The sequence below is a fragment of the Streptomyces sp. YJ-C3 genome (assembly GCF_053891275.1).
In genome coordinates, this window is sequence record NZ_CM132685.1 from 4,777,670 (window position 1) to 5,004,469 (window position 226,800).

Below are 226,800 nucleotides of genomic sequence, written 5' to 3' on the forward strand. Positions count from 1 at the left end.
CAGTGCAGCGCGAGCGTCGTCTTGCCGATCCCGGCCATGCCGCCGATCGCGGAGATGACGACATGTCCGCCCCGCGGCGTGACCTGGTCGGTGATGCCGTGCACCGTCGACAGCGCGTCTTCGCGGCCCCGGAACACCATGAGATCGGGCGGCAGTTGACGCGGTACCGCGGCCTGCGTCGTACGCCGCGTGGCCGCCTGTACCAGTCGACGCCGCTCGCCCTCGTCCACGTCGAGCGCGTCCATCACCTCGCTCAGCGTCGACTGGCGCGGCAGGCTGTGGCCGCGCTCCATGTCGCTGAGGGCCCGGACGCTGACCCCGGAGGCCTCGGCGAGGCCTTCCAGCGTCAGCAGCGCGCGCTGGCGTGCCTCACGCAACAGACGCCCGAACGTACTCTTGTCCATCCCCACCCCGCCGAGCCACGTGTCGGCGTGTGTGCCGAGGGCCGTTCCCATGCTTCGGAAGGGGGTAAACCTAGCAGTTCTGGATTGAACATTCGTCTGAGCGTCTCACATGTCGAGCGCCGCTCCACGCCTTCTTGAGCGCCGTCGCCCCTGTCACCAGGGAGCAGGCACAGAGCACACATGTGGGGCGTCGCAGGCACTCAGGCGTGCGCGGGGCCACACGATCCGGGCTGCGGCGCCCCCATGCCCCGACTCTTCGATTCGGCTACAGCCCCAGGTCGAGGGCCAGGCACGAGTAGTACTTCCACTGCCCCTCCGGGTTGTACGAAGCGTTCGCCTTGGCCTCCGCCTCGGTGTCCACGCCCTGGGTCATGTCCTCGACGCGGATACGCTCGGGGAGCTTGCCGAACCGCGCGTGCCGCGCCGCCGCGGCGGCATCCATGGTGGCTTCCTTGTTCATGACCATCCTCCACATCGTGGATCGCGTCCTGCTTGTCGCCTGGACTGGCATCAGTCTCCCTCCCCGCACGTAACCAGTCAAGACGGTGACGAAAGAGGGTGGCTTTCCTAGCCGTCGATCCATGGAGCCTGCACATGGAACACAAGCGGAAGGGCGAGGGAGCCACGTCGTCTCACATGCCCGAGGCGCTCGCACCCGGCCTGAGGAGCGACAGCGTCGTGTCGAGCGCGGCTTCCAAGTGCGTGAGGGCCCCGGTGGCCAGGAGGATGGTGACGCCTCCCTGCACGGCGGCGACCAGCGCGGCGGCCACAGTGTCCGCGTCGAGTTCCGCGTCGATCCGGCCGCCGTCCTGCATGCGCCGCACGCCCGCCCGGAGCGCGGCCTGCCACTGGGCGAGCAGCTGCCCGGTCACGGCCTGCGAGGCGGGCGTCGTACGGCCGAGTTCGAACATCAGCGCCCCGAGAGGGCAATTGACGCCCTGCCGTTCGTAGCGCCGGACGACCGCGTCCCGCCAGTCCTGCCACGCCTCCCAGGTGTCCAGCAGGGCGAGGTTGCCGAGGTGCGGCTGCTGGTCGTCCAGCACCCGTTCCGCTTCGAGTTCGGCGACGGCCAGGAGCAGTTCCTCCTTTCCGCCGGGGAAGTAGTGGAAGATCTGCCCCTTGCTGGTCGCGGTGCGGGCGCGGATGTCGTCGAGGGTGGTCGCCGATGCCCCTCGCTCCCGGATCTCGACAGCGGCCCCCTCGACGATGCGCCGCCGCGTGGCGGCTCCTTTGACGGTGAGGCGTGGTGCACCAGTACCGCCCATCACACCGGCCCTTTCCATTCGCTGTCGTCACTCATGGCAGTACCGCCTCGCCGCCTGGACTGCGTGGTCCATTCATCATGCGACCCTCATAAATGGACCTGCAAGTCCAAACGTTCACGCGTCAGAATGGCGCGATGGATCATCACTTCGTCGGCATCCCGGAGTTGACCGGCGTACCCCGTGTCGCAGTCGTCGTCGACGTCATGCGCGCCTTCACTGTGGCCGCCTGGGCCTTCTCGCGTGGCGTCGAGAGGATCGTTCTCGCCTCCACGGAGAGCGAAGCACTTGCCTTGAAGGAGAGCCACTCGGGTTGGCTGGCGCTGAAGGACGGGGCTCCGGCGCCGGGCTTCGACGCGGTGAACTCGCCCGGCCTGCTCAGGTCACGCGATGTCGCCGGCCGCACGCTGGTGCAGAAGACGACAGCAGGAACGGTGGGCGCGCTGGCCGTCGCGAACGCGCCGCTGGTCCTGTGCGCGAGCTTCGTGGTGGCCGGCCCGACCGCACGCTTCCTGCAGCGCAGGAACCCCGGTCCGGTGACGTTCGTCGTCACCGGCGAGGAAGGCCGGGCCGACGAGGACCTGGCGTGCGCCGAATACATCGGCCGTTGCATGGCCGAAGGCGATGTCGAGGCCGGCCCGTACCTTCACCGTGCGAGGACTTCTCGCGCCGCGGCGGACCTCGCCCGGGGACTGCGGAGCGGGTTCCACCCGGACGATGTCGATCTCTGCTTGGAAATCGACAGGTTCCCCTTCGCGATGACGGCTCGCCAGGAAGAGTCGCTGACAGTTCTGCGTCCCGTGGCGGTGCCTGCCCTACCGAGCTCCTGAGCCCGTCGAGGACCTCGCCGCGGTGGACCACGGGCGACCGGGCGCGCCATCGTGCTGAGGCGACACCGCTCCCCCGGTTCCAGGTGCGCGTCACGCGCGGCGCCGCCCGCACCTGGAGATCACGCAGTGCGGTCCTACTGCCGTCCGGTGGCCATTTGCCCGGCCTCCCAGGAGGCGAGGATGCGCAACGCGTCGTGCGACGGGCCCCCCGGTTCGGCGGTGAGGACCATCAGGCGCTGTCCCGATCCGTCGGGGCAGGCCCAGGTGTCGCAGTCGAGGGTGAGGTCCCCGACCAGCCGGTGCCGGTAGTGCTTGGTTCCGTAGCTGGAGGTGACCACGCGGTGCTCGGCCCACCAGGTGCGGAAGTCGGCGTCCTGGACGGACAACTCACCGACGAGCCGAGCCAGTTCAGGATCGTCGGGCTCGGCCGCCGCCTCCATGCGCAGCGCGGCGACCGCGTCACGGGCGTCGCTCGCCCACTCCCGGTACATGGCGCGGATGACGGGGTCGGTGAAGAGCAGGTGCACGTAGTTGCGCCGGCCTGCCGGGATCGTCGAGAAGTCCGTGTACAGCGCCGCGGCCGCCGGGTTCCAGGCCAGGACGTCCAGGCGCCTGCCGAGGACGAGCGCGGGGGTCTCCGTGAGCTGGTCGAGCAGACGGAGCATGGCGGGCCGTGGACGCTGCGCGGGCCTGCGGCGACGGGGCCGGGCGTCGGCGCGGCCAGCGATGTCGTACAGGTATTTCTGCTGGTCCTCGTCGAGACGCAGGGCGCGGGCCAGAGTGGCGAGTACCGACGCGGAGGCCCGGACCCGTCCCTGTTCCAGCCGCGTGTAGTAGTCGACGCTGATCGCCGCGAGCAGGGCGACCTCCTCGCGGCGCAGTCCCGCCACCTTGCGCGGGGTGTCCGAGTCGGGCAGGCCGCACTCGCTCGGCGTCAGCTGCGCTCGGCGCGCTTTGAGGAAGGCCCCGAGTTCACGGGGCTCGGGTACCGGGTTCATGTCCGCCATTGTCGCGCACACCCGGGCCGATGTGAGGGGGCAGAATTCTTCCCGGTCGGCGCTCGGCCGCCGCCGGGACCGCTCCGTTCCGGCCACTCGGCCACTCGGCCTGGAGACACGTATCCGCGGGCCGTTCGTATAGTGCGCCCCACGACTTGTCCGCACCGCGGCCCATCGTGTCCGCGCGCACACCGAGGAAGTGTCATGCGACTTGGTCTTGCCCTTCCGACTTTCGGCACCGACGCCCATCCCGACGGCGTCATCGAGGTCAGCCGTACCGCCGAGGAACTCGGGTACGACTCGCTGTGGACCGGCGACCGCGTGCTCGCGCCCCGCTCGCCGAGCGCGCCGTACCCGAGCGGCGACGGCGTCATGCCGCGCGCCTACGAGAACCACCTGGACCCTCTGACGAGTCTCGCCTTCGCCGCGGCTCACACCAGCCGTGTCCGGCTGGGCACGAGCACGCTCAACGGCTTGTGGCTTCCGCCGCTGATGCTGGCCCGGGCGCTGACGTCCCTGGACCTGCTCGCCCGCGGACGGCTCGATGCCGGGCTCGGTCTCGGCTGGATGCCCGACGAGTACGAGGCAGTGGGCGTGCCCTGGCAGGGCCGGGGCGCACGGCTCGACGAGACCCTCGACCTTCTGGACGCGTACTGGGCCGGTGGCGAATTCGCCCATGCGGGGCCGCTGTTCACCGTGCCGCGGACCGTCGTCGGGCTGAAGCCCGCGCAGCGGCCCCGGCCTCCCGTCCTGCTCGCCGCGTTCACCCCGGCCGGCCTGCGCCGTATCGCCCGCCGCGCCGACGGCTGGCTGCCGGTGGCCATGCCGCTGGAGAACCTCATGCCGCTGTGGTCGTCCCTCCTCGAGGAGGCCGGGAAGGCCGGCCGTGACCCCGCCGAGCTGCGGATGGCGCTGCGGGTGAACCCTCATCTGACCGAGGCGCCGACCGATCCGCAGCAGCTGCCCCGGTCGGGCACGCTCACGCAGTACGTCGACTATGCGCGGCGGGCCGCGGAGGCGGGTGTGCACGAACTCTTCGTCGACCTCGGGCAGTCACCTGCCACGCTCCAGGAACGCCTCGACATGGCCGGGCGGTTCATCGAGGGGGTACGGGCCGGCTGACCTCGGATGCCCTGGACGGACCGGTCAGTTGTCCGCCGTCAGGGAGACGCCGAGCACGGTCTCCAGTTCGGCGACGGTCCGGCGGGGTTCCTTCGCGTGCACGGTGATCAGGCCGAGCTGCGCGGCGGGCGCCAGGTGCTGCTCGGTGTCGTCGACGAACACGCACTGGTCCGCGGGGAGTTCGAGCATGCCGAGGACGAGCTCGAAGATCTGCGGCTGCGGCTTGCGCAGACCGTGGTCCTCGGAGATCACGACGGCGTCGAACCGGCGCTCCAGCTCGTATCCGGCGTAGAGGTCCCAGGGCCGGGTGCCGACCGAGTTCGAGAGGACGGCGACCTTCACACCGGCCCGACGGGCGGCGGCGGCCGCGGAGAGCACCGAGGGCTCCGGGCGCAGGTCGGCGAAGATTCGTCCCATCAGGTTGACGGCGGAGACACCGAGTCGCTCGGCGGCATCGGTGTTCCACTGCGTCTGCGTGATCGCGCCCCGCTCCAGATCCGCGGTCCGCCGGATCATCTCCTCGTCCAGGTAGAGCGCGTTGAGCAGGGTGCCCTCGGGCAGGCCCTCGCGCTTCTCGAAGGCGAGCGCGGCGGGGACGAGCGGCGTGGTCAGCACTCCGCCGAAGTCGAGAATGAGGCCTTTAGGGGTGGTCATGGCGCCACTCTAGAGCGCGTTCCCCGGGGGTGACGGACCGAGGTCATGTGCGCAAAGCCAAAGACATGTGCGCGTCGGGGTGTCGCGAGGTGTGCGCGGCCGGAGGCGACGGCGTGTCCGTGATCTGCTCACGGATGCCCGAAGGCCCCTCGGGCCGACCCGAGGGGCCTTCGGGCATCAGGGCTCAGCGGGTGCTGCGGGCGGCCTTCTCGATGGTGTCGGTGACGAGGCGGGGGTGGGAGACGGCGACGGAGTGCGAGGCGGCGACCTCGGTGACGTGAGCGTGTGCGCGCTCGGCCATGAACCGCTGGACGGAGGCCGGGATGTTGAGATCCTGGGTGGTCACGATGTCCCAGCTCGGGAGGGTCTGCCAGGCGGCGTCCGTGGCCTTCTCCTCCAGCGCGGCCTGGGCGATGGGACGTTGGGTGACGGCGGCCAGGTCGGCGGTGTTGCGCGGCACGTCGGCGGCGAACTGGTGGCGGAACTTGTCCTGCTGGATATAGAGGTCGGTTCCCTGGGTGCCGTCGGGGTTGGTGACGGGGGCGGGGTCGAGGGCGTCCGGGAGCGTGGAACCGGGGTACTTGTTGGTCAATTCCAGGGCGGTCTCCCCAGGGGCGGGCAGGAACGCGGCCACATAGACCAGTGCCTTGACGTCGGTTCGCCTGGCGGCGGCCTCACTGATCACTGAACCTCCGTAGGAGTGACCGACGAGGATCTTGGGACCCTTGATGTGATCCAGGACGCCGCTCAGGGCGACTGCGTCGCTGTGGGGGCCGCGCAGGGGGTTCGCCGCGGCGACGACGGGATAGCCGTCGGCGCGCAGCCGCTCGATCACGCCGTTCCAGCTGGAGGAGTCGGCGAACGCGCCGTGCTCCAGCACGACGGTCGGCTTGGCCTTGCGCTGCCCCGTGGTCGCGGCCGCATCGTCGGCGTTGGCGGTGCTCGTCAGCGCGATGGCCCCGAAGGCGGCTCCCGCCGCGACAGCGGCCCCGATTCCGGTGACGACCCGACGCTTGCCCGCACGCTTGATGTTGAACACGAGATCCCTCTCCATATGTACGCAATCAACGCCCTGAGCCGCCCGCCGACGGGGCTCCTCGCTGGGCAACTTCTCCAGGTGGTCACTAACATGCCGACTCTCGTCGTCACCTGTCAAGTAGGTGACGACACGGTGCCGACCACTCCTCCGCCCGACAGATCGAACACCTCACACCTTGGCCCACACCTCCACTCCCCGACATCAGTCACATGACGGTGAGACAGGAGCCCATACACACATGCGGCGCCTGATGTTCCAACAGCCTCAACGCCGAGGCACTAGTGCGCTCAAAAGTCACGGACGCACTACAGTGGGCGCGTGAGAGCCGACGCAGCACGCAATCTGGAAGCCGTCCTGAAGACAGGGGCGCGCATGCTCGCCGACGACCCGTCGGCGAGCATCGGCGCCATCGCCACGGAGGCCGGCGTCGACCGCCGGACCGTCTACCGGCGCTTCGCCTCGCGCGAGGCACTGCTGGCCGCCATCTACGCGTCCCGGCTGGACGCCGTCGAGGCCGCCATCGAAGCCGCCCGGCTGCGCGAGGCACCGATCGCGGTGGCCCTGCACCGGTACGTGGAAGGGATCATCGAGGTCAATCGCACCTGGCCCGTGGAGCTGACGCGCATGCGGGCCGAGGAGACCATCCATGAGCGTCGCAACCAGCTGATCCAAGAGGTCGACGTCTTCCTGGAGCGCGCCACGGACGAGGGGCTGCTCCGGGCCGACCTGCCCAAGGGTTGGGCAGGCATCCTGCTGCCGCAGCTGCTGCACCTCGCCTCGCAGCAGTTGCCGGACAGCAGCGCCGCGCAAGCCGCCGACCTGGTGGTGGACACCCTGTTGCACGGCGTCGGACGGCCCGCGTGAGCCGATCACGCAGGCCGCCTTCGCGGTGAATCGTCGCAGGGATCAGTCGGCTGAGTGGACCCGGTAACTGACGGCGACGTAAGGGAAGTTGCCCTGCCCGAGCGTTCCCGTGCGGTAGAAGAGATCGCCCTCCTGGCCGGGGGCGCCGGGTCGGCAGTCCGCGTTGAAGAAGACATCGACGTCTTTGTCCGAGACGGCGAAGAAGGACCGGGCCGGGGCGGACAGCTCCCGGCACACTCCGTCCTGACCGAGGTCGGCCGCGACGGCGGTGCCGGTCCGGTTGCTCCCCGTGTAGAAGGTGACACCGCCGGGGGCGGCCGCATGAGCCTGGGCGGTGCCCACGGCACCCAGGGCCGCCACCGCCGCCGCGATGGCGGCGATTCTCACGTGCCGGTACGTCATGTGTCTCACCTCTGGGCTCGGGTACGACATGTGTGTCGCTCTGGGAAGAGAGCGAAGCAGTGGTACTGCCCGAGCCACTGTGCTTCACGTTTCAACGGGAAGGAAGCAACAAATCGGCCATGGCCGGCGCCGAGGATCCGTCACACGTGGCGCCCCACGGCAACCCATGACATACCTCACGCGGCGACACCCTCATCCCCGGAGCGGGGGCGTGGGGTGTGACACAGGGTCAGACGTTTCACCCGGCCCTGATCGAGCGTCATGATCCAGGCGACACCGGGCGGGCAGTGGTCGGGGGCGTCGGGCGGGTTGATGAGGTCCATCTCCCACACGACGAGGGAGCGCCCCGCGATCACATGGACGGGGCGCTGGCGGACCCCGGCGGACAGATCACTGTCCATACCGGCGAGCAGGAGGGCCGTTCCGCCGAGCACCTCGTTCCCGGCGCGAAGTGACACGTCCCGTGCGTAGCGGTCCGCGACCACTTTCGCGAACTCCCCCCGCTCCGCGGCGGCCAGGGTCTCCCGCGCCTCCGCCCAGGACGCCCGGGTGGGTCCGCGGGCCTCCTCGTGTGCGGCCTCGGCGGTGGCCTCCAGCGTCCGGGCGAGCTGCGCCCGCGCCTGGCTGAGCCGACTGCGGACCGTGCCCACCGGAATCCCGCAGGCCCGGGCGATCCGCTGGTACGACGTCAGGCGCAGGGAGAAGTAGCGCAGGACGACGGGCAGTTGCAGCGCCGGGGACAAGGCCTCCACGGCGTTCCAGATCCAGTCCCGCATGGCGTGCCGGTCGAGCACCTGCTCGGGTGTGGCCGACCGGGGCGGCGCCGGCACCTCCGCGACCGGCTCGATCCGCCTCGCGTCGCGCAGCACCGCCCGGCCGGCGTTGCGTACCACCATGCGCAGCCACGGACCCACGGACGCCGGATTCCGCACGTCTCCGATGCGGCGCAGCGCCACCAGCGCCGCCTCCTGCAGCACGTCGTCCACGTCGGGGCCGGGCCCCAGCACGCTCAGTGCGACCGCCCGCATTCCCGGCCGGTGGCGCTCCAGCAACTGCGCGAGGGCGGCGACCTCGCCTCGCTGAGCCGCGAGGGTCAGCGCTTCGTCCTCGGCGCCTTCGGCATCCGTTGCCACGGTGCTCATGGCCTGCCCTTCCGCTTGGCCGCTCCGGCACAGCGTCCGGGGCATGTCCGGTACGTGTCGCCGGGCGCGTCGTGTCATGCGTGTCCGCCCGAGGCGCGGGCGATCGGCGCCCACGCGGACTGCCCGCGCCCGGGGAAGGGGCGGGCAGCTGGTTGTCAGTCGTCGCCCCGCAGAATCGACAGGAGCCGGAGCGCTTCGAGGTAGATCCACACGAGGGTGGTGGTGAGGCCGAAGGCCGCGAACCAGGAGTCTTCCCGCGGGGCGCCGAAGGCGATGCCGTCCTCGACCTGCTTGAAGTCCAGAGCCAGGAAGCACGCGCCGAGCACGATGCCGACGACGCCGAACAGTACGCCGGTGACACCGGTGTCGAAGCCGAGGCCGTTGCCGGCGCCGAAGGCGGAGAACAGGAGGTCGGCCACCATCAGCAGCAGGAAGCCGACGGCTGCTCCGAGCACGAATCCGTAGAAGCGTCGGGTGACGCGTATCCAGCGCCGCTTGTAGGCGATCAGCACACCGGCGAACACGGCCATCGTGCCGAGGACCGCCTGAATGACGACACCCGGTGCGATGTAGGTCGAGGTGGCGCTGGAGATGACTCCGAGGAAGACACCTTCGAAGGCCGCGTAGCCCAGGATGAGGGCCGGGGAGGGCGAGCGCCGGAAGGCCTGGGCCATGGACAGGGCGAACGCGACGAGGGCGGCGACGGTGCCGATCGCGAAGGCGCGTCCGACGCGCCCGTCGTCGACGGGCAGCAGGACCCACGAGAGCGCGGCCGTCAGCACGACCGTGCCGAGGGTGGCCGCGGTACGGACCACGACGTCGTCGATCGTCATCGTCGCGCCCCCGCCCTGCGCGTCGGCCGCGAACGGTTCGGCGGACGGCCGGGCGTACGGGTTGGTCAGTGGTCCGCCGGACGGATCGGCGCCGACGGCGGCGCCCGCCGGCTGGGGCTGCCGGGCCGCGGACGCGGCCGAGCCGTTGCCGCGTCGGAAACCTCGCCGGGTGAAGATCGGATTGCTGCTGCGCATGGCGCTGCCTCTCTGGCCGTGATCCCGCACGGCCCGCGTGGCTCGTGTCATGGATCGTCGAGTGAGCGGAACAGGTCCGGTCTCCCACCCTGTCCGCGTAACCACTTTGACAGGTGACGCATGCGCGGGCAAGCCCCACCCTCACCCGACCGGTAACAAATACGTCTCGCACACTCACGCGGTGCTCGGCAGGAACGTGGAAGGGGTGCAACGCACCGAGGCCGCCACGGCATGATGCCGTGGCGGCCCGAATTCGACACCGACGCAAGGCCGGTCGGGGATCAGCTCAGATGGCCGACCTCCAGGATCGCGGAGATGAACGCCTCGGGGCGCTCCTGCGGAAGGTTGTGGCCCGCGCCCGGGACCACGTGGTGCGCCCAGGGCCCGGAGTAATGCGGCGCGTAGCCGCTGCCGTCCGTCCACGGCGTGACGCCGTCGGCCTTGCCGTCCAGCGTGACCGTGGGAGCGGCGATCTTCGGCTGGTCGAGCAGCCGTCGCTCCAGTTCCGCGTAACGCGGCGCGCCGGACGCGGCGCCCAGCCGGTGGCGATAGCTGTGGATCACGACATCGACGTGGTCGGGGTTGGCCCACAGCTGCGCGGCCTGCGCGAACTCCGCTTCGGTGAAATGCCATGCGGGCGAGTTGCGCTGCCACACGACGCGGGCCAGGGCTTCCTTGTTCCGTGCCAGCCCCTTCCGCCCCCGCTCGGTGAGGAAGTAGAAGAAGTACCAGTAGCCCGACTCGACGGAGGGTGCCAACGGTTCGTCGGCGACCGCGAGGTCCTGGATGAGGTAGCCGTTCACGGACACCAGACCCGAGCAGCGATCCGGCCACAGCGCCGCGGCCACGTTGGCGGCGCGCCCGCCCCAGTCGTACCCCGCATACAGCGCCCGCCCGATGTGCAGCGCGTCCATGAAGGCGATCAAGTCCGCGCCGAGGGCGGCCTGTTCACCGGACCGAAAGGTGTCGTCAGGGAGGAAGGAGGTCTCCCCGTGTCCTCGTAGGTAGGGGATGTAGCACCGGTAGCCGCGCACGGCGAGCGCCGGTGCCACCTCCGCGTACGAACCGACCGGACTGAAGGGCCAGCCATGCAGGAGGATCACCGGCACCCCGTTCGCCGGCCCGACGTCGTGGTAGGCGATGTCCAGGACGTCGGTACGCACATGGCGCACGGACCCCAGCCCCCACCCCGACCGCGACACGCCCCCGCTCGGCGCGGTCGTCGGGGTCGCCCCCTGGGCCTGGGCCTGCTCCACGACGGAGAGACCGACCGCACCCGCCGCCATCGCCATGGCCTGCGTCACCCTACGTCTGCTGATCACAGCGTTCCTCTCGCCTCACGCGAAGACGTACGCGAGCACACCTCACACGTACGCCACTTTCTTGACAGGTGATGAAGATCGAGCACTTGCACGCACGCTTCAGGGGGCTGCGCCGGGTAACGGTCGACCGGCGCAAGACCACCGCGACGCCGGGCTATATGGCCTTGAGTGGGCCGGAGAAGGACTTACGGAGGGAGGAGGGACCGACGAGCGGAAGAAGCGAAGCGAGCACCTTGCCCTTGAAATCGGTGGGCGTCCGCGTGAGTTCGACGTCGATGCGCGAGCCCTCGCCTTCGGGACTCATCCGGAAGACCCAGCCGCCGCCCGCCCCGAAGAGCTTGGAGTCGTGGGTGGTGACGGTGACCTCGTCGGCCACGGCATCCCACTCGTAACGCGCCCGCTCCCAGGCGGCACTGGTCCCTTCGGTGACCTCGGCCCAGGTGTCCCCGAGCTCGTGCACGGTGAAGTGATCGGCATCGATGCTCGGCCAGCTCTCGGCGCGATCGGGACCGAAGTCGGTGAGCACCTCCATCGCCTCCGCGGGGCTGAGCGACGAGATGAGGTGAAAGCGAACGACTGCCATGGGATTCCTCGCAGAGACGTGACCGTCTTGGATGGTGACGACTTTGACACGAGCTGGATAACCAGTCAAGACGGTTACTCAGCGAGCCGGCCACATCACTGCACACGTAACCTGTTTGACAGGTGATGCGCAGAGGTGTCATCGTGATGCCACCTTCTGAACGGGTGACAGCAATGGGCTCCCCGGCGGCAGGTGGCGTTACCTACGAGATGGAGCCAACCCAATGACAGTCAGCTACACGGGCGTTGTGCAGGTGAACGGCGAAGGCCGCAACGGTGGTCGCGTCGAGTCCTCGGACGGCCTGCTCGAGACCTCGCTGTCCATACCGAAGGAGCTGGGAGGCAGCGGAACGGCCACCAACCCGGAGCAGCTGTTCGCGGCCGGCTGGGGCGCCTGCTTCCTGGGCGCGGTGCGCCGGGCCGCGGCACAGCGCAAGGTGAAGCTGACCAGCACCGCCATCACGGTCGAGATGACCCTCAACCACGGTGAAGACGGCGAGTTCGGCCTCGCCGCCGTGCTCAACCTGGAACTGGGCGGCGTCGACCGGACGACTGCCGAGACGCTGGGCGCCGCCGCACACCGGCTCTGCCCGTACTCCAAGGCCACTCGCGGCAACATCCCGGTGACCATCAACGCCCGGGCCGTCTGACGGACGACGGAGGCTCACACCAGACCGCCACGTCCCCCACACCAGCGGGTCCCGCGTCCTCCCCCTGACGCGGGACCCGCTTCCGTCGTCCTCGTCGTCCTCGACCCTGTTCGGTCAGGAGGCCGCGGCGTCCCGTGCCGGCTGACGGCCGTGCTCGGCTCGCGCCGTCTCCAGAAGCCGACGCCACGAGGTGACCGTCGGGCGCCGACGCAGCAGCGCGCGGCGCTCGCGTTCGGTCATGCCACCCCAGACCCCGTACTCGACCCGCTGGTCCAGCGCATGGGCCAGGCACTCGGTCCGCACCAGACAGCCGGCACAGATTCGCGTGGCACGGGTCTGCGCGGCACCCTCGACGAACAGCTGCTCCGGGTCTGCCGTCCTGCACGCCGCTTCTTCCCACCAGGTGTCCCGGCTGTCAGCCACAGTCCCGCCCCTTGATCATCTCTGGTCTCTCCTTGCAGTTGCCGGGTGACAGTACGCCACCGACCCCAGGTCAAGCAGCCCATCACCATTGGTTCAACAGGGAGTTACATGATCAGCCGGGTACTGTCGCCCGGCCGTCGGGCGGCGAACTCCCTTCGGAGGCGCCATCAGAGCGGTGGCAGCCCACCGAACCCGGACTCGGGCTGCGGAGGCTGCGGTGGGCCCTGTGGGGGCTTGATCGCGGGCAAGGTCGGACGAGGAGGCTGGCCCGGCCTGTAGACCTGGCCCCACAACTTGCAGAGATGGTCCGTGCGGACCACCCGGACGGCCTCGGCGGCCTCTGCGATGAAGGGTTCGAGCAAGAGCGCCGGGACCGGGCAGAGCTCGCCGAGGACGTAACTCATCATCTTGTCGGTGAAGGACCCGGGGTCCACGCCCGCGGCGCGCAGGTCGCACCGGACGATCCCCACTTCGCCGTCAGGAGGAACCGGAAGCCCGGGCGCATCAGAGCATGCGACCGAACACTGGATCCGTGCGGCGCTCTGGGCCTCCCACGAGTCCTTGGGAAGACGAGGCGCTCTGATCCTCATCATCTCCCACGAGCCGGAACGGATGTGAGCAGCCAACCTGAAAGCAGACAAGGCAAGTTGCTGCGGGTCCTGATTCCGGGGCGGTTCGCCCCAGCCGGTCACTTGCCGAAAGGCCGTGTACAGCTCCTCCACTCGCCGTGGATCAGCACGCACTGTGCGACTCGCCCTGATGACGCCCCGAAGGCTCTGGTCCAATTCGCTCGCAGTGAACTCGTCCATCGTCATCCCCCTGACGCCGCAGTCGATGGTGCAACCCGCCGTAGCGTGATCGCCAGAGTGCCGCCCACATGCTCCGGACCCAGGAGTTGTGGGCACCACCTTCCGATGCTCCCGCAACGCGGAAGCACCGCGGCCCGCCAAAGCCGGACGGGGCAGGGCCGCGGCGCTTCGGAACGGTCGCGGTTACGGGGAGGGAACCGCGCCCGTGGCGTAGTACGGCTTGCAGACCGTGCCGTCGTAGTCCGTGGCGATCTCCAGCAGGCTCCGGCCGTCCGTCGAAGGCAGCAGCGCCGAGCTGTAGTTGGGGCAGTAGTCGACGGTGGTCGAGGACACCGCGACGGGTGCGGCGATCTCCCGCCAGGCGCCCGCTCCGCCCGCGTCGTTGACCCAGACGGTACGGCCGCTGCCCGTCGCGACGGAGTCGTCCGCGTTGTGCATGACCTGGCCCACCAGGTAGAGGCGGCCCGTGGCGGAGCCGTTCAGTGGCGCCCAGGCCACGGTGGGGGCGTGCTTGAAGTACTTGCCGTCAGCGGTCTCCGGCCGGTATCCCAAGTGGGCGGGGTCGCCCCAGTCCCAGCCGTCCGGCGAGGTGCGGTAGTGCACGACGCACACGTACTGCCCGGCCGCCGCGCAGATCTCGTACGTCATGAAGTACGTCCCGTTGGCCAGACGCCGTACGACGGCCATGCCCGGACGGTCCGACGCCAGGTTGCTCGCGATGGTGGCGTGGTGGCCGGACCAGCCGACACCGTCCGTGGACCGGGCGGCCATCAGCTTCTGGCTGTGCGCGGGATCGGTCTCGTCGGAGTAGTGCGCGACGAGTTCACCCGCGGAGTCGACGGAGAACTCCGGTTCCCACAGACCCTTGTCGTTGTTCGCGGTCGCCACGGTGGACAGGTAGCTCCAGCTGCGGCCGATGTCCGTGCTCTTGAAGACACGCAGGGCCATGCGGCGGTTCGGCTCGTCCTGGCCGACCGAGGCCGCCCACAGCAGGGTGCCCGCCGGCAGGGCACCGATCTGGCGCGGGAGCTCGAACAGGGTTGAGCAGCACAGCCCTTGGCCGCCGGCGGCCTCCGGGTCCGTGACCGTGCCGACCTGACGGAAGGTGCTGCCACCGTCCGTGCTCTCGTGGATCGCGCCCAGGCCGTTGTTCCCGGAGAAGGAGACGACCGAGGCCAGGACCCGGCCGTTGGCCGACCCGTTGTGTTCGAGGCGTACGACACGTGGATACAGGCCGGTGTCGTCACGCAGCGGAGTACCGGTCGCCGCGTGCGCGGTGCCGGACTGCACGCCGCCCAGCAGGGAGACAAGGAGCCCGAGGACCACCACGGTGAACAGGGCCGCCCTGCCCAGGGGAACCGGTCGCGATCGGTGCATGGGGAACTGCGGGTGCATCAAGCCTCCTCAGGAGCCCACGCGCCACCTGAGGGCACGCCGTCCCGGGCGGATGGTGCGAGGAGGACCGTATGAGGCTGTGGTGGGGGACGACGGCCATCGGTGGGTGGGGGCGCGGGGGATCAGTGGTGCGGATGGGGAAGACGAACCGATTTACATCGTTGTACTCAAGGGGTGAAAGGGCGTCAAGAGTCGGTGCGCTCTTGCGTTTCAGGGGGTTCGTCGCCCTCGGGGCCTTCAGCGGCGCGGGGCAGCTCGGCCCTCTCGCACAGCTTGTCCGACGCGCCCCGCTCCGGCCCGTTGGAGATTTTCGGCCTGTCTCATGCCGTGCGGGGTGCGCCGGGCATCACAGGTCGAGGGCGTCCCCTGCACGCATCAGACGGTCGAGTTCCTGCTGCGTCCAACCGGTCAGGCTGGACATCTGCGCCCAGTCCTCGGGGCTCCCGTCACCGGAGCGCAGTGTCGCGACCGCTTCGGCCTCCAGGTCGGTGCGGGCGGCGTCGAGTGCGGCGACGGCGTCCTGGTAGCGTTGCAGGGCAAGTTCGATCTTCGCGGTGTCCACCCTCGTATCTTCGCGTACGAGCGAGCACGAACGGCCGATCCGTCCCCCCGGTACCCACGAAGGTGGGACAGCGGCAGGCTTTCCTGGATGCGGCCCGGGACGGCCTCGGGCGGTCGGTGCCGGGACCCCGCCGGTCGGCCGGTCGCCTCCCCCCGGTCGGCGGATAGGCCGCAACGCCTCGGGCCCGCACCATGAGGGGACACGAGCCGAGATGCCTCTCCGGTGAGATTGCTTGAGGCGGCGACGGTCCCCCTCTCTTCCGCCGCCGCCTCTTCCTCACCGATCGAAGGTCGGATCAGCGTCGATCTGACGCGCAGGCCGGGTCAGAGGATCAGGAACCAGATCACCACGGTGATTCCACGTGCCGGGCGGGCCTCAGTTCTTGACGGCCTCCGCGATCTGCAGGGCTGCCTGAGCAGGCGTGATGTGTGTGGTGTCGACGACCTCGGCCTCCCTGTGGAGCCATGTGCGGGCCGCCTCGGCATAGGGTTCGAGGTACTTGAGGCGGAACGGTGAGGGGCCCATGACGGTGTCCCCTTCAATACGTCCGCGGAGGGTTTCCTGGTCCGCGTGGAGGACGAAGTGCCGTACCGGAATGTGGTGGTGGGCGAGGCCCGTGCTGATCTCGCGCCAGTACTCCTCGACCAGGACGGTCATGGGCACCACGAGGGTGCCGCCGGTGTAGTCGAGTACGTGGCGGGCGGTCTCGACGACGAGCACCCGCCACGGCGGCCAGTGCTGGAAGTTGTCCGTCTCGGGCAGTCCTGGCGTGATGTCCATGAGCGTTTCGCCGACCTTCTCGGCGTCGAACACCCGTGAATCCGGGATCAGTTGCCGCAGGAGCGGACTGGTCGTCGTCTTGCCTGCGCCATGGGTGCCGTTGAGCCATACGATCATGGGCCCACGCTAGTGATGTGCGTCCCGCGGGTTCATGCAGATCTCGTCACAGAACGGGCACGGCAGGTGGCGGGCCGGCGCGGCTTCGGCAGCTCATCGGCGCCGGAAAAGGGGCGGCCCGGTCCACCCGGGTTCATGGCGCATGCGCGCGCGAAGCTCACCTGTCGGGGTGTCGTCGAGGCTCCGCGTCAGGACAGGGCGAGGACGCAGAACTCGTGGCCGTCCGGGTCGGTCAGGCACGTCCACGGCACGTCGCCCTGGCCGAGGTCGAGGTCGGTGGCGCCGAGGGCCCGCAGCCGGGTCACCTCGGCCGCTTTGTCGTCACCGGGGTAGGGCAGCAGGTCGAGATGCACGCGGTCAGGCACCTTCTTCCCGTCGGGCGTGCGGAGGAACTCGAGATACGGGCCGACGTCCTTGGCGGAGCGCAGCACCGCAAGGTCGTCGGTCACCTCGCGCAGGGTCCAGTCCGTCGCCTCGCCCCAGAACCGGGCCATGGCCCGCGGATCCGTGCAGTCGACCACCACCGCGGCGATCGGTCCGGTGTCCCGGTAGACATCGCGGGGCTCCAGCACACAGAACTCGTTGCCCTCGGGGTCGGCGAGGACCGTCCACGGCACCTTGCCCTGACCGACGTCGACGGGCGTCGCGCCGAGAGCCTTCAGCCGCGCGACCAGCTCCGCCTGATGGGCAGTGGAGGTGGTGGCGAGATCGAGGTGCACGCGGTTCTTCGTCGCCGTCTTGGGTTCCGGGACGGGAACGACGTCGATGCCGAGGGCAATCGGATGCGGCCAGACCATGCCGCCGGGAGGGCCTACGTAGGTGGTCACGCCGGGGCTGTAGGCGCACCAGCCGAGTGCCTCCGCCCAGAAACGGCCGACCGCCGAGCCGTCGAGCGCCTTGATGTTCACCATGACCGGTCGCAGTGCCATGCCGACGACTTTATGCGCCCGCTCCGCAACGACGTCTGCAGGAACCGTCGCCGGGCTCCGCTGAAGGGATCGACGGATCGAGTGATAACCCTCCCCCGGGCCCCGCCGAGTTGATAGCACTGACGTGGAAAGAGGCCTAGGCGCGGGAGTGGAGCGATGGCGGCGGACGAGCAACGAGAGCGACGGGTGGGCGAGTTGCCCCGGGCGACCGGAGAACTGGTCGGCCGTCGGACAGAGCTGACACAGGTCGCGCAGGCGCTTGAGTCGCACCGGGTGGTGACGCTCGCGGGGGTCGGCGGGGTCGGCAAGACCCGGCTGGCCCAGAGCGTCGCCGCTCAGCTGCAGCCGGAGTTCCGGGACGGGGCGTGGTGGGTCGCGCTGTCGGGCCTGCGCGACGGGGAACTGCTGCCCCACGCCATCGCCGAGGCGCTGCCGATGGCGCACCAGACCGCCATACCCGTGATCGAGGCCTTGGCGCGCTATCTCGCCGAGCGGAAGACGCTGCTGGTCCTGGACACGTGCGAGCACCTCACGCAGGAACTGCGGCCGGTGGTGGAGCGGTTGGTCGGGGCCGCACCGGAACTGCGGGTCCTGGCCACGAGTCGACGTCGGCTGGGAATGGCGGCGGAAGAGGTGCTGACCGTGGAGCCGCTGCCGGTTCCCGGGCCGGCCGCGGGGCCGGGCAGCGGCCCGGAAGCGGACGCCCTGGTGCTGCTGGCCGAGCGGGCGGCGGACGCGGTGCCCGGGTTCGTGATCACCGAGGCCGACCGGCCCGATCTGGAGCGTCTGTGCCGGCAGTTGGAGGGACTGCCGCTGGCGATCGAGCTGGCCGCGGCCCGGCTGCCGGAGCTGTCCCCGGCCGAGCTGGCGGACCGGCTCGCCGACAGGGTGTCGGACCGGTTCATGGTCCTCGGCGAGGCCGAGGCCGAGGCCGCGATCGAGCAGGCGGATCCCCAATGGCATCAGGCGCTGCGCACCGCGATCGGTTGGAGCCACCAGTTGTGCACGCCGGCCGAGCGGCTGCTGTGGGCACGCCTTTCGGTGTTCGTGGGGAGCTTCGACGCCGAGGGCGCCCTCCAGGTCTGCGCCGATGACCGCCTGGCGGACAAGGAGATTCCTCAGCTGCTGGCCGGGCTCGCCGAGAAGTCGATCATCACGTGGGAGCCGACCGCCGTCGGCGAGCGCTACCGGATGCTCGACACGATCCGCGAGTACGGAGAGGGCTGGCTGCGGAGTCTGGGCGAAGGGCGCGAGTTCCGCCGCCGCCACCGCACCTGGTACGTGCGACTCGCCCGCGACGGCGACGCCGCCTGGATGGGGCCCGACCAGTACATCTGGTACGACCGGATGCACGCCGAGCTCGACAACCTCCGGCTCGCCCTGGATTCCTGCCTCGGCTCCGCCGACAGCCGTATCGGCCTGGGGATGGCCGGAGATCTCTGGTTCCTCTGGTACGCGTGCGGACTTGCCCGGGAGGGCAGGCACTACCTCGATCGCGCCCTGGCAGCGTTCACGGGACCCAGCCCGCTGAGACTGAAGGCTCTCTACGCCCAGGGCCTGGTCCTCACCGAGCTGGGCGACCTGCCGGCGCTGGAGGAATGTTCCGCCGAGTGCACCGCCCTGGCCGCGCGGTTCGGCGAGGCCGAGGACAGCCTCGCGAAATCCGTCGCGGCCGTGACGGCGGCGCTTCGCGGCGACGCGGCCACGCTGCTGAAACTGACCGATGAGCTGCACGCCCGGCACAGCCCCTCCCCCGAGGCCATGCTCAGCGTTCCCGGTCTGGGTTCACTCTCCGTCGGCAGCCACGCGCGCATCGCCATGGGGATGCCCGAGGACGCTCTCACCGGCCTGGACGAGATGCGGCAGGTGTGCGACGCGTCGGGCGAGAAGTGGATGCGGGCCTGGGGCGACTCCATCCGGGCGCAGGCGGAACTCGCCCTGGGGCGCATCCAGGCCGCCGAGCTCTCCGCCCGGGCATCGCTGACGGTCAAGCACCGCATGAACGACAGCTTCGGCTCCGGTATGTGCCTGGAGGCGATCGCCCAGTGCGCCATCGCCGACGGCCAGGCCGAGCAGGCGGCTCGGCTGCTCGGCCTGGCCCACCAGCTCTGGGACACCCTCGGCAGGCCTCAGGTCGGCATCCCCACGTGGGTGGCGGCCCACGAGGACTGCGTCACCCGCACCCGCACGGCACTCGGTGAATCCGCGTACCACCACGCCTTCCACGCCGGATACCACACCGATCTCAACACGGGCATCGCCCGAGCCCTGGACGGCATCGTGACCGCATGAGCGGCGAAAGGTCCCTGATCCGGCCCCGGACACCGATCGTCGTGACCTTCCTCACCGGGGCTGTCACGTCTGGCCTGCGTGAAAGTGGCGATCAGCGGGCACGCGAGGCTGCCTGAAGGTATTCACCTTCTGTTCGGACGATGATGCGCCTCCTACCGAGGAGGCGCCATGTCGATCGTGGAGATCGACGGTGCGCGCCGGGAAAGCCGCGCGCCCCGTCCGGAGGCAAGCCAGAGGAAGGAAGCCCGTCCGTGAGCGCGGAGACGACGCAGGCGGCTAGTGACAGTGAGCCGGAATGGAATCCGGAGGCGGTGCGCCGCCACCGCGGCCTGTTCCGGGCGATCGAGCGGCGGCGCAACCCCAAGCTGCGGCGCAGTGACATCACGGTGACCGAGGAACCGGCGGTGCGGCGCGCGGTGAAGGCCGCGATGCTCGGCAACGCCATGGAGTGGTTCGACTTCGGTATCTACTCCTACATGGCCGTCACCCTGGGCCAGGTGTTCTTCCCCTCGGGGAATCCGACGGCCCAGACCCTCGCCTCCTTCGGCGCCTTCGCCGCGGCCTTCCTGCTGCGCCCGATCGGCGGGTTCGTCTTCGGGCCGCTCGGCGACCGCATCGGCCGCAAGAAGGTCCTGTCCCTCACCATGATCATGATGGCGCTCGGCACCTTCGGCATCGGCCTGGTGCCCTCGTACGCCGCCATCGGCATCTGGGCGCCGGTCCTGCTGCTCCTCTTCCGCGTCATTCAGGGCTTCTCGACCGGCGGTGAGTACGGCGGCGCCGCCACGTTCATCGCCGAGTACGCGCCCGACAAGAAGCGCGGCTTCTTCGGCAGCTACCTGGAGTTCGGCACGCTCGCCGGATACGTGGGCGCGGCCGGCCTCGTCACCGTGCTGACGACCGTCCTGGACGACGGCGCCATGACCTCCTGGGGCTGGCGCGTGCCGTTCCTCGTCGCCGGTCCGCTCGGTCTGATCGGTATGTACATGCGGCTCAAGCTGGAGGACACCCCGGCCTTCCAGGAGCTGCAGCGCGAGCAGGAGCGCGGTGCCGCGCGCCCGAAGTTCCGCTTCGGCCCGTTCTTCCGCGACCACTGGCGCGCGCTGCTGCTGTGCATGATCCTCGTCGCCGCCTACGACATCGCCGACTACGGCCTGCTGTCGTACATGCCGACGTACCTGACCGACGAGCTGAAGTACGGCTCCACCGCCGGGCTCGTCGCGATCGTCGTCGTCATGGTCGTGCTGATGTGCCTGGTGCACCCGCTCGGCACCCTTTCCGACCGCATCGGCCGCAAGCCCGTACTGCTCACCGGCATGGCCGGTTTCGTCGTACTGACCGTGCCGGCGTTCCTGCTGCTGCGCTCCGGCGGTCACGTGGCGATCTACGCCGGTCTGCTGCTGCTCGGGCTGTGCCTGCTGACGTTCCTCGCGACGATGTCCGCCGTGCTGCCGGCGCTCTTCCCGACGGAGGTGCGCTACTCGGCGCTCGCGATCTCCTTCAACGTCGCCGGCTCCCTCTTCGGCGGCACCACGCCGCTGGTGATGGAGGGGCTGACGAGCGCCACCGGCAACAACCTCATGCCGGCGTTCTACATCATACTGGCGGCCGTGGTCGGCGCGGTCGCGGTGGTGTTCATCAAGGAGACGGCGCAGCAGCCTCTGGAGGGCTCCCCGCCCTCCGTCTCCACCCCGGAGGAGGCCGCGGCCCTGGTCGCCGCGCAGTACAACCGTGGCCCGCTCTCGCAGCTCTCGGCCGGTGTCCCGGACACCCCGGTCTCTTCGGACCGCGGCGCCCCGGAACCGGTCGCCTGAGCCCGCTCGCCACGGCTTCCGTACAGTGCGCAGCTTGTCCTGACGGAAAGCCGAGAGGCGCCCGGTCTCGGTCGGACCTGTTCGAGACGGAGGGCCGGGACGCGCTCGACGACCGCGTCCCGGCCCTCCGTCTCATCGACCGCGGCACCGCCCACGGCCCGGCCGGCCTCGCGATCGTCGAGGACCTTGCGCCCGACCATCTCCCGATTCTAATACCGGTACAGTATGGACGGTATAGTTATTGGTCCCCGGAGAAGAGCGGCACATGATCGAGATCCTGAACCCCACCCTGCTGACCCGAGCGAAGGAAACAGGCGCCCTGGTCGCCGACATCCTCCAGGCGATGAAGAGCCGCAGCACGATCGGCACGAGCCTTCTGGACATCGACCGGTGGACCAAGACCATGATCGCCGAGGCGGGAGCACAGTCCTGCTACGTCGACTACGCGCCGTCCTTCGGACGTGGCCCGTTCGGCCACTACATCTGCACGGCCGTGAACGACGCCGTGCTCCACGGAAGGCCGTACGACTACACGCTCGCCGACGGCGATCTGCTGACACTCGACCTCGCCGTCTCCAAGAACGGGGTCGCCGCAGACGCCGCGATCAGCTTCATCGTGGGCGACGCGAAGCCCGCGGAGAGCATCGCGATGATCCGTACGACCGAACGCGCGCTGGCCGCGGGGATCGCCGCCGCCGGGCCCGGGGCGCGCATCGGCGACATCTCCCACGCCATCGGCACGGTTCTCAGCGAGGCGGGGTACCCGATCAACACCGAGTTCGGCGGCCACGGCATCGGGTCGACGATGCACCAGGACCCGCACGTTCCGAACACCGGGCGGCCCGGCCGCGGATACACGCTCCGCCCCGGGCTGCTGCTGGCACTGGAGCCGTGGGTCATGGCGGACACCGCCAAGCTCGTCACCGATGCCGACGGATGGACACTGCGCAGCGCCACGGGCTGCCGGACAGCGCACAGTGAGCACACCATCGCCATCACCGAGGACGGAGCCGAGATCCTCACCCTGCCCCAGCGATAGCGCTCCGGCGACGGCCGTGGCGCCCACCACCACGGCCGCCCCACGGCAGGACGTCGTCCAGAGCGCCGCCGGACCGGCGAACGTCAGTGCCTCAGCCTCTCGTTCATCAGGAGCAGGGCGCCCAGGCCATGGAGGTCGTTGGTGCTGCGCGCACGCTCGTAGTAGAACTCCAGGTCCCCGACGTTCGTGCCCACCGAGATGTCATGCACGTCGACCATCCCGTCACCGCTCGCCGTCACCTTCGCGAGCACGCCTTCGAGTCCTCGCCGGGCGGCCCGCTCGTACTCGGCCCCCTGCACGTAGCCCTGCCGCACGGCCTCGCTCAGCATCAGCGTGTACATCGCGGAAGCGGACGTCTCGGTCCAGTTCCTGTCGTCCTCGCCACGGTCGACGACCTGGAACCAGCGGCCGCTGGTGGGGTCCTGGTACCGGACGAAGCCGTGCGCCAGGTGGCGCACGTTCTCGATGAGGCGGGGGCGGCTCGGGTGATCGGCCGGCAGGAGTTCCAGTACCTCTATGTGGGTCATGGCCGTCCAGCCGATGGCCCGCCCCCAGAAGTAGCCGGACGTGCCGGTGGCCGGGTCCGGGTGCCACGGGGCGTCCCCGTCGGCATCGAAGGCATGGTAGAGCAGGCCGTTGTCCGCCTTCTGGTGGGCGAAGTAGGTCGTGAGGTTCCGGGTGACCTCCTCGTAGGCGTACTGCTCGTCGCCGTAGGCGAGTCCGTAGCGCAGCAGGAAGGGCTGGGCCATGAAGACGCCGTCCGCCCAGAGTTCGTTGGTCTTGCTCGTGCCGTGCCACATCGCGCCGTCCGCGGTGCGCGGATAGGTGGTGAAGCGCTGCCTGATGCTGTCGGCCGCGATGCGGTAGCGCGGGTCGCCCGTCTCCTCGTGGAGGACGAGCAGCAGGTTGCCGGGCTGCATCGAGTCCAGGGTGTCGAAGCTGTTGTCGATGTGGCCGTTCGCGTCGACGAAGCGGTCCACCCACCGCCGGATGTAGTCGAGGTAGGACGGCTCCCCCAGCCGCTGGTGGACGCGGTGGGCGCCGAGGAGGAAGAGGCCCTGCGGATAGCCCCAGGCCCCGAAGTCGGCGGGATCGGGGATACGGGCCAACGTGCTGTCCACGACCGCCCGCGACAGGCCCTCGGGAAGGGCGGCAGAGGTGGAGGGCCGTGCAGGTGCCGCGGATGCTCGCGTACCGGGCAGGAGCAGAGAGGCGGCCAGGCCCAGGCCGCTCGCGACGGCCGTTCTGCGTGTGATCACAAAGGCTCCTCGTCGTCATCGCCGGTCACCTCGCCAGGGCGGGTGAGGTGGGGACTCAGGACGTCACTCGAAGAACTTGAGGCTCCATCCGGTGTTGGTCTCGGCGCCGGGGACGTTGGCCCGCCGGTAGGTGGTGTCGCCCCACCAGACGAACGAGCCGCTGTACCAGGCGCGGTTCTCCCAGGAGTACGGCGTCCCCTTGGCCACCGCGTGGAACATGGAGGGGAACTTGCTGCCGGCCGGCGGACTCGTGTTGATGTCGCCGTCGAGCAGGACGAAGCTGTGATGGCCCGGGCCGTCGACGTACAGCGTCGGATCCCAGCCGGTCATCATCGTCTCGCGGTGGGAACCGAACAGGCAGCCGTTCGACTTGTACCAGTCCCACACGTACGTGGGGTCCCCGCCCGCTCGCAGTCGCAGATCGGCCAGGCAGTACTGGCTGCTCCAACTGCCGTTGGCGGAGTAGACGATGTGCAGTTGGCCGTTCGGGTCCTTGATGGCTTCGGGAGCCTCGTTGATGTACGGATCGCCGACCACGCGCTCCCAGCTCTCGCGGGGCTGCGAGATGATCGACCGGTTGCCGGTCGGGGTGGTCGGGTCGCTCATGCGGGCGATGTAGAGGTTCTGCTCGACGTTCGTGTCCCCGGCCCAGCCCGACCAGACGAACCAGCGCTGCCCCTGGAACGTGAACAGGGTGCCGTCGATGGCCCACTTGTCGTCCGGCAGCGCCAGTTTCTTCTCCGCCGTGTAGCCGCTGTCGGGGGCGGCGGAGCTGATGACGTACATCCGGTGGGCGGCACTGCGGCCCGCCGAGAAGTAGATGTAGTAACGCCCGCCGTCCCGGACGATCTCCGGGGCCCAGACCTCACCCAGGTCACGGGTGTCCGACCAGACCTTCTTCGCGGGCGCGGAGGCGAGGCCGTCCAGCGACGACGCCTGCCGTACGACGATGCCTCCGTCGGCCGACTTGACGGCGATATAGGTGCTGCCGACCCGCAGCACGCTGGGATCCGCGCCCTTGAGGCCGATCGCGCCCTGCACTGATTCCGCTCGCGCGGGAGACGCTCCCCGGGCGGTGTCGGGCATCGACAGGGACAGCGGAACGGCGAGTGCGCCCGCCAGTGCGAGGGCGCCGAGACCTACCGAGCGTCTGAAGAGTTTCATGGGCTCTTTCCCTTGTCGGCCGCTGCTCGGACGACACCCGGCGGACAGGGAGGATCCGCGGCTCGGCGATGTCCGGCAGGGTGGCGGTGGCGTTGGAGACCCTGACCGTCACGCTCGACCGAACGCGTTGTTACATCGTTGGAAGAACGCCCTCACAGGCTCCCGAAGGGCGCTGGACATGTCAACGCCTGCGTCAGGGAACGTCGTTGGAATGGGTTCTGGTTCAACGTTTACCGTGCAGGGCATCGGCCGGGAGCTCCGGATCACCGCCCGCAAGTGGCGTACGCGGCATCGCGCAGGCACCGTGGAGGAATGAGGCTGACGTTGCGGGCACAGGGCGCCGCGGACGTGGACACGGTGTGGCAGCGCTACGCGCAGCCCGCTCTCTGGCCGACGTGGGCCCCGCAGATCCGGTCCGTGGAGACGGAGCACGAGCTGCGGGCCGGGATGCGGGGGCGATTGCGTCCCGTGGCCGGGCCGGCCGTGCGGTTCGTCGTCACAGCAGTTGACCACCGCGCCCGCACATGGAGCTGGCGCGTGCAGGCGGGACCGGCCCGTATGCGCTTGTGGCACGCGGTCCGGCCGAGCGGGGGTACAGGCGCCGTGACGCGCCTGCGGATCGAAGGGCCTGTGCTCGTCGTCCTGGCGTACGCCCCGTTGGCCCGTCGCGCCTTACGTCACCTCGTACGCCCCTGAAGCACAATCGGGCACCCGTCCGACCGCTCGCGCGAAGATCAGATGGGCTGAGGCGTTCGATGATGCGTGCTCGGCACCGCTGAGGGGCACTCATGCGGAATGACTGTGCGCGTGACACGAACTCTGACCGTCCCCCATCCCCTGGACCAAGTGGTGCGCTACCTGGCCGACTTCGCGCATACGGAGCAGTGGGATCCCGGAACGACCGCGTGCAGCCGCACCGGCGGCACCGACAACGACCCGGTGCGCGAAGGCGCCACCTGGCACAACGTCTCGGTGTTCCGCGGTCGCGAGACGGAGCTCGTCTACCGTCTGGAACGCATGCGTGCCGACCGGCTCGTCTTCGTCGGCGAGAACAAGACCGCCACGTCGACCGATGACCTGACCTTCCAGAGCCATGGCGCGGTCACGGAGATCATCTACCGGGCCACCATCGCCTTCCATCCCTGGTGGGCCAAGCTCGCCGAGCCCGTGCTGCGGCGCGAGTTCGAGAAACTGGGCGACGAGGTGACCCGCACTCTCCCCGAGGCTCTCGATACCGCTCTCGGCAAGAACAGCGCCCAGTAGGTGTGGGACCTGTGCCGCCACGCTGTCTCGACAGCACGTGCTACCTCGGAGCCTGGAAGCCGCCGATCCTCTCCTCGAGCAGCTCGGCCAGCCGCAGCGGAGTGCGGTCCTCGAACATCGGGCCGATGAGCTGCACGCCCACCGGCAGGCCCTCGGAGGACCGGCCCGCTGGTACGGCGGTGGCGGGGAGACCGGGCATGGTGGCCAGGCCTGCCCAGACGAGCTGGTCGAAGTAGGGGTACGCGTCCCCGTCGATGTCGATGCGGCGCGCCATCGGATCGGGGTCGTGGTCGTGCGGGAACGCGGGAGTGGGCGTGATGGGACACACCACGGCGTCGAACGCCGCGAAGAACTGACGCCAGCCGTGGCGGTGGAGCTCGCGGCGCGTGTTCGCCTCGATCCAGTCGCGGTGGCTGAACACCATGCCGCGCAGCCGTGCCGCGTCGAGGCTCTGGTCGTCGGCGCTCAGCCCGGCGGCGCGGGTCCGCAGCTGCTCGTACGATTCGACGGGAAAACGTGCGACGGTGCTCGAGAACAGCAACTGCGTGTAGAGCAGGGCGGCTTCGGTCGGATCGGGCAGCAGCGGGCTGTGCCGTTCGACGCGGGCGCCGCCGTCGACCAGCGCGTCGGCGACCCGGTCCACGCCCGCCCGCACCGCGGACCCGGTCGGAATGAGCGGATGGGTGTCGAGGACCAGGACCCGGAAGTCGCGGAGTCTCTCGTGGCGCGCGGGCGGCAGCGTCACGTTGTGCGCCACACCGAGCGTCAGCGGGTCCGGTCCGGCCATGACGTCGAGCAGAAGGGTGAGGTCGCGGGCCGTGCGCGCCATCGGACCGACGACGGCGAGGTCTGATTCGGTCGGCAGGGCCGGTGCGGGCGGCGGGACCATGCCGCGGATCGCCGCCAGGCCGATCGTCGGCTTGTGGGCGTAGACACCGCAGAAATGTGCGGGGGTGCGCAGCGAACCGGCGATGTCGGAGCCGATGGACAGCGCCCCGAATCCGGACGCCAGGGCCGCCGCTGATCCGCCGGACGATCCGCCCGGGGTGCGAGCGTGGTCCCACGGGTTGTTCGTGGTGCCGTGGATCTCGTTGAAGCTCTGCAGATCTTGCAACCCCAAGGGGACATTCGTCTTGCCGAGCACCACCGCGCCCGCGGCCTTGAGCCGCGACACCTGCACCGCGTCCTCGGCCGGCAGGTAATTCCGGTGTGCCGGTATGCCCCAGGTCGTGGGCAGCCCGGCGATGTCGTAGGACTCTTTGACCGTCACCGGAACACCGAGCAGCGGCCGGTCCTCACCGCGGGCGCGCGCTTGGTCGGCGCCGCGTGCGGCGGCCCGCGCCCGGTCGAAGTCCGGCACACAGATCGAATTGATCGCCTTGTCGTCGCGCTCGATCCGGGCGATCGCCTCGTCGGTCAGTTCCGCCGAGGTCACTTCACCGGCACGCAGGGCAGCCGTGAGTTCTTCGGCCGTAGGGAATTTCGACTCCATGAATCCGAACGTAGCGACCCCTTGAGGAGGTCACGAAATACCTTTTCGCGCAACGAGTCGGCGGGAGCTTCTCTCTCATCCTGCCGCGGCGATCTCGGCCAGATGGTGCAGCGAGTTGGCGAGATGCTCCGGGCCGAAGGGCGGGAGGTGGAGGTGTTCCCGGATGGACTGCGGCGCCCCCATCGGCCAGCGGCGCCCGGGCGACGGACTCCTGGACCCAGCAGCCGGTGCCGTCGATCCCGGAGTGGATCGTCGGGTCCGGAGTGGATCGTCGGGTCCGGAGTGGGTCGTCGGGTCCGCCAGCACCGCGAACACCCGCACCTATGGCGCCGGTCTCTCACGCAGGGGGCTGCGGGTGTTCAGGAGCGCTCTGTCGAGAAGGTCGTGCAGTTCGCTCCGTAGATCAGACCGTCCAGGTGGTCGGGGGTCGACGTGTCGTAACTGGCCTGGAGGTTGACGGCCTGGAAGTTGGGCGGCTGGTTGATCCAGTGAGTGGCACGCAGAGTCAGGACGCCGTCCACGAACGTCCCCTCCATCGCGAAGGAGCCACGCGGGACCTGCGGGTTGGACGGGGCGGGGTAGAACGAGAACACCGCCTCGGCGGTGCCGTCGTCGTCCTGTTCGATGGTGAGCGCGAGACCCGTGATGCCCTGGTTGCAGACGTAGCTGCCGTCCCACTGGCCCGACAGATCAGTCACCTCGTCGGTGGGCGACGAGTCGTCGGAGGGGGTGTCGCTCGGGGTGTCGGACGGCGTCGCGGACGGACTGTAGGTGTCGGAGGGGCTCTCGTACGGGCTGTCGGAGGCGGGTCCGACGACGTCGGTGTCCGAGGGCGTCGGTGTGCTGGAGTACGAGGACGTCGAGTCCGAGGCGCTCGGCGACGAGCCGCCGGAGCCGAGATCGGAACCGGATCCCTGGCCGAAGAGCGCGTCCGCCTGCCAGGCGAACAGCCCGATGGCGAGCACGGCCGCGAGAGCCGAGGCGACCACGGCCACGCGCCGCCTGCCCGGGCGGCTCCGTGGCGGGCCGATGGGCGTGCCCGGAACCGGGGTCGGCAGCATTCCCGGCGGTGGGGTGCCGAAGGGGCTGGCAGGGGCGGTACCCGGCGGCGTACCCACCGGGCCGAAGCCGGCCCCCGCGCCGCCTCCGCCCGGATCGGCGGCGAACGCGGTGGGGGTGTACGCGGGCGGCGGAGTCGTAGGCACCGAGGGGACGGGCGGCCGCGGGCCTGTCATCGTGGGCGCTCCGTGCGGTGGCGTCCGCGGCGCGGCCGGTGTGCCTGCGCCCGGGGACCCGGGTGCACCGTCCCGCGCTTCCCGGACCGTCGCCGCCACCGCGTCCGGGAGCCAGGCCGCGCTCGTGAAGAGCAGGGTCGTCCGGGGCGTGCCCGCCGCGTCCGTCAGTTCCGCCAGCAGTTCGTCGACGCGCGGCCGGACATCTGGACTCTTGGCCAGACAGCGGGCGACCAGTGGGCGCAGCGTGTCCGGGACCGCGTCGAGATCGGGTTCGCCGTGCACGATCCGGTACATGAGTCCCTGCGCCGAGCCCGTGCCGAAGGGGCCGGAGCCGGATGCCGTGAACGCCAGGACGGCGCCCAGCGCGAACACGTCGGCGGCCGGTCCGACCCGCTCGCCCGTCAGCTGCTCCGGCGACATGAATCCGGGCGTCCCGATGACCACGCCGGTACGGGTGATCGCGCTCGCTTCCGTGGCCGTCGAGATGCCGAAGTCGATGACTCTGGGTCCGTCGGCCGCGAGCAGCACGTTCGACGGCTTGAGGTCGCGGTGCACGAGCCCTGCCGTGTGGATGGCCTCCAGCGCCTCGGCCAGGCCGGCCGCGAGGGTCGTCACCGGGGCCGCCTCCCAGGCGCCGTGGCGCGCCACGGCGGTGTCCAGGGAGATGCCCGGCACGTAGGCGGTGGCAAGCCAGGGCGGGTCCGCCGCCGCGTCGGCGTCCACCACTCCCGCCGTGAACACCCCGTTCACCCGGCGCGCGGCGGCGACCTCCCGCGCGAACCGGTGCCGGAACTCCCGGTCCTCCGCCAGTTCGGGCCGCACCACCTTGACGGCGACCGCCCGGCCACCCTTGGAGCGTGCCAGGTACACCCGGCCCATGCCGCCGGCGCCCAGCCGGCCCACCACCCGATAGGGCCCGACCTGATCCGGATCCCCCGCCCCGACCGCCTGCACGAATTCCACCGGACCCCCCAATGTCTTCCCGCGCTCCGCTCACGCGGGCTTGCATCATGCCGACAGCAAGCGGTTGTGGTTGTCCGTTTCCCGCAGACTCGTGGCACTCGCACAGAGTTGCGGCTACTGGGGCGGTCTCGAACATGCCGTCCGGCTCCTCCAGGGCTCCTTCAGGGCTCCTCCAGGGGATGCGACCGGCCGGGTGCCCCCGAGCTCTCCCCTATTGACCGGTCGGTCAACCGGCACAGCCCCCTGCGCACGCGCGCCAGGAGCCCGCGCATCGACCCGGCCGAGTACGCCGACAGGCTCGTAGACATCCTGCTCGCCTGCGTCCGGCGCAGCTGACCCCGGCAGCGCGACGCGAGCCGTCGTCGTGTGCCCCGGGCGGCTGGTTCCGCCCGGGGCACACGGGTCAGTTCACCACGCGCCGGGGGCGGGTGGCGGGACCACCGGCGGACGGTCGTCGCAGGTGATCGTGTTCGGCAGTTCCCAGGCGGCGAGCCAGGGGCCGGTGGTGCCGCCGCCGTCGTTTCCGCCGCGGTCCTCGACCGTGAACTCCGAACCGGTGGCGGGGAAGTTGAACGCTCCGCAGTTGTTGACGCCCACCGCGCCGACATTGCGCGCGTCGACGTTCTCGAAGGACGCCGAGCCCGCCGCGCGGGCGCTGAGCACCGAGGTGCCGGTGCCGTCGACCTTGATGTCCTTGAAGTGGACGTTCCTGATGGAGTACTTGTCCTTCACCGAGTAGTCGGAGACGAGCATGATCGCGTTGTAGGTGTTGTCCAGGAAGCGGTCCCCGGTGACCTGGATGTCGGCGTCGATGTCCTTCTCCAGGGCGTAGAACCAGATGGCGCCGAGTCCGATCTTCCAGTTGAGTTCGTACGTCCCGGCGCGCACGGTCGTGTTGTCGGTGATCCGGAGGCGGCCGGTGAACGACTCGGCGCCGAAGCGGGAGCCGACCTGGATGGCGCTGCCCTCGCGGACCGGGTCCGCGATCAGGTTGCCGGTGACCTCGTTGTCCGTGCCGCCGTACAGGGCGATGCCGTTGGCGAGGACCGGGGTCTGGATCGTGTTGCGGGAGAAGCTGTTGCGCGCGTTCTGCTGCTTCTCCGACCACATGGCGAGCGCGTCGTCACCGGTGTTCCGTACGAAGTTCTGCGCGGCCACCGAATCGGTCACGCCCGTATGGAAGTTGAGGCCGTCGGCGATCTGGTCGACGATGACGTTCCGCGTCACCCGCACGTTCTTCATGGGGCCGTCGAACCAGAGGCCGACCTTGGTGTGCTGCAGGTACAGGCCGTCGATCGTGGAGTCGCTCATCGCGCCGCCGACGGCGTTCACCTGGTCGGTGTCGATGCGTTCACGGACGTCGCCCTGGATCGCGAAGCCGGACAGGTGGACGTTGCGGCTGCCGCCGTCCGACGCGTCCTTGCCGTAGAAGCCCACGCCGGTGTGCACCGAGCCGTCGGGAGCGGGGCTGTCGAGGGTGACCTGGCGGCCCTTGACGGTCGTGTACCAGTTGCCCGCGCCGACGATCGTCACGTCGTCGACCACGATGTGCCGGTTGACCTGGTAGGTGCCCGGTGGCAGGTAGACCTTCAGGTGACGGCGCTTCGCCGCGGCGATGGCCTTGTCGATCGCGTCCGCGGAGTCGCGGCGGCCGGTCGGATCGGCGCCGTAGGCCAGGACGTTGGCGGCGCGGAGCTCGATGTGCGGTGCCCCGATGAGCTCCGAGTCGAGCAGATCGATGACCGTCCAGGCGGCCTTCGTGCCGGCGGGGGCGGTCAGGCGGACCGTGTCCCCGGCCCGGTACGTCCTGCCCAGCTTCACCCGCTGCTCGTCGTAGAAGTGGCTGGGCCTGAACGGCTTGTCGATGACGGGAGTCGGCGTCGTCGCCGACGGGACGCAGCCGCACTCGGTGATCCACCAGTCGGGGTGCAGCAGGTCGGCCTGCGGGTCGTTGCTGAACGGGTACTGGTTGTAGAGCCAGGAGTACTGCGAGGTCAGCGTCATGGGCGCCTGGCGCCTGCCGTCGACCGTGAGGTCCAGCGGGGCCGTGATGCCGCCCCCGCCGGGGGCGTCCGGGACGCTGTAGCGCACGGTGAGCGCGTTGGCCGCGCGCGGCAGCGTGAACTCGACGTACTCCCCCGGCTTCAGCTTCACCGCGGAGCGGCCCGACGCCTCCGAGGGCAGGGTGTACGCGGTGCGGTCCGGGCCGATGACGGTGCCGTTCGTCCGTGCGCTCTCCGCCTCCTGCTCCGCGAACGGCACGTCGGCGCCGCGGCCTTCGACCAGTGACGGGGCGAGGGCCGCGCGGGTCACAGGGGTGGGCGCGGGCGTCGCCCTGCCGGTGGCGAAGGCCGGCTGGACGACGGCGAGGGAGAGCCCGGCCGCGGTCGCCGTCAGGGTGGCGACGAGCCGGACTGGTCTTCGGCGCGGGACGCGGCGGCTTCCCGCGGCCGTGCGGGTGGAGTACATCCGGTTCTCGATTCTCTCGGGAGAACGCGCGGGCGATGCGCAAGTGCGGTGACAGTAGGGCGACTTGGCACATCACCACAAGGGATTCGTGCGAGATTTCCGTCTGCGAGGAATGGAATTGCGTTGAGCTGTTGGATTCTTGCGTCGCCTGACGTGTCGTGCAGTCCGGCGCCCCCTGCTCGTCGGTCCGTGGGTGCCATCTGCGAGTCTGTGGCTCCGGTGACGCCGGAACCCTCGGGCACGACCGGAGACCGGGGACGGTCACTGCCACCGAATCGCCGCACGGGAGACGCCGACGCATGAGTACGCCACCATCGCCACCTGCGGAGCGGACCGACGGGCCACCCGTACGGATCGGCGCTCTCGTTCCGCTCACTCGACCCGGCTGGACCGAAGCGGGCCGGCACCTGCTCGCAGGTCTCGAACTGGCCGTGCGCGACGTCAACGCCGCCGGCGGGATCGCCGGACGACCGCTCGAACCGGTGGTCCGGGACACCGCGGCCGATCCGCACAAGGCCGCGGCGGCCGTCGACGAGTTGGCGCACCTGGGCGTGGCCGCCGTGGCCGGGGAGTACCACAGCGTCGTCGCGCGCGCCGCTGCCGCCAGGGCCGACAGCCTCGGCCTGCCGTTCCTCTGCTCGTCAGCGGTCCTCGACGCGCTCACCGAACAGCCGACGCAGTGGGTCGCGCGCCTGCCCCCGCCGCAGTCCCGGGGCTGGGAGGTCTACGCGGACTTCCTGCTCGACGCCGGTCACAGCCGTATCGCCGTGGCAACCCAGCCGAGCGTCTACTGGGCCTCAGGGACCCGCATTCTGCGGGACCGGCTGACTCCACGAGGCGGCTGCGTCATCGAACTCGACATGGGCGCACTCACCCCCGCGGCCGTGTGCGACGCACTCGTCGACCAGCGCGTGACAGCCCTCCTTCTCCTGGTCGGACACCCGGAGCCGGCCGTGCCGATCGTCAAGGCGGTCCGCCACGACCAGCGCCTCGCCGAGCTCCTGATCGGAGCTCCGGCGGGGCAGCCGGAGTTCGCCGCATGGGCCGAACTGCTGGGCGCGGACGGTGCCGCGATCCCGTTCCTGCGCTACCTTCCCGAGCACCTCGGCCCGCTCGGCACACGTGTGGGTGCGGTCCTGCGCGAGCAGTTGGCCGCGGCTCCCTCCTTCGTCGCCTACGAGGGTTACGACGCGATCACCGTCCTCGCCGAGGTGCTCCGCTCCCACGGCACGGACCGGGCACGTATCGCCGCGTCCTGGCCGGGCGTCACGGTCGAAGGCACCCGCGGACAGATCCGGTTCACCCGCCCGTCAGGCAGCAGCGTGTGGCAGTGGGCCGGGGCACCGGTCCACGTCGTCGATCGGGACCCGGCGGCACCCGAGCGCTTCCGGGTCCTTCACACCGGCTGACCGGCGGGCTCTCGGCTCCTCTGCCCTCTCCTCAGGGAACCAGTACGACCCTGCCGAACACCTTGCCCGCGTCCATCGCGTGATGGGCCGCCGCCGCTTGGTCGAGCGGCAGTACCTCGTGCACGACCGTGCGCAGGTCCCCGCGGCTCGCGGCGGCGAACTGGGAGGCCCGCACGGCCTGCCGGTCGGGGCCGGGAACGGAGTCGGAGCTGAAGGTGGCGAACGACAGGGACCTGCGGAAGGCGTCCATCAGCCGGAGACCGAAGTCGGCCGGGGGCTGCCCGCCGACCACGCCGACGGCGATGAACCGTCCGTTGGGGTTCAGCCGGTCGAGGAAGAGCGGGAGCTGCTCACCGCCCACGACGTCGATCACCACGTCGAACCCGGCGGGCGCGTCCGGGCCGCCCTCGCCGGAGCGGTCCAGGACATGGGTCGCCCCCAGGTCCCGCAGCCGGGCGCCGCGCTCGGCGGACGAGGTGGTGACCGCCACCGCGCCCGCACCGCCCCTGGCCGCGAGCTGGACCGCGGTGATCCCGATGCTGCCCGCCGCACCCCGCACGAGGACCGTCTCGCCGGGCGCGAGGCGGGCGCGGTCCAGGGCGAAGTGGGCGACCGGGCCGGAGCCGCCGAGCGTCACCGCATCGCTGCCGGTCAGGCCGTCGGGCAGCACCAGCACGTCCTCGACGGCGGCGACGGCCTGTTCGGCGTACCCGCCTGAAAGGCCGGTGAACGCCCACACCCGCCGGCCGGTCCACGCGGCGTCCACGCCCTCCCCCACCGCGGTGACGATGCCCGCGACCTCGCTGCCGAGGAGATGGCCTTCCCGGAAACCGTAGGCGGCGAGCGCTCCCCGGCGGATCACGGCGTCCACACCGCCGACACCGATCGCCTCCGTGCCGATCAGCACCTGCCCCGGGGCGGGGACCGGCACGGGCCTGTCGACGACCTCCAGCCCGTCCGGGCTTCCGAACGTCCTGATCACAACGGCTTTCATTCCGGCTCCTCGGTCGGTGGACGGTCGGGGCGCCGCTGTGACGGCCCGACCGGATCGGACCGTAACGGACGCCCCCGTCCGTTTGGCTAAAGTGAGAGGCGATGACCGGACACTTGCCTCACACCGTGCGCTCCGACGCCCGCGACAACCGGGCCCGCATCCTGGAAGCCGCCCGCGCCGTGTTCGGCGCGGAGGGCCTCGGTGCTCCCATGCGCGAGATCGCCCGGCTCGCGGAGGTCGGCCCCGCCACGCTGTACCGGCACTTCCCGACCAAGCGGGCCCTGATCACCGAGACGTTCGCCGAGCAGCGGCGCGCCTGTCGTGCCGTCGTCCGTGACGCCCTCGCGGACGCGGACCCGTGGCACGGTTTCCGGAGTCTGGTCGAGCAGATCTGTGAACTCCACGCCCACAGCCGGGGATTCGCCGACACGTTCATGACGACCTTCCCCGAAGCCATGGACTTCACGGCCGACCGGGAACAGACCCTGCGCGCAGTCGCCGAACTGGCCCGCCGCGCCCAGGCGACCGGCCCGCTGCGTCCCGGCTTCGTCGTCGACGACCTGATCCTCATGCTCATGGCCCACCGGGGCATCCAGGACGCCCCACGCGCCACCCGGCTCACGGCGTCCCGCCGCTTCGCCGCCTACGTGATCGAGGCGTTCAGCGCCGTGCCGGAGGAGGAAGCCGGCACGCCCCTTCCGCCCGCTCCGCGCCTGCGACTCGATCCCCCGTCCTCCACGCCGTAACGCATCACCGGATCCCGGCAGCCCGATGGCGGATCCCTGTCTCTGCCCCTGCTCCGTGCCTTCGCCAGGACGCGGTGAACATGCCAGCGTTTAATGAACGTAGAGGGGATCTTCTCCCTCCCAGGAGCAGCACATGTCCGCGACCCAGAACACGTCAGAGGGTGCCCCGAGCCGGATCGGGAGACTACGGGCGCTGGGGCAGTGGTGTGCTCGGCATTCCGTGATCGTCATCGTCGCCTGGCTGGTCGTCCTGGCGGCGCTCCAAGTGCTCAACCGGTCGTTCGGCGGCGAGTACTCGGACGATTTCAGTCTGCCCGGCGTCCAGTCGTCGAAGGGCGTGGACGTGCTCCAGAAGCACGACCCCGCGGCAGGCGGGTACAGCAGCCAGATCGTCCTGCGCGATGACCAGAAGGCCTTGTCGTCGGTGAGTTCCCAGATGGGGCAGACGGTCGGTGATCTGCAGAAGCTGCCGCATGTGCTGTCGGCGCAGAATCCGCTTCCGTCGAGTTCACAGCCCGCCTCGGGTCAGTCCCAGCAACCGAACGTCGGGCCCTTGTCCGACGACGGAAAGACCGCCTACATCACCGTGCGCTTCGATGTGCAGCCCTCCACCCTCGGCGACGACTACCTGCCGGGCGTGGACAGCGCTGTGCAGCCCCTCCGCGCGGCCGGGGTCGACGTCGAGTACGGCGGCCCGCTGGGTGAACTGGCCCGGCCCGCGGCCGACGACCGGGTCAGCGAGGCGATCGGCTTCGCGGTGGCGATCGTCGTCCTCCTCATCGGATTCGGCAGCGTGCTCGCTGCCGGGCTGCCGCTGGTCACCGCACTGCTCGGCGTGATCGGTGGTCTGGCCTGCCTGGGTCTCCTGGCCGCCGCGTTCACCTTCGCGACCGTGTCACCGACCCTGGCCACCATGATCGGCCTGGGCGTCGGCATCGACTACGCGCTGTTCATCATCACCCGCCACCGCCAGAACCTCATCGACGGCGCCGATCCGGTGCAGGCCGCGGGCCACGCCACGGCGACCAGCGGACGGGCCGTCCTCGTCTCCGGCTGCACCGTCATCATCGCCTTGGCCGGCCTCTCCGTCTCCGGCGTCTCCTTCATCAGCAAACTCGGTCTCGCGGCCGCCGTGACCGTCATCTCCGCGGTCGCCGGCGCGCTGACCCTCGTCCCCGCGCTGCTCGGACTCATCGGCAGGCGCATCGACCGCTACCGCGTGGGCAGACCCGTGGCGGAGGCCGACGCAGGACCCGAGGTGTCCGCACACGGCACCTGGCACCGGTACGCGCAGCGCGTGGAGCGACGGCCGCTGTGGTACTTGGCGGGTGGGCTGGTGACCGTGGTGGTTCTGGCCATCCCCGTGCTGTCCATCCAGCTCGGGCACATCGGCGACGGTGCCGACCCGACATCGTTCACGGACCGGCGGGCGTACGACATCATGGCGGACTCCTTCGGCCCCGGTTCCAACGGGCCGCTGACCGTAGTGATCGACCAGTCGGCCGTGCCCTCCGACCAGCGGTCCGCGCTGGCTTCGCAGGCGCAGAAATCTCTGAGCGACGTCGCGGGCGCGGCGACGGTCACACCGCTGACCGCCACCAAGGACGGGGACGTGCTGGTGGGCACCGTCTTCTCCAAGGAGTCTCCGCAGAGCCAGGTCACCACCGATCTCACGAACCGTCTGGTCGACGACACGCTCCCGCAGGCGGTCTCCGGCACTGCCGCCCAGGGCTACGTCACCGGGACCACGGCCGCCCAGGTCGACTTCCGTGACATCGTCGCGGACCGGCTGCCCTTCATCATCGCCGTGGTGGTCGCCCTCGCGTTCGTCATCATCCTGATCGTGTTCCGCGGACTGCTGGTCGCCCTGAAGGCGGCGGTGCTCAACGTCCTGTCCATCGCGGCCTCGTACGGCGTCGTCGTGGCCGTGTTCCAGTGGGGCTGGGGCGGCCCGGCTCTCGGGGTGTCAGGGAAGGTCCCCATCGAGAGTTACGTACCGATGATGATGTTCGCGATCATCTTCGGGCTCAGCATGGACTACGAGATCTTCCTGCTGTCCCGGGTCCACGAGATCTGGATGCGCACCGGGGACGCGAAGGCGAGCGTCGCCCGCGCTCTGGAGATCACCGCGCGGGTGATCACTTGTGCCGCTCTGATCATGGTGAGTGTCTTCGCCGCGTTCGTCGTCAGCGACAACATCGTGGTCAAGATGCTCGGACTCGGTCTCGCCGTCAGCGTGTTGATCGACGCGACCGTCGTACGACTGCTGCTCGTCCCGGCCGTGATGACCCTGCTCGGCTCCCGCGCCTGGTGGACACCGCGCTGGCTCGACCGGATTCTGCCGCACATCGACACGGAGGGCGATCCGAAATCCTCCTAGGTCCTGCCTCTTCCAAGTGATGCCTGGTCAACCCGCAAGCGGATAAAGTGACTTGGGCTGGGGTTGGGGTGAGAGAGACCTGGGGGACGGCCATGGAGTGGGCGATGTCTGCCGCTGCGGCGGCAGAGACGGGCCTGAGTGAGTTCCAGCAGAACCTGGTTGTCGCCGTCGTGGGCGGCATCATCGGCATTCTCGGCACCGTTGCCGTCGAACGCGTCAAGCTCCGGCGCGAACCGACCAAGCGGCTCCACTGGGACGCCAAGATCCACAATGCCATGGTGTCCACCGACGACTCGATCCGTCAGCGGCTCCAACTCACCTACAACGGCTACTCCATCGAGGGTCTGAACTCGGTGACGTTCCGGGTCGAGAACACCGGCAACCGCGTCGTCCGCGGACAGCTACTGCGGTTCGGCTTCCCCCGAGGCCAGGTCATCGAGGCAGTACCCGCGCCTGCTCCGGAACGCGAGATGGGCGTGGCCCGGCGCCCGGAGCATGAACAGTCCCCGGGAGAGGCCGTCTTCACCATCGGCCACCTGGAACGGTCCCAGGCCGTGACGCTGCGGATCTCCGTCTCCGCTCGTGACATCAACGACTGGAAGGTCTTCGCCCACAACGACGAAGGCGATGTCGAGTTCCATGAACGCACGGCCGCGCGGATAAAGGCGGACCGAGAACACGTCCCGACCTTCTTCTCCCTGGCGTTCCTGCTGCTCACCGCTCCGCAGCTGGCGGCCCTGCTCGGCGACGTCGGGCGCGTGGTCGGTGTCGCGCTGGGCGCCGCTCTCCTGATCAGCTCCCTCCCCCACGTCCTCCCGACGGGCCGCGCCCTGCGGGATTTCCTCACCCGGCCCGAGCCCTCACGAGGCGCCATCCACATCGGGACGGTGGACTCGTCGACGTTCGCGATCGGCGACCGCGCCTCGGCCGAGGCCCATTACCCGCCGCCGAACGCCTAGATCCAAGTGCGGCGTTGGCGGCTCCCCCAGCGGGCCTCGACCACTGGACAGGCCACCTGGGCCCGGGCGCACCGCTTGTCACTCGCCGCGTCCCTCCGCCTGTTCGGCCAGCTTGGCAGCCACCTCCCGCATGACCGCGTCGAGGTCGTCGTCGGGTGTGACGGGCAGGATGGCCTCCTGAATGTCCGGGCTCTCCAGCAACTTCTGCGGGAGCTCGGTGTTGCTGAAGAGCCGAGCCCGGGCCAGGTCTGCCGCATCCGGAAGGCTCTTCGCGGGACGCAGATCGGTTCCCAGGAAGTCGGTTCCGACGACGGTGGCGCGGAACTCCTGCAGGCCGGGCTTGTAGCGGTTCCCTTCCACGATGTTGAAGCTCGTGTCGGTGAGGACGGCACACCGCATGTTGGCGTCGGTGAGGTCCGCCGGTAGCCAGCAGTCGGTCAGGTCGGCTGCCGCTAGGTCCGCGCCACGCATGGAGGCTTCGATGAAGGTGGCGCAGCCGAGCCGGGCGGAGGTCATCACGGCGTTGTCGAGCGTGGCGCCCGTGAACGTGGCGCTGGTGAGATGAGCGTAGATGAGCTTGGCGCCGTCGAGACATGCACCGGAGAAGTCCGCAGCGCGGAAGTCGAGGCTGTTGAGGTTCGCTCCGCACAGGTGAGCCCGGCTCAGATCGATTCTGATGTCTGTTCTTGTCCGCCTGCCCATCACGTTGATCGCTGCCTGCATGTCGGCGGCGACCTCAGTCCCTTCGCGTTCCACGTTTCGAACGAACGCTGCGAGCACCTCGATGATGGTCGGCTGATCGCGTTCGCTGTCCGTCATGATGCGTTCCAGGCTGTAGATGCCACCCAGTCGTTCGTGGAGCTTCTCGGATGCCAGCAGCTTGATCGCTTCGACGTACCGGTCGGTGACCTGGCCCTCTCGGGTGAGTTCCGCCTGGCGCTCGTCTCGCTTCTGCGTCTCGCGAAGGGTCGTCTCGAACTGTTTCTGGTTCTCGGCGAACTGCTGCTGGGCATGCAGGAACTGCTGCTGCTCGAGCTCGTGCTTCTTGTGTGTGTAGTAGAGGCCTGCTCCGGCGATGACGCCGGCGGCGAAGGCCACGAGTCCGGTGCGGAAGCCGGTGACGATGACCCCGTCGGCTGGTTGCAGCTCGGAATCGCGGGTGTCGATGCCGTCGAACCACAAGGGGCCCTGCCAGAAGAGGAGGACGAAGATCGCGGAGCCGGCGAGGGCGGCCAGGGCGGAGCGCTTGACCTGGCGTACTGTTCGCTTCTTGCGCTCGTCGTCGGTGTCCGCGGCCGGCGCGGAGCGATCGCGGTACGCGAGGCAGAGGACGACCACGAGGACAACGGCCGCGACGACGAGGCCGGCGACCGATAAGTGCTTTGCGGTCCAGGCGACGAGTGGTGCGGGATTCATACACCGGATGGTGGCGGACGCCGAGTCGCTGCGGGGGCGGAACGGCTCAACACTCCTGTCACGGTGATTCCGTGACGACGCCGTGGTCATAATGCGTACGCCGTGAGCCGTTCGGGCCGGATGAAGCCTCTAGAGTTGCTCCGTCAATCCATTTGACACTGTTCGCGTGCAGACACAGGGAGGGAGCGGCGTGGACCACGAGAACACCGAGGGCGCGCAGCCGCTGCCTTCCGTTCTTGCCGATGCGGTACGGGTCACCGCGATCCGGGACACGGGTCTGACCGCGGAGGCCGATGCGGGGATGGACCGGTTCGCGCGGCTGGTGACGAGGGTCGTCGGGGTACCTGTCGCGCTGGTGTCGCTCGTCGAGTCGGAACGGCAGATCCTCCCCGGCATGCTGGGTCTGGCCGATCCATGGGCGACAGCCCGTCAGGCCCCGCTCACGCACACCCTGTGCCGGCACGTGGTGACCTCCGCCCGGCCGGTCGTGATCAGCGACGCCCGCGAGAACGGACTTCCCTGCGCCGGTGCGGCCCTGCCCGATCCGGGCGTGGTCGCCTACGCCGGGATGCCGCTGACCGACGCGAGCGGGCACGTCCTGGGCTCCCTGTGTGCGATCGACACCCGGGTCCGCGCGTGGAGCGAGCGGGAGCTGCGGGATCTGGAGGAACTCGCCGCGGCGTGCAGTACGGAGCTGCGCCTGCGGATCGCCTCGCGCCAGCGTGAACAGGCGCGGCGCGGTGAGGCGCAGGCGCGCCAGGAGGCCTACGCACTGGCCCAGCGGGCCGAGAACGCCCTGGGACGTTCGCAGTTGCTGCTCCGGGCCGCGGACGCGCTGGCCGACACCACGGGGATCGATGAGGTACGCCGACGCGTGAGCGATCTGGTGATCAACGATCTCAAGCCCTCGTATGTCGGTCTGGTCCTGGCCGAAGGCACCATGATGCGACGCCTGATCGACGAGGTCGGTGACAGTGCGGGCGTACAGATGGAGCGGACCAACGAGCTCTACCCACTCGACTCGGCATGGCCCACCGCACGGGCGGCACGCGAGAACCGCACGGTGATCGTGCACGACCTGAACGAGTTGGCCGCCCGCTACTGCTCCGACGCGGTCGCGGCCTTCGACCAGTTGGGGCTGCAGACGGCAGTGTGTGTTCCGCTGCCGGGAACGGTCATCCCCCTGGGGGTGCTCGTGGTGGGCTGGGACGCCGACCACGAGATCGACATCCTCGACCAGGCCGTCCTGGCCTCCCTCGCCGGCTACACCGCCCGCGCGGTCGAACGCGCCTTGTACGTCGACAACCGGGCGGATGCGGCCCGCCAGTTGCAGATGGCCATGCTCACCAACCTCCCTGTCGTGGAAGGCCTGGAGTCCGCGGCGCTCTACCGGGCGGCCACGGACAACGACATGGTCGGTGGCGACTGGTACGACCTCTACCAACTCCCCGACACCGACACCGACGTCGCCTCGTCCGGCCACTCCCCCACCGACAGCGTGCGGACCGTGCCGGTGGCGACCGTGGTCGCCAGCATCGGAGACATCACCGGACACGACACTCAGGCCGCGACGCTGATGGGCCAGGCCCGCAGCATGCTCCGCCAGGCCGACATCGACCACCCCGGCAGCACCCCCGACCGTGTCGTCAGCGCCCTGGAGTTCGCCAGCCTCACCCTCGGCATCGCGGCCAGCGGAACCCTCGTCCACGCCCACCTCCGGCCCACCGGAACCGGCGGCGCATGGGAGATGGTGTGGACGAACGCCGGACACCCCCCGCCGATCGTGATCTGTCCCGACGGCGCCATCGAGCATCTCACCGACCACGGCCTGCTGATCCACCCGGCACTGCCCGTGAAGCCACGCACCGTGCACCGGCGGCTGCTGGAGGCCGGATCCCTGCTGCTCCTCTACACCGATGGACTGGTCGAGAGGCCCGGTGTGACCATCGACGACGGCATCACTCAGGCCGGGCTCCGACTGCAGTCCCTACGCGACGTCGATCTCCCCACGATGCTGGAACGACTCACCGACAGCGTGGCCGGTCACACCCCGAGCGACGACATCGCCCTGCTCGCCCTGCGCATCCCCCGCTGAACGGGCTCGACCGTACCCGAGCCGGCGGAGCTCCCAGGCAAGGCGCGTAGGGTGGGACGGCAGTGCTTCTGGCACAGACTCTCCGCTGCAAGGAACTGGGCGTTTGCCTGTGGTGGTGGCCCCCTTCTTCTGTGGAGAGGCCCGGACATGCCCACGACTTCCCCGCCCCAGTGGCAGGACCGCATACGCGAACTCGCCACACAGGCGGAGGAGTTGTGCCGCGAACTGGAGCGGACCCCGCTCGCGGACAGGCTGTCGTCCCTCGCCGTGCTCGAGGCCGCCCTCGACGACGTATGCGCGCGCGAGCTGGCGCGGGCCGCCGCTCAGGCCCGCGCCGAGGGATGGCCGCTGCGCCGCATCGGGCGCGCCGCACGCCGCTCGCACGAACAGATACGCATTCTCACCGCGACCGCTGACGCCGACCGCGAAGCCGCGGCTGAACCCGGCCTCTGACGCGGACCTGAACGTGCGGCGTGCGCGGACGGACATCCAAGCCAGGGGTGATGTCAGCGATCCGGACAGGCGGCGGCACGGCCGAGATGCGAGAGTCACATCAAGAGACTGTGCGGGTGGCGGCACGCGACAGTGGAGAAAGTCGGCACAGGCGCATGGCGCGGCGAGGCCGGTGTCAGGATGTGCGTGTGCACGGCACGTTGACATTGAGGAGAGGACAATGGCTGAGGAGGAGGCGACATGCCACTGTCGGCTGGAGCAGGACGCACCTCTGATCCGGGCTTATTCGTCCCAGGAGCACGCCGGACCCGGTGATGCACGCCGCGCGGCGGCACGATTCCTCGAGCATGCGCGCACCGTTCATGCGAGTGAGGTCAGCGAACGGCTTGCGCAGGTCAGCGAGCTGACAGTCAGTGAACTGGTCACCAACGTGGCGAAGTACGCGCCGGGTCCCTACCTGCTGGAACTCGAACTGACGGACACGGTCCTGCGGATCAGCGTCTGGGACAGCAGCACCGCCCTTCCGCAGGCCTTCGAAGCGGACCCCACCCGTCCGGGCCAGCACGGCATGGAAATCCTGGAGGCCGTCAGTCAGCACGTCGAGGTCTGCCCGGACCGCGTGGGCAAGCGCATCACCGCGACCCTGCCCGTCAGCGACCATTCCCCGCGTCCGGCCCGGGGCACCTCGGCCGCTTGACCTTTCGACTGGTTCGGGCGCGGCCGAGGAACCCGAACTCCTCGCGCACGACCTCACCGCGTTCCTCCGCACCTACCGGATCGTGTGAGAGTCCGGGTGGTCGTCATTCCTCGCGCAGCCCGCCCTCGGCGCAGACCCGGCGGGCGACTTCGCGGAGTTTGATGTTCCGCTCCTGCGAGTAGCGGCGCAGTACGTCGAAGGCTTCCTTCTCGGACAGGTTGTGCCCGGCCATGAGGATGCCCATGGCCTCTCCGATGGTGTGCCGGGTGGTCACAGCGTTCTCCAGCTGCGCCTGCTCCCGTGAGCTGGAGAACGCCACGGCAGCATGTGCGGCCAGCGTCCAGCCGGCTGTCTGGCTGTCCTCGGTGAACGCGCCGGGCCTTCTGGAGTAGACGTTGAGGGCGCCCAGGTCCTCGTCCTCGGTGTAGAGCAGGAATCCCATCATGCTGCCGATGCCCAGGGCGTGCGCCTGAGGCGCGTAGGCAGGCCATCGGACTCTCTCTTCGGTCATGTCCTTGATGCGGAACACCGGGTGGCCCGTGCGAGCCGCGTCGAAGCACGGCCCCTCCCTCAGACTGACCTGCAGCCTGTCGCTCTCGTTGACGAGCTGCTCCGTGGGCGCGAGCGTCTCCGTCCGTCCCTTGCTCAGCAGGAGGATGCCGGCCGCGTCACAGCCCTCGATCAGCTGCAGCGCGGAGTGCGTCACCTTGTGCAACGTGCCGTCCACGGAGTCCTGCGCCAACAGCTCCCGCGCCGTCGACGCCAATTGCACGGCGAACTCCCGCCAGTCCATGCGTCCTCCCTGCGTCGTGCCGCCTGCGCGCCTTGACGCCAGCCTCCCACGAACCCGTTTCCGAACCGGGGGCCAGGTACGGGGACATCTCATCGTCACCGTGCGAAGGAGCCTGAGGAGCACCCTCAACCGACGCGAATCGACGTGGCCTCGTAGACGACCGCTGAACTCACTGATCGTCCTCGGCACGTCAACTGACGCGGCGGCGTTCGATGGGACCGCACCTCGACGTCGTACACCGGGGACAGGAGCGTGCGGCTCGTGACGCGGATGCGCCAGCGGTCATGGTCGCGCGACGTCTCCTCGATCACGTAGTGATGCCGGCCGGCCGGGCCGAAGCGTGCGAGGACAGCTGCGACAGCGACCTGCTGGGGCGGGAAGAGATTCGTGTAGCCGCGCAGGTGGTCTGCGTGCACACGGTCGGCCAGGTGCTCTTCGACCGCGCTGACGGACGACGCGGCGTCGAGGTTGCCGTAGTAGACCCCGTCGGGCGCGACAATGACGTTGGCGGCGAATCTGTCACCGCCCACGTGGGTGCACTCCCAGACCAGGTCCGGCCAACGCTCGCTGAGGGCTCGCCCCACGGGCCGGCCGCGCACAGCACAGCAGGCGTCGTGCATGCCGTGGGCGCAGACGAGGACGACGGGCGGGCGGCCCGGTTCCCCGGGGGTGCCGAGCGCATCGACGATGCCCGCGAGGTCCTCGTCACGGTTCCATGTGCCCCACGTCTGCCGGTGGGCACCGTCGTCGCCGTAGCGCAGTACCGCCCAGCGCCGGGGATCTTCGGGCAGGCGGCGTCCGTGGCGTCTGATCAGGAGAATTCGTGCCCGCAGGGCTTGGGCCGCGGCGAACACGAGTCCCTTGGTGCCGGGGTCGAGGGGGAGGCCGTCGAAGCCGTTGGGCGGCCAGCCGCCTCGGTACTCGATGAGGATCCAGGTGGACCCGTACGGCGCCGTGCCCGCCAGCGGGTCGTCCCGCGAGCGGGCGGCATCGGCGCAGAAGAACCGTGCTTCCGCGGTCACCGCGGCCACATCACTGTTCGGCGGGCACCAGGACGCCCGCGCGCAGGAGCCTCTCGACGAGTTCGAGGCCGAGGTCGTGAGCGGTGTGGGCCTGACCTCCGAGCAGGCGGTTCACCGTCGGCAGGTCCTTCTCCTGGAAGTCGAGCCAGCCGACGCGTGTGTGCAGGCGGCGGCCTTCCAGCCGCGCGTCCAGTGCCTCACGGAGCCGCACCTGCGAGTCAGGGGCGAGGCGGTCGACGGCATCGAGCTGGGCCAGCGGTCCCAGCGGCGCCGGGCGGGCCTGACGCCGCCGGGTCCGGTGGAACAGGGGCGCGGGATCCGTTTCCGTCAGGGCGGCGATGAGGCGCTCGCGGACGATTCCGAGCTCGTCGGCCGGGCCGTCGGTGCCGAGCGGCAGAGATCTGCGCATCTGTGGGTCGTCCCGCAGCAGCGCCAGTGCGGACTGGGCGAGCTGCTCGGCCAGCGCGTGGCGCGTCCAGTTGTGGATCCCGAGCGTCAGATGGATCGAGACGGCACCTTGTGCCTGGGCGGCGTGCAGCCAGCCTCGCGGCAAGTAGAGAACGTCACCCGGCTCGAGAACGGTGTCGATACAGGCATCGCCTTTCGCGGCTTCCTCGACCGCGGAGCGGTGATCGGTCCAGGGCTGGTCGCGGAGGGGATCGGGGTGGACCGGCTCGTGGATGATCCAGCGTTTGGTGCCCGCGACCTGCAGGACGAAGACGTCGTGTACGTCGTAGTGGTCGTCGAACCCGCGGTTCTGCGGCGGGGTGACGTAGGCGTTGGCCTGCACCGGGTGCCCCAGCTCCGTACCGAGGCGGGCACTGAAGTCGGCCACCGGCTCCCACGTGCGCTGAAGAGCCTGGAGGACGAGCGTCGCGCCGTCGGCGAAGCTGCGCCACAGGGCGGTGTCGTCGAGCTGGTCCGCGACCGACGCGCCGACTCCGCCGGGGGCCGTGAACGACGACGCGGGAAGGGTGGCACCGTCCTTGGCCACGCGGAGGAAGGGCGTACGCAGGCCGCGCCGGGAGATCAGCTCATCGGCGGCGTCGGCGGAGAACAGGTCGGCGAAATCACTGGCTCCACGCGTGAGCAAGGGTGCGCGGGCCCAGAACTCGCGGGCGAACTCCTGTCGGCTCAGGTGGGTCAGGCGTGCGTCCAGGACGCCGACGCCCGTCCGGGGGTCGGCGTCCTGGAGCTCGATGGGAGAGATGCTCAAACGCCCCTGCCGGACTCTTCGGCACCGCCGTCGGCTCCACCGTCGTGGACTCCCGGGGTGCCTGCCGCACCACCGTCCGCGGGCCCCTCCGCCCCACCGTCGGCACCGCCGTCGTGCACGCCCGGCGTACCCGCCGCACCACCGTCCGCAGGACCCTCGGCCCCGCCGTCGGCTCCACCGTCGTGGACTCCCGGGGTGCCTGCCGCACCACCGTCCGCGGGCCCCTCCGCCCCACCGTCGGCACCGCCGTCGTGCACGCCCGGCGTACCTGCCGCACCACCGTCCGCGGGACCCTCGGCCTGGTTCGGGTCCTGATCGGGGTTCGTCATGTCTCCTCCTGAGAATCGAACGGGTGGGACGGGGCGACGTCTCTGGGTACCCCCGTATCCCCTAACAAACTCGCCCACACGGGTCCCACCAGCAACCGGAGTGGAAGCGACGAGGTGTGCAAGGGACGGCCCGGCGATGGCCGAATACGGCGGTCGGAGCGGTGGGGGTATCGCACCAGCCCGGCCACGTTTGACTCGCCTGTCCGGGGTACTCGCGCGCCCATCGGCACGACGGCGTGACCGGGCCCGTCACCGAGCGGGCGTTCGCGTACTGGAAGAACATCGACAGGTCCGTCGGCAACGCCCGGGTCGACGACTACGACCTGCTCCAGGTTCCGGGCGGCGCGATCAACGCGGACACGCTGCGCCTCCAGGAAACGGCCGTGAAGGCGCTGCGTGATGTCGCCTCCTCCGGCCGTCCTGTCGCCGCGATCTGCCACGGCCCGTGGCTCGCCGTCGAAGCCGATGTCCTGCGGGGCAAGACCTTGGCCTCGTATCCGTCAACGGCCACCGACGTCCGCAACGCCGGGGGCACCTGGGTCGACGAGGGAGTGCGGGTCTGCGACGCCAACGGCTGGACGTTGATCACCTCGCGCACCTCCGACGACTTTCCGGCGTTCCTCGACGCCATCGACTAGGTTCTGCGGGCCGGATGACGGGCCCACGGACGCTCCGGCCAAAACGCCGTGGAACAGGTCGACGCCACGGGGAACGGTGAGCCGGGGCCGCGCTTCGGGCTCTGCGGACCGTGGGCCGACTACTCCTGTCCGCCGCCAGGTGTGTCGGTCTGACACACCTAAGGCAGCGTGTGACCGGCCGCGCGGAAGAGTCGGTACCACTCCTCGCGGGTCAGCGGGAGGTCCGATCCCGCGGCGGACTCGGCCACCCGGCCGGGGTTGGTGGTGCCGAGCACCACCTGCATGTTCGCCGGGTGGCGGGTGATCCAGGCGACGGCGATACCGGTCGGGGTCACCTCGTACTTCGCGGCCAACTCGTCCAGGACGGTGTTGAGTTCCCCGTAGTTCTCGAGGTCGCCGATGAAGACGCCGTCGAAGAACCCCTTCTGGAACGGCGACCAGGCCTGCAGGGTCATCCCCTGGAGGCGCGAGTAGTCGAGCAGGCCGTTGTCGCGGTCGATCGACTGGTCGAGGCCCGCCATGTTGGCGGCGATGCCCGAGGCGATCATCGGGCAGTGGGTGATGCTCAGCTGCACCTGGTTGGCGACCAGGGGCCGGCGCACCGCCGTCTTGAGCAGTTCGACCTGGCCCGGCGTGTGGTTGGAGACGCCGAAGTTCACGACCTTGCCCGCCGAGTGGAGCTCGTCGAAGGCCTCGGCCACCTCCTCCGGCTCCACGAGCGTGTCGGGCCGGTGCAGCAGAAGCACGTCCAGGTACTCGGTGCGCAGGGCCGCCAGCGACTCCTCGACGGTGCGCACGATGTGCTCTTTGGAGAAGTCGAAGAAGCCGGGCCGGATGCCGACCTTGCTCTGGATGACGATCGACTCCCGCTCCGCCGCGGTGAGTTTGACGGCCTGGCCGAACCGCTCCTCGCACGCGTGACGCGAGGGTCCGTAGATGTCCGCGTGGTCGAAGGTGTTGATCCCCGCGTCCCGGGCGCTGCCGTAGAGGGTGCGGACGCTGTCATCGGAGAGTTCGGCGATACGCATCAGCCCCAGGACGACGTTCGAGGCCCGCAGTTCGGTCTGGGGGAATGAGATCGTTTTCATGAGGCCATCCTGACCGAGCAGGTCCGCGAAACGCCAGCGACAGACAGGGAAGCCGACGGCGCGAGTGCTGGAACCGGCCTCCGGGCCGGTGTCAGCCCTGCACCGTGGGCCGGACGACGATCTCGCCGACGTCGATGCCGGCGGGCTGCTCGATCGCGTACCCGATCGCGGACGCGAGGGCGGAGGGCGGCATGGCGATCTCGTCACGCTGCCGGGCGAGCGCCGCCGCGGCCTCGGGACTCCCGTGAACCTCGGCGAGATGAGGGTGACCCGAAGGTCGGGGCCCGACTCCTGCCGCAGGCCCTCCGTCAGCACCTTCACTGCCGTCTTGGTCGCCGCGTACACGGTCTGGGGGGATTTCACGACGTAGGCGGCGGTGGAGGCGACGTTCACGAAATGGCCGGAGCGCTGGCGGCGGAAGATCGGGAGCGCGGCCCCGATTCCGTTCAGCAGGCCGGTGATGTGTGCGGCGACCATGGCGTCCCAGTCGTCCTGGCGCAGGTCGTCGAAGGGTGACACCGCCATGGTTCCGGCGTTGGAGACCAGGACGTCCAGCCGGCCGACCGGTCGAGGGCGGTGTCCGTCAGACGCTTGAGATCCTCGCGGCGCGTCACCTCGACGACAGCCCCGACGGCCGTGCCGCCCTGCGCCGTGATCCGGTCCACGACCGCCTTCAGCCGGTCCTCCCGCCGGGCGCCGAGTACGAGCCGGGCGCCCTTCTCCGCGAGGTGGGTGGCCGTGCCCGCTGCGAGCTGACGCGCGGCGCAACCGGGACAAGGTCCTGGCGGCCGCGGTGCGCGTCTGCACGAGCGAAGGGCTGGATGCGCACCTCGAGCGCATCGCCAAGGAGGCGGGCGTGGGCAGCGCCACGCTGTACCGCAACTTCCCCACGAGGGAGGCGCTGATCGAGGCGGTGTACCGCAACGAAGTGGTCCAGCTGTGCGAGGCGGTCCCCGGACTGCCGGCCGCGGGGCCGCCCCTCGAAGCCCTGCGCGCCTGGACCCGGCTCTTCCTGGACTACGTCACCGCCAAGCACGGCATGGCGGAAGCCCTGCACGCCATCGCCGCCGCGGGGAGCAATCCCTACGGCCACAGCCGGGACATGGTCCAGCCCTGACATCGGCGGGATCCGACGAGCGCCGGCAGGCCGAGCGCCTACTCGACCTGATCCTCGACGGACTGACGGCCCGCGCGTAGCGGCGCCTCTCGCCCCGGCCGCCCCCTCCTCCCCCACCTCACGGAAGGGAGGGGCTCTTTCATTTTCTGATGGCGTGGCACCGGCCCGGTCGGCGCGGGAGCGGCATCGACGCAGGTGAACCGGACCATACGGGGGTGCACGGTGATCCATCCCTTCGAGTCCCGAAAAGAAGTCGTTTCCCAGGGGTTGCCGAACGATTGCCTCGACCCTTAAATCAAACCTCGAACTAAGCCGTTTCATAACGCCGTTCACCCCTTCCGCACATGGGAGGAGTGCGTTCCACTGCGCCCGCCGACCCAGGCGAGCGTTCACTCGGTGACAGCGGTTCCCGGGCCGCCGTCACCCTCACCCCCGCACGGAGTGAAACGCATGAGACTGAGATCCTTGGGGATCGCGCTCGCCACGGCGGCAGCGCTGGTGACCATCCCCGCCCAGATCCCCGCGGCGGCAGCCGAGACGCCGCTGTCCCAAGGCAAGACCGCCACGTCCTCCTCCACCGAGAACGGCGGCACGCCCGCCTCCGCCGCCGTCGACGGCGACAACGGCACCCGCTGGTCATCCGCCGCCAGTGACAACCAGTGGCTCCAGGTCGACCTCGGCCAGTCGGCGACCCTGACCAAGGTCGTCCTCAACTGGGAGGCCGCGTACGCCAAGAGCTACAAGATCCAGACCTCGACGGACGGTTCCACCTGGACCGACGTCAAGTCCGTCACCGACGGCGACGGCGGCACCGACACCCTCGACGTCTCCGGCCAGGGCCGCTACGTCCGCATGAGCGGCGTCACCCGCGCCACCCAGTACGGCTACTCCCTCTGGGAGTTCCAGGTGTTCGGCAGCAACGGCACCACACCGCCCGCCGACAGCTGCTCCACCGCCAACGCCGCCAAGGGCAAGGCGGCGACCGCGTCCTCGACGGAGAACGGTGGCACCCCGGCCTCCGCCGCGTTCGACGGCGACGCCGGCACCCGCTGGTCCAGCGCCGCGTCCGACCCGCAGTGGGTCCAGGTCGACCTCGGCTCGTCGCAGAGCATCTGCAAGGTCGACCTCAACTGGGAGGCCGCGTACGCCAAGGCCTTCAAGATCCAGGCCTCCGCGGACGGCCAGAGCTGGACGACCCTCAAGGACGTCACGGCCGGCACCGGCGGCCAGGCCTCGTACGACGTCAGCGGCTCGGGCCGTTACCTGCGCGTCTACGGCACCACTCGCGCCACCGGCTACGGCTACTCCCTGTGGGAGGTGGCGGTGCACACCGGATCGGGCGGCACGACCCCGCCGGTGGAGGGCGGCGGTGACCTCGGCCCGAACGTCATCGTCGTCGACCCGGGCACGGCGAACCTCCAGGCCAAGTTCGACCAGGTCTTCTCCCAGCAGGAGTCGAACCAGTTCGGCTCGCAGCGCTACCAGTTCCTGCTCAAGCCGGGCACGTACAACAACATCAACGCCCAGCTCGGCTTCTACACGTCCATCTCCGGTCTCGGCATCAACCCCGACGACACGAAGATCAACGGTGACGTCACCGTCGACGCGGGCTGGTTCAACGGCAACGCCACGCAGAACTTCTGGCGCTCCGCCGAGAACCTCTCCCTCAACCCGGTGAACGGCACCGACCGCTGGGCCGTCGCCCAGGCCGCCCCGTTCCGCCGCATCCACGTCACCGGCGGCCTCAACCTCGCGCCCAACGGGTACGGCTGGGCCTCCGGCGGTTACATCGCCGACTCCAAGATCGACGGCACGGTCGGCCCGTACTCGCAGCAGCAGTGGTACACCCGCGACAGTTCGGTGGGCGGCTGGACCAACGGCGTGTGGAACATGACGTTCACCGGCGTGCAGGGCGCCCCGGCGACCAACTTCGACACCGGCCCGTACACCACGCTCGACAACACACCGGTCTCCCGTGAGAAGCCGTTCCTCTACCTGGACGGCAACGACTACAAGGTGTTCGTCCCCGCCAAGCGCACCAACGCCCGAGGCGTGTCCTGGCCCGCGAACGCGGGCACGTCGCTCCCGCTGAGCCAGTTCTACGTCGTCAAGCCCGGCGCGACCGCGGCCACCATCAACCAGGCGCTCTCCCAGGGCCTGAACCTGCTGTTCACGCCCGGCGTCTACCACCTCGACCAGACCATCAACGTCAACCGCGCCAACACGGTTGTCCTCGGTCTGGGGCTCGCCACGATCGTCCCCGACAACGGCGTCGACGCGATGCACGTCGCCGACGTGGACGGCGTGAAGCTGGCCGGCTTCCTGATCGACGCCGGTGCCAAGAAGTCGGACACGCTGCTGCAGATCGGCGGGGCCGGCGCCAGCGCCGACCACGCCGCGAACCCGACCAGCATGCAGGACGTGTTCATCCGGATCGGCGGCGCGGGCCCCGGCCTCGCCACCAACTCCGTGGTCGTCAACAGCGACGACGTCCTCGTCGACCACACCTGGATCTGGCGGGCGGACCACGGCGACGGCGTCGGCTGGGAGACCAACCGCGCCGACTACGGACTCGTCGTGAACGGTGACGACGTCCTCGCCACGGGCCTGTTCGTGGAGCACTTCAACAAGTACGACGTGCTCTGGAACGGCGAGCGCGGACGCACGATCTTCTTCCAGAACGAGAAGGCGTACGACGCGCCCAACGCCGCGGCCATCACTCACGACGGCATCGTCGGATACGCGGCCTACAAGGTCGCCGACAGTGTGAACACGCACGAGGCCTGGGGTCTGGGCAGCTACTGCAACTACACCTCGGACCCGAGCATCGTGCAGCAGCACGGCTTCCAGGTCCCGGTGAAGTCGGGCATCAAGCTGCACGACATCCAGGTCATCTCGCTCGGTGGCAAGGGCCAGTACGCCCACGTCGTGAACAACACCGGCTCCCCGACCTCGGGGACCAGCACCACACCGTCCAAGATCACGTCGTTCCCGTGATCCCGATGCGCTGACGCGCCGCGTGCGGGGCGGTCCGACCACGGGCCGCCCCGCACGCGCTGGTCAGTGCCCGAGGGTGCGGTCGACGGTCCGCACCAGCTCCCCGTCGGGGGTGTCGCCGTCCAGCGACCAGAACATCGCGCCGCCGAGGCCCTTGGCCCGTACGTACAGCGACTTCTGCGCCAGCACCTGCGGGTCGTCGTACGTCCACAGGGTCGTGCCGTCGAACAGCCAGGCGTGGCCGCCGCGGCGGTCGCGGTGCAGCGTGTACGTGCCCGAGTCCGTCAGCGCCTTCAGCTCCTTGTAGTCCGCGTACCCGGCGGCCCACTTCGCCGGGGCGGGCGCGGAGGCGGGCTGACCGAGGCCGTCGCCTCCGCCGCTCACGCCGGTCCAGCCCTGCCCGTAGAACGGCATGCCGACGACCAGCTTGCGGGCCGGGGCACCACGCCGCAGCCAGGCGTCCACCGTGCCGTCGACGCTGAAGTCGTCCCGGGCGAACAGCGCGGACTGCTGGGCCGTCGTCTTCTCGCCGCTGACGTGGAAGTCGTAGCCCTGGAGGTTGACGAAGTCGAAGTCCTTCATGATCTTGCGGACCTCGAACCCGGCATCGATCTTGGCGGGCGCCGTCGGCACGAACGCGGAGAGCTCGTAGTGCTTGTGCCGGGTGCGGCCGTAGGCGTCGAGCTGGCGGCGGAACTCCGCGACGAGCGCGGTGAAGTTCTGCTTGTCCTCCGGGCGGTACACGGTGTCGGTGTCCCCCTCGGAGCCCGGCCACTCCCAGTCCAGGTCGACGCCGTCGAAGACACCGGCCGCCGCGCCCTGACCACCGCGGGCGCCGTCCTGCGGCAGGTTTCCCTTGATGTAGAGGTCGATGCAGGACGCGACAAGGGCCTTGCGGGCGGCGGGAGTTCGGACCGAGTCCGAGAAGTTCGTCGACCAGGACCAGCCGCCGAGCGAGATCATCGCCTTGAGGCCGGGGTGCGCGGCCTTGAGCTCGCGCAGCTGGTTGAAGTTGCCCGCGAGGGGCTGGGTGTCGGTGTCGGCGACGCCGTCCACGGAGTTCTCCGCGTCGAGCGGGCGCTGGTAGTCGGCCCAGGGGTCGGACTCGCCGGGGACGTTGCCCATGAGGCACTTCCCGTCGGTGCCGATGTTGCCGAAGGCGTAGTTGATGTGGGTGAGGCGGGCGGCCGCGCCGCTGCGGTCCAGGTCCTGGACCTGGAAGTCGCGCCCGTAGACGCCCCATTGGGTGAAGTAGCCGACGCGGCGCAGGCTGTCGTGGTGCCCGCCGTGGGCGGAGGCGGCCGGCGCGAACGCGCCGAGGAGGGAGAGCGACGTGACGGCGACGGCCGCACGGGACAGAAGTCTTCGGCGCAGGCGTGGGCGCATGGCAGGGCTCATTCCTGTGAGGCGGGAAGCAAGTACCGTGCAGAGCAACGGACTTGTGTGCACAAGAAGTTATTGGTCTGGACCATCCGGGTCAAGAGTCCGAAAAGCCCGACCTGCCTGTGGAGTCGTGCACGTCTCGGCCACCACCGGCTTCACGGCCTCAGAAGAGCGCTCAGAGGTACGATGCGGGGACATGTCACAGAGCAAGCACACGGTGTCCGGCGACTTCGAACTGACGATGGATGAGTTGCGCGTCGTGGCACGATACGTGGTGCGCGACGCGGAGGACGTCCTGTCGGTCTTCGAGCAGGCCGTTCCCGACGATCCGCGTCCCCGTGCGGCGATCGACGCGGCCTGGGAGTTCATCGACGGTGCTCACCGGACGAAGCTGCAGCGCGTCGCCTCTCTGGACGCTCATCGGGCCGCCCGGTCCGCACCCACCGAAGCCGCGCGGCTGGCCGCGCGATCCGCGGGTGACGCGGCATCGGCCGCGTATCTGCACCCCCTCGCCCAGGCCGCCCAGGTCGGCCACATCCTGCGCGCCGCCGCGAGCGTCGCGCGCATCGGGGAGCTACAGGCGGGCGACGACCCCGCGATCGGGGATGCCCTGCTGGACCGGTCGCGGCAGCGTGCGACACCGGTGCTCGTCGATGTGCTCCGCCGGTACCCGCCCGCGGCGAGCGGCGGCAATCGCGTCGCCCGGCTGATGAGCACGCTGGATCGCTCCCTGCGACAGGAGGCCGACCGGTCACCGGAGCACCCTTGCGCGAGTGGAGCCGAGGCGCACGGGACGGAGCACACGTCGTGATCCTCCCGAAGGTCCGGGACCCGCGCTTCGTGACGATCCGCCGCGGCGGGACTCTCACGGACGCGGATCACCGTCTCCTCGCCCTGTGGGCCGCTTCGTGTGCGGAGCACGTCCTTGAGCTCTTCGAGTCGGCCCGGCCCGGGGATCCCCGACCGCGCGAGGCGATCGCGGGCGCCCGGGCCTGGGTACGCGGCGAGGTCAGGATGATGCAGGCGCGCGCGGCGGGCGGCCATGCGATGGGGGCGGCCAGAGACCTGCGCGGAGCGGCACGGCATGCCGCGTACGCCGCCGGTCAGGCCGGGGCCGTCGCCCACGTCGCCGCGCACGAACTCGGCGCGGCCGCCTACGCGATCAAGGCCGCCCGCGCGGCGGCCCCGGACGGCGGGAGCGAGAGCGCGGGACGACGCGAGTGCCGGTGGCAGCGCGACCAGCTCCCGGCGGCGATCCGCGAACTCGTCCTCGATGACCAGCGGCTGCGCAACGACATCTGCTGGTCGGTGTTCGACTGCTGATGCCCGTACGGTGGCCCGCTCCGTGCGTGCGGGCTCCGCGCGGCGGGGAGTGCCACATGGCCGTCGGCGCTCCCCGTGCCACCGGCTCCCTAAGCGCGCCGCCGGACGTACAGGCGGTTCCCCTTCGGGCCGGTCCACTCCATCCGTACGACGCCGGCCACCGCCGCGTCGTCGACGCGGGACGGGTCGGCCCAGTAGCCGAAGGCGGGGTTGCGGAAGAAGGTCGCCCACAGGCCGCCTTCGTGGTCCTTGAAGAAATTGTTGTGCCCGGCTCCCACGCCCGCGGTCCAGCGCTCGGAGTACGGGCCTTCGAAGCGGTCCGCGACGGCCACCACCGCGTCGTACTGGTACTGCGTCCGGCCGGTACCCGGCGGATCGTAGGCGTAGCGAGTGCTGCCGTCGGCTTGCGCCGACGTACGGTCCCACGCGGCCTGCAGCAGGTAGTACTTACCGCCGTGCTTGAACACGTAGGCGCCCTCGAGATACGGCTCGGGTGTGTAGGGCTGCTGCTCGAACGCGGGGAGGTTCGACGTCGGGACGATGTCCTCCATGTCCTTGCGGAACTTGGCGTAGAGGTGGTTGTGCAGCACCAGCCACGCGTCGTTGCCCTCCGAGTAGAGGCTTCCGTCGATGTGGTGGTAGGCGCCGGGCTTGATGAACGCCGGCCCGCCGATGAACGAGTCGCCGAAGGGCTTGTCGAGGTTGCCCTTGACGAGGCGGTACGGGCCCGCGACCCCGCCCTCGCTGACCAGCAGGAACGAGCCGACCTTCTGGGAGTGGTCGCCCATGCACGCGACGAGGTACCACTTGCCGCGGAAGTAGTGCAGTTCGGGCGCCCAGGCGTTGCCGCGCTTGCCGAACTCGTCGTCGTACCAGTACTCCTGCCACGGGGCGACGACCGTGCGGCCGGGACGGTTCTCCCCGACGAACTCGGGTGACCACACCTTGCCCCGCTCGGCACCGGGCCGGATGCGGGTGGTGTCGGCGAGCCGCCATGGGCCGTGCACGGAAGGTGCCGTCCACACGAAGATGCCGTCGTTCCAGGGAGCGGCCGCGGTGAGGCCGGGCACGCGGGTGGTGCCGGTGGCGACGTAGAGGGGGCGGCCGTCGACGACGAAGCAGTTGACGTAGGTGTCGCGCATCCAGACCCGGCCCAGCTCCTTGTCGCGGGGCCGGAGTTCGAGCGGCAGGACGAAGGAGTTGTCCTCGCGCGGCCAGAGGTCCTCGCGGGTGTCCGCGAGGCCGTACGGCTCCAGGGCGGGCCAGTTCGCCGGGTGCTTCGGCGCCGCGCCCTTCGCGGGGAGCGCCTGGGCGGCGTTCATGGGCAGGGCGGCCGCTCCCATGGAACCGGCGATGCCGGCCAGCACGGAGCGTCGGCCGAGGTGCGTTCCGTTCGTGGGTCTGGTCATCGGTTCTGTCTCCTTGGTCGTCGGGGACGCCGGGACTGTCACTTGTGCGGGGTGTTCGACGCCGCTTCGGGCTCACCGGTCTCGAAGGCGGAGAGGGTGGTGTCGTAGTCCGTCTCGACGTCGTACATCGGCGTCATCCAGTGGTAGAAGTTGTCGCCGCGCTCGCGGAGCAGGTCGTACAGCTGCCGGGTCAGCGCCGTACGTATCCCGCGCATTTCGGGGTGGTCGTAGCGGTTGAGCAGCTCGTCGGGATCGGCATCGAGGTCGTACAGCTCGTTGCGGGACTCCGGGTTGATCACCAGCTTGTGGCTTCTGGTGCGCAACATCCGCTGCGGGTACGGGAAGTGGTGGCCGTGGAACTCGGCGAGATGGTGCTCGTCCCACTGCGGGTGCTCGCCTCGTACGAGGGGCAGCAGGCTGCGGCTGTCCACGGCCGGCCCGGTCTTGCTGCCCGCCAGGTCGAGGATGGTGGCGGTGCAGTCGGTCAGGGAGACGAACTCCTCGCGCACCTGCCCCGTCGGGGCGCCGGGGACCTTCAGCAGCCCGGGGATGCGGTAGATGTCCTCGTACATCGCCGGTCCCTTGTCGTGCAGCCGGTGGGCGCCGGTGAACTCGCCGTGGTCGGCGGTGAAGAAGACCGCCGTTCTCTCGTCCAGGCCCAGCTCCCGCACGGCGTCGAGGATGCGGCCGATCTGCTCGTCGATGAGCGTGACGTAGCCCCAGTAGACGGCGATCAGCTTCCGCGACTCCTCCGGCGTCATGGTGTCGAACGCCCACAGCTTGCTGTAGTTGTGCTGGACGGCCGGCTTCGCCGCGAAGGTCTCGGCCACGGAGGCGGGCAGTTCGACCAGCGCGGGGTCGTACATGTCGTAGTACGCGTCCGGGAGGATGTAGGGCAGGTGCGGGCCGAAGAAGTGGGTGGCCAGGAAGAACGGTGCCCCCTCACCGTGGTCCTCCTGCGCGGCGAAGCGGTGGAGCATCTCGATGGCGCGCGTGGCCAGGTAGTACTCGAAGGAGGCTTCGACCGGCTGGTGGAGGCGGGCGGCGAGGAGGTTGCCGGGGCTGCCGTTGGGTGTGGTCCCCCGCACCGGATCTGTGATGCGGTACGGGGGCAGGCCGTTCTCCGCCAGGTAGGCGAGGTAGTCGGGGTGGTCCACCGGGTTGTGCCAGCCGGCCAGGTCGGGGCCCTCGAAGCCGTAGTCGGCGGCGGTGCGCCGGACGCCGCCGTGCCACTTGCCGAGCAGGCCCAGGTTGTAGCCCTCGCCGCGCAGTTGCTCGGAGAAGGTGAACTGGCCGTCGGAGAGGTCCTCGAGATAGCCGACGTTGCGCTCGTAGTTGGCGAGCAGTTTGTGCCGGAACGGTGCCGCGCCGGTGAGCAGGCTCGCGCGGGCCGGGGTGCAGATCGCGGTGGGCGTGTAGAAGCTGTCGAACCGTGTGCCCTCGCTCGCGAGCCGGTCGAGGTTCGGGGTGCTCGTATGCGGATTGCCGTACGCACCCAGGGTGTCGACGCGGTGCTGGTCGGTCATCAGAAAGAGCATGCTGTGGCGCACGGAGGGCCTTTCGGTTCGCGTCGGGATTTCTGGCACGCCGTCATGACGCCTCGGCGGAAGCCTCTTCGGGTCGGCCGACGCGGCTGACGGTGCGTGCCCGAAGGTGCCGTGCGACGCATGCTCCGACCTGGCGATGATTTACGTCAAGAGTGCGTACTTAAATGAGGCAGCGGCACCTCCACCTGTCCCGCGCCCACCGTCCCGCGGTGTCGGATCGCCGCGGGGCGGGGTTCAGGGCGCCCCTAGTGGTGCGTGTCAGTAGATCAAGTCGGCCGCGATGGCGGGCCTGTTGGGCCATGGCGTTCGTATGAACAATTTGTTTCGACTCATTGACGAAAATACTCGGCGCTCACATGCTGTCCTGCATGCACGAACACGACGGTCCGCTGACGCGGCTCCGACGCAGCCATGAGCAAGCCGTTCTCGAGCTGCTGCGCAAGCACGGTCCGCTGAGCCGGGCCGAGTTGGGCACCCGCAGCGGGCTGTCCCGCACCACCCTGTACGACATCGTCGCCGGGCTCGTGGGCAGTGGTGCCGTGGTCGCCAGCACGCCGCACGTCGAGGTGCGCAAGCGCGGCCGGCCGGTGGAGAAGCTCAGCCTCAATCCGGCGGCCGGCGAGGCGGTCGGCATCGACTTCGCGCGCCGCGCCGTGCATGTGGCGGCGGTCAACTTCGCCCATGAGGTGATCGGTTCGGCGAGCGAGGGACACGCCGCGGACCTGTCCTGGCCCGAGCGCGTCGACATCGCGTCCCGGCTCCTCGCCACGCTGACCTCCGTACCGTCCGACGACGCGCCGGACGACGGCTCTCGGAGCGGTCCGGGCGCCGTCCGCCTCGACGCACTCAGCGCGATCGGCGTGGGCGTGGTCGGGCCGATCACCGACCCGGGCAGCGAGCACGCCCACGCGCAGGCCATCGACGGCCTGCCGGACCTGCTGCGCAAGCGGTTCGGGGTACCGGTGCTCCTGGACAACAACACGCGGCTCGCGGCGCTCGCCGAAGCGGTCTGGGGTGCGGCGGCGGACAGCAGCGACGTGCTCTACCTGCGGTTGTCGCACGGCGTCGGCGGCGGCCTGGTCGTGGGCGGCGCGCTGCACCGCGGCCGGTACGGGCTGTCCGGCGAGTTCGGGCACATCACCGTGGACCCGGCCGGCCGGGCGTGCGGATGCGGCGGGACCGGCTGTCTGGAGACCCGGGCCTCGCTCGACGCGGTGCTGTACCGCTACCGCGAGGCCGGCGGCCGGGCCGGCGACCTCCCCGGATTCCTCGACGCCGCCGCGGCAGGCGAACCGTCCGCCCTGCACGTGCTGGAGCACGTCGGCAACGACGTCGGAGGGGTACTGGCAGCGGTCTGCCATGCCGTCGGCCCCGGCGTCATCGTGGTCGGCGGTGAGCTGGCCGAGGCGGGTCCCGCCCTGCTCGAACCGGTCGAACGCGCCCTGCGCCGGCACCTCATGCCGCTGGCCCGGCATCACGTGGACGTGCGGCGGGCGACGCTCGGCGAAGCCGGCAGCGCGCTGGGCGCCATCGCCCTCGTCCTGCATGAATCCCCCTTGCTCTCCCACTACCCGCAGCCCGTCTCCGAGGAGCACGCGTGAATCCACCAGCGAGGAACCCATGGCTGTGATCACCCCGGTCGAGAAGACCGCCGCCGACGCGCGCCGGCAGCAACCGCGCCGCTCCCGGCGCCGGCCCCTGCTCCTCAACGTCCTCGCGGTGGCGGCCGGCATCGCCGTGTGGGCCGTCGTGGCCGCCCTGGGCCTGGTCGAGAACCTGCCCACGCCGACGGCGGTGGCGCAGAAGGCCGGCACGATGATCTCCGACGGCACTCTGGCGTCCGACACGCTCGCCAGCCTGCGCCGGGTTCTGCTCGGCTACGCCCTCGGCGTGATCGTGGCCGTGCCCGTCGGCTTCCTGATGGGCTGGTACGCCACCGCGCGTGCCCTGATCGAGCCGTACATCCAGTTCTTCCGCACCATCCCGCCGCTGGCGCTGATCCCGCTGGCGGTCGTGCTGCTGGGGATCGGCGAGGTGCCGAAGATCGCCGTGATCTTCCTGGCCTCGTTCATGGCCTGCGTCGTCTCCTCCTTCCAGGGCGTCGTCGATGTCGACAGGACGCTCATCAACGCGGCCCGGGTCCTCGGCGCCTCGGACCGCACCATCTTCGCCAAGGTGGTCGTCCCGGCCTCGACACCGTTCATCCTCGTCGGCATGCGGATCGGTCTCGGCGCGTCCTGGGCCACCGTGGTCGCCGCCGAACTCATCGGTGCGCAGGAGGGGTTGGGCTACCGGATGCAGAAGGCGTCCACCTGGTTCGAAATGGACACGATCTTCGTGTCCCTGATCACGATCGGCGTGCTCGGGCTCGTCATGGACCGGCTGTTGCTGCTGGCCGAACGACGCCTCACCGGCTGGCAGGAGCGACGATGAACAGCAAGATCAGTTTCCGTGACGTGGTGAAGACCTTCCCCCTGAAGGGCGCGACCTTCACCGCGTTGGGCGGAGTGAGCCTGGACATCGCGGACCAGGAGTTCGTCACCGTCGTGGGTCCGTCCGGCTGTGGCAAGTCCACGCTGATGAGCATGGCTGCGGGGCTGCAGGAACCCGACTCGGGCAGCGTCCTGGTCGACGGCACACCGGTCTCCGGTCCCGGTCCCGACCGTGGGGTGATCTTCCAGCAGTACGCCCTGTTCCCCTGGCTGACCGTGCGGCAGAACGTGGAGTTCGGGCTCAAGCTCGCCTCGGTGCCCGCCCCGGAGCGGCGTCGGCGCACCGAGCTGGCCATCGAACTCGTCGGCCTGAGCGACTTCGCCGACGCCCTGCCCAAGACGCTGTCCGGCGGGATGAAGCAGCGCTGCGCCATCGCCCGCGCGTACGCCGTCGATCCCCAAGTGCTGCTGATGGACGAGCCGTTCGGGGCGCTCGACGCCCTGACCCGGGTGCAGTTGCAGGACCAGCTGCTGCAGACCTGGAGCCAGGAGAAGCGCACCGTGCTGTTCATCACCCACGACGTGGACGAGGCCGTCTACCTCGCGAGCCGGGTCGTCGTCATGGCCGCCAGGCCCGGTCGCATCCACCGCGTCATCGACGTGGATCTGCCCTATCCCCGTACCGAGGAGATCCGGCTCTCGCCCGAGTTCCGGCGCATCCGCAACGAGGTGTGGACCTCCGTGTACCACCAGGAAGCCCCTCCCCAGGCTGCCTGACCTTTCGCCACCCGAGCCCTTCCGTCTCTTCCGGCCCTTCCCCCCGGGCACGTCGCCGCACCACCCCACGCATCACCCCGAGAGGACATCCAGCATGCCCAGAAACAGGATCAGGCGCGCCGCCACGGCGCTGCCCGTCGCCTTCATGCTCTCGCTCGCCGTCGGCGCCTGTTCGGGCAGCTCTTCCGGGGACGACGGCACGGTGCGGTTCGGCTACATCGGTGACTACAACGGTGCCAGCCTGCTGGCGATCGCCGAGAAGCAGGGGCTGTGGAAGAAGGCGGGCCTGACCGCCGAGGTGACGTCGTTCAACAACGGTCCGGTGCAGGTCCAGGCACTCAGCGCGGGAGATCTCGACTACGGCTACATCGGTCCCGGCGCGGTGTGGCTGCCCGCGTCCGGCAAGTCCAAGATCATCGCCATCGACACCCTCACCTACGCGGACCGGGTCATCGGCCAGCCCGGCATCTCGTCCATGAAGGACCTCAAGGGCAAGCGGGTCGGCGTACCCGAAGGCACCTCCGGCGACATGGTTCTCAACATCGCTCTGGAGGAGGCAGGGATGACCACGAAGGACATCACCAAGGTCAACATGGACCCGTCCACCATCGTCTCCGCCTTCTCCTCCGGGAAGATCGACGGTGCCGGCTTCTTCTACCCGGCCATCGACACCATCAAGAAGAAGGTGCCGGGCCTGGAGGAGATAGCCAGCACCAAGGAGACCGGGGACTTCTTCCCCACCGCGTTCGTCGCCGGGAACAAGGTCCCCGAGGACAAGAACAAGAAGGTCATCAAGGTCCTGCAGCAGGCCAACGACTGGCGCCGGCAGCACCCCGACGAGACGATCAGGCTCACCGCGAAGATGCTCCAGGTCACCGAGGCACAGACCAAGGCCGACGCCTCGCACGTCCAGACCCTCTCCACCAAGGAACTGGCCGACAAGACCAAGAGCGGCGAGGTGAACGACTGGCTGAAGAAGCTGGGCGACTTCTTCGTCCGCAACAAGCAGCTCGACAAGAACCCCGATCCCAAGCAGTACTACACGGGCGATCTCTACTCGGAGCAGTACAGCCAGTAGGCCCCCCGCACCGGCTGGGCGAAGCAAGCGTCACAGGCTGACGACGATCAACGCGGTGTCATCGGTGAGTCCGGCCGGCGGGATCAGGTCGGCCAGGAGCGCGTCTCCCAGCTCGTCGGGGTCGCTGGTGCGGTGGCGTGCGAGGGATGCGGCGAGTCTCTCCAGGCCGACGTCGATGCCCTCTCGGCGGCGCTCGACGAGTCCGTCGGTGTACAGGACCAGGACCGATCCGTCGACGAAGGCGGCGCGCGCCTGAGGGCGGGCCGCGTGTTCGAGGCGCGCGCCGAGTGGCGGGTCGGTGGCCTGGTCGAGGAAGGCGACGGTGCCGTCAGGGTGGCGCAGGGCGGGCGGCAGGTGACCGGCGCAGCTGTAGGTGAGGGCGCTGCTCTTCCAGTCGATGAAGACGGAGGCGGCGGTGGTGGACTCGCCGCCCGCGACGGCGCGTGCGTAGAGGCCGAGCACCTCGAGGGCCTGCGCCGGCCCCTCGGCGACGTGGCACGCGGCGGACAGGGCGCTGCGGAGCTGCCCCATGACGCCGGCGGCGGCCAGCCCGTGACCGACGACGTCGCCGACCGCCACGGCGGTGCGACCCTGCTCCGGCAGGTCGACGATGTCGTACCAGTCACCGCACACGTTCAAGGCGCCCTGCGCGGGGCGATAGCGGACGGCAGCGTTGTGGTGACCGATCGGGCGGGACGCGGGCAGCATCGCCTTCTGGAGGTGGAGGGCGACTTCCCGTTCACGCGCGTGGGCCTTGCGCAGACGCTCGTTGACCTCCTGCAGTTCCCGCGCACGGGTGTACAGCTCGGCTTCGAGGACCTGTGCCCGGTCCTCACCGTGGTGGCGACCGCGGGCCTTGATGAGCTGGGTGACCTCCTCCACCCGGTGCAGCAGCAGGACCACTGTGCCGTCGCGGTCACGGACGGGAACGTTGACCGGGCTCCAGTACCGCTCATGCCACACATCGGGCCGGTCGGGGTCCTCGACGTCGTAGCGCTGCACGGCCATGGTGTCGGGCTCCCCGGTGGCGACGACACGCTGCAGAGAGGCATACAGGTTCCGCACACCGGTGGCGGTGGGGTCGTGCGGGTTGTCCGGGAAGACGTCGAACAGGAAGCGGCCGATGATCTGATCGCGGGTGCGGCCGGACGTGAGGAGGAACGCTTCGTTGACATCCGCGTACACCAGGTCGGGGGTCAGCAGCGCGACCGCACCGGGAAAGGCCTGGAACACGGCCTGATAGTCGATGACGGGTCCGTTCACGGTTCCACCTGCGGCACGTCGGGGACCATCGTCGGTCGAGAGCGTTTTACCCAACAATGACATGCAATCGCCCTTATGTTGGCTTTTCGGTCCGGGGGCTGCGGGTCACCCTCCGCCGGATCCGCCACCGGTGTCCCGACAGGCCCGCCCCCGATCTTCAGGTGTCCGTTCCGACACGCGACCAAGTGAGCAAGTGAGCAATATTAGTCAAAGTCTGCGCATTATTGCCGCTCCTCGCTCGAGCAAGCACAGTGGCAGGGTCAGTTCAGTACTGCATTGAGGACCCGGCATGTCGCACTACTTCACGGCCACACCCCCTCAGCACGCTCTCGAGGCCAGTCAGCGCCTGGTGGCACAGCGGCGGGGTGTGCCGATGTATGTGTCCCTGCGTTCGACGTCGCCTTCCGGCGGCACGCGCCTCGACCAGGACGATCCTTCCCACGCCGCCCCGCACCCCGCCGACAGCGACCTGGCGGAGGACTTCTCAGCGGCGCGCTCACAGCTCGCGGCATCCGCCGAGGAGGAGACCTTGATAAGGACGTTGCAGGCCCTGGCCTACGTCGGTCTGGGGCCGGATCGTGTCCCTCCGCCCTCCTCGACACCGACCGGCGGGGCGCCCGCCACGCCCCGGCCGCTGTCGGCCGATCCGCGGATCAGCGCCGTCGGCACCGCGTCCGATCTGCGCGCGGGTCACTTCCTCCGCGTGGTGAACTACCACAACACGCCAGCCAGTTGGAAGGACGAACTGGTCGCCGAGCTGCGCGGCTACGCGAAGGACTTCGAGACCGTCGACGTCGCCGATCTCGAGCGTTTCGCGCGGACCGGGGTGTGGCACAAGCCGCGGCCCGGGCTGCTGCCCGTCTTCTACGAGGGCTACCGCGACAACTACGACGTCGCCGCGGCCGCCTGTGAAGAGGCCGGGGTCATCGGGTGGTTCTTCGTCTGCACGGCCTTCGTGGACACTCCGGTCGACGCTCAGTACGACTACGCCCTCGCCCACCGCATCAAGCTCGTTCCGGAGGATCCGCGCGGGGAGCGCCTCGCCATGACGTGGGACGAGATCGCCGATCTGCACCGGCGCGGCCACGTGGTCACTCCGCACACCGCCTCCCACGCCCTCGCCCGCAAGGTGCTGGCGCCCGAGGACATCGAACGCGAGGTGATCGAGCCGAAGCGGCTCATGGACCGGGCCACCGGCGGCTCCGCGCTGTGCACCGCCTGGCTGGAGGGCACCTCCTGGACCGGCGAGTCGGCTGCCGACCGTGCCCTGGTCGAGGCCGGCTACCGCTTCGTGTTCAGCAACACCATGGTGCAGCGGCTGCCCGGCTGAGGGGGACGGAATGAGGCGGCGGGCCGGCACACCGGTGCCGGCCCGCCGCCTCATTCCGTGGCGCTATCCGAGGTACTGGATCATGGTGTTGCCGAACTGGTAGCGGTAGCCCGCCTCGCGCAGCGCCGCGTCCACCGCCGGGTTCGCCCCGTAGGGCGTGCCCCACAGGAAGGCCGTGGCAGGGGCGTCCTGGCCGGTGACGGCGTCCATCCGACGCTTGGGCTCGACGATCTCCCGCTGGAGATCCAGGTCGGTGTGCAGGGATGCGGCCTCGGCGTGGTTCGCGGTGTGCGGGGTGACCACGTGCCGCCGGCTGAGTTCGGCGACGTCGTCCCACGTCATGGCGAGACGTTCGCCCTTCTCGTTCTCCTGCACCAGGTCGATGTCGTGGGCGTTGGCGTAGTCGTACTGGTCGGGGACGGGCACGTCCAGGAACGCGGTGCAGATGAAGAACCAGGCGGTCAGGCCCGCCTCCTCGGCCAGCGGCGCGGCGACCTCGGCGTTGTTGCGGTAGCCCTCGTAGAAGACCGGGATGACTCCGGGCCGGTTCTTGTGCCAGCGGCCGGTGGACCGGAACAGGTCGAGGTCGTCCAGGGTGACGGAGGAGAAGTGCTCGGCGAGCTCGCTCAGTTCGCCGCGGATCTTGTCCGTGTCGGCGTGCGGGGTGTTGTGGTAGTTCACCACGCGCAGGTACTGGCCGGACTTCAGGGCCTCCTGCTGGCCGGAGAAGGACGGCAGTCGGGTGCGGGAGGACGTGTTCATCGCCGGGTCTCGTCCTTCTGTGCGGTGGGTGCATTGGGGGTGAAGTGGGCTGCGCCCATGACCTGGAGGACTTCGATCAGCGCGGGCTCGGAGTCGTCCGGGGCCTCGGGGACGAGGGCGCCCCGGTAGTGCCGGAGCAGCCCGGCGAGTTCCACGCCCTCCGCGTCTGCCTGAGCCGGCTCCTGCGGCTGGTCACTGTCGCGTGAGCGGACCTGGAGTGCCAGGAACATGGGAATGCCCTCGCGTTCGAGGACGCGCTCGCCGAGTTCGGTGAGCAGGGCACGGGGGTCGGGTACGGGTTCGTGCCGGGGCGCGGGAGTGGTCACGCTCGGACCTCCTGTGACGTCGTGGTGCTGGATGGTCGGTGCGTAGTCAGAGGGCGACTGGGGCGGGGGCGAGGAGCCCGAGCCGTTCCTCGGTGGCCGCGGCCACCGCCTCGCGGCCCGCCGCGAGATAGCGCCGGGGATCCACTCCGGCGTACTCGTCGAGGCAGGCGCGGACGGCCCGGGTGAAGGCCGCGCTCAGATGCGTACCGAAGTTGATCTTCCGCATGCCGTGGGTGATCGCCGACCGGAGTGCCTCGTCCGGGACGCCGGACGAGCCGTGCAGGACGAGCGGCACGTCGACGGCGTCGCGCAGGCGCGCGATGAGGTCCTGGTCGAGGGACGCGGTGCGTTCGGTCATCGCGTGGGAGCTGCCGACGGCCACCGCGAGTGCGTCGATCCCGGTGGCGCGTACGTAGTCGGCGGCTTCGGCGGGATCGGTGCGGGCGGTCGCGGAGTGGACGCCGTCCTTGCCGCCGATCTCGCCCAGTTCGGCTTCGACCCATATGCCGTCGTCGTGGAGGCGCGCGGTGATCGCGGCCGTCCTGGCGACGTTCTCCGCGTGCGGCAGCCGGGAGGCGTCGAACATGACCGAGCCGCAGCCCAGTTCCCTTGCGCGCAGGACGAGTTCCTCGTCCTCCACGTGGTCGAGGTGCAGGGCGAGCGGGACGCCGCAGCGGCGGGCGACCGCGGCGGCGGCAGCGAGCAGCGGCGCCGGATCGTCGCGGTGGTATCGGACCGCGTTGTGGCTGACGGCGAGGACGGCCGGTGCGTCCGCGGCCTCGCAGGCCTGGGCGACGGCTTCGGCGTGCTCCAGGGTCACGATGTTGAAGGCGAGGACCGCGGAGCCGTCGCGTACGGCGTGGTCCACCAGGGCGGCGGTGGGGACTAGGGGCATGGGGCACCTCTGGGGCGATGGGTTCCAGGCAAGGGGGCTGGGCGCCGAATCTCGGCGCGGGTTCTATGCGTGGACGACGGTGCTGCCGTGGTCGTCGAGGGCGCGGCACACCGGGTGTTCGGGACCGGCGTCGGTGACCAGGGTGGCGACGCGGTCCAGCGGCGCGAGGCGGACCGGGCCGCGGCGGCCCAGCTTGGATTCGTCGGCGAGGACGACGACGCTGCGGGCGGCGGCCAGCAGGGCGCGGTCGGTCTGGGCCTCGTCGACGTGGGCTCCGGTGAGTCCCGCGTCGACGTCGAGCCCGAACGCGCTGGTGATGATGTGGCCGATCTGCAGTTCGTGCAGGGCATGCTCGGTGAGGTGGCCGAGCAGGGACTGCTCGCGGTGGCGCAGGACGCCGCCGAGCACGATGACGTCGACGTTGGAGGTGGCCGACAGGGCCTGGGCGATCGGCAGCGCGTTGGTCACCACGGTGAGGCCGCGCCGCTCCCCCAGCCTGGCGGCGAGCGCTTCGGTCGTGGTGCCGCCGCTGATGAGGACGGTGCTGTGGTCGGGGATCAGGCGCAGAGCGGCCTCGGCGATCCGGCCCTTCTCCTCCAGCTGGGTCGACGCCCGTTGCGGCTGCTCCGGTTCGAAGGCCCCGTCCACGGTGGTGGCGCCGCCGTGCACCCGGCGCAGCATGCCCTGCAGTTCGAGGTCGCGCAGGTCGCGGCGGACCGTGGAGGCGCTGATGCGCAACAGGTCGGAGAGCTCTTGCACGTTGACCGTGCCGCGGCGGCGCAGCCGCGTCAGCACGGCGTGCCGCCGCTGTGGGGCGAGGAGATATTCAGTAGCCACGGGACCGGTCCACCAGGTTGATCAGTTCGCGGCCTGCGAGGAAGCGTTCCACGTTCGCGCTGACCAGTTCGAGGGTCTGCTCCTCGTAGTCGGGGGCGAAGCCCGCGACGTGCGGAGTCAGGATGACGCCGGGCTCGGTCCACCAGGGGTGATCCGCGGGCAGGGGCTCCTCGTCGAAGACGTCGAGGGCGGCGCCCGCGACGCGGCCCGAGCGGAGGCCGGCGCGCAGGGCGTCTTCGTCGACGATGCCGCCGCGGGAGACGTTGATGACCATCGCGCCGTCCTTGAGGGCGTCGAGGGCGGCGGCGTCGATCATGCCGCGTGTCTCGTCCGTCAGGGGGCACGTCACGACGAGGTAGTCGCAGCGGTTCATGAAGGCGTGGAGTTCGTCCGGGGTGTAGATCTCGGCCTCGCCCGAGCCCTCGGCGGAGGTTCCGAAGAACGCGCCGGCCCGGGTGCCGCGGCCGCGCTTGAGGCCGAGCACGGTCATGCCGAACTGCGCGGCGAGGCGGCCTATTTCGCGGCCGATGCGGCCGTAGCCGACGACGCCCACGGTGGCGCCGCGCAGCCGGCGCGGCATGAGGGTGTTCCACCGTTCGCTCAGCGAAGGCCACTTGCCGCTGTGCTGCACCTCGATGGCGCGGGGCAGCCGGTGCGCGAGGCCGAGCAGCATCATCATCACGTACTCGGCCATCGGGACCGGTGAGATGCCGCCGATGGAGGTGAGCGGCACCGGAAGGTCCCACACTGCGGTGTCCTTGAGGTGGTCCGCGCCCGAGGTGTCGAGCTGGATCCAGCGCAGGTCCGGTGCCGCGTCGGGGGTGTTCGGGAAGACGGAGCTCGTGTGCAGGATCTGCGTCCGGCGCCACACTTCCGCGGGCACGTCCGCCGGGGAGGCGGCGGGCACCTGTGTGACGGTGAGCTGCGGGTGGCTCGCGCGCAGCCGGTCGAGCCACCGGTCCGGGAAGGAGAGGGTGCTCAGGTAGTGGACGGGGGACGAAGAGGTCACTTGATTCCCGATCGTGCGAAGCCCTGGACGAAGTACTTCTGGAAGCAGAGGAAGAGAACGACCATGGGCAGGACGGAGATGAGCGCGAGCGCCATGATGGCGCCGTAGTCGGCGGTGTACTGGCCGTTGACGAACTGCATGCCGACGGCGAGCGTGTACAGCCGCTCGTCCTTGAGGACGGTCAGCGGCCAGGCGAAGTCGTTCCACTGGTAGAGGAACGTGAGCAGCGAGAGCACCGCGATGAGCGGCTTGCACAGCGGCAGGACGACGGTGAAGAAGGTGCGCAGCTGTCCGGCGCCGTCCATCCGCGCGGCCTCGATGACCTCGTCGGGGATGCCGAGCATGAACTGCCGGGCGAGGAAGACCCCGAAGGCGGTGGAGGACGCGGGGACGATGACGGCCCAGAAGCTGCCGAACATGCCCAGGGCGCGGACGAGTTTGAACTGGGGCACCATCAGCACCTGCACGGGCACGGTCATGGTGCTGAGCATGAGCAGGAAGAGCAGGTTGCGGCCGCGGAAGCGCAGCTTCGCGAAGGCGTATCCGGCCAGCAGGTTGCAGGAGACCGTGATGAGGACGACCAGGCAGGTGATGACGGTCGAGTTCATCGCCCAGGTCCCCACGGGCAGCCGGAACACGCGGCGGAAGTTGTCCAGGGTCGGTGCGCTCGGCCAGAAGCGCAGCTGCGAGGTGTGCAGGTCCGCGAGGGGCGAGAAGGCGACCAGGATCATCCAGAACAGGGGCAGGGCCATGGCCAGGCCGATGACGACGGCAGCGGCGACGCGCAGGTGGCGCGCACGATCGCGTCGTCTCGGGCGGGTCGTTCCGGGAAGTCGGGCGGAGGAGGTGACGGACATCGGTGTCCTTAGGAGAGGGGTGTCCTTAAGGGAGGGGGCGGGCGGGCGAGGGGTCAGCCGACCGTGTCCCTGTTGCGGCTGAAGCGCCACTGCAACGCCGTGAAGATCATGACGATGACGTAGAGGACGATGCCGATGGCGGCCGCGTAGCCCTGCTGGCGTCCTTCGAAGCCGTTGCGGTACGCGTAGGTGATCATGACGTCGGTGGCGTGTCCCGGCCCGCCGAGGGTCATCACGTAGACGGTGTCGAAGACCTGGAACGAGTAGATGACGTTCATGATCAGCAGGAAGAACGTCGACGGTCCGAGCAGCGGGATCGTGATGTTGCGCAGGCGCTGCCAGGGGCCGGCGCCCTCGACCTCGGCGGCCTCGTACATCTCGGGTGAGATGCCCTGCAGGCCGGCCAGGTAGATGACCATGTTGAAGCCGACGCGCATCCACAGCGTGATCAGTACGACGGAGAGCATGGCGGTGCTGCCGCTGGTCTGCCACGGCGCCGCGGGGAGCCCGAAGGCCGCGAGCAGCTTGTTCAGCAGGCCGATGTTCTGGTCGAACATCAGGGTGCCGATGAGGGCGGTGGCCACGCCGGAGATGACCATGGGCAGGTAGACGAGGGTGCGCCACAGCGGGCGGGCGGGCATCACCTTGTTGAACAGCAGGGCGACGCCGAGGCCGAGTGCCATCTCCACCGGCACGGTCGCCACGCAGAAGACGGCGGTGTTCAGGACGGTGCGCCAGAAGACCGGATCTCCGGCCAGCTGGCGGTAGTTGGCGAGTCCGGCCCAGGTGGGCGACGCGAGTCCGGTGCTGTACTGGAAGCTCAGTACGAGGGCCATGACCAGCGGGACCAGCAGGAAGAGCGTGACGAGGATCAGGTTCGGGCCGAGCGTGCAGTAGGCGGCGAGCGTTTCGCGGAAGCGCGCAGCTCTGCGGGCGCGCGGCGGGGGCGGGGCGATCGGTGTGGGCGGGCGCAGGGCGCGCGGTGGCGAGGCGGTGGTGGCCATGGCAACTCCTGTGTGCGGTAGGGAGGGCCTTACGCGGAGGCCAGCGCGGTCCGGGTGGATGCGGCGATGTTCCGGAGCGTGACCTCGGCGGGCTGCCGGTTCACGAAGGCCGCCTCGAGTTCGTCCTGGAGCGCCGAGTTGATGCGGCCGAAGCCCGGGATCGCGACCTGTTCGGTCATGCCGGGGGTGAGCGCCGTGGTCTGTTCCGCGTATACGGGCATGAGGTCGGGCCGTACCGCGTAGTCGAGGGGCCGGGTGAGCAGGGACTTGCGGGTCGGCAGCACGACGGTCTGCTCGCAGAAGCGGGCCATGTTCTCCTCGCTCGCGAGGAACTTGAGGAAGTCGGCCGCGAGTTCGGGGTTCTCGGTGGTGCGGGTGGCGACGACCGCGTTGCCTCCGAGGTCGGTGGCCGCGGTACGTCCTCGTGGCTGGAAGGTGACGCCGTAGAGCTCCTTCTTGAGCGCCGGGTCGATGGTGGGCAGGAGGAAGTCGCCGGCGAAGCTCATGGCGACGGTGCCCGCGGTGAACAGGGAGTCGGGGAACGCGGCGCTCTTCACCGAGCTGTTGGGCGGGACGAAGCCCTCGCGGAAGAAGTCCTGGGTGAAGCGCAGGGCGCGCAGTCCGGCCTCGGATTCGATGGCCGGCGCCGTGAGGCTGTCGTCGAGGATCCGGCCGCCGGCCTCCCACAGCCACGTCAGCCAGCGGAAGGCGCCGGTCTGCTGCCAGCCGTAGACGAAGGGGTAGACGCCGTGCAGCTTCTTGCGCAGTCGTGCGCATATCTCGCTGAACTCGTCCCAGGTCCACGCCTCGTCGAGCGAGGTGGGCACCGAGGTGATGCCCGCCTTCCGGAACATGTCCTTGCGGTACAGGACCGCCGTGGTGTCGGTGTGGTGGGGAACCGCGTACGGCTTGCCCTCGTGACAGACGGCCTTCCACAGCGCGGGAAGGAACGCGTCGCGCTCCTTGTCGCCGAAGTAGGGGCTGAGGTCGAGGAGCTGACCGCTGGCGCTGTACATCCCCAGGTTCGCGTAGTCGCAGCGGAACAGGTCGGGGGCCCGCCCGCCGGCGAGCAGCGCGTCCATGTTCGTGTACATCTGCTGGTACGACTCGAGCCGGATCTGCACCCGGATGCCACGGTGGCGTCGTTCGTAGGCGCGGGCCAGGGCCTGGAAGGCCGCGATCTCGGCGTCGGCCCCCCACAGCGAGAAGGTGAGCGTGTCCGCTCCTGCCGAGCCCGTGCTGGAGGGCGAGAAACCGGACCGGCGGGCGAAGCCGACCGCTCCGGCACCTGCCACAGCGGCACCCAGCACGGCTCGTCTGGCGACAGCCATCGTGCACAACCTCCGTCGTCAAGGGGGAGATTCGGCCGCGAAGGCCTTGATGCCTGCTTTTTAGTCGCCTCGGCCAAGGTCAGTCAATAATAAGCAAGCCCTGATTTTTATTGCTCGTTTTTTCTTGACCAGGTTCGGGGGCGCGCTTAGCCTCGGCCCGGCGCCCGCCGTCCGTCAGCGCCGCTGCCTGCGAAGACGCCGGGCTGTGGACGCCGCTCCCCGCCCCCCTCCAGCGCACTTCAGAAGGAGCACACGTATGCCCGTGATCCAGGTGACCGCACCGAAGGCTTCCGACGGCACGGACGACGCGGCACGGCTGAAGCACCTGTGCGGCGAGGTCGCGACAGCGCTCGGGCTGCCGCCCTCCGGGGTGGTCGCGGTCCTCTGCGAGGCCGCTCTGACCAGCACGGGCGACGGGGTCGTGCCTGCGTGGCCGCTGGCCGTGGTGCACGGATCCGACCGTGGACGGGACGCGACGCGACGGGCCCTGGACGCGGCGGCGGCAGCCCTGGCACGGGGCTGGGACGTCCCGCGCGAGGAGGTCTGGGTGGAGTGGTCCGGCGCCCGGACGACGGGAGACTGACCGGGTCCGGTCAGACCTGCACGACGTCCACCCCGGCGGCGCGCAGCGCCCGCAGCTCGTCCTCGGGCGCCGAGGCGTCGGTGATCACCCGGTGGAGCTGGCCCGCGGGAGCGACGCGGACCGGGCCCGAGCGGCCGAACTTCGAGCCGTCGACGAGGGCCGTGATCCGCCGGACGCGCGAGAGCAGCCAGCGGTCGGTCTCCGCCTCGTCCACGTGCGCGCCGCTGATCCCGGCGTCCGTGATCCCGTACGCGCCCACGAACGCCTCGTCCACCTGAAGCTCTTCCAGCGCCTGGCGGGTCAGGTGTCCGAGCAGGGACATCTCCCGGTGGCGCAGGTACCCGCCGAGCACGACCGTGCTGATCTCCTCGAACTGGGCGAGTTCACCGGCCAGGTGGAGCGAGTTCGTGACGACGGTCAGTCGTTCGATGCCGTCGAGCAGCGGGACCATCGCGGCCGTGGTCGTGCCGCCCGTGATGAGGATCGTCGCGCCGGGGGCGATGTGCTCCACGGCGGCGCTCGCGAGCTTGCTCTTCTCCCAGGAGGCGACCCCGCTGCGCTGCGGCCGGTCCGGCTCGTCGGCCTGGACCGCCTCGGCCATCGCGCCGCCGTGGGTGCGGTTCAGCAGGCCCTGGGCCTGCAGCGCGGACAGGTCCCTGCGGATCGTCGAGGGACTGACGTCCAGGCGCTCGGCGAGCGTGCCCACATGGGCGACGCCCTCCGCGCGCACCACGTGAAGCAGCCTCTTCCTTCGCTCGGCGCCCAGCATGGCCCGGTCCCACTTCCCTCGGCATGGGTGCGCCGGCCGGCTCGGCCTCGGCACCCGCGGATTCCTCGGCCGGCGGTGGTCCGGCGGCCGCACAGGAAGCTTACTTGCGTTGCTCATCCTTGCCAGAAGTTGACTCCGATGCGTGCGACAGACCCTGCGCGGCCGGTCGTTTCGGTCGTGGCATTCGGTCACCTCGGGCGTGACGACCAGGGGCGGACGGTGCCGAGCACCGTGTCGCGGTCGGTCGGGGCGTCCAGCAGGGCGAGGGCGGCGGCGGAGATCTCGCGCGGTGTGTGCCACCGCGTGGCCGCCCCACCTGCGTGCCAGCCGAGAACGAGGAGCCTGCTCGCGGTTCCCGAACGGGCAGCGGCGGGAAGGTCGTTGGGCGTCCACTCGCCCGCGTCCGTACCGGATTCGGCCGGCGCGGCACATTCGCTCGTCGCGAGAACGACGACCGGACCGGCGACGACGGAGCCGACGAGCTCCGCCAGCGTTCCGGGCGGCACGGCGGGGGCGTACACCACAGCTCCGGTCAGGGGCGCGCGTTCGGCAGCGCTGCGCAGAACCGAGCCGAAGCCGTGCGCCGTGGCGTCCGCGGCGAGCGGGATGACGCGGCCCGGATGCTCATCGGCGAGCTCGCGCAGGCCGGCCGCGGAGCGGGCGACAGCCGTCACGGACACGGCCCGCTCGCTCAGCGCGGTGACGGCGGGGCGCAGGATGCGGGTCGCGCCGACGATCAGCACCTGTCCGCCCTCTGATGCCGCCGGCACAGGGGCATGGCGTCCTGGCGCGTTCCGTTCGGGCATGGTCTCGGCCTTCCTCCTGGGCGGCGGCGTCCGTGGCGATGCGGCCCGGGCACTGCGGATGTCGTCGTACGAGGTCCGGGCATGCGACTGACCGGCTGCCGCCATCATCGCGCACTGTTGCTCGTTTCTGCTCATTGACGCTTGTTAATGAGAGTGAATAGGCTGCCGATGTGGCGCTCCCGGCCGATGGCCCTGGATCGGCGCCGACGTTCTCGTTGCCCGGCCCTGAAGGTGTTCCATGGCTGTTCCCCCTTCCTCCTCCCTCCGCGTAGCGTCACCCCCGGCCTCCCGGGGTGGCATCGGTCTTGCGCAGGGACGCTACGGCGTCCGCGGGAACCTGGAACTCGTCCTCTGCGACGACCAGGACGGACTGTGGGTGCTCTGGTTCAACAGTGACCCGCAGGACATCGCTCCCGAGCCCGGCGGGCCGCCGCCCGGCGAGTGGAGCGGAGCACTGCGCTTCGCGGCCGGCCGCCGCTACGACGAGGTCGGCGTCCTGCAGAGCCGACACGGCCCGCACCACCTCGAACTGGTCGCCCGCTCCGGCGACTCGTCGCACCGCCTGCGCTGGAGCCCCGAGGCCGCGTTCACCACGGAACCGTCGCCGCCCAGCGGCCCCGCTCGCGCGGTCACGGCGGCAGAGACGACGAACGGCACGTTGTGGACCGGCGTACTCGGAGCCGACGGGGAACCGCGCGTCCTGCGCGCGGACCCGACCGCCTATCCGCACCTCGCATGGTCCGACGACACACCGGCGCACGCCTTCCTCACCGACTCCCGGTGGACCGCGATGGCCCTTGTGCCGGTCCAGGACGCGACACGCCCCGGAATCGTCCTGGCGGGGGACCGCGAAGGGCTCTACCTCTCCCCCACCGGCGAAACACACCCCGTTCCGGCGGGAACCGTCGCGGCCGCGGTCGCCGACGACGACGGAGCGCGGGTCTACGTATGGTCCGCGGGCCCGTGGCTGGACGTGCTCACGCCCGGGCACCCCGGCCGGGCGCGCCGTCTGCCGCTGCCGGGATCCGGTGACATGACCGCCGTCGCGGCCACGTCGATCTCCTACGAGCCGGGCCGTACCGATCTCGTCGTACGCCGTGGCGGACAGCTCTGGCATCTGCGGGACACCGGGCCCGGCGGGGCCGCGTTCGTCGCCACCGCGCTCATGAGCAGGCTGACGCCCGCGCCGGGCGACGGACCGCACCCCGTCCACCGAGGCTGACACTCCCGCCCCTCACCGTTCCTTGCGGGCGCCATCGGCCCGCGATCCCTTTTCAGTTCAGCGAAGAGACCCGAGGATTCATCATGCGCATTCTCATAGTCGGCGCCGGAGGCGTGGGCACCGCCGCCGCCGCGATCGCCGCCCGGCGCTCCTTCTTCGACCACTGCGTGATCGCCGACTACGTCCTCGACCGGGCCGTACGCGCGACGGAGGCCACCGAGGACGCCCGCTTCGTCGCCGCCCGGATCGACGCCTCCGACGAGGACGCCGTCGTCGCGCTGCTGCGTGAGCACCGCTGCGACGTCCTGCTGAACGCCACGGACCCGCGGTTCGTCATGCCCCTGTTCCGCGCGGCACTGGCCGGCGGCGCGCACTACCTCGACATGGCGATGTCGCTGTCTCGGCCCCACCCCGACCGGCCCTACTCCGAGACCGGCGTCATGCTCGGCGACGAGCAGTTCGCCCTGGCCTCCGAGTGGGAGAGCGCCGACCGTCTCGCCCTGGTGGGCATCGGGGTCGAGCCCGGTCTCTCCGACGTGTTCGCCCGCTACGCCGCCGACCACCTCTTCGACAGCATCGAGGAGATCGGCGTCCGCGACGGCGCCAACCTGACGGTCGACGGGTACGAGTTCGCCCCCTCGTTCTCCATCTGGACGACGATCGAGGAATGCCTCAACCCGCCCGTCGTGTGGGAGAAGGACCGCGGCTGGTTCACCACCGAGCCGTTCTCCGAGCCGGAGGTCTTCGACTTCCCCGAGGGGATCGGCGAGGTCGAGTGCGTCAATGTGGAGCACGAGGAGGTCCTGCTCATCCCGCGCTGGGTGGACACCCCGCGCGTGACCTTCAAGTACGGCCTCGGCCAGGAGTTCATCGACGTCCTGCGCACCCTGCACAAGCTGGGCCTGGACCGTACCGAGAAGGTGCGCGTCGGCGACGTGGAGGTCTCCCCGCGTGACGTCGTCGCCGCCTGCCTCCCGGACCCGGCGGGCCTCGGTGACCGGATGCGCGGCAAGACCTGCGCCGGCACCTGGGTGAAGGGCGTCCGCGACGGCGCTCCCCGCGAGGTGTACCTCTACCACGTGGTCGACAACGAGTGGTCGATGGCCGAGTACGGCTCTCAGGCCGTGGTCTGGCAGACCGCGCTCAACCCGGTGGTCGCCCTCGAACTGCTGGCGGGCGGCCAGTGGAAGGGCAGCGGTGTCCTCGGGCCCGAGGCCCTGCCCGCCGAGCCGTTCCTCGGTCTGCTGGAGGAGTACGGCGCGCCCTGGGGCATGCGCGAGCAATAGCCGGCGGGCCTTGGGTGGTCCCACGCCCGATGCGGGACCGCCCCACGCTCCCTCTCCCTGCCACCTGAACCACGCGCGGGTCGAAGCCGCACAAGACCCGTGCCTGCACCCCACGCTCGAAGGAGTCCGTGTGAAGACCGCAGCCCCCGAGACCGCCGACCACCAGTCCGTGCCACAAGGCGCCGCCCACACGTATCGCGAGATCCGCCAACAACCGCGCCTCTGGGCCGAGATGGCGACGCGCCTGGGCGAGGAACGCGACTCCCTCGACGCGTTCCTGGCGCCCCTGCTCGCCGAACCGCGGCTGCGGATCGTCCTCACGGGCGCCGGCACCTCCGCGTACGCCGGACAGATCGCGCGCTCGGCACTGGCCAGAGCCACCGGCCGCACGGTCGAGGCCGTTGCCACGACGGACGTCACGGCCGACCCCACGGCGTGCTTCGAGGAGAGCGACCGGCCGACGCTGCTGGTGTCCTTCGCGCGCTCCGGCAACAGCCCGGAGAGCTTCGCCGCGACGGAGATCGCCGATCAACTGCTCGACCGCTGCGCCCATCTCGTCATCACCTGCAACGCGGACGGCTCGCTGGCCGCACGGCATCAGGGCCGCGCGGACTCCTACGTCCTGCTGACGCCGCCGGAGTCCGAGGACCAGGGCTTCGCGATGACGTCCAGCCTCACGTGCATGCTCCTCGCGGCGCTCCGCGCACTCGGCGGCGGCCACGTCCGGGGCCTGGACGACTGCCCCGCCTCCGCCGCGGCCCTGCTGTCCGGCGATGTCGCCGACCGCGTCACCGAGCTGACCGGCCGCGGGCCCGACCGTTTCGTCTACCTCGGCAGCGGCGCACTGCACGCCCTCGCCGGGGAGTCGGCGCTCAAGCTGCTGGAGCTGACCGGAGGCGCGGTGACGGCGCTCTCCGACTCGTCGCTCGGCTTCCGTCACGGACCCAAGGCGTTCCTCACCCGGCGGACCGCGGTCGTCGTCTACGTGTCGAACGACCCCTACACGCGCCAGTACGACCTCGACATCTTCCGGGAGATGAGCGCCGCGCTGCCCGAGGGGCACGTGGTGGCGGTCGCCGCCCGGCCCGACGGTCTCCCGGCCGACCGCACCTGGCTGGTGGACGGCATGGCCGGCGCGGAGGACGCCGCGCTGGCGCTGCCCGCCGTGCTGTGCGCCCAACTCGTGGCGCTGAACGCCTCGCTGGCCTGCGGCGTGCGGCCCGACAACCCGTTCCCCGACGGCGAGGTCAACCGGGTCGTCCAGGGCGTCACGATCCACCCCCTGCCCGCGCGCTGAACAACCGGCTCGAGGAACCGACGGAAAGGGACGTCAGCCCATGTATCTCGGAGTCGACGGCGGCGGCACGAAGACGGCCTTCACGGTCGTGGACGCCTCCGGCACCCTGCTCGGCACGGCCGACGGGCCGTCCACCTCGCCCGCGCTCGGGGTTCACGGCATGGACACCGCGCGGACCGTGCTGCGCGACGGCGTCACGGCCGCCTGCCGACAGGCGGGCACCGACCCCACGCGGCTGAAGTACGCGTACTTCGGACTGCCCGCACACGGCGAGTCCCCGCGTCTCACCGAGGCACTGGATGCCCTTCCCGCAGAGATCCTCGGGCACGACCGGTACGCCGTCGGCAACGACATGATGTGCGGCTGGGCCGGATCGCTCGGACTCGCCGACGGCATCAACGTGATCAGCGGCACGGGCTCGATGGCGTACGGCGTCCTGCGGGGACGGGAGGCACGCACCGGCGGCTGGGGCGAGCTCTTCGGCGACGAGGGCTCCGCGTACTGGATCGCCGTCCAGGGGCTGAATCTGTTCACGCGCATGAGCGACGGCCGCACGCCGCCCGGTCCGCTGCACGCCGTGCTGAGGCGCCGTCTCGCACTCGACGCCGACCTGGATCTCGTCGACGTCATGCTCCTGGGCCGTCCCGGCCGCACCGCCGTCGCCGCAGTGAGCCGGTACGTGTCCGAGGCCGCGGCGGAGGGCGACGCGCACTGCGCGCGCATCCTCGCCCGGGCCGGGGAAGAACTGGCCGCACTTGCCCGGGCCGCCCGGCACGCGCTCGCGGCTGCGCCCGACGAGGTGGTCCCCGTCTCCTGGTCAGGGGGCGTGTTCACGGAGGAGCGCGTACGCGAGGCGTTCACGGATGCGCTCGCCGCCTGCCCGGAGCCGTACGACACCCGCCCGCCGCTCGGTACTCCCGTGGTCGGCGCGGCGCTGCTCGCCGCCCGCCTCGCCGGTGAACCGCTGAACGGCCACCCCTCGCACATCGACTGAGCGGCCGCCGCACCCACTTCACCCGCTCCGCCGCCCCTCCCCCGGGACGGGCCGTCGGACGCACCCGAAAGGACAAGTTCGTGTCAGCCAGCAATCCCGACCGACGTTCCCTCGTGCTCATCGGCGCCGGCAGCGCCGTCTTCACCCGCGGCCTGCTCGCCGATCTGATCGGCGCGGACGACCTCGGCTCCTGGGAGATCCGGCTCGTCGACGTCAACCCCGAGGCGCTCTCGGTCACCGCCCGCCTCGCCGAGCGCATGGTCGAGGCGCGCGGCGCCGAGAAGCGCATCACCGTACGGTCGTCCACCGACCGGCGCGGCGAACTGCCCGGCGCTGACTACGTCGTCACGTGCGTGGGCGTCGGCGGCAGGCCCGCATGGCAGACGGACCACGAGATCTGCCAGCGGCACGGCGTCTTCCAGCCGGTCGGCGACTCGGTGCTGCCCGGCGGCATCTCCCGGCTGCTGCGCACCACGCCCGTCATGGTCGACATCGCGCGCGACGTCGTCGAACTCGCGCCGGACGCCTACTTCTTCAACTACAGCAACCCGATGACCGCCAACATCCAGGCGATGACCCGTCACGCGGGCGCCGAGGTCATCGGTCTGTGCCACGGGATGCACCACGTGCAGCGGGAGCTCGCGGCGTTCGCCGGGTTGCCGTTCGAGGAGACGTCGACCCTGTACGCGGGGATCAACCACCTCACGTTCATCTACGACTTCCGCCACCGCGGCCAGGACGCCTGGCCCGCCGTGCGGGAGCGGATGGAGCGCGAGCTCGCCGAGCCGGCGCACCCGGACGACATCGGGGCGATCTGGGAGAACGGCAAGGCGTGGCACAACCCGTTCTCCTGGGAGTTCTTCCGCACGTACGGCGCGTACCCGGCGGCCAACGACCGGCACGTCGTGGAGTTCTTCCCGGAGCGCTGGGCGAGCGGCGACTACTACGGAAAGAAGCTGGGCGTCGACGCGTTCTCCGTGCCGGAGATCCTCGCGTGGGGCGAGGAGCGCTACCAGTCGATGCGCACCCAGGCCGAGGGGGACGTACCGCTCGACGAGTCCGCGTTCGACCGGTCCACCGGTGAGCAGGAGCAGCTTCTGGCGATCATCCGGTCGATCACGTTCGACCGGCGGGAGATGTTCTCGGTGAACGTCCCGAACCGGGGCAGTGTCCCGGGCCTGCCGGACGGGGCCGCCCTGGAGATCCCGGCGGTCGCCACGGCGCGGGGTCTGCGTCAGCTGCGGGTCCCCGACCTGTCCGCGCCGCTGACCGCGATCCTCGCCCGGCGCCTGGCACCCGTGGACCTCGCGGTCGAGGCCGCGATGACGGGCGATCGCGACCTGGCGGTCGAGGCCGTCATCGCCGACGGCGCCGTCACCGACCGGGACGCGGCCGCCGCCCTGACGGACGAACTGCTGCACGCGCAGAGCCGTTTCCTGCCCCGCTTCGCCTGACCCCGCCCTCCCACCGACGAGCCTGGAGAGACTGTGAAGATTGCCCGAGTGCGGTACGAGGGCCGGGTCCTGGCGGCCCGGGTGGACGGGGACACCGTGTTCCCCGTCGTGGCGGAGGACGAGCGGCACATGTCCGATGCCGTGCGCGACCTGATCGCGGACGGGACGGCCGAACAGACGCTGAGCGCCGACGTGGCGGGGGTGCCGCTCGCCGACGTGGAACTGCTCGGCCCGCTCACCGCCCCGCAGAAGATCATCTGCATCGGACTGAACTACGCCGACCACATCCGCGAGACCGGCCTGGACACCCCGAAGGTCCCGCTGGCGTTCGTCAAGACCGCGCACTGCCTGACCGGCCCCACCGCCACGGTCAGCGTGCCGCGCGGCAGCACCGAGCAGCTGGACTGGGAGGCCGAGCTGGCCGTCGTCATCGGCCGCACGGCGCGCGACGTGAGCGTCGAGGAGGCGTCGTCGTACGTCTTCGGCTACACCGTGGCCAACGACGTGTCCGCCCGGGACGCGCAGTTCTCCGACGGGCAGTGGTTCCGCGGCAAGAACTTCGACGGCTTCTGCCCGCTCGGCCCGTGGATCGTCACCGCCGACGATGTGCCGGACCCGCAGGGTCTGGCCATCTCGGCCCGTGTCAACGGCGAGACGGTGCAGGACAGTTCGACCAAGGAGATGATCTTCGGCGTGGCCGAGACCATCGCCTACCTGTCCCGGTACATGACGCTGCACCCCGGCGACGTCATCGCCACGGGTACCCCGCACGGCGTCGGCATGGGCCGCGATCCGCAGCTGTGGCTGCGGGACGGCGACGTCGTGGAGGTCGAGGTCGAGGGCATCGGCCGGCTGCGCAACCCGATCCACGTCACCGACTGACGGCGGCAGGACCTGCCGCCGTCCCTGTGCGGCCTCCTCCGCCCCACCCCCAGGCCGGAGGAGGCCGCCACCCCCGACTTCGCGACGAAGGAGCCGCAATGAACATCGCCGACGACCCCGACCGCGCACCGGCCCGCTCGCATCTCTACGCGATGGGCCTGAGCGACGAGGAGATGCGACGTCCCACCGTCGGTATCGCCTCGACCTGGACCGGGACGATGCCCTGCAACCTGACGCACCGTGACCTGGCACGCCACGTCGCCACGGGCGTGCGCCGGGCGGGCGGTCAGCCCATGGAGTTCAACACCGTCGCCGTCTCGGACAACCTGACGATGGGCACCCCCGGCATGCGGGCCTCGCTGGTCAGCCGGGAGGTCATTGCCGACTCCATCGAACTCATGGGACGGGCCCACCAGTTCGATGCCGTGGTCTGCATCGTCGGCTGCGACAAGACGGTGCCCGCCGCCATGATGGCGATGGCACGGCTCGACATCCCGTCCGTGCTCCTCTACAGCGGCAGCATGATGCCGGGCACGTGGCGCGGGCGCGAGGTGACCATCCAGGACATGTGGGAGGCCCTCGGCGAGCGGGCCGTGGGCCGGGTCAGCCAGGAGGACGTGGACGACCTCGCCCGGCACGCCTGCCCCGGCGCCGGAACGTGCGCGGCGCAGTACACCGCGAACACGATGGGCACCGTCGCCGACTTCCTCGGCCTCGCGCCCTTCGGCGTGGGCGACATCCCCGCCACGGCCCAGGAGAAGACGGCCGCGGCCGAACGTGTCGGCGAGCTCGCCCTCGACGTACTGTCACGCGGCCTGCGCCCGTCCTCGATCCTCACGGAGGACGCCTTCCACAACGCGATCGTCTCCGTGGCCGCCATGGGCGGTTCCACGAACGCCGTCCTGCACCTGCTCGCCATCGCCCGCGAGGCCGGCATCGACCTGGCCATCGACCGGATCGGCGAGGTGTGCCGCCAGGTCCCCATCATCACGGCCCTCAAGCCCGCCGGCCCCTACACGGCCGCGGACCTGTGGCGGGCCGGCGGCACCTCGCTCGTCGCGGCGCGCCTGCTGGAGGCGGGCGTGCTGCGCGACTCGGTGACCCTGGTCGACGGCCGCTCACCGGCGGACGTGGCGTCGTCGACCACCGAGACGGAGGGACAGGCGGTCGTCACGTCGGTGAAGTCCCCCGTGAAGCCGGCGGGCGCGCTCGCGATCCTGCGCGGCTCGCTCTCCCCGGACGGGTGTGTCCTGAAGCTGGGCGGGCGTCCCGACTTCGTACGCCAGGGCCCGGCGCGGGTCTTCGACTCCGAGGAAGAGTGCTTCGAGGCCATCCAGGGCGGCCGGATCACCGAGGGCGACGTGGTGATCGTCCGGTACGAGGGTCCGGCCGGCGGCCCCGGTATGCGGGAGATGCTGTCGATCACCGGCGCCCTGGTGGGACAAGGGCTCGGCGACGCCGTCACGCTGGTCACCGACGGTCGGTTCAGCGGCGTCTCACGCGGCCTGGTGATCGGCCATGTCGCTCCCGAGGCCTGGCACGGCGGCCCCATCGCGTTCGTCGAGGACGGCGACACGGTCATGGTCGACTCCGCCCGCAACGCGCTCGACCTCGACGTCCCGGCCGAGGAACTGGCCGAGCGCCGGGCCCGCTGGTCGCGTCCGCCGCGCCCTGTCGAGCGGGGGGTGCTCAGCAAGTACGCGGCGGTCGTCGGTTCGGCGTCGGACGGTGCGGTGACGGTGTGAACGGGCTCCCTCGTTCCACGCGAGAAGCCGCCGTCATCGCCTGACACGGGAGCCGGGTGCGTCGGGCCCTCAGGGTCCGACGCACCCGCTGCTGCCGTCTTCGACAGCTGGGATGCACGGAGACAGCGGTGGTTCTGACGAGGTGCGCAGCTCGTCTCCGGAACCGAAGACGACAAGGTCGGCCGGAGACGATCGATAGTCTCCTCGGCATGAGCGTTGAAGTAGAGGTCGTGCGGCAGCCGGGCAAGGAGCTCGTGGAGGCGTTCGGCCGTTTGCTGCCCCAGCTGTCGACGTCAGCGAAGCCGCTGGACTCCGCGGCTGTCGAACGGATTCTGAGCTGCGATGCCAACACGGTGCTGGTGGCCCGCGTGGCCCAAGAGATCGTCGGGACGCTGACGTTGGTGCTGTTCCCTGTGCCGTCCGGAGTCCGGGCCCGGATCGAGGATGTGGTCGTCGACAGCGCGGCAAGGGGTCAGGGGGTCGCGGCAGAACTCACCCGACGGGCGCTGGAACTTGCTCGTGAGGCGGGAGCGAGGACGGTGGACCTCACCTCACGTCCGGACCGTGCGGCAGCGAACCGGCTTTATGAACGACTCGGCTTCGTGGCGCGCGACTCGACGGTCTTCCGGTTCACGATGGGCGACTAAGCGGCTTTCCAGAAGTCCTGTCGGTATCTCGTGGGGAACCAGGGGCTTGTCCAGGGTGGCCAGGTTCTGATCCGGTGATCGGCTGCGGAAGAAGGCATGGATCTGTCGTTTGCGGCCGGGCCAGGACACTGCGGTGTTCGCGATGAAGGTCTTCAGGGCGGCCCAGATCCGTTCGGTCGGGTTGTCGTGCGGGCTGTAGCGGGCGCTGAACCACAGGTGCACGCCGGGGTGGTCGGCGATGAAGTCGCGGACCGCGCGGGCGTGGTGGATCTGGTCGTTGTCACACACGATGGCGAGGGCCGGGGCATCGGGATAGGCGGCCAGGAGCTGCTGAAGCAGGGCGAGGAAGTCGGCCGCACAGCGGCGCCCGAGTCGGTAGAAGAAGGTGCCGGAGGTCACCTCCAGCGCACCCAGCACGGTGACCTGGCGATTCCTGCCCGGGGTGAGGACTTCGGGGCGGTGGCGGGGCAGGGTCCAGCGGGCACGGACGTGGGGCCGCAGGTGCACATGCGTTTTATCGGCGGTGAAGACCTTCGCGCCGACGGGAAGCAGTGCCATGCGGCGGCGCAGGGCGGCCAGGATGGCGTCCCGGTGTGGATCACCGCGGGCGATCAGCTTCGGCCGCCGCCACACGGCCACCTCGCGCAGGCGCCGGTTCAGGGTGCGGCGGCTGACCTTTGGTCGGCCCAGGTAGTGGTGCGGCCGACGCACCTCCACGGCCAGGGCCGCTCCAGCAGTGCGGCAATCCGCCCGGTCAGCCGGCGCCCGCCCAGCCGCGGCCGTCCGCTGCGGGGCCGGTCCTCCAGGCCGGCCACACCATGGGCGTTGAAGCGGTCGATCCACCGCCGCACCGTGGCCGGGTCGTACCCCAACAGCGAGGAAATCTCCGCGGGAGGCAGGCCATGCAGGGACAGCAGCACCATCACCGCCCGAACCATCGAGCGGCCAGGACCGCGCAGCAGGCCGCGCAACCTCTCGCACTCACGGCCGGAGGCGTTGGCGAACACGGTGGGCGGGCGCACACTGACCACAACCTCGCCGGGTGGACGGACGATGCTGACACTTCGATCGAACGCCCGGCGAGGGCCATGTCAACGCCTCGTGCAGCAAGCAGCCTCAACTGCCTGTGACTGAGCGCTTCAGTTGGCCCCTGAGTGCTGTGGTTGGCCCGGCTGAGCGTTTCGGTTGGCCCGCAGGGTAGCGGTGAGGGCTGTGACCTGCGGTGTGTTCTTGTGAACTGGTACGGGATGGCGTGCGGTGGCGCCGACAAAGGTCAGCGAGAACCGTCAACCTTTACTGAGAACGGATGTCGGCCATCATCGGGCCAACGTAACAACGCCCTCCGACAAGTCAGCCGCGCTTCCCCTGCCGCCGCCACGTGCGCCCACCGTCGTCCGAGGCGTACAGCCCCTCGCCCTTCACCAGGTCGTACGTCGCCGTCGTCGCGTCCGCGATGCCGTACAGCGTCTTGCCCTGGACGGTGAACGAGGTAAACGGCACCGGGGTCTTGAGCTGGTGAAAGGCCCGGTTCGAGCGGTCGTCGGCGAGCCAGCAGCGGCCCCCCTTCTCGCCGACGAGCAGCCGCCCGTCCGGCAGCGCCCGCAGTACCAGGAACACCACATCGCGCTGGAGGTCCTGCCAGGGGATGCCGCCCCCGGTGAGGTTGCGCCAGTGCGCGCCGTCGTCCGCGGTCACCATCAGGCCTCGGACCGTGCCGTTGGGGCCGCCGCGGAGCAAGGCCAACGCCGTCGTGCCGCCCGCCGCGGTGACGGCGCCGCCGCTGGTGTACGGCTTGGGCATCGGCATGGAGGTGAGGGTGCGCCCGTCGCGTTGCTGCACGACGCGGTTGGGCATCCGCGACTGGTCCACGAACCAGACCGAGCCGCGCTCGTCCAGCGCGAAGTCTCCGTATTCCGGTGCGCCGGCCGGGGCCGCCATGGTGCGGTTGGCGGGGCGGTAGAAGCGAGTCGGCATCCCCTCGTGGAGGACGATGTCGCCGGGGCGGGTGCTCAGCGCGCGGTCCGACGCGGTGACCTTGTGCCGCTTGCCGCGTACGTCGAGCGCGTACGCGCTCTCCGCGCCCCGGCTGCTGCGGTGCCAGCGGACGAAGCCGTCGCGCACGCCGATGTACTGGTCCGGCTGATCCTCCACGTTCGCGTGCCACGCCTGCTGCGCGACCGTGCGGCCGGCCGGCGAGACGATCCGCCAGGCGGCGGCCGCCGGGCCCTCGTCGTCCCCGATGGAGCGCGCGTTGTACGACAGCAGCAGGGAGCCGTCGCCCGCCCGCGCCACCCCGGCCGGTGCGCCGGCCGCCTCGATGACGGCGTCAGGACTCGGGTGCGGGTCCTTGATGACACGCTTGTACGCCGCCTCGCGGTCGCCGCTGCCGACCCCGGAGTCGCTCTGCGCACACGCGGTCAACGCCAGGGACATGACGCTCACGACCGCCGCGGCGACTGTGAACACGCGCCTTCTCAGCCTCACCATCGCGCCATCCTCGCAGCTCAGCATCGCGGAAGGGCACCTTCCGGACTCTTGGTCATCTCGATTCGGTGACCGGCCGCCTGATCGGCAGGCCGCGCCACGAAGCTTCGGGCCGATATCGTCCGACCGGCCGGCCCAGCGACCGGCTGAACCCGGAGGCCGAGCCGCATGACCAGCCAGCGCTCGACGACCCTGTGGCGCCCCACCGGCCCCGAGGAGTTGGACCTGGGACGAGTTCAACGCCCACATCGTCGGCGAGATCCAAGTGGTGCATGAGTTCCACTGAGCGGCGGGGTCGTGCCGGCCGGGGGGGCCGATGATCCGGGGGCGGCCGCGCCGCCGTCCGCGGTCAGCGGAGACGGCGGCGCGGCCACGTCTCAGGGCCCGGTCAGCAGGCGCCCTCGTCCTGCCACGGGCCCCACTCGGCGGCGCCGGGCTTCTCGTTCTGGGTCCACCACTTGGCCTTCCAGTTGTGGCCGTTGTAGCCGACCTCGTTGCCCGCGGTGTACGTCGCCGTCGCGCTCCACTGCGTCTTGCAGCCGGTGGCGGGCGGGGTCGTGGTGCCGCCGGTCGGGGGCGGTGTCGTGGCGGGCGGCGTGGCGCCGGCGAACTTCACCGAGTACTTGGCGAAGTCCCACGCGTTCTGCGTGACGCTGGAGCAGGTGCCGGAGGTGCGGCCGCCGTTGTCGGGCGGGGAGCACTGGCGGTCGCGGTTGAGGGACCAGAAGGTGAAGCGGTCCATGTTGTGGTTCGTCGCGTAGTCGAGAACCGTCTGGAAGTCTGCCTGGGTGAACATCTCGCCCGTGTCGCTGCGGCCGTTCATGCCGGAGAAGCCCTCGTGGGCGTAGGCGGTGGCCTGGTCCCAGCCGAAGGTGGACTGCAGGATCTGGTTGAAGTTCGTCAGGGCGCCGGTCTGCGAAGCCGCGCCGTTGAAGCCGCCGTCGAACGGCATGATGGAGAAGTTGTTCGGCGTGAAGCCCTGGGACTTCGCCTCCAGCAGCATCTGCTTGCCGAACCAGCCGGTGCCGTCCGCCGTGCCCGCGGTGGTGACGGAGACGTAGAGGCCGGGGTTGTTCTGCTGGAGGATCTTGGCGGCGCCGATCTCGTTCTTGATGGCCGCCGTGTTCTCGTACTCGGGCTCCTCCAGGTCGAAGTCGATCGCACGCAGCCCGTACTTGGTGATGACCTGCTGGTACGCGGCCGCGGTGGACGCGGCGTCCGAGCAGGCCTGGCCGAGCTTGGTCCCGTTGTAGCCGCCGATGGACACGGAGACGTCGCCGCCCTTGGCGCGGATCGCGTCGATCACCGACTTGACCGCGGTGTCGGAGGACACCGGCGCCGTACCGTCCCAGGTCGGCGAACAGCCGCCCCCGCTGGGCGCGAGGATGAAGGCGAGCTGGAAGGCCTTGAGCCCGGAGGCGTCCATGATGGCGCCCGCGTCCGGCGGGTCGTTGTCGAGCGGCATCAGAAAGGGGGCCGCGGCGTACCAGCGGTTGCTCAGCTCGGTCGAGGCGCCTGATGCGTTGGACGCCACGAACGCGGTCGTGGCCAGCGCGACGGTGGTGATGGCGGTGGCGGCGCCCAGGCATGCGCGAAGTCGTCTCACTCTGTTCCTCCTGCTCGGGGGGCGAGTCGAGACAGCTTGTTGAGAGTGATACGAACACGTCAACGGATTGGACTGGACCAAAGGATGCTTTGGACTAGACCATGCTCTTTCTTTGCCTGCGGCCGCGCGGAGCGGGCGAGAGCTACCCGTTCCGGCTCTCGGAGTGACGTGAACCGTGCCGGGGCGAGGTACTGCCCCGGCAATAGGGGCTGTCGACGCCGCTCGTAGCGCCTCACGGCCAGACAGTGCTCCTGCGCGGCGGGCTCCGCGGCACGTTCTCTGCGCGATCGCCCTCCGAGAAGGGCCGTCCCGATCATCCGCCGGTCGAAGCCGGACGACCCCTGACCTGGCGGGTGCGGAGCCGCCCGGTGCGGGGCCGGACCGTGCGGCACGAGACAACTCCGCGCCCGCCCGCGCACCGCCCCGGCGCTTTCCGGACCGGCACCCGTCGCGCTGCCGCCCGCGTCACCGCACCGCCGGCCGGCCTCCCCGATCGGACCCCGTCAGCGCACGTTTTGCCGCCTCGCCCTGTGGCAATGCGTCCCGTCGACAATGACCACGGCAAGCCGCCGCGGCACGCGGTACGCGGCCCGGCAGCGGACGGGAGGCGAGGTGCGGGCAGACTGCCACACCGACAACTCGAGCTCAGGGCCGGCCGACCTGCGTCGGCGCGCGCTCTTCACCGCAGGGGCCGCGGGCGCGGCCGCCCTCGCCACCGGCTGCAACACCACATCCGATGCCCGGAACAGCACCCCGAGCCCGACCCCCTCCACCGCACGCACCTCACACACGCCCTCACCGCGGGCCACCCACCGACGGCCCGAACTGCCGCGCGGCGGACGCGAGGTCTTCCCCGCGCACCGGCTCGTCGGCTACTGCGGACTGCCCGGTGCCGCCGCCCTCGGCCGGCTCGGCACAGGCGACCTCGACGACCGTGTCGACGAGCTGGAGAAGCGGGGCCGCGCCTACTCGGACGACCGCACGCCGTTGCCGGTCCTCGAGCTGCTGGCCGTCGTCGCCAACTCCGGGCCCGGACCCGACGGCACCTACCGCAGCCGCACCCCCGACGAGACGATCCGTACGTTCCACAAGGCCGCCCGCGACCACCGGGGGCTGCTCCTGCTGAACATCCAGCCGGGCCGCGCCGATCCCCTCGCCGAGGTGAAGGCTCTCAAGGAGTGGCTCGTCCAGCCGGACGTCGGCATCGCCCTGGACCCGGAATGGGAGATGAGCTCCGGGCAGATACCGGGCGACACCTACGGCCACACCACCGGCGGCGAACTCACCCGGATCGCCGCCTATCTCGCCTCTCTCGTCGACGAGCACGATCTCCCGGAGAAGGTGTTCGTGTACCACCAGGTCGCCGAGTCGGTCGTCCGCGACGAGCACCGCCTGAAGGTTCCCAAGGGGGTCGCCGTCGTCAAGTGCGCCGACGGAATCGGCTCTCCGCACCTCAAGCGCGAGACGTGGAAACGGCTTGTCGACTCGATGCCGCCACGCCTGCACACCGGCTTCAAGCTGTTCTTCGAGGAGGACACCGAGGGCGGCGGCCGCCTCATGACACCCGACGAGGTGCTGGCTCTGACCCCGCGTCCGTCCTACGTCATGTACGAGTGACGCCTGCCGCTCTTTCCTCGCGGCGAACAGGGCGGATTCTCGGTACGGCCCTCGGGCGGACGCTATATGCTGATGCAGATTGTGCAAGCGGTTTGCAAAATGAGGAGGGTCATGGCTACGCGGGCGACCGACACCGGGACGAACCAGAGTGTCGAACGGGCGGTCTCGGTGCTGCGCGCACTCGATTCCGGTCGTGCCGAGCTGCGGGTCTCCGACGTCGCCGAACTCACCGGACTGGGCTCGTCGACCACCTCGCGCCTGCTGTCCACCCTGGAGCGGCTCGACATGGTCGAGCGCGATCCGGTCAGCAACCTCTACCGCCTCAGCCTCGGCATCCTGCCGCTCGCCGCGACCGCCGCCAATCGCCATCCCGTGCACCGCGCCGCCCGTATGGTCCTCCAGGACCTCGCCACCCGCACCGGGCTGGGGGCCAATGTCGCCGTGCGCCGCGACACCGAGCTGATGTTCCTGTGCAACTTCGAGGGGACCCGCGCCCCGAAGTCCTATACGCAGGCCGGGCACACCGCCCCGCTGCACGCCACCAGCATCGGCAAGTGCCTCCTCGCCGGCCTCACTCCCAAGGAACGCCGCAAGCTGCTTCCCGAGCCCCTGGCCGCACACACCGATTACACGACGACCAGCCACGACGTCCTCGACACCGAGATCGACACCGTCCGCCGCACCGGCTACGCGATCGAAGCCGAGGAGCGCGCCCTGGGCCGCGCCTCCCTCGCTGCGCCCGTGCGGGACGCCTCGGGGGACGTCGTCGCCGCCATTTCCCTGTGGGGCCCCACGTCTCTCCTCGGCGACCACACCGAAGCCGAGCAGCGTCCCGCTCTCGTCCGCGAGGTCATCGAGGCAGCCGACGCCATCAGCCAGGCACTCGGCGCCCTTTGAAGCGCACGCACGGCGAAGGGGCCCGGTGAAGGTGGTTCGGCCTTCACCGGGCCCCTTCGCCGTGCCGCTATGCGCCGTACGCCTTGAACGCGATCACGTGCGCCTGCCGCGCCCCGTGCGTCGCGTCCACCACGAGCCGGAGCGCGTCGGTGCGCACGGGCTCACCGTCCGCACCGTTCAGCTCGTGCACACGGTGGCGGCGGCGGTTGTCCGTCACCGTCAGCAGTGTGTGCCAGGTGCCGTCGGGCTCGCGGCTCTGGATGCGGTAGTCGCGGACCAGTTCCGGCATGACCTCGAACGGGGTGCGGTGGCGGTGCAGGTTGTTCAGGTACTCGTCGACGTCGTCGTCGAACACCAGCCGTGCCTCGGTGAGCCGCTGCTCCTTGCCCCAGTCGAGGCGCAGCCACTGCGCGGCCCGCTCCGGGTCGGGCAGTGGCTCGGACGCCCACATCTGCGGCCCCCCGTAAGCGCGCTGGAAGCCGCCGACGGCCCGCTCGGGCAGGAACGCCGCGGTGTCCGGGCTCGCGCGGAAGGCGAAGGTCCGGCGGCGCAGACCGCGGGCCTGCCACTCCAGGACCAACTGCCCCTCTTCCTCGGGGATGTCGTGGTCGACGGCCGCGTCCCCCTCGACCCTGCTGCGGAGCGCGAGGACGCCGTCGGTGCGCTCGGGGACGAGAACCAGCGCCGTGTCCGGGCAGGCACGCACGATCAGGACGACGTTCTCCGGACTGTCCGGGCGGTGTCCGAGGCGGGCCGTGACCCAGTGGGGGCCGCCGGCCGGGACGGTCACGGTGGTGGTGAGCAGGTGATCGACGGGCACCGCGTTCTCGGGGCGGCCCGTCCCCCACAACTCCACGGTGAGTTCGCTCGGCCGATCGCCCGGGGCGCCGTGGACGAGCAGGTCGACGGTGTCGAGGGCGGGGTCGACCGGCAGCAGCAGTGCGAGGTCCCGGGTGAGCGGGTAGGGCTCACCCGGCGCGGTCGGCGAGGGTTCGGCGGCCAGCCGACCGAGGTGTGAGGAGGCGCTGACCCGCGCCGTGCGCGCCAGGTTGTCGGGGTCGTCGTCGGCGAGGCCGATGACCGAGGCGTCCTGACGCAGCAGGGTGCGGCGGACCAGCTCCGGGTGCTTCGTGGCGAGTTCGCGCGGGCTGAGCCCTTCGGCGACGCACAGCGCGGCGGCCGTACCGGCGGCCTCGCCGAGCGTGGCACAGGTCGCCATGACACGAGTGGCACCGAAGGCGATGTGGGTCGCGGAGATGTTGCGCCCGGCGAAGTAAAGGTTGGTGACGTTCGCCGAGTACAGGGAGCGCAGCGGGATGTGGAAGACGCCGTCCGCGTACCGCTGCCGGGCGCCCGGCTCATCGGCGTACATGCCCTGCACGGGGTGGAGGTCGACGGACCAGCCGCCGAAGGCGATCCGGTCCGCGAACTGTCGTTGTTCCAGGATGTCCTGCTGGGTCAGCACGTGGTCCCCGAGGAAGCGGCGGTACTCGCGCTTGCCGGGGAGGCTGCCGACCCATTCCAGCGTCAGGTTCTCGGCGTCCGGGAACTCCCCCGAGTTCTTGATGTGGTCCCAGATCCCCATGATCACGGCTTGGAGTTCGTCGCGGATGCGCTCGTTGTCGTGGACGGTGTCCAGCTCGCCGCCCCACTCGATCCACCAGTAGTCGCACCCGTTGTCCCCGGTGCGCAGGACACGGTTGCGCAGGATGGGGGTGGTGGTGAGGTCGCGGGCGTACGCGGGCGGCACGAACTTCACCGGCCGGCCCACGTCCTTGGTGTGGAACAGGATCGTGGAGCCGAGCAGTGCCTCGTCCTCCTCGGCGGGCGCCCAGGGTTCGCCGAACTCCGCGTGGGCCTCGCGGCCGATGCGGTAGCGGGCCCCTGCGAGGTGGCCGAGCAGGCCGTCGCCCGTGCAGTCGAGGAACTGGTGCGCGTGGAAGGTGATGCGGCGTTCGGAGCCCATCATCCAGCCGGTGCAGGAGTGCACCTCGCGTGCGTCGTCCGGTCCGCTCGCGTCGACCTCGCGCACGTCGGTGTTGAGGTACAGGTCGATGTTCGGCTCGGCCCGGACGGCGTCGAGGACGACCTGGTCCCAGTAGTAGGGGTTCCCCTCGGGGTTGCGGTACTGGTTCTCGGTGTACAGCTCGCCCATGATGCCCGTCTCGCGTGCCCAGCGGTGCACGCCGTGGGCGGTGGCCCCGCAGACCCAGACACGGATCTCGCTGCTCGCGTTGCCGCCCAGGACGGGCCGGTTGTTGACCAGGGCGACGCGGCGTCCGAGCCGGGCCGCGGCGATGGCCGCGCAGGTCCCCGCCAGGCCGCCGCCGATGACGGCGATGTCGTAATGGACCTCTTCTTCCCGCACGGTGCGGCCTCCTTGGTGTGAAGCTCGGACGCTGTCCGTCGGAGCGGAGCGGCCCTCAACGTACATCACATCCATATCGTGCAACTACTGTTCAGCCAGTGGGATGTGTTGTACGTTTCCGGCGCAGCCGATGACACTGCCGCCACGTGCCGACGACGAAGTTCGCAGCAGGTGGGGCTAGTTCGCGGCCCCGCCTTGAACCGGTGATTCACCGACCAAAAGGGTTGACGCCGTCGCACCATCTGGAGAACGATCCCGCATGGTGCAACTTGCATTCAATGGAGCATGCATGTCATTCACACAGGGCTTCGGCCGACGCAGGGAACGGGGCGGCCCGCAGCTCGTTCGCCGCGCCGCGCCCCGCGCCACCGCTCCCGCCCCGTTCGAGAGGACCCACCGATGAGTACGGCCGCACCTCCTCAAAAGGCCGCTCCACACCGTGAGCGGACCGGCGGACGGCTGTCCAACGGCGCGTTCGCACTGCTGCTGACCGCACCGGGGCTCGCCCTGTTCGCGGCGATCATCGTCTACCCGCTGCTGTCGGCGCTGTTCACCGGCTTCTTCAAGCAGGATCTGCGGCTTCCGGGCCGCGAGTTCGTCGGCCTGGACAACTTCGCGTACTGGCTGAGCGGCGACTTCCTGACGATCCTCAAGCAGACGCTGATCTTCACCGTCGGCGCGACGCTCGTCCCCTTCGTGCTCGGCTTCGCCCTGGCCCTCGCGCTGAACTCGGGCCTGAAGGGCAGTGGCTTCCTGCGCGGCCTGTTCCTGTTCCCGTGGGTGATCCCGGGCGTGGTGGTCTCCTTCCTGTGGATGTGGATCTTCAACGCGAACTACGGCGTGCTGAACGGCATCCTCATGAAGGCCGGGATCATCGAGGAGTCCGTCTCCTGGCTCGGCCAGCCCGGCACCGCCATGCTCGCCGTCATCGTCACCAAGACCTGGGCGAGCTTCCCCTGGATGATGGTCATGCTGCTGGCCGGTCTGCAGACCGTGCCGAAGGAACTGCACGAGGCGGCCTCGATGGACGGGGCGGGCTCGATCCGGCGCTTCTTCGCCGTCACCTGGCCACAGGTCCGCGGTGTCGCCTCGATCGTGCTGCTCCTGGAGTTCATCTGGAACTTCCAGCACTTCGACACCATCTACGTGCTCACCGGCGGCGGCCCGGCCGGCTCCACCGAGACCTTCGCGACCGCCGTGTACCAGACCGCCTTCAAGGGCTTCGACATCGGCCGGGCGACCGCGCTGGGCGGTCTGTGGATGCTGCTCCTGCTCGTCCTCGTCGTCGTCTACCTCAGGATCACCGAGCGGAAGGGCGACGCCCGATGACCTCCACGACCTCCACCCCGCTGTCCCACGCCGACCGGCCCCGGCCGGCCGCCACGACGGCCGGGCGCACCGCGCGGCGCCGGATACGCAAGGACCTGCTGCGCTCGCGGATCGCCGCCTGGACCGCGGTCCTCGTCATCGGCGCCTTCGGCCTCCTTCCGGTCTACTGGCTCCTGGCCACCGCCCTGAGCAGCCCCGAGTCGACCTTTCAGTTCCCGCCGAAGCTGATCCCCACCGACCTCACCTTCAGCAACTTCACCGCGCTCGCCGAGAACGACCAGCTCATCAAGTACCTGGTCAACTCGCTGATCGTGGCCTCGATCACCGCCGTGCTGAGCGTGGTCGTCGCGACGTACATGGGCTACTCGTTCTCCAAGTTCCGCTACCGCGGGCGGCGTTCGCTGATGCACCTGGTGCTGGCGTCGCAGATGTTTCCCCAGGCGCTGCTGCTGGTGACGCTGTACGCCGTGTTCTCCAGCTTCGGCCTGTTGAACACGTACACGGCCCTGGTGCTGTCCTTCACCACGTTCACGATGCCGCTGTGCGTGTGGATGCTGAAGGGCATCTTCGACACCATCCCGGACGCCTTGCTGGAGGCGGCGTCCATCGACGGCGCGTCCCGGTGGCGCACGCTGCACTCCATCGTGGCGCCGCTGGCCGCGCCCGGGATGATCGCCGCCGGTCTGTTCGCCTTCGTCCGCGGCTGGAACGATTTCATCTTCGCGGTGACGCTGGCCGACAAGGAGAAGCAGACCCTGCCGCCCGGGCTGGTCTCCACGTACATCGGCGAGTTCCAGACCGCCTGGCCCGAGTTGATGGCGGCCTCGCTCATCGTGTCCGTCCCGGTGGTCGTCGCCTTCATGTTCCTGCAGCGCTATCTGGTCGGCGGGATGACCGCCGGTTCGGTCAAGAGCTGAGCCCGCGGGATCCGCCCGCACCTCCCCCACGCACTTTCCCTTCCGCACACTCCCTGATGGAGACACCATGACCACCTCTGGCATCAGCCGGCGCGGCGCGCTGCGCATGTTCGGCATCGGCGCGCTCGGTGTGGCCGGCGCCGGCGTGCTGGGCGCCTGCGCACCGTCCGGCGCCAGCACCTCCTCCAACGGAGGCGACACGAAGTCCAAGAACTTCGACTTCACCTCCTGGTCGCTCAACGAGGAGGCCGCGAAGCCCTCGATCGAGAAGATCATCGCGGCGTGGGAGAAGGCCGAGAACTCCAAGATCCGCGCGGTCTCGTACCCGTACAACGAGTATCTGAGCCAGCTGACCCTCAAGCTCGGCGGCGGCGAGACGACCGGAGCGATACACCTCGACATCGCCTGGCTCGCCGCGGTGGCGCAGATGGGCAAGCTCGCGGATCTCGGCTCCGTCGCCGCCAAGGCCGGATACACGGACGTGGCGCTGGACAGCGGCAAGTACGACGGCAAGCAGTACGGCCTCCCGTGGAACACCGGCTCGATCGGCGTGATCGCCAACTCCAAGCTCCTGGAGAAGGCCGGCATCAAGAAGCACCCGACCACTGTCGAGGAGTTCGAGGACGCGCTGCGGGAGCTGAAGGGGCTCGGCGGCGGTGTCGTGCCCTACGCCGCGGCCACCAAGGTCGCGCAGCTCAAGGACATCTTCCCGTGGATGCAGACGTTCGGCTGCAAGCTCCTGGACGGCGAGAAGGTGACCATCGGCGACGATGCCTCGATCGACGCGGTCACCTGGTACAAGAAGCTGCACGACGCGAAGCTGATCGCCGCGGACGTGGACCGCTTCGACGCGCGCGCCCTGTTCGGGCAGGGCAAGGCCGCCTTCTACGACGACGCCATCATCGGCAAGGGCGTGACCGCGGCCCAGTCCAAGGACAAGACGCTGGCCGACGCGATGCAGCCGATGGAGCGTCCGGTGCTGCGCTCCGGCGACACCCCCCAGGCCTTGCTGTGGGGCGGCGTCATCGCGATCGTCAAGGGCAAGGGGCAGGACGCGGCGACCGAGTTCGCGCTGCACACCACCACCGACCGGGCGACCACCTCCGAGTATTTCGCGGAGCGTGCCCTGCCGCCGTCCACCACCGCGGGCCTGGCCGAACCGAAGGTCGCCAAGGACACCTTCACCACCGAGTGGACCGAGAAGATCACCAAGACGGCGACCGGCAGCCCGTTCTGGCAGTTCGCGCAGAACGCCCAGATCGAGGAGGCCGTCGCCAAGCAGGTCCAGGCGGTCCTGGTCGGCAAGTCGAAGCCGAAGGATGCGATGAAGCAGGCCGGCGAGGACGTCGCCGCTCTCATCAAGCGCTGATTCGACACACGCCCGACCCGGGCCCGGTGAAGGCAGTTCGGCCTCACCGGGCCCGGGTCTCCTGCCGGTCACACCGCAGGCTCGTGGCCTGCGCACGCCTCAGTAGCATGGGCGCATGCTCGTCTATGTCCCGTCGGTCCTGTGCTTGCTCGCGCTCTGCTTCGGGATGCTGCGTGAACGCCGAAGAGTCAGCAACGCCGTCCTTCTGGGGCTCACCCTCGCCTTCGCCGCGGCTGCCCTGTTTCTGCAACTGATGTCCGAGCGGCCGCAGTTGGCCAACGACATGATGATCGCGCTGCTGGTTCTCGCCGCTCTGGGCGTCATCACGCTGGCCTGGTTCCTCCTGGCCAACGGCATCACCATGGTGCGCAAGGAAGGCAGGAGCCCGGCGAACCTGCTGTCGTTGGGCGCGGGCATCGCTCTGGTCGCCCTGCTCGCCCTGTTGGTCACCGCGCTGGTCCTGCACACGCGCACCCTGGTCGTCGTGGCGGCGACCGCCGTCGTGCTCGCCGGACACGTCGCCTTCCTCTTCGTGTGCTTCCTCCTCTACGCCACGCTCTACGAGCGGCTGCGCATCCGGCGCAGGGCCGACTACGTGGTGGTCCTCGGCTCGGGCCTGATCGACGGCCGCACGGTGCCGCCCCTGCTGGCCAGCCGTCTCGACCGGGCCAGGAAGGAGCATGCCAGGGTCTCGCGGAGAGGCAGGCAGCCCGTGCTCATCACTTCGGGAGGGCAAGGGCCGGACGAGCATCTGCCGGAGTCACACGCGATGGCCGACTATCTCATCGCGCAGGGTTTCCCGGCCGATCTCATCGAGCGCGAGGACCGTTCGACGACCACCGAGGAGAACCTGACGTTCAGCAATGCCCTGATGCGGAAGGCGAATCCGGAGTACCGGTGCGTGATCGTCACGAACAACTACCACGTCTTCCGCGCCGCGGTGACCGCCCGTCGCTCGGGCGTCCGGGGTCATGTCGTGGGCGCTCCCACGGCTTCGTACTTCTGGCCGAGCGCCATGATTCGCGAGTTCGTCGCCATTCTGCTGACCTACCGCCGCACCAATGCCGCTCTGTTCCTGCTCCTGCTGTTGGGCGGCTTGTTCATCTGGTGGCTGGGCTGGCCCTCGACGGGCCACACGGATCTCTTCGAGGTGTGAGCGGGAAGGGCCGCCACCGCGCCTCACGCGTCCTCTCGTCAGCGGCCGACCTCGATCGCTTGGCTACGCGATCAACCGCCGAGAATCAGGTCTCAGCGGTCGAGGAGTGCTCGGATCCGGTCGAGCCACTCTGCTCCGTACCGGCGCCCGTTCGGGAATCGGTCGTCCCGGTCCCAGCGCCAGGTGGTGATCATCGCCAGCACGAGGATCCGGCAGTCGCGCAGCAACTCCTCGTCGACACCCGGACAGTGCTCGCCGACCTCTTCGGGCGCGTGGGCGAGGTCGAACGCGACGGGCCCACGGCAACATGTCTCGAGGTCGATGAAGAGCAGTCCGTTCTTCGTGATGAGCACGTTGCCCGGGTGCGGCTCGCCGTGCAGCAGTTGCTCGGCGCCGCCGCGCTCACCGATCGCTCGTCGCAGGCTTCGTAGTGTGTCGCCGAGCAGTTCCCGGTCCGCGTCGGCGAGCGCCGGGGTGCGGTCGCGGTGCGCCACGAGGTGCTGAGCCTGCTCGACTCGATCCGTGAAGTGCGGCGTCGGGACGTCGAGTTCGCGCATGCCGGCATGCAGTCGGTCGAGCGCATGGGCGTAGTCGGCCGGTGCGATCTCCCCGGGTGTCACGGGTTCGTAGTAGGTCCACAGTGTGACCGCGAAGCCGTCACGCTCATGGACACGTGGTTCCACTCGAGGCTCGAGGACGGCCACCGGGCACCCGGACTCGGCGAGCCGTTGCGCAAGGTCGACTTCGAACTGTGCGACCTGATTCGTCGCCGGCGCCACCCGGGCCAGGACGTCGCACGGCAGTAGACGCAGAGTGAGCTTGTTCGAGGCTTGCAGAACGATCGCGTCGTCGGCGGTCAGGCCCAGAGACGAGGCGATCGATGTGGCCGCGGCTACCGCACGCGTGATCTCTGGCGCCTGCATCGTCTGCCGGCCCCTCCTTGAGTTCGCTTCTCCCGCCGCCCGGCCGCCGAGCGTCGCGGATGGCTCCGGTCAGCCCACTATGTCGCACTCGACGCGGTGCCCATGAGCGTTTCGACCGCGGCATGGAGGGGGAGATCGGCGGCGCTGACGAGCAGGAGATCCGCCGCGGTGAAGTGTGCGGGGTCGGCGAACGGGTTCGGGACGGCGATGCAGGACAGACCGGCGGCCCGGGCCGCGGCCACGCCGTGGGGTGTGTCCTCGACTGCGATCGCCTGCGCCGGGGCGAGCCCGAGGCGATCGAGTACGAGGCGGTAGACGTCCGGCGCCGGCTTGGGAGAGGACACTTCGTTGCCGAAGGCGAGGGCGGCGAAGGCGTCGAGACGATCGACCTGTGCCAGCAGGCCGGTCACCCACTCTTCGGAAGAACTGCTGGCCACCGCGCATCGCAGACCGGCGGCGCGGGCCTGGGTGAGCCAGGCGTCGATGCCCTCACGAAGGCCCAACTGGCGGTGGAGCGTGTCGCGGTGGGCCAGGCGACGGGTGTGGCTGGTCTCGTGGTCGAACCGAGGGCCGACGGCCGCGGCGAGCTGCCGGTATCGCTCGGCGGTGACGTCACCGCCGTGGTCCGCGAAGAACGTGGCCGGGTCCAGTTCAAGGCCGTACTGTCGCCACTCGTACTGCCAGCATGCGAAGAGCGTGCTCTCGGTGTCCATGAGCAGCCCGTCGAAGTCGAACACGATCGCGTCTATCGGCATCGGCCCAGTCAAGCAGTCCTCTGCCACCGGTGCGGCGTGCGAAGCGGCGAACCCCGCAGGGGCACCGCCCCTGTCCCACCCGGCGCCTTCGCCGGGCGGGACGAGGATGTGTGTACCGGCGCCGCTTCTGAGCTGTCCCGCTCAGAGCACCCGCAGGGTCCGGCGAGCCTCGGCCGTCGAACTCGTTCCGGCGTAGACGTCCACGCGGCCCCGCTCCACGAGGAACGTGCCGGCGGGGTCGTTGGTCCAGAACCCGAGGTCCTCCGCGCCGAGGGGGAAGGCGACGGTGGTGCTCGCGCCCGGTTCCAGGGTGACCCGTGCGAAGCCGCGCAGGCGGCGCACCGGCTGCGCGATGCTCGCGGCCACGTCGTGGACGTAGACCTGAACGACCTCGTCGCCCGCACGCTCGCCGGTATTGGTGACCGTCACGGTGACGTCGACCGTCTCGCCCTGTTCCAGCTCCGCTCGCGTGATGTCGTCCCGGCTCAGCACCGGGTCCGAGGTGGCGAACGTCGTGTAGCTGAGGCCGTGGCCGAAGGGCAGGCGCGGCCCTTCGGCCAGGTCCAGGTACCTGGACACGTACTTCTCGTCGGGGTGTGCCGGGTTGTAGGGACGGCCGGTGCTCTCGTGGTTGTAGTAGACCGGGATCTGTCCGGTGGCGCGGGGGAAGGTGACCGGCAGCTTGCCGCCCGGGTTGACCGTGCCGAAGAGGACGTCCGCCACCGCGTGACCGGCCTCGATGCCGGGGTGCCAGGCCTCCAGGACGGCGGGCGCGGTGTCCAGCCAGTCTCCGAGGGCCAGCGGGCGGCCGTTGACCAGGACCACGACGTACGGCGTGCCGGTGGCCGCGACGGCGGCGATGAGTTCCTCCTGGCCCGCGGGCAGACCGATGTCGCTGCGCACGGCGGCTTCTCCGCTCAGCGCGGGGTCCTCGCCGACCACCACGACGGTGACATCGGCTTCCCGGGCGGCGGCCGCCGCCCGCGCCGGGTCCGCGTCGGCATGGGTGACGCGGGCGGCGGGCGCCGTCTCGCGCACGGCGTCCAGGACGCTGACGGAGGGGAAGCGGTGGCTGCCCGGACCGGCCCACGTCCCGTGCAGATCGGTGGAGTCGGCGAACGGGCCGACGACCGCGACCGAGCCGGTGGCCGGGTCGAGCGGGAGGGCGGCCGCTTCGTTCTTGAGGAGCACCATGGAGCGGGCAGCGGTCTCGCGGGCGGCCGTACGGGCGGCGGCGGTCGGTTCAGTGGTCTCGGCTGACTCGTCGGAGTACGGGTCGGCGAAGAGCCCGAGGGCGTGCTTGAGGGCGAGGATACGGGCGACCGCTTCGTCGACGTGCTCGATCGTGATCAGGCCGGCGTCGAGCAGCGCCTCCCCGTGGTCGACGAAGTGGGTGGAGACCATCTCCATGTCGAGGCCTGAGGTGAGAGCGAGGGCGGCAGCGTCGGCGCCGTCCTCGGCGAAGCCGTGGGCGATGAGTTCCTCGACGCCGGTGTAGTCGCTGACCACGAAGCCCTCGAAGTCCCACTCGTCCTTGAGGACGGTCCGCATGGTGTGGGCGTTGCCGTGCGCGGGGACGCCGCTGACCGTGTTGAACGCGGCCATGACCGTGGCGACTCCGGCGTCGACGGCGGCCTTGAAGGGCGGCAGGTAGTGGTTGCGCAGCCGCTGTTCGGAGACGTCGACCGTGTTGTAGTCGCGGCCGCCCTCGGCGCCGCCGTAGGCGACGAAGTGCTTGGCGCAGGCCGCGATCCGGTCGTCCGCGGCAAGTCGGCTGCCGTCGGCCGGGCCCTGGTAGCCCTCGACCTTGGCGACCGCGAAGGCGGCGTTGAGGTAGGGGTCCTCGCCCGAGCCCTCGGCGATGCGGCCCCAGCGCGGTTCGTGGGTGACGTCCATCATCGGGGAGAAGGTCCAGCGCACCCCGGCGGCCCGGGTCTCCGCGGCCGACACCTCGGCATCACGTCGGGACACCTCGGGGTCGAAGCTCGCGGCCTGGGCGAGCGGGATGGGGAACGTGGTCCAGAAGCCGTGAATGACGTCGAGCCCGAACAGCAGCGGAATGCCGAGCCGGGACTCCTCCACGGCGATCCGCTGGAGCGCGTTGGTGTTCCGGGCGCCGTGGATGTTGAGCACCGACCCGAGGCGTCCGGCACGGGCCGCCGCCTCGGTCTCGGCGGTCTGGCCGCCGCCCGGCCCCGTGTCCCCGGTCCACGTCAGCTGCTGCAGCTGCCCGAGTTTCTCCTGGACCGTCATCCGGCCCAGCAGTTCCTTGACCTGTGATTCGTACGCTCGCAGCACGTCGTGACCTCTATGCCCGTAATGACTTTTATGCCTGTTACCGTCTCGCGGCGCGCAAGATCGACGTACTTGCGCGGCACGAATGTATGCGCATTCATCGGGCGGGGACAAGTACCGGGGCGCTAGCGCTCCACTCCCCCGGCGCCGCGTCAGCCACCAGCGCATCGGGCCTGACGCGACCGCGACCGGGCCAGGGAGCGGTCGCGCGGGACGACGCCGACAGGCTTCGGCCTGATGGGGGCGGAGGACGTCAACCGATAGACGAACAGAGGCCGGACTCAGGCTTACGGCAGTAGCAGCCTTACGGGGTCAGCAGCCGCCAGGGGATCCGCGTCGGCCGACCAGTTGCACCGCCGGGCCAAGAAGTCGGACGCCGCTCCAGGCGCAGGCCGCGGGCCCGTCCGAATGCGAAACAGCCTGACCACACCGGTCCGGCCGGCACCCGCGCACCGCACGCATTGCGTCCAGAGCGTTCGCGACGGCCTGCCACGAGCCGACGCCCGGGCAGTAGCCGGTCGACTGGGTGCTGCCTCACCGACCACTCGCCATCCGGCCACCTGGTGACACCTCATCTCGCCCCCCACCGAGAACGGGACCACCGCCGGCACACGTTGCGTTCGCACCGCCGGGATGCGCTACACCCCCGCGCGTTCCCGCCGGCCAACAGAACGCCCGCGCCGCCGAGGCCGATCCCGGGCACCCGCTGCCGCGCCATCAGGGGGGGGCGCTACGACTGTCGCCGCCGGCGCGATCGTCACGTTCACGCCTCCCAACTCCGAAGCGCTACGCCCCACTTAATTCGCCATGCGTACGTTCAGGTGAATTATGGAGAGGGCATGAATTTTCTGTGCATAAACTCCGGTCCGTGACAGATGGTCAACATCTCCCTGCCGCCGACGAGGCGGCTGACGTGGTCATTCTCGGCGCCGGACCGGCCGGACTCGTCCTCGCCAACCTGCTCCAGGCACACGGCATCGACTGCCTGGTACTGGAACGGGCAACCCGAAGCCATATCCAGACCCGGGCACGGGCCGGGTTCCTGGCTGCCAACACCGTGCGGATCCTGGACCGGCACGGACTCTCGGACGGCCTGCACCGGCACGGGCAGACGCACAACACCTGCGAGTTCCGTACGGACGACGGGCGGTTCCGGCTGGACTACAGCGGTCTCGGACTCGGCGAGCGGCACACCGTGTACCCCCAACAGGCGCTGGTCACCGATCTGTTGACGCACTTCCTAGCAGCCGACGGCCGCATCCTGTGCGAGACGGAGGCAGTCGCCGTGCACGACGCCGACGGCGACGCACCGTCGGTGAGCGTGCGGACGGCGGACGGCCGCCCGGCCCGGATCCGGGCGCGTTACGTCGCCGGATGCGACGGACGGCACGGGGCCGCGCGGCGCTCCCTGCCCGACGGAACGGTCCGCCACTTCCAGCGCGACCACCGGGTGACCTGGCTGGGGCTGCTCGCCGAGGCGCCGCCGAGCCTGGACGCCGTCGGCTACGCCGTGCACGAGCGCGGGTTCGCGGGACACATGGCCCGCACCGCCGACATCACCCGCTACTACCTGCAGTGCGAGCGCGGCACCCCGGCCGACGCCTGGTCCGAGGACCGGATCTGGGACGAGCTGGACCTGCGGATGCGCGTCAAGGAGTACGGACCGCTGCACCGCGGCCGCATCGTGCAGCGCGACACCGTCGACTTCGAGTCGGACGTGCTCGAACCGCTGCGCCACGGCGCGCTGTTCCTGGCCGGCGACGCCGCGAGCCTGATCAGCCCCTCCGCCGCCAAGGGCGCCAACCTGGCCGTCCTGGAGGCCGAGTTGCTCGCCCAGGCCCTCATCGACGACCTCACCCGCGGTGACGCCACCGGGCTCGATACCTATTCGGCCCGCTGCCTCGCCCGCATCTGGTCCGCCCAGGAGTTCTCGCACTGGATGATCGGGCTGCTGCACAGCCCGTCCGGTGCGGACAGCGAGTCGCCGTTCGAGAATCGCCTGCGGCGCGCCCGAATGACCTCTCTGCGCACCTCGCGCAGCCAGCAGGACTGGTTCGCCGAACGCTACGTCGGCGTATGAGATCCACGCACACCGAACACCGGAATGAGGACGACCCCGTCATGATCACGGCGTTGTCGGACGACACGTCGCGCCTGCGCGCGACGGTCGACTTCGTCACCGAGCAGGACAGCGAGACCCTCCTGCCGCTCCTGCTCCCCGGGCTCGACGGCCCGGAACTGCGCGCGCTGGTGGAGCGATGCCGCTTCGCGCACGCCGCGCTGCTCGTCTTCCCTCCGCATCCGGAGGCGCTGGACGCCACGTTGGCCGAGTGCGGTCTGCTCGCCGACGTGGCGCCGCAGCCGAGCGTGGTGGTACGCGAGCGCCTCGCGCTGCGCCACCACCGCGCCGCGGCCGACCTCGACGTCGGCATCCTGCGCCCGGCCGTGCACGGCCACGACGGACAGCTCCGCATGGTCGAGGTGTTCGCACTGACCGTGCCGCCGGGCTCCGACCTGGAGGAGATCGCGGCCCTGGAGCGCGCCCGGCACGACGAGGCGCATGTCGCCTTCGAGGTGTCGGCTCCGGATCCGCTGGTGCTGCGCGGCCTGCGCGCGTCGTTCGCGCGTTACGGGGCGGTGCCCGACGGCGGCGGATACAACCCGCACGAGAACGGCACGGTGTTCTACTTCGCCGCGCCCGCCACCGCCAAGGCCGAATACCGGCGCATCGAGCTGTACGCGCCCGGGGATCACCGGGACCAACTCGCCGTGCATCTCGACGAGTTCCGTACAGGTCAACCAGCCGAAACGATGCTGCGCTTGCTCACCGGCGCTTGGACCACGCAGGCGTTGACCGCGTTCGCACACCTGCGCATTCCCGACGCCTTGGACACCGAACAGGCTGTGGATGTACGGGAGTTGGCGAGCGCGGTCGGTGCCGATGCGGACAGCTTGGCGGTGCTGCTGCGCTACCTCGCAGCCCTCGGTGTCGTCACCGCCGAGGCTCCCGGCAGCTTCCGGCTCACCACGCTGGGCGCACAGCTGCGCGCGGGCGATCCCGGCTCGATGCGACCGCTGGCTCTGCTGTACGGCGGCCCGTTCTACGAGTCGTTCGGCGCCCTCGCCCACACGGTGCGCACCGGGCAGGTGGCCTTCGAGCACCTCTTCGGCGCGAACCACTTCGACCACTTCGCCCGTGACACCCGGCTCGCCGAGCTCTTCGACCAGTCCATGGCCGCGAGCAGGCGCATGTTCGAGCCGCTCCCCGCACACCCGGTGCTCGCCGCCGCAGCCCGCAGAGCACACGGCGCCACGGTCGTCGACATCGCCGGCGGCAACGGTGAGCTCCTCTCCCACATCCTCGCCACCCACCCGACCCTCGATGCCGTCCTCATCGAACGCCCGCACGTCATCGAGGCCGCACGCCAGCGCCTCGACGCTGCCCGCTGCACCTTCCTGACCCGCGACTTCGCGGACGTACCCTCCGGCGCGGACGTCTATCTCCTGTCCCGGATCCTGCACGACTGGGACGACGCACGCTGCCGCGAGATCCTGCGCCACTGCGCCGAAGCCATGCCCGCCGACGCCGACCTCCTGATCGTCGAGCGCCTGCTCCCCACCGACGACTCCCCGTCCCTGGCGACCGCCTGGGACCTGCACATGCGCTGCAACGTGGGCGGCCGCGAACGCACCGCCGACCACTACGCCCAGCTCCTCTCCGACGCGGGCCTGACCCTCGTCGGCCACGCACCGCTCCCCCTGGACGGCCGCGTCCTGCACGCCCGCAGAACCGATCCGTCGCACTCCGGTCGCTTGTAGGGCAGCCTCCGGAAGCCGCCTCTCCCTCTACGGCATCACCGCCCTTTGGGCCCGGCCTCTCGTCCGCTTCATGAGCGCGGCCGAGGGGCCTCCCGACTCTGTCGACGACCCCCGCGCGGAGGGAGTGAGCGCGGGGGTCGTCGACAGGGCGCAAGGCGCCGGCGGGCCTTCGGCGAGCGCTACTTGTGTGCGGTGACCGTGCCGGTGTGGACGTTGAGCGTGTAGGTGTGTCCGTGGGTGTGCGCCGAGGTGTGGCCGTTGTACAGGTCGGCGATGCGTACGCCCTTGAGGGTGATCCATGCCTGCCACTGACCCGTGCGCACGTGTGTGATGTGGGCGATCGCGCCGCCGGGCAGTTTCACGTCACGCGTGGTGCCGATGGCCTGCCCGCCCGAGTGCTTCTTGTGCTGCTGGCGGTGGGCCTGGTTCTTGTGGTCCGGGGTGCCCTGGTGACGGCGGATGTCCTGCTGGTGCCGGTCGTGGTCAGGGCGGGGCTGGTCCGACTCGCTGTGCCAGCCGGAGGGCTCGGTGACGCCGACGAATCCGTTGGCCTGGTTCAACTCGTAGGTGTAGCCGTGCACTCGGCTGCTGGAATGCGTCGGGTCCAGGTCGGCGATGCGGGTGCCGTGGTGGGTGACCCATGCCTGCCACTGGCCGTGGCCCAGGTCGGTGACGTGGGCGACGCTGCCGTCACTGAGGTGGATGTCCTGGCTCCCCGCGCCGGGAGCGGTGGACGCGGCGGAGGGCCCGACCGGCTGAGTCGCGGCTCCGGCCGTCGAGGCCAGTGCGGTCACGGCGCCCAGACCCAGCACTGCGGCGGTGAGCGTCGTACGGATGACTCGCGAGTTCGTCATGTCCTCGACCTTTCTGCGAACTGCTTCGAGTAGGTACATCTCGAAGTTAGACGCCGAAAACATACGAAATATGGATGTTCTGTAACGGCACTCCATCGAAAGCAAGAGCGTTAGCGGCCCTCGCCGTCAATTCGCAAGGTGACTCAAGGGGTGCTTCAGCCCCACGTCGGTGACGTCTTCGGCCTGTCGCTGAAGGGGACCGGGCTTCCCGTTGATGCGTCCAGAATGATCCGCTCGCCGACCGGGTCATCGAGCTTCACGGTGATCTTCTTGATCAACAGATTGCTGGTGCAGTTCCCGTCGTCGGCTCCGACGGTCGAGGCGGCGAGCACCACGCTGTCCGTCGTCTGCAGCGCCTCCACGGCAGGTCCGTCGTCGCAGGCCCCGTGGGTGGCCATCACGGTGAGGCTGCGGCCGTCGTCGGCCACTGAGGTCAGGCCGTCGAGCGGCGCCAGCACGTCGGTGGGCCAGTCGTCGGCCGGTGCGATCGGCGCGGCGGGGAGTTTCGAGGGGGCGACGGCGGCCCGTTCGAGCGGTGTGTCGTAGCCCTTCACCGTGAAGAGCCAGGCCGGGACCGTTGCCGTGCCGTGGCTGGTGGGCACCGGCATCATGCCCAGCACGGCTCCCGTGACGGTGAGGTGCCGTCGTGGGCTGCTGTTGCGGTCCAGTTGCCGGTACGTCTGCCGGGCGCTGAGCAGCGGTAGGGCGAGGGAGACGTCGTTCTGCCATGTCACCTGGCCGCGCTTCGGGGGCGACGGGGTGGCGGGAAGGTCTCCGACCAGGTCGAAGTTGCCGGTGTCGTAGGCCCACTCGTCGGCTTCGTCGCGCGGGCCGCCCTCAGGGAGCTGGGTCACGTCGCCCATGGGGTAGTAGCCATGGCGCCATTGCGCGGCGGCGTCGGAGCCGTTCCAGGCGTCGGCGACCTGGCGCGCACGAGTTTGTGGGTTCTTGGAGGGGTTGCCGCCGGGCTGCGTGCTGCCGCAGCCGGTGACTGTGACACCCGCCGTGGCGAGCAGCGCCGATGTGGCGAGCAGCAGCTTGGCGGTGTGCGTGGTCGTCCTGCGCATGAGTTCCCCTGTGGGCCGACGGCGGGAGTGGCTGGCGTCCTGGCGTTCGTGCGGCGACGCCTGAAGTTCTCTCGTCGCCGCACCTGTGACGCGGCAGCCCTGGCACGCGTTCGGACCGCGCTGTCTCCCGCTCCCTGTCGTTGGCGAATCGTGACCGGCGTGCGGGGCGTGGCCGCCGCATCGGTCGGAGGCCGCATCAACACGCCTGGCCGGGCATCAGGCGTCGCCTACTTCTCGGGCAGCAACGTCACAGCACGGGAGATGGCCACCGTGAGGGGTTCCGCGTGAACCGGCAGGTGCCGGGCGGTCCGCCGCGCGGCCAGTTGCCTGAAATCGGAGAGGTTGTTCTCCGCCGCGGTCAGCAAGCGGCGGAGTTCGTCCGATGACGTCTCGATCCACGGGCTCGCGTCCGCTTCGCTGTCCACGACCATGCGGACGATGTCACCGTGACGTACGGCAAGAGGTGAAGGGTCGTGGCCGAAGCCTGCGGAGCCGTCGCCGGCGCCGCCACCACGGTGTTCCCGGCCGGAGCGGTCCGCGTGGGCACAGGCGCGGCCCAGCCGACGCCGTACTCGTCCTCGCCGACGCAGCTCAGGTCGCGTACCCGGCACCGTACGCTGCTCGCGCCGTCCGGCAGCACAACGGCCACGTGGTTGTCCGGCGGTTGTCCGCGGCGGATACCGGACTTCGCCGGGCCCAGCGGCTCGTCGGAGCCCGGCTAGGGAATCAGCGGCAGTTCGGCGAGGCTCTCCCAACCGTGGGGAGTGAGGGCGACGGCGTGCAGGGAGGAGATCTCTGTGGTGATCGGCAGCCGGGCGCGGGTGAGTCGGGCGATGTCGGCGGCGGCACCGGGATCGGTGTCCAGGGCGACGGTCACGTGCACCGGCGGATCCTGGCCGAACCGACCGCCGTACGGGACCTGCTCCGGGAAGGCCGTGCGAACGGCGTCGGCCAGGCCCCGCAGTTCAGGCACCGGGATACCGACGAAACCGCCGGCCTGCTCGACCGCGGCCAGCCGGATCGAAACCCGGCCGACCGGCAGCGCGGCGCGCAATCGGTCCAGTTCCGTCTCGCCGAGCCGGTCGACGGGCAGCCACGGGTAGAGCAGCGCGGCATGCGCCGGCACCCCCGGCCGCACGGCCCGCGCATCCACCTCGGCGGCGAGCTTCAGCAGCGGTTCGGCGTCCGGCATCGTCGCCAACACGGCAGTCGTCCCCAACTGGACCATCCACCCCTCCTTTTTCACAGGCAGCATGCCATGGAGAGGAGTTGGGCCGCGCCGCCGAAAGCCGTCGTGACGTCGCCGCCAGAGCGGGTGCCCGACACGGCCCTCCGCGTCCGCGTTCCTCCCTCGAATCGGCCCTTTCGGCCCTCTCCCATGACGGCGCCGCGAGCGTACGGTGGGGACGAAGACGCCCGGCAGCAAGACAGCGGAGGGCATGCGTCGTCGGTCGGTTTCGGAGCACCGGCCCGTTTCGGGGCGCCGCCCCGTCGGCCATGCCGCGCGACGCGACCGGGCCACGGCAGGCCCCGCGCCGCCCACCGAACGTCCTATACGAAGGAGTCGGTCGACATGGACATCGGCCCCCTGGACTACATGGTCATCGAGTATCCGGGCGCTCAACTCCCCCACGGCGTCGCGGAGGAACTCAAGAGGCTCGCTTCGACGGGGGCCGCCCGCATCGTCGACCTGGCCTTCGTTCGACGCGACCCTGACGGCACGATCGAGCTGCACGAGTTGTCAGCAGCCCACCCCGAGGTGGCCGCGACGCTGGCCGACCTCGACGGCGATGTGACCGGGCTGCTCAGCGACGAGGACCTGGAACTGATCTCCGAAGAGATCTCCGCGGGCACCACGGCAGCCGTACTGGTCTGGGAGAACATCTGGGTCGCCCGCACCGCGGACGCCATCCGCCGTGCCGGGGCCACCGTCACCGCACACGAACGCGTGCCGGACTCGGTGACGGAAGCAGACCTGCAGTTCATCGTCTGAAGGAACCCACCCAAACCCACCCACCGCCGAAGGAGGCCGTGATGATCGGCCGACGCCTGTCACGCACCGGACGACCGGGACTCATCGGAGCAGCCGCGCGTACCGCGGTCGTCGCGGGTACGGCGACCGCGGTCAGCGGGCGGGTGGCCGCCCGCCAGCAGGAGCGCGCCGCGGCGAAGGAAGCGACCTCCCAGCAGGGCCAGGCGGCCGCCGCTCCCCCGCCTTCCGGTGGAGCGCTGGACGATCAGGCGCTGTCGTCGCTGGAACGGCTCGGCCGGCTGCACGCCGACGGGCTGTTGTCCGAAGAGGAGTTCACCGCCGCGAAGCAACGCATTCTCGGTACCTGAGTTCTCCGCGTCCGCGAACCGGCCGAGTTCCCTTCGTGGTACCTCCCGCCCCTGGCCGGACGGGCCCGGGACAGTCGTCAACCAGTCGGCTCCGTACCCGCGTCCACTGCCCAGGCCCGTACGACGGAGCGCGCCGCCTCGGCGTAACGGGCGGCCGGTGAAGCGGGATCCTCAAGGAGATCGCGTTCGCGGGTGCACTCCCATTCCACCTGCGCCGCGATCTCGACCAGTGCCTGTGCCACGTGTGCGGGGAGTTCGTCGACGAGGTCGGCGGCCCCCATCCGCTCCAGGTCCTCGGCGCGCTCGGGCGCGACGTGCCGGACGGCTTCGACGAAGTCCCTCGGGATCCGTCGCTTCGTCGGCGCGGCAGGGGCGTACAGCACGGTGCCGGTGTCGTCGTCGGTCACGATGAACCGGCCGACCGGGCGCACCACCAGGGTGCGGCCGTCGTAGCGGGTCAAGGTCAGCTCGACCGTTCCGTCATCGCCGGCCACGCGGACCTCGCTCACGACGCCCTGGCGCGCGGCGTCGCCGCCCGGACGCTCGTCCTCCTCGCTCGCCCCAGAGTTGTCGAGCACCACACGGCGCCCGCGCAGCGCCTCCCAGTCGACGGCGGCCGGATCACAAGGTGCGTCGGTGCTGTTCACGGATTTCCCCACTGGAGACGGACGACTGGAGACGGACGGCTGGAGTTCGACAACTGGTGCTCAGCCCCTACGTTTACCCGGCCCGGAGCGCGGAGCGTCAGACGCGCGCCGGGTCGACCACCGGTCGGCCGGGATCGACCGTCCTCGGGCCTTTGTCGCCCTGCCCGCTTAGCCTGTTGGCGTAACGACTTCAGCAAGTCGAGCCCGAACGCGACGCAGCCGGTCCGGGTCGGTCCACGCGAACAGGGAGGTACCCGTGCCGCAGCGCCCCGCGCCCGCGTCCTCGCGGGTGGCCGTGCTCGCGGCCGCGGCGCTGCTGTCGCTGTTCACGTTCTTCGTCCCGGCGGCGCCGCACGTGGCACAGGCCCAGCGGCCCACCGTGCCGGCCCCGTCCGCCGATTGGGGCCGGCACACCGCCGGACACCCGGCCGCACACGCCGTTCTCGCCGCGCACGCCGGGCGCTGGGTCCAGCAGGAGACCGCGCCGCACCACCACACGGGGCCGCTCACTGCGGTCGAGAACGACCGGGCGCCGCTCGCCGCGCTCGGCGGCCCGGCAGCCGCGGACGCCGTCGCCGGACACACCGGTCAGGACGACGCGGGTACGGCCGAGCCGCGTGCACCGCCGCACGCTCCGCGCACCGCATCCCTCGTCATCAGCGCCTGACCGGCCCGCGCCTCGTTTCACCCGCACGCGGCCAGGGCGCTCTCCTTTCGTCCTGCCGTGGAGCAGTCACATGTCCCGTACGAAATCCCGCATGCCCTTGTGGCGTGCGCTGATCGCCCTCGCGGTGATCTCCGCCTCGCTCGCCATCGCCCTCACCCAGTCCGCGCGTCTCGGCCTCGATCTGCGCGGCGGCACCCAGATCGTCCTGGAGACCCGGGACTCGCCGGACACCAGGACCGAGGCCGACTCCGCGTCCACCGACCGCGCGCTGGAGGTGCTGCGCCAGCGGGTCGACGCGCTCGGCGTGTCCGAGCCGAGCCTGTCCCGCTCCGGGGACCGGCGCATCATCGTCGAGCTGCCCGGTGTCCAGGACCCGCGCGAGGCGGCCGAAGTGATCGGTCGTACTGCCCGGTTGACCGTCCACCCGGTCACCGGAGTCACCGACCGGGCGCCGAAGGACGCCGCCGATGCCGACGGTTCACGTACGCTCGCCGATCCGGACGCCGAGGGCGCCTACCTCCAGCTCGGCCCGACCGCACTCGGCGGCGACGGCGTCAAGGACGCGAACGCCGCCTTCGACCAGCAGGGCATGGCGGGCTGGACCGTCGACCTGAACTTCCGCAAGGACGCGGCCGGCGACTGGGCCGGGATCACCGGTACCGCCGCCTGCGCCCCACAGGGTTCGCCCGAGCGGCGCGTGGCGATCGTCCTCGACAACAAGGTCCTCTCCGCGCCGAGCATCGACCCCGGCGTGCCGTGCAGGACCGGCATCACCGGCGGCGACACCCGTATCACCGGCGGCTTCTCCCATGAGGAGGCCCGTGATCTGGCCGCCCTCGTCAAGGGCGGGGCGCTCCCGGTCCCGGTGGACGTCGTGGAGCAGCGGACGGTGGGCCCGACGCTGGGCGCCGACGCGATCAAGGCGTCCGCCCAGGCCGCGCTCATCGGCCTCGCGCTCACCGCGCTGTTCATCGTCGCCGTGTACCGCCTGCTCGGCGCTCTCGCGACGATCGCGCTCGGGCTGTACGGACTCATCTCGTACGCGGCTCTGGTCGCCCTCGGCGCGACCCTCACGCTCCCCGGCCTGGCCGGTTTCGTACTCGCCATCGGCATGGCGGTCGACGCGAACGTGCTGGTCTTCGAGCGTGCCCGCGAAGAGTTTCTGGGCGCCCGTACCAAAGCGTTGGACAAGCCGGTCGCGCGCGGGTTCGGCAAGGCGTGGAGCGCGGTCATCGACTCGAACGTCACCACGCTGCTCGCCGCCGGGCTGCTGTTCTTCCTCGCCACCGGCCCGGTGCAGGGTTTCGGTGTGACGTTGTCCGTCGGGGTCGTCGCGTCCATGGTGTCGGCGCTCGTCATCACGCGTGTCCTCGCCGACTTCGCGGTGCGCCGCCGCTTCGTCCGCGACCGGCCGCTGCTGACCGGCATCGCCTCCAGCGGACGGGTGCGGTCCTGGCTGTCGCGCCGCGATCCGCAGATCGTGCGGCACCGGCGTCGCTGGCTCGGCGTCAGCGGCCTTCTGGTGGCCGTGGCCGTCGCCGGGATCGTCGTCCGCGGACTCGACTTCGGTGTCGAGTTCACGGGCGGCCGCATGATGGAGTACAGCACCGGCAAGCCTGTCGATGTCGACACCGCCCGCAAGGCCGTGGCGGATGCCGGGTTCCCGCGCGCGGTGGTGCAGGAGTCGGGCGACGGCGACATCTCCGTACGCGCGGGGGAGCTCGGCGACGCCGAACAGCACGTGATCAAGGACGCGTTGGCGCAGGCGGCGGGCGGCACGGTGACCGTCGAGCGGGACGAGTTGATCGGCCCGAGCCTGGGTGACGAGCTGCGCGTGAAGGCGCTCATCGCTCTCGGGATCGCCGTCCTCGCCCAACTCGTCTATCTGAGCGTGCGGTTCCGGTGGACGTTCGCGGCCGCCGCGGTGTCCGCCATGGTTCATGACGTGCTGCTCGTGATCGGCCTGTTCGCCTGGCTCGCCAAGCCCGTCGACAGCGTCTTCCTCGCCGCGCTGCTCACAGTCATCGGGTACTCCGTCAACGACACCGTCGTCGTCTTCGACCGCGTACGCGAAGCGCGTCGCCGTGATCCGCGCACGGATCTGGAGCGGACCGCCGACAAGGCCGTCGTCCAGACGCTGCCCCGCACCGTGAACACCGGGATGGGCGCCTTGTTCGTCCTCGCCGCGCTCGCCGTCCTCGGCGGCGACTCGCTCGCCGACTTCTCGCTGGCGCTCATCGCGGGCGTGGTGGTCGGGATGGCCTCGACCGTGTTCACCGCCGTCCCGATGGCCGTGACGCTGGAGCGGCGCAGGCCCGCACCGGTGCGTCGCCGCGGGGACGGTGGCGGTTCAGGCCGAAGTGGCCGGGCCCGCAGTCCACTTGAGGCGCGTCGCGCGCAGCGGGAGGACACCGGCGCCGTCGTATAGGCGCCGCGGACTCCTGCGGCCCGGCCGGACCGACGGACCGGCCGGGCACGTCAGCCCTCGTATGTGGAGGTGCTCTGTCGGGTACGAGGGCTGTCTCGTAAGGCATCTTTCGAAACGCTAGCGCGCGTTGCGCTCTGCGGCGGCATGCCACCAGCCGGGTGGAGAGGGGCCGGTGACCGTGGTGGTGGGCTGGTCGGGGTGCAGCCCGAGCCGTCGTAGCGCGATGGCGCGGACCTGCACGTCGAACCAGCCGTGCCAGTGGCCGTCGGGGCCGATGCCGCAGGCCAGATCCCATCGGATCTCGTCAGCGCCGAAGGGCATCCAGTCGATGCCGCGGTCCCGCAGTCAACCGCGGGCGGCGGCCATCGGCGCGGGGCGGCCCGGCAGGTTCTCGTACGCCGCGATGCTGATCCAGTCGTTGCTCGGTGCGGTCATGTCTCCCATGATGCCCGGCCGCCACGCGTGACCGGCGGCGGGACGGCGCTGGAGGTGGACGGCACTCTCATCCTGTTCGGCCTCGCCCACCCGCTGCTGTATAGGGATCCCCTATATCCCCTACTGATATTTCGTCTTTGCCTCGCATTCTTTTCCGGACCTACGGTGAAACCGCTCGACGGGGCGCCCTCCGCGATTTCTCCGGACATTCGCGCTCTGGGCACGTCGATTCCTTTTCCGTCGAGCGGGATATCAGGCCATCGAGAGGGCAGGCGACATGACCACGATCGAGAACGGATCGGGAACGCGAGAACTCGCGGGAAAGCGAGCCCTGGTCACGGGTGGCACACGCGGCATCGGCGCGGCCGTCGTCCGCCAACTCCTTGACGCGGGCGCGCAGGTGCTCACGACGGCCAGGTCGGCGACGAGCACGGCACCGGAGGGCGCCACCTTCGTGAAGGCCGACGTGCGGACCCGGGCCGGAGCGGAAGCGCTCGCCGCGGCCGCGCAGGAGACGCTCGGCGGGGTGGACATCCTGGTCCACAACGCGGGCGGGGCGCAGCCGTTCAAAGACTCCGCGGCGATTCCCGACGAGGAGTGGCAGGACATGCTGGACCTGAACTTCCTGGCGTCGGTACGGCTGGACGCGCTGTTGGTCCCGGGGATGCGGGAACGGCGTTCGGGGATGATCGTGCACGTCTCGTCGGCCGCGGTCCTCACCCCGGTAGGACCGTTCCTGCACTACACGGCGGCGAAGGCGGCACTGGAGAACTACAGCCGGGGGCTGGCCGCGGAGCTGGCCCCGTCCGGAATCCGGGTGAACACCGTGAGTCCCGGCAGGGTCACCACCCCCGGCGGCGAGGCGACGCGGGAGCAGTGGGCGCGCGTGACCGCGGGGCCGGGCCCGGACAACGCCACCCCGCTGGGGCGCGACGGTCAGCCCGACGACATCGCCCATGCGGTGCTGTTCCTCGTGTCCGACCGGGCGAGCTGGCTGACCGGGAGCAATCTCTTCGTGGACGGCGGCGAATTCCCCAGGGGCTGACACCGTTCGACGAGAAGAACTCAGCGCCGCCTCCTTCTCACCGGCCGTCAGGAAACCGGTGAGAAGGAGGCGGAATCGGACCAGGATTCTTTGCGCAGGAATTCGAGCAGAGCCGTTTCCGCCGGGCCCGCGCCGGGCCGGAGCACGGCGAGGACGGGCTGGGACACGACCGGGAACACAGGTCGCGCGAGGTGGTCGTGGCCCTCGGGCACCGCGGAGGCCGGGACGAGCGTCACGCCGAGGCCGTGAGCGGCCCAGCGCACGGCCGTCGCCGTCTGCGACACGCGGGCGCCCGTGACGGGGGCCCGATCGCTGTCCCGCAGCACGTTCGTCAATACGCCGTCGAGTGCGCTGTCACGGTCGAACCTCACCCACGGCTCCCCCTCCAGCTCACGCAACTCGACCTGTTCGGCTTCGAGTTGCCGGTGCCCGGGACCCAGCACCACGACGAACTCCTCCTCGCCGAGGTGGTGGGCGTCGGCGGGGCTCCGCTCGCACGCCGCCATCAGCGCGAGGTCCAGCACACCCCGGCGGCACAGCCGCTCCAGCTCCGCGGAGCTCGGCTCCTCGAAGACGGTGACCTCCACGCGCGGGTAGCGGCGGCGCAGCGCGCGCAGCGCACCCGGCAGCTGCCGCGTGCCGAAGCCCATCTGCACGGCGACCACCAGTTCGCCGACCAGCTCATCGGCACCGGCCCGCGCCGTCGCCCTCGCCCGGCGCGACGCGGTCACCGCGACCTCCGCCTCCCGCAGAAACGCCCTTCCGACCACGGTGGGCACCAGACCGGTCGGCGTGCGGGCGAACAGTTCCACGCCGAGCTCCCGCTCCAGGCCACGGATCTGCTGGGACACCGACGGCTGGGCGACACGCAGGCGCTCCGCCGCCGCGGTCACCGAGCCCTCCTCGGCGACGGCCAAGGCGTACTCGAACTGGCGAAGACTCATCGGCTCCCGTGCCCTCCTTGCGGTGCACCGCGGTCCACCGTCGCCATCGTTGCATTCGTCGCAATAGCAGGTAACTCAGTTCCATCAGCGGAGATTCCCGTGCACACGGCGGGAGCCGATCCATGCTCGGGAGCAGTCGGCCTACTGCGCGCTGGGCGACCGGAGTCTGGCCTCCGACCTGTGGTGGTGGCACTACGTCTGACGAGAACAGCCCGGATACCGGACGTTGGTGCATACGGGGGAACATTCGTCTCGTGCGATCACGTGACACCACTGCCGGTTGTCATACGGTCATGACGACAACCACCACGTCCGTTCCCCCGATGCCGTCCCGCCCCACGCGCCGGGACGGTCAGGTCACTCTGCCCTCGCCCGCGGAACGAGCCCGCCTGTGCCGATCCTGGAACCTGTCACCGCAGCAGGTCGCGACGGCGTTCGGCGTGACACCCGCAACGGTGCGTTCCTGGGAGAGCGGTCGCACCAGTCCGACCGGGCTTCGCCGGGCCGCCTACGCCGCCTTCCTCAACGGTCTCGCACACGCGCTGACCACCGCGGCACCCGAAGAGGGAGCCGTCCAGCCACCCCGGCCCCGGACCGAGCGCACCCCCGCACCGGCCACCCCGATCACGGAGTCCCTCCCGGCACCGGCATCACCGCCTGCCGCGGAGACGACGATCGCCCAGCTCGTCGTGCCGACGCTCCGGTCACTGCCGACGCCGGCAGCCGCGCTGCCCGTCGGCGGCCCACCCGACCCCGTCTCACCGGCGCGACGCAGACGCTTCTGGATCCTGGCGGCGTCGGCAGGCGCATGGAGCGTGTTCACCCACCTGATGCTGACGACGCCGCTGCCTCATCCGTGACAGCAGGTTCACCGGGCGGGCCGCACCCGCCCGGCACAGAAAGGCCGGGTCTGGTGCCGCCCGCCCCAACAGGCGGCACCAGACCCGGCCCGCCACTCATCCCGGAACCGTCAGTGGATCTGCTCCCGGCGGCACGCGCGGGACGTTACTTCCACATGCCCCAACCACCGTGCTCCCCGCCCCAGTTGTCACCCGAGCCGTTGGCGCAGGTGTTGCCGAACGCGGGGTTCAGCAGACCGATCACGCTGACCGTGTTGCCGCAGACGTTGACCGGAACGTGCACCGGCACCTGGACGACGTTGCCCGACAGGACCCCCGGCGAACCCACCGCGGAGCCCTGCGCACCGCTGTCGGCCGACGCGGCACCCGCACCGGCGATGACCGCGCCGCCGACCGCGACCAGAACCGCTGCGCTCTTCAGTACACGAGACATGGAGTCTTCCTCATTGCTCGAACAGCACCGCCACGTCGGACGGTGCGAGGAGCCGATCGCCCCTCGGGCGGAATCCGCACTGGGACGGGGTACGGATTGGTGGCTTCGCCCGTATTCACCCGTCTGGGCCAGGTCTCGCACATGCGCGTCCATGCCTCTGGTTGCGCAGCACGGCACTTCCCTCTGCCGGTGGCGCGTCGAGGTGGTGTACGCCGCCCTGTCGCCGCGGCCCTCGGCAGTGGCGATGACGCCCTACCCGCATCCGGGTCCGCGCGGGCGCGCCTGGGGTACATCACGGATGGCGGCGAGCACCGCTTCCCGCAGGGCCGCGGACGGTTCCTCCTGCACCTGACCGCTGAGGTCCACCTCTGCGGCCGGACGGCACTCGGCACCCCGGTCACCACCCCGTACACCTGTCGCGCCGGAAGAACTGCCTGCGTCGACCTGTTTCCTCGCCCTGCGCCGGCACGCCACCCAGCCCGCCGCGACCCGCAGTGCGTGATGTGGTTTCACGGTCTCTCCCCCTACATCTCGACGGGCTCTCCTCCGGGCGCCCGGCCACGCTGTGACGCAGGCGGCATCACAGGCTCCAGCCGAAGGGAGCCACTTTCCCTGGACGGATTCCTCGCCCGTAATCCGGCGCCCTTCCCGGCACGGCTTGGTCACCGCGCTCGCTCTCACTCCCTCGCACGTATCCATCTCCATCGCTGAGGACGCGGGTCGCCCTAAGGCGCGAGCAACGCCGGGCAAGCGTTTTAAGACCCTATTTGCAGCTTGGAGAAGTTTCTTCCGCATTTGGCCAATCCTTACCGCGAGCGGCATCGGATTCCCGGTGAGGGACACAGCTCTCCTGTTGTGGCATCGACACGATCCGTCCGGGGTGCAGGGACGGCGGGGGCGGGACGACGAAGGGAACCGGCCATGTCACACGCGACAGTGCGCGCCGGGATCTGTGCAGCGGCCCTGACCGGCGTGTGCGCTCTCTCAGGAACGGCCGTCGGCAGCGCCCAGGCATCGGACCGAACCCCTGATTCCTGGGGTGACGGCTGGAGGCACAGCGCGCCGCGGCACGAGAGCACGGGCCACGACCACGCCGTCCCGGCCGTGGTCACCGCATGGTCCGAGGTGTACGTCCGTGACGCCCCGACGACACACGCCGAGGCGACCTCGAGTCTGCCTTCAGGAGCGCACATCCGGCTGTTCTGCCAGACGAGCGGCGAGCACGTGAACGGGACGTCGACCTGGTACTTCGACAACGATGCGCACGGCTGGATCAGTGCCGCCCATGTGCATCCCACTTCGTGGCAGCCGCCCAGCTGCTGACCGTATCGCTCACCACGCCGAGGGGGGCGAAGGAGGCAGAGCCATGGCCACGATCCATGCGCGTCCACGACATGTGCAGTTGGACGACCATCTCCCGGTCGACCATCGCCTCAGCCGGATCTACCGGATCAGCGCCGGCGTCATGGGCGTCTTTCTGCTGGTCTTCGGGATCCTGGGGCTCGTCCACCGCATCGGCTTCTTCGACACCGGCGCCGACACGGCTCTGGGGCTGAACACCAACGGCGCGCTGAGTGTCCTGTCCGTCGTGGTGGGAGCCGTGCTGCTGGCCGCCGCCGTGCGCGGCGGCAACACCGCGTCGACCGTGAACATGGTGCTCGGCATCGCCTTCCTCCTGGCCGGCTTCGCCAGCCTCTTCGCGCTGGACAGCGACTACAACTTCCTCAACTTCCGCATGCAGAACGTTTTGTTCAGTTTTGCCGTCGGACTGCTGCTGATGACCGGCGGCATGTACGGACGCGTCAGCGGAGGCCTCCCCCACGACAACCCTTACTGGCGTTCCCGGCACGAGTGACGACCGGCGATCACGGCGACCGGCAACACAGGGCCCTCATTTCACTCGTTGGAATGAGGGACCAATCCGGTGGCCCGACCGTTCCGGATTCCCGGCGATGAAGGCAGACGGCCTTCACTGGTCCGATCGTTGAGGGAATGCCATGCAGAGTCGAGTCCGTCGTATCGCCGTTGTTGTCGCTGCTGCCGCCATGCTGCCGCTGGCCCTGACCGCCTGCTCCGACAGCGACTCCAAGGACAAGGCCTCCGACACCGCGTCCTCGGCCGCCTCCAAGGGCTCCGACATGGCCAGCCCCTCCGACGACACGAACGCGATGAGCGAGCCCTTCGGCCCCGCGTGTTCCTCCGTGCCCAAGGACGGCGCGGGCTCCTTCGACGGCATGGCCAAGGACCCCGTCGCCACCGCCGCGTCCAACAACCCGGCGCTGTCGACCCTCGTCACCGCGGTGAAGAAGGCCGGCCTCGTCGACACCCTGAACAACGCCAAGAACATCACCGTCTTCGCGCCCACCAACGACGCCTTCGCCAAGATCCCCAAGGCCGACCTCGACAAGGTCCTCAACGACAAGGCCCAGCTCACCAAGATCCTGACCTACCACGTCGTCGGCCAGAAGCTCGCCCCCAAGGACCTCGACAACGGCTCCTTCGACACCCTCGAGAAGTCCAAGCTCACCACCGCCGGCTCCGGCGAGAACTACAAGGTCAACGACACCGCCAACGTCGTCTGCGGCAACGTCAAGACCGCCAACGCCAACGTCTACATCATCGACACCGTCCTCATGCCCAAGAGCTGACACCGCACCACGGCACAGGACGGCCGGGCGGGTCGTGAGGTGTATCGCGTCGTACACCTCACGACCCGCCCGGCCTTTGTTCCTGAGCGGAATCCGGCTGTTCATGAGCGGAGACCGGCGCGGCACGGACCGCCCGCCGTCATGCCTCAGCGCCCGCCGGCGCGGAACGCGCTGACGGACGCCGAGGAGTCGGTGCGACGTTGCGGCGTGACCGCTACAGGCCCACACCCAGGCCGAGCCCGAGACCCAGACCGATGCCGCCGCCGTAGTAGTGGTCGTGGTTCCAGTGCCCGCCGTGGTGGTGGTGCCAGCCCGGACCGTCATCGGACGGCAGGCTCTGGACGGACGCGGTGGTGGCCGGGTGCGCGGGCGTGGCCGCCTGTGCGGCGCCCGCCAGCGGCAGGGCCACGGCGCAGCTCAGCACGGCAACAGCGGCACTCTTGGCAAGAATCGTGCGCATGAGGGACTCCCTTGTCCTGGAACATCAACGTCTTCGACGCTAGGGGGCCCGCCCCTGCCACGCGCGTTGGATCATGACCCCCTGTAGTCGGCAGGCAGGCGGACGAGCCGCGTCGGGGCCCGGAACAGGCGCCGGCTGCTTACGGATCTGTGACGCGCGGGCCCGGTCCGGCGGTTCGTCGGCGCTGCGGACCTACCGTGGCGGCATGCGTGTACTGGTCACCGGCGGTGCCGGGTTCATCGGGTCCCATGTCGTCGAGGCGCTGGCGGCGCGCGGGCACGAGGCCGTCGTCTTCGACGTGCGGGACGATCCGGGCGCCGACGTGCGGGATCCGGAGGCGATCGCTCGCACCCTGGACGGGGTCGACGCCGTCTGCCACCAGGCGGCCATGGTCGGTCTCGGGAACGGAGTCGTGGACGCGGCGGAGTACGTCTCGCGCAACGACCTGGGGACGGCGGTGCTGTTGTCGGCCATGGCCGCGGCGGGCGTGGGGCGGCTGGTCCTGGCCGGGTCGATGGTCGTGTACGGGGAAGGCCGCTACGAGTGTCGGCGGCACGGACTGGTGCGGCCGGGTCCGCGGGACGTAGGCGACCTGGATGCGGGCCGGTTCGAACCGAAGTGTCCCGTGTGCGAGGCCGAGTTGGAGCCCGGTGTCGTCGGGGAGGACGCGCCGGCCGATCCGCGCAATGTGTACGCCGCCACCAAACTCGCCCAGGAGCATCTGGCCTCGGCATGGGCACGCAGTACGGGCGGGACGGCGCTGTCGCTGCGCTATCACAATGTGTACGGGCCGCGGATGCCCCGCAACACCCCGTATGCCGGCGTCGCTTCGTTCTTCCGGTCCGCGCTGGCCCGTGGTGAGGCACCGCGTGTCTTCGAGGACGGGCGGCAGCGGCGGGACTTCGTCCACGTACGGGATGTGGCGGCGGCCAATGTGGTGGCGCTGGAGGCCGAGGCGGCCCCGGGCACGCTGGCCGCGTACAACACGGGAAGCGGTGTGCCGCACACGGTCGGGGAGTTGGCGCGGGCGCTCGCCGGGGCGTGCGGCGGGCCGGAGCCGGTGGTCACCGGTGAGTACCGGCTGGGGGACGTACGGCACATCACCGCGGACTCGTCGCGGCTGCGGGACCGGCTCGGCTGGCAGCCCGAGGTCTCCTTCGAGGACGGCATGCGGGAGTTCGCCCAGGGGTAGCCGGCCTTCGGGCTACGGAGCCGCAGGCAACGTGACCTCGAAGCGGCAGCCGCCCGGGATGTTGCGGACCGTGGCCCGGCCCTGGTGGGCCTCGACGATGCCGCGCACGATGGCGAGGCCGAGCCCCGCGCCGGCCGGGGGCGTCCGGGCGTTGGTGTCGCGCCAGCCGGTGTCGAAGACGCGGGGCAGATCCTCCTCGGGGATGCCGCCGCAGCCGTCCGTGACGGACACGACGACGCCGTCGGCGCAGCGCTCGGCGGCGACGGCGACCGTGCCGTCCGAGGGGGTACGGCGGATCGCGTTGACGAGGAGGTTGCCGAGGACGCGGCTCATCTCCTTGCCGTCCACCTCGACCGGGACCGGCTCGACGCTGTCCCCGGTGAGCCGCACCCCGTGTTCGCGGGCGAGCGGATCCGCCCCGGCGAGGGCGTCACCGACCAGGTCGTACAGGGAGATCCTGGCCGGGCTCAACGGCAGCGATCCGGCGTGGATGCGGGAGAGTTCGAACAGGTCGCCGACCATCCCGTTGAGGCGCTCCACCTCGGTGCGCATCTGGGCGAGGTAGCGTCCGGGGTCGGTGGCGACCCCGTCCTCCAGTGCCTCCGCCATGGCGCGCAGGCCCGCGAGCGGGGTGCGCAGATCGTGCGAGATCCAGGCGACGAGTTCGCGCCGGGAGGTCTCCAGAGCGCGTTCGCGGGTCCGGGAGGCGGCCAGTTTGGCGCTGGTGGCGGCCAGTTCCCGGCTGACCTCCTCGAGTTCGGCGGTGGCCGGCGTGTGCGGGGCCGCGAAGTCGCCGCCGTCGCCGAACGAGCGGGCAGCCACGGCGAGTTCACGGCTGCGGGCGACGACCCGTCGGCCCAGGACGAGTGCGGTGGCGAGGGAGACGACGGCCGCCATCGCCACGACCGTGGTCACCACGGTCAGGTCGTGCGGGGACAGGAACATCGCCCAGGCCACGGCTAGAGTGCCGGCGAGCATCGCCACCACGCCGACCGCGGCGACGACGGCGAGCGAGGCGGTGAGGGACCGGCGGCGCAGCAGACGCAGCGCCGCGGCTCCGACAAGGCCGGTGGCTGCGGCACCGGCGAACGCGTAGAGGGCGATGAGGAGGTTGTCGTGCACGGTGGGTCGTCCCTGGTTCTCGGTCGTTGCGGCTGGTCCGTCGGATCGGTTCTTCGGCCGTCGTGCTCGGTGCCTGTCCGGCGGTAGAAGTCGCCGGCTCCGGGTCGGTGGATGCCGTCGGCACCGTTCGTCCGCCGGCCGGGGGATCGCCGGCGCCGGTCCGTCAGGTCGGCTGCGGTGCGGGGTGCGGTTCGAAGCGGTAGCCGACGCCCCAGACCGTCTGGATCAGGCGGGGACGGGCCGGATCGTCCTCGACCTTGCCGCGCAGGCGTCGGATGTGCACCGTGACGGTCGACAGGTCGCCGAACTCCCAGCCCCATACCTCGCGCATCAGGTCCTCGCGGCTGTAGGCCCGTCCGGGGTGCCGCAGGAAGAAGGCGAGGAGGTCGAACTCCCTTAGGGTGAGCGCGAGTTCGGCGCCGTCACGGGTGGCGCGGCGGGCGCCGGGGTCGACGGTGAGGCCCGCGGCGCGCACCGGGTGCCGGTCGGTGTCGGGGCGGGCGCGGCGCAGTACCGACTCCACGCGCAGGACCAGCTCGCGGGGGCTGAAGGGTTTGGTGACGTAGTCGTCGGCGCCGACTTCCAGGCCGAGGATGCGGTCGTCCTCGTCACCCCGGGCGGTGAGCATGATCACCGGAACGGGGCCCCGCGCGCGCATCCGGCGGCAGACCTCCAGACCGTCCATGCCGGGCAGCATCAGGTCGAGCACCACGAGGTCGGGGCGGTGCGCGGCGGCGCGGGCGAGGGCGGCGGGGCCGTCACCCGCTCGGTCGACGTCGTAGCCGGCCCGGTCCAGGTACCCGGTGACGACCTCGGCGACGGTCGGATCGTCGTCGACGACCAGGACCCGGGCCGCCCCGTCCGGGGCCGGAGCCCTCTCGGGCTCGTATGACTGCTGCATTCCTCCACCCTGACACTCCTGCGCGACGGACGGAGGGCCCGGGGCGTGCGCGAGCGCGGACGTCCGTGTTTCGTAAGGAACCGAAGTCCCTAATGTCCGTTTGCCGCTCGTAGGGTGAAAGCCGTGACAACCCCATCAGCACCAGTGGTCGACGTGGTCCTGCCCTGCCTGAACGAGGCGGCGGCCCTCCCCTGGGTACTCGAACGCATTCCTCCCGGCTGGCGCGCGATCGTCGTGGACAACGGATCCACCGACGGTTCGGCCGACCTCGCCCGCGGCCTGGGCGCGCTGGTCGTGCACGAGCCGCGGCGCGGCTTCGGCGCCGCGTGCCACGCCGGCCTGGAAGCGGCCGGCGCCGACATCGTCTGCTTCTGCGACTGCGACGCCTCCCTCGATCCCTCCCTCCTGGTCCCCTTCGTGCGGGAGGTGCGCGCCGGTGCGGCCGATCTGGTGCTGGGCCGCCGCCGTCCGGCGGGCCGCGGCGTGTGGCCGGTCCACGCCCGCGTCGGCAACCGCGTACTGGCCCGCATGACGCGCCGCAGGACCGGCCTCGCCCTGCACGACCTCGGACCGCTGCGCGCCGCGCGCCGGGAGGCGCTGCGCGCGCTGGAGCTCACCGACCGGCGCAGCGGCTACCCGCTGCAGATGGTGGTGCGGGCCGCCGACTCCGGCTGGCGGGTCGTCGAGCACGACGTGCCGTACCTGCCGCGTACCGGCGTCTCGAAGGTGACCGGGACCTGGCGCGGCACCTGGCACGCGGTACGGGACATGCGCCGGGTGCTGGCGGAGCCGCCCGTGACCGCCGGATCCCCCGCACAGCAGACGTCCGGACGGCAGCAGTCCGTACAGGAAGGGCGTGTCCGGTGACCACGTTGCTCGTCATCGCCAAGGAGCCGCGCCCGGGGCGGGTCAAGACGCGGCTCACCCCGCCGTTCACGCCCGAGCAGGCCGCCTCACTGGCCGAGGCCGCTCTCGCGGACACGCTGGACACGGTGGCCGCCACCCCGGCGGACCGTCGCGTCCTCGTCCTCGACGGGGCTCCCGGGCCGTGGCTGCCGCCCAGCTTCGACGTCGTACCGCAGGTCGCGGGCGGTCTCGACGAACGGCTCGCGGCCGCGTTCGCCGGCTGCGCGGGGCCCGCTCTGCTGATCGGTATGGACACCCCGCAGGTCACGCCCGAACTGCTGAGCGTGGACCTCGCCGACGGCGACGCGTGGTTCGGCCCCGCGGCCGACGGCGGGTTCTGGGCTCTCGGCCTGGCCACGCCCGATCCTGCGTTGCTGCGCGGCGTGCCGATGTCGACACCGGAGACGGGCGCCGCACAGCGCGAGCGGCTCGTCGCCGCCGGGCTGCGGGTGCGGGATCTGCCGGAGCTGCGTGACGTCGACACCGCCGACGACGCCTGCGCCGTCGCCGCGCTGGCCCCCGGGAGCCGGTTCGCCGCCCGCCTGGCGCGATGTACGCCGGCGGTACGCCGATGAGCGCGCCGGTCGCCGGCACCGTGCCCTGGGCGAAGGCCGACCCGTACGCCGTCGCGTTGCGCGCCGGCCGGGGCCCGCTGTTCCTGCGCCGCACCGACGGCTGGCTGCTGCCGCTGGAGGTGGAGCGCTGGTGCGCGCGGGCCGACGCGGTGGACCGTGAGGTCCTCGACCGGTGCGAGGGCGCCGTTCTCGATGTGGGCTGCGGGCCGGGGCGCCTGGTGGCGGAGCTCGTCGTGCGCGGCCGGACGGTCCTCGGCGTCGATGTCAGCGAGGCCGCGGTCGACCGCACCGAACGCCTCGGTGGCCCGGCGCTGCGCCGCTCCGTCTTCGACCCGCTGCCGGGCGAGGGCCGCTGGGACAGCGTGCTCCTCATGGACGGCAACGTCGGCATCGGCGGGGAGCCCCGCGCCCTCCTGGAGCGGGTGACCCAACTCCTCGCCCCCGGCGGCCTGGTGCTCGTCGAGACAGCGCCCGTGGATGTCGACGAGCGCGCCCACGTGCAGGTCGTCGACGTCACCGACGGGCTCGCCGACGACCGCCCCTTCCCCTGGGCGCGCGTGGGCACCGAGGCACTGCTGCGGTACGCGAGCCGGGCGGGCCTGCGTCCTGTCGCTCAGTGGTCCTCGGGCGGGCGGCGCTTCGCCGCGCTGCGCACCCGCAGCTCCGACCGGACCAGCAGCAGCGCCGAGCCGCCGAAGAGCACACCGGTGAGCAGCAGCCAGCGAGGCAGGAATCCGGCCGCCGACTGGCCGGTGGCCGACGCGTAGCGCGCGTCCGCCATCCCGCTGATCAGCGGGAACCAGACGAGCAGCAGAAGCAGGGACAGCGCGGCCGGGACCCGCACGTACCCGGCCCGCTTCCGCTGCCCCACAGCCCCGGCCGCCGCGAGCAGCGACCGGTCCGCGGCCGCGTAGAGCGGCAGCAGCACGAGGTCGTGGAGCAGCGCGGCCCCGACGATCCACAGCGCCACACCGAGCCAGTCGTCGGCGAGCAGCCGTACACCTGCGTAGGCGGCGAGCACGAACGAACATGCGAACAGCAGGAGTTGGAGAGGGCTGCCCAGCGGAAGTCGGCGTGATGCCCGCACTGAACCGCCTGTCTTTTTCGTGTCGCTCACAGGTCACAGCCTTCCGAAGGTAAGCCGGGCCACCCATTTGGTGTTCAGGACACCGGGCGCCGCGGGCACGATGATCCGCGCGGGGTAGCCGTGGTCGGGGGACAGCGCCGCGCCGTTGACGGAGAGGGCGAGCAGCGAGCGCCCGTCGGCGACCTGGTTGGCGCGCAGCGCGGCGTGCCGGAACGCGCCGTGGCGCTGGAGGGACTCGACGAACACGCCCGGCAGGTCGGCGTCGTGGCCCACGAGCGCCGCGAGGTCCCGTAGCCGTACCCCGCGCCATGTCTGGTCGGAGGTGGACCAGCCTTCCACGCAGGCGATGGGCAACGCGGCGCTGTGCTGGGCGAGTCGGCCCAGTTCCGACCGGCTGAGCCGGACTGTTCCGTCGCGCCCGGTGACGACGAGGCGCCAGGAGTCCTCGCCGGTCTCCGTCGGGTGGATTCCCGCGTAGGCGGCGGCCTTGTTGATCTGGAAGCCGTTCGGTCCGCTGCCGGGTTCGGCGCCGCCGTGCGGGGCCAGGAGTGCGGTGCGTCGCAGCGGACCGTCGAAGCTGCGCCCGACCGTGGTGCCGAACAGCAGAAGCGAGCCACCGCCGACGAACCACAGTGCCCCGCGCCGCGAAACGGACGGCGCAGCCGGGTTCGGCGACACGAGTCCGCCCGCTCCTTCTTCTCCCCGGCGCATGCGCCGCACGTTGCGCAGCGCGGCCGGCACCTTGAGCGCCGCGTGTACGACGAACGCGGAGACGAAGACCCAGGCACCGTAGAAGTGCAGCGGGTAGAACGAGCCGGGGAAGAGGTAGTCGAGTTGGACGTTGAGCACGCCCGTCACGAACTCGAACAGGCCGCCGCCGACCAGCAGGAGCAGCGAGACCCGTTCCAGCGCATGGGCGACCGAGCGGACCGGGGGCAGTTCGAAGAGTCTGGGCACCACCGACCACAGCTTCGCCAGCAGGACGGGGATCAGCGTGACGCCGAGGGTGACGTGCACGCCCTGGTTCAGCCGGTACAGCCAGTGCGGGTGCGTGGGCCAGGCGAAGAGGTAGAAGCCGAGCAGCCCCTTGTCGGGGGTCTTGTCGTTCACCCGTGCCAGGTCCGGGTTGTACGCGGCGTACGAGAGGAGTCCTGTCACGAACAGCACGGTGATGCCGGCGAGCAGAACGAGGCCGAGGACCGAGGTGAGCCCGGGGCCGCGCAGCGGGCTGCGCCAGAAACCGGGAGAGGTGGGGAAGCGGGGAGCGTCGCGCATGCTGTGACCGTAGGACGGGATCACCCCGGAACCGGGTGCACGACCCATGACGAAACGCTGACGTCCGGCCCGGGCACTCCGGTCGGAGCCGCTCGTGGGCCTAGCGTTCCGGTGTGATCCGCACCGAACCCTCCCCCGGAACGAACGGCAGTCGCCGGGACCTGTACGCCGTCGTGGCGGCCGCTCTCCTCGTGGTGGCGGCCGTGCTGATCGGCCGGCACATCGAGCACACCCACCACACGCTGCACGTCGGCTGGCCGCCGCTGTACGCCAACTGGCTGCCCCATGTGGGTCCGGGCACCCCGGCGGCGCTCGCGGTGGCCGCGTCGATCGTGGCGTACGGTCCGCAGCTCGCGACGGCGCTGCGCTGGCGGACCCTGCTCGCCACGACCTGGGCGGCGGCCACCGCCTGGATCCTGTCCCTGGCGCTCGTCGACGGCTGGCACCGGGGCATCGCGGTCCGCCTCACCACCAAGTACGAGTACCTCCGGGTGATCGACCGCTTCCACGACATCCCCGCGACCTTGCGGGACTACACCCGGCACATCCTCATCGACTCCCCCGACCACTGGCCCGCCCACACCGCGGGACACCCGCCGGCGGCGCCGCTCACCTTCGTGCTGCTCGACCGGATCGGTCTGGGGGGCGGCGGGTGGGCGGGGATGTGGTGCATCGTCGTCGGCGCGACCGCGTCCGTGGCCGTGCTCGTCGCCGTGCGGGCGCTCGCCTCCGAGGAGTCGGCACGCCGCGCGGCGCCGTTCCTGGTCCTGGCGCCGGCCGCGGTGTGGATGGGCGCCTCGGCCGACGCCTACTTCGCGGCCGTCGCCGCGTGGGCGGTGGCCCTGCTCGCGCTGGCAGTGACCGGCCGCTCCGTGGGGTGGGCCGCCGCCGCGGGGCTGCTGTTCGGCCTGACCTGCTATCTCTCGTACGGGCTCACGCTCGTCGCCCTGATCGGGGCGGCCGTGCTGTTCCTCGGGCGCCAGCGCGTCCTGGAACGCCCTGCGGCCTTGGCCCTTCTCCTGCTCGCCGGGCTCGCCGTGGTCCCGGCCGTCTTCACGCTCGCCGGTTTCAACTGGTGGGAGGCGTACCGCCTGTTGACCACGCGCTACTACCAGGGCGCGGGCGGCATCCGCCCCTACGGCTACTGGGTGTGGGCCAACCTGGCCTGCACGGTCCTGATCGCCGGACCGGCCACGGTCGCGGGCCTGCGCCGGGCGGGCGCGCGACTCCTGCCGCGCCCGCGCCCTCGCCTCGCGGAGCCCTCCACCCGCCTCGCCCTGCTCGTCTCGGCCGCGCTGCTGGCGCTGCTGATCGCCGACCTGTCCGGCATGAGCAAGGCTGAGACGGAACGCATCTGGCTTCCCTTCACCATGTGGCTCCTCGCCTCCGGAGCGCTCCTCCCCCGGCCCCGCCCATGGCTCGCCGCCCAAGCGGCCCTGGCGCTGGCCGTCAATCATCTGCTGCTCACCGGGTGGTGACGGCAGAGGTCTGTCACCGACAGCCAAGACCTGCCGCGTCCCTCTGTTCCGGGGCGCCACCTCAGCAGCAGATGTGCAGTTTGTCCCCTAGTCGAACATGCGGCCGTCTCGCCACGCAAGACGTGCGTCTCACTCCGCGTTGACATCTCGATCCGGCAGTCTCGGCGCGACGCCGTTCGGAGCGTGCCGAGTTGACGTCCGCGTGACCTCGCCGGTGCTCAGGGCAGGCGCAGCCAGCCGCGGGCCGTGCGCCAGTGGCCTCCGTGGTCGAGGTGGTCGAGCAGGGCCCTCTGCAAGGTGTTGCGGCGTGGCAGTTCCGTGGTGTCGGTGGTGCCGGGCGGGGTGTGGAAGACGAACTCCAGGACCTCCGTGTCGCACGGTGGCCGGTCTCCGTGCGAGGTGAAGCGTCGTTGGAAGGCGAGGATGTTGGCGTCGGGGTCCAGGTGGTCGGCGAGGGTGTGGTCCAGCAGCCATGAGTGGCAGGTCGCGAAGGTGACCGTGTGCTCCGGGTAGTGGCGGGCGGCGAAGGAACGGGCCTCCTTGAAGGAGGCATCGCAGGCGGCGGGGGTCAGGGGTCCGTCGCCGGGGATGTGGACGTCGAGGACGGGTTCGCCTTCGCCGGGACCGTCCGCCGGGGCGGCCCGCGCGCCCCAGGACGCCGAGTCGTAGGTGCGGTGCTCGAACTGCAGGCGGCCCAGCCGGTTCAGCGTGCCGCGCAGATGGCGGCTGAGCCAGATCTGCCGGTCGAAGCCGCCGGTACCGTGCGCGAGGCGGTACCCGGCGAGCTTGGCCCCGAGGTCCGCGAGGGTCGCCCGCGTCACGCCGTCGGGGATGCCCCTGTCACGGCGCAGGGCGAGGGCGTGGGGCAGGGCGAGGAGGTAGAGGTGGGTGTAGAAGTAGCGGCCTGCCTCGCCGAGTGCGCCGGGGGCGTGCGGCCACTGATCGGCGCGCGGCGGGCCCTCGGCGGTGAACAGCGTCCGGTGGCAGTGGACGAGCGCCTCCCACAGGCGAGGGGTGCGCCCGGGGTCGGGCAGGGTCGCGAGCAGCGGAGCACGGTCGACGGCAGGGACCGCGAACAGGTCGAGGGCGGTGGCGGTCTCGGTCTCCGACCGGGGCTTCGGATCGGGCACCCGGGTGTCACCGGTCGGCGTGCACAGCGTGTCGATCCAGTCGTCGGCGTTCATCGGCTCGCCGCCTGTACGAGGAGGTGACGCAGTCGGTCGAAGCGGGCGAGGCTGTCGTCGAGGCCGCCGGGGCGGGAGCGCAGCAGCCAGCAGGCGCGCTGTTCGGCGAGCAAGGGGTCCAGGCGGCGCAGGAGTTCCGCGGCGGACGCCGGGGCGATGTGCGCGGCGGCGTCGGTGCCGGTGGTCGTCGGCTCGGTCGTGGATTCGGCCTGGAGGAGGTCCAGGGCGAAATCGGCCAGGCCGATGACGTGTCGCAGCTCCCTGAGCAGGGTCTGTCCGTCGCCCGCGGCCGGCTCCGACACGTCGAGATCGCGACGGCAGGCGTCCAGGGTGCGTCGGGCCTCGTCCAGGGCGGGCGCGGTGGGCAGGGCGGGCAGGGGCAGGGCGTCGTCGGGGCGCAGGGCGCGGATCAGCGGGGAGGCGTTGAGCAGGGGAACGCCCAGGCGTTCACCGAGTCGGCCGAGGCGGTCCAGGACGCCGCCGGTCACCCGGGCGGCGTCGAGCAGGAGGTGCTCGTCGAGGACACCGGCCGTGTCGAGGTCCCGGTTGGTGTCGAGGCACCAGCTGACGGCGCCGCCGAACAGGACCGGCGCGAAGGCGATGGACGGCGGCTCCCACATGCCGTGGTCGCCCCAGGAGGTGAGGAGGTATCCCCCGGCGCCGTGCTCGATCCCGGCCTCGGCGGCGTCGATGATGTTGGCTTCGGCGTTGTCGAGCCGGCCGAGGAGTGCGTTCCAGTTGCCGGCGCCGGGCGCCACCCAGAACGGCACGCCCGCTTTGTGCAGGGGCCCGGTGCGGGCGCGGAAGCCCTCCGCGAGCGCGTCGAGGTCGGTGCCGCGGCCCTTCCACCGTGCCGCCTCCGCGCTGTCGGCGGCGAGGACGGCCCGCGTCGTCGTGGGCGCGTCGTACTGCCAGACGACGGCGACGGCGCCGGGTGGCACGCGGGCCAGGAGTTCGGGGTGGTCGACGAAGACGTCGGCCCAGAACTCGACGGTGTATCCGGCGGTCAGCCACGGTTCCATGAGCGCGGTGACGTGGTCGAAGTAGACGGTGCCGAGGCCGTCGCGCTCGGCCTGCTCGCGGGAGGCGCCGGTGCCGAGTTCGAAGGGTTCGTCCGCGCCGATGTTCAGGCGTCTCGACCGCAGTACGCCGGTGACCTCCTTGAGGAGGGACTGGGCGAAGGCGGCGTTGTCCGGGGTGGGTGCGAGTGTGCCGGGTGGCTGGTGGACGCCGCCGCGGAGGTATCCGTCGGGGTTCTCGGCACGGTGTGCGTGGGCGGGATGGCGCAGGAAGCGCTCCATGTGGCCGAAGGTGTTCTGGTTCGGCACCAGGTCGATGCCCAGGGCGGCGCAGCGGGCGTCCAGCCAGCGCAGGTCGTCGTCGGTGAGAGGTGAGGCGTCCTGCCAGATCTCGCGGTGGGCGGCGAAGGCGTAGGTGTGCTCCGTGTAGAGCTCGAGCTGGTTGAAGCGGGCCAGGGCCAGGAGGTCGAGCCAGCGGGCGAGCGTGGCGCGGGTGGGGACGCGGTCGCGGCTGATGTCGAGGAGGAAGCCGCGGCGCTCGAAGTCCGGATGGTCGGTGATGGTGTAGCCGACCTCGGTGAAGTCGGCTCCGGCCCGCAGTTGGTCGAGAGTGGCGAGTCCGTGGCGCAGGCCGGCGGCGTCGGCGTGGGTGAGGGTGATGCCGTGGGGACCGGTGTGCAGGCGGTAGCCCTGAGCGGGCAGGTTCGGGTCCGCGGTGACCGTCACGGGTGCCCCGGTGGGGGCGCCGCCGGGAGTGGTGGTGAGGGTGCGGGGACGCGGGAAGGGGGTGACGGGCACGGACCGGCTCCTGGTTCGTGTGCGGGGTGGGGAGGGGGCCGGGAAGCACGGGACACGGGCCCGTGCTTCCCGGCATGGTGGGGGGGCTGACGGTCAGCAGCCGCCGTTGAGTTCGCAGATGTCCGAGCGGCGGGGGGAGACCTTGATGTCGTCGAACCACATGGAACTGTCGTACTTCGGCGCGAAGTTCGTCGTCGCGCCGCCGGCGAAGCTCGACCAGTACGCCTTGTCGATCTGGTCGGAGTTGGTGACGAACCGCAGGCCGGTGACCTTCGCGGCGGTCCTGCCGTTGTAGAAGACCTCGATCTCGCCGTCGGGGTTGGCCTGGCCGCCGGTGACGGTGTTGAGCTTGACGCGCTGGGCGACGTTGACCCATGCGCCCTTGGGCCAGTAGATGTCCTGGCCCGCCTGGTCCTTGAGGACGGTGTAGTCGCCGTACTGGCCCTCGTGGCCCATGTGGTAGTAGTACAGCGCCGCTTGGCCGTTCGCGGTGCGCCAGATGAAGCGGGACGAGAAGCCGTTGGTGCCGTCGCAGACCTGGCCGCCGGAGCAGGCGGCGCCGCCGGCGAGGCCCACGCCCAGCTTGCCCGCGTACTCGGTGGTGCCCCAGCTGAAGTCGCTCTGGAACTTCACCCAGAACGACAGGTAGTACTCGTTGGCCTTCGGTATCTGGAACGGGGCCTGTGCGCCGGAGTCCTCGGGGCCGATCTTGCCGCCGGGGTAGAGGACGCGCAGGCTCTTGGTCCCGCTGTGTGCCGGGGTGTTGTCCACGATCTGCGCGCGGTTGTCCATGCCGAGCGCCCAGGGGGCGGTCCAGCCGTCCTTGGCCCATTCGCCGAGGGGGTAGGGCCGACCGGCGGTGGGGCGCTCGAAGTCGTTGACGTTGGTGAGGGCCGTCGGGGCCGTCTGCCGGGCGGGGGTGGTGCCGGATGCCGGGACCGCGAGCGCGGTGGTGGCGAGTGCGGCCACGGCGGCCGCGCTGCTCCAGAGCTTGGTTCTGGTGCGCATGTGTGGGGCTCCTCTTTTCGTGACGCCGGCCGACGGCCGGCCCAGTGGGGTGGAAACAGAGGTGCTGGATCGTGCGGGTGCGGACGGGTCAGGCGAGCCAGCGCGTGAGCCCGTCGGCGATGAAGGCGTCCTCCTCTCGCAGCCACGGGTACAGGGCGCGGACGCGGGCGATCTCCTCGCCCTGTCCGGCGGACAGGCCCTCGGTGGGGTCGAGGCACCAGGTGCCTTCGAGCAGGCCCTGGCGGCGCAGCACTTCGTGGACTCCGGCGATGACCCCGGCGAACGCGTTGCGGACGTCGTAGACGGCGGCGTTGGCGTCGGTGTCGCCGGCGAGTCGGGTCAGGGCCCGCTGGCGTGCCGCCCCGTCACCGGCGCGCGCGGCGTGGACGTCGGCGAGGAGGCGGGCGGCGGAGCGGGTCCACACGGCCCAGTGGCCGAGCAGTCCGCCGGCGAAGTGCCGGACCACGGGCCCGCCCGGGCCATGGACGTGGAAGGGGGTGAGCAGGTCGTCGACGATGTTGTCGTCGTTGCCGGTGTAGAGCGCGACCTGCTCGCCGCGGTCGGACGCCGTGACGCCCTGGACGAGTTCGAGGGTGCGGTAGCGGTCGAAGGGGGCGGCCTTGACGGCGACGGTGGACTCCTGGTCGGCCAGGCGTCGCCAGTAGGAGGCGGGCAAGTACCGCCCGCCGACGGCCTCTTGGAGGTAGAAGCCGACCACGGGGAGCACCTCGCCGATCGCGGCCGAACGGTCCAGCAGGTCGTCGACGGTGGCTTCGGGCAGGCCCGCCGGCGAGACGAGGACGGCGTCGTAGCCCAGCTCGCGCGCCGTTTCGGCCTCATCGACGGCTTGGCGTACGGGGCCGCAGACTCCGGCGATGCGGACGAGAGGCCGTGCTTTTGCGTGGGCGGTCATGTCGTCCGCGGCGAGTTCGAGGACGGGGCGCAGCAGGCCGTGGTCGCGGATCGCGAACTGGGTGGTGTGGACGCCGACCGCGAGCCCTCCGGCACCGGCGTCCAAGTAGTAGCGGGTCAGGGCGCGTTGGCGGCGTTCGTCGAGGCGGCGCCCGGCATCGAGGGCGAGGGGATGGGCGGGGATCACGGTGTCGCGGCGGAGGAGGGCCCTGGTGTCGTGGGCCATGGCGGCGGGCATCAGAAGCGGCCGTCCCTGCGCTCGAACTTGGTGGGCTTGTCCCAGGTCTCGCCGCCCGCGAGGAGCCAGCTCGCCTGGAGGTCGATGAGCGCGCCGAGCGGCAGGTCCGGGTAGCCGAACAGGGCATGGCACCGCGTCGCGTCGCTGAGCAGGCTGGTGGCGGGCGGTTCGCCGGTGAACTCGGGCGTGACGTCGAGGCGTTCGGCCAGGCGCCGGGCGAGGGTGTGCACGCCCGCGGTCTCGGGTCCGGTGAGGTTGAGGGTGAAGGCCTCGTCGGCGGTGGCGCGGCCGATGGAGCGCAGGACGACCTCGTTGGCGTAGCGCTGCCAGACGACGTTGACGGCGCCGGTGGCGAGGTCGACCGGAGCACCGCGCAGCAGGGTGCGGGCCAGGTCGGCGAGGACGCCGTAGCGGGGTTCGACCGCGTAGTTGAGGCGGATCAGGGCGACCGGGGTGCCGAAGGCGCGGGCGGCGTTGCGGAAGACCTGTTCGCGGCCCAGGCAGGTGATCGCGTAGTCCCCGTCGGGTGCGGTGGGGTCGCTCTCCCGGGGGCCGCCGGTGACCGGGGCGGTCATGCCGTAGACGTTGCCGGTGGACAGGGCGACGGTGCGGGCGCCCGGATAGCGGCGGGCCACGTAGGCGGGCAGCACCGTGTTGCTCATCCATGCCTGCTCGGGCGCGGTTGCCGTGCCGAACTTCGCGCCGGCCAGATGGACGACCGTGCCGGCGTCCGGGAGTTCGTTCACGGCGGCCGGGTCGGACAGATCGGCGCGCAGCGTCCGGATCCCGCGCTTTTCGAGATGCGCGGCGAGGGAACTGTCCGTCCACCGGGACACGGCGATGACCTCGGTGTCCTTTCGCCCCGCCGCGTCGAGTGCGCGGCGCGCCATGACGGATATCCCCGTGCCTGTCTTGCCTCCGGCCCCCAGGACCAGCAATGGGCCGGCCGGCCAGTCGGCGGCCTCGGCGGACAACTCCGCTCCGGGGCGGGCGAGCTCGTCCTCCAATTCCGGAACGGTCCGGGGCAGGACTTTCATTGAGAACTCCCACGCTCAGAATTCATTCCTTTTTCGAGAATGAATTTCACGAATTTGTTGAGCTGCCGTCAAGAAAGCATGCGAAACCATGGGGCGCAAGGGGTTGACGCACGAGTTTGAATGCTGCAATCTCCCGGCATGAAGTCGGCAGATGAGAAGGATTCATTCCTTCGGGGACCCAAGTACCGACGCGTCGCCGAGCGGCTCCGTTCCGAGATAGCCAGGGGCATCTGGCCGGTGGGCGCCCAGTTGCCCGTGGAACGCGAAATGGCCGAGACCCTGGGCGTCAGCATCAACACGGTGCGGCGCGCGGTCGGCGAGCTCGTCGAGGACGGGACGATCCAACGGCGCCAGGGCGCAGGCACGTTCGTCTGCCCCCGGCCGGGATCCGCCCCGATGCCGCGCCGGCTCGTGGGGGTGCTGGTGCCGTCGACGACGTACTACTATCCGCGCGTCGTCGAGGGGATCCAGCAGGTCCTGCGCGAGGCGGGGGTCAGCGTGCTGCTCGCTTCCTCCGCCTACGATCTCGACGTCGAGCGCGACGAACTGCGCGGGATGCGCGAGACCGACCTGGACGGACTGCTCCTCGTCCCGAACCTGCACCTCATGCCCGATCCGCAGGACTACGTGGACGATCTGCGCCGGCTTCCCGTCCCCTACGTGCTGGTGGAGCGGCGTCCGGCCCGGCCCGCGCCGGACGACCCGACGTCGTACGTGCGCACCGACCACGCCGGCGGTGTGTGTCTGGCCCTGCGTCACCTGTACGGCCTGGGGCACCGCCGGATCGGTCACCTGGGGCGGCTCGCCACCGGCACGTCCGACCTGGTGGCCGAGGGCTTCGACGGCGCCTGCGCCCACCTCGGGCTCTCCGTGCCGGCCGAGGCCGTCACCCGCCGCAGGACCTGGACCCCCGAGGACATCTCCTTGTACGTGCGGACTTGTGTGGACGTCGGTCTCACCGCGGTGTTCTGCCTGGGCGACCGGGACGCGGCGGCCCTCGTGGTCGAGGCGCGGCGGCAGGGCCTGCGCGTTCCGGACGACCTCGCCGTGGTCGCCTACGACGACGAGGTCGCCGAGGTCGGCGACGTGCCCCTGACCGCGGTCTCACCTCCCAAGACCCAAGTGGGCGTGCTCGCCGCCCAGTTGCTGCTGGCCCGGATGAACGGCGGACCCGACACACCGGCGCAGCGGGTCGACCTGCTGCCCCGGCTGGTCGTCCGCGCATCGTGCGGCGGCGCGTCACCGTCGGGGCCGGGCACGACCGAGGCACGTTCTCCCGCCGTTCCGACGCTCTAGCCCCCCCCAACTCCACCGATCGGCCGCCGCGTTCGACCGTGCGCGCCGGTCCGGTCGGTCATGCCCGGACGACCCCGCCCCGCCGGGTCGTCACCCGTCCGAGCCCTCCCCAGAGGAGAACCACGTGACATCCGCTGCACCCTCCGGCCGGTTGCGCATCGGCCTGGTCGGAGCCGGCTCCGTCGGCGCCGACCATGTCCGGGCCGCCGCCGGAGCCGTCTCGTATGAGATCGCCGCGGTCTGCGACACCCGGCGGGAACTCGCCGGGCAACTCGCCCCGCCCGGCGCCCCGGTGTTCACCGAACACCAGGAGATGTTCGCGCGCGCCGGGCTCGACGCCGTGATCATCACGGCCCCGCACTCCCTGCACCTGCCGATGACGCTGGAGGCCGCGCGGGCGGGGCTGCACGTTCTGGTCGAGAAACCGATGGCCACGACCGTCGAGGACTGCACCACCATGATCGCCGCCTGCGAGCGGGCCGGAGTGCTGCTGGCCGTCGGGCACGTCATCCACTTCGACCCCGTCGCGCGCGAGGCACGCCGCATCCTCACCTCGGGGCGCTACGGGACACCGCACCTGATTGCCCATCGCCGCTCCGCTCACTACACCCCGGGGTCGCGGCCCTCCTGGTTCTTCGACCCGGTCGTCGCAGGCGGCGGCATCGTCCTCAACGTAGGCACCCACGGGCTGGACCGTATCCAGTGGTTCGCCGGCTCCCCCGTCGCCCGGGTCACCGGAACCGTCCGCGGCCGCCCCGGCATGGACGTGGAGACGGACGCGCTCGCCCTGATCGACCTCGAGAACGGCGTCAGCGCCAACATCACCCTCACCAGCCGCGGCGTGCCCTTCTACGACGAGACCGAGATCATGCTCGACGAGGCCACGCTCCGGCTGTCCCACCACGACGGCCTCAGCCTCCTGCGCGGCGGCCGGTCCGAACCCCTGGCCGACCGCGGCCCCGGGCACGAGCGGGCCTTCCGCGCCCAACTGGACGGCTTCGCCGCGGCCGTTCGCGGTGAGGACGCCGCCGCGTACGTGACCGGCGACTACGGCCGCTCGGTCGTCGCCGCGGCCCTGGCCGTCTACGCGGCGTCCGAGCGCGCCGCGCCCGTCGTGCTCGGCGCCCCGGCCCCGGTACCGGCCTCATGAGCCGACTCGCCTTCAGCACGCTCGGATGCCCCGAGGCCGATGTCGACGAGGTGATCCGCCTCGCCCGCGCCCACGGCGTGACGACGGTCGAACTGCGGTGCACCGAAGGTCAGTTGATCGCCCCCGGCACTCCGCCCGACAAGGTCGCCCGGCTCGCCACGACGCTGAGCGGGGCAGGTCTGAGCGTGGCCTGTCTCGCGTCGTACGTCCGCCTCACCGGCGGCCCCGAACAGCTGGAACTGCTCGTCGACGTCCTCGGCCAGGCGGCCCGGCTGGGCACCGACGGGGTGCGCGTCTTCGGCGGCGAGTACGACGGCACGCCCGGCGAACGGCGGCGGCGTGCGGTCCGCATGCTGGCCGCGGCGGCTCCGCACGCGGAGGACCTCGGGGTGTCGATCCTGCTGGAGACCCACGACGCTTTCCTCACCGGCGACCTGGTCGCGCAGGTCCTCGAAGGGGTCGACTCCCCCGCCGTCGGTGCCGTCTGGGACGTGGTCAACCCCTGGCGGGCCGGCGAGCCCCTGGCCGCCACCGCCCGCCGACTGGCCCCCTGGCTCCGGCACGCCCAGCTCAAGGACGTCGCCACCACGACCGACCTGCGGCCCGTACTCCCCGGGCACGGCGCCGTGCCACTGCACGACATGCTCCGCGCGCTGCGGCAGATCGACTACACCGGCCCGCTCAGCCTGGAGTGGGAACGCGCCTGGTACCCGGACGCCGACCCGCTCGACCACGCCCTCACCGCATTCCGGTCCCTCTTCGACGGTCCCGGGCGTCCATGACGGCGGGCGCGAACGGCACGGCCGCTTCCGCCTCCCTCGCCCCGGACCCCCTCTTACGGCGCTGCCGGTGCCCGCAGCGGCCTCCGCGCCGTCGCGTCCCCGACCCCGCACGGCCTCGTACTCGTCCCCTCCCACGACAAGGAGTGCACCATGCGCATCGCACCGCACGGCCGGTCCCCCGGCAGACGCACCGTCCTGCGCGCCGCTCTCGGTACCACCCTCGCGGCGGCGACCGCCGGGTGCGGCACCGCGGCCGCCGATCGCCGGAACCCGGACGGCCCGCTCACCCTGTGGTCCGCCCTGCGCGGGACCGACACCATGGTCGCGAAGTGGAACGAGCTTCACCCCGACGACCCCGTGGTCTTCGACATGGTCACCTCCGGCCTCGCGGGCGGCAACGCCAAGCTGTCCAACGCGGCCCGCGCGGGCAACGCCCCCGACATCGTCTCGCTCGTCGACGCAGACCTGCCCTCGTTCGCGATCGACGGCGTCTGCGCCGACGTCACCGCTCTCGTCACCCCGCGGCTGCGCTCCCAACTCGGGCCGCAGGCGTGGACCAACGCCGAACTGGGCGGCCGTGCGTGGGGCATCCCGCTCGACCTCGGGCCGATGATGTTCGTCTACCGCGAGGACATCCTGCGCAAGCACCGCATCCAGGCGCCGACGACCTGGGCCGAGTACCGGGACGCCGCACGTCGCCTCAAGCGGTCCGACCCCCGGCTGCGCCTGGGCACCCTGCACCCCAACGCGTACAACGTGCTCGCCGCCCACGCCATGCAGGCCGGCGGTCAGTGGTTCGACATCACCGACGATGCCTGGAAGGTGGACTTCCTGGACGAATCCTCGGTGCGCGTCGCCGAGTTCTGGCAGTCCATGGTCGACGAGGACCTGCTCATGGTCGCCCCCGGCAGCAGCCAGGAATGGATGTCGGCCCTCGCCGGCGGCCGCGTCGCCTCGCACCTGGTGGGGCCGTGGGGCCTCGCAGCCCTGTCCCGCACGGTCCCCGACACCGCCGGCAGCTGGCGGGCGGCACCGCTGCCGCAATGGGACCCGGACAAGCCGGTGGTCGGCACGGACGGCGTCTCCGTCCACGCCATCACCGCCGACAGCAACAAGAAGGAGCGGGCGATGAAGTTCATCGAGTGGCTCACCACATCACCCGAGGCCATCGTCGCCCGCCTCGGCGGCGGCACGTCCAGCCTCTTCCCCGCCGCCACCGACCTCGTCAGGCCCGCGTCCCGCCAGTTCACGCCCGACTTCTACGCGGGGCAGAACGTCTACGGGCTGTTCGCCGGCCAGTCGAAGATCCTGCGCACCGGCTGGGTCTGGGGTCCGCGCATGCAGGCCACCGCGACGTCCCTGCACCAGGCTCTCGCCCGGCTCAAGTACGGCACCACCATCACGGACGCCCTGCGCCAGGCGCAGGCGGAGACGCTGCCGGACCTGCGCAGCCTGGGACTCTCGGTGAGGACGGCATGAGCACCATCACCCGGCCCACCACGGCTGCCACCGCACGCACCCGCCGCAGCGCCACGGCCCCGGCCCGACGGACCGGCCGCGCCTCCCGGCGCGTCGCCGTCGGTGTGCTGCTCGGTCCGTTCGTGGCCCTGCTGCTCGCCGTCTTCATCCTGCCGACGCTGTACGCGCTCTACCTGAGCTTCTTCTCCACCACCCACGAAGGACTCGGCTTCGGCAATGCGCACACCGCGTGGGCCGGGCTGCGCAACTACGCGGCCGTGCTGGACGATCCGTCGTTCGTCCGCGGTGTCGGCATCACCTTGCTGTACGCGCTGGTGTTCATCCCCGCCGTCGTGGCCGGCGCCCTGGTCCTCGCCCTGCTGTTCGACTCCGGCTGGATCCGCGCCCGCCCGCTCAGCCAGACGGTGCTGTTCGTCCCGCACGCCGTGCCCGGGATCATCGCCACGGTGATCTGGCTGTACCTCTACACGCCGGGCATCTCCCCGGTGCTCGGGGCGCTGGAGGACCTCTCGGTCGACGTCGACTTCCTGTCGCTCGACATGCTCGTACCGTCCCTGGTGAACATCGCGATGTGGAGCGGTCTCGGCTACACGACGGTGATCTTCTTCGCGGCGCTGCGCGCGATACCCCCCGACGTCACCGAGGCCGCCGCGGTGGACGGCGCCGGCCCCGTGCGCACCGCGCTGCGGATCAAGGTGCCGATGATCCGCAGCACCGTCACCACGATCGTCATCTTCACCACCATCGGGGCGCTGCAGCTGTTCACCGAACCGATGCTGCTGAGCAAGACCAGCCCGCTGGTGGGTCCGCGGTTCACCCCCAGCATGTACATCTACGACGCCGCGTTCACCCGCAACAACTACGGCCTCGCGGCCGCCGCCTCCATGCTGCTCCTCGGCGTGTGCTGCCTCCTGTCCTTCGCCGTCACCCGAGTGACCGCGGAACGCCCGAAGAAGGTGAGAGCGTGACGACGACCATCCCCTCCCCGAGACGCCGGTCCACGGTGCCGAACAGCCCTGCCGGCAGCGGCCGTTGGTCCAGCCGGACCGTGGCGAACCTGCTGGTCGCCGTCGCCGCTCTGTACGCTTTGCTCCCGCTGGTCTGGCTGCTCATGGCATCGACCGTCGACCGGCAGTCGCTGTTCGCGTCCGACTTCTTCGACCCGAAGAACTTCGCGCTGCTGGACAACCTCCGTGCGCTGCTGGACGAGGGCGACGGAATCTTCCTGCGCTGGTACGGCAACAGCCTGCTGTACGCGGTACTCGGCGCGGGGCTCGGCGCGCTCATCAGCGTCGCGGCCGGATACGCCTTCGAGAAGTACGAGTTCGCCGGAAAACGGCAGCTCTTCGCGCTGGTCCTGGTGTCCGTGATGGTGCCGGCCACCGTCCTGGCCCTCCCGCTGTACCTGATGGTCTCCGGCGTGCACCTGGCCAACACCGTGTGGTCCGTGTTCGTCCCCGTCCTGTTCAACCCCTTCGGGGTCTACCTGGGACGGCTGTTCGCGGCCTCGTACGTGCCCGGCGAAGTCCTCGAGGCCGCGCGCGTGGACGGGGCCGACGAGCTGCGGACCTTCCTGTCGGTAGGACTGCGGATGATGGCCCCGGGCTATGTGACGATCTTCCTGTTCCAGCTCACCGCGATCTGGAACAACTTCTTCCTGCCGCTGGTGATGCTCAACGACGAGAAGCTCTACCCGCTCAGCCTCGGCCTCTACAGCTGGAACGCCGCCGCACCGATCGTTCCCGACTACTACCCGCTCATGGTGATCGGTTCCCTGCTGGCGCTCCTGCCGCTGGTGATCGCGTTCGTGCTGCTGCAGCGGTTCTGGAAGTCGGGGCTCACCGCGGGTTCCGTGAAGTAGCCGCACGGCGTGCGGGCCGGTCGGCCGAGGTCCGCGACGGGCTCGGCCGACCGGACGTGCGGTGCGGGCGCCCGTGATGTCGGGCGGCGTTTTGCCGAGCCGGCAACAGAAGTGGCGGGACCCGATGCGGTGGGACGACAGTGGGCCCGTGACTGACAACATTTCGGCAGGATCGACTGCGTTCGGCGCGTCACCGACGGGTGACGGATACGTCGGAGACCCCGCGGTGCGGGCAGAGTGGGACAACCGGTACGCCGACCGGGCGCAGCTGTGGAGCGGTCAACCGAACGGTGCGCTGGTGGCAGAGGTCTCCGGGCTCACCCCGGGGCGGGTGCTCGACGTCGGCTGCGGCGAGGGCGCGGACGCCATCTGGCTCGCGCGCGGCGGCTGGGACGTGACCGCGCTCGAGGTCTCCGGAGTGGCACTGGAGCGGGCCGCCGAGCATGCGCGGGACGCCGGCCAGACCGTTCGCTGGGTGCACGCCACGCTGACGGAGGCGGCGCTCCCGCCGGCCTCCTTCGACCTGGTCTCCGCGCAGTACCCGGCCCTCCTGCGCACCCCCGACGCCGCCGCCGAGCGCGCGCTGCTCGCGGCCGTCGCGCCCGGCGGCGTCCTGCTGCTCGTGCACCATGCGGGGATGGACACGCACGGCCCGGACGACGGCGGCTTCGACCCGGCCGACTACGTCTGGCCGTCGATGGTCTCCGCCCTGTTCGACGAGGACTGGGAGGTGCAGGTCGACGAGGAGCGACCGCGGGTGGCGCCCGAGGGCGGGGCCGGGGCGCATCACACGGACGACGTGGTGGTGCGCGCGCGCCGGCTGCGCTGAGACCGCTCCGCTTCCTCCAGGCGAGCGAGCGGCTGATCGGCGGGGTGGCAGCGCGGTAGAACGAGGGGCACCGCCCGTCACACCCGGGATCCAAGACCCACGAGGCGGTGCGGTCCCTCGGCTCCCTCGGGGGCGGGACCGCCACCGGCCCCGACGTGGAGGCGAACATCTACTGAGCCGGCCGGGCGCTCAGGAGCGCAGCGCGGCCTCGCCGGAGCGGACGGCACGCAGGGCGCGTTCGACGGTCTCCTCGCTCTCGCCGACCGGTGCCACGTAGTCGAGGACGTCGCGCGCGGCCGGCCCCCCGAGCGTGCGGGTGATGACCCAGGTGGCGAGGTACTGCGCTGCCAGGCAGCCGCCCGCCGTGGCGATGTTCCCCTCGGCGTGGAAGGGGGCGTCCAGCACGGTCACGTCGCAGGCTTCCACGAAGGGCTGGCTCGTCCGGTCCGTGCAGGCCGGCATGCCCGTCAGCAGCCCGAGCCGGGCCAGCACCGGTGCGCCGGAGCACTGCGAGCCGATCAACTGACGTACGGGGTCGAGCGAGAGCCGGGAGATCAGCCGGTCGTCGGCGACCACCTCGCGTGTCTGCACCCCGCTGCCGATCAGCACGACATCGGCCTCGGTCACGAATTCCATGGGCCGTTGCCCGGCCACCTCGACGCCGCTCATCGAAGTGACCCGCGGCGCCGGCGTCGTGATGAAGGCCTCCAGGCCGTCCTTGCGGCAGCGATCGCCGATCGGAACCGGGCCCGGCGGGACTCAGCGCCCGGGGCCCCTGCGTGACGTACAACTGACCAGCCGGTAGGGCGATTTCACCCCTCGCCCCCACTCCGCTCTCCCCCATTCCGGGCGAGGTCTCCGGACCCGGGGGTCTCGGCGCACACACTCCCCTCGGTCGGCCTCTCGGCCGCCGACGGCACGTCGGTGACGGGCAGAGCCTTGGCCGAGCGCCCGCCGACGGCGGGGGCGAAGAAGATCGCCAGGGTGGTGAGCGCGAGGACGGCGATCATGGCGGTGCGCAGGCCGTAGTGGTCGCCGAGGAAGCCGAGGCCGGGAGGGCCGACGAGGAAGGCGATGTAGCCGATCATCGCGACCAGGCTGACCCGGGCCGCCGCGTCGGGGCCGGAGTCACCCGCGGCCGAGAGGGCGACGGGGAACCCGAGCGAGGCCCCCAGCCCCCAGAAGAGGACCGCGGCGCCGGCCAGGACGGCCGAGTCGGCGAAGACGACCAGGGCGATGCCGAGGGTCGCGGAGACGGCGCTGGCCCGGACGACGGGGGCGCGGCCGAGACGGTCGATGAAGAACCCGCCGGAGAAGCGTCCCAGGGTCATGGCCGCCGCGAAGCCCGCGTAGACGGCCGAGCCCAGAGCGGGGTCGACGTCGTGGCCGTCGACCATGAGCAGCGGCAGCCAGTCGTTCGCCGCTCCTTCGGCGAGCGCCATGGCCAGGATGACGCCACCGATCAGGAGCAGCCTGTTGTCCTTCCAGAGCCGCGCTCGTGATGATCCGGTGTGCTCCTGGGCCGGCCGGACGCCGCTGCGCTTGCCCACGGCGCCGGGAATGGCCCGGATTCCGTAGGCGAACATGCCCGCCGTCACGGCGAACACGGCCGCCATGTGCCACAGCACCGGGAAGTCGACGGCGGTGCACCAGATGCCGATCCCCGCCCCCACGACGGTTCCGAGGCTGAAGAAGCCGTGCAGCGTGGGCAGGACCGTCCGACCGGTGACCTGCTCGACCTCGGCACCGTCGATGTTGATCGCGACCTCCCCGCCACCCATCCCGGCGCCGAAGAGGAACAGTCCGGACGTGACGGCGGGGGCGGAGGAGAGCATCGCGCCGCCGCCGATGACGGCGAGGCCGAGGATGACGAGCAGGGTGCCGACGCCCATGACGGGACGGGTGCCGAAGCGGGCGACGAGCGCTCCGGAGCCGAGGATGCCGGCCATGGAGCCGACGGACAGTCCGAACAGGACGAGCCCCATCTGCGCGGTCGAGGCGTCGAGTCGGTCCCTGATGTCGGGTGTGCGGGTCACCCAGGAGGAGATCGACAGGCCGGGTATGAGGAAGAACAGGAACAATGCTGTCCGGCGGCGGCGCGTGGCCAGGTCCATGAGGTCTCTTTCACGTGAACGCGGCAGGGTGGTGACACCAGCGACTGAGTATGTACAAACGTACACGCCCGCGGAGGCAGGAGGCAGAGGATCACGTGACCGGTACCTCTCGTGGCCCGAACGACCCGGGACGCCGGGACCGCATCATCGACGCGGCACTGGACGTCATCGCCGAACACGGGGTCACCGGCGCCACACACCGGCGTATCGCCGAGGCCGCGGGAGTTCCGCTCGGGTCGATGACCTACTACTTCGGGGGCATGCAGGACCTGTTGATCGAAGCTTTCACCCGTCTCGCCGAGTCGATGTCCGCCCGCTACCACCAGCAGCTGCGCGCCGCCGACACGGTCACGGAGGCGCGCGCCGCCGTGGTGGAGATCATCTGCGGGCCGCAGCACGGAAGCCGCCGGGAGCTCATCCTCTGCTACGAGCTGTACGCCTTCGCCTCGCGCAATCCAGCGCTGCTCGGGGTCATCAGGTCCTGGCTGAACGCCAGTCGGACGTCGCTGAGCAGGCACTTCGATCCTCGGACGGCTCGCGCTCTGGACGCGCTGGTGGAGGGCCTGTCCATCCACAATTCGCTGGACGCGGAGCCGATGCCGCGCGAGGACGTCGCCGCCATCGTCGAAGCGGTCGGCGTCAATCTCCCGCCCCAGGATCCTGACCGCGCCTGAACCTGTGCGCACCGGCCACTGAGTCCCGCACTCCTCGCAGCCGGTCCCCCGCGCGGGCCGGCCCGGCGCGACGCTTCGTATCCTGCTCTGGTGATCGCCATGCCCCGCCACTGCCCCCGATGCCGATGCCCCCTGCGATGACCAGCGCTTCCCCGGAGGGCGAGCCGCATCAGGACGTGACCCTGCGGCAGATCCTCGACTACGACGAGGACGGTGTGCTGCGCCTGCACGTCGCGCCGCGCGGGCAGGACGTCGCCGTACGCGGGGTGATCATCGGCGAGGAGGACGCCGCGCGTTCCCACGACGGACGGATCGTGCTCGCCACGGGGCTCGCGTCGGACGAGGCGGCGGCCGAGCGGGTGCGCGAGGTGGCCGCCTCGGGGGCCGTCGCCGTCGTGCTGCGCGGCGTGGACGGGGCGCCACCGGCACCCGGCATCGTCGAGGCGGCGCGGGAGAGCGGCATCGCCGTGCTCGTGCGGGCCGGGTGGGCGGACTGGGCGGACACGGTCGAACTGCTGCGGTCCGCCTCGGCGTTCGCCGCCGTGGGCACCGGTCATCGGTCCGCGGGCGACATCGCCGGTGGCGGGCTCGCCGTGCTGGCCGCGGAGGCCGCTCGGTACTGCCGGGCCTCCATCACCGTGGAGGACACCCAGTTCCGCGTCCTGGCCCATTCCGCGACCGGGCCCGACGCCGATCCGATGCGCCGGTCCACGATCCTCGGCGGCAAGGTCCCCGACTGGCGGGTGACCGAACTGCGACGGGCCGGACTGCTGCGCGCCCTGTGGACCTCCCGCGACGTCATCCACCGGCCGGCGGACGACACGGGCCCCGAGCGTCTGGTCGTCGCGATCCGCAGCGGCGGCGAGATCCTCGGCTCGATCTGGGCGGCGGCCGACGGGCGGAGCTTCTCGGCGGACGCCCCGGAGGCACTGCGCCGTGCCGCGGAGGTCGCCGCGCCCTATCTGCTGCAGCACCGCCTCCGGGTCAGCAGCAACCGGCGCCGCGAGGAACACGCCGTACGGGGTCTGCTGTCCGGCGACGGCGACCGCCGCACCCACGTGTGGGCGCTCGGCCTGACCCCGGAGGAGCCCTGCGCCGTGCTGGTCGCCGAGAGCGGCAACAGCGCCGCCCCGTTCCCCGAGCGCACCTTCCAGGCACTCGCCCTGCAGGCCCAGGCGCATCGGCCCACCGCCCGCTACCTGCGCGAGAGCCACCGGCTCACCGTGCTGCTGCCCGTGCCCGACGCCGACGAACGCGATGTCGCCCAACTCGCCCGCGACCTCGCCTCGCTGGCCGCCGCCATGCCGGACGCCCCGGACGTATGGGTCGGCGCGGGACCCGTGGTGACCTCGCCCCTGGACGCCGTCGCGTCGTGCGAGGAGGCGCGGCTCGTCGTCCGTGCCCTGCGGGAACGCGAGGCGCGGGCCCCGAGGACGCCGGACGGACCGAGTGAGCGGGCTGCCGCCCGGTATGCCGCTCCCGGAGACCTCCGGCAGAGTGTGGCGGTGCTGCGGATCCTCGACGCGATCCGGCCGCTGTGGGAGCGGGCCGGCGGGCCGGTCCACGACATGGTGCTCGCCGATCTGGCCACGGGAGGTGAGCTGGTCCGCTCGCTCGCCGCCTACCTGGACGCCGCGGGCGACATCCCGCGCGCCGCGCAGCGGCTCGTCCTGCACCCCAACACGCTGCGCTATCGGCTCAAGCGCGTACGGGAACGCCTCGGCATCGACCTCGACGACCCCGACACGCGTCTGATCGTCACCCTCGCGGTGCGCCTCGCCGAGCCCGGCGGTCTGCCTCCCGCCCGGGGGTTTTGACCGTGTTCGGGTGGGTGTTAGGAGCGACGGACAAGGAACTGCCGGTCTTTTGGAGCCGATCACGATGACGGGGCGGACCGTGGACGCGAGTCTCTAGGCACTCCCCCTTCGCCGTTCCGAAAGCCTGCACGTGACTTCGCACCCTGTCCCCGCCCCGACCCCGCGCCCGGCCGACGACCGTGTCCACGCCGTCCTGCGGCACGCCGTCGACGAGGGGCTGATCAGCACCGAGCAGCCTGTCGCCGGGTTCCTCGACACCGACGGCGTCCGCGCGTCGGTCGCCTCTCTGCACGCCGCGTTCGACACCGTCCCCGACGTGCTGCACACCTTCGCCGTCAAGGCCTCGTCGCTGATTCCCGTGCTGCGGCTGCTCACCGACCTCGGCATGGGCTGCGAGGTCGCGAGCCCGGGTGAGCTGCGGCTCGCCCTGGACGCCGGATGCGCTCCCGAACGCATCGTGCTCGACTCCCCCGCCAAGACCCGCGAGGAGATCGCCGAGGCGCTGGCCCTGGGCGTCGCCCTGAACGCCGACAACCTCGACGAGCTGCTTCGCGTCGACGCCCTGCGCCCCGACGACTGCGCCTCCGTCATCGGACTGCGGGTCAACCCCCAGGTCGGCGGCGGGTCCATCGGCGCGATGAGCACCGCCACCGCCACGTCGAAGTTCGGCGTCGCGCTGCGCGACGCGGGCGGGCGCGAGCGGGTCGTCGAGGCGTTCGTGCGCCGCCCGTGGCTGACCCGGCTGCATGCCCATGTCGGCTCGCAGGGCTGCCCGTTGGAGCTGATCGCCGAGGGCATCGCCGAGACGTACCGCCTCGCGGAGGAGATCAACGCCGCCGTCGGCCGGCAGCAGATCACCAGTCTCGACATCGGCGGCGGCCTGCCCGTCAACTTCGCCGACGACGACGTGCGCCCCACCTACGACGACTACACGCGCGCCCTGCGGGCCGCGGAGCCCGGGCTGTTCGACGGGCGGTACGGCCTGGTCACCGAGTTCGGGCGCTCGCTCCTGGCCAAGAACGGCTTCATCGCGGCCCGGGTCGAGTACGCGAAGCAGTCCGGGGGCCGCCGGATCGCCGTGACGCACGCGGGCGCGCAGACCGCGACCCGCACCGTACTCATGCCCGGCGCCTGGCCGTTGCGCGTCGGCGCCTTCGACGCCCAGGGACACCCGAAGCCCGGTCCCGCCGTGCCCCAGGACGTCGCGGGGCCGTGCTGCTTCGCCGGCGACGTCGTCGCCGAGGGCCGCGACCTGCCGCTGTTGGAGGAGGGTGACCTCGTCGTCCTGCGGGACACCGGGGCCTACTACTTCTCGACGCCGTGGGCCTACAACAGCCTGCCCAGGCCCGGCGTGCACGGATACGCCACGGACACCGAGGGCCGGGTGCGGTGCGTCCCGGTGCGCGACGCGCAGACCCTCGACGAGATCGCGGCCGAGAGCGGCGCCCGGCACGCCGACCGGCTGAGCGCGCTCGCCCGCGCCACGCACTGATCCACCCGGGGTGGCTGCGCCTCCCCGTCCCGCACGACGCCGATGCCCACCGTTTCGACGTTCCGAGGATCCGCCATGCCCCCGTCCGCCATACCCGACGCCGCTGCCGCCGCACCCGCCCGTCCGCTGCGCCGCACCCTCGCCCTGGGCGGGGCCGTAGTCGCCCTGCTGCTCAGCCTGGCCGTCGGTCTGACGAGCCAGGCGCCCACGCTCTGGGGCCTGTTGCCGATCGCGCTGTACGCGGTGCTGGCCCTCACCGGCCTCGATCTCGTCCTCGTCACCGGCGTCGCCCTGATCAGTGCCGCGCTCGTGGCCCTGCCCTCTCCCGGGCGGGCCGGTGACGTGCTCGGTGCCTCCGTGACCGATCCGGTGACGGTCATCGGCCTGATCATCGTGCTCGGTTCGGCGGCCGGCGAGGTACTGCGCCGCACCGGCGTCGCGGACACCCTCGTCCGCGGCATCATGCGGGCCGCGGCCGGCCGCGGCACCACCGTCCTCATGTACGGGATGATGGCGGCCTGCATGGTCCTGGTGGCCGGCCTCGGCACCCTCGCCGGGGCGCTGGCCATCGCCGCGCCCCTGCTGGTGCCGGTCGCGGCCCGGGCCGGCTTCACCCGCTCGGCGACCGCGGCGACGATGTTCCTCGGCGGCTGCGCCGGGCTCGCCCTCGCCCCGTTCGCCGGTTCCAACATCGCCATCATGAACACCGCCGACGCCGGCTACTTCACCTATGTCGCCGTCGGCGCCGGCCCGCTCGCCGTGCTGTCACTGCTGCTCGCCGCCGTGGTGGTGCCCTGGGTACAGCGGCGCAGCGCCGCCCGGGGAGACCACTACCTCCCCGAGGAGGTGACCGAGGAGCGGCAGGTCACCCCGACACCGCAGGAGGCCGCCCGTACCCGGCGCGCCACGTGGGTGTTCGTCGGGACGCTCGCCGCCACCGTCTGCTACGCCACGCTGACCAAGGCCGACACCACCTTCCCGCTGATCGCGCTGCCGCTGCTGATCGTGGTGACGGCGGCCGCGGCCGGTCTCTCCCCGCGCAGCGCGGGCGCCGCGGTGCTGACCGGAGCGCGCCGCATGCTCCCGATGCTGCTGCTCTTCTGGATGCTGGCCGCCCTGTTCGGGTTCATCGATCTGTTGCAGCCGTACGACGTGGTCCTCGACCGGTTCGGTCCGGGCCTGCGCGGGCTGTCGGCCGTGCCGTTCGCCCTGGCGGTGGCGGCCCTGGGATGGGTGGGCGTGCCGGGGGCGACCGCGGCGCAGGTCATCCTCATCGGCGAGGTGTTCGGGCCGCTCGGTGACGAACTGGGCATCGGTCCGGCCGCCTGGGTGATCATTCTGCTCTGGGCGTCCAAAGCGGACACCTACGGCCCGCTCCCCAACGCCAACATGGTCGGGGCCATGGGCATGGCCCGCGCCGACCGCCTGCCCTATCTCCTCGGCACGGGCTGGGCACTGCTCGTCCCCGCGTGCGCGCTCTACACCGTGCTGCTCGTCCTCGTCCTGTGACCGCCCGCCGCCCCGCACCGACCGAACCTCCCCGGAAGCGAGCCGACATGACCGCCCCCACCGCCCCGTACGACGTCCTGATCACCGGCGGCACCGTCATCGACGGAACCGGCGCCGCACCGCGCCGCGCCGACGTCGGTGTCCGTGACGGGCGCGTCGTCCATGTCGGCGCGCCCGACCCGGCGGCGGCCGCCACCACCGTCGTCGACGCGGCCGGACTCACGGTCACCGCGGGCTTCATCGACCTCCACTCGCACGCGGACTTCTCCGTCCTGGCGATGCCCGACGCGGAGGCCTGTCTGCGGCAGGGCGTGACGACCGTGGTGACCGGCAACTGCGGCCTGTCACCGTTCCCGCTGGCCACGGGCGAGGACCCGGCCGCGGGCGGACCCGGCACGCTCGCCGGGGCCCAGTGGGCCGACCTCGACGCGTTCGCCGCGGCCGTGGAGGCGGCGCGTCCCGCCCTCAACGTGGCCCCGCTGGTCGGGCACGGCGCCCTGCGCACCGCGGTGACGGGCGCCGCCCGCACCGCGGCGGGGCCGGCCGAACTCGACGCCATGCAAGCCCTGTTGGCGACCGCGGCCGCCCAGGGCGTGTTCGGCATGTCGACGGGCCTGATCTACGCCCCGGGCTCCTTCGCGAGCACGGACGAGATCGTCGCCCTGGCCTCCGAGGCCGCCCGGCACGGACTGCTGTACGCGACCCACATGCGCGACGAGGGCGACCGGCTCATCGAGGCCGTCGAGGAGGCCGTGGGCGTCGCGACGGCGTCCGGGGTCCGCCTCCAGGTCTCGCACCTCAAGGCGATGGGGCCGGCGAACCACGGCAAGGTCGACCAGGCCCTGTCGCTGATCGACGCGGCCGCCGCGGACGGCCTCGACGTGGCCTGCGACGTCTACCCGTACACCGCGTCCTCCACCCGGCTCACCTCGCGGCTGCCCGACTGGGCGATGGACGGCGGCCCCGCCGCCCTGCTGGAGCGGCTCGCCGACCCCGCCACCCGTGAGCGGATCCTCGCGGACCTGCGGCCCGCCGTCGGCCGGACCTTCCTGCCCGAGGGAGTCGTCCTGGCGATGATGGGCCCGGGCCGCTACAGCGACCGGATCGGCGACAGCATCGCCGACATCGCCCGCGACGAGGGCACCGAACCGGCCGCCGCCGTCCTCGACGTCCTGGCCGCGCACCAGGGCGAGGTGATGATCGTCAACCACGCCATGGCGGAGCGTGACGTCGACACCGTGCTGCGCCACCCGGACAGTGCCGTCGCCAGTGACGGCTGGGTGCTCCACGCCTCGGGCGACGGCCACCCCCATCCGCGCAACTTCGGTACGTTCGCCCGGGTCATCGGCCGCTACGTCCGCGAGAACCAGGTCCTCGAACTCGCCGACGCCGTACGGAAGATGACGTCCCTGCCCGCGTCACGCCTGCCGCTGCCCGACCGCGGCACCGTGGCGCCGGGACAGGTCGCCGACCTGGTCGTCCTGGACCCGTCGGCCGTCATCGACACGGCGACGTTCGCCGATCCCTGGCAGTACGCGACCGGGGTGCGCGATGTGCTCGTCGCCGGCGAGTTCGTCCTGCGCGACGGCGCGATGACGTCGGCCCGGCCGGGCCGGGTGCTGCGCCGGGACCGTTCGGCGGCGGGATCGCTGGGTTCCTGATCGATAGCGCGGTGACGCCGGAGAGCCGGCTGGGCCCGAGCCCCGGCTGTGGTTCCAGCTCGTCCCGGAGCACAAGCGTGTGAAGAACCGTGTGCACCTCGGCCTCCGCGCCGTCGACGTGGAGGCCGAGGTCGTCCGCCTGACCGGGCTGGGGGCAGCGGTTCTCGCGCGTCATGACGGCCGCACCGTCCTCGCCGACCCCGAAGGCAACGAGTTCTGCCTGTTCCCGCAGCGCACGTAGGCGTGTCCCGCGGGTCAGACCAGGCCCGTCACGATCACCGTGACGCGCGCTTCGGCGGCCTGCTCCGGGTGCGCCGACGCCAGATACGCGTCGACGGCTCTGCGGGCGTCGCGGGCGACGTCCACCGTGCGGGCCTTCTCGACGGCGACGAGCTGGATCTCGATGTTCCAGGGGCCTGTGCCGCCGTCCGCCCGGGTCAGCCGGACTCCGGCCGGTGCCGCCCCGTTCGACGCCTGTCCCGGCCGGGTGAGTGCCGAGCGCAGCCGGCCGGCCAGGTTGGGCTTGAGGAAGGCGACGCCGGGCAGGTCCGCCACGGCCCGCGCGATCTCGTCGGTGAGCGCGCCGGGCGCGGATTGCTGAGTCATCGGGAACGACCTTCCTGGCCGAGGTCCGTGCTGTCGATGAGGCCGGTGACGGTGATGTCCACGGCAGTGATGTCCAGGCCCAGGTCACGGTCCCCCGCGTCGCGCACCCGCGTGCGAACGTCCTCGGCGAGGTCGAGCAGGGCGGCGTCGGAAGGCGCGTGGATCTCGAGGCGGACCTCGGCCGGTCCGGTGGCGGCACCACCCCCGGACGCAGGCCGGATACGACAGGAGCCCGCCTTGACCCCGGGCACCGTCTCGGCCGCCGCACGCAGGGTCCGCGCGGCGACCGCCTCCATGATCCACAGATTCTCGTCCGGCTCCCCCAGCGGCAGGGGGCGGCCGGGGCGCAGTTCGAGGCGGACGACGTCCATCACCCGCCGGGTCAGCGACGAGGCGTCCCAGCCGGACGTGTCCGGGGACTCCTCCCGCAGGCCGCGTACCGCGACCTCCAGCCGGTCGAGATCGCGTACCGCCTCCTGGCAGTGGAGGCAGGTGTCCAGGTGCGGGTCGTCCGCCTGTTCCTCCCAGGCCGTCCAGACCTCGGACAGCAGCCTCCCGCAGGGCAGCTCCTCGTCGTCGTCGGCGCCGGAGCGGGTGTTGGGCGGGTCGGTGTGAGCGGTCATCGCCAGGCCCCCATCGCTTGTGTCAGGCAGCGTCGTGCACGGAAGACACGGGCGCGGACAGCCTCCTGACTGATACCGACCGCGTCCGCAATGAATTCGTAGGACTGACCGTCCACTTCTCTCAGCACCCAACAGGCTCGCTGCTCCGCCGACAACAGGTCGAGCGCGCCGCGAAGCTCCCGCACGGCGTCACGCCCCTCGGCGATCCGGGCCGGGGACACCGCGTGCTCGGGTGCGGGCACCTCGCCCGCCGTCTCCAGCGGCGCCACCGGCTTGCGGGCGCGCAGGACGTTCAGGCAGCGATTGGTCACGATGCGGTACGTCCAGGTGCCGAACGACGACCGGCCGTGGAACTCGGGCAGCCGCCGCCAGGCACTGATGAACGCCTCCTGAACGGCGTCCTCGGCCTCGGTGCGCTTCCCGAGCAGGCGCGTGGCCAGATGGATCAGCGCCGGGGCGTGGCGCTGCACCAGGACCGCGAAGGCGTCCTCGTCCCCTTCCGCGGCCCGGGCCGTCAGCAGAGCGTCGTCGCCTTCGCCCTGGCCGTCCGGCGGTGCGGTGTGTTTGCGGGCCCCCGCCACTGAGCGGCTCCTCTCGTCTCGTCCTGATCGTTGGACACGTATGCGCCGCTTTTGTGACGCGTCACTTCCACGGAGCGCCGGCAAGCGACTCCGACATGGTCGATCCGTTGCGAGAGGGGAGGCGGATTGCCCCGGAACGATACTTCACCCGATCGGGTGCCACAGTGGACCCGCCATGAGCACGACTACGCCGACCTGCTGGTGGAGTACGGGGTCCCGATCTCGGACGTGAGGTGAACCGCGTGCGGGTTCACAGGCCGAGCCTAGCCACCCGCGGCCGGGCCCTGCACGCGGCCTCAGCGGTCGACCGCGTCGACGCGGTCGAGCCCGGTGTCGCGCATGATGCGGGCCACGGTCTCGTCCAGGGTGCTCCGGGCGTCGATCACGGTCTCGATCTCTTCGGGAAGCAGGTCGCGTTCGCGGTACCAGTCCCGCAGGTGCTCGTCGGTGACCTGCGCGCGGTACTCCAGGTCCGCCTTCGTCGCGTGCCGCGCGAGTGTCTCCTCCAGCGCGATGTCCAGGTAGTAGCAGCGGCTGGTGCCCCGGTGGTCGCGCACCAGGTCCTGGAGCATCGAGGCGTAGCGGTCGGCGTACATGATGCCTTCGACGACCGTGTGGAAGCCGGCGTCCAGCGCGTAGCGGGCGGTCAGGCCGATCAGGCCGATGTTCGCCGCGCCCGGCCGGTCGCGCTCGCGCAGCACGATCCGCCGAAGGTTGTCCTGGCCGACCAGGGCCAGACCCCGGCCGAACGTCTCGCGCAGACCGGCCGCGACGGAGGACTTCCCTGATGCGCTGTTGCCGCGCACGACGATCAGGCGCGTCTCCTCGGTTCCCACCACGCCCGGCACGATAGCGACGGCAGTGACGTTCGGGTGGGAAGACGGGCACGGTCCTGAGCGTTCCTCGCGGTGGCGCGGTCCACGTGCCACGTCCGAGCGAGGAAGTGCGGTGATCACGCGATGAAGGCTGTGCGGTTCCACGAGTACGGCGGGGTCGATGTGCTGCGGGTGGAAGAGGTCGAGCGGCCGGTGCCCGGCCCCGGGCAGGTGCTCGTCGAGGTCCGTGCGGCCGGGATCCAGCCCGGCGAGACGCACATCCGGGTGGGTGCGCTGCACGGACGCTGGCCGGCGACGTTCCCCTCCGGGCAGGGCAGCGATCTGGCCGGCGTCGTGGTGGAGGCAGGCCCGGAGGTGCGCGGGTTCGCGGTGGGCGACGAGGTCCTGGGCTTCACCCACAACAGGGCGAGCCAGGCGGAGTTCGTCGTGGTCGACGACGTGAATCTGGTCGCCCGTCCCAAGGGGCTGCCCTGGGAGGTCGCCGGAGCGCTGTACGTGGCGGGCACGACCGCGTACGCCTGTGTGTTCGCGGTGGACCCCGGACCGGCCGACACAATCGTGGTGTCCGGTGCGGCGGGTGGCGTCGGGTCGTTCGCCGTGCAGCTCGCCCGGCGGCGCGGCGCCACGGTGATCGGGTTGGCGAGCGAGCGGAACCACGCGTGGTTGGAGAAGCACGGCGTCGTCCCGGTCGCGTACGGGGAAGGCGTGGCCGAGCGGATCCGGCAGGCCGCCGGCGGGCACGTCGACGCGTTCATCGACACGTTCGGCGAGGGTTACGTCGATCTGGCCGTGGAGTTGGGCGTGCGGCCCGACCGGATCAACACCATCCGCGACTGGCAGGCCGCGGCCAGGATCGGCGCCCGGACCCATGGCGAGGGCTCGGCGGCCTGCGCGGTGGTGATCGGCGAGCTCGCCCGGCTGGCCGCGCGCGGGGAGCTGGAGGTCCCGATCGCCCGGACGTATCCGCTGGACCAGGTGCGGGACGCGTTCCGCGAGCTGGAGCGGCGGCACACCCACGGCAAGATCGTGCTGCGTCCCCAGGGCCTGTCCGGGGGATCTTGAGTCGAAAATCGGGCGACAGTCGGAGACCGGGCGCCTAACGTCCGCAGGCATGGCACCTTCACTTGAGCGTCCCCCCTTTCAGGCCGACGAGCGCACCGCGCTCATCGGCTGGCTGGATCTGCAACGGCAGATCCTGAGATGGAAGTGCGATGGCCTGAGCGAGGCGGACGCGCACCGCTCCGTCATCCCGACTTCGCCGACGATGACGATGGCCGGGCTCATCAGCCACATGCGGTGGGTCGAGCACACCTGGCTGGAGGTTCTGTTCCTGGGCGGCGACAAGACGCAGAACCCGTCCTTCGACGAGGCGAACGAGGACGCCGACTGGCGCACCGACGGCGTCTCGCTGAAGCAGTTGCTCGACGAGTACGAGGCCCAGTGCGCCCGAGGCAACGAGATCGTGGCCGCGGCCTCACTGGACGACGTCGGCCGCCACCCCGACTACCGCTCCGGCAACGCCAACCTCCGCTGGATGCTCATCCATCTCGTCGAGGAGACCGGGCGGCACGCGGGGCACGCGGACATCGTGAGAGAGCTGCTCGATGGAGCGAAGGGGTATTACTGACCAGGTCCCGCCGGTGGGCCGTCCGCCCCTACTGCCTCTGGGTTGTCGGTCGGCCCGCTGGTTCTTCGGTTCGGGGATCGTGTGTCTGATCCGACGTCGCCGCAGGTAGCTGCGGTGACGACGGGACGAATGGGCGTTGTCTCCGCCGAGATGGCCAGGCCGAGTCCGCGGACGCCCACCCTCCTGACGGGCGATACGGGCACGCTCCAGGACCGGGATGAGCTGCGGTGCGTCGCCCCCACCGACCCGGGGTGATCCGCAAGGCGAGTGGGCGGCGTCCGCCCTCACCGGCACGGCCAACGAACCAGGATCGAGGCGGTCACAAGATCCGCCGGACAGGCCCCGGCGCCTGTTCAGCGTCGTGCGAGTTCCACGACGTCGGCGACGACACAGCTGATGTTGTCGGGCCCGCCCGATCCATTGGCCAGGGCGACGAGTTCACGTACGGCCTGTTCGGGTTCGCCGACGCGGGTGAGTACCGCGTGGATGTCGTCCGTGGCCGCGACCGCCGACAGGCCGTCGGAGCACAGCAGATAGCGGTCGCCGGGCCGCGCGTCGTACAGCCCGGTGTCCACCGCGCTGTCGGCGCTCTGCGTCAAGGCGCGTACCAGCAAGGAGCGTTGCGGGTGGGAGGCGGCCTCCTCCGGGGTGAGACGGCCGTCGTCGATCATCGACTGGACCACGGTGTGGTCGTGCGTGATCTGGAACAACTCCTCGTCGCGCAGCAGGTATACGCGGGAGTCGCCGATGTGGACGAGTCCCAGCTGGCATCCGGTCCACAGCATCGCGGTCAAGGTGGTGCCCACCGCATCGGCCGGCGCGCCGGTCCCGGTACCGGCCACGCCGTGCACGGCCTGTCGTGCGCGGTCCACGGCGTCGTCGAGGAGGTTGAGCACATCGCCCACGGGCACGGCGTCGGTGTCCAGGTGCTTGAGTGCCGAGATGGCGGCCGCGCTCGCGGGTGCGCCGTGTGCGCCGTAGCCGTCCGCGACGGCGAACAGACGGGATCCGGCGTATGCGGTGTCCTGGTTGCTCGCCCGGACCCGGCCGGTGTCGGAGGCGGCGGCGTAACGGATGCCCACAGAAGGGGAGTTCGAGGACATGGTGGGGTCCTTTCGCGACAGATGGTCGACGAGGAAGGCGGCGAGGTCCCGTCGCGCGGCCGTGTCGGCCTCGACCTGCGCCCAGAACGCGCGGACTTCGTCCACGGCGGCGCCCGCGTCCGGTCCGGCGACGCGCCGGATGCGGGCGAGCGGCATCCCCAGGCGCCGGAGCCAGGCCACCAGTCGGGCCTGTTCCAGCTGCTCCGGAGCGTAGAGCCGGTAGCCGGTCAGGGGGTCGACGCGGGCGGGCGGCAGCAGACCGAGCTCGTCGTACAGGCGCAGCGCCTTCGGCGACAGCCCGCAGGCTTTCGCGAACGCCCCGATGGTCAGCAGGCCCATGCCTCGCCCCTCCTCGTACCGGGCTTCCCGCCCGGCCCCACCGATGCTGTGCCGTGCCCCAAGGTGAAGGTCACCTGCTCCGAGACTCTCGCGCCCCGCTCACCATCGTGTGCGGGAGCGTGGTGCTGGGCGACGTGGGAATCGCGCCATATACCGAACGCTTCCACTGGACGAGAGTGCTGCGTGTGCGGTGCCCTTGTGTCGGCTCAGCCGCCAGGAGCAGGCGTCGTGTCGACGGCTCGCAACTGACTCTCGACCGGGCCGAAGGAGATGAGCCCGCTGCCGGCGCCCGCCAACTCGCCGACAGCTGGCAGGAGTTCGTCGCGCGCCCGGCGCAGCACCGGCTCGTGACCGACCGCGGCGGCCGTGCGGGCGAGCACGCACCAGAGGGCTTCCTGGAGCAGGTCGTGCGGCGGCCGGGGTACGTCCGTGAGCGCCTGCCGCGCCTGCTCGGTGGCGCCGGAGGCGGCCAGCAGCAGGGGGTGCAACCATGGCTGATACGGGCCGGCGTCGAGAGGGCGGAAGTCCTCGGGGTCCGGCAGGCCGCCGCCGCGCAGGGCCGGTACGAGCGCCACGAGCGCGGCGGCGCCTCGGGCGAGGCCGGGCATGCCGCAGTCCGCCGTGGCCGCCAACGCCTGCTCGTACCGGGGGCGGGCGGCCGTCCAGCCGTCGGTCTCGCAGGTGCGCAGGGCGCGGAACCAGGAAGTGAAGACGCCTGCCAGCGGCCGTTCGTGACGCTGCGCCAGCCGGTCGATCTCGTCGGCCTCGCCATCCGCCGCGTGGAGTTCCCCCAGTCCGGCGAGCGCCTGGAGGCGGACGAGGCGGCCGAGGACCTCATGGCTGGGCAGTCCATGGTCGACGGCCAGGCGGGTCAGCTCGGCGCCGAGCGTCTCCCGCCCGGCGGCGCCTCCGCAGCGGCCGAAAGACTGCATGAAGGCGCCGTTGAGGGCGAACGCCAGCAGCGAGGGGTCTCCCAACTGCCGGGCGAGCCGGACCGATTCCTCGGCGGCGCGTTCGGCGCGCAGTCGCCATGGTTCGACGGTGGAGGGTTCGGCCGCACGGGCGGGCGGCGCGTCGGCGGCGGCGTCTCCGCGCGACTCGACGGCGACGACGGACAGCAGCCGGGCGCGCAGCGCGGGCGGACCGTCGGTGCCGAGCGCGGCGGCGGCGCGGGCCGCGGCCCGGACCAGTTCGCCCGCGCCGCGGGGGTCGTCGGCGCGGGTCCACAGGGCGGGTACGTCGTAGGAGCCGATGATCCTGGCCGCGAGGTCGGTGTCGCCGGACGCCTCCGCCGCCGCGACCACCTCCGCCCGGTACGCGCGGGCCTCCTCCAGGCCGTCGGCGCCGGTCACCGCCAGATCGCGCAGCAGCCCGGCCGTGGCATGGAGCCGGGCCCGGGACCGGGCGGGCACCGAGCGTTCCCACGCTGCGGCCGCTCTCCCCCAGACTCCGTCGACGGCGCCGGCGGGTTCCGCGGAGGCGGGTGCGTCGGCGCTCTTGAGGATCTGCGCCTCGGCCCGGGCCAGCGCGGGCCCCGGTTCCACGCCGAGATCGTCGGCGAGTGTCCGGCGGGCCCGTCGCAGCGTCTCCAGTGCCTCGCCGCGCCGCCCGGACCGGTCCAGCGCGGTGGCCAGCAGCACCCAGCCGTCCTCCCGCGCCGGGTGCGCGGCGACGTGTGCCTCCAGGTCGACGGCCGCGTCGCGGGCCGCTCCGGTGGCCAGCTGGGCGTCGGCGCGCCGCTCGACCGCGTGCAGCCGCAGCGCCGTCAGCCGGGCCCGCTCGGCGGCGGCCCATCGAGCCTCGGGGAAGTCGGCCAGCACCGGGCCACGCCAGAGGGCGAGCGCCTCGTCCCACAGGGCGATCGCCGCGTGCGGCGCCGCGGCGGCGGCCCGCGCCGCCGTGTCCTCGAACCGCCATGCGTCCACCGCGTCGCGGCCGGCGTGCAGCACATAGCCCGGGCCGTCCGTCACCAGCAGGCGGGACGGCTGCCGCGGGGGACGGTCGGGCTCCAGGGCGCGGCGGAGCGCGGCCACGAAGGTACGCACCGCGCCGACGGCTCCGGCGGGCGCGTCGTCCTCCCACAGGTCCGCCACCAGCCGGCCGACGGGCACCACCCGGTTACGGGCGATGAGCAGCCGCCCCAGTACCTCCCGGTGCCGTGGTGCGCCGAGCGCGACGGGTCCGCCCCGCGCATCCCGGACGATCACCGGCCCCAGCAGTCCGAACTCCACGCCCACGCACGGTCCCTTCGCGGGCGCCGTGTCCGGCGGGCCGCGTGCTCACTCATCGATCGCTGATCCGAGGCCCGCAACCTGGACGACGTCCCCGGACGACCGGACCGAATCAGTCCGGAACGTCCACTCTGCCACGAGTTTCAGGAGCTGTTGTGACCCACCTGACCATCCCCGGCTTCACCCAGCATCGCGTACAGGTCGACGACGGCGTCACCCTGAATGCCGCCGTCGGCGGCGCCGGCAGCCCGGTCGTGCTGCTGCACGGATTTCCGCAGACCCATCTGATGTGGCGGCACGTCGCCGCCGACCTCGCCGCGGACCACACCGTGATCTGCCCGGACCTGCGGGGCTACGGAGCCAGCGACAAGCCTGCCGAGACCGGTCCCGACGTGTACGCGAAGCGGACCATGGCGCGGGACGTCGTCCGCCTGGCGGCGGAACTGGGGCACGATCGGTTCACGCTGGCCGGGCACGACCGAGGCGCCCTCGTGGCGTTCCGCGCCGCGATGGACCATCCGCAGAACGTGACCCGCGCCCTCTTCCTGGACGTCCTGCCGACGCTGGACATGTGGGACGCCCTGCACGGGGTGTCCGGGGCGATCGGCTTCCACCTCTACCTCATGGCGCAGGCCCCGGGCCTGCCCGAGAAGATGATCGAGGCGTCCGCGGACGCGTTCTTCGGCCATTTCCTCGACGCGTGGACCAATGACCCGGCCGCGCTGCCCGACGACGTCCGCCGCCACTACCTCGACGCGAGCGCCGCGGCGGTACCGTCCATCGTCGCCGACTACCGCGCCTCCGCCGGCGTCGACGTGGACCACGACACCGCGGACCGGACCGCCGGCAACCGCCTGGCCGTGCCGGTGACCGTCCTCCAGCAGGACTGGGGCGCCGCCCTCGGCTATCACGCGCAGGGCCTGTGGAGCGCCTGGGCCCCGGATCTGCGCCACCGCACCGTGTCCTGCGGCCACTTCATGGCCGAGGAGGACCCGGAGCTGATCGCCGCCGAGATCCGCGCGCTCACCGACCGCTGACGCCGGACACGGGCGTCGGGGCCGCCGCCGGGAACCGCACGGGTCCTCAGCGGCGGCCTCCGGCGACGGCGTACCGGGCTTCCATCATCAGGACGGCCTCGTCGACCACGCGGTCCATGGCCGGGCGGTCGGGTGACCAGTTCAGCAGGAGCATGCGGGGCCAGAACACGTAGTTGGAGATCATGCCGAGGAACTGGGTGGCGGCCAGTTCCGCGTCGTCGAGGGCGACGGTTCCCGCGTCGCGCTCGGTCTCGAGATAGCGGCGCACGGACTCGAAGTACGGCATCTTGCCGCGGTTGAACTGGGTCTCCCCCAGTTCGGGGAAGCGGGGCAGCTCCGCGATGACGATCCGGAACAGGTCGGCCATGTCCGGGCGGGTCAGCAGGGCGACGTAACGCCGGCCGATCGCGGTGAGCCCGGCCCGCAGGTCGCCGGAGGGCGGGGGCTGCTCCTCGCCCTCACCGGCCTGCCAGGAGGCGGTGACGATCGCGTCGAAGAGCGCCGCCTTGGTGGGGAACTGCTTGAACAGCGTCGCCTTGGACACCCCCGCCGCCTCGGCGATCTTGGCCAGGGACGTCCGGTCGTAGCCGGAATCCAGGAACAGACGGGTGGCCGCGCGCAGGATCGCGGCCCGCTTCTGCTCGGCGACGCGCTGGTGGTAGGCCGAAGGCTCGCTGGTCATGCCCCCACCGTAGCCGAGGTGAGTCACTTGACTCACCTTCCACTCCGACCGTAACCTCGAACACGAGGCGAGTCACTCGACTCACCACAAGAACCTTTGGCTGCTCAGCCACGTACCACTGCGAAAAGGACCCCTCATGGGACGCTTCGACAACCGCACCGTGCTCGTCACCGGCGGCACCGGCGGCCAGGGCGCCAGCCACGTCCGCGCCTTCCACTCCGAAGGCGCCGCCGTCGTGATCGCCGACATCGCGGAGGACCGGGGCCACGCCCTCGCCTCCGAGCTCGGCGACCGCGCTCTCTACATACGCCTCGACGTCACCGACGAGACGTCCTGGAACGACGCGATCACCGCGACCGAGGAGCGCTTCGGCCCGCTGTCCGTCCTGGTCAACAACGCCGGCGTGCAGAATCCCGCCGCCCCGATCGAGGCCACGGACCTGCGCGTGTGGAACCGCATCCTCGCCATCAACCTCACCGGCGCCTTCCTCGGCATCAAGGCGGCGGCCCCTTCGCTGCGCCGCGGCGGCGGCGGCGTCATCGTCAACATCGCCTCCACCTCGGGAGTGGGCGGTACGGCCTTCTACGCGCCCTACGTCTCCGGGAAGTGGGCCGTGCGCGGCCTGACGAAGACAGCCGCGCTGGAACTGGGCCGGGACAACATCCGCGTGAACGCCATCCACCCCGGGGTCATCGCCACTCCCTTCATCACCGAGCCCGCCGCGGGCAGCGACGCCCCGATCTCGGACTTCTACTCCCCCGAGCCGTTCGCCGTGCCGCGCCTGGGCGAGCCCGCCGACATCACCCGCGCCCTGCTGTTCCTCAGCTCGGACGAGGCGTCCTTCGCCACCGGCTCGGAGTTCGTCATCGACGGCGGCCTGCTGCTCGGCCCCGCCCTCAAGCACGACGAGGCCGCCTGACCGGAACGGGCGCCGTTCGACCACCCCACCCAGGAAAGGAGCCGCCCGTGGACGCGGCAGCACGCGCCGCCATCGAGATCACGCCCGCCGCGGGCACCCGCGCGAGGATCATCGACATCACCACGACCGGGCGCCGCACCGGCCGCCCCCGCCGGATCGAGATCTTCTTCTACCGGGCCCTGGGCGAGACCTACCTGTGCAGCGGAACATCGGGGCGCCCGACGAGTTGGTACGCGAACCTGCTGGGCGAGCCGGACTTCACCTTCCACCTCAAGCACGGCGTCACGGCCGATCTCCCGGCCCGGGCCACCCCCGTCACCGACGAGGAAGAGCGCCGCCGGGTCCTGACCGAGATCGTCGCCGACCTCAACCAGCCGCACAATCCGGGCACCATCGCCCAGCCGACGCGTCTGGAGGACTGGCTGGACAGCCGTCTCGCGCGGATCTCCTTCCGCTGAATCCGCCGACAGGGCAGCCGACTTCACCGATCCGTGCGACGCGGCATCACGCCGGTCCGCCGTCCGGTCGGACTCCGGCCCGCCGTTCCGATCGACCTCGCCGATGGCCCCGGGCGCACTCGCCCGGGGCCATCGGCGCGTGCCGCGCACTGCCGCACCTCCCTCTGTCCGAATCCCGCCGCCGCCCGCGCCGGATTGTCAGTGGCGTACGCGAGGGTGCAGTCCGCCATCGGAGTCCGCGGCTCGTCGGAGGGGCACGTTGCAGGTGAAGCGCACAGCTGTGCAATCCCCCGGAAGGGCTACGGTCCGACCCTCGTCACCAACACGGGCGAATTCGAAAACACGGCGCCCGCGCCGATCCCTGCAACGGCAAGGCCGAGCGCCCGACCATCGAACTCGCGCGCGCCTTGTCGCTCGTACCGGACCCGTGTCGGCGCTTTGATCAGCGGCGTTGTCCGATGTGCTGCATCCAGCCCGTCGACCAAGGAGAAACCGTGAATCCTGTGCTGGCCCTTCCCGCGCTGCGCGCCGTGTTCGAAAATCCCCCCGCTCATCTCGGCGCGGTGTCCGTGCTGCGGCGCCCCGTCGACGCGCGCCGCGCCCTGTTCGCCGCGGCGTCACGACCGTCATCGAGGTGGGGCGCATGACCGACCCGACTCCGGCGACTGCGGTCGCCCGTGCCCTCCTGCTCACTCTCGACACGGTCAGCTGCTGCCCCGGGGATCTGGTCCACGGCGATCGGCAGGTACCGGCGCACGGCATGCGCACCCAGGACCGGCTGACGGGCGAGGAGGGCCGATGACCGAGACAGCGAACGCTCTGCACGGCAAGGACGAGGAACCCGCCGGGACGTCACCGACGGAGGCCGAGGAGGTTCTCGCCCTCGATCACCCCGGCGGGGACAGCCGCGAACTCGCCGAACTGCTCACCGGCACCACCATGGCCCGCCGACTCCCTTCGCTGGTCCGACGCACGTTCGCCCTGGCGTGGGAGATCGACGGCAAGGCGGTCGTCGTCCTGCTCGCCTGCCAGATCGTCTCCGGTGTCTCCGGGGCGCTCGGCCTGGTCGCCACGACGCAGGCCCTGACCGTGCTCATCGCCACCGCCCAGGACACCGGCCTGCTCAGCGAAGCGGCCCTGCCCGTGGCCGTCCTGGCAGGCAGCGCCGCCCTGCGATCCGGACTCGGCATCGCGATCCAGGCGTTGTCCGCGCAGCTGTCGCCCCGGGTCAGCCGCGAGGCCGAGTACAAGATGCTCGAGGCGGCGACCCGAGCCGAGCAGGCCGCGTACGACAACCCCGGCTTCAACGACCGCTATGACGCGGCCGAGCGCGGGATCGACGCCAGCGGCGACATGATCGGCCAGTCCCAGAACTACATCGCCTCGCTGACCACCTTCCTGTCCGGGGCCGTGGTTCTCACGAGCCTGTATCCGCTGCTGCTCGTGCCGTTGGTCCTGGCCGCCGTTCCGCAGGCCGTCGCCTCCATCCGCGGTGAACGCATCACCTACCTGGCCCGGATCGCCACCCACAAGGACCGGCGCATGATGTACATGCTGCGCTGGTACCTGATCGCCAAGGACCAGTCCGATCAGGTCCGCACCGACACCCTGGCCCCGCACCTGCTGAGCAAGTACCGCGCGAGCGCGGAGCGTGTGGAGGCGACCAGCGACAAGGCGACCCGCCGACGCGCCAGGATCTCCGTGGTCGGCTCGCTCGCCACCGGTGCGGGCGCCTGCCTGGTGGGCGGCACGGTGGTCCTGCTGTTGAGCACCGGCCGGATCTCCGCCGCCGCTGCCGGAACCGCGGCCTTCGCTCTGCGCACGGCCTTCACCGGCCTGCAGGGCCTGGTCGGCTACGGCCGGGACCTGCTGCGCACCGGCCTGTACCTCGACGACTGGAAGGAGTTCGTCGACGAGGCGGCCGGGCAGCGCCTGGATCGCGGTGACCTCGTCCCCGGCGGGCCGGAGCACATCGCCCTCAGGGACGTGTCCTTCCGCTATCCGGGAGCGGACGCGGACACCCTCCACCACGTCGACTTCGAGGTGCGGCGCGGCGAGATCGTGGCGGTGATCGGGGAGAACGGATCGGGGAAGTCGACCCTGATGCGACTGCTGTCCGGACTGAACCTGCCCTCGAGCGGCGTGGTCACCTGGGACGGCGTCAGCGTCGCCGACCTCGACCCGCACGCGGCGTGGCGCCGGACCAGCGTCGTGCCGCAGGACTTCGCCCGCTGGCCGATGACCGCACGCGAGAACATCGCCCTCGGCCAGCCCCGGCCCGAGGGCGACGCCGCCGTCCACAGCGCGGCCCGGGCCAGCGGCGCCGACGATGTGATCGCCACGCTCCGCTCCGGGCTCAACACCCTTCTGGCCAGGGAGTGGTGGGGCGGAGTCGCACTGTCCGGCGGCCAGTGGCAGCGCATCGCGGTGGCCCGCGCCCTCCACCGGGACGCCGGCCTGCTCGTCATGGACGAACCGACCAGCGACCTCGACGCCCGTGCCGAGCACCGGATCTTCACCGGGCTGCGCGACGTGGCGGGCGACCGTGCGGTCTGTCTGGTCACACACAACCTGTCGAACGCGTCGGTCGCCGACCGCGTCGTCGTGCTGCATCAGGGCCGCATCGTGCAGAGCGGCACGTTCCACGACCTCGTCAACACCCCCGGCCACATGCAGGACTTGTGGCAGCTGCAACAGGACCGGGCCGCCTTCCGCCCCCGGAAGGACGCCCCATGACCGGATCTCCCGAGACCTACCGGGAGCCGCCGTGGGCGGCCGGATGCCGTCACCGGGCCGTCGACGCCGCCGGGGCCCGCACCCGCGACCACGCCACCGCTCCCTCCACCGCACAACGAAGGACCTGGACTTGAACTCGTACGCGCTCAATCACGACAGCTGGACCGTCTACGGCCAACGGCAGCTCGACCACGGCTTCGTGCCCTCCGTACCCGAGCGCATGAGCTGGGGTCCCTGGGAGGGAGTCGGCCCCGACGCCGACGTGCTCGGCGATCTCGGCGGCAAACGGGTCCTGGACATCGGGTCCGGCGCCGGCCATCACGCCGTCCATCTCGCGCGCACCCAGGGCGCTCACGTCACCGCGATCGAGCTCTCCCCCACCCAGCACGAACGCGCCGTCCGTGAACACGGCGCGGAGCCCGGCGTACGGCTCCTCTGTGGGGACGCCGTCGACCATCTCAGCGGCACCGACCCGTACGACGCCGCCTACGCCATCGGCAGCCTCGCCTTCAGCGACCCGCATCGGATGCTGCCCGCGCTGCGTGACGGCCTGCGGGCCGGTGCGCCGCTCGTGTTCTCCGTCCTGCACACCGACCTGCACGGCCGGGGACCGTCCGCGGCGGTGGCGTCGCGGGAGCAGATGATCAGGCTTCGCGACGACCCGCCGCTTCCGGTGCACATGTGGGTGCTCTCCCCGCAGTTGTGGGAGGACCTGCTCACCGAGAACGGTTTCCGGGTCGAGGCGATCGACCTGATCCGCGCGCCGGACGCCGATTCCCCGGTGGTGCATCAGCTCATCCGGGCCCGGCGGCTGGCACGCGACGTCCGGCGCGTCACGAGCCGGCCCCGCAGCCGCAAGCCGCTCGTCCCGCACGCCACCATCGGTGTCGGCGCCATCGTCATGAGCGGCGACCGCGTCCTGCTCGGCCGGCACCGTCTCGGGACCCTGGAACTGCCCGGCGGTCACGTGGAGCCGGGCGAGTCGTTCGCCGAGGCCGCGGTCCGCGAACTGGGCGAGGAGAGCGGCCTGCTCGCCCGGCCCGACGACGTCCACCTGCTGGGCACGCTCGTCGACCACGCGGGCGATGTCGTACGTGTCACGGTGGCCGCCCGCATCACGGCGTGGCGAGGGACACCCGCGACCCAGCCCGACGAGAGCGTCGGCGACTGGCAGTGGTGGAGCCTGGATCAGCTGCCTCACGGCTTGTTCGTGTGCAGCGCCCAGATCCTCACGGCCTGGCGCCCCGATCTGCCCATCGATCACACCCCCGCACACTTCACACCGTTCACCCGACGACCAGCCTTCTGAGGGGCCCTCAAATGCTCCCCGCCCGTCACGGTCCTCCTGCTGACGGGCGGGGAGCCCTGTCGCAGGGCGCGATTGATCCGCTCCAGTTCCGGATCGTGGTCGTCCGTACCGGCGGTGGCCTTGCGCACGTCGCGGCCTTCTCGGCGGAGTCACCGGAGAAGGGGTTCGGCAGCCATCCGAAGAGGACCGTGACGAAGGCCGGCCCGCACCTGAATCCAGCCTTCAGGCCCCTCCGTGAATGCCATGACGTATGGCCATTTCAATACTCACGTCACACGACGAGAAGAGTTCTCGGTTCCGCTGGCGGCCATCGGACAGCGGCCCTGCCCCTTCTCTCGCCTCAAGTGGGCCTCGCCCTAGGAGGTTTCGATGATCAGCGGCACGTCCAACCGCGCGGCCAGCTCGTCCGGGGTGATGCCGAAGGTCTGTGTGACGCGCACGCCTCGCGGGGTGACGTCGAAGACCGCCAGGTCCGTGTAGACGCGGTCGACGCAGCCGAGGCCGGTCAGCGGGTAGCTGCATTCGGGGACGAGCTTGGGCTTCCCGTCCTTGGTGAAGAGGGTCATCATCACGAACACCTTCTTGGCCCCGATCGCCAGATCCATCGCACCGCCGACGGCAGGGATGGCGTCAGGCGCGCCGGTGTGCCAGTTGGCCAGATCGCCGGCGGCCGAGACCTGGAACGCGCCGAGGACGCAGATGTCCAGGTGGCCGCCGCGCATCATGGCGAAGGAGTCGGCGTGGTGGAAGTAGGCGGCTCCGGGCAGTTCGGTGACGGGTACCTTGCCCGCGTTGGTGAGATCGGGGTCGACCTGGTCGTCCTGCGCGGCGGGGCCCATGTTGAGCATGCCGTTCTCGGTGTGGAGCACCACCCCGGAGTCGGCGGGCAGATGGTCGGCGACGAGGGTCGGCTGGCCGATGCCCAGGTTGACGAAGGCACCCTGCGGGATGTCGCGTGCGATGAGGGCCGCGATGTCGTGCTTGCCCAGCGGGCCCCGCTCGTCGGCGTCGGGCGCCGGGGTCGGTGTGTTCACGGCCTGGCTCGGGGTGTTCATGCGCGACCCGCCTCCTGCACGATCCGGTCGACGAAGATGCTCGGGGTCACGACGGTCTCCGGGTCGATCTCGCCGGTCTCGACGATCTCGCGGACCTGGGCGATCACGGTGGTCGCCGCGGTGGCCATGACCGGCCCGAAATTGCGGGCGGTCTTGCGGTAGACGAGGTTGCCCGTCCGGTCGGCGCGGTGGGCACCGATCAGCGCGACGTCCCCCTTGATCGGGTACTCCAGTACGTAGGTGCGGCCGTCGATCTCGCGCGTCTCCTTGCCCTCGGCGAGCAGCGTGCCCGCACCCGTGGGACAGAAGAAGGCCCCGATGCCGGCCCCGGCCGCCCGCATGCGCTCCGCGAGGTTGCCCTGCGGCACCACGTCGAGCTCGATCCGCCCGGCGCGGTACAGCTCGTCGAACACCCACGAGTCCGTCTGGCGCGGGAAGGAGCAGATCACCTTGCGGACGCGGCCCTTGGCCAGCAGCGCGGCGAGCCCGGTGTCGCCGTTGCCGGCGTTGTTGGACACGACGGTGAGGTCCTTGGCTCCCTGACGGATGAGCGCGTCGATCAGCTCGACCGGCATTCCGGCCATACCGAATCCGCCGACCAGCACGGTGGAGCCGTCCTCGATCCCGGCCACCGCCTCGTCGGCGTCGGCGCACAGCTGTGTGGTCATCGCTCGCTCCCCGTGACGTTCTCCAGGACCAGGGCAAGTGCCTGGCCGACTCCGATACAGATGGCGGCGACGCCCCACCGCTCGCCGGACTCGCGGAGCCGGTGCGCCAGGGTGCCGAGCAGCCGGCCGCCGGACGCGCCCAGCGGGTGGCCGAGCGCGATCGCACCGCCCTTGGCGTTGACGATGTCCGGGTCCACTCCCCAGGCGTCGACGCAGGCCAGCGACTGCACGGCGAAGGCCTCGTTCAGCTCGACGGCCGCCACGTCGGACCAGGAGATCCCCGCGCGCTTCAGCGCCTTGTTCGCCGCCTCCACGGGCGCGTATCCGAACAGCTGCGGGTCCAGCGCGGACACCCCGCGTCCGGCGATCCGGGCGACGGGATCGGTGCCGATCCGTGCGGCGGCGGCGCCGGAGCCGAGGAGGACGGCCGAGGCTCCGTCGCTCAGCGGGGACGCGTTGCCCGCCGTGATGACGCCGTCGGGGCGGAAGACGGGCTTGAGCCCGGCGAGCCTCTCGGCGGTGGAGCCGGGGCGGATCCCCTCGTCCCGGTCGAGCGTGGTGCCCTTGGCGTCCACGGCGACGGGCACGACCAGGCCGTCGTAGAAGCCCGCGTTCCAGGCGTCGTCGGCGAGGTTGTGGGAGCGGGCGGCGAAGGCGTCCTGGCGCTCGCGGGTGACGTCGAAGCGGTCGGCGAGCTGTTCGTTCGCCTCGCCCAGGGAGACGGTCCATTCCTTGGGCATGCGTGCGTTGACCAGTCGCCAGCCGAGCGTGGTGGACACGGCCGTCATGTCCGCGGCGGGGAACGCCCGCGCGGGCTTGGGCAGGACCCAGGGCGCCCGGGTCATCGACTCGACCCCGCCGGTGAGCACGATGTCCGCGTCGCCGGTCTCGATGGTGCGGGAGGCGATGAGGGCGGCGTCCAGCGAGGATCCGCAGAGCCGGTTCACGGTCGTGGCGGGCACCGAGGTCGGCAGGCCCGCGAGGAGGACGGCCATCCTGCCGACGTTCCGGTTGTCCTCACCGGCGCCGTTGGCGTTGCCCCAGACGACGTCGCCGATCTCCGCCGGGTCGAGGTCGGGGGTCCTGGCCAGGGTCGCGGTGACGGCGAGCGCCGCGAGGTCGTCGGGCCGGACGTCCGCGAGGGCCCCCGAGAACCGTCCGAAGGGCGTTCGTGCTGCTGCGTACAGGTAGCTGTCGGTCACGCACTCACGGTAGGAGCGCCCGGTTCATCGCGTCCAAGACCTAGTCCGCATCAATTGATAAGCACTGCTTATAAAGTGGAGTGTATGGAACTCCGTCAGCTCCGGTACTTCCTCGCGCTCGCCGAGGAATGCCACTTCGGCCGCGCGGCCGCCCGCCTGCATCTGGCCCAGCCGGCTCTGTCCCAGCAGATCAAGCAGTTGGAGCGCGAACTCGGGGTGTCCTTGTTCCACCGCTCGACCCGCCGCGTCGAGCCGACCGAAGCCGGCCGGCAGCTGACCGACTACGCGCGCGCCCTCGTCGCGGAGGAGGAGCGCGCCCGCGTGCACATGCGGGAGCTGGCCACGGGCCACGCGGGTCGGGTCTCGGTGGGCTTCATCGGCACGGCCACGTACGACGTGCTGCCGCAGGTCGCCCGTACGGTACGGGCCCGGTTGCCCGGGATCACCTTGGACCTGCGCGGGGAACTGCTGGCCCCGGAGCTCGTCGAGGGACTGCTCGGCGGCACCTACGACCTCGCGGTGGTCCGCGGCACCGTCACCGACGCGGAACTGCGCGTCACCCCGCTGCGGTCCGAACCCCTGGTGGCGGTCCTGCCCGCGCACCACCCGCTGGCGGGCCGCCGGAGCGTTCCGCTGGAGGCCCTGGCCGACGAGCCGTTCGTGATCCACCCCTCGCAGTCCCGGTCCTCGATGTACGACCGGGTGCTGGCCGCGTGCGAGCGCGCGGGCTTCCGCCCGGCCTCGCTCACCGAGGTCGGCGAGACGGCCACTCTGGTCGTCTTCGTGGCGGCAGGGCACGGCGTGGCCCTGGTACCGCGATCAGTGCGGAGTCTCAGCCTCGACGGCGTCACCTACGTGCCCCTGGCGAAACCCGAGTCGGTCGACCTGCTCCTGGCCCGCCGGGCGAACCGCGTCTCCCCCGCCACCGAGCAGGTCGCCTCGGTGATCGAGCAGTGTGTGAGCGGCACCTGAGCGATACGTGAGCGCACGGCAAGCGGTGCCGTCGCGCCGCGCCACGCGGGAGCGGGCCGCCTCTCCCCGCTACCCCATCAACGCGCCGTCGATGACGACGACGGCCTTCCCGGTGAGCAGGGTGCGCTCCCCGCGCAGGGCGACGCCGACGAGCCCGGTGCGGTCCGAGGCCTGCATGCCGGTCAGGTCGGTACGCCCCATGCGCTCGGACCAGAAGGGCGCGAGGGCGGTGTGGGCGCTGCCGGTCACCGGGTCCTCGTTCACCCCGACGCGGGGGAAGAAACACCGGGAGACGAAGTCGTAGCCCGCGGACGGATCCGCCGCGGGGGCGGTGACGATGACGCCGCGCTCCGACAGGTCGGCCAGGGCCACGAGATCGGGGACGAGAGCGCGCACCGTGGCCTCGTCGGCCAGTTCGACGAGCAGGTCACCGACCCCGCCCGTGTCGTGTGCGGACAGCGGCGTCGCCCCGAGTGCCGGGGCCAGCTCCGCCGGTACGTCCGCCGCGGTCAGCTTCGCCGTCGGGAAGTCGAGGGTGAGGGAGTCGTCGGAGTCGGCGGTGGCGATGAGGATGCCGCTGCGGGTGCGGAAGCGGATCGGGCCGGTGGCCCGGCCCGTGGAGAAGAGCACATGAGCCGCGGCCAACGTCGCGTGCCCGCAGAGGTCCACCTCGGTCGTGGGCGTGAACCAGCGAAGGTTCCAGTCCGCGTCCTGCCCTGCCGGCAGCGGGTGGACGAAGGCGGTCTCGGAGTGATTGAGCTCCAGCGCGACGCTCTGCAGCCAGCCGTCGTCGAGGAACGCGTCCAGCAGGACCACTCCGGCCGGATTGCCCGTGAACGGGCGGTCGGCAAATGCATCCACCACACGAATTCGCATGAATCCGACATTAACGGAGCCGCCCGGGCCGCCTCACCCCGGCCACGGGCTGGGGCGCCGGGCTAATGCGAGGCCTGCCCGAACTCCGCGTGGCGTGCGTGCGCCTCGTACAGCTCACGGCCCGCCCGGTCCTCGCGGGGCAGAACCGTCCGCCGGGCCTCGGTGCGCGCCTGCTCCAGCAGACGCCGGAAATCCTCGTCCGTCATGGCCGCTCACCTCCTTGCTCGGCTCGACATCCTTCACTGGTAATCCGGAACCGGACGGCTTCCGGATGGGGCCGAACGTCCACCGATGCCGGCCGGCATCAAAGGGTGCAGGGCTCTCCGGACTCCACGGCGCGGCGCACCAGGGGCTCACCGGTTCCCGGTGCGAGCACCTCCGCCACCGCCCCTGCCGCGATCCGGTGCCAGACCGGGCCGCGGCGCAGCATCGCGTGGTCGCCGCCGGCCACGATCAGGGTCGCCGTCCGGGCTCCCTGGGCACGGGCGCGGCGCATCATCTCCGTCGAGGCGCGCGGGTCGGTGATGCGGTCACCGTCGCCGTGCAGGACCACCGCGGTCCGGTCCTGCAACTGGTCCGTCGGCTCGCCGTCGGGGCACCACGGGGCGAGGGCCACCACTCCGCGCACCTGGGCGGCACCGGCCGCTCGCAGCGCGGCGCGGCCGCCCATGGAGTGTCCGAGAAGGACCACCGGGACGTCGCCCACGCGGGAGGCCAGTTCGGCGAGGGCCCGCTCGGTGTCGCGCAGCGGATCGGCGCTGCTCCCGTTCCAGCCCCTGAAGCGGTAGCGCACGGACCCGATCAGGAGCCGCTGCTCCGGCACCGCCCGGCCGACCGCGGCGAAGAAGGGGCGCATGCGCAGGGCGGCCAGATGCCAGGGCCGCGAAGGTTCCCGTCCCGTCTCCCGGCCGCCGTGCAGCACCAGCACGGCGGCGTGCGGATCGGCTCCGCCGGACATGATCCGCACGTTGGACCGCTCCACGGTCCGGGCATTGCTTCCGCTCATCGAAGGCTCTCTCTGTCGTGTCCCTGCGCTCGTACGCACCCGTGATCCGGAGCCCACCCGTGTCACGGATTGGCCGCCGCGCGTACGAGCACGATCTCTCAGGGACGGCACGGCGGGTCAAGCGATCGTGGTGAGCGACCGTCCCGGGCCGAGGTGCGAGAGTCCGCGGGGGCCGAGGCACTCGATGCGGGCGTCAGCGGCGTCGTACGTGGTCTCGTTCCGGTAGGTGAGCTGTGCGAAGGGGCCGTCGGTGATCTTCCCGGCGCCGACCACGAGAAGCTCGGGTCCTTGTCGGGTGACCGTGATGACGGCGTCGTCGATGAACGAGGTCTCGTCGGTGTCCCACGTGACGGCCAGGCGCTGGTGCTCGCGGACGCCCAGCAGCGAGGTGCACGACACCACCAGAGGAACGTCGGAGGAGGAGTCGAGAGCCTTCGTCACGCGGCTGTCGTCGCTGGTGACGGTGCACGTCTCGTACCGCTGCGTCGTCGTGGCGACCACCGTCGCCTCGTCCGGACCGACCGGCGGACGGTAGGCGACCTCGCCGGTGGCGTCGCACCTGACGACCGCGGCCGGCGCCGCCCCGGCGGGAGCGCCGCCCATGACGGTGACCGCCGAGAGGACGAGTGCGGTGCCTGCGGCCCAGGCGGCGGCCCTGCTGGTCATGAAGCTCCCTGTCACAGCGGTCGCGGTCGGCACGAGGTCCCTTCTTCAGCAGTCGAGGTCGGGCCTGCGCAGGTAACCGAGCCGGTCGCCCGCGTCGTTCGACACCTGGAACATCTCCGGGTTCGTCGTCGACCCCGCGTTGATCTGCCGGCCCTTGTCCACGAAGCCGACCGTGGCGGAGAGGGGATTGTTCTCGGCGGAGATGGCCGCGTCCTTGTTGGCGACGCACACCGCCCCCGCGTACGCGGGAGTCACGAGCCCCGCCGGCGCGAGGAGGACCGCACCCGACAGTGCCGCCAGGACCGCGAGTCGACCGAGACGTCCGGTGATCGCCATGTGACTGCCCCTCACTTCGCTGCGCCCTTCGTGGCCGAGAGCATCGTGCGCGACGACGTACGGAATGTCATGTTTCGCCACGAGTGTTCGGCTGAGGTGTCAGCATCGGGAGCGCGCATCTCGCGCGCCGCGCCTGTTGCGCCAACTGGCCCGATGACGCGAGCGTGCCTTCTACAAACAATGGCGTGCCCGGGTGAATCTGGGCGGTCGTCCGCGAGGCGACCCCCTCTCGACGGCCGCGCCCTGTCTTTTATGCAGCCATGTACGAAGATCACATCGATCTCCACGGCACTGGTGTGCGTACGGCGGTGGTCACCGCCCTGTCAGCCGTCATCGTGAGCTGCGCCGCGCTGTCGGCCTCGGCCTCGCCGGCACCTGACGCACCCTCGGACACCCGGGCGGCGGGAGCGACGGCGGCAGCGTCGGGCTCCTCTGCCGGAGAGATGTTCAGCTCCTCGGAGAGACCCGGATACGGCGGGCCGGAGCAGGAGACGCCCCCGACCGCTCCCTCGGGCCACGGGGAGTCGACCGGTCCCGCGGACGAGGACTCCGGCGGGTACGGGGAGCAGCCTCCGGGCTACGGGGAGACGACACCTCCGTCGGAGTCCCCGTCACCTTCTCCCTCTGTGAGCTCCCCGCCCACTTCTCCGTCCACCACCCCGCCCACGTCGCCCCCCAGTACCACCACTCCGCCCGCCCCTCCCAGCAGCAGTCCGCCCGCCTCGTCACCACCGGCAACGCCCTCCCCCTCACCGTCGACCAGCCGTACGCCCAGCAGCCCTCCCTCGGAGAGCGCGACCACCCCCAGCTCCTCCCGCCCTCCGCAGTTGGCCAGGACCGGCGACCCCGACGGCCGCTACACGCTGGCCGTCATCGCGGCGTTCCTGATCGCGGCGGGCATCTGCTGCGTCCTCCTGTCCCGTCGCGAACAGCCCCGGCACTGACCGACCATGCCGTCCGGGCCAGGCCCGGCGACCGTCGGCGCGGGCAACGACGCGCGCCGGCGCTGCCCCGGGAGCCACGTCCGGCACCGGGGCACTGAACAGCCCGCCGCGCGCGGCGCCGCAGGGCCGTCCCGCGGACACGTCACACCGCACTTCCGCACCCGGGGACGCAAACGGCTGCCCGTCCCACCGGCAGCACCGGGTGCGGCGGCGGGCCGTGGTCAGCGACGGCGCGACGTCCTGGTGCGCGCCCAGCCACCGGCTCCCGCCAGGTGAAGGGCCAGCGCGGTGAGACCGAGCAGCATGATGTTGACCGACGTGAACACGTCGTTCGTCGAGATGTCCGCGGCATTGATCAGGAACGCGAGGAAGAACAGCACGGCGGCACCGATGGCAAACATGGGAACTCCTGTTCCTAGTCGTTGCCGCCCTAGTTCCCCCTTAAATCATCACTACGTACGAATCTTGTGCCGAATTCGAAAACCCCGCGCCTCCGGCTCGGAGAGCTCGCGGAACAGCCCCGTGTTCGCCGCCGCTTCACGGGTAGTCGTATCGAACATGGCGACGCGTGGCCGTCGCCCTCGTCGAACGGCTTCACGGAGGCGCCATGCCCGGCATTCTCGATCGGATCAAGCAGTACAGTCGCAGCCCGCAGGGGCAGCGGGTCATCGGCACGGCCCGGCGCACGGCAGCGGATCCCCGCAAGCGGGCTCAGGCCCGCGCGTGGCTGGGCCGACTGCGTCGACGCTGAGGAATCGTCGCCGCCGGGGAATCGGCGGCGGCCTCAACGACCCGGCACACACCGGATCGGACGGGGCGGGAGAAATCTTCTTTCGCCGATGACGCATGTCCGGGGGAATCCGGGGAAGTGGGAGCTCCATCGATTCCACAGGACAACAGAACAGGGCGTGCCTCGTGCTGAATCCCGATCCGATGTTCATCCGGACTCTTCTGAGCCGCTATGCCGACGTGCAGTTGCGTTTCTCGGAGCGCGCGACCCAGGAACTCCAATGGCAACTCGACGACATCACGTACACGTTGTGTGTCAGCACCGGGACCCAGTCCGTCCGCGATGCCCTGGCAGCGGCCGACCGCGTACTGGAGCACGCCGCCGCGGCCCGGTCCGGCGATGAGGCCCAGGCGGCCTGAACCGCCTCCCCTCATCACGGACCGGAGCTCCCTGCTGCCCCTGCCCTACCCGAAGGGCAGGGGCAGCCGCAGTGCGGCGGTGATGGTCTTGCCGCGGGGCCCCACATCGACGGCGACGTACGAGCTGAGCCGCTCCACCACCATCCAGCCGAAACCGCCCGGCCTGCCCGGGTCCCTGGGCGCCCGGTCGGGCACGGCCACGCTGCTGTCGCTCACGCTCATCAGGACGGCGTCGCCTTCCAGGCTGACGTGGAACCCGGTCGTGCCGCCCGCGTGACGGATCGCGTTGGCCGTCAACTCACTGGCCACCAGCAGCGCGTCGTCGTGCAGACGCCGCGCCTGTTCCAGGGGAAGACCGCAGCACACTTCCATGAGAACCGAGCTGACTTCCGCCCGGGCCTGCGCGCAGGTCGTGCGCTCCGGAGCAGGTGTCTCGGGGGCGCCCATCAGGATGGGATCCTCTCTGTACATAAGCAAACACCACATTCCGTCGTCGCTTCGTTTCGCTTTCCCAGCTCCGTCTTCCGCACACCCCTACAGAAGGGCCACTCGCTCGAAATGCGTTCACAACCGTGAAATAACGCCTGGACCTGCCCTTTCCCAGAAACCCTCGCACCGACCGCACCGGCCCCCGGCGGGGGCGAAGCCGGACGTGCGCCGAACGGTCCAACACACTGCTTGATCGTCTTTCGGACGGGTACCAGAGCGGCATGTCCACCGAAACCGCCACGCCCCCGAACGGTTACGTCCAGCCCGTCGTCGACGTCCGGGCCCTCACCGAGGTGCTCGACGGCGAGTACGCCGACGTCCGCGACCTGGTCCGCAGCAACCTGACGACGTACGCCTCGATTCTCGACGAGGCCGAGGAACTCGGCATCGACGAATACCGCGAGCGCGTGCGCACGCTCGTCGTCGAGATGGCGGCGACGGGCCAGACCGGGATGGGCTTTCCGAAGGAGTACGGCGGTGGGGGCGACATCGGCGCCTCGATCGCCGCGTTCGAGACCCTCGCTTTCGGCGATCTGTCGGTACTGGTGAAGGTCGGGGTGCAGTTCGGTCTCTTCGGCGGCGCGATTCTGCAGCTCGGCACCCAGCGCCACCACGACGCCTACCTCCCGGACCTCGTCACCGGGAAGCTGATGGGCTGCTTCGCGATGACCGAGACCGGACACGGCTCCAACGTCCAGGCGCTCGGCACCGTCGCCACGTACGACGCCGGGACCCAGGAATTCGTCATCACCACCCAGGGCGACGAGGCGCGCAAGGACTACATCGGCAATGCCGCGCGGGACGCGGAGCTGGCCGTCGTCTTCGCCCAGCTCGAAGTGGGCGGCAAGGCCGAGGGCGTGCACGCCTTCGTCGTCCCGGTCCGCGTCGACGGGACCGTGGCACCGGGCGTCCGGATCGAGGACGCCGGCCGCAAGATGGGCCTCAACGGCGTGGACAACGGCCGGATCTGGTTCGACGGTGTGCGGGTGCCCCGCGAGGCGCTGCTCAACAAATTCGCCGACGTCACCCCCGAGGGCGTCTACGAGAGCCCGATCGAGAATCCCAACCGCCGCTTCTTCACCATGCTCGGCACGCTCGTACAGGGACGGGTCAGCGTCGGTGGCGGCGGGATCAACGCGAGCAAGGTCGCACTCGCCGTGGCCACGAAGTACGCCGTGCGGCGCCGCCAGTTCAAGGCGACCTCGGACACCGAGGAGGAGGTGCTCCTCGACTACGGCCTGCACCAGCGCCGTCTGCTGCCGCTCGTCGCACGCACCTACGCGCTGCATTTCGCCCAGGACGTCGTCCGCACCCAACTGCACGAGGTCTTCTCGGGTGTCACGGACGACGAGGAGAGCCGCCGGGAGCTGGAGTCACGGGCCGCGGGCACCAAGGCACTCGGCACCTGGCACGCCACCCGGGTGATCCAGGAGTGCCGCGAGGCGTGCGGGGGCGCCGGCTATCTCGCCGTCAACCGCTTCGCCGCGCTCAAGGCCGACACCGACGTCTTCACGACGTTCGAGGGCGACAACCACGTGCTGCTCCAGCTCGTGGCGAAGGGCCTCCTCACGGGCTACGCGAGCGAGTTCGGGGACATGGACCAGCTCGACATGGTCAAGTTCGTCACCGGCCTCGCCGTGGAGACGGTCATCGAGAAGACCTCGGCCCACAAGCTGCTGGAACGGGTGCGCGATCTCCTGCCCGGCGGCGACGCGTGGGACCAGGAGGCGGGCCTGCTCGACTCGGAGTACCAGCTCGCCATGCTCCGCTTCCGCGAGGAGCACATGCTCGCCGGCGCGGCCCGCCGGCTCAAGCGCGGCGTCGACCGGAAGGCCGATCCCGGTGCCGTCTTCTCCCAGGTGCAGGACCACGTCATCGCGGTGGCCGGCGCGCATGTCGAACGGCTCGTGCTGGAGGCGTTCGTCGACAAGGTGCGGTCGCTGCCCGACGGTGACAACAAGAAGGCGCTGGCGCTGCTGTGCGACCTCTTCGCGCTCACGACGATCGAGGCCGACCGGGCCTGGTTCATGGAGCACGGCCGGCTCACCATCCAGCGTTCCAAGGCGATCAGCCGTGAGGTGAACGACCTCTGCCGCAAGGTCCGGCCGCTCGCGACCGACCTCGTGGACGCCTGGGGCATCCCGCCGCAGATGCTGCGCTCGCCGGACCTGGTGGGCTGAGCCGGGCGCGAGGTCCGCGGGGCGCCGCGCCGCCCGGCACCGGGTGGGCGGCGCGCTGCCGGGCCGGTGGCCTGCACGGTCGTACTACGCTGCCGAGATGACCAACCCCACCGGGCCCCAGGACCCGCGGCCGGAAGCCCGGGGCTCGGCCGCCACGCGGGGCGGCCGAGCGCAGCCCGGGGCCGACGGCGCGGCCGAGCAGGCCCGCCCGGCCAACCAAGGACGGCGGGTCGCCGCCCGCAACCGGGCGGCGCTGATCTCCGCCGCCCGCGAGGTCTTCGCGGAACAGGGCCTGAACGCACCGCTGTCCGCCGTCGCGCGCCGCGCCGGGGTGGGACAGGGCAGTCTCTACCGGCACTTCGCCGACCGGATCGCGCTGGCCTCCGCGGTCCTGGACGAGAACGTCCGGCAGATCGAGGTGGCCGCCGCCGAACCGGGCGTGAGTCTGGAGAGCGTCCTGGGTGTCGTCACCTGGCACCTGACCCGGTCGACGGCGTTCGTCGACCTGCTGCGCGTGCGCGGCGACGACCAGCAGGCGCGCGCCCTGTCGGGGCGGGTCCGTGATGTCCTGGACCGGTGCCTGCCGGCCGGCCACCGGCTGTCCGCCGACGACCTGATGCTCGCCGTCGCGATGGTCTCCGGTGCCGTCGCCGGCCCCACTCCCGCGCACCGGGAGCGCCTCGCCCTCGCGGCCTGGCGCCTGCTCGGCATCGAGGTGGGGCCGCTCCGGCCCGTCGAGACGGTCGTCGACGCATGAGCGTCAGCCGCCGTTGGACTGACGGATGCCCTCGGCGAGCGCGCTGAACGTGTAGACGTAGCCGCCGTCGGGGCCACTGACGGTCATGTACGCCTTCGTGCCGCCTGGGGTGATGGCGACGTTGGTCGCCGACTCCAGACCGTCGGCGTCCGTGGCCGGGATCTCGACCGTGGCGAGACGTGCTCCGTACTTGTCGTAGACCGCCATGGCGGGGCGGCCGTGCAGCGCCTGATAGAGGTTGCCGTCGGCGTCCACGGCGATGGAGTCGGTCTGGGCCACGCCGCCGTCGACGTGAAGGGCCTCGTGCTGCGAGGTCACCGTGGTCCTTTCGGCGTCGAGCAGCAGGTAGGACACGGTGTTCTCGGCGAGTTCGCTGATCCACAGTCCGCGCCGCTCGGGGTCGAACATGATCCCGTTGGGGTGCGCGAGACCGTCGGCCAGGACGGTGGCGCGGGTCCCGTCGCGGTCGATGCGCACGATGCGGCCCTCGGCCTTGCCCGGTTTCATGCCGTGCAGGTCGCTGACGTACAGGTTGCCCTCGTCGTCGAAGGCGATGTCGTCCGGGTTCATGGCGGAGCCGTCGACCGCACCGGAGAAGAACGTGCGCGGGTCCGAACCGTCGCGCGCGACGCTGACGACGTTCCCTGTGTAGTCGCTCAGGTACAGGCGGCCGTCGTGCGGGCTGAGCTGCGCGGAGGTGTAGGCGCCGGTGCTGTCGGTGTACACGCCCCGGTGTTTCCCGGTGGTGGTGTCGACGGAGAGGACCTTGGGCTCGCCCGGGGGCGCGGTGACGTCCACGACGTACAGGTCGCCGTGCCCGACCAGGACCGGTCCCTCCAACAGGGTTCTGCCGGTGGTCTCGTGCGCGTCGGTCACGTGCGCGAACTGGGTGGCCCTGATGGTCCTGCCCTCGCCGGGCGGCGCGGAGCCCGGGCCGCCGGTCGTGGCGGCCTCGGTTCCGCAACCGGTCAGGGCCAGGAGGCCGGCGGCGGCCAGGCCGACGAGGGCGCGGGGCGCGCGGTGTGTGGTCATGCGGTGGTGTGCTCCTTCCTGTCGTCCGGGCGGCCCGGACGTCGTGACGTGCGGGAGGCGTGCGGCGGCTGTTCTGCGCGGGCCGACGAACAGTCCCTGTCCGCTGGGGCAGTTGACGGCGAAGCCCTCATGCGGGCAGCGGTCAGGCCGCCGACCAGCCGCCGTCGGAGGGCAGGATCGCGCCGTTGATGTTCACCGCGTCCTTGCTGAGCAGGAACGTGATCGAGGCGGCCAGTTCCTCGGCCATGGCAAGACCCGGGATCGCCACGCGCATCGTCGCGGTGCGGGCGGAGCCGTAGGCGGCGGCGCCGGCCAGCTGGATGCCGGTGGCGACCGCGCCCGGGGCGACGGCATTGACCTGCACACCGGTGCCCGCGTACTGGTAGGCCGACGACTTGGTCAGGCCCACCAGGGCGTGCTTCGAGGTCGTGTAGGCGGCACCGGCGGCCGAGCCGCGCAGGGCCGCCTCGGAGACGATGTTGACGATCCGGCCGCCGCCCGCGGCGAGCATCCCGGGCACGACGGCGCGCATCAGGCGCATCGGGCCGTCGACGTTGATGCGCATGACACGCTCCCAGATCGAGTCGTCGACCTCGTGCACGGCGGCGTCGTCGTCCATCACGCCCGCGACGTTGGCCAGGGCGTCCACACGGCCGGCCGCGGCCGCGAGCACGGCGTCGGCGGAGGCGGGCGCGGTGATGTCCGCGGTGACGGGCACGACGGCCTCGCCGAGGTCGGCGGCCAGGGCGGCGAGTCCGTCGGCCGCGACGTCGACGGCGACGACGCGGCCGCCCTCGCGCACGATCCGGGAGGCGACGGCCCTGCCGATGCCGGAGGCGGCGCCGGTGACGACCACGGTCTGGTGCGCGAAGCGGCCGGGTGTGACCTGCTCGGTCCACGGCTCGGGGGTGCCGATCTCGATGCCCGAGTCGGGCTCCTCGGCCGCGGCGGCCTCGGCCGGGGCGGCGGGCAGCCCCTCGGGGACCCGGCCGGTCTCGACGGCGGTGACCAGGGCGTCCACGAGCTCGGGCGGGAACTTGTCACCGGCCATCTTCACGAGCTGCTCCAACGGCAGGCCCAGAGCCGGGGCGAGAGCCTGTTCGCTCTGTCCCTGGGACGCCAGCAGGCCGCGCAGGACCTGTCCGGCGGCGGGGTGCGCCAGCCAGTCGCGCAGCGGGGAGGCGGGGGTGATGTTCGGCATCGAGAACCTTTCGTGTCGGGGTGCCCGCGGGGCGCGGGGGCACGGCCGGGGCCCAACCGGACAACACTGTCCGGTTCCTGGGATACGGTACCGGTGGCCGTGCGGGATGCCCACGAGGGCACCCACCGCATTCCGCGCGGCGCCCCGCGCACCTCCCCCCACGAGAGGAACCCGTCACATGCCGCTGCCGCAGTGCGACACCCCTCCCACCCCGCAGGAGACCGCCGACTTGCGCGAGCGCTACCGCCGCGAGCGCGAGCGCCGGGTACGCCCCGAGGGCCCGGGTCAATACCGTTCCACGTCCGCGGAGTTCGGCTACTTCGCCGCCGACCCGTACGCCGGCGAGCCGGCCGACCGCGAGCCGGTGCGCGACGTGGTGGACGTCGCGATCGTCGGGGGCGGGTTCGGCGGGATCCTGGCCGGGGCGCGGCTGCGCCAGCAGGGCGTGGCGAACATACGCGTCGTCGAGAAGGGCGGCGACTTCGGCGGCACCTGGTACTGGAACCGCTACCCGGGCATCCACTGCGACATCGAGTCGCACGTCTACTTGCCGCTCCTCGACGAGACCGGCTACGTGCCCGAGTGGAAGTACGCGCCGGGCGAGGAGATCCGCCGTCACGCGGTGCGCACGGCCGAGCAGTTCGACCTGTACGAGGATGCCCTGTTCTCCACCGCCGTGACCTCCCTGACCTGGGACGAGTCCACGCAGCAGTGGTGTGTCACGACCGACCGGGGCGACGCGTTCCGTGCCACCTACGTCATCACCGCCACCGGCACGCTCTCGGAGCCCAAACTCCCCGGCATACCCGGTATCGAGACCTATCGGGGCCACACCTTCCACACCTCCCGCTGGGACTACGCGTACACCGGCGGCAGTCCCGAGGGCGGCATGACGGGCCTGGCGGGCAAGCGGGTCGGCGTCGTCGGCACCGGCGCCACGGGCGTACAGGTCATCCCGCTGCTCGCCGAGGACGCCGGCCACCTCTACGTCTTCCAGCGCACCCCTTCCTCGGTGGACGTGCGCGGACAGCGGCGCATGTCGCCGCAGGAGGTGGGCGCGGAACGGCCGGGCTGGGCGACGGCGCGCCGCGAGAACTTCCTGCGGATCGTCTCGGGCGAGGACGCCGGACCGGACCTGGTCGCCGATCGCTGGACGGAGTCGGCCGCTCTGCTGGAGAAGCTCCTGCCCAGCTTCCGGCGCGACGGCGAGCCGGACTTCGAGGCCGCCTACGAGGCCGCCGACCACGCCGCGATGAACGGCATCCGTGCGCGCGTCACCGCAGAGGTCACCGACCCCGTCACCGCCACGGCCCTCCAGCCCTGGTACCGGTACGCGTGCAAGCGCCCCACGTTCTCCGACACATATCTGCCCGCGTTCAACCGGGCCGACGTCACCCTCGTGGACACCGCCGACAGCCATGGCATCGAGCGGATGACCGAACGCGGCGTCGTCGTGGGCGGGGTGGAGTACGAGGTCGACTGCCTGGTGTTCGCCACCGGGTTCTCCGTGGGCGTCTCCGGCGTCACCTCGGGCAAGCTGCCCGTGTCCGGGCGGGACGGCGTCCAGCTCCTGGCGGCGCGGGCGCAGCGCGGCCCGCGCAGTCTGCACGGATTCACCAGCAACGGGTTCCCGAACCTGATCCAGATGGGCTCGATGCAGAACGCCAGCAGCGTGAACTTCACGAACATCCTGGACGAGCAGGCCGTCCACGCCGCCGCGCTGGTCGCCGCCGCGCAGGAGCGGGACGCCGTCGTGGAGCCCACCCCCGAGGCCGAGGACGCCTGGATCCGCGTGTGCGCGCAGGGAGCGCCCGACCACGAGTGGTTCCACGCCGAGTGCACCCCCGGCTACTACAACCGGGAGGGCCGCGGCCGGCCGAACGGTCCCACCGCCTACCCGCACGGCGCCGTCGCCTTCCACGACCTGTTGCGCCGCTGGCGCAAGGAGAACATCGACGAGGCCCTCAGGCCCCGGGCCACCACGCCGGTCGTCGGCCGCCCCTGACACCGCGTCCGTACGTGCCGGGCCCCGAGCGGTGAAGGCTCGGGACCCGGCACGATGCGGCCGCCCGTTTCGGGGGGGCCTGTCACGGTCCGTCGGCGCGACGTTGGACGGACCGGGACGTCATGAGTGCGCGGCGGCGGGCGGGCTCAGGCGCCGAGGGCGTCGATCAGTGCCTTCGTGATGTCCTCGGTCGATGCGGTGCCGCCGAGGTCGCGGCTGAGCACACCGGCCCCGGTGGTCGCCTCGATCGCCGTACGCAGCCGGGCCGCCTGGTCGGGCAGCCCGAAGTGGTCCAGCATCAGTGCCGCGCTGCCGACGGCACCGATGGGGTTGGCGAGACCCTGCCCGGCGATGTCCGGGGCGGATCCGTGGACGGGTTCGAACATGCTGGGGAAGCGCCGCTCGGGGTTGAGGTTGGCGCTGGCGGCCAGGCCCAGGCTGCCGGCGAGGGCGCTGCCGAGGTCGGAGAGGATGTCGGCGTTGAGGTTCGAGGCGACCACGACGGACAGGTCCTCGGGGCGCAGCACGAACTTGGCGGCCATGGCGTCGACGAGGACGCTCTCCGTCTCCACGTCCGGGTAGTCGGCGGCGACGCGCTTGAAGACGTCGTCCCAGAGCACCATGCCGTACTGCTGCGCGTTGCTCTTCGTCACGGACGAGACCTTGCGGCGGTCGCGGGTGCGGGCCAGGTCGAAGGCGTACCGCATGATGCGCTCGCAGCCGACCTCGGTGAACAGCGCGGACTGGAGGGCGACTTCGCCTCCTGGGCCGCGCCCCGCCAGGTTGCGTCCGCCCAGGCCCGCGTACTCGCCCTCGCTGTTCTCGCGGACGACGACCCAGTCGAGCTCGGTGTCGTCGGCCCCCCGCAGCGGGCTGGTGACGCCGGGCAGGAAGTGCACGGGGCGGACGTTGGCCCACTGGTCGAAGCTCTGGCAGATCTTCAGGCGCAGGCCCCACAGGCTGATGTGGTCGGGGACCGTGGGCCAGCCGACCGCTCCGAAGTAGATCGCGTCGAAGTCCCCCAGCCGGTCGAGGCCGTCGTCGTCCATCATCTTCCCGGTGCGCTCGTAGTGGTCGCAGCCCCAGGGGAACTCCTGCCAGTCGAAGGCGAAGGCGCCGTGGGAGTCCGCGGCCAGCGCGTCGAGTACGGCCCGGCCCGCGGCGACGACCTCCCTCCCGACGCCGTCGGCGGGGATGGCAGCGATACGGAAGGTACGGGGAGCGGTCACGGAGGCCTCCGGTCGTGCGGATCCGCCTGTCGGGCGGAGCCGGGGTCGGGCGAGTGGATCGATGGTCCGAGTGAACCCAGTCGTCCCGTGCGCCGTCCAAGACGTGCTTCCGATACAACCCATAGGCCTGGCCGATGAGTTCGCCGGGCGCGGCGCCGCGCCCGGCTACGCGGCCCGGGAGCTCTTGTGCCGGGCGTAGACACCGGCCAGGTCGAGGAAGGCCCGGGCGCCGGGGGTGAGGTGGGCGGGCAGGCTGATCATCGCGACGTGCAGGTGTGCGGTGGGTTCGATGGCGGCGACGGCCGCACCGCAGCGGCGGGCGAGGCGGGTCCAGGAGGCGGGCAGGACCGCGACGCCGACGCCGGTCAGGACCAACGGGAGGATGGAGGCCCGGTGGTCGACGATCGCGACGATGTCGGTGCCGTCGGTCCGCGCCGTGATGTCGTCGACGATCGTGCGCATCAGGGTGCCGCCCCGCGACGCGATCAGCTTCTGCCCGCCGAGGTCCTGCGGCCGCAGCGTGGCGCCGTCCGTGATGTCCCCCTCGGGGGCGGCCACGACGACGAACGGCTGTTGCTCCATGGGCAGCACGTCGAGCCCGGACAGGGCCGCGGGGGCGGCCGTACCCAGCAGACCGAGTTCGCAGGCGCCGCTGCGGACCAGCGCGATGGTCTCCTCGGGGGTGAAGGCGGCGCGGCTGCTCACGGTGACCGACGGGTGCAGTTCGGTGAAGCGGTGGGTCAGGGTGGTGAGCGGTTCGATGCCGGGCGAGGGCATGGCCGCCACCTCGACGGTTCCGCCGTTCAGGCCCGACAGGGCGGCGGCCCGGTCGCGTACGGCGGTCAGGTCGCGCAGCACGCGGCGGCTGGGTTCGAGGAGTTCCGCGCCGGCTTCGCTGAGCACGACGCCGCGGCCCATGCGGTGGAAGAGGCAGACGCCCAGGTCGGCTTCCAGGTTGGCCATCGCCTGCGACAACGACGGCTGCGCCACGTGGAGCGCGGCGGCGGCCTTGCTGAAGCCGCCGTGCTCCACGATGGCGAGGAAGTATTCGAGCTGTCGTGCGTCCACGGGTCCTCCCTCTGCCACCGACCGGGCAATAGGCGGACCCTATCGGTTGGCCGAAACGGCCTGATCGCCTGCCTGGGCCGCGGGTTCGACTCCCGGCACCGGGGCGGATTCGCCCGGTGCGGCCGTGGGTTGGGGAGGGACGGGGGCCGGTTCCGGCGGGGCGTCGGCGCGTTCGTCGCGGGCGGGAGCGTCCTCGCGGATCTGTCCGGACAGCACCGCGCGGGCGCGGTCCAGGTCGAGGCCCCGCTCCCAGCGGGCGACGAACAGGGTGGCCACCGCGTTGCCGTAGAAGTTCACCAGGGCCCGGCACTCCGACATGAACTTGTCGATGCCGAAGATGAGCATGATTCCGGCCGCGGGCACGTGGCCGACCGTCGACAGCGTCGCGGTCAGTGCGATGAAGCCGCCTCCGGCCACTCCCGCCGCGCCCTTGGAGGTCAGCAGCATCACGGCGAGCAGGCCGAGTTGCTGTCCGACGGAGAGTGCGGTGTCGGTGGCCTGCGCGATGTAGAGCGTGGCCAGCGACAGGTAGATCGCCGCGCCGTCGAGGTTGAAGCTGTAGCCCGTCGGCACCACGAGGCCGACCGTGGACTTCTCGGCGCCCATGAAGTGCAGTTTGCGCATCAGGCCGGGCAGGGCCGGTTCGGCGGTGGAGGTGCCGAGGACCAGGAAGAACTCCTCCTTGAAGTACCGGAAGAGCTGGAAGATGTTCAGCCGCACGTAGACCGCGAGGACGGTGCCGAGCACCACGACGACGAACAGGACCGAGGTGACGTAGAAGAGCAGGATCAGTGACCCGAGGCTGGTCAGTGTCGACAGGCCGAACTTCCCGATGGCGTACGACATCGCGCCGAAGGCACCGAGCGGGGCCGCCTTCATCACGAACGACAGGACCTTGAACACCACCTGGGTCAGGCGGTGGACGCCCGCGATGACGGGTTCGCCGACCGTGCCGACCGACTTCAGGGCGATCCCGAAGATCACCGCGAGGAAGATCACCTGGAGGATGTCGCCCTCGACGAACGCGCCGAAGAGGCTGTTGGGCACGACACCGGTCAGGAACTCCCACCAGTGCTGGTGCTCGCCCGTCTCGATGTACTGGCCCGCGTCGCCCGACACCTCCAGGGCCGACGGGTCGGCGTGCACGCCCTCGCCCAGCCGTACGAGGTTGATCGCTATCAGGCCCGTCACCAGCGCGGCGATGGTGCCGACCTGGAAGTAGGTCAGCGCCTTGAGCCCGGTGCGGCCCACCTTCTTCAGGTCGGCGACCCCGGAGATGCCGCCGATGATCGTGAGGAACACGATCGGACCGATCAGCATCTTCATCGCGGTGATGAACGTCGTGCCGATCGGTTCCATCGCCGTGGCCAGGTCCGGCAGGCGCCATCCGAGGACCACCCCGATGACGATGGCGGCCAGCACCTGCACGTACAACTGCCGGTACCACGGCCTGCTTCTCACCACCGCGGTGCCGCCTGCGGCTTCGTCCGGGGCATGCGTCATTGCAACCTCCATCCAGGCACGGGCAGGGGCCTGCCCGTGAACTCCGCACGGAGACGTCGCTCGTCGCGCGCCGGGTACCGGCTCCAGGCCCCGTACGGGACCGGGTCCCGGCCGGTCGTCGTACGAACGGAGTCAGTGAAGCGGGTCCCAGAGGAGGAGGTCCACGACCAAAAACCGATGCCCCGCATAGGCCAGGCCTATACGGGGCGCATCAGCTCCGGTCCCTGACCGCCGGCCGCCCGGTGAGCCCCGGCCGGTGCGTGTCACGCATGATCGCCTACTCTCGCGCATCATGAGCACACTTGCGGATGTCACCGCCGTGACGAATCTGATCGCCAAGTATGCGGAGCTGGTCGACACCGGGGACTTCGCGGGTGTCGGGGAGCTGATGGCGGACGCCGTGTTCATCGGGAGCGGTCCGCCCGCCGAGGGGCGTCGGGCCATCGAGAGCATGCTCCGGGAGAGCGTGATCCTCTACGAGGACGGCACACCGCGGACCCACCACGCGACGAGCAACATCGCCGTCGAGGTGGACGAGGAGACGGGAACCGCCACCGCGGGCTCCTACGTCACCGTCTTCCAGGCGCTGCCGGATCTGCCGCTGCAGCCCGTGGCCGCGGGCCGCTACAGCGACCGCTTCGAGCGCCGTGACGGGCGGTGGCGGTTCGTGGAGCGACGGGTGCGTATCCACTTGGCGGGCGACGTGCGGGGCCACCTCCGCACCTGAAACACGGTGACCCGCAGCGGTGTTCGTGCCGCCGCGGGTCACCGGCCGTGCGCTCAGCTGTCGTGGAGGGCCTTCTTCAAGGCGTCGACGGCGAGCTTGCGGGCGACGTTCGCGGCACGGGTGTCGCGCAGGCTGTCCAGGAGCAGGAAGTCGTGGACCATGCCCGCCACGCGGACCGCGGTGACGTCCACCCCGGCCTCGCGGAGTCTGTTGGCGTACTGCTCGCCCTCGTCGCGCAGCACGTCCGCCTCGTCGGTGATGACGAGGGTCGTGGGCAGGCCCTTGAGCTCCTCGAGGCTCGCCTGGAGCGGAGCGGCGTGCGGCTCCTTGCGCTGCTCCGGGTCCGCGTACTGGTCCCAGAACCAGATCATGCCGTCCCGCGTCAGGTAATAGCCTTCGGCGAACTGCTGGTAGGAGGGGGTGTCGAAGTCGGCGTCGGTCACCGGGTACAGGAGCACCTGGGCCTTGAGGTCGATCCCGCCGCGCTCCTTGTTCATGAGCGCGAACACCGTGGACATGCAGCCGCCCACCGACTCACCGGTGACGGCGATCCTGGAGGTGTCGAGTCCGTGCTCCGCACCGTGCTGCAGGACCCACTGGCCCACCGCGTAGTTCTGCTCGACCTGCGTCGGGTACGTGGCCTCCGGGGCACGGTCGTACACCGGGAACACGCCTGCGGCCCCGGCGCCGACGGCCAGTTCGCGGAAGAGCCGGTCGTGGGTCCTGTCGTCGCCGAAGACCCAGCCGGCCCCGTGGATGTAGAACACGACCGGCAGCGGGCCGGTGGCGCCCTTCGGCTTGATGATGCGGGTGCGGACGGTGCCCCACTCCCCCGCGTCGACGTCCACCCACTCCTCGTCGACGTCCGGCCGCGGCACGCTCGTGTCGCTCTGCAGGCCGAGCAGGATCTCGCGGCCCTTCTCCGGTTCGACCTCGTAGATGCGCGGGTGCGGATCGGTCGCTTCGGCCAGCTCCTTCGCGGCCGGTTCGAGGAAGGGCGTGAGGGGAGGAGGAAGCTCAGCCATGTCTACTCCGATGTCACGGGCCGACGGACCCTGGAGAACACCGCACACCACAGGCGGACGTGGCCCGAGTGCGGCGCCGGAATGCCCCCCGATCCATCCTCTCCGAACACTCCGGCCACGCAACTCGTGCACCCATGTGAACCGGCTTTGGGCGCCCGGTACTTGCTGAGCGCGGCCGTAGTCACGAGGTCGGCGGGGAAGCGGCGGGCCCGTCGGCGTCGAGGGCTGCCGCGCGCAGAGCGGCTGCCACGCGGGTGACCGGTTCGGCCGGGGGCCGCGGCAGGCGGGCCAGGAGCAGGCGCCGCTGTTCCTGGGGGCCGCCGCGGACGGGGAGGACACGGACACCGGGTGGCGCGGCGGACACGAGGGCGGCGGGCACCGTGGTCAGTCCGCAGCCGGCGGCGACGAGGTGCAGCCTGGCGAGCCAGTCGCGGGCGGTGTGGGCGATCTCGGCCCGCTCGTCGAGGCCCGGCCACACGCCCATCTCCTCGCCCGAGAGGGAGCCCGCGATCCAGCGCTGCCCGCGCAGATCGGCCACGTCGATGAAGTCGGCGCGGGCCAGCGGGTGCGTGGCGGGCACCGCCAGGCAGAGCGCACGCTCCGTGAGGGTACGCAGCACCAGCGCGGGGGACTCGCTGTCCGGCGGCCGGAACGGCGGTCCCGACGCGAGCAGGGCCAGGTCGATGCTGCCGGCCCGCAGCGCCCGCACGAGGGCCGGGGTGCTGCCCTCCCGGCCCACGACCTTGAGGCCGGGGTCGGTCCGGCGGAGTGCGGACAGGGCTCGGGGGATCAGCGCGGCGCCGGCGCTGGGGAACCAGCCCAGGCGGACCGTCCCGGCCTGCCCGGGAAGGCCGGACAGCTCCCGGGCGGTCGCGTCGATCTCGTCGAGCACGACCGTCGCACGGCGCATGACGACGCGGCCGGCCGCGGTGAGCCGTGCCCCCTCGCGGCGCCGTTCCAACAGCTCCGCGCCCGCGGCCCGCTCGATCGTGGCGATCTGCCGGGACACCGCCGACTGCGTGTAGCCCAGCGAGGCGGCGGCCGCGGTGAAGGTCCCCTGCTCCGCCACGGCGCGGAGGACGCGCAGCGCGGTGAGTGACACGTCGGTGAAGTCCATGATGTTTCCGCATACTAGTCGTGCCGAACATTCGTTGGACTCATGGCGTGGGCATTTCTACCGTGGCAGGCATGAAGCCTTCCCGCATCGCCCTCGTCACGGGCGCCAACCAAGGACTCGGCCGGGCGCTCGTCGAACAGCTGGCGACCCACATGGATCCGGACGACCTGGTCCTGCTGACCGGTCGCGACCCCCGGCGCGTCATGGACGCCGCCCGCGAGGTCGGCGCCCTGTCGGGCACGCGTGCCCGGGTCGAGGGCCGCGTCCTGGACGTCACGGACACCGACGCCATCGCCCGCCTCGCCGACGAGCTGCGCGCCCGGCACGGAGGGGTCGACGTCGTCATCTCCAACGCGGTCGCGCGTGTGCTGCCCGGGGAGTCGCAGGCGGCGCGGGCCGACGAGTTCATCGACGTCTCCAACACCGCCACGCACGCGGTCCTGCGTTCCTTCGGGCCGGTTCTGCGGCCCGGCGGACGGCTGCTCGTGGTGGCCAGCGGCCTGGGCACGCTCGGTCACCTCGACTCCCGGCTGCACGGGCTGTTCGACGGAGCGAGCCTCGACCAGGTCGAGTACGCCGTCGAATCGTGGCGCGGCGCCGTCCACGACGGAAGCGCACAGGAGGCGGGCTGGCCGGTCTGGCTGAACGTACCGTCGAAGGTGGCCCAGGTCGCCGCCGTCCGCGCGGTCGCCGCCGAGCGCCGCGCGCAGGACCTCGCCGACGGAACCCTGATCGCCGCGGTGTGCCCCGGCATGGTCGACACCGCCACGTCGCGCCCTTGGTTCAGCGACTTCAGCCAGGCCCAGACGCCGGCCCGGGCCGCCGCGGCCGTGCTCGGCATCGTCCTCACGGAGTCCGTCGATCCCGCTCTCCACGGCGAGTTGGTCCGCTTCGGGAAGGTCCTGCCCTGGCACGACGGAGCGCCCTTGGTGGAGCAGGACGGGATGCTCACGCCCTGAGAGCCGTAGGGGCGCCCGCCCCATCGGGAGGTGTCATGCCTGGCGCAGCCTGGGCAGGAGCTGGTCGCCGATCCGGCGGGTCTCCTGCCTGTAGGGGGTGTCGGACAGGACGAAGTGCGTGATGCCGAGCGCTCGGTAGGCGTCGAGTGCGGCAGCCACGTCGTCGGGCGAGCCGACCAGCCATGTGGTCGCCGCTCCACCGCCGCCGAACCTGCCCGGCGCGGTGTACAGGCAGGTGTCGAGGACTTCGCCCCGCTCGGCGAGGTCGAGGAGGCGCTGCTGGCCGACCGCCGCCCTGCGGTTGCCCAGCCATGAGCCGATCTCGCCCGCGTCGGCCGCCATCTTGGCGATCTTCTCCTCCGCCGCGCGCCACGCGTCCTCGGTCGTGTCGCGCATCACGGTGGTGATGCGCAGCCCGTACTGCAGCGGCGCATGGCGGCGTCCCTCCTGCTCGCTCAACTCCTTCAGGCGGGCGATGCGTTCGGCGATCCCCTCCAGGGGCTCGCCCCAGAAGAGCTGCACATCGGCCTCTGCCGCCGAGACGCGTTCGGCGGCCTCGGATGCGCCTCCGAAATACAGGGTCGGATGCGCCCGTGCGTCGGTGGCGTAGGGGCGCGGCCCGACCGTCGAACCGGTGACGTGGAAGTGCTCGCCGTGGAAGGTGACGTTCTCCTCGGTCCACAGGCGCCGCACGAGGTGCAGGAACTCCTGAGTACGGGAGTAGCGCGCGGGCGGGTCGACGGTGGTGTCGCCGTAGGCGGCCGGATTGTCCAGGCCACTGACGATGTTGACGAGGACACGGCCGCGGCTGAGCTGGTCGAGAGTGGCGGCCGCGGCGGCGAAGTTCGCGGGCTGCCAGTAGCCGGGGCGCACGGCGATCAAGGGCTTGAACGTCGTGGTGCGCGCGGCCAGGGCGGTGGCCACGGTGAAGGTGTCCGGGCGGCCCCAACCGGTGCCGAGCAGGGCGCCGCCCCAGCCGTGGTCCTCTGCCGTCCGGGCGAGTTCGGTCGAGTACTCGATGGACCCCCAGCCCGCTGTCGTGTCGTCTCCGCGGTGCCCCGGTTCGACAGTGTTGGGGATGTACCAGAGGAATTCCGGGTTCATCAGGATTCCGATCGCAGTTCGGAGGGGTGCGGCGTGGCAGTCCGCCGGCTGGTGGTCATGTCGGAGCGCAAGTGGGGCTGGGACGGGGGGCGTTCAAGACGTCCGGAGGCTCGGTGCGGCGGCGCCGGTTCTCACGGGCTTGTCCTCCGCGTCGGGTTCCACGCCGAGGTGTGCGAGCAGGCGGTCCCGCAAGGCGGCGTACTCCGGACTGCCGTGGCGGCGCGGCGCGGGCAGCTCCACCGGGATGTCGACCGCGATCCGGCCCTCTTCGAGGACGGCCACCCGGTCGGCCAGGGTGATCGCCTCGTCGACGTCGTGGGTGACCAGGAGCACGGCGGGCCGGTGGCGCTCGCACAGTTGCCGCAGCAGGGCGTGCATCCGGATGCGCGTGAGGGCGTCGAGCGCCCCGAACGGCTCGTCGGCGAGCAGGAGTCGGGGTTCGCGGACGAGGGAGCGGGCGAGTGACACCCGCTGCTGTTCCCCGCCGGACAGCTCGACGGGCCAGGCCCGCTCGCGTCCTTCGAGGCCGACTTCGGCGAGCGCGGTGCGGCCCCGGTGTGCGGCGTCCGGACCGGTCAGGCCGAGGACGACATTGTCGAGGAGCCGCTTCCACGGCAGCAGCCGGGCGTCCTGGAAGACCACCGACACGTCTTGCGGCGCGGACAGTTCTCCGCTGCCCGCCACGTCGTGGTCCAGGCGGGCGAGGGCGCGCAGCAGGGTGCTCTTGCCGGAGCCGCTGCGCCCGAGGAGCGCCACGAACTCGCCGGGCGCGATGCTCAGTTCGAGTCCGTCGAGCACTCGGCGTCCGCCGAGTGTGCGCACCAGGTGCGCGATGCGGACCGTCGTGCGGTCCTCGGTCGCGGTCAGCCCGCCAGCGTCCGCCGCCATGACAGGGCCCTCCTCTCCACGAGCCGCACGAGGGCGTCGGAGACGAGTCCGAGGAGTCCGTACACGACGAGGCCGACGATGATGACGTCCGTCTGTCCGTAGGTCCGCGCGAGTTCCATCATGTAGCCGATGCCGCTGGTGGCGTTGACCTGCTCGACGACGACGAGTGCCAGCCAGGCGGCGGTCACTCCGAAGCGCAGCCCCAGCAGGAAGCCGGGCAGGGCCCCCGGCAGCACGACATGGCGGATGAACCGGAGCCTGTTCAACCGCACGGTCTCGGCCAGTTCCGCGTAGCGGTTGTCGATGGTGCGCAGTCCGTTGTGGGTGTGGATGTAGATCGGGACGAAGACGCCGAGCGCGATCGTGACGACTTTCATCGTCTCGCCGATGCCGAACCACAGGACGAGGAGCGGGATCAGCGCCAGTGAGGGGATCGCCCGCTTGATCTGCACCGGTCCGTCGACGAGTCCTTCCCCGATGCGGCTCAGGCCGGAGACGAGGGCGAGCAGCAGCCCCGCGACGGTGCCGAAGGCCAGGCCGAGCAGGGCGCGTTGGGCGGAGGTCGTGAAGTGGGACTGCAGCCGGCCGTCGGCGAGGAGGTCCCCCGCGGTCCCGGCGATGACCCAGGGGGCGGGCAGACTGCGCGCGTCGATGAGTCCGGCGGCGGAGCCGGCCGCCCAGACCGCGAGCAGCAGCAGGGGGCCGAGCGCCCAGCCGAAGGGGACGGGGCGGCCCGGGCCCAGCCTCTTGCGTGTCCTCGGGCGGGGGCGGGAGAAGCCGGCGGCTTCGCCGGGCGCCGTCGTGGTGCCGGCCGCCGCTCGCTGTTCGAAGGCCGTGGTGCTCATGACGCCTTCCCTTCACCGGCTATGGCGTCGGCGGCGACGCGCTCGTAGCGGCGGTCGAAGAGGGTCTCGGCGTCGAAGGCCTTGTGCTTCTGTTCCTTCGCCAGCAGGTCGACGGTCTGCTGCTGGCGCGCGATGGCCCGGGTCCAGTCGGCGGGAAAGTCCGGGTCGCCGGACCTTTTCACGAGGTACTCGCCGTCGGCCCGGCTCAGCCCCTGGTCCTTGACGTAGTACCCGTCGATCCATTGCCGGGGGTGTTCGTCGACCCAGAGCTGTGCGCGCGCCCAGAACTTGATGAGTTCCCTGACGGCGGCGGATTTCTGCGCGTCGCTCACGGAATCGGTGAGCGCCCACAAATGCCCGGGGTCGTCACGGAGACCGTGCTTGACGGTCGTGGCGCCGTCCCTGCCGTGTTTCGTCAGATAGCGCTTGATATTGACGTCGGCGATGGGCGCGGCGTCCACCTGCCGGTTCCCGAGGGCGGTGGGGTACACGTCGCCGGTGCTGGCCAGTTCGACGAGGTGGACGTCCTGCTGGGTGAGGCCGGCCTTCTTCAGGATCCGCAGCACGAGCGCTCCCTGTGCCTGGCCGGGGCTGTAGGCGATCTTCTTCCCGCGCAGGTCGGCGAGGGTCTTGATGTGCGCGCCCGGGGCGATCCCCAGCTCGTAGATCGGATACGTGGTCGGGTCCTTGCGGAATTTCGCCGCCACCAGCTTGGTGTCCAGGCCCGTCCAATGGGCGTTGATGGACGGGATCTCCGCGGCGGAGCAGATGTCGAGCGCGTCGGCCCGGAACGCCTCGGAGCATTGCGGGCCACCGCTGATATTGGCCCACTTCACTTTGAAGGGCAGTTTGTCGATCTGGCCCGACAGTTCGAGTGCGACTTTGAGATCAGGCGCACCGACGGTGAGCGAGGTGTCCGCGGAGACCTTGGCCGGGATCTCTTTCGCGGCGAGATTCGCACTGCTCACGGTGGACTGTGCGGGGTTCGCGCACGAGGCCAGCAGAAGGGATACGGCGGCGACAGCGCCGACGCGCGAGGAAACGGGCATGACGGTACGTGGAGTCATTCGTGCCTTCACAGGGCGAGGGGCACGCCTCCGCGCAGGCGGCGGCAGGAGGCGCGAGCAGGGATGCGGGGCGGGGAGCGGTGCGGCAGGACGCGGAGCCGTCGGCTCGACGCGGACGAGAGGTCAGCTACACACGGCGGTGGCGACGCGCATCAGATCGATGGCCCGCCGCTTCCGGAACCGCTGGATGATCCACATGCCGCCGAAGCTATCCACGCACCAAGTCCCGGTCAAGAGAAGGAAGTTGCCCGACACCGTGCTGCAATGCCCTCTTCATGGGGCCGCCACGCTCGCGTGACGACCGCCGGCGCGTCCGCCGCTTCCTCACACACCCTCCCAGGACCCGCCACCGGATCCCGGTACCCGTGACGGTGCTCGCGTGCCATGATCCTACTGAGCAGTAGCTTCGTTGTCGGTCGAGAGGGATCCCCGTGGCACGCGTGTTCACCGTGAGCAACAGCATCACCGTCGGCGTGTCCCCCGATGACGCCTACGCGGCCGTGAGCCGCCCCGAGGACATGGGCCGCTGGAGCCCGGAGAACCGTGGCACGACGCCCGACTCGCCGACCGGGCCGGCCGCCGAGGGCACCACGTTCGTGGGGCGCAACAAGCGCGGACCGTTCCGGTGGGTGACCCGGTGCACGGTCACCGTGGCCCGGCCGGGCCACGCGTTCGCGTTCCGCGTTCACGCGATCGGAGTCAAGCGGCCGCTGCTGCGCGCCCCGATCGCCACGTGGGAGTACCGGTTCGAGCAGGTCGACGAGGGGACTCTCGTGACGGAGACGTGGACCGACGACCGTCGCGCCTGGCCGACGTTCGCGGCGAACGCCTTCGACCGGATCGTGACCTCCGGCAGGACGTTCGCCGCGTTCCAGGCACGCAACATCGAGGCGACCCTGCGCAACCTCAAGCGGGAACTGGAGCGCGGCCTCACGAGCTGAGCGGACCCACCACGCGCACCCTCAGGACGAACACGTCGCACACCGGAGTGGCAAACCCCAACCATTCACCCGAATGGCCGCCCCCGGCCGCGGCCCCCTGAACCCTGCCGGAGCTCCCCTGTCGCACGGCAAGAAGGCCTTCCGCCGGGCGTTCCGGCTACTGCCAGTGAGACCCCTTGTTGCACGGCTCACCGTGAGGCCGCGCGATGGCTGTGAGGCACATGGCCATCGCAGCGGCCAACCCAGCCGCGCCATGTTCCGGAGGGAGTGATCACGCATGACGCAGGGCGAGACCTTCAGCACCCCTGATGCCATCGTCGGGCTCACCGCGTACGACCGCACCGGGGAGAAGATCGGCAGCGTCGAGCGGGTCTACCTCGACGACACGACCGGCAAACCCGACTGGGTGACGGTGAAGACCGGCCTCTTCGGCATGAAGGAGAGCTTCGTGCCGCTGGCCGGCGCCAGCCGCAAGGAAGACACGCTCCGGGTGATGTACACCAAGGAAGCCGTCAAGGACGCGCCGCGTGTCGACGCCGACCAGCACCTGGACCAGACCGACGAGCAGGAGCTGTACGCGCACTACGGTCTCAGCAAGCCCGCGACGTCCCCCGCCGCCGCGCCCCGTGCGGAGCGCCCGTCCGCCTCTGACGCTCAGCGCGCGAGTGCGAGCGGCATGGCCGCCGGCGCCGCGGGTGCGGGTCTGAGCGGTGAGGCGCACGGCCGGCACGCCGGTGCGCGGGAGCCGGCGCTGCGCTCCGCGGCGGGCCCCGACGGCAAGGCGGACGAGCTCATCCGCTCCGAGGAGCGGCTGCGGGTCGGCACCGAGGAGGAAGAGGTCGGCCGCGCCCACCTGCGCAAGGTGGTCGAGACGGAGAACGTCACGACCTCGGTGCCCCTGTCGCACGAGGAGGTCCGCGTCGTACGGGAGCCGATCCGCGAGGGCGACGTGAAGCGGGCCTCGATCAGCGAGGCGGAGACCGAGGTCGTGCTGCACGCCGAGAAGCCGGTGGTCCGCAAGGAGACCGTCCCGGTGGAGCGCGTCCGCCTCGAGACCGAGAAGGTCACCGAGACGCGCGAGGTCTCCGACACGGTGCGCAAGGAGAAGATCGAGTTCGACAACCCCAAGGCGGACCGCGAGGCCATGCCGGGTGAGGGCAAGTCCGGTCCCGGGCAGGGACCGCGGCGCTGACGGACTCACGACCTCACGGGGCCATCAGGCGGGCCCGGCCGCTCGGCCGGGCCCGCCGGCACGCCGCGCGCCCTTCCGACCAGGCCCGCGGCCGCTCAGGATGCGGCTCGCGCGCACCCCTCTTAGCGTGACAGGCACACCCGCTCACCGACCGAGGAGCAGACATGGGCGACAGCGCCATGGACAAGGCGAAGGGCAAGGCCAAGGAGATGCTCGGCAAGGCCACCGGCAACGAGCGCATGGAGACCGAGGGCCAGGTCGACCAGGCCAAGAGCAAGGTCAAGGATGTCGCCGACCGGGCCCGCGACAAGGCCGAGGGCGCCCGCGACTCCCTGCGCGACGACGACCGGTAGACGATCCGCCGCCTCGCCCCGTGCCCTCCCGCCGCAGAAGCCGGCGGGAGGGCACGGGCATGGTCACGGCCGCGCGCCGGGCGGAGGTGGCTCCGGCGAGATCTGGAGGTGGCGGCGCCACGAGGTTCCTGACGCAAAAGAGTTGACGGACCATCAGCCCTACAACAGGGCCCGCCACCTCGTCGGCAAGGGCCGCGCCCTGGACGTGGCCGACGGCCGCCCGGCGGTGGTTCGCGGTCATGCTCCGCCCCATGGCGCGGCGGGCGGCCCGATCCGGCGTCACGCTCGCGGCGAGTGCCCCTCCGCGAGGCGGCTGCCGATTCGCGCCCGCCGACGCGCCGAAGATCGTGTCGGTCCGTGCCGGGTCGACGCCGCCGTCCGCCAGCCCGGCCAGCACCCCGACCAGCCAGGCGCCGCCGACCGCTCCCCCACCACCGAGCAACAGCGCCGTCCCGTCCAAGGCCCACCCTTCCCATCGTTAAATGGGGAGCACTCCCCACTTCATGGACGGACGATAGCATCCCTTCCGGGGTGCACTCCCCAGTTACCGACACGGAGCATGAGGGAGTCCGACGATGGCCGCCGGCGCAGACCCCGGGACACCCCCACGCCGACGCGACGCACGCCGTAACCGGGAGCTCCTGGTCGAGGCCGCTCACCAAGTGTTCCGCGAGCAGGGGCTCGAAGCGCCGCTCGATGTCATCGCCCGCAGGGCAGGTGTGGGCAACGCGACGCTCTACCGCCACTTCCCCACCCGTGTCGCACTCGTCGACGCGGTCTTCCGCGCACCGCTGAGCGACACGATGACCGCGGGCGAGCAGGCCCGGAACTCCGAGGACGCCTGGGCGGGACTGACCGCCTATCTCGACGCGGTCTTCACCGTGCTCGCCACGGACCGCGGCACCAATGACCTCATGACCACACCCCTGCGCGGCATCGACGCCCTGGAAGCCGTCCACGCGCACAATCGCCGCACGCTGGAACTGCTCCTGGAACGCGGCCGGGAGCAGGGCACCGTCCGCCCCGACGTGGCCGCCGAGGACGTCCTCTTCGCGCTGGCCGCCCTCGGCCGCGCCGTCCCGGCCCTGACGACCGCGACCACCGCCGACGCCTGGCGCCGCCCCCTCACCCTGCTCCTCGACAGCCTGCGCGCCACATCCACTCCGTCACCGCTCCCCTCCTCCGCGCTCACCCCCGACCAACTCGGCGCGGTACTGGGCGAGATGGGGCCGCACCGCGCACCCAGCAGCGGCTGACTCGGCGGACCGGGCACACACAGGCCGCCCGGATCCGGTACGCCGGATCCGGGCGGCCTGGCGCTACGGCCAGAGGCAGGTCCTCAGCGGGCCCGCTTCGCAGTGCCGCCGTTGATGACGAACTGCGAGCCGGGTTCGGTCAGGACGTCCCCGTCGCGCGAGTCGGCGATCGTCACGTCGGACAGGGTGGCGCTGCCGCGTGCGCCGCTCATCGCGAGGATGCCGGAGCCGTTGTTCGACTTGGAGATCGTCACGTCGCTGATCTTCACGTCGGGCATGGCGCCGCCGCCCGTCTTGAACTGAATGCCGTCGTACGTCGAGTCCTGGATGTCGGTGTCGCGGATCGTGACACCGGGAATGTCCTGCCCCTGCGCGAACAGGGTGATGGCACCGAACTCCTGGTCCTCGTTCCAGAAGGCTCCGCCGGTGCGGTACAGGCCGTTGTTGGCGATCAGGGTCGTGCCGGAGAACGGCAGCGGGTCGTGGTCGGTGGCGAGCATGATCCCGGGGTAGTTCATGGTGTCCGAGATCAGGTTGTTCTCGATGGTGTTGCCGTAACCCCCGTACACCGCGATGCCGTTGGCCCGCCACGGCAACTGCACCGTGTTGTTGCGGAAGTGGTTGTCGTGGCCGACGTCGACCGACGTGTCCTTCACGTACTTGTTCGCCCACACCGCCAGCGCGTCGTCCCCGGTGGTACGGAAGGACGAGTCGACGACGGTCGAGTTGCGCGTGCCGTTGGTGAAGTTGACGCCGTCGGCATACGTGTCACGGATGCGCATGCCGCTGAACTCAAGGCCGTCGCCGGGCCCCCACAGCTCCGGGATGTTGGAGTAGTCGCGGCCGACCCACACGCCGACATTCGCGTGCTCGATCCAGACGTTGCTGATCTTCGTGTCCTTGCCGAAGCGGCCGTTCAGGCCCACACCTCCCTCGGCGTTGCCGTCGCCGCCGCGGATCGTGCCGGAGCCGAAGATCGCGATGTCGGAGATCTTGGTGTTGTCGTCGATGTCGAAGCCGAAGTTGCCCTCGTGCGGATGGTTGATGCCGCCCGCGTCCTGCGGCGCGATCAGCGAGTACAGCTGCGCGTGCCACATGCCGGCGCCGCGGATCGTCACGTCACGGATGCCGACCTGGTTGTACTGCCCCCGGTCCTGCGGATCGTCGGTGAGGATCTTCGCTTCCTGGCGCCACTGCCCCGCCGGGATCCACACGCAGTCGATGTCACCGTTCTGGTCGGCGGTCACCGCCTTCTGAATCGCTGCCGCGTCGTCCTTTCCGTCGTCCGGGACCGCGCCGTAGTCGGTGATCGACGTGCACTCGGCCGGCTTGTCCGCGGGCGGCGCCACCTGCTCCAGGTCGATCAGATCGACGACGTAGTACGCGGCGTCGTCGTCCGTGTCGCGCTGCAGCCGGAAGGTGGTGCCCGCCGGGTACGAATCCTTCAGGAGGGCGTGCGTCTCGTCGAAGAGACGCCGGGCGTCACCGCCCGGGGTGTTGGTCAGGCCCTCCGGGTCGTCGGTGCTGCCGTAGAGCCAGCTGTGCTTCGACGAGAGGTCCAGCTTCTGCACGAACGTGCCGTCCGCGTACAGACTCAGCGTCTTGTCCTGGCCGCCACCGCTCGGCGCGTCCGGGATGGAGTTGCGCACGACGATCGAGTTCGTCGGGCTCTTCGAGGTGAACTCCACATATTGGCCGGTCGAGTTGAGGCGCACCGACTTGCGGCCCGATGACTCGGTCGCGAAGTTCGTGTGCCCGAAGGTCCGCTCGGCGTCGGACTCCAGGAGTGTGCCGTCGTACGTGCCGTCCTCGGCCTCGTACTCGGCGTACGGCACATCCGCGCCGCGCGCCTCGGCATCGGCCCGCGCGGACACCTCGGCGTCCTTCACGGTGCCCTCGGCGTGGGCGGTCACGGGCACGAGCACAGAGGCCGCCAGTCCGGCGCCGAGTGCCATGGTGATCAGTCTTCTGGTGCGCTGCGGTCGTCGTCGCGCAGGGTGTTTCCGCCTCATGGCGTCCTCCGGGTGAGTGGGGGGATACGGGTGTGGCCGGGAGGGGGCGTCACTCCGTGTTGATCTTGAAGGTGGAGGTGGTGTTGCGGACGTCCTCGGCGTTGTCCGTGAGCGTGAGCCCCTTGAAGGTGACCTCGCCGACCGCCGGGCCCTGGCCCTGTTCGGGCAGCTCGTTGGCCCAGATGCCGAAGCCGGACTTCGCGTCGTACTCGTCACCGGACTTCTTCGCGCCGGAGATCGTGACGTTCGACAGCACCGTGTCCCGCACCGGGTTCTGCGCCTGGCCGCCCACGTAGTTCGTCTGGAACATGACGCCGTGGTACGTCGGGTCGCTGATGCTGACGTTGTTCATCCGGATCGCCTGGAACGCCTTCGACGCGGAGAACATCCAGATGCCCGGGAAGGTCTGGCCGTTCCAGAAGTGGCCGCCGGCACGATCGACCGTGATGTCCTCGAAGGTCGTCGGTTCGGGACCGAAGCCTTCCATCGGGTAGCCGAAGTCCAGGGAGGAGACGGTGACACCGGAGTAGACGAGTGTGTCGGCGACGTGGATGTTGCGGAAGGTGTTGCGCTGACCGCCGTACACGGCGAGGCCCGCGGCCCGCCACGTCAGCTTGCTGGTGAGGTTCTCGAAGACGTTGTCCGTCTGGCCGCTGCCGCCCGAGTCGGTCGCGGCGAACAGGGCGAAGGAGTCGTCGCCGGTGGCGCGGGTCTCCGTGTCGGCGACCAGGTTCCCGGAGGAACCGTTGGTCATGTTGACGCCGTCCGCGAAGGTGTTGCGGATGCGGTTGTTCCGCAGCGTCATGTTGTCGGTGTTCGTGCCCCAGTAGAGGCAGACCGTGTGCTCGGCCCAGATGTTCTCGATGGTGACGCCGGAGACGTTCTGGAAGTCGAAGACCTTGCCCGGGCCGTCGATGCGCGAGGTGTAGTTGCCGAAGTAGGCGAAGCCGGAGAAGACCGAGCCGTTCGCGCCCTGGTCGGCCCGGATGCCGATGTCGGTGTTCTGCTGCCCGGCCGGGGCGTGGAAGCGGGTGAACCACGGCCCGGCGCCGATCACCTTCACGGGCTTGCCGTAGACCTGGAACTTGCTGGACGTCTCGTAGTCGCCCGCCGGCAGATAGACGCCCTGGATCTTCCCCGTGGTGTCCATCCGCGCCTTGTCGAGCGCGTCCTGGACGGCCTGCTGGCCGGTGCCGGACGGCTCCACGTACGCCTCGGGGTCCGGGTTGGGCGCCGCCGTGGCCTTCTCGAAGTCGGCGAAGTCGATCGCGTACGTCGAGGAGTTGTCGCCGTCCTTCTGCAGCCGGATCTTCGTGCCCGCCGGGACGGTGCGGCCCAGGTCGACATGGGCCTCGTCGTAGATGTGCCGGGGCGCGCCCGCGCCCGGGTCGTTGCCGGGCGATGTCTCCGCGCCGTACAGCCAGGAGTACGTGGACGTCAGGTCGAGCGCGGTGGTCTTCTCGCCGTCGACGTACACGTTGAGCGTGGTGTCCGTGCCGTCCGGGACCGAGAACCGGGTGACCAGTGTGTTGGTCTCGACCGGGGTGGTGAACTCGACGTACTGGCCGGTCTCCCTGAGCGTCACGGCCTTGCGCCCGGACGCCTCTCCGGCCAGGTCCCCGACCGTCCGGTCGGGCCCGACGACCTGCGCGCCGCCGCCCGCGGTGGCGGACTCGGCCTCGACGGTGGAGTAGGGCGTGTCGGCACCGCTCGCGGCGGCGCCGGCCCGCGCGGCCGTGCGCTTGTCCGCCGTCGCCGCACCGCTTCTGGGCGGGGTGAACGCGGCGTCGCCGCGCGCCGCGGACCCCGCCGCGAGGGTGCGGGTGACGGCGCGGCTGTCCGGGGACTGGTTGCCTGCGGCGTCCCGGGCCCGCACCGCGTAGGTCACCTTGTCGGCCTTCGGCCCCTGCGGCGATGTGTCCGTCCAGCTCAAGGTGCGGGCGGGCACACTGGCACGCAGCTCACCGTCGGCGTACACGTCATAGGCGGTGGCGCCGACGGTCCGGTGCCAGCTCAGCGTGGAGCCCTTGAGCGCCGTGCCGGACGGGGTCGGGGGCGGCGCCGCGTCGCCCGAACGCGCCGCGTACACCGCCAGTTCGCCCACCTTCTTGGCGCCGGTGACGCGCAGATAGCGGACCGCGGCCCCGTCCAGCGTGAAGGTGATCTTCCCGTGGCGGGCCTTGAGGTCGGACAGCTCGGTGAAGTCCTGCCCGTTGACGGAGCCTTCGAGCCGCACGGTCTGCGCCGCGCCGGACAGCAGGACGTCGGCCCGGTCCAGGCGCCGGGTCGCGCCGAGGTCCGCCGTGACCCAGCCCTTGCTGTTGCCCGTGGCGTACGTGTCCGGGGCGCCGTCCTGGGCGCGGGCCGCGTCCTGGCCGGTCAGGTGTACGGCGAGCGGGCCGTCGGCAGGAGCCTCCTGCGCCGACACCGCCTGCCAGCTGGACAGCATCAGGCCCGTGCCGAGGACGACGGCGAGTGCGGGGCGCCAGGCTCCGCGCCGACCGCGTTTCCGATTTGTTGTGTGCATGACATTCCCTTTCGTGTGGGGGGATGTACGGCTCTGTGGGGGTGGGGCGCCGTGATGTCGCTGCTGCGGAGACGCCCGTCGGGGAAGGCGACGGGCGTCTCCGGCGGTTCAGTTCAGGTACGCCTCCACCTCACTGAACTGGGCGGCGGGCCACGCCGTGTTGGCGGTCACGTGAACCCGCAGGTAGCGCGTCGAGGGAGACGGGCTCGGGAGCGTGACGGTCACCGTGTTGCCGGTCGCCGGGTCGAAGCGGTACGCCTTCGAGGCGGCGAGCGTGCTGAACGACGAGCCGTCCGTGCTCCCCTGGACGGAGAGCGTCTGGGTCCTGGCCTCCCAGGCGGCCGAGGGCGGCAGCTTCAGGACGACGCGCCGGACGGCCTGCGCCGATCCGAGGTCCGTCGTGATCGCCTGCGGGAAGGCGTTGTTCGCGGATTCCCAGTACGTGTTCGCGTCGCCGTCGACCGCCTTGCCGGGCGTGTACACGTCGGTGGAACCGGTGGCGGTCGCGGCACGGCCCGTGGCGAGGTTGCGGTCCGGGTCGGGTTGCGCGGGCGTGCCGTCGCCCGGCTCCGGCCAGGCCGAGCAGTCGTCCCAGGCACTGTCCCAGCCGGAGTTGCCGCCGCCGTCGGTGAGCGTGAAGGCGCCCGCGCCGTTCGGGTAGGGGCAGTTGTACACGCCGGCCGCGCCGACTCCGGTGGCCCGTACGTCGCTGAACTTCGCCGCGCCCGGCGTCTCCGCCTGGACGACGACCGTGCCGACGCCGGTCACCGTCCCTCCGTCGACGGTGACGTTCTTGACGGCCTTGCCGGTGCCGCTGCCCGAGACGAACTCGTAGGCGCTGTACGGGCTGTCCTCGATGGTGGTTCCGGTGATGGCGACGTTCGCCTCGATGGCGCTGTCGTACGCGTCCACGCGCAGCGCTCCCATCGGGTGACCCCAGTTGGGGTTCAGGGCGCCGGTGCGCACGAGTCTGTTCCCGGAGACCGTGATGGTCCCGGCGAGCGGGAAGAACGGGTCCGCGAACTTCTGGTTGGAGATCGCGATGCCGCTGCCCAGGGCGTTGGTGTCCTGGATCAGGTTGTCCTTGACGGTGATGTCCTGACCGCCGTAGACGGCGATGCCGTTGGCGAGGTTGGGCTGCGAGATGGTGTTGTTCGCGAAGGTGTCGTTGCTGTTGGTGGCGTTGAGGGCCCACATGGCCAGGGAGTCGTCGCCCTGGTTGCGCAGGAAGTTGTTGCGCACGGTCACGCCCTTGGCGTTGCCGTTGAGGTTGAGTCCGTCGGCCGTGGTGTCGAGGATGCGGTTGTTCTCGACGACGAGGTCGTCGTTGTTGCCGGTGAGCCAGAAGCCGCACTTCATGTGCTGGATCAGCATGCCGGAGACGGACGAGCCGGGGCCGAGCGAGCCGTTGACGAAGTTGTCCGGGGCGCTGTCGACGCGCTCGGTCACCTCGCCGAGCACCGCGAAGTCCTTGAGGTGGACCTTGCCCGCCGAGCCGGTCTGATTGATGAAGCGTGAGGAGTGCACACGCGAATACCAGCTGCCGGCGCCCTGGATCGTCACGTTCTCGACGCCGCTGAGCTCGGAGCCCAGCTTGAAGTCGCCGGGCGGGACCCAGACCGTGCCGCCGCTGCCCTTGGCCGCGGCGATCGCGTCCCGGAAGGCCTGGGTGGAGTCCTGCTGTCCGGTGAGGTCGGCCCCCTTGTCGACGACGGAGACCGAACCGGCCGGCTGCCCGGCCGCTGCCGCGACCTGTTCGAAGTCGGCGACGTCGACGGTGACCTGGGTGGAGGTGGCCTCCAGGCGCACCTTGTCTCCCGCCTTCAGGTCCCGGCCGAGCAGCAGTCGCGCGTTGTCGAAGAAGTGGTGCGTCTTGGAACCGACGATCCAGCTCGTGTCCACGTAGCTGTACTTGGAGGTGACAGGGAGGGAGGCGTCGAGCTTGGTGCCGTTGACGTAGACGGCGAGTGACCCCGACTGTCCGTCGGGCACGTTGTAGGCGACGTTCACAGCGTTGGCCGCCGCGGTGAGGGTGAACTCGACGTTCTGGCCGGAGTTCAGGCGTACGGCCTGCCGTCCCGAGGCCTCGGAGGCGACCGTGCCCTGGGTGTGATCGGGGCCGGTCTTCTGGCCGGTGGTGGCGGCGGACTCGGCCTCGACGGACGTGAAGGGAAGGGTGGCGCCCGCGGCCGCCGCCCTGGGTTCCGGGGCCTGTTGGGCGTGGGCCGGGCCGATGACGCCCACGACGGAGCCCACGAGAGCGATCGCGACAGTGAGGACGTACGAGCTCCGCACGACTCTCGTTCGTGACGCGTACATGACAGTTCGATTCATCTGCGGGTGCACCTTCCTCATGTGGGGGGGGGCGGGGCGGTGACCGCTCGGGCCCGACGACCCGCGCGCCCCGCGCTGCGCTGCCCGCAGCCGTGCGCGTCGCCGTCTCGGCGCCCCGCTCACGGCACGGCCGCCGGGCTGGGATCACTCAAGCATTGCCGCCATGTGAGCACAAGATGTCGGCCAAGTATTGCAATTAATTGACAGCCTTACGGAACTTTCAGCCGACCGCCCGGGATGCGGCACCGTCAGGGCGTTCCCTGACGTCATCCCTCCCGTACCTCGTAGTCACCACTGGCGCAGGGTGCATCACGCGCATCCGAGGTGCGGCATGAAGGGCGCCCGACGATCCACCACCGCTGAACCGTCGTGACGCAGTCGTAATCTTGCAAATTTGAATCGGAATCTTGCGTGCATCTGTGCGTCGTCCTATCGTGACGGCACCCATCAGGGCAGTGCTTGGGCATCACCCCTAGAGGAGCCGTAATGAAGCCCCGTAACCTCGCGATCCTTCTGACGACAGGTCTCGCACTCACCGCCACGGCCTGCGGCGGTGACACGTCCGGCTCGGACGCCGGAGGCGACGTCACGATCACTGTGGCATGTCAGCCGGCGAAGACCGCCCCCAAGATCCGCAAGGCATGGGACGAGGACGTCGCCACGTTCGAGAAGGCCCACCCGGGCGTGAAGGTCAAGAGCACCGACCAGCAGCCGTGCTTCGACCCGAAGACCTTCGCCGCGAAGCTGGCGGGGGGTCAGATGGAGACCGTCTTCGTCGTGCCGGTCACCAACTACGCCGACGTCATCGCCAAGAAGCAGGCCAAGGACATCACCGGCCAGACGGGCGCGGTGAAGAACTTCGACGACATCAAGCAGGACGTCCGGGACATGGTCACCAAGGACGGCAAGGTCTACGGCATTCCCAACGTCAGCTACAGCGTCGGCCTGGTCTACAACCGCGCGCTGTTCAAGAAGGCCGGGCTCGACCCGGACAATCCGCCGAAGACCTGGGACGAGGTCCGGTCCGCGGCGAAGAAGATCGCCGGCCTCGGCGACGGCTACGTCGGGTACGGCGAGTACGGCGGCGGCAACACCGGCGGCTGGCACTTCGCGCAGGCGCTCTTCAGCCGCGGCGGCGAGATGGTCACCGACGGCAAGGCCGCCTTCAACAGCGACGAGGGCAAGGCCGTGCTGCAGACCCTCCACGACATGCGGTGGAAGGACAAGAGCACCGGCAGCAAGGTGCTCATCGGCTGGGAGTCGCTGATGCAGCAGATGGGCGCCGGCAAGACGGGCATGATGCTCGGCGCTCCGGACGTCGTCTCCGATGTCATCCAGAAGTTCCAGGGCAAGGCCGACGACTACGGCATCGCCGCGATACCGGACGGCACCGCGTCGCTGACCGGCGGCGAGGCCTACATGATCAACCCCAAGGCGAGCGCGGCCCAGACCAAGGCGGCGCTGCAGTGGATCGACTTCGAGTTCAACACGCCGGGCAAGGGCCGCTTCGACTTCGCCCGCGGCAAGGCCAACGGTGAGGCCGTCGGCGTGCCCAACAACGACTACATGGGCAACTCCGCGACCGGCAAGGCCATCGCCGAGGAGCGCGCGAAGAACGCCGTCCTCCCGGTCGCGAACTACGAGCCCTACGTCAAGGAAGCCGCCACGATCACTCCCAAGCTGGAGCCGGAGAAGGCCCAGGAGCTGTACGCGGTGCTCGACGTTCCCATGTCCGCGGTGCTGACCCGCGAGAACGCCGACATCGACAAGCTGCTCTCGGACGCCGAGTCCAAGGCCAATTCGATTCTGTCCAAGGGCTGACGGCTACGGTCCCGGGGTGCCGTTCACAGCCGCGGCACCCCGCGTCGGCCCCCGCGTCCAGCGGGAGCCGGGAACGGGAGATCACGATGGAAACACTCACCTTGGAGCCGAAGCGGCAGCGGCAGGCGGCGCCGCGCCGTCGGCCACCGTCCAAGCGGCGCCGGGCCGCGCGGAGAAACCTCAGCGCCTACGGCTTTCTGTGCGCCGCGTTGTTCTGCTTCGCCATGTTCGCGTGGTGGCCGATCGTCAAGGAAGTCCTTCTCAGCTTCCAGCAGACCAACCTGGTCGACGACCCGACATGGGTGGGCCTGGACAACTTCCGTACGGTGGTGGACGATCCGGCGTTCGGCCAGGCCTGGCGCAACACGCTGGTCTTCACGCTGCTCGCCCTGCTCTGCGGCTACCTGGTGCCTTTCGTCGTCGCGATCGTGCTCAACGAACTGCGGCACGCCCGGTCGTATCTGCGGTTCGTGGTGTATCTGCCCGTGATGCTGCCGCCGATCGTGTCGGTCCTGTTGTTCCGCTGGTTCTACGATCCCGGACCCGGCCTGTTCAACCAGGTCCTCGACTTCGTCGGCCTGCCGACGCTGTCGTGGCTCGACTCCACCAGCACCGCACTGATCTCGCTGGTGATCGTCTCCACCTGGATGAACCTCGGGTCCGGGGTGCTCATCTACCTCGCCGCCCTGCAGAACATCCCTGGTGACCTGTACGAGGCGGCGGAGCTGGACGGCGCCGGCATTCTCAAGCGGATCTGGCACGTCACGATCCCGCAGACGCGGCTGATCCTGCTGCTGATGCTCATGCTGCAACTCGTCGCCACGATGCAGGTGTTCATCGAGCCGTACATGCTCACCGGCGGCGGCCCGGAGAACGCGACGGTCACGGTCGTCTACCTGATGTACCAGTACGCCTTCGTCTACGGCGGCAACTACGGGGCCGGCAGCGCGCTCGGCCTGATGCTCATGATCGTCCTGCTGGCGGTCGCCGCGGTTCAGCTCCGGCTGACCCGAGAGGAGAAGTAGGCCATGGTGAACACCACCGCCCGCCCCGACACGGAGCGGGGGACCCGGCCGCCGGCTCCGCCCGCACGGCACGCCCAGCGCAAGAAGCGCCGTGGTGCCTGGGCCGAAGGCCACTCCAGGACCATCGTCTCGCCGCTGGAGCTGAAGTCCCGCTGGGGCCGCAAGATCTACTGGACGCTGCTGGCGACCGTCCTGATCGGGTTCACCCTGGTCTTCGTGTTCCCCCTGTACTGGATGGTCACCGGGGCGATGAAGACGGGCGAGGAGATCGCCCAGATGCCGCCCACCCTGTTCCCCAAGTCGCCCGACTTCGGCGTCTTCGCCGACGCGTGGGAGCTCTTCGACATCGGGACGCTGCTGAAGAACACGCTGCTCTACGCCGTCGGCGCCTGGCTCTTCGCCCTCGCCGTGGACGTCTGCGCCGCGTACGCGCTGTCCAAGCTGCGGCCGATGTTCGGGAACGTGATCCTGGCGGGCATGCTCGCCACCCTGATGATCCCGCCGATCGTCGTGATGATCCCGGCGTACATCACGGTGACCGACGTGCCGATCTTCGGCTGGCACCTGCTCAACTCGCCCTGGGCGATCTGGTTCCCGGTCGCCGCCAACGGCTTCAACATCTTCCTTCTGAAGCGCTTCTTCGACTCCATTCCGAACGAGATCCTCGAAGCGGCCGAGATCGACGGCGTGCCCCCGTGGCGCGTCCTCGTGTCGATCATCCTGCCGATCTCGCGCCCCATCCTCGGGGTGGTGTCCATCTTCACCGTCGTCCTGGTCTTCAAGGACTTCGTCTGGCCGCTGCTCGTCCTGCCCGACAGCGACAAGATGACGATCAGCGTGGGCCTGTCCCAGACCGCGGGCGCGGTGACGCAGAACCAGATCATGGCCGGACTCGTGATCGCGAGCATCCCGATGATCATCGTGTTCTTCTTCTTCCAGCGCAGCATCATGGCGGGCCTGACCGCCGGAAGCCTCAAGGGCTGACCGCGCACGCGCCGCCCCCGGCGCCGTGCCGCGCCCTTGCCCCGCCACCACCACAAAGCACTCCGCCGCCGGTCCGATCTGTCCATGCCCCCGCGCCGGCCGGCGGCGGAGTCCCACCTGCCCGAAAGGACCTCCCGTGGCAGCTGTTCCCTCGTCCCGCACCGACAACTGGTGGCGCGACGCCGTCATCTACCAGGTGTACCCCCGAAGCTTCGCGGACGGAGACGGGGACGGCACCGGGGACCTGGCGGGTGTCCGCGCCCACCTGCCCTACCTGGCCGAACTCGGTGTCGACGCCGTCTGGTTCACCCCCTGGTACGTCTCCCCGCTCGTCGACGGCGGCTACGACGTGGCCGACTACCGGACCATCGACCCGGCCTTCGGCACCCTAGAAGAGGCCGAGAAGCTGATCGCGGAGGCCGCCGAGCTCGGTATCCGGGTCATCGTCGACATCGTCCCGAACCACGTCTCCGACCAGCACGCCTGGTTCCAGGCCGCGCTGGCGGCCGGCCCGGGCAGTCCGGAGCGGGAGCGCTTCCACTTCCGGCCCGGTCTCGGCGAGCACGGCGAGATCCCGCCGAACAACTGGCCGTCGCAGTTCGCCGGCGCCACCTGGACCCGGGTCCCCGACGGCGAGTGGTACCTGCACCTGTTCACCCCGGAACAGCCCGACCTCAACTGGTCCCACCCCACCGTCCGCAAGGAACACGAGGACGTGCTGCGCTTCTGGTTCCAGCGCGGTGTCGCCGGTGTGCGGATCGACTCGGCGGCGCTGCTCACCAAGCACCCGGACCTGCCCGACTTCGAGGAGGGCGTCGACCCGCACCCGTACATCGACCAGGACGAGATCCACGACATCTACCGCTCCTGGCGCGCGATCGCCGAGGAGTACGGCGGTGTGTTCGTCGGCGAGGTCTGGCTCCCCGACTCCGAACGCTTCGCCCGCTACCTGCGCCCCGACGAACTGCACACCGCCTTCAACTTCAACTTCCTCTCCTGCCCGTGGGACGCCGACCGGCTGCGCCGCACCATCGACGACACCCTCGCCGAGCACGCGCCCGTCAACGCCCCGGCCACGTGGGTGCTGTGCAACCACGACGTGACGCGCACCGTCACCCGCTACGGCCGCGCCGACACCGGCTTCGATTTCGCGACGAAGGCCTTCGGCACCCCCTCGGACCTGGCCCTGGGCACCCGGCGCGCCCGCGCCGCCGCGCTGCTCACGCTCGCCCTGCCCGGTTCGGTCTACCTCTACCAGGGGGAGGAACTGGGGCTGCCCGAGGCGGACATCCCGCTCGACCGCATCCAGGACCCCATGCACTTCCGCTCCGGCGGCACCGACCCGGGCCGGGACGGCTGCCGGGTCCCGCTGCCGTGGGCGGCCGAGGCCCCGCACTACGGCTTCGGACCGAGCGGTGAGCCCTGGCTGCCGCAGCCCGACGACTGGGCGGAGTACGCCGTCGACCGGCAGGCCGGCGCCCCGCAGTCCATGCTGAACCTCTACCGCACGGCGCTGCGCCTGCGCCGGTCCGCCGCCGGTCTCGGCGACGGACCGATGACGTGGCTGCCCTCGCCGGACGGTGTGCTGGCCTTCACCCGCCCGGGCGGCCTGGTCTGCGTGGTCAACCTCTCCGACGAGCCCGCCGATCTCCCCGCCTACGACCGGCTGATCCTGAGCAGCGGCCCGTTCGACGGGCAGGGACGGCTGCCGAGCGACACGGCCGTGTGGCTGCAGACCTGATTGCACATCAGGAACCTTTGAGACGAGCCCTGTTGCCACCTCGGACGGAGGTCGGCGACAGGGCTCGGGGGCCTGCACCTGTCCTCAGGCGGACCGGGGCCGGCCGCCTGGGCGGTGCAGGACGTCGAAGAGCGCCTCCCACCGGTCGATCACGCCCTGGGGTTCGTAGCGCAGGGCCGATGCGCGGGCCGCGGCGCCCAGCCGGCGGCGCAGGGCCTCGTCGGCCATGGCGCGGGTCAGCGCGGCGGCGAACGCGTGGACGTCCCCCGGGGGCGCGTGCAGTCCGCTGACCCCGTCCTCGACCAGGTGCCGCACGCCCGCGGAGCAGTCGAAGACGACCGGCGCCAGGGCGTGCGCCATCGCCTCGGTGAGGGCAAGTCCCCAGCCCTCCGCGCGGGAGGGCAGCGCGAACACGGACGCCGCCCGCAGGGCTCCCGGCACATCGGTGGTCCGTCCCATGAACCGCACGCGCTCCGCGATGTTCAACTCGCCTGCCAGGTAGCGCAGTTCGCCCTCGGCCGCGCCCGCGCCGTAGACCCGCAGCACCCAGTCGGGGTAGTCGGCGCACACCAGCGCCCACGCCTCCAGGAGCAGGTCGACACCCTTCTCCTCGGACAGCCGTCCGACGCTGACGACGACGGGCGCGGTGGAGTCGCACAGCCGCTTCGGGAGGACGGTCAGGGGATTGGGCATCGCACTGGTGCCGACGAGGCCGTCCCGCGCCCAGGCGTCCGCGTCCTCCTGAGTGAGCGTCAGGACCCGGTCGGTGTCGGCGAAGTGCTTCAGGGTGGGGCCGTACCACTCGGTGCGGCGGATGAGGTCGTGCGACTCATGGGTCATGCCGATCACCCGGTGCCCCGTGACGTCCGCGCGGGCGATCCACTCCATCGCCCACACCTGGGTGCAGATCACGATGCCGCCCGCGCGCGCAGCCCTGAACAGCCCGGTCAGCCGCCGGACGGCGTCGCGCCGTGCGGACGGCGTGAACGGCGGCGCTCCGTCGTGGAGCCGCAACGGGGTCCGGGCCGGGCCGTGGAAGGCGTGCGGGTGCTCGGCTCCCGTGATGCCGATGATCCGGACCCGGTGCCCCCGTTCCTCCAGGAGCCGGCCGGTGAAGTGGGCCCAGCTGTTGATGCCGCCCAGTTCGTCGAGGTTGCCGACGACGATGAACACGTCCCGTGGGACCACGTGGGCGGCCCGTGCCCCGACCACCTGCGGCTCTGCCATGCGGGTTCCCCCTCCTCGCCGCGCCCGGAACGCGGCCCGCCAGATCGGTTCATTACTTTCACTTGTCAGAGACCATCATGGCGCTGAATACTCGACTTCTTGCAAGACTCGATCGAAAAAGTGACAAGGAGTCCTTGTGGGACACGCTCCGGGGGAAGAGCTGATCCAGGCGGCCGCGTTGCGCAAGACCTATCGCTCGGGCGGTGACGGCGCCTTCACCGCCGTGGACGGGATCGACTTCAGCGTCCGCAGAGGCGAGGCCTTCGGGCTCCTCGGCTCCAACGGCGCCGGCAAGTCGTCGACGATGCGGATGATCGCCTGCGTGTCACAGCCCTCCGGCGGCGATCTGCGCATCCTCGGTCTCGACGCGGCCACCCGCGGACCCGAGATCCGGGCGCGGCTCGGCGTCGTGCCCCAGGACGACACCGTCGACACCGAGCTCACCGTCCTGGAGAACCTGCTGATCTACGGCCGCTACTTCGGCCTGCCCCGCCGCACCGTCCGCGAGCGCGCCGGCCACCTGCTGGAGTTCGCGCGCCTGTCCGACAAGGCCAGGGCGCCGGTCCAGTCCCTGTCGGGAGGCATGCGACGGCGACTCACCATCGCCCGCGCCCTGGTCAACGACCCGGACATCGTCCTGCTCGACGAGCCGACGGCGGGCCTCGACCCGCAGGCCCGGCACCTGCTGTGGGAACGGCTCTTCCGGCTCCGGCAGGACGGTGTGACCCTGGTCGTCACCACGCATTACATGGACGAGGCGGAGCAACTGTGCGACCGGCTCGTCGTCATGGACGCGGGCCGGATCGTCGCCATGGGCTCGCCCCGAGAACTGATCGACCGTCATTGCGCGCGCGAGGTGCTGGAGTTGCGGTTCACCCAGGCGGACAGGGAGACCATGGTCGCCAAGGCGCGGGACCTGTTCGCGCGCGTCGAGGTCCTCCCCGACCGGGTGCTCGTCTCCGCGGACGACGGCGAGGAAGCCCTCGCGATCGTCGGCGCCCGCGCTCTCGACCCGGTCACCACCCTCGTCCGGCGCTCCACGCTGGAGGACGTCTTCCTCGCGCTGACCGGCCGCGCCCTGACGGACTGAGCCCCGCGGCCCGTCCCCTCGTCCCGGGTCGTCCCGGGAGAACCGGAGAAGCTGTGCCCACCCTCGCCCCCGCCCTGCGCGAGTGCGGCTACTGGCTGCACCGCTACCGCCGTGTCTGGCGCGGCACCCTCGTCATCGACGTCGTCAACCCGCTGCTCTTCCTCACCGCGCTCGGCGCGGGCCTCGGCAGCCTCGTGGACGCCAACGCGCCCGCGAGCCTGGACGACATCTCCTACCTCAGCTATCTCGCCCCCGGTCTGCTGGCCGCGGCCACGATGCAGACCGTGTACGTCGAGACGGCCGGGCCCGTCATGGTGTCGGCCCGCCGTACGGGCAACTACCGTGCCGCGGCGGCGACTCCGCTCGACTCGACCGACATCCTCCACGGCCATCTGCTCTTCGTCGTCTGCCGCGGCGCGGTCACCGGATCGCTGTTCACCGCCGTGGCCTGCGTGTTCGGCGCCCTCCCGGCGGCGCGGTGCGCGCCGCTCGCGGCCGAGGCGGCGCTCATCAGCGCCGCGTTCGCGGCCCCCATCGCCGCCTGGGCGATCACGGTGACCCGGCCCGCGCGGCTCACCGCCCTCCTCCGCTTCGTGCTCATGCCGCTCTACATGTGCTCCGGCACCTTCTGGCCCGTGACACAGCTCGGCGACTGGGCGGTGCCGGTGGCCCATCTGTCGCCCCTGTGGCACGGCGTCGAGCTGACCCGGGCGACCGCCCTGGGCACCGCGCGCCCCGGCCCGACGCTGGTGCACGTCCTGGCCCTCGCCGCGTGCGCACTGACCGGCCTGGCCCTCGCCCGCCGTACCTACCGCCGCTGCCTCCACGCGTGAAAGGGCTCCCCGACATGCCGACCGCCCTGACGCGTCCCGCGCTCCGCGGCCCCCTCGTGATCGTCGAGCGGAACGTGATGATCTACCGCCACACCTGGCTGGTCCTGGTGTCGGAGATCTTCGAACCCGCCCTCTACCTCTTCGCGTTCGGCCTGGGCATCGGGGCGCTCGTCGGCGAGGTGCCCGGTCTCGGCTCCTCGGGCGTGAGCCACCCCGCGTTCGTCGCCCCCGCGCTCCTCGCCACCGCGGCCATGAACGGCGCGATGAACGAGACGTCGTTCACCATGTTCGGCAAGCTGCGCACCGACCGGACCTACGAGTCCGTCCTCACCACCCCGGTCACGGTCCGGGACGTGGCCCTGGGCGAGGTCGCGTGGGCGCTGATCCGGGGCGGCGTGGTCGCCGTCGGCTTCCTCGGCGTCGTCGCGGCCACCGGTCTCGTGGTGTCGCCGTGGATCGTGCTCGCCGTGCCGGGCGCTCTGCTGGTGGGGTACGCGTTCGCGTCCCTGGGGCTGCTCGTGGTGACGCTGCTGCGCACCTGGCAGGACTTCCAGTACATCCAGCTGGCCATGCTGCCGATGTTCCTGTTCGCCACGACGTTCTACCCGCTGGACGTGTACCCGCAGGCCGTACGCTCCCTCGTCGTCTGCCTCCCCCTCTACCAGAGCATCGAGCTGCTGCGCCGACCCGCACTCGGCGATCCCGGCGCGGATCTGCTTCTCCCGGCGCTCTATCTCCTGCTCCTCGGCACGGCGGCCCTGTTGCTCGCCGTACGCCGGCTGGAGCGCACTCTGCGGCCGTGATCTGTGCCCTGTGACCCCGTGCTCCCGCGTACCAGAAATCCGTAGATCCAGAAACGCAGTCGAGCCCGTACGGAAGGAACCGCATGCCCACCTCCACGACCACCGGGTCCACAGCGCCGCACCCGCCCACCCGCGAATCGTTCCGGACCACGGGACATCACCGCTGGAGGGGGTTCTGCGCCCCGGACCGGGTCGCCGAGCTCAGGGTCGCGGCCGACACGCTCCTCGCGTCGGACCATGCGGTGCACACCCCCGAGTCGGTGCGGGTGCTGCAGGTCTTCCGCCATCATCCGGTCTTCACCGAGCTGTTCACCGATCCGCGGCTGCTGGACTTCGTCGACGGCGTGCTCGGTCCCGGCGCCCTGCTCTCGGACATCAGCCTCAACCAGGTCCACCGGGGCGGCAAGCAGGACCGCTGGCACATCGACTATCCGTACAACGACATGCCCGAGACGGTGCGCGGCGGTCTGCTCGGGCTGCAGATGGTCCTGCCGCTGACGCCGTTCGACTCCCGCACCGGCGCGACCGAGTTCCTCCCCGGCAGCAACCTGCGCTACCGGCAGCCGCCCGCGGAGCTCGACGAGCCGCCGGCCATGTTCCAGGCGGATCCGGGAGACCTGCTGGTCCTTCCGTCCGCGGCCTGGCACCGGGCGGGCCGCAACACCACGGACACGCCCCGCACCGCGGTCCTGATGGCGTTCACGGAATCCTGGATCAGACCCATGGGGGACCCGCCGGAGCCCGGCCACTGGAGCATCACCCACGAGGCCCGGCTCCGCCTGGGCATGGAGCGGACCTGACACCTCCCGCGTTCCGTTCGGCACCGATCCCGGCGGCGGTCACCCGCCGCCGGGCCGACGGACGGGGTGAACAGCGGTTCCTAGAGGGCAGTTGACAGTGCCTCGATCAGCCGGTCAGTCCCGCCTCAAGGCCGTCCGGCCCGCTTCCCGGCTCCCCTGCCAGGCGGACGAAGTGTTCGACAGGGCCACCGAGCGGCTGCCCGACACCGTCGGTCAGCGCGAACCAGTCGCCGTCGAGGGCCAGTTGGCTGCGGTGCGCGCGCAGCGCCCGAAGCTTGGCGGCATAGGCCTTGTCGTCGGCGACCCGGCTCGTGATCCGCTCGTCCGGAGTGCCGAATCCGTAGGCCTCGACGGAGTCCGGCGTCGGGAACGGCCCGCGCCCGACGGAGTCGCGCAGCAGGGAGAGCGGGGTCGCGATGGCGTAGAAGCGACGCGGCCGCCAGGAGTCCGGTGCGCTCGTCGTGGCCGCGTGCTCGAAGGCCCACCGGCTGACGCGGTGGGCCTGCACATGGTCCGGGTGCCCGTATCCGCCGTCCTCGTCGTACGTCACGACCACGTCGGCCCGCACCTCGCGCACGACCTCCGCCAGACAGGCGCCCGCCTCCTCCACTCCCGCCCGCCAGAAGGCGCGGGGATCGTCGTTGGGCGGCGTCCCCGGCATGCCGCTGTCGCGCCACCGGCCGGCGCCGCCGAGGAACCGCTGATCGGTGACTCCGAGTTCGGCGCAGGCCGCGTGCAGTTCGGTGGCGCGATGGGAGCCGAGCGCGTCGCCGTCCGCTTCCAAGTACCGCAGTTCCGGAGGCATCACGTCGCCGGACTCGCCCCTCGTACACGTGACGAGCGTGACGCGGGCGCCGAGGGCGGCGTAGTGGGCCATGGTCAGCCCGGTGCCGATCGACTCGTCGTCGGGGTGGGCGTGGACGAACAGCATGCTCGTGGCGGCGCTCATGCCGGCCCCTTCCGGATCGGGAGAGGGACGGAGCGCAGACGGATCTCCACCCCCACAGGCTGCAATGAGACAACATGGGCCCGCACTTTCGCAATGGAGTGCAGCAAATCCTCGACAGACATCCAGCGAGGTCAAGCAGCGGCGGCCAGTTCACCGCGACAGAAAGGCGTCCGGTTCCCGTCTTCACAGGTACGAAAGCAGGACGAGGACTGGAAATTGCTTACAGTATTTGCGCTAGTCTTGCGTTCATGACACGACGACTTGCTCAGGTGGCGAAGAAAGTAGGGGTCAGCGAGGCGACGGTCAGCCGTGTCCTCAACGGGAGGCCGGGCGTCTCCGAAGCCACACGACAGTCCGTCCTGACGGCGCTGGACGTGCTCGGATACGAACGGCCGACGCAGCTGCGCGGCGAGCGCGCGCGGCTGGTCGGCCTGGTGATACCGGAGTTGCAGAATCCGATCTTCCCCGCGTTCGCCGAGGTCATCGGAGGCGCACTCGCCCAGCGGGGGCTCACCCCCGTGCTCTGCACGCAGACCAAGGGCGGCGCAGCCGAGGCGGACTACGTGGACCTCCTGCTCCAACAGCAGGTCTCCGGCGTGGTGTTCGCCGGCGGTCTCTTCGCGGAGGGCACCGCGTCGCACGACCACTACCACCGGCTGGCGGAGCGCAGGATCCCGGTCGTCTTCATCAACGCGTCGGTCGAGGGCCTCGACTTCCCCTGCGTCGCGTGCGACGACACCGTCGCCGTCGAACAGGCGTGGCGCCATCTCGCCTCGCTCGGGCACCAGCGGATCGGCCTCATCCTCGGCCCCATGGACCATGCGCCGTCCCGACGCAAGCTGGACGCGGCGCGGACCGCGGCCAAGGCCGCGGGCACGAAGCTGCCCGAGGATTTCATCGAGCGGTCGATCTTCTCACTGGAAGGCGGTCAGGCGGCCGCGACCCGCCTCCTGCAGCGCGGGGTCACCGGCATCGTGTGCGGGTCCGACCCGCTCGCCCTCGGCGCGATCAGGGCGGCCCGCCGGCGCGGTCTCGCCGTGCCCCAGGACCTGTCGGTCGTCGGGTTCGACGACTCGTCCTTCATGACCTGCACCGAGCCGCCCCTGTCGACCGTGCGACAGCCCATCGAGACGATGGGGCGAGCCGCCGTCGACCTCCTGTGCGCCCAGATCCAAGGGGCCCAGAACCACCCCGGAGAGCTCCTCTTCGAACCCGAACTCGTCGTGCGCGGCTCGACCGCTCCGCCGTCGGCGGCCGCCCAGGGCATGTCCGGGGTCTCGTGAGTGAACGGGGCCGAACGCCCGCATCGTCGAGCTGGTCGACGATGCCCTCGAGGCCCTGCGGCTCGAGTTCGACGAGGTCGACCGGGAGCCCGCCCTGTTCAGCTCCGCGGCGACCTCGGTCAGGGACGCCGGAGGGATGAGGCTGGTGCGCCGGACCCCGGCGACGACTCGGGCCGCTCACGCTCGAGGGCGTCGATCAGCCGCTCGGCCTCGTCCGCGGTGACCTTGCCGCCGGCCGGCCGGAGGACGAGGCACGCGATCACTCCGCCCGCCGAACACAAGCGCATTCATCGCCGCACGCGAGGGAGGGACGACTCTCTCGTCCCTCCCTCGCGCGTGTGCCCTGTGCGGGGCGGAGAGTGCGGGAGGCAGCTCCGCTCAGCACGCGACAGGGCAGCGAGCTGGAACCGCGTATCGTCGGCGTCGCGGCTCCAGCGGGCCCATGGGCGGCGCAGGGGTGGCCCGGGGACAGGGAGCCGCAGCGGCCGACCGACGACCGCTTCACGGAGCGTATAACCATTACCCACAGTTCGTCAGGCACTCCCCGAACCAGCCCCGAGGAAACGGAACGGACCGGCCCTCCCCGCACGACCGCACGGCCTCACGACCGCACCCCGCGCGGTCATCGACAGCCGCCCCATGCCGCACGACCAGACCCACCCCGGCAGCCGCATCCAGCAAGCCACCGCTGCGGACCGGTCGCGGATCTCGCACGTCACACCCGTTGACGCCTCTCACCGCATCACTCAAGAATGAGCGCCACCCCCTCCTTGACAACGTTGTCCACCCGAGAGGACCCAGCCGTGCCGCACGCACTTCCCGAGGTCGACCGCCGGAGATTTCTCCAACTCCTCGGTATCACCGGCGCCTTGACCGTTCTTCCCGCGACGCTCGGGACCACTCCGGCGAGGGCGGACGACGGCACCGGCACTCCTCCGGACGCGATCGCGGCGATCTACCACCGCGTCCTGCTCGACCACACCCACTGGTCCGAGACCCAGTGGGACGCGTCCCAGGGGGCCTACACCGGCAAGGACTTCGGCTTCGCGGTGGTCCTCGGGCACGCGGTCCTGCTCACCCACGGCACGTACGACAGCGACCGGGCCGGTGTCGACCGCGCGACGCTCAAGGAGCGCACCCTCGCCACGATCCGTCGCTTCGCCGCCACCAACCGGCTCACCGGCGGCACCGAGTGGGGCCGCAAGCTGTTCTTCGACACCACGTTCCAGTCGTACTTCGTGCTCGCGGCACGCCTGCTGTGGGACGACCTGGACAGCACGACACGCGCCCGCATCGACACCATCACGCGCGAACAGGCCGCCTACACGACGGCGTTGGGCACGGGCGACGACCCCGACTCGGGCGACTGGACCCCCAACGGGTTGAACGGCGGCCATGTGGGAGACACCAAGCTGGAGGAGATGGGCCTGTACGCGCAGACGCTCGCGCCCGCTCTGGCCTGGGCCCCCGACGACGACCGCCGGTCCGCCTGGGCGTCCGCCTACGGGACGTGGTCGCGCAACGAGGCCGGTCTGCCGCAGGCCGACCTCGCCAACCCGGCCCGCGTGGACGGCGTGCCCGTCTCCGACAACACGGCGCGCAACCTGTACGACACGTTCATCGTCGAGAACCACGGCTCCTTCGGCCCGCACTACCAGGAGGAGCTGTGGCGCACCTCCGGTCGCAACGCGGCCCACTTTCTCGCGGCCGGGCGGCCGTTGCCCGAGGTCCTCACCCGGCAGCCCAACGCGAGCCCGCTGTGGCACACCCTGCTGGGCGTGATGAGCGACGCCGGTGAGCCGCTGATGCCGATGGTGAACGACCGCGAGCATCTCTACGGCAGGGACGTGATCCCGCTCGCCTTCCTGGCCCAGGTGACGGGCGACCGCGCGGCGGCACGCGCGGAGCAGGAGCTCGCCGACCGCCTGGAGGCCTACCAGAAGTACCCGCCCGAGTACCGGCTGGCCAAGTTCTCGGGCGAGCCCAAGTACGAGCCGGAGGCGCGGGCGGAGATCGCCATCAGCTATCTGCTGCACGTGTGGGCGGCCGCGGCCGGCCGTGCGGTGCGCCCGCTCTCGCGCGCCGAGCTGTTCGAGCGGGGCTCCGGCGTGACCGACTTCGGACCGGGCCCCGGCCTCGTCTCCCACCAGTCCTCCGCGGCGTGGTCGGGCGCGGTCAGCAAGTCCGGCTTCGTGAAGTTCGCCTGGCAGCCCGCCCACGACAACTGGCTGTTCCGGCTCAGCGGCGCCACCCCGATGTTCCTGCCGACGACGGCGGGCAAGGTCTCCGGGCGGACGGTGCGGCTGTACGAGTCCGTGCGCGACGGCTACGACGGCAGCGCGACGATGCTGCGTCTGGAGAGCGGCCACGCGGGCTTCACGACGCTGCCCACGGGCGCGGTCGTCTACGCGACGGAGGGCACTTCCGCCGGGGAGGGGCACCTCGAGATACACAACCTGACGATGCCGGGTGTGGCGGGCCTCGACGGCGCCCGCGCCTACCGGTTCGAGGAGGGCGAGGCCTCGGTGAAGGCCAAGGACGCCTCCCCCGCCCCGTCGGCGGGCCGCGTCGACGAACTCGCCTTCTCCTCCACCACGGTCCGGCACGTCCGCATGCTCGGCGTCCGCCCCGATCCGGCGTACGGGTACTCGCTGTACGCCGTCGAGATCCACGGCGGCGCGGACACCGCGGACCTCGCCCGGGGCGGGACGGCGACGGCGTCCTCCTCCGACACCGGCAAGGGTCCGGGCCTGGCGGTCGACGGCGACACGGCGACCCGCTGGGCCGTGTCCAAGGCCGATCGCTCCCGCGCGGACAGCTGGTTGGCCGTGGATCTCGGCGCCGCCCACGATGTCGACCGGGTCACGCTGCGCTGGGAGGCGGCGGCGGGGCGCGCCTACTGCGTGCAGGGCTCGACGGACGGGGAGCACTGGGACGACCTCGTCGCCTGGCCGACCCCCGCGGTGTCCAGCCGCGGCGGCTGGCTCGACGTGGACGGCCGGGCCGGACTCGTCGTCCGCGGCACGGACCTGCCGCTGACCGTGCAGGACGACACGATCATCCTGGCCGACGGGCCCGCGGCGTCCGTCGTGGTCGAGGGATTCCCGGCCTCCTCGGCCGACGCCCTGCGGGCCCACGCGAACAGGCCCGCCCCCACGACGGATCACACCGCGTTGCGGGCGGCGTTCACCGACGGCCATCTGAGCCTGTTCAACCTGTCCGACGCCGCGGTCGGCGCGCGCGTCGACGTGCCGCAGGCCGGGCCGCGCAAGCTGTTCTTCGAGGGCGTCCAGACGGTGACCCGCGACGGCACCGCGTACGACGCGGAACTGGGCTCCGCGCAGGCCGTCCTCCTCGCGCCCCGGTTCACGCTCGCTCCGCTCTCGGGGGCGTCGCTGCCGTCCGGGCTGCGCGTCCGGGTCGTCGACGGAGCGACGCTGCGCCTGTCCGGCGCCGCCTGCCGTGTCCGCGTCGAGGCGCAGGGGCAGAGCGAGGTCGTGGTGGTGCGGGCCGGCCGGGAGACGACGGCCACGCTGCGGCGCGCCGCCGCCTATCCCAAGAGCGACCTGGCCCTCGGCAGGACGGTCTTCCCCACCAGTCCGCTGCCCGCCGGTATGTCCGACCCGGCAGCCGCGGTCGACGGCGACCCGGACACCCAGTGGACTCCTGGCGGGGGCGGCCGCATGGTCGTGGACCTCGGAGCGGAACTGCCGGTGCGCAGCGTGGAAGCCGAGTGGGCGCGGTCCGGGGCTCCCGGCGCCCAGGTGGAGTTCAGCAACGACGGGATCGCGTACCGCGCCGTCGGCAGGACCGACGGCCGGGGACGCGTTCACCGGCTCGCCGTCACGGACGGCACAGCCCGCTACGTCTCGTTCAAGGTCGACGGCGACGGCGACGGCTCGAAGCGAGTCGGCGCACGGCTCGTCCGGCTTTCCGTGGCCTGAGCCGGACTTCCGTGCAGGGCCATGAGGCCCGTGTCTCCCCGGCCGACCGGCCGGGGAGACACGGCGTCCGCCATGAATTCCTGATCCGGGAGAAGAGTGCGGCGCAGACGCCCCTGGACGGCGTGCGGGACACCGAACCGGGCCGCCCGCAGCAGACACTCATCGGCTGACTTCCTGTTGAGTTTTGATCGTAGGTATACGCGACCACTGTTCACGTATGTAGAGATCTCGCCTTGATGCAGCCCTGAGCATGGGCGCAGCACGAGGTAATCAACTCACTTATGAATCACAGCGATTGATCACCCGAGACTTCCATGTTCCTTTGTGGTTGGTTCCGTTGACACCTGTAGTGGCGCATGTGACGGTTGCGGAGCTTGGTCCTGGCCTGGATGCGCACTGTTCGTTCATCGACGGAAGTGAGAGACATGAGCTCAGGAATACGGCGCCGCAGCGTCCTGTCCGCGGCTGCGCTGGGAAGCGTGGCCGGTTCACTCGCTCTGTCCGCCCCGGCGTCGGCACAGCCGGCCTTCACCTCCGACCGGTCGGCGGCCGCCCTGCCCGCCGAGGACGGTTACGAGCTGTGGCTGCGCTACCGGCGGGTCGAGGACTCCGGTCAGCTCAAGCGCTACCGGGCCGCCTTGGGAGCCCTGGTCCGGCAAGGAGGCGGGCCCCTTCAGCAGTCCGCGGTGGACGAGCTGGTCCGCGGACTCACCGGACTGCTCGGCACACCTCTGAAGCCGCGCGCCGACGCCCCCTCGGGCGGGGCGCTCGTCGTGGGCACCCCGACGAGTTCCGCGCTGATCCGCGCACTCGTCCCCGCCTCCGACCTGGACGCACTGGGCGACGAGGGCTACGTGATCCGCCGGGTCACCGAGCGCGGCACGACCTGGACCGTGATCGCGGCCCGCGCCGACCGCGGTGTGCTCTACGGCGCGTTCCACCTACTGCGACTCGTCCAGACCCGGCAGCCGCTGGAGCACGTCGACCTCAAGGAGAGCCCGGCCGCGCCGCTGCGGGTGGCCGACCACTGGGACAACGACGACGGTTCGATCGAGCGCGGCTACGCGGGCCGGTCCTTCTTCGACTGGGAAGAGCTGCCGCGGCTCGACGAGCGGTACACCGACTACGCGCGCGTCCTCGCCTCGCTCGGCATCAACGGCGCCGTGATCAACAACGTCAACACGCCCGCGGAATACCTCGCCGAGCCGTTCCTCACCAAGCTGTCCGCGCTGGCCGGCGTGCTGCGCCGCTACGGCGTGACGCTGTACGTCACCGCGAACTTCGCCGCCCCCATCGACCTGGACGGGCTGGACACCGCCGACCCCTTCGACCAGAAGGTGCGCGACTGGTGGACGAAGAAGGCCAAGGAGATCCACGACAAGATCGAGGGCTTCGGCGGCTTCCTCGTGAAGGCCAACTCGGAGGGCCGGCCGGGGCCGTTGGACTACGGGCGCACCCACGCCGACGGGGCCAACCTGCTGGCGGAAGCGCTGCGCCCGTACGGCGGCATCGTGATGTGGCGCGCGTTCGTGCACGACACCGACGCGAAGTGGGACCGGCAGGGCTACGACGACTTCACGCCGCTGGACGGCACGTTCGCCGACAACGCTGTCGTGCAGATCAAGAACGGGCCGATCGACTTCCAGGTCCGCGAACCCGCCCACCCCCTCTTCGGATCCCTGCCGCACACCAACTCGATGATCGAGCTCCAGGTGACGCAGGAGTACACCGGACACGCCACCCACCTGTGCTACCTCGTGCCGCAGTGGAAGGAGGTCCTGGACTTCGACACGCTCAAGGCCGGTGAGGGCAGCACCGTGGCCCGCGTCGTGACCGGCCGCGTGCACTCCTACGCGCACTTCGGATTCGCCGGCGTGATGAACTTCGGCGACGCCCGGAACTGGACAGGCTCCCACCTGGCCGCCGCCAACACCCACGGCTACGGGCGGCTCGCCTGGAACCCGGACCTGTCGGCGCAGGAGCTGGCCACCGAGTGGACCCGGATGACCTTCGGCAACGACGCCCACGTCGTCGCCACCGTCTCCGCCCTGCTGCTCGGCTCCTGGCACACCTATGAGGACTACACCTCGCCCCTGGGCACCGGATACCTCACCCACCCGCCGGACGGCTCGGTGACCGGGCACTTCGATCCAAGCCCGACGACGACCACCCAGTTCCACAAGTCGGACCGCGAGGGCATCGGCTACGACCGCACCGCCGCCACCGGCAACGGCTACACCGAGCTGTACGCGCCGGCGACGCGGGACACGTACGAGTCGCTGGAGAGCTGCCCCGAGGAACTGCTGCTCTTCCTGCACCATGTCCCGTACACCCACCGGCTGGACAGCGGAAAGACCGTGATCCAGCACATCTACGACACGCACTTCTCCGGTGCGGCGCGGGTGACGGACATGCGCGCGGACTGGGACGAACTGCGCCGCCGCATCGACCACCGGCGGTTCGGCGACGTGCACCGCCTGTTCGGGGAGCAGATCGACCGGGCCGCCGAGTGGCGGGACACCCTGGTGGCCTACTGGTTCGAGCAGAGCCGCGTCCGCGACGAGCGGCGCAGCTGGATCCAGGCGGTCGTCGCGCCGGCCGACACGGCACTGCTGGGCGGGGAGCGCAACGAACTGCCGGTGCAGATCGTCAACGCGACCGGCTCCGGACTGCGCACGGTGACCACGCTCGACGTACCCGACGGCTGGCGGTCCGAGGAGGCGACCTGCTACGTGGGCTCGCGGGAGGACGAGACGGTGAAGATGGCCGTCGTCCCGCCGCCGGGCCCGGGGCTCGCGACGCTGCACGCGCGCCCGCGGTCGGGTTCCGTGCCGGTCCTCGACGCCTCGCTGCGCAGCCGGGCCAAGGCCGTCGTCGTCCCGCCGGCCGCCCGCTGTGTGCACGCTCTGGACGCCGGGACCGACTCGTCACCGGTCCTGAAGGACTACACCCGCCTCTCCCCCGCCGGCACGTGGCACGAGGGCGCGGATTTCGGCTGGGTCGGCAACACGCCCGACGCCACGGACACCGGACTCTTCGATGTCGTGCGCCGGGACTACGTACGTGACAGCGCCCCCGCCGTCCTGCGGCTGAAGCTGCCCGCAGGGCGCTGCACCGCGCATCTGCTCACCGGGGACCCCAACACCTTCAACAGAACGCTGATCGTCCGGGTGGACGGGGTCGAGAAGGCCCGGAGCGAGCAGCTCGACGGCCGGGAGTTCACCTGGCTGGAGGTCCCGCTGGACGGCGGCTCCGCCGGCGGCGAGGTGGACCTGGAACTCTCCGCGAAGGAGGACGAGACCTGGCACCTCAGCGCCTGCGTGGTGCTGGCGGAGGACTAGCACGTCAGGTGCGTGTCCGGGGTTCCTGGGCGGCCGCCGATGACTTCCGGTCGCCCGGGGAGTCGTACCTCCAGACACGCACCCGACCGCCTGGAGGGACCATGTCCGCCGAGAAGAACGCCTTGCCACCCGTCGTCGACGCCGCCACCTGGGAGAAGGAACTGGCCGCGCTGCGCGTCCGGGAGAAGGCCGCCACCCGGGAACTCGACGCCATCGCCGCCCAGCGCCGACGGCTGCCGATGGTCGAGATGCCCGACTACGTGCTGGAGGGCGAGAACGGTCCGGTCCGGCTCGCCGAAGTCTTCGGTGAACACCCGCAGCTGATCGTCTACAGCCACATGTGGCACGCGGGCGCGGAGTGGCAGTGCGGCGGCTGCACCGGTTTCACCTCCCAGTTCACCCGGCTCGCGGGACTGGAGAAGTTCGACGCCCGGTTCGTGATCGTCACCCAGGGCCCGATCGACGAGGCGCTCGCCTACAAGCGCAAGGTCGGGAACACGATGACCTGGTACTCGACGGCGAACAGCTCGTTCGGCAGCGATGTCGGCGCACCGCCGGACGCGGGGTTCGCGGTCAACGTGTTCCTGCGCGACGGCGACACGGTGTACCGGACCTGGCACACGGACGGCCGCGGCACCGAGCAGCTGAGCCATCTGTTCGCCCTGGTCGACGTGCTGCCGTACGGGCGCCAGGAGGTCTGGCAGGACTCGCCGGAAGGGTGGCCGCAGGGGCCCACGTACAGCCGGTGGGCGTCGCCGCAGGAAATCGCGGCGGCGTACGGCGAGGGCAGCTGAGGCCCCGATCGGCGGATCGGGGCCCAGAGCGACGAGATGGTTACTTCGAGTAAGAATGTGGAGGTCAATGAACGGCGCACGGACTGCTGGGGAACACGATGAACGAATGGCTGCTGTGGTGCGGAGTAGCGGTGTTCGGCTGCGGCGTCCTCGCGCGTGAAGTACAGCTGGCACGGCACGCCGGCGGCCCTCGTCCTGCTCGTCTGGGCGCCTACACGGACCCCCTCGCTCTGGCTGCCGGCGTCGTCACCCTCGTGCTCTGGCTGTCGCTGTCCACCGCCGGCACCGCCACCGCCTGGGGCGCCGGCATCATCTGGGCCCTCGCCGTCTGCAACATCGCCCACATGACACACGTCGCGTACCGGAACGCGTCCTGATCGCCGACGTGGCCCCGCCCAGCCGTCCGCCAGCGACGCCGTCCGCCGCCCTCTTCTCGCGCCCGGGGACGGGCCCAGGGACGCGCCCAGGGACGCGCCCGCTCTACGAGGCCCGGTTTCCCCTGACCTCAAACTCGTGACCGGACGCTGCATCCACGTCCGGCCCAAGCGCGGAAAGAAAGAGAAAGGCAGCGCCCCGTGAGCACGGGCGCTGGTCCCCCACCGCTGTCGGTGACGCCGGACGCCTGCACGCTCCGGCGTCACCGACACCCCTCACAAAATCAGGCCCCCCTTCCGCCTTACGGATCTCTACGGATCTCCGTGAGGCGGAACTCCGTGCGGCCGCCCTGCGGCCG

Annotated in this window: 204 protein-coding genes and 6 pseudogenes (1 of these 210 running past the window's edge); 106 read left to right on the plus strand and 104 right to left on the minus strand. The window is 70.9% G+C overall.

Going from position 1 to position 226,800, the window contains the following annotated elements; translation table 11 throughout:
- The 3 genes from ACVHNB_RS21300 to ACVHNB_RS21310 all read right to left on the minus strand — a co-directional run.
- Positions 1–404: the 5' portion of an ATP-binding protein gene (locus ACVHNB_RS21300; protein ID WP_456225589.1), read on the minus strand. Its footprint begins 1,885 nt before the window's first position; only the first 404 of its 2,289 coding nucleotides appear in the window; it begins with the start codon at positions 402–404; its stop codon lies off the left edge, out of view.
- A gap of 265 nt (positions 405–669) precedes the next feature.
- A complete protein-coding gene (locus ACVHNB_RS21305; protein WP_428957135.1) occupies positions 670–864 on the minus strand; it encodes a hypothetical protein in 195 nt (64 codons plus the stop codon).
- Between the two features lie 172 nt (positions 865–1,036).
- Complete coding sequence (locus tag ACVHNB_RS21310) at positions 1,037–1,669, minus strand: TetR/AcrR family transcriptional regulator (protein ID WP_456225590.1); 633 nt, start codon at positions 1,667–1,669, stop codon at positions 1,037–1,039.
- A gap of 134 nt (positions 1,670–1,803) precedes the next feature.
- On the opposite strand from ACVHNB_RS21310, the gene ACVHNB_RS21315 reads away from it, so the two are divergent.
- Positions 1,804–2,496 (plus strand): 2-phosphosulfolactate phosphatase, encoded by a 693-nt coding sequence (locus tag ACVHNB_RS21315; protein WP_456228921.1) that lies wholly within the window; start codon positions 1,804–1,806, stop codon positions 2,494–2,496.
- A gap of 134 nt (positions 2,497–2,630) precedes the next feature.
- Here the strand turns inward: ACVHNB_RS21315 and ACVHNB_RS21320 are convergent, their stop codons facing one another.
- Positions 2,631–3,494, minus strand: coding sequence for a helix-turn-helix domain-containing protein (locus ACVHNB_RS21320; protein ID WP_456225591.1), 864 nt, complete (start codon positions 3,492–3,494; stop codon positions 2,631–2,633).
- Between the two features lie 204 nt (positions 3,495–3,698).
- On the opposite strand from ACVHNB_RS21320, the gene ACVHNB_RS21325 reads away from it, so the two are divergent.
- Entirely contained in the window at positions 3,699–4,616 is a 918-nt protein-coding gene (locus ACVHNB_RS21325) for a TIGR03619 family F420-dependent LLM class oxidoreductase (protein ID WP_456225592.1), read from the plus strand.
- Between the two features lie 24 nt (positions 4,617–4,640).
- On the opposite strand, the gene ACVHNB_RS21330 is transcribed toward ACVHNB_RS21325, so the two are convergent.
- Together ACVHNB_RS21330 and ACVHNB_RS21335 are read right to left on the minus strand one after the other, a co-directional pair.
- Positions 4,641–5,270: an HAD-IA family hydrolase gene (locus ACVHNB_RS21330; protein WP_456225593.1), complete on the minus strand. Its 630-nt coding sequence runs from the start codon at positions 5,268–5,270 to the stop codon at positions 4,641–4,643.
- Positions 5,271–5,454: 184 nt separating this feature from the next.
- Entirely contained in the window at positions 5,455–6,309 is an 855-nt protein-coding gene (locus tag ACVHNB_RS21335) for an alpha/beta fold hydrolase (protein ID WP_456225594.1), read from the minus strand.
- A 372-nt stretch (positions 6,310–6,681) separates the two neighbouring features.
- Here ACVHNB_RS21335 and ACVHNB_RS21340 point away from each other — a divergent pair, with 372 nt between their 5' ends.
- Positions 6,682–7,173, plus strand: a complete 492-nt coding sequence (locus tag ACVHNB_RS21340; RefSeq protein ID WP_456228922.1) for a TetR/AcrR family transcriptional regulator — start codon at positions 6,682–6,684, stop codon at positions 7,171–7,173.
- Between the two features lie 42 nt (positions 7,174–7,215).
- On the opposite strand, the gene ACVHNB_RS21345 is transcribed toward ACVHNB_RS21340, so the two are convergent.
- The 5 genes from ACVHNB_RS21345 to ACVHNB_RS21365 form a co-directional block, all read right to left on the minus strand.
- Positions 7,216–7,575, minus strand: a complete 360-nt coding sequence (locus ACVHNB_RS21345) for a hypothetical protein (RefSeq protein ID WP_456225595.1) — start codon at positions 7,573–7,575, stop codon at positions 7,216–7,218.
- Between the two features lie 176 nt (positions 7,576–7,751).
- Positions 7,752–8,717, minus strand: coding sequence for an RNA polymerase sigma factor (locus tag ACVHNB_RS21350; RefSeq protein ID WP_456225596.1), 966 nt, complete (start codon positions 8,715–8,717; stop codon positions 7,752–7,754).
- A gap of 155 nt (positions 8,718–8,872) precedes the next feature.
- Positions 8,873–9,745: a Bax inhibitor-1/YccA family protein gene (locus tag ACVHNB_RS21355; RefSeq protein ID WP_428957126.1), complete on the minus strand. Its 873-nt coding sequence runs from the start codon at positions 9,743–9,745 to the stop codon at positions 8,873–8,875.
- A 281-nt stretch (positions 9,746–10,026) separates the two neighbouring features.
- Complete coding sequence (locus ACVHNB_RS21360; protein ID WP_456225597.1) at positions 10,027–11,067, minus strand: alpha/beta fold hydrolase; 1,041 nt, start codon at positions 11,065–11,067, stop codon at positions 10,027–10,029.
- A gap of 154 nt (positions 11,068–11,221) precedes the next feature.
- Positions 11,222–11,650 carry a hypothetical protein gene (locus ACVHNB_RS21365; RefSeq protein ID WP_456225598.1) on the minus strand — a complete coding sequence of 143 codons (429 nt, stop codon included), beginning with the start codon at positions 11,648–11,650 and terminating at the stop codon, positions 11,222–11,224.
- A 223-nt stretch (positions 11,651–11,873) separates the two neighbouring features.
- Between ACVHNB_RS21365 and ACVHNB_RS21370 the strand changes: the two genes are divergently transcribed.
- Complete coding sequence (locus ACVHNB_RS21370; RefSeq protein WP_456225599.1) at positions 11,874–12,299, plus strand: organic hydroperoxide resistance protein; 426 nt, start codon at positions 11,874–11,876, stop codon at positions 12,297–12,299.
- A 114-nt stretch (positions 12,300–12,413) separates the two neighbouring features.
- Here the strand turns inward: ACVHNB_RS21370 and ACVHNB_RS21375 are convergent, their stop codons facing one another.
- The 6 genes from ACVHNB_RS21375 to ACVHNB_RS21400 all read right to left on the minus strand — a co-directional run bounded on the left by ACVHNB_RS21375 (position 12,414) and on the right by ACVHNB_RS21400 (position 17,314).
- Positions 12,414–12,722, minus strand: a complete 309-nt coding sequence (locus ACVHNB_RS21375; RefSeq protein ID WP_456225600.1) for a WhiB family transcriptional regulator — start codon at positions 12,720–12,722, stop codon at positions 12,414–12,416.
- 167 nt (positions 12,723–12,889) lie between these two features.
- A complete protein-coding gene (locus tag ACVHNB_RS21380; protein WP_456225601.1) occupies positions 12,890–13,192 on the minus strand; it encodes a hypothetical protein in 303 nt (100 codons plus the stop codon).
- A gap of 522 nt (positions 13,193–13,714) precedes the next feature.
- Positions 13,715–14,926 carry an exo-alpha-sialidase gene (locus tag ACVHNB_RS21385; protein ID WP_428957121.1) on the minus strand — a complete coding sequence of 404 codons (1,212 nt, stop codon included), beginning with the start codon at positions 14,924–14,926 and terminating at the stop codon, positions 13,715–13,717.
- A 346-nt stretch (positions 14,927–15,272) separates the two neighbouring features.
- The gene (locus ACVHNB_RS21390) at positions 15,273–15,488 is read right to left on the minus strand and encodes a hypothetical protein (protein ID WP_428957120.1); all 216 of its coding nucleotides are present in this window, start codon (positions 15,486–15,488) and stop codon (positions 15,273–15,275) included.
- 375 nt (positions 15,489–15,863) lie between these two features.
- The gene (locus ACVHNB_RS21395) at positions 15,864–16,385 is read right to left on the minus strand and encodes an ATP-binding protein (protein ID WP_456225602.1); all 522 of its coding nucleotides are present in this window, start codon (positions 16,383–16,385) and stop codon (positions 15,864–15,866) included.
- Between the two features lie 188 nt (positions 16,386–16,573).
- Positions 16,574–17,314: a VOC family protein gene (locus tag ACVHNB_RS21400; protein ID WP_456225603.1), complete on the minus strand. Its 741-nt coding sequence runs from the start codon at positions 17,312–17,314 to the stop codon at positions 16,574–16,576.
- A 186-nt stretch (positions 17,315–17,500) separates the two neighbouring features.
- Between ACVHNB_RS21400 and ACVHNB_RS21405 the strand changes: the two genes are divergently transcribed.
- The 3 genes from ACVHNB_RS21405 (at position 17,501) to map (ending at position 22,459) form a co-directional block, all read left to right on the plus strand.
- Complete coding sequence (locus tag ACVHNB_RS21405; protein ID WP_456225604.1) at positions 17,501–19,606, plus strand: ATP-binding protein; 2,106 nt, start codon at positions 17,501–17,503, stop codon at positions 19,604–19,606.
- A 251-nt stretch (positions 19,607–19,857) separates the two neighbouring features.
- Positions 19,858–21,420, plus strand: coding sequence for an MFS transporter (locus ACVHNB_RS21410; RefSeq protein WP_456225605.1), 1,563 nt, complete (start codon positions 19,858–19,860; stop codon positions 21,418–21,420).
- Between the two features lie 265 nt (positions 21,421–21,685).
- Positions 21,686–22,459 (plus strand): type I methionyl aminopeptidase, encoded by a 774-nt coding sequence (map, locus tag ACVHNB_RS21415; protein WP_428957115.1) that lies wholly within the window; start codon positions 21,686–21,688, stop codon positions 22,457–22,459.
- An 83-nt stretch (positions 22,460–22,542) separates the two neighbouring features.
- On the opposite strand, the gene ACVHNB_RS21420 is transcribed toward map, so the two are convergent.
- Together ACVHNB_RS21420 and ACVHNB_RS21425 are read right to left on the minus strand one after the other, a co-directional pair.
- The gene (locus tag ACVHNB_RS21420) at positions 22,543–23,718 is read right to left on the minus strand and encodes a glycoside hydrolase family 88/105 protein (RefSeq protein WP_456225606.1); all 1,176 of its coding nucleotides are present in this window, start codon (positions 23,716–23,718) and stop codon (positions 22,543–22,545) included.
- A gap of 63 nt (positions 23,719–23,781) precedes the next feature.
- Positions 23,782–24,882 carry a glycoside hydrolase family 43 protein gene (locus ACVHNB_RS21425; RefSeq protein WP_428957113.1) on the minus strand — a complete coding sequence of 367 codons (1,101 nt, stop codon included), beginning with the start codon at positions 24,880–24,882 and terminating at the stop codon, positions 23,782–23,784.
- Between the two features lie 312 nt (positions 24,883–25,194).
- On the opposite strand from ACVHNB_RS21425, the gene ACVHNB_RS21430 reads away from it, so the two are divergent.
- The gene (locus tag ACVHNB_RS21430; RefSeq protein WP_428957112.1) at positions 25,195–25,578 is read left to right on the plus strand and encodes an SRPBCC family protein; all 384 of its coding nucleotides are present in this window, start codon (positions 25,195–25,197) and stop codon (positions 25,576–25,578) included.
- Between the two features lie 99 nt (positions 25,579–25,677).
- Entirely contained in the window at positions 25,678–26,145 is a 468-nt protein-coding gene (locus ACVHNB_RS21435; RefSeq protein ID WP_428957111.1) for an SRPBCC family protein, read from the plus strand.
- A gap of 40 nt (positions 26,146–26,185) precedes the next feature.
- Here the strand turns inward: ACVHNB_RS21435 and ACVHNB_RS21440 are convergent, their stop codons facing one another.
- The 3 genes from ACVHNB_RS21440 to ACVHNB_RS21450 all read right to left on the minus strand — a co-directional run bounded on the left by ACVHNB_RS21440 (position 26,186) and on the right by ACVHNB_RS21450 (position 32,304).
- Positions 26,186–27,637 (minus strand): amidase, encoded by a 1,452-nt coding sequence (locus ACVHNB_RS21440; protein ID WP_428957110.1) that lies wholly within the window; start codon positions 27,635–27,637, stop codon positions 26,186–26,188.
- 359 nt (positions 27,638–27,996) lie between these two features.
- A complete protein-coding gene (locus tag ACVHNB_RS21445; RefSeq protein WP_428957109.1) occupies positions 27,997–29,835 on the minus strand; it encodes a serine/threonine-protein kinase in 1,839 nt (612 codons plus the stop codon).
- Between the two features lie 408 nt (positions 29,836–30,243).
- Entirely contained in the window at positions 30,244–32,304 is a 2,061-nt protein-coding gene (locus ACVHNB_RS21450; protein WP_428957108.1) for a glycosyl hydrolase family 28-related protein, read from the minus strand.
- 299 nt (positions 32,305–32,603) lie between these two features.
- Here ACVHNB_RS21450 and ACVHNB_RS21455 point away from each other — a divergent pair, with 299 nt between their 5' ends.
- Entirely contained in the window at positions 32,604–33,713 is a 1,110-nt protein-coding gene (locus tag ACVHNB_RS21455) for an ABC transporter substrate-binding protein (protein ID WP_428957107.1), read from the plus strand.
- Between the two features lie 31 nt (positions 33,714–33,744).
- Here ACVHNB_RS21455 and ACVHNB_RS21460 read toward each other — a convergent pair whose 3' ends face one another.
- Positions 33,745–34,707 carry a zinc-binding dehydrogenase gene (locus ACVHNB_RS21460; protein WP_428957106.1) on the minus strand — a complete coding sequence of 321 codons (963 nt, stop codon included), beginning with the start codon at positions 34,705–34,707 and terminating at the stop codon, positions 33,745–33,747.
- A 101-nt stretch (positions 34,708–34,808) separates the two neighbouring features.
- On the opposite strand from ACVHNB_RS21460, the gene ACVHNB_RS21465 reads away from it, so the two are divergent.
- From ACVHNB_RS21465 to ACVHNB_RS21475, 3 genes are all read left to right on the plus strand, one after another.
- The gene (locus ACVHNB_RS21465; RefSeq protein ID WP_428957105.1) at positions 34,809–35,453 is read left to right on the plus strand and encodes a TetR/AcrR family transcriptional regulator; all 645 of its coding nucleotides are present in this window, start codon (positions 34,809–34,811) and stop codon (positions 35,451–35,453) included.
- 133 nt (positions 35,454–35,586) lie between these two features.
- Positions 35,587–37,833 carry an MMPL family transporter gene (locus ACVHNB_RS21470; RefSeq protein ID WP_428957104.1) on the plus strand — a complete coding sequence of 749 codons (2,247 nt, stop codon included), beginning with the start codon at positions 35,587–35,589 and terminating at the stop codon, positions 37,831–37,833.
- Between the two features lie 104 nt (positions 37,834–37,937).
- On the plus strand, positions 37,938–38,792 hold the full coding sequence (locus ACVHNB_RS21475) for a hypothetical protein (protein WP_428957103.1): 855 nt from the start codon (positions 37,938–37,940) through the stop codon (positions 38,790–38,792).
- A gap of 78 nt (positions 38,793–38,870) precedes the next feature.
- Here ACVHNB_RS21475 and ACVHNB_RS21480 read toward each other — a convergent pair whose 3' ends face one another.
- Positions 38,871–40,208 (minus strand): pentapeptide repeat-containing protein, encoded by a 1,338-nt coding sequence (locus tag ACVHNB_RS21480; RefSeq protein ID WP_428957102.1) that lies wholly within the window; start codon positions 40,206–40,208, stop codon positions 38,871–38,873.
- 166 nt (positions 40,209–40,374) lie between these two features.
- On the opposite strand from ACVHNB_RS21480, the gene ACVHNB_RS21485 reads away from it, so the two are divergent.
- From ACVHNB_RS21485 to ACVHNB_RS21495, 3 genes are all read left to right on the plus strand, one after another.
- A complete protein-coding gene (locus tag ACVHNB_RS21485; RefSeq protein WP_456225607.1) occupies positions 40,375–42,303 on the plus strand; it encodes a GAF domain-containing SpoIIE family protein phosphatase in 1,929 nt (642 codons plus the stop codon).
- Positions 42,304–42,450: 147 nt separating this feature from the next.
- On the plus strand, positions 42,451–42,756 hold the full coding sequence (locus ACVHNB_RS21490; RefSeq protein ID WP_428957100.1) for a hypothetical protein: 306 nt from the start codon (positions 42,451–42,453) through the stop codon (positions 42,754–42,756).
- 220 nt (positions 42,757–42,976) lie between these two features.
- A complete protein-coding gene (locus ACVHNB_RS21495; RefSeq protein ID WP_456225608.1) occupies positions 42,977–43,453 on the plus strand; it encodes an ATP-binding protein in 477 nt (158 codons plus the stop codon).
- Between the two features lie 103 nt (positions 43,454–43,556).
- On the opposite strand, the gene ACVHNB_RS21500 is transcribed toward ACVHNB_RS21495, so the two are convergent.
- The 3 genes from ACVHNB_RS21500 to ACVHNB_RS21510 form a co-directional block, all read right to left on the minus strand.
- Entirely contained in the window at positions 43,557–44,246 is a 690-nt protein-coding gene (locus tag ACVHNB_RS21500) for a GAF and ANTAR domain-containing protein (protein WP_428957098.1), read from the minus strand.
- 125 nt (positions 44,247–44,371) lie between these two features.
- Positions 44,372–45,268 (minus strand): sucrase ferredoxin, encoded by an 897-nt coding sequence (locus ACVHNB_RS21505; protein ID WP_456225609.1) that lies wholly within the window; start codon positions 45,266–45,268, stop codon positions 44,372–44,374.
- 10 nt (positions 45,269–45,278) lie between these two features.
- The gene (locus ACVHNB_RS21510; RefSeq protein WP_456225610.1) at positions 45,279–46,484 is read right to left on the minus strand and encodes a cupin domain-containing protein; all 1,206 of its coding nucleotides are present in this window, start codon (positions 46,482–46,484) and stop codon (positions 45,279–45,281) included.
- A 44-nt stretch (positions 46,485–46,528) separates the two neighbouring features.
- Between ACVHNB_RS21510 and ACVHNB_RS21515 the strand changes: the two genes are divergently transcribed.
- On the plus strand, positions 46,529–46,825 hold the full coding sequence (locus ACVHNB_RS21515; RefSeq protein WP_456225611.1) for a hypothetical protein: 297 nt from the start codon (positions 46,529–46,531) through the stop codon (positions 46,823–46,825).
- Positions 46,826–47,049: 224 nt separating this feature from the next.
- Positions 47,050–47,451, plus strand: coding sequence for a DJ-1/PfpI family protein (locus ACVHNB_RS21520; protein WP_456225612.1), 402 nt, complete (start codon positions 47,050–47,052; stop codon positions 47,449–47,451).
- Positions 47,452–47,609: 158 nt separating this feature from the next.
- Here ACVHNB_RS21520 and ACVHNB_RS21525 read toward each other — a convergent pair whose 3' ends face one another.
- Positions 47,610–48,539 carry an aldo/keto reductase gene (locus ACVHNB_RS21525; RefSeq protein WP_428957093.1) on the minus strand — a complete coding sequence of 310 codons (930 nt, stop codon included), beginning with the start codon at positions 48,537–48,539 and terminating at the stop codon, positions 47,610–47,612.
- A 91-nt stretch (positions 48,540–48,630) separates the two neighbouring features.
- Positions 48,631–49,279, minus strand: a pseudogene (locus tag ACVHNB_RS21530) (SDR family oxidoreductase); the annotation flags it as partial.
- A 5-nt stretch (positions 49,280–49,284) separates the two neighbouring features.
- Here ACVHNB_RS21530 and ACVHNB_RS21535 point away from each other — a divergent pair.
- Both ACVHNB_RS21535 and ACVHNB_RS21540 read left to right on the plus strand, forming a co-directional pair.
- Positions 49,285–49,736, plus strand: a pseudogene (locus ACVHNB_RS21535) (TetR/AcrR family transcriptional regulator).
- A 370-nt stretch (positions 49,737–50,106) separates the two neighbouring features.
- A complete protein-coding gene (locus ACVHNB_RS21540; RefSeq protein ID WP_456225613.1) occupies positions 50,107–52,653 on the plus strand; it encodes a discoidin domain-containing protein in 2,547 nt (848 codons plus the stop codon).
- A gap of 63 nt (positions 52,654–52,716) precedes the next feature.
- Here the strand turns inward: ACVHNB_RS21540 and ACVHNB_RS21545 are convergent, their stop codons facing one another.
- The gene (locus ACVHNB_RS21545) at positions 52,717–54,027 is read right to left on the minus strand and encodes a glycoside hydrolase family 18 protein (RefSeq protein WP_428957770.1); all 1,311 of its coding nucleotides are present in this window, start codon (positions 54,025–54,027) and stop codon (positions 52,717–52,719) included.
- Between the two features lie 205 nt (positions 54,028–54,232).
- Between ACVHNB_RS21545 and ACVHNB_RS21550 the strand changes: the two genes are divergently transcribed.
- Both ACVHNB_RS21550 and ACVHNB_RS21555 read left to right on the plus strand, forming a co-directional pair.
- Positions 54,233–54,847, plus strand: a complete 615-nt coding sequence (locus tag ACVHNB_RS21550; RefSeq protein ID WP_456225614.1) for a putative immunity protein — start codon at positions 54,233–54,235, stop codon at positions 54,845–54,847.
- Positions 54,844–55,359, plus strand: a complete 516-nt coding sequence (locus tag ACVHNB_RS21555; RefSeq protein WP_428957090.1) for a putative immunity protein — start codon at positions 54,844–54,846, stop codon at positions 55,357–55,359. Before ACVHNB_RS21550 ends, ACVHNB_RS21555 begins: the two co-directional genes overlap by 4 nt.
- Before the next feature lie 89 nt (positions 55,360–55,448).
- Here ACVHNB_RS21555 and ACVHNB_RS21560 read toward each other — a convergent pair whose 3' ends face one another.
- Positions 55,449–56,768, minus strand: coding sequence for a family 43 glycosylhydrolase (locus ACVHNB_RS21560; RefSeq protein ID WP_456225615.1), 1,320 nt, complete (start codon positions 56,766–56,768; stop codon positions 55,449–55,451).
- A 38-nt stretch (positions 56,769–56,806) separates the two neighbouring features.
- Positions 56,807–58,294: a sulfatase-like hydrolase/transferase gene (locus tag ACVHNB_RS21565; protein ID WP_456225616.1), complete on the minus strand. Its 1,488-nt coding sequence runs from the start codon at positions 58,292–58,294 to the stop codon at positions 56,807–56,809.
- 377 nt (positions 58,295–58,671) lie between these two features.
- Here ACVHNB_RS21565 and ACVHNB_RS21570 point away from each other — a divergent pair, with 377 nt between their 5' ends.
- The 4 genes from ACVHNB_RS21570 to ACVHNB_RS21585 all read left to right on the plus strand — a co-directional run bounded on the left by ACVHNB_RS21570 (position 58,672) and on the right by ACVHNB_RS21585 (position 62,602).
- The gene (locus ACVHNB_RS21570; RefSeq protein WP_428957088.1) at positions 58,672–59,916 is read left to right on the plus strand and encodes an ROK family transcriptional regulator; all 1,245 of its coding nucleotides are present in this window, start codon (positions 58,672–58,674) and stop codon (positions 59,914–59,916) included.
- A gap of 19 nt (positions 59,917–59,935) precedes the next feature.
- Entirely contained in the window at positions 59,936–60,748 is an 813-nt protein-coding gene (locus tag ACVHNB_RS21575) for an ABC transporter permease (RefSeq protein ID WP_428957087.1), read from the plus strand.
- Positions 60,745–61,524: an ABC transporter ATP-binding protein gene (locus ACVHNB_RS21580; RefSeq protein ID WP_428957086.1), complete on the plus strand. Its 780-nt coding sequence runs from the start codon at positions 60,745–60,747 to the stop codon at positions 61,522–61,524. The genes ACVHNB_RS21575 and ACVHNB_RS21580 overlap by 4 nt, the downstream gene beginning before the upstream one ends.
- Positions 61,525–61,618: 94 nt before the next feature.
- Positions 61,619–62,602, plus strand: coding sequence for an aliphatic sulfonate ABC transporter substrate-binding protein (locus ACVHNB_RS21585; protein WP_456225617.1), 984 nt, complete (start codon positions 61,619–61,621; stop codon positions 62,600–62,602).
- Between the two features lie 30 nt (positions 62,603–62,632).
- On the opposite strand, the gene ACVHNB_RS21590 is transcribed toward ACVHNB_RS21585, so the two are convergent.
- Positions 62,633–63,865, minus strand: coding sequence for a PP2C family protein-serine/threonine phosphatase (locus ACVHNB_RS21590; RefSeq protein WP_456225618.1), 1,233 nt, complete (start codon positions 63,863–63,865; stop codon positions 62,633–62,635).
- Between the two features lie 289 nt (positions 63,866–64,154).
- On the opposite strand from ACVHNB_RS21590, the gene ACVHNB_RS21595 reads away from it, so the two are divergent.
- Complete coding sequence (locus ACVHNB_RS21595) at positions 64,155–65,195, plus strand: polysaccharide deacetylase family protein (RefSeq protein ID WP_456225619.1); 1,041 nt, start codon at positions 64,155–64,157, stop codon at positions 65,193–65,195.
- 63 nt (positions 65,196–65,258) lie between these two features.
- Here the strand turns inward: ACVHNB_RS21595 and ACVHNB_RS21600 are convergent, their stop codons facing one another.
- The 8 genes from ACVHNB_RS21600 to ACVHNB_RS21635 all read right to left on the minus strand — a co-directional run bounded on the left by ACVHNB_RS21600 (position 65,259) and on the right by ACVHNB_RS21635 (position 72,216).
- Positions 65,259–65,957, minus strand: coding sequence for a polysaccharide deacetylase family protein (locus tag ACVHNB_RS21600; protein ID WP_456225620.1), 699 nt, complete (start codon positions 65,955–65,957; stop codon positions 65,259–65,261).
- Positions 65,954–66,283: a hypothetical protein gene (locus ACVHNB_RS21605; RefSeq protein ID WP_456225621.1), complete on the minus strand. Its 330-nt coding sequence runs from the start codon at positions 66,281–66,283 to the stop codon at positions 65,954–65,956. Before ACVHNB_RS21605 ends, ACVHNB_RS21600 begins: the two co-directional genes overlap by 4 nt.
- A gap of 46 nt (positions 66,284–66,329) precedes the next feature.
- Complete coding sequence (locus ACVHNB_RS21610) at positions 66,330–67,178, minus strand: class II fructose-bisphosphate aldolase (RefSeq protein ID WP_428957080.1); 849 nt, start codon at positions 67,176–67,178, stop codon at positions 66,330–66,332.
- A 63-nt stretch (positions 67,179–67,241) separates the two neighbouring features.
- Positions 67,242–68,015, minus strand: coding sequence for a DeoR/GlpR family DNA-binding transcription regulator (locus ACVHNB_RS21615; protein WP_456225622.1), 774 nt, complete (start codon positions 68,013–68,015; stop codon positions 67,242–67,244).
- Entirely contained in the window at positions 68,005–69,024 is a 1,020-nt protein-coding gene (locus ACVHNB_RS21620; RefSeq protein ID WP_456225623.1) for a D-2-hydroxyacid dehydrogenase, read from the minus strand. The genes ACVHNB_RS21615 and ACVHNB_RS21620 overlap by 11 nt, the downstream gene beginning before the upstream one ends.
- A complete protein-coding gene (locus ACVHNB_RS21625) occupies positions 69,021–69,881 on the minus strand; it encodes a carbohydrate ABC transporter permease (protein ID WP_456225624.1) in 861 nt (286 codons plus the stop codon). Before ACVHNB_RS21625 ends, ACVHNB_RS21620 begins: the two co-directional genes overlap by 4 nt.
- A 53-nt stretch (positions 69,882–69,934) precedes the next feature.
- The gene (locus tag ACVHNB_RS21630; protein WP_456225625.1) at positions 69,935–70,885 is read right to left on the minus strand and encodes a carbohydrate ABC transporter permease; all 951 of its coding nucleotides are present in this window, start codon (positions 70,883–70,885) and stop codon (positions 69,935–69,937) included.
- A 29-nt stretch (positions 70,886–70,914) separates the two neighbouring features.
- Positions 70,915–72,216: an ABC transporter substrate-binding protein gene (locus ACVHNB_RS21635; RefSeq protein WP_456225626.1), complete on the minus strand. Its 1,302-nt coding sequence runs from the start codon at positions 72,214–72,216 to the stop codon at positions 70,915–70,917.
- A gap of 256 nt (positions 72,217–72,472) precedes the next feature.
- Between ACVHNB_RS21635 and ACVHNB_RS21640 the strand changes: the two genes are divergently transcribed.
- The gene (locus ACVHNB_RS21640; RefSeq protein ID WP_456225627.1) at positions 72,473–72,799 is read left to right on the plus strand and encodes a hypothetical protein; all 327 of its coding nucleotides are present in this window, start codon (positions 72,473–72,475) and stop codon (positions 72,797–72,799) included.
- A gap of 10 nt (positions 72,800–72,809) precedes the next feature.
- Here ACVHNB_RS21640 and ACVHNB_RS21645 read toward each other — a convergent pair whose 3' ends face one another.
- Together ACVHNB_RS21645 and ACVHNB_RS21650 are read right to left on the minus strand one after the other, a co-directional pair.
- The gene (locus ACVHNB_RS21645) at positions 72,810–73,532 is read right to left on the minus strand and encodes a DeoR/GlpR family DNA-binding transcription regulator (protein ID WP_456225628.1); all 723 of its coding nucleotides are present in this window, start codon (positions 73,530–73,532) and stop codon (positions 72,810–72,812) included.
- 224 nt (positions 73,533–73,756) lie between these two features.
- On the minus strand, positions 73,757–74,338 hold the full coding sequence (locus ACVHNB_RS21650) for a hypothetical protein (protein ID WP_456225629.1): 582 nt from the start codon (positions 74,336–74,338) through the stop codon (positions 73,757–73,759).
- A gap of 274 nt (positions 74,339–74,612) precedes the next feature.
- Between ACVHNB_RS21650 and ACVHNB_RS21655 the strand changes: the two genes are divergently transcribed.
- The 8 genes from ACVHNB_RS21655 to ACVHNB_RS21690 all read left to right on the plus strand — a co-directional run bounded on the left by ACVHNB_RS21655 (position 74,613) and on the right by ACVHNB_RS21690 (position 83,901).
- A complete protein-coding gene (locus ACVHNB_RS21655; protein WP_456225630.1) occupies positions 74,613–75,596 on the plus strand; it encodes a hypothetical protein in 984 nt (327 codons plus the stop codon).
- Between the two features lie 83 nt (positions 75,597–75,679).
- The gene (locus tag ACVHNB_RS21660) at positions 75,680–76,882 is read left to right on the plus strand and encodes a saccharopine dehydrogenase family protein (RefSeq protein WP_428957070.1); all 1,203 of its coding nucleotides are present in this window, start codon (positions 75,680–75,682) and stop codon (positions 76,880–76,882) included.
- Between the two features lie 130 nt (positions 76,883–77,012).
- Positions 77,013–78,179: an SIS domain-containing protein gene (locus ACVHNB_RS21665; protein ID WP_428957069.1), complete on the plus strand. Its 1,167-nt coding sequence runs from the start codon at positions 77,013–77,015 to the stop codon at positions 78,177–78,179.
- A gap of 40 nt (positions 78,180–78,219) precedes the next feature.
- Positions 78,220–79,173 carry an N-acetylglucosamine kinase gene (locus ACVHNB_RS21670; protein WP_456225631.1) on the plus strand — a complete coding sequence of 318 codons (954 nt, stop codon included), beginning with the start codon at positions 78,220–78,222 and terminating at the stop codon, positions 79,171–79,173.
- Between the two features lie 80 nt (positions 79,174–79,253).
- Positions 79,254–80,627, plus strand: a complete 1,374-nt coding sequence (locus ACVHNB_RS21675; protein WP_456225632.1) for a family 4 glycosyl hydrolase — start codon at positions 79,254–79,256, stop codon at positions 80,625–80,627.
- Between the two features lie 33 nt (positions 80,628–80,660).
- A complete protein-coding gene (locus tag ACVHNB_RS21680; RefSeq protein ID WP_428957066.1) occupies positions 80,661–81,509 on the plus strand; it encodes a fumarylacetoacetate hydrolase family protein in 849 nt (282 codons plus the stop codon).
- Between the two features lie 98 nt (positions 81,510–81,607).
- Entirely contained in the window at positions 81,608–83,254 is a 1,647-nt protein-coding gene (gene ilvD, locus ACVHNB_RS21685) for a dihydroxy-acid dehydratase (RefSeq protein WP_456225633.1), read from the plus strand.
- Positions 83,255–83,463: 209 nt separating this feature from the next.
- Positions 83,464–83,901: a GNAT family N-acetyltransferase gene (locus ACVHNB_RS21690; protein ID WP_428957064.1), complete on the plus strand. Its 438-nt coding sequence runs from the start codon at positions 83,464–83,466 to the stop codon at positions 83,899–83,901.
- Here ACVHNB_RS21690 and ACVHNB_RS21695 read toward each other — a convergent pair.
- From ACVHNB_RS21695 to ACVHNB_RS21705, 3 genes and pseudogenes are all read right to left on the minus strand, one after another.
- Positions 83,898–84,923 (minus strand): annotated as a pseudogene (locus ACVHNB_RS21695) (IS630 family transposase). The gene ACVHNB_RS21690 and the pseudogene ACVHNB_RS21695 overlap by 4 nt on opposite strands.
- Before the next feature lie 328 nt (positions 84,924–85,251).
- Positions 85,252–86,367 carry a hypothetical protein gene (locus tag ACVHNB_RS21700; RefSeq protein WP_456225634.1) on the minus strand — a complete coding sequence of 372 codons (1,116 nt, stop codon included), beginning with the start codon at positions 86,365–86,367 and terminating at the stop codon, positions 85,252–85,254.
- A 406-nt stretch (positions 86,368–86,773) separates the two neighbouring features.
- Positions 86,774–87,991, minus strand: coding sequence for a chitinase (locus ACVHNB_RS21705; protein WP_456225635.1), 1,218 nt, complete (start codon positions 87,989–87,991; stop codon positions 86,774–86,776).
- 552 nt (positions 87,992–88,543) lie between these two features.
- On the opposite strand from ACVHNB_RS21705, the gene ACVHNB_RS21710 reads away from it, so the two are divergent.
- Both ACVHNB_RS21710 and ACVHNB_RS21715 read left to right on the plus strand, forming a co-directional pair.
- Positions 88,544–89,608, plus strand: coding sequence for a hypothetical protein (locus ACVHNB_RS21710; protein ID WP_428957061.1), 1,065 nt, complete (start codon positions 88,544–88,546; stop codon positions 89,606–89,608).
- 111 nt (positions 89,609–89,719) lie between these two features.
- On the plus strand, positions 89,720–90,505 hold the full coding sequence (locus ACVHNB_RS21715) for an IclR family transcriptional regulator (RefSeq protein ID WP_428957060.1): 786 nt from the start codon (positions 89,720–89,722) through the stop codon (positions 90,503–90,505).
- Between the two features lie 67 nt (positions 90,506–90,572).
- Here the strand turns inward: ACVHNB_RS21715 and ACVHNB_RS21720 are convergent, their stop codons facing one another.
- Positions 90,573–92,873 (minus strand): FAD-dependent oxidoreductase, encoded by a 2,301-nt coding sequence (locus tag ACVHNB_RS21720; protein WP_428957059.1) that lies wholly within the window; start codon positions 92,871–92,873, stop codon positions 90,573–90,575.
- 399 nt (positions 92,874–93,272) lie between these two features.
- Here ACVHNB_RS21720 and ACVHNB_RS21725 point away from each other — a divergent pair, with 399 nt between their 5' ends.
- The 4 genes from ACVHNB_RS21725 to ACVHNB_RS21740 all read left to right on the plus strand — a co-directional run bounded on the left by ACVHNB_RS21725 (position 93,273) and on the right by ACVHNB_RS21740 (position 97,644).
- A complete protein-coding gene (locus tag ACVHNB_RS21725; protein ID WP_428957058.1) occupies positions 93,273–94,202 on the plus strand; it encodes a carbohydrate ABC transporter permease in 930 nt (309 codons plus the stop codon).
- A complete protein-coding gene (locus tag ACVHNB_RS21730) occupies positions 94,199–95,119 on the plus strand; it encodes a carbohydrate ABC transporter permease (RefSeq protein ID WP_428957057.1) in 921 nt (306 codons plus the stop codon). The genes ACVHNB_RS21725 and ACVHNB_RS21730 overlap by 4 nt, the downstream gene beginning before the upstream one ends.
- A gap of 67 nt (positions 95,120–95,186) precedes the next feature.
- Positions 95,187–96,488: a sugar ABC transporter substrate-binding protein gene (locus ACVHNB_RS21735; protein WP_428957056.1), complete on the plus strand. Its 1,302-nt coding sequence runs from the start codon at positions 95,187–95,189 to the stop codon at positions 96,486–96,488.
- A 115-nt stretch (positions 96,489–96,603) separates the two neighbouring features.
- Positions 96,604–97,644 (plus strand): YdcF family protein, encoded by a 1,041-nt coding sequence (locus tag ACVHNB_RS21740; RefSeq protein ID WP_456225636.1) that lies wholly within the window; start codon positions 96,604–96,606, stop codon positions 97,642–97,644.
- Positions 97,645–97,736: 92 nt separating this feature from the next.
- Here the strand turns inward: ACVHNB_RS21740 and ACVHNB_RS21745 are convergent, their stop codons facing one another.
- From ACVHNB_RS21745 to ACVHNB_RS21755, 3 genes are all read right to left on the minus strand, one after another.
- Complete coding sequence (locus ACVHNB_RS21745) at positions 97,737–98,567, minus strand: phosphotransferase enzyme family protein (protein ID WP_456225637.1); 831 nt, start codon at positions 98,565–98,567, stop codon at positions 97,737–97,739.
- 77 nt (positions 98,568–98,644) lie between these two features.
- Positions 98,645–99,322 carry an HAD family hydrolase gene (locus ACVHNB_RS21750; protein WP_456225638.1) on the minus strand — a complete coding sequence of 226 codons (678 nt, stop codon included), beginning with the start codon at positions 99,320–99,322 and terminating at the stop codon, positions 98,645–98,647.
- Between the two features lie 141 nt (positions 99,323–99,463).
- Positions 99,464–101,575, minus strand: coding sequence for a glycoside hydrolase family 3 N-terminal domain-containing protein (locus ACVHNB_RS21755; protein WP_456228923.1), 2,112 nt, complete (start codon positions 101,573–101,575; stop codon positions 99,464–99,466).
- 910 nt (positions 101,576–102,485) lie between these two features.
- Here ACVHNB_RS21755 and ACVHNB_RS21760 point away from each other — a divergent pair.
- On the plus strand, positions 102,486–103,697 hold the full coding sequence (locus ACVHNB_RS21760) for a 4-hydroxybenzoate 3-monooxygenase (protein ID WP_428957052.1): 1,212 nt from the start codon (positions 102,486–102,488) through the stop codon (positions 103,695–103,697).
- Positions 103,698–103,738: 41 nt separating this feature from the next.
- Positions 103,739–105,436 (plus strand): methyltransferase, encoded by a 1,698-nt coding sequence (locus tag ACVHNB_RS21765; protein ID WP_456225639.1) that lies wholly within the window; start codon positions 103,739–103,741, stop codon positions 105,434–105,436.
- A gap of 179 nt (positions 105,437–105,615) precedes the next feature.
- Here the strand turns inward: ACVHNB_RS21765 and ACVHNB_RS21770 are convergent, their stop codons facing one another.
- The 4 genes from ACVHNB_RS21770 to ACVHNB_RS21785 form a co-directional block, all read right to left on the minus strand.
- Entirely contained in the window at positions 105,616–106,290 is a 675-nt protein-coding gene (locus tag ACVHNB_RS21770; RefSeq protein WP_456225640.1) for a hypothetical protein, read from the minus strand.
- A gap of 155 nt (positions 106,291–106,445) precedes the next feature.
- The gene (locus tag ACVHNB_RS21775; RefSeq protein ID WP_456225641.1) at positions 106,446–107,357 is read right to left on the minus strand and encodes a hypothetical protein; all 912 of its coding nucleotides are present in this window, start codon (positions 107,355–107,357) and stop codon (positions 106,446–106,448) included.
- 227 nt (positions 107,358–107,584) lie between these two features.
- A complete protein-coding gene (locus ACVHNB_RS21780; protein ID WP_456225642.1) occupies positions 107,585–107,788 on the minus strand; it encodes a hypothetical protein in 204 nt (67 codons plus the stop codon).
- 287 nt (positions 107,789–108,075) lie between these two features.
- Entirely contained in the window at positions 108,076–108,612 is a 537-nt protein-coding gene (locus tag ACVHNB_RS21785; RefSeq protein ID WP_456225643.1) for a 2'-5' RNA ligase family protein, read from the minus strand.
- 318 nt (positions 108,613–108,930) lie between these two features.
- Here ACVHNB_RS21785 and ACVHNB_RS21790 point away from each other — a divergent pair, with 318 nt between their 5' ends.
- Positions 108,931–109,350 (plus strand): DUF6325 family protein, encoded by a 420-nt coding sequence (locus ACVHNB_RS21790; protein WP_428957046.1) that lies wholly within the window; start codon positions 108,931–108,933, stop codon positions 109,348–109,350.
- A gap of 41 nt (positions 109,351–109,391) precedes the next feature.
- The gene (locus ACVHNB_RS21795; protein WP_428957045.1) at positions 109,392–109,697 is read left to right on the plus strand and encodes an SHOCT domain-containing protein; all 306 of its coding nucleotides are present in this window, start codon (positions 109,392–109,394) and stop codon (positions 109,695–109,697) included.
- Between the two features lie 77 nt (positions 109,698–109,774).
- Here ACVHNB_RS21795 and ACVHNB_RS21800 read toward each other — a convergent pair whose 3' ends face one another.
- Entirely contained in the window at positions 109,775–110,344 is a 570-nt protein-coding gene (locus ACVHNB_RS21800; protein ID WP_456225644.1) for a hypothetical protein, read from the minus strand.
- Between the two features lie 256 nt (positions 110,345–110,600).
- On the opposite strand from ACVHNB_RS21800, the gene ACVHNB_RS21805 reads away from it, so the two are divergent.
- Together ACVHNB_RS21805 and secD are read left to right on the plus strand one after the other, a co-directional pair.
- Entirely contained in the window at positions 110,601–111,011 is a 411-nt protein-coding gene (locus tag ACVHNB_RS21805; RefSeq protein WP_428957043.1) for a hypothetical protein, read from the plus strand.
- 91 nt (positions 111,012–111,102) lie between these two features.
- Positions 111,103–113,439, plus strand: coding sequence for a protein translocase subunit SecD (gene secD / locus ACVHNB_RS21810; RefSeq protein ID WP_456225645.1), 2,337 nt, complete (start codon positions 111,103–111,105; stop codon positions 113,437–113,439).
- A gap of 117 nt (positions 113,440–113,556) precedes the next feature.
- Here secD and ACVHNB_RS21815 read toward each other — a convergent pair whose 3' ends face one another.
- Positions 113,557–113,760, minus strand: a complete 204-nt coding sequence (locus tag ACVHNB_RS21815; RefSeq protein ID WP_456225646.1) for a hypothetical protein — start codon at positions 113,758–113,760, stop codon at positions 113,557–113,559.
- Positions 113,761–114,151: 391 nt separating this feature from the next.
- Here ACVHNB_RS21815 and ACVHNB_RS21820 point away from each other — a divergent pair, with 391 nt between their 5' ends.
- Positions 114,152–114,919, plus strand: coding sequence for an SDR family oxidoreductase (locus ACVHNB_RS21820; protein ID WP_456225647.1), 768 nt, complete (start codon positions 114,152–114,154; stop codon positions 114,917–114,919).
- A 47-nt stretch (positions 114,920–114,966) separates the two neighbouring features.
- Here the strand turns inward: ACVHNB_RS21820 and ACVHNB_RS21825 are convergent, their stop codons facing one another.
- On the minus strand, positions 114,967–115,863 hold the full coding sequence (locus ACVHNB_RS21825; RefSeq protein ID WP_456225648.1) for a LysR family transcriptional regulator: 897 nt from the start codon (positions 115,861–115,863) through the stop codon (positions 114,967–114,969).
- Positions 115,864–116,156: 293 nt separating this feature from the next.
- On the opposite strand from ACVHNB_RS21825, the gene ACVHNB_RS21830 reads away from it, so the two are divergent.
- Positions 116,157–116,723 (plus strand): helix-turn-helix domain-containing protein, encoded by a 567-nt coding sequence (locus ACVHNB_RS21830; protein WP_428957039.1) that lies wholly within the window; start codon positions 116,157–116,159, stop codon positions 116,721–116,723.
- Positions 116,724–116,868: 145 nt separating this feature from the next.
- Here the strand turns inward: ACVHNB_RS21830 and ACVHNB_RS21835 are convergent, their stop codons facing one another.
- Positions 116,869–117,156 carry a chaplin gene (locus ACVHNB_RS21835; RefSeq protein ID WP_428957038.1) on the minus strand — a complete coding sequence of 96 codons (288 nt, stop codon included), beginning with the start codon at positions 117,154–117,156 and terminating at the stop codon, positions 116,869–116,871.
- Positions 117,157–118,077: 921 nt separating this feature from the next.
- On the opposite strand from ACVHNB_RS21835, the gene ACVHNB_RS21840 reads away from it, so the two are divergent.
- From ACVHNB_RS21840 to ACVHNB_RS21850, 3 genes are all read left to right on the plus strand, one after another.
- Positions 118,078–118,479, plus strand: a complete 402-nt coding sequence (locus tag ACVHNB_RS21840; RefSeq protein WP_428957037.1) for a hypothetical protein — start codon at positions 118,078–118,080, stop codon at positions 118,477–118,479.
- Between the two features lie 43 nt (positions 118,480–118,522).
- A complete protein-coding gene (locus ACVHNB_RS21845) occupies positions 118,523–119,011 on the plus strand; it encodes a DUF4383 domain-containing protein (protein WP_428957036.1) in 489 nt (162 codons plus the stop codon).
- Positions 119,012–119,153: 142 nt separating this feature from the next.
- Positions 119,154–119,804 (plus strand): fasciclin domain-containing protein, encoded by a 651-nt coding sequence (locus ACVHNB_RS21850; protein WP_456225649.1) that lies wholly within the window; start codon positions 119,154–119,156, stop codon positions 119,802–119,804.
- Positions 119,805–120,018: 214 nt separating this feature from the next.
- Here the strand turns inward: ACVHNB_RS21850 and ACVHNB_RS21855 are convergent, their stop codons facing one another.
- The gene (locus tag ACVHNB_RS21855; protein WP_428957034.1) at positions 120,019–120,264 is read right to left on the minus strand and encodes a hypothetical protein; all 246 of its coding nucleotides are present in this window, start codon (positions 120,262–120,264) and stop codon (positions 120,019–120,021) included.
- Positions 120,265–120,469: 205 nt separating this feature from the next.
- On the opposite strand from ACVHNB_RS21855, the gene ACVHNB_RS21860 reads away from it, so the two are divergent.
- On the plus strand, positions 120,470–121,456 hold the full coding sequence (locus tag ACVHNB_RS21860) for an NAD-dependent epimerase/dehydratase family protein (RefSeq protein WP_456225650.1): 987 nt from the start codon (positions 120,470–120,472) through the stop codon (positions 121,454–121,456).
- 12 nt (positions 121,457–121,468) lie between these two features.
- Here the strand turns inward: ACVHNB_RS21860 and ACVHNB_RS21865 are convergent, their stop codons facing one another.
- The gene (locus ACVHNB_RS21865) at positions 121,469–122,578 is read right to left on the minus strand and encodes a sensor histidine kinase (RefSeq protein WP_428957032.1); all 1,110 of its coding nucleotides are present in this window, start codon (positions 122,576–122,578) and stop codon (positions 121,469–121,471) included.
- A 163-nt stretch (positions 122,579–122,741) separates the two neighbouring features.
- Entirely contained in the window at positions 122,742–123,479 is a 738-nt protein-coding gene (locus tag ACVHNB_RS21870) for a response regulator transcription factor (protein WP_428957031.1), read from the minus strand.
- A 114-nt stretch (positions 123,480–123,593) separates the two neighbouring features.
- Between ACVHNB_RS21870 and ACVHNB_RS21875 the strand changes: the two genes are divergently transcribed.
- From ACVHNB_RS21875 to ACVHNB_RS21885, 3 genes are read left to right on the plus strand one after another with little or no spacing between them, the layout of a single operon-like run.
- Complete coding sequence (locus tag ACVHNB_RS21875) at positions 123,594–124,346, plus strand: glycosyltransferase family 2 protein (protein ID WP_428957030.1); 753 nt, start codon at positions 123,594–123,596, stop codon at positions 124,344–124,346.
- Positions 124,343–124,960 carry a TIGR04282 family arsenosugar biosynthesis glycosyltransferase gene (locus ACVHNB_RS21880; protein ID WP_456225651.1) on the plus strand — a complete coding sequence of 206 codons (618 nt, stop codon included), beginning with the start codon at positions 124,343–124,345 and terminating at the stop codon, positions 124,958–124,960. The genes ACVHNB_RS21875 and ACVHNB_RS21880 overlap by 4 nt, the downstream gene beginning before the upstream one ends.
- Positions 124,957–125,727 (plus strand): class I SAM-dependent methyltransferase, encoded by a 771-nt coding sequence (locus tag ACVHNB_RS21885; RefSeq protein ID WP_428957028.1) that lies wholly within the window; start codon positions 124,957–124,959, stop codon positions 125,725–125,727. Before ACVHNB_RS21880 ends, ACVHNB_RS21885 begins: the two co-directional genes overlap by 4 nt.
- A gap of 353 nt (positions 125,728–126,080) precedes the next feature.
- Here the strand turns inward: ACVHNB_RS21885 and ACVHNB_RS21890 are convergent, their stop codons facing one another.
- On the minus strand, positions 126,081–127,322 hold the full coding sequence (locus ACVHNB_RS21890; protein WP_456225652.1) for a molybdopterin-dependent oxidoreductase: 1,242 nt from the start codon (positions 127,320–127,322) through the stop codon (positions 126,081–126,083).
- Between the two features lie 113 nt (positions 127,323–127,435).
- Between ACVHNB_RS21890 and ACVHNB_RS21895 the strand changes: the two genes are divergently transcribed.
- Positions 127,436–128,800, plus strand: a complete 1,365-nt coding sequence (locus tag ACVHNB_RS21895) for a hypothetical protein (protein ID WP_428957026.1) — start codon at positions 127,436–127,438, stop codon at positions 128,798–128,800.
- A gap of 218 nt (positions 128,801–129,018) precedes the next feature.
- Here ACVHNB_RS21895 and ACVHNB_RS21900 read toward each other — a convergent pair whose 3' ends face one another.
- From ACVHNB_RS21900 to ACVHNB_RS21920, 5 genes are all read right to left on the minus strand, one after another.
- Positions 129,019–129,984: an acyltransferase domain-containing protein gene (locus ACVHNB_RS21900; protein ID WP_456225653.1), complete on the minus strand. Its 966-nt coding sequence runs from the start codon at positions 129,982–129,984 to the stop codon at positions 129,019–129,021.
- Positions 129,981–131,801 (minus strand): family 20 glycosylhydrolase, encoded by a 1,821-nt coding sequence (locus ACVHNB_RS21905; RefSeq protein WP_456225654.1) that lies wholly within the window; start codon positions 131,799–131,801, stop codon positions 129,981–129,983. The genes ACVHNB_RS21900 and ACVHNB_RS21905 overlap by 4 nt, the downstream gene beginning before the upstream one ends.
- A gap of 93 nt (positions 131,802–131,894) precedes the next feature.
- The gene (locus ACVHNB_RS21910) at positions 131,895–132,809 is read right to left on the minus strand and encodes a polysaccharide lyase (RefSeq protein WP_456225655.1); all 915 of its coding nucleotides are present in this window, start codon (positions 132,807–132,809) and stop codon (positions 131,895–131,897) included.
- 88 nt (positions 132,810–132,897) lie between these two features.
- Positions 132,898–133,959 carry a dihydrodipicolinate synthase family protein gene (locus ACVHNB_RS21915; protein ID WP_456225656.1) on the minus strand — a complete coding sequence of 354 codons (1,062 nt, stop codon included), beginning with the start codon at positions 133,957–133,959 and terminating at the stop codon, positions 132,898–132,900.
- Positions 133,959–134,996: an NAD-dependent epimerase/dehydratase family protein gene (locus ACVHNB_RS21920; RefSeq protein WP_456225657.1), complete on the minus strand. Its 1,038-nt coding sequence runs from the start codon at positions 134,994–134,996 to the stop codon at positions 133,959–133,961. The genes ACVHNB_RS21915 and ACVHNB_RS21920 overlap by 1 nt, the downstream gene beginning before the upstream one ends.
- A gap of 138 nt (positions 134,997–135,134) precedes the next feature.
- On the opposite strand from ACVHNB_RS21920, the gene ACVHNB_RS21925 reads away from it, so the two are divergent.
- From ACVHNB_RS21925 to ACVHNB_RS21955, 7 genes are all read left to right on the plus strand, one after another.
- The gene (locus tag ACVHNB_RS21925; protein WP_456225658.1) at positions 135,135–136,292 is read left to right on the plus strand and encodes a GntR family transcriptional regulator; all 1,158 of its coding nucleotides are present in this window, start codon (positions 135,135–135,137) and stop codon (positions 136,290–136,292) included.
- 124 nt (positions 136,293–136,416) lie between these two features.
- Positions 136,417–137,442: a Gfo/Idh/MocA family protein gene (locus tag ACVHNB_RS21930; RefSeq protein WP_456225659.1), complete on the plus strand. Its 1,026-nt coding sequence runs from the start codon at positions 136,417–136,419 to the stop codon at positions 137,440–137,442.
- Positions 137,439–138,224 (plus strand): sugar phosphate isomerase/epimerase family protein, encoded by a 786-nt coding sequence (locus ACVHNB_RS21935; protein WP_456225660.1) that lies wholly within the window; start codon positions 137,439–137,441, stop codon positions 138,222–138,224. The genes ACVHNB_RS21930 and ACVHNB_RS21935 overlap by 4 nt, the downstream gene beginning before the upstream one ends.
- A 150-nt stretch (positions 138,225–138,374) precedes the next feature.
- The gene (locus tag ACVHNB_RS21940) at positions 138,375–139,703 is read left to right on the plus strand and encodes an extracellular solute-binding protein (protein WP_428957017.1); all 1,329 of its coding nucleotides are present in this window, start codon (positions 138,375–138,377) and stop codon (positions 139,701–139,703) included.
- Complete coding sequence (locus ACVHNB_RS21945; RefSeq protein WP_428957016.1) at positions 139,700–140,671, plus strand: carbohydrate ABC transporter permease; 972 nt, start codon at positions 139,700–139,702, stop codon at positions 140,669–140,671. Before ACVHNB_RS21940 ends, ACVHNB_RS21945 begins: the two co-directional genes overlap by 4 nt.
- Positions 140,672–140,706: 35 nt before the next feature.
- Positions 140,707–141,564 (plus strand): carbohydrate ABC transporter permease, encoded by an 858-nt coding sequence (locus ACVHNB_RS21950; protein ID WP_428957767.1) that lies wholly within the window; start codon positions 140,707–140,709, stop codon positions 141,562–141,564.
- Between the two features lie 148 nt (positions 141,565–141,712).
- Entirely contained in the window at positions 141,713–142,393 is a 681-nt protein-coding gene (locus ACVHNB_RS21955; protein WP_428957015.1) for a class I SAM-dependent methyltransferase, read from the plus strand.
- Between the two features lie 189 nt (positions 142,394–142,582).
- Here the strand turns inward: ACVHNB_RS21955 and ACVHNB_RS21960 are convergent, their stop codons facing one another.
- Both ACVHNB_RS21960 and ACVHNB_RS21965 read right to left on the minus strand, forming a co-directional pair.
- Complete coding sequence (locus ACVHNB_RS21960) at positions 142,583–143,131, minus strand: AraC family transcriptional regulator (protein WP_456228924.1); 549 nt, start codon at positions 143,129–143,131, stop codon at positions 142,583–142,585.
- Between the two features lie 74 nt (positions 143,132–143,205).
- Positions 143,206–144,507 carry an MFS transporter gene (locus tag ACVHNB_RS21965; protein WP_428957014.1) on the minus strand — a complete coding sequence of 434 codons (1,302 nt, stop codon included), beginning with the start codon at positions 144,505–144,507 and terminating at the stop codon, positions 143,206–143,208.
- A 95-nt stretch (positions 144,508–144,602) separates the two neighbouring features.
- On the opposite strand from ACVHNB_RS21965, the gene ACVHNB_RS21970 reads away from it, so the two are divergent.
- From ACVHNB_RS21970 to ACVHNB_RS21995, 6 genes and pseudogenes are all read left to right on the plus strand, one after another.
- A complete protein-coding gene (locus tag ACVHNB_RS21970) occupies positions 144,603–145,181 on the plus strand; it encodes a TetR/AcrR family transcriptional regulator (RefSeq protein ID WP_456225661.1) in 579 nt (192 codons plus the stop codon).
- 137 nt (positions 145,182–145,318) lie between these two features.
- The gene (locus tag ACVHNB_RS21975; RefSeq protein ID WP_456225662.1) at positions 145,319–146,998 is read left to right on the plus strand and encodes a PucR family transcriptional regulator; all 1,680 of its coding nucleotides are present in this window, start codon (positions 145,319–145,321) and stop codon (positions 146,996–146,998) included.
- Between the two features lie 130 nt (positions 146,999–147,128).
- Positions 147,129–148,490 (plus strand): type III PLP-dependent enzyme domain-containing protein, encoded by a 1,362-nt coding sequence (locus ACVHNB_RS21980; protein WP_428957011.1) that lies wholly within the window; start codon positions 147,129–147,131, stop codon positions 148,488–148,490.
- Positions 148,491–148,565: 75 nt separating this feature from the next.
- Positions 148,566–149,999 (plus strand): Na+/H+ antiporter NhaC family protein, encoded by a 1,434-nt coding sequence (locus ACVHNB_RS21985; RefSeq protein WP_456225663.1) that lies wholly within the window; start codon positions 148,566–148,568, stop codon positions 149,997–149,999.
- Positions 150,000–150,046: 47 nt separating this feature from the next.
- Positions 150,047–151,660, plus strand: a complete 1,614-nt coding sequence (locus ACVHNB_RS21990) for an N-acyl-D-amino-acid deacylase family protein (RefSeq protein ID WP_428957009.1) — start codon at positions 150,047–150,049, stop codon at positions 151,658–151,660.
- Positions 151,661–151,682: 22 nt separating this feature from the next.
- Positions 151,683–151,901 (plus strand): annotated as a pseudogene (locus ACVHNB_RS21995) (VOC family protein); the annotation flags it as partial.
- Positions 151,902–151,915: 14 nt separating this feature from the next.
- Here the strand turns inward: ACVHNB_RS21995 and ACVHNB_RS22000 are convergent.
- The 4 genes from ACVHNB_RS22000 to ACVHNB_RS22015 all read right to left on the minus strand — a co-directional run bounded on the left by ACVHNB_RS22000 (position 151,916) and on the right by ACVHNB_RS22015 (position 154,309).
- Complete coding sequence (locus tag ACVHNB_RS22000; protein WP_428957008.1) at positions 151,916–152,266, minus strand: hypothetical protein; 351 nt, start codon at positions 152,264–152,266, stop codon at positions 151,916–151,918.
- A complete protein-coding gene (locus tag ACVHNB_RS22005) occupies positions 152,263–152,889 on the minus strand; it encodes an Asp23/Gls24 family envelope stress response protein (protein WP_428957007.1) in 627 nt (208 codons plus the stop codon). Before ACVHNB_RS22005 ends, ACVHNB_RS22000 begins: the two co-directional genes overlap by 4 nt.
- The gene (locus tag ACVHNB_RS22010) at positions 152,886–153,470 is read right to left on the minus strand and encodes an RNA polymerase sigma factor (protein WP_428957006.1); all 585 of its coding nucleotides are present in this window, start codon (positions 153,468–153,470) and stop codon (positions 152,886–152,888) included. The genes ACVHNB_RS22005 and ACVHNB_RS22010 overlap by 4 nt, the downstream gene beginning before the upstream one ends.
- Positions 153,471–153,766: 296 nt before the next feature.
- Positions 153,767–154,309, minus strand: a complete 543-nt coding sequence (locus ACVHNB_RS22015) for an AAA family ATPase (protein ID WP_428957004.1) — start codon at positions 154,307–154,309, stop codon at positions 153,767–153,769.
- A 120-nt stretch (positions 154,310–154,429) separates the two neighbouring features.
- Here ACVHNB_RS22015 and ACVHNB_RS22020 point away from each other — a divergent pair, with 120 nt between their 5' ends.
- Both ACVHNB_RS22020 and ACVHNB_RS22025 read left to right on the plus strand, forming a co-directional pair.
- A complete protein-coding gene (locus ACVHNB_RS22020; protein ID WP_456225664.1) occupies positions 154,430–155,368 on the plus strand; it encodes an NADP-dependent oxidoreductase in 939 nt (312 codons plus the stop codon).
- Positions 155,369–155,417: 49 nt separating this feature from the next.
- The gene (locus ACVHNB_RS22025; RefSeq protein WP_428957002.1) at positions 155,418–155,933 is read left to right on the plus strand and encodes a DinB family protein; all 516 of its coding nucleotides are present in this window, start codon (positions 155,418–155,420) and stop codon (positions 155,931–155,933) included.
- A gap of 9 nt (positions 155,934–155,942) precedes the next feature.
- Here the strand turns inward: ACVHNB_RS22025 and ACVHNB_RS22030 are convergent.
- The 3 genes and pseudogenes from ACVHNB_RS22030 to ACVHNB_RS22040 all read right to left on the minus strand — a co-directional run.
- Positions 155,943–156,225, minus strand: a pseudogene (locus ACVHNB_RS22030) (IS5/IS1182 family transposase); the annotation flags it as partial.
- 61 nt (positions 156,226–156,286) lie between these two features.
- Positions 156,287–157,375 carry a MerR family transcriptional regulator gene (locus ACVHNB_RS22035; protein ID WP_456225665.1) on the minus strand — a complete coding sequence of 363 codons (1,089 nt, stop codon included), beginning with the start codon at positions 157,373–157,375 and terminating at the stop codon, positions 156,287–156,289.
- A gap of 206 nt (positions 157,376–157,581) precedes the next feature.
- A complete protein-coding gene (locus tag ACVHNB_RS22040) occupies positions 157,582–159,612 on the minus strand; it encodes a BTAD domain-containing putative transcriptional regulator (RefSeq protein ID WP_456225666.1) in 2,031 nt (676 codons plus the stop codon).
- A 149-nt stretch (positions 159,613–159,761) separates the two neighbouring features.
- Between ACVHNB_RS22040 and ACVHNB_RS22045 the strand changes: the two genes are divergently transcribed.
- Complete coding sequence (locus tag ACVHNB_RS22045; RefSeq protein WP_428956999.1) at positions 159,762–160,643, plus strand: alpha/beta fold hydrolase; 882 nt, start codon at positions 159,762–159,764, stop codon at positions 160,641–160,643.
- Positions 160,644–160,689: 46 nt separating this feature from the next.
- Here the strand turns inward: ACVHNB_RS22045 and ACVHNB_RS22050 are convergent, their stop codons facing one another.
- Entirely contained in the window at positions 160,690–161,325 is a 636-nt protein-coding gene (locus tag ACVHNB_RS22050) for a TetR/AcrR family transcriptional regulator (RefSeq protein WP_428956998.1), read from the minus strand.
- A gap of 136 nt (positions 161,326–161,461) precedes the next feature.
- Here ACVHNB_RS22050 and ACVHNB_RS22055 point away from each other — a divergent pair, with 136 nt between their 5' ends.
- The 7 genes from ACVHNB_RS22055 to ACVHNB_RS22085 all read left to right on the plus strand — a co-directional run bounded on the left by ACVHNB_RS22055 (position 161,462) and on the right by ACVHNB_RS22085 (position 166,747).
- The gene (locus tag ACVHNB_RS22055; RefSeq protein ID WP_456225667.1) at positions 161,462–162,244 is read left to right on the plus strand and encodes an SDR family NAD(P)-dependent oxidoreductase; all 783 of its coding nucleotides are present in this window, start codon (positions 161,462–161,464) and stop codon (positions 162,242–162,244) included.
- A 47-nt stretch (positions 162,245–162,291) separates the two neighbouring features.
- Positions 162,292–162,702, plus strand: a complete 411-nt coding sequence (locus tag ACVHNB_RS22060; protein WP_456225668.1) for a nitroreductase/quinone reductase family protein — start codon at positions 162,292–162,294, stop codon at positions 162,700–162,702.
- A 494-nt stretch (positions 162,703–163,196) separates the two neighbouring features.
- Positions 163,197–163,349, plus strand: a complete 153-nt coding sequence (locus ACVHNB_RS22065; RefSeq protein ID WP_428956995.1) for a hypothetical protein — start codon at positions 163,197–163,199, stop codon at positions 163,347–163,349.
- Positions 163,346–163,504: a hypothetical protein gene (locus tag ACVHNB_RS22070; RefSeq protein WP_456225669.1), complete on the plus strand. Its 159-nt coding sequence runs from the start codon at positions 163,346–163,348 to the stop codon at positions 163,502–163,504. The genes ACVHNB_RS22065 and ACVHNB_RS22070 overlap by 4 nt, the downstream gene beginning before the upstream one ends.
- Entirely contained in the window at positions 163,501–165,438 is a 1,938-nt protein-coding gene (locus ACVHNB_RS22075) for an ABC transporter ATP-binding protein (RefSeq protein ID WP_456225670.1), read from the plus strand. Before ACVHNB_RS22070 ends, ACVHNB_RS22075 begins: the two co-directional genes overlap by 4 nt.
- Positions 165,435–165,572, plus strand: a complete 138-nt coding sequence (locus ACVHNB_RS22080) for a hypothetical protein (protein ID WP_428956992.1) — start codon at positions 165,435–165,437, stop codon at positions 165,570–165,572. Before ACVHNB_RS22075 ends, ACVHNB_RS22080 begins: the two co-directional genes overlap by 4 nt.
- Entirely contained in the window at positions 165,569–166,747 is a 1,179-nt protein-coding gene (locus ACVHNB_RS22085) for a bifunctional class I SAM-dependent methyltransferase/NUDIX hydrolase (RefSeq protein WP_428956991.1), read from the plus strand. Before ACVHNB_RS22080 ends, ACVHNB_RS22085 begins: the two co-directional genes overlap by 4 nt.
- A 356-nt stretch (positions 166,748–167,103) precedes the next feature.
- Here ACVHNB_RS22085 and ACVHNB_RS22090 read toward each other — a convergent pair whose 3' ends face one another.
- Genes ACVHNB_RS22090 through ACVHNB_RS22100 form a run of 3 tightly spaced genes read right to left on the minus strand, consistent with a single transcriptional unit; the run spans position 167,104 to position 169,672 of the window.
- On the minus strand, positions 167,104–167,802 hold the full coding sequence (locus ACVHNB_RS22090; RefSeq protein WP_456225671.1) for a 3-oxoacid CoA-transferase subunit B: 699 nt from the start codon (positions 167,800–167,802) through the stop codon (positions 167,104–167,106).
- Entirely contained in the window at positions 167,799–168,470 is a 672-nt protein-coding gene (locus tag ACVHNB_RS22095; protein WP_428956989.1) for a 3-oxoacid CoA-transferase subunit A, read from the minus strand. Before ACVHNB_RS22095 ends, ACVHNB_RS22090 begins: the two co-directional genes overlap by 4 nt.
- Complete coding sequence (locus ACVHNB_RS22100; protein ID WP_428956988.1) at positions 168,467–169,672, minus strand: thiolase family protein; 1,206 nt, start codon at positions 169,670–169,672, stop codon at positions 168,467–168,469. Before ACVHNB_RS22100 ends, ACVHNB_RS22095 begins: the two co-directional genes overlap by 4 nt.
- Positions 169,673–169,756: 84 nt before the next feature.
- Here ACVHNB_RS22100 and ACVHNB_RS22105 point away from each other — a divergent pair, with 84 nt between their 5' ends.
- A complete protein-coding gene (locus ACVHNB_RS22105; protein ID WP_456225672.1) occupies positions 169,757–170,644 on the plus strand; it encodes a LysR family transcriptional regulator in 888 nt (295 codons plus the stop codon).
- Positions 170,645–170,713: 69 nt separating this feature from the next.
- Here the strand turns inward: ACVHNB_RS22105 and ACVHNB_RS22110 are convergent, their stop codons facing one another.
- The 7 genes from ACVHNB_RS22110 to ACVHNB_RS22140 form a co-directional block, all read right to left on the minus strand.
- Positions 170,714–171,520, minus strand: coding sequence for a PhzF family phenazine biosynthesis protein (locus ACVHNB_RS22110; protein WP_428956986.1), 807 nt, complete (start codon positions 171,518–171,520; stop codon positions 170,714–170,716).
- Positions 171,521–171,582: 62 nt separating this feature from the next.
- Positions 171,583–171,726, minus strand: coding sequence for a hypothetical protein (locus ACVHNB_RS22115; protein ID WP_428956985.1), 144 nt, complete (start codon positions 171,724–171,726; stop codon positions 171,583–171,585).
- Positions 171,727–171,824: 98 nt separating this feature from the next.
- On the minus strand, positions 171,825–172,526 hold the full coding sequence (locus tag ACVHNB_RS22120; protein ID WP_456225673.1) for an alpha/beta hydrolase: 702 nt from the start codon (positions 172,524–172,526) through the stop codon (positions 171,825–171,827).
- 117 nt (positions 172,527–172,643) lie between these two features.
- A complete protein-coding gene (locus ACVHNB_RS22125; RefSeq protein WP_456225674.1) occupies positions 172,644–173,192 on the minus strand; it encodes a hypothetical protein in 549 nt (182 codons plus the stop codon).
- A gap of 45 nt (positions 173,193–173,237) precedes the next feature.
- Positions 173,238–173,528 carry a hypothetical protein gene (locus ACVHNB_RS22130; protein ID WP_456225675.1) on the minus strand — a complete coding sequence of 97 codons (291 nt, stop codon included), beginning with the start codon at positions 173,526–173,528 and terminating at the stop codon, positions 173,238–173,240.
- A 577-nt stretch (positions 173,529–174,105) separates the two neighbouring features.
- Positions 174,106–174,330 carry a hypothetical protein gene (locus ACVHNB_RS22135; protein WP_456225676.1) on the minus strand — a complete coding sequence of 75 codons (225 nt, stop codon included), beginning with the start codon at positions 174,328–174,330 and terminating at the stop codon, positions 174,106–174,108.
- A 363-nt stretch (positions 174,331–174,693) separates the two neighbouring features.
- Positions 174,694–174,873, minus strand: a complete 180-nt coding sequence (locus ACVHNB_RS22140; RefSeq protein WP_428956981.1) for a hypothetical protein — start codon at positions 174,871–174,873, stop codon at positions 174,694–174,696.
- Positions 174,874–175,387: 514 nt separating this feature from the next.
- Between ACVHNB_RS22140 and ACVHNB_RS22145 the strand changes: the two genes are divergently transcribed.
- The gene (locus tag ACVHNB_RS22145; protein WP_428956980.1) at positions 175,388–175,621 is read left to right on the plus strand and encodes a DUF5133 domain-containing protein; all 234 of its coding nucleotides are present in this window, start codon (positions 175,388–175,390) and stop codon (positions 175,619–175,621) included.
- Positions 175,622–175,666: 45 nt separating this feature from the next.
- Here the strand turns inward: ACVHNB_RS22145 and ACVHNB_RS22150 are convergent, their stop codons facing one another.
- Entirely contained in the window at positions 175,667–176,068 is a 402-nt protein-coding gene (locus tag ACVHNB_RS22150) for an ATP-binding protein (RefSeq protein WP_428956979.1), read from the minus strand.
- Positions 176,069–176,331: 263 nt separating this feature from the next.
- Between ACVHNB_RS22150 and ACVHNB_RS22155 the strand changes: the two genes are divergently transcribed.
- Together ACVHNB_RS22155 and ACVHNB_RS22160 are read left to right on the plus strand one after the other, a co-directional pair.
- Entirely contained in the window at positions 176,332–178,290 is a 1,959-nt protein-coding gene (locus tag ACVHNB_RS22155) for an acyl-CoA dehydrogenase family protein (protein ID WP_456225677.1), read from the plus strand.
- Between the two features lie 97 nt (positions 178,291–178,387).
- Complete coding sequence (locus tag ACVHNB_RS22160) at positions 178,388–179,047, plus strand: TetR/AcrR family transcriptional regulator (protein WP_456225678.1); 660 nt, start codon at positions 178,388–178,390, stop codon at positions 179,045–179,047.
- A gap of 3 nt (positions 179,048–179,050) precedes the next feature.
- On the opposite strand, the gene ACVHNB_RS22165 is transcribed toward ACVHNB_RS22160, so the two are convergent.
- Together ACVHNB_RS22165 and ACVHNB_RS22170 are read right to left on the minus strand one after the other, a co-directional pair.
- The gene (locus tag ACVHNB_RS22165) at positions 179,051–180,079 is read right to left on the minus strand and encodes an SMP-30/gluconolactonase/LRE family protein (protein ID WP_456225679.1); all 1,029 of its coding nucleotides are present in this window, start codon (positions 180,077–180,079) and stop codon (positions 179,051–179,053) included.
- 142 nt (positions 180,080–180,221) lie between these two features.
- Entirely contained in the window at positions 180,222–181,280 is a 1,059-nt protein-coding gene (locus tag ACVHNB_RS22170) for an SDR family NAD(P)-dependent oxidoreductase (protein ID WP_456225680.1), read from the minus strand.
- Positions 181,281–181,458: 178 nt separating this feature from the next.
- On the opposite strand from ACVHNB_RS22170, the gene ACVHNB_RS22175 reads away from it, so the two are divergent.
- A complete protein-coding gene (locus ACVHNB_RS22175) occupies positions 181,459–183,285 on the plus strand; it encodes a flavin-containing monooxygenase (RefSeq protein WP_456225681.1) in 1,827 nt (608 codons plus the stop codon).
- Positions 183,286–183,431: 146 nt separating this feature from the next.
- Here the strand turns inward: ACVHNB_RS22175 and ACVHNB_RS22180 are convergent, their stop codons facing one another.
- The 3 genes from ACVHNB_RS22180 to dctA all read right to left on the minus strand — a co-directional run bounded on the left by ACVHNB_RS22180 (position 183,432) and on the right by dctA (position 187,085).
- Positions 183,432–184,514 (minus strand): tartrate dehydrogenase, encoded by a 1,083-nt coding sequence (locus ACVHNB_RS22180; RefSeq protein ID WP_456225682.1) that lies wholly within the window; start codon positions 184,512–184,514, stop codon positions 183,432–183,434.
- Between the two features lie 165 nt (positions 184,515–184,679).
- A complete protein-coding gene (locus tag ACVHNB_RS22185) occupies positions 184,680–185,582 on the minus strand; it encodes a LysR family transcriptional regulator (protein ID WP_456225683.1) in 903 nt (300 codons plus the stop codon).
- A 39-nt stretch (positions 185,583–185,621) separates the two neighbouring features.
- Positions 185,622–187,085 (minus strand): C4-dicarboxylate transporter DctA, encoded by a 1,464-nt coding sequence (gene dctA, locus ACVHNB_RS22190; protein ID WP_456225684.1) that lies wholly within the window; start codon positions 187,083–187,085, stop codon positions 185,622–185,624.
- 292 nt (positions 187,086–187,377) lie between these two features.
- On the opposite strand from dctA, the gene ACVHNB_RS22195 reads away from it, so the two are divergent.
- On the plus strand, positions 187,378–187,812 hold the full coding sequence (locus ACVHNB_RS22195) for a nuclear transport factor 2 family protein (protein ID WP_456225685.1): 435 nt from the start codon (positions 187,378–187,380) through the stop codon (positions 187,810–187,812).
- Between the two features lie 53 nt (positions 187,813–187,865).
- Here the strand turns inward: ACVHNB_RS22195 and ACVHNB_RS22200 are convergent, their stop codons facing one another.
- Together ACVHNB_RS22200 and ACVHNB_RS22205 are read right to left on the minus strand one after the other, a co-directional pair.
- Positions 187,866–188,837, minus strand: a complete 972-nt coding sequence (locus ACVHNB_RS22200) for an alpha/beta hydrolase (RefSeq protein WP_428956969.1) — start codon at positions 188,835–188,837, stop codon at positions 187,866–187,868.
- 181 nt (positions 188,838–189,018) lie between these two features.
- A complete protein-coding gene (locus ACVHNB_RS22205) occupies positions 189,019–189,954 on the minus strand; it encodes a LysR family transcriptional regulator (protein ID WP_456225686.1) in 936 nt (311 codons plus the stop codon).
- A 71-nt stretch (positions 189,955–190,025) separates the two neighbouring features.
- Between ACVHNB_RS22205 and ACVHNB_RS22210 the strand changes: the two genes are divergently transcribed.
- Positions 190,026–190,913 carry an SDR family NAD(P)-dependent oxidoreductase gene (locus tag ACVHNB_RS22210; RefSeq protein WP_428956967.1) on the plus strand — a complete coding sequence of 296 codons (888 nt, stop codon included), beginning with the start codon at positions 190,026–190,028 and terminating at the stop codon, positions 190,911–190,913.
- 33 nt (positions 190,914–190,946) lie between these two features.
- Here ACVHNB_RS22210 and ACVHNB_RS22215 read toward each other — a convergent pair whose 3' ends face one another.
- The 4 genes from ACVHNB_RS22215 to ACVHNB_RS22230 form a co-directional block, all read right to left on the minus strand.
- Positions 190,947–192,017, minus strand: a complete 1,071-nt coding sequence (locus ACVHNB_RS22215; protein ID WP_456225687.1) for an LLM class flavin-dependent oxidoreductase — start codon at positions 192,015–192,017, stop codon at positions 190,947–190,949.
- Between the two features lie 93 nt (positions 192,018–192,110).
- Positions 192,111–192,905, minus strand: a complete 795-nt coding sequence (locus ACVHNB_RS22220; RefSeq protein ID WP_428956965.1) for an ABC transporter ATP-binding protein — start codon at positions 192,903–192,905, stop codon at positions 192,111–192,113.
- On the minus strand, positions 192,881–193,750 hold the full coding sequence (locus tag ACVHNB_RS22225) for an ABC transporter permease (protein ID WP_456225688.1): 870 nt from the start codon (positions 193,748–193,750) through the stop codon (positions 192,881–192,883). Before ACVHNB_RS22225 ends, ACVHNB_RS22220 begins: the two co-directional genes overlap by 25 nt.
- On the minus strand, positions 193,747–194,718 hold the full coding sequence (locus tag ACVHNB_RS22230; RefSeq protein WP_456225689.1) for an ABC transporter substrate-binding protein: 972 nt from the start codon (positions 194,716–194,718) through the stop codon (positions 193,747–193,749). Before ACVHNB_RS22230 ends, ACVHNB_RS22225 begins: the two co-directional genes overlap by 4 nt.
- 530 nt (positions 194,719–195,248) lie before the next feature.
- Between ACVHNB_RS22230 and ACVHNB_RS22235 the strand changes: the two genes are divergently transcribed.
- The 4 genes from ACVHNB_RS22235 to ACVHNB_RS22250 all read left to right on the plus strand — a co-directional run bounded on the left by ACVHNB_RS22235 (position 195,249) and on the right by ACVHNB_RS22250 (position 198,559).
- Positions 195,249–195,758, plus strand: coding sequence for an SRPBCC family protein (locus ACVHNB_RS22235; RefSeq protein ID WP_428956962.1), 510 nt, complete (start codon positions 195,249–195,251; stop codon positions 195,756–195,758).
- 277 nt (positions 195,759–196,035) lie between these two features.
- The gene (locus tag ACVHNB_RS22240) at positions 196,036–196,950 is read left to right on the plus strand and encodes a DUF2382 domain-containing protein (protein WP_456225690.1); all 915 of its coding nucleotides are present in this window, start codon (positions 196,036–196,038) and stop codon (positions 196,948–196,950) included.
- Positions 196,951–197,114: 164 nt separating this feature from the next.
- Positions 197,115–197,303 (plus strand): CsbD family protein, encoded by a 189-nt coding sequence (locus ACVHNB_RS22245; RefSeq protein WP_428956960.1) that lies wholly within the window; start codon positions 197,115–197,117, stop codon positions 197,301–197,303.
- Positions 197,304–197,878: 575 nt separating this feature from the next.
- On the plus strand, positions 197,879–198,559 hold the full coding sequence (locus tag ACVHNB_RS22250) for a TetR/AcrR family transcriptional regulator (RefSeq protein ID WP_456225691.1): 681 nt from the start codon (positions 197,879–197,881) through the stop codon (positions 198,557–198,559).
- A gap of 83 nt (positions 198,560–198,642) precedes the next feature.
- Here ACVHNB_RS22250 and ACVHNB_RS22255 read toward each other — a convergent pair whose 3' ends face one another.
- The 3 genes and pseudogenes from ACVHNB_RS22255 to ACVHNB_RS22265 all read right to left on the minus strand — a co-directional run bounded on the left by ACVHNB_RS22255 (position 198,643) and on the right by ACVHNB_RS22265 (position 205,417).
- Positions 198,643–200,484 carry a right-handed parallel beta-helix repeat-containing protein gene (locus ACVHNB_RS22255; protein ID WP_456228925.1) on the minus strand — a complete coding sequence of 614 codons (1,842 nt, stop codon included), beginning with the start codon at positions 200,482–200,484 and terminating at the stop codon, positions 198,643–198,645.
- A 136-nt stretch (positions 200,485–200,620) separates the two neighbouring features.
- Positions 200,621–202,279, minus strand: a pseudogene (locus ACVHNB_RS22260) (glycosyl hydrolase); the annotation flags it as partial.
- Positions 202,280–203,206: 927 nt separating this feature from the next.
- A complete protein-coding gene (locus ACVHNB_RS22265) occupies positions 203,207–205,417 on the minus strand; it encodes a discoidin domain-containing protein (RefSeq protein ID WP_456228926.1) in 2,211 nt (736 codons plus the stop codon).
- A gap of 501 nt (positions 205,418–205,918) precedes the next feature.
- On the opposite strand from ACVHNB_RS22265, the gene ACVHNB_RS22270 reads away from it, so the two are divergent.
- The 4 genes from ACVHNB_RS22270 (at position 205,919) to ACVHNB_RS22285 (ending at position 211,003) form a co-directional block, all read left to right on the plus strand.
- Positions 205,919–207,253, plus strand: coding sequence for an ABC transporter substrate-binding protein (locus tag ACVHNB_RS22270; protein ID WP_428956958.1), 1,335 nt, complete (start codon positions 205,919–205,921; stop codon positions 207,251–207,253).
- Between the two features lie 86 nt (positions 207,254–207,339).
- A complete protein-coding gene (locus ACVHNB_RS22275) occupies positions 207,340–208,278 on the plus strand; it encodes a carbohydrate ABC transporter permease (RefSeq protein WP_428956957.1) in 939 nt (312 codons plus the stop codon).
- 3 nt (positions 208,279–208,281) lie between these two features.
- A complete protein-coding gene (locus tag ACVHNB_RS22280) occupies positions 208,282–209,262 on the plus strand; it encodes a carbohydrate ABC transporter permease (protein WP_428956956.1) in 981 nt (326 codons plus the stop codon).
- A 136-nt stretch (positions 209,263–209,398) separates the two neighbouring features.
- Positions 209,399–211,003, plus strand: a complete 1,605-nt coding sequence (locus ACVHNB_RS22285; RefSeq protein ID WP_428956955.1) for a glycoside hydrolase family 13 protein — start codon at positions 209,399–209,401, stop codon at positions 211,001–211,003.
- A gap of 84 nt (positions 211,004–211,087) precedes the next feature.
- Here the strand turns inward: ACVHNB_RS22285 and ACVHNB_RS22290 are convergent, their stop codons facing one another.
- Positions 211,088–212,230, minus strand: a complete 1,143-nt coding sequence (locus ACVHNB_RS22290) for a glycosyltransferase (protein WP_428956954.1) — start codon at positions 212,228–212,230, stop codon at positions 211,088–211,090.
- Positions 212,231–212,366: 136 nt separating this feature from the next.
- Here ACVHNB_RS22290 and ACVHNB_RS22295 point away from each other — a divergent pair, with 136 nt between their 5' ends.
- The 4 genes from ACVHNB_RS22295 to ACVHNB_RS22310 all read left to right on the plus strand — a co-directional run bounded on the left by ACVHNB_RS22295 (position 212,367) and on the right by ACVHNB_RS22310 (position 215,756).
- Positions 212,367–213,320 carry an ABC transporter ATP-binding protein gene (locus ACVHNB_RS22295; protein ID WP_456225692.1) on the plus strand — a complete coding sequence of 318 codons (954 nt, stop codon included), beginning with the start codon at positions 212,367–212,369 and terminating at the stop codon, positions 213,318–213,320.
- A 53-nt stretch (positions 213,321–213,373) separates the two neighbouring features.
- Positions 213,374–214,153 carry an ABC transporter permease gene (locus ACVHNB_RS22300; protein WP_428956952.1) on the plus strand — a complete coding sequence of 260 codons (780 nt, stop codon included), beginning with the start codon at positions 213,374–213,376 and terminating at the stop codon, positions 214,151–214,153.
- A gap of 14 nt (positions 214,154–214,167) precedes the next feature.
- A complete protein-coding gene (locus tag ACVHNB_RS22305) occupies positions 214,168–214,956 on the plus strand; it encodes an ABC transporter permease (protein WP_428956951.1) in 789 nt (262 codons plus the stop codon).
- A gap of 83 nt (positions 214,957–215,039) precedes the next feature.
- A complete protein-coding gene (locus tag ACVHNB_RS22310; RefSeq protein ID WP_428956950.1) occupies positions 215,040–215,756 on the plus strand; it encodes a phytanoyl-CoA dioxygenase family protein in 717 nt (238 codons plus the stop codon).
- 106 nt (positions 215,757–215,862) lie between these two features.
- Here ACVHNB_RS22310 and mshB read toward each other — a convergent pair whose 3' ends face one another.
- Complete coding sequence (mshB, locus tag ACVHNB_RS22315) at positions 215,863–216,705, minus strand: N-acetyl-1-D-myo-inositol-2-amino-2-deoxy-alpha-D-glucopyranoside deacetylase (RefSeq protein ID WP_428956949.1); 843 nt, start codon at positions 216,703–216,705, stop codon at positions 215,863–215,865.
- 248 nt (positions 216,706–216,953) lie between these two features.
- On the opposite strand from mshB, the gene ACVHNB_RS22320 reads away from it, so the two are divergent.
- The 6 genes from ACVHNB_RS22320 (at position 216,954) to ACVHNB_RS22345 (ending at position 226,444) form a co-directional block, all read left to right on the plus strand.
- Complete coding sequence (locus ACVHNB_RS22320; RefSeq protein ID WP_456225693.1) at positions 216,954–217,988, plus strand: LacI family DNA-binding transcriptional regulator; 1,035 nt, start codon at positions 216,954–216,956, stop codon at positions 217,986–217,988.
- Positions 217,989–218,740: 752 nt separating this feature from the next.
- Positions 218,741–221,932: a discoidin domain-containing protein gene (locus ACVHNB_RS22325; protein ID WP_456225694.1), complete on the plus strand. Its 3,192-nt coding sequence runs from the start codon at positions 218,741–218,743 to the stop codon at positions 221,930–221,932.
- A gap of 11 nt (positions 221,933–221,943) precedes the next feature.
- Positions 221,944–222,102: a hypothetical protein gene (locus tag ACVHNB_RS22330; RefSeq protein WP_456225695.1), complete on the plus strand. Its 159-nt coding sequence runs from the start codon at positions 221,944–221,946 to the stop codon at positions 222,100–222,102.
- A gap of 255 nt (positions 222,103–222,357) precedes the next feature.
- Positions 222,358–225,273: an alpha-glucuronidase family glycosyl hydrolase gene (locus tag ACVHNB_RS22335; RefSeq protein WP_456225696.1), complete on the plus strand. Its 2,916-nt coding sequence runs from the start codon at positions 222,358–222,360 to the stop codon at positions 225,271–225,273.
- Positions 225,274–225,374: 101 nt separating this feature from the next.
- Positions 225,375–226,067, plus strand: coding sequence for a DUF899 family protein (locus ACVHNB_RS22340; RefSeq protein ID WP_428956945.1), 693 nt, complete (start codon positions 225,375–225,377; stop codon positions 226,065–226,067).
- Between the two features lie 98 nt (positions 226,068–226,165).
- Positions 226,166–226,444, plus strand: coding sequence for a hypothetical protein (locus ACVHNB_RS22345; protein WP_428956944.1), 279 nt, complete (start codon positions 226,166–226,168; stop codon positions 226,442–226,444).
- Positions 226,445–226,800 lie beyond the last annotated feature (356 nt).

Bases quoted from the DNA above. Each gene is read 5' to 3' on its own strand.
- ACVHNB_RS21305 (WP_428957135.1), bottom strand. From the start codon at position 864: ATGAACAAGGAAGCCACCATGGATGCCGCCGCGGCGGCGCGGCACGCG.
- ACVHNB_RS21310 (WP_456225590.1), bottom strand. From the start codon at position 1,669: ATGGGCGGTACTGGTGCACCACGCCTCACCGTCAAAGGAGCCGCCACG.
- ACVHNB_RS21315 (WP_456228921.1), top strand. From the start codon at position 1,804: ATGGATCATCACTTCGTCGGCATCCCGGAGTTGACCGGCGTACCCCGT.
- ACVHNB_RS21320 (WP_456225591.1), bottom strand. From the start codon at position 3,494: ATGAACCCGGTACCCGAGCCCCGTGAACTCGGGGCCTTCCTCAAAGCG.
- ACVHNB_RS21325 (WP_456225592.1), top strand. From the start codon at position 3,699: ATGCGACTTGGTCTTGCCCTTCCGACTTTCGGCACCGACGCCCATCCC.
- ACVHNB_RS21330 (WP_456225593.1), bottom strand. From the start codon at position 5,270: ATGACCACCCCTAAAGGCCTCATTCTCGACTTCGGCGGAGTGCTGACC.
- ACVHNB_RS21340 (WP_456228922.1), top strand. From the start codon at position 6,682: ATGCTCGCCGACGACCCGTCGGCGAGCATCGGCGCCATCGCCACGGAG.
- ACVHNB_RS21345 (WP_456225595.1), bottom strand. From the start codon at position 7,575: ATGACGTACCGGCACGTGAGAATCGCCGCCATCGCGGCGGCGGTGGCG.
- ACVHNB_RS21350 (WP_456225596.1), bottom strand. From the start codon at position 8,717: ATGAGCACCGTGGCAACGGATGCCGAAGGCGCCGAGGACGAAGCGCTG.
- ACVHNB_RS21355 (WP_428957126.1), bottom strand. From the start codon at position 9,745: ATGCGCAGCAGCAATCCGATCTTCACCCGGCGAGGTTTCCGACGCGGC.
- ACVHNB_RS21365 (WP_456225598.1), bottom strand. From the start codon at position 11,650: ATGGCAGTCGTTCGCTTTCACCTCATCTCGTCGCTCAGCCCCGCGGAG.
- ACVHNB_RS21370 (WP_456225599.1), top strand. From the start codon at position 11,874: ATGACAGTCAGCTACACGGGCGTTGTGCAGGTGAACGGCGAAGGCCGC.
- ACVHNB_RS21385 (WP_428957121.1), bottom strand. From the start codon at position 14,926: ATGCACCCGCAGTTCCCCATGCACCGATCGCGACCGGTTCCCCTGGGC.
- ACVHNB_RS21395 (WP_456225602.1), bottom strand. From the start codon at position 16,385: ATGATCGTATGGCTCAACGGCACCCATGGCGCAGGCAAGACGACGACC.
- ACVHNB_RS21400 (WP_456225603.1), bottom strand. From the start codon at position 17,314: ATGGCACTGCGACCGGTCATGGTGAACATCAAGGCGCTCGACGGCTCG.
- map (WP_428957115.1), top strand. From the start codon at position 21,686: ATGATCGAGATCCTGAACCCCACCCTGCTGACCCGAGCGAAGGAAACA.
- ACVHNB_RS21425 (WP_428957113.1), bottom strand. From the start codon at position 24,882: ATGAAACTCTTCAGACGCTCGGTAGGTCTCGGCGCCCTCGCACTGGCG.
- ACVHNB_RS21430 (WP_428957112.1), top strand. From the start codon at position 25,195: ATGAGGCTGACGTTGCGGGCACAGGGCGCCGCGGACGTGGACACGGTG.
- ACVHNB_RS21435 (WP_428957111.1), top strand. From the start codon at position 25,678: ATGACTGTGCGCGTGACACGAACTCTGACCGTCCCCCATCCCCTGGAC.
- ACVHNB_RS21440 (WP_428957110.1), bottom strand. From the start codon at position 27,637: ATGGAGTCGAAATTCCCTACGGCCGAAGAACTCACGGCTGCCCTGCGT.
- ACVHNB_RS21450 (WP_428957108.1), bottom strand. From the start codon at position 32,304: ATGTACTCCACCCGCACGGCCGCGGGAAGCCGCCGCGTCCCGCGCCGA.
- ACVHNB_RS21455 (WP_428957107.1), top strand. From the start codon at position 32,604: ATGAGTACGCCACCATCGCCACCTGCGGAGCGGACCGACGGGCCACCC.
- ACVHNB_RS21460 (WP_428957106.1), bottom strand. From the start codon at position 34,707: ATGAAAGCCGTTGTGATCAGGACGTTCGGAAGCCCGGACGGGCTGGAG.
- ACVHNB_RS21465 (WP_428957105.1), top strand. From the start codon at position 34,809: ATGACCGGACACTTGCCTCACACCGTGCGCTCCGACGCCCGCGACAAC.
- ACVHNB_RS21470 (WP_428957104.1), top strand. From the start codon at position 35,587: ATGTCCGCGACCCAGAACACGTCAGAGGGTGCCCCGAGCCGGATCGGG.
- ACVHNB_RS21475 (WP_428957103.1), top strand. From the start codon at position 37,938: ATGTCTGCCGCTGCGGCGGCAGAGACGGGCCTGAGTGAGTTCCAGCAG.
- ACVHNB_RS21480 (WP_428957102.1), bottom strand. From the start codon at position 40,208: ATGAATCCCGCACCACTCGTCGCCTGGACCGCAAAGCACTTATCGGTC.
- ACVHNB_RS21490 (WP_428957100.1), top strand. From the start codon at position 42,451: ATGCCCACGACTTCCCCGCCCCAGTGGCAGGACCGCATACGCGAACTC.
- ACVHNB_RS21495 (WP_456225608.1), top strand. From the start codon at position 42,977: ATGGCTGAGGAGGAGGCGACATGCCACTGTCGGCTGGAGCAGGACGCA.
- ACVHNB_RS21500 (WP_428957098.1), bottom strand. From the start codon at position 44,246: ATGGACTGGCGGGAGTTCGCCGTGCAATTGGCGTCGACGGCGCGGGAG.
- ACVHNB_RS21525 (WP_428957093.1), bottom strand. From the start codon at position 48,539: ATGAAAACGATCTCATTCCCCCAGACCGAACTGCGGGCCTCGAACGTC.
- ACVHNB_RS21540 (WP_456225613.1), top strand. From the start codon at position 50,107: ATGAGACTGAGATCCTTGGGGATCGCGCTCGCCACGGCGGCAGCGCTG.
- ACVHNB_RS21550 (WP_456225614.1), top strand. From the start codon at position 54,233: ATGTCACAGAGCAAGCACACGGTGTCCGGCGACTTCGAACTGACGATG.
- ACVHNB_RS21560 (WP_456225615.1), bottom strand. From the start codon at position 56,768: ATGACCAGACCCACGAACGGAACGCACCTCGGCCGACGCTCCGTGCTG.
- ACVHNB_RS21565 (WP_456225616.1), bottom strand. From the start codon at position 58,294: ATGACCGACCAGCACCGCGTCGACACCCTGGGTGCGTACGGCAATCCG.
- ACVHNB_RS21570 (WP_428957088.1), top strand. From the start codon at position 58,672: ATGCTGTCCTGCATGCACGAACACGACGGTCCGCTGACGCGGCTCCGA.
- ACVHNB_RS21575 (WP_428957087.1), top strand. From the start codon at position 59,936: ATGGCTGTGATCACCCCGGTCGAGAAGACCGCCGCCGACGCGCGCCGG.
- ACVHNB_RS21580 (WP_428957086.1), top strand. From the start codon at position 60,745: ATGAACAGCAAGATCAGTTTCCGTGACGTGGTGAAGACCTTCCCCCTG.
- ACVHNB_RS21585 (WP_456225617.1), top strand. From the start codon at position 61,619: ATGCCCAGAAACAGGATCAGGCGCGCCGCCACGGCGCTGCCCGTCGCC.
- ACVHNB_RS21595 (WP_456225619.1), top strand. From the start codon at position 64,155: ATGTCGCACTACTTCACGGCCACACCCCCTCAGCACGCTCTCGAGGCC.
- ACVHNB_RS21600 (WP_456225620.1), bottom strand. From the start codon at position 65,957: ATGAACACGTCCTCCCGCACCCGACTGCCGTCCTTCTCCGGCCAGCAG.
- ACVHNB_RS21610 (WP_428957080.1), bottom strand. From the start codon at position 67,178: ATGCCCCTAGTCCCCACCGCCGCCCTGGTGGACCACGCCGTACGCGAC.
- ACVHNB_RS21625 (WP_456225624.1), bottom strand. From the start codon at position 69,881: ATGTCCGTCACCTCCTCCGCCCGACTTCCCGGAACGACCCGCCCGAGA.
- ACVHNB_RS21630 (WP_456225625.1), bottom strand. From the start codon at position 70,885: ATGGCCACCACCGCCTCGCCACCGCGCGCCCTGCGCCCGCCCACACCG.
- ACVHNB_RS21635 (WP_456225626.1), bottom strand. From the start codon at position 72,216: ATGGCTGTCGCCAGACGAGCCGTGCTGGGTGCCGCTGTGGCAGGTGCC.
- ACVHNB_RS21640 (WP_456225627.1), top strand. From the start codon at position 72,473: ATGCCCGTGATCCAGGTGACCGCACCGAAGGCTTCCGACGGCACGGAC.
- ACVHNB_RS21655 (WP_456225630.1), top strand. From the start codon at position 74,613: ATGGCTGTTCCCCCTTCCTCCTCCCTCCGCGTAGCGTCACCCCCGGCC.
- ACVHNB_RS21660 (WP_428957070.1), top strand. From the start codon at position 75,680: ATGCGCATTCTCATAGTCGGCGCCGGAGGCGTGGGCACCGCCGCCGCC.
- ACVHNB_RS21670 (WP_456225631.1), top strand. From the start codon at position 78,220: ATGTATCTCGGAGTCGACGGCGGCGGCACGAAGACGGCCTTCACGGTC.
- ilvD (WP_456225633.1), top strand. From the start codon at position 81,608: ATGAACATCGCCGACGACCCCGACCGCGCACCGGCCCGCTCGCATCTC.
- ACVHNB_RS21690 (WP_428957064.1), top strand. From the start codon at position 83,464: ATGAGCGTTGAAGTAGAGGTCGTGCGGCAGCCGGGCAAGGAGCTCGTG.
- ACVHNB_RS21710 (WP_428957061.1), top strand. From the start codon at position 88,544: ATGACCACGGCAAGCCGCCGCGGCACGCGGTACGCGGCCCGGCAGCGG.
- ACVHNB_RS21715 (WP_428957060.1), top strand. From the start codon at position 89,720: ATGGCTACGCGGGCGACCGACACCGGGACGAACCAGAGTGTCGAACGG.
- ACVHNB_RS21725 (WP_428957058.1), top strand. From the start codon at position 93,273: ATGAGTACGGCCGCACCTCCTCAAAAGGCCGCTCCACACCGTGAGCGG.
- ACVHNB_RS21730 (WP_428957057.1), top strand. From the start codon at position 94,199: ATGACCTCCACGACCTCCACCCCGCTGTCCCACGCCGACCGGCCCCGG.
- ACVHNB_RS21735 (WP_428957056.1), top strand. From the start codon at position 95,187: ATGACCACCTCTGGCATCAGCCGGCGCGGCGCGCTGCGCATGTTCGGC.
- ACVHNB_RS21740 (WP_456225636.1), top strand. From the start codon at position 96,604: ATGCTCGTCTATGTCCCGTCGGTCCTGTGCTTGCTCGCGCTCTGCTTC.
- ACVHNB_RS21745 (WP_456225637.1), bottom strand. From the start codon at position 98,567: ATGCAGGCGCCAGAGATCACGCGTGCGGTAGCCGCGGCCACATCGATC.
- ACVHNB_RS21750 (WP_456225638.1), bottom strand. From the start codon at position 99,322: ATGCCGATAGACGCGATCGTGTTCGACTTCGACGGGCTGCTCATGGAC.
- ACVHNB_RS21755 (WP_456228923.1), bottom strand. From the start codon at position 101,575: ATGACGGTCCAGGAGAAACTCGGGCAGCTGCAGCAGCTGACGTGGACC.
- ACVHNB_RS21765 (WP_456225639.1), top strand. From the start codon at position 103,739: ATGATCACGGCGTTGTCGGACGACACGTCGCGCCTGCGCGCGACGGTC.
- ACVHNB_RS21770 (WP_456225640.1), bottom strand. From the start codon at position 106,290: ATGACGAACTCGCGAGTCATCCGTACGACGCTCACCGCCGCAGTGCTG.
- ACVHNB_RS21775 (WP_456225641.1), bottom strand. From the start codon at position 107,357: ATGCGCAGGACGACCACGCACACCGCCAAGCTGCTGCTCGCCACATCG.
- ACVHNB_RS21780 (WP_456225642.1), bottom strand. From the start codon at position 107,788: ATGGTCGTGGACAGCGAAGCGGACGCGAGCCCGTGGATCGAGACGTCA.
- ACVHNB_RS21785 (WP_456225643.1), bottom strand. From the start codon at position 108,612: ATGCTGCCTGTGAAAAAGGAGGGGTGGATGGTCCAGTTGGGGACGACT.
- ACVHNB_RS21790 (WP_428957046.1), top strand. From the start codon at position 108,931: ATGGACATCGGCCCCCTGGACTACATGGTCATCGAGTATCCGGGCGCT.
- ACVHNB_RS21795 (WP_428957045.1), top strand. From the start codon at position 109,392: ATGATCGGCCGACGCCTGTCACGCACCGGACGACCGGGACTCATCGGA.
- secD (WP_456225645.1), top strand. From the start codon at position 111,103: ATGCCCTTGTGGCGTGCGCTGATCGCCCTCGCGGTGATCTCCGCCTCG.
- ACVHNB_RS21815 (WP_456225646.1), bottom strand. From the start codon at position 113,760: ATGCCCTTCGGCGCTGACGAGATCCGATGGGATCTGGCCTGCGGCATC.
- ACVHNB_RS21820 (WP_456225647.1), top strand. From the start codon at position 114,152: ATGACCACGATCGAGAACGGATCGGGAACGCGAGAACTCGCGGGAAAG.
- ACVHNB_RS21825 (WP_456225648.1), bottom strand. From the start codon at position 115,863: ATGAGTCTTCGCCAGTTCGAGTACGCCTTGGCCGTCGCCGAGGAGGGC.
- ACVHNB_RS21830 (WP_428957039.1), top strand. From the start codon at position 116,157: ATGACGACAACCACCACGTCCGTTCCCCCGATGCCGTCCCGCCCCACG.
- ACVHNB_RS21835 (WP_428957038.1), bottom strand. From the start codon at position 117,156: ATGTCTCGTGTACTGAAGAGCGCAGCGGTTCTGGTCGCGGTCGGCGGC.
- ACVHNB_RS21840 (WP_428957037.1), top strand. From the start codon at position 118,078: ATGTCACACGCGACAGTGCGCGCCGGGATCTGTGCAGCGGCCCTGACC.
- ACVHNB_RS21845 (WP_428957036.1), top strand. From the start codon at position 118,523: ATGGCCACGATCCATGCGCGTCCACGACATGTGCAGTTGGACGACCAT.
- ACVHNB_RS21850 (WP_456225649.1), top strand. From the start codon at position 119,154: ATGCAGAGTCGAGTCCGTCGTATCGCCGTTGTTGTCGCTGCTGCCGCC.
- ACVHNB_RS21855 (WP_428957034.1), bottom strand. From the start codon at position 120,264: ATGCGCACGATTCTTGCCAAGAGTGCCGCTGTTGCCGTGCTGAGCTGC.
- ACVHNB_RS21860 (WP_456225650.1), top strand. From the start codon at position 120,470: ATGCGTGTACTGGTCACCGGCGGTGCCGGGTTCATCGGGTCCCATGTC.
- ACVHNB_RS21870 (WP_428957031.1), bottom strand. From the start codon at position 123,479: ATGCAGCAGTCATACGAGCCCGAGAGGGCTCCGGCCCCGGACGGGGCG.
- ACVHNB_RS21885 (WP_428957028.1), top strand. From the start codon at position 124,957: ATGAGCGCGCCGGTCGCCGGCACCGTGCCCTGGGCGAAGGCCGACCCG.
- ACVHNB_RS21890 (WP_456225652.1), bottom strand. From the start codon at position 127,322: ATGCGCGACGCTCCCCGCTTCCCCACCTCTCCCGGTTTCTGGCGCAGC.
- ACVHNB_RS21900 (WP_456225653.1), bottom strand. From the start codon at position 129,984: ATGAACGCCGACGACTGGATCGACACGCTGTGCACGCCGACCGGTGAC.
- ACVHNB_RS21910 (WP_456225655.1), bottom strand. From the start codon at position 132,809: ATGCGCACCAGAACCAAGCTCTGGAGCAGCGCGGCCGCCGTGGCCGCA.
- ACVHNB_RS21915 (WP_456225656.1), bottom strand. From the start codon at position 133,959: ATGCCCGCCGCCATGGCCCACGACACCAGGGCCCTCCTCCGCCGCGAC.
- ACVHNB_RS21920 (WP_456225657.1), bottom strand. From the start codon at position 134,996: ATGAAAGTCCTGCCCCGGACCGTTCCGGAATTGGAGGACGAGCTCGCC.
- ACVHNB_RS21925 (WP_456225658.1), top strand. From the start codon at position 135,135: ATGAAGTCGGCAGATGAGAAGGATTCATTCCTTCGGGGACCCAAGTAC.
- ACVHNB_RS21935 (WP_456225660.1), top strand. From the start codon at position 137,439: ATGAGCCGACTCGCCTTCAGCACGCTCGGATGCCCCGAGGCCGATGTC.
- ACVHNB_RS21940 (WP_428957017.1), top strand. From the start codon at position 138,375: ATGCGCATCGCACCGCACGGCCGGTCCCCCGGCAGACGCACCGTCCTG.
- ACVHNB_RS21945 (WP_428957016.1), top strand. From the start codon at position 139,700: ATGAGCACCATCACCCGGCCCACCACGGCTGCCACCGCACGCACCCGC.
- ACVHNB_RS21965 (WP_428957014.1), bottom strand. From the start codon at position 144,507: ATGGACCTGGCCACGCGCCGCCGCCGGACAGCATTGTTCCTGTTCTTC.
- ACVHNB_RS21975 (WP_456225662.1), top strand. From the start codon at position 145,319: ATGACCAGCGCTTCCCCGGAGGGCGAGCCGCATCAGGACGTGACCCTG.
- ACVHNB_RS21985 (WP_456225663.1), top strand. From the start codon at position 148,566: ATGCCCCCGTCCGCCATACCCGACGCCGCTGCCGCCGCACCCGCCCGT.
- ACVHNB_RS21990 (WP_428957009.1), top strand. From the start codon at position 150,047: ATGACCGCCCCCACCGCCCCGTACGACGTCCTGATCACCGGCGGCACC.
- ACVHNB_RS22000 (WP_428957008.1), bottom strand. From the start codon at position 152,266: ATGACTCAGCAATCCGCGCCCGGCGCGCTCACCGACGAGATCGCGCGG.
- ACVHNB_RS22005 (WP_428957007.1), bottom strand. From the start codon at position 152,889: ATGACCGCTCACACCGACCCGCCCAACACCCGCTCCGGCGCCGACGAC.
- ACVHNB_RS22020 (WP_456225664.1), top strand. From the start codon at position 154,430: ATGAAGGCTGTGCGGTTCCACGAGTACGGCGGGGTCGATGTGCTGCGG.
- ACVHNB_RS22025 (WP_428957002.1), top strand. From the start codon at position 155,418: ATGGCACCTTCACTTGAGCGTCCCCCCTTTCAGGCCGACGAGCGCACC.
- ACVHNB_RS22035 (WP_456225665.1), bottom strand. From the start codon at position 157,375: ATGGGCCTGCTGACCATCGGGGCGTTCGCGAAAGCCTGCGGGCTGTCG.
- ACVHNB_RS22050 (WP_428956998.1), bottom strand. From the start codon at position 161,325: ATGACCAGCGAGCCTTCGGCCTACCACCAGCGCGTCGCCGAGCAGAAG.
- ACVHNB_RS22055 (WP_456225667.1), top strand. From the start codon at position 161,462: ATGGGACGCTTCGACAACCGCACCGTGCTCGTCACCGGCGGCACCGGC.
- ACVHNB_RS22070 (WP_456225669.1), top strand. From the start codon at position 163,346: ATGACCGACCCGACTCCGGCGACTGCGGTCGCCCGTGCCCTCCTGCTC.
- ACVHNB_RS22075 (WP_456225670.1), top strand. From the start codon at position 163,501: ATGACCGAGACAGCGAACGCTCTGCACGGCAAGGACGAGGAACCCGCC.
- ACVHNB_RS22080 (WP_428956992.1), top strand. From the start codon at position 165,435: ATGACCGGATCTCCCGAGACCTACCGGGAGCCGCCGTGGGCGGCCGGA.
- ACVHNB_RS22090 (WP_456225671.1), bottom strand. From the start codon at position 167,802: ATGAACACCCCGAGCCAGGCCGTGAACACACCGACCCCGGCGCCCGAC.
- ACVHNB_RS22095 (WP_428956989.1), bottom strand. From the start codon at position 168,470: ATGACCACACAGCTGTGCGCCGACGCCGACGAGGCGGTGGCCGGGATC.
- ACVHNB_RS22105 (WP_456225672.1), top strand. From the start codon at position 169,757: ATGGAACTCCGTCAGCTCCGGTACTTCCTCGCGCTCGCCGAGGAATGC.
- ACVHNB_RS22110 (WP_428956986.1), bottom strand. From the start codon at position 171,520: ATGCGAATTCGTGTGGTGGATGCATTTGCCGACCGCCCGTTCACGGGC.
- ACVHNB_RS22115 (WP_428956985.1), bottom strand. From the start codon at position 171,726: ATGACGGACGAGGATTTCCGGCGTCTGCTGGAGCAGGCGCGCACCGAG.
- ACVHNB_RS22120 (WP_456225673.1), bottom strand. From the start codon at position 172,526: ATGAGCGGAAGCAATGCCCGGACCGTGGAGCGGTCCAACGTGCGGATC.
- ACVHNB_RS22125 (WP_456225674.1), bottom strand. From the start codon at position 173,192: ATGACCAGCAGGGCCGCCGCCTGGGCCGCAGGCACCGCACTCGTCCTC.
- ACVHNB_RS22130 (WP_456225675.1), bottom strand. From the start codon at position 173,528: ATGGCGATCACCGGACGTCTCGGTCGACTCGCGGTCCTGGCGGCACTG.
- ACVHNB_RS22140 (WP_428956981.1), bottom strand. From the start codon at position 174,873: ATGTTTGCCATCGGTGCCGCCGTGCTGTTCTTCCTCGCGTTCCTGATC.
- ACVHNB_RS22150 (WP_428956979.1), bottom strand. From the start codon at position 176,068: ATGGGCGCCCCCGAGACACCTGCTCCGGAGCGCACGACCTGCGCGCAG.
- ACVHNB_RS22155 (WP_456225677.1), top strand. From the start codon at position 176,332: ATGTCCACCGAAACCGCCACGCCCCCGAACGGTTACGTCCAGCCCGTC.
- ACVHNB_RS22160 (WP_456225678.1), top strand. From the start codon at position 178,388: ATGACCAACCCCACCGGGCCCCAGGACCCGCGGCCGGAAGCCCGGGGC.
- ACVHNB_RS22165 (WP_456225679.1), bottom strand. From the start codon at position 180,079: ATGACCACACACCGCGCGCCCCGCGCCCTCGTCGGCCTGGCCGCCGCC.
- ACVHNB_RS22170 (WP_456225680.1), bottom strand. From the start codon at position 181,280: ATGCCGAACATCACCCCCGCCTCCCCGCTGCGCGACTGGCTGGCGCAC.
- ACVHNB_RS22175 (WP_456225681.1), top strand. From the start codon at position 181,459: ATGCCGCTGCCGCAGTGCGACACCCCTCCCACCCCGCAGGAGACCGCC.
- dctA (WP_456225684.1), bottom strand. From the start codon at position 187,085: ATGACGCATGCCCCGGACGAAGCCGCAGGCGGCACCGCGGTGGTGAGA.
- ACVHNB_RS22195 (WP_456225685.1), top strand. From the start codon at position 187,378: ATGAGCACACTTGCGGATGTCACCGCCGTGACGAATCTGATCGCCAAG.
- ACVHNB_RS22200 (WP_428956969.1), bottom strand. From the start codon at position 188,837: ATGGCTGAGCTTCCTCCTCCCCTCACGCCCTTCCTCGAACCGGCCGCG.
- ACVHNB_RS22205 (WP_456225686.1), bottom strand. From the start codon at position 189,954: ATGGACTTCACCGACGTGTCACTCACCGCGCTGCGCGTCCTCCGCGCC.
- ACVHNB_RS22210 (WP_428956967.1), top strand. From the start codon at position 190,026: ATGAAGCCTTCCCGCATCGCCCTCGTCACGGGCGCCAACCAAGGACTC.
- ACVHNB_RS22215 (WP_456225687.1), bottom strand. From the start codon at position 192,017: ATGAACCCGGAATTCCTCTGGTACATCCCCAACACTGTCGAACCGGGG.
- ACVHNB_RS22220 (WP_428956965.1), bottom strand. From the start codon at position 192,905: ATGGCGGCGGACGCTGGCGGGCTGACCGCGACCGAGGACCGCACGACG.
- ACVHNB_RS22225 (WP_456225688.1), bottom strand. From the start codon at position 193,750: ATGAGCACCACGGCCTTCGAACAGCGAGCGGCGGCCGGCACCACGACG.
- ACVHNB_RS22240 (WP_456225690.1), top strand. From the start codon at position 196,036: ATGACGCAGGGCGAGACCTTCAGCACCCCTGATGCCATCGTCGGGCTC.
- ACVHNB_RS22245 (WP_428956960.1), top strand. From the start codon at position 197,115: ATGGGCGACAGCGCCATGGACAAGGCGAAGGGCAAGGCCAAGGAGATG.
- ACVHNB_RS22250 (WP_456225691.1), top strand. From the start codon at position 197,879: ATGGCCGCCGGCGCAGACCCCGGGACACCCCCACGCCGACGCGACGCA.
- ACVHNB_RS22265 (WP_456228926.1), bottom strand. From the start codon at position 205,417: ATGTACGCGTCACGAACGAGAGTCGTGCGGAGCTCGTACGTCCTCACT.
- ACVHNB_RS22270 (WP_428956958.1), top strand. From the start codon at position 205,919: ATGAAGCCCCGTAACCTCGCGATCCTTCTGACGACAGGTCTCGCACTC.
- ACVHNB_RS22275 (WP_428956957.1), top strand. From the start codon at position 207,340: ATGGAAACACTCACCTTGGAGCCGAAGCGGCAGCGGCAGGCGGCGCCG.
- ACVHNB_RS22280 (WP_428956956.1), top strand. From the start codon at position 208,282: ATGGTGAACACCACCGCCCGCCCCGACACGGAGCGGGGGACCCGGCCG.
- ACVHNB_RS22290 (WP_428956954.1), bottom strand. From the start codon at position 212,230: ATGGCAGAGCCGCAGGTGGTCGGGGCACGGGCCGCCCACGTGGTCCCA.
- ACVHNB_RS22305 (WP_428956951.1), top strand. From the start codon at position 214,168: ATGCCGACCGCCCTGACGCGTCCCGCGCTCCGCGGCCCCCTCGTGATC.
- ACVHNB_RS22310 (WP_428956950.1), top strand. From the start codon at position 215,040: ATGCCCACCTCCACGACCACCGGGTCCACAGCGCCGCACCCGCCCACC.
- mshB (WP_428956949.1), bottom strand. From the start codon at position 216,705: ATGAGCGCCGCCACGAGCATGCTGTTCGTCCACGCCCACCCCGACGAC.
- ACVHNB_RS22320 (WP_456225693.1), top strand. From the start codon at position 216,954: ATGACACGACGACTTGCTCAGGTGGCGAAGAAAGTAGGGGTCAGCGAG.
- ACVHNB_RS22325 (WP_456225694.1), top strand. From the start codon at position 218,741: ATGAGCGCCACCCCCTCCTTGACAACGTTGTCCACCCGAGAGGACCCA.
- ACVHNB_RS22335 (WP_456225696.1), top strand. From the start codon at position 222,358: ATGAGCTCAGGAATACGGCGCCGCAGCGTCCTGTCCGCGGCTGCGCTG.
- ACVHNB_RS22340 (WP_428956945.1), top strand. From the start codon at position 225,375: ATGTCCGCCGAGAAGAACGCCTTGCCACCCGTCGTCGACGCCGCCACC.
- ACVHNB_RS22345 (WP_428956944.1), top strand. From the start codon at position 226,166: ATGAACGAATGGCTGCTGTGGTGCGGAGTAGCGGTGTTCGGCTGCGGC.